190 protein-coding genes, 1 tRNA gene and 2 pseudogenes (1 of these 193 only partly in view) are annotated in these 199,106 nt (G+C 62.5%); 103 read left to right on the forward strand and 90 right to left on the reverse strand.

Translation table 11 applies throughout. The features are described from left to right. Positions 1-309, reverse strand: partial view of a hypothetical protein gene (locus VWZ85_RS17625; protein WP_416589300.1) — the 5' portion only. The gene continues 168 nt to the left of window position 1, outside the view; only the first 309 of its 477 coding nucleotides appear in the window; it begins with the start codon at positions 307-309; its stop codon lies off the left edge, out of view. 105 nt (positions 310-414) lie between these two features. Further along, a complete protein-coding gene (gene pepN / locus VWZ85_RS17630; protein ID WP_416589301.1) occupies positions 415-2,979 on the reverse strand; it encodes an aminopeptidase N in 2,565 nt (854 codons plus the stop codon). A 121-nt stretch (positions 2,980-3,100) separates the two neighbouring features. On the opposite strand from pepN, the gene VWZ85_RS17635 reads away from it, so the two are divergent. The 4 genes from VWZ85_RS17635 (at position 3,101) to VWZ85_RS17650 (ending at position 7,145) form a co-directional block, all read left to right on the forward strand. Further along, a complete protein-coding gene (locus VWZ85_RS17635; protein ID WP_340545069.1) occupies positions 3,101-3,301 on the forward strand; it encodes a hypothetical protein in 201 nt (66 codons plus the stop codon). Between the two features lie 236 nt (positions 3,302-3,537). Next, positions 3,538-5,670, forward strand: a complete 2,133-nt coding sequence (locus tag VWZ85_RS17640) for a malate synthase G (protein WP_416589302.1) — start codon at positions 3,538-3,540, stop codon at positions 5,668-5,670. Positions 5,671-5,736: 66 nt separating this feature from the next. Continuing rightward, complete coding sequence (locus VWZ85_RS17645; protein WP_340545071.1) at positions 5,737-6,162, forward strand: GlcG/HbpS family heme-binding protein; 426 nt, start codon at positions 5,737-5,739, stop codon at positions 6,160-6,162. 203 nt (positions 6,163-6,365) lie between these two features. Next, positions 6,366-7,145, forward strand: coding sequence for a gamma-glutamyl-gamma-aminobutyrate hydrolase family protein (locus VWZ85_RS17650; protein WP_416589303.1), 780 nt, complete (start codon positions 6,366-6,368; stop codon positions 7,143-7,145). Positions 7,146-7,232: 87 nt separating this feature from the next. Here VWZ85_RS17650 and VWZ85_RS17655 read toward each other — a convergent pair whose 3' ends face one another. Then, positions 7,233-9,473: a molybdopterin cofactor-binding domain-containing protein gene (locus VWZ85_RS17655; RefSeq protein WP_416589304.1), complete on the reverse strand. Its 2,241-nt coding sequence runs from the start codon at positions 9,471-9,473 to the stop codon at positions 7,233-7,235. Positions 9,474-9,476: 3 nt separating this feature from the next. Then, positions 9,477-9,941 carry a (2Fe-2S)-binding protein gene (locus VWZ85_RS17660; protein ID WP_416536778.1) on the reverse strand — a complete coding sequence of 155 codons (465 nt, stop codon included), beginning with the start codon at positions 9,939-9,941 and terminating at the stop codon, positions 9,477-9,479. Positions 9,942-10,043: 102 nt separating this feature from the next. Between VWZ85_RS17660 and VWZ85_RS17665 the strand changes: the two genes are divergently transcribed. Further along, complete coding sequence (locus VWZ85_RS17665) at positions 10,044-10,625, forward strand: TetR/AcrR family transcriptional regulator (RefSeq protein WP_416545380.1); 582 nt, start codon at positions 10,044-10,046, stop codon at positions 10,623-10,625. 84 nt (positions 10,626-10,709) lie between these two features. Here VWZ85_RS17665 and kynA read toward each other — a convergent pair whose 3' ends face one another. The 4 genes from kynA to VWZ85_RS17685 form a co-directional block, all read right to left on the reverse strand. Beyond that, a complete protein-coding gene (gene kynA, locus VWZ85_RS17670; RefSeq protein WP_416589305.1) occupies positions 10,710-11,543 on the reverse strand; it encodes a tryptophan 2,3-dioxygenase in 834 nt (277 codons plus the stop codon). Positions 11,544-11,695: 152 nt separating this feature from the next. After that, positions 11,696-12,889 (reverse strand): kynureninase, encoded by a 1,194-nt coding sequence (kynU, locus tag VWZ85_RS17675; protein ID WP_340545077.1) that lies wholly within the window; start codon positions 12,887-12,889, stop codon positions 11,696-11,698. Positions 12,890-12,988: 99 nt separating this feature from the next. Further along, entirely contained in the window at positions 12,989-13,372 is a 384-nt protein-coding gene (locus VWZ85_RS17680; protein ID WP_416536782.1) for an MmcQ/YjbR family DNA-binding protein, read from the reverse strand. After that, positions 13,372-14,124, reverse strand: coding sequence for an SDR family NAD(P)-dependent oxidoreductase (locus VWZ85_RS17685; protein ID WP_416589306.1), 753 nt, complete (start codon positions 14,122-14,124; stop codon positions 13,372-13,374). Before VWZ85_RS17685 ends, VWZ85_RS17680 begins: the two co-directional genes overlap by 1 nt. A 248-nt stretch (positions 14,125-14,372) precedes the next feature. On the opposite strand from VWZ85_RS17685, the gene VWZ85_RS17690 reads away from it, so the two are divergent. The 8 genes from VWZ85_RS17690 (at position 14,373) to VWZ85_RS17725 (ending at position 21,930) form a co-directional block, all read left to right on the forward strand. Continuing rightward, on the forward strand, positions 14,373-15,326 hold the full coding sequence (locus tag VWZ85_RS17690) for an MBL fold metallo-hydrolase (RefSeq protein ID WP_416589307.1): 954 nt from the start codon (positions 14,373-14,375) through the stop codon (positions 15,324-15,326). A gap of 299 nt (positions 15,327-15,625) precedes the next feature. After that, complete coding sequence (locus tag VWZ85_RS17695) at positions 15,626-16,087, forward strand: methyltransferase family protein (RefSeq protein WP_416589389.1); 462 nt, start codon at positions 15,626-15,628, stop codon at positions 16,085-16,087. Positions 16,088-16,224: 137 nt separating this feature from the next. Then, entirely contained in the window at positions 16,225-17,796 is a 1,572-nt protein-coding gene (locus VWZ85_RS17700; protein WP_340545082.1) for a Re/Si-specific NAD(P)(+) transhydrogenase subunit alpha, read from the forward strand. A 13-nt stretch (positions 17,797-17,809) separates the two neighbouring features. Continuing rightward, complete coding sequence (locus VWZ85_RS17705) at positions 17,810-19,243, forward strand: NAD(P)(+) transhydrogenase (Re/Si-specific) subunit beta (RefSeq protein WP_416536784.1); 1,434 nt, start codon at positions 17,810-17,812, stop codon at positions 19,241-19,243. A gap of 98 nt (positions 19,244-19,341) precedes the next feature. Next, the gene (locus VWZ85_RS17710) at positions 19,342-19,716 is read left to right on the forward strand and encodes a VOC family protein (RefSeq protein ID WP_416536785.1); all 375 of its coding nucleotides are present in this window, start codon (positions 19,342-19,344) and stop codon (positions 19,714-19,716) included. A 70-nt stretch (positions 19,717-19,786) separates the two neighbouring features. After that, a complete protein-coding gene (locus VWZ85_RS17715; RefSeq protein WP_416539220.1) occupies positions 19,787-20,155 on the forward strand; it encodes a MerR family transcriptional regulator in 369 nt (122 codons plus the stop codon). After that, positions 20,148-20,519: a carboxymuconolactone decarboxylase family protein gene (locus VWZ85_RS17720; RefSeq protein ID WP_340545086.1), complete on the forward strand. Its 372-nt coding sequence runs from the start codon at positions 20,148-20,150 to the stop codon at positions 20,517-20,519. The genes VWZ85_RS17715 and VWZ85_RS17720 overlap by 8 nt, the downstream gene beginning before the upstream one ends. Before the next feature lie 130 nt (positions 20,520-20,649). After that, entirely contained in the window at positions 20,650-21,930 is a 1,281-nt protein-coding gene (locus tag VWZ85_RS17725; protein WP_340545087.1) for a DUF3422 family protein, read from the forward strand. Here the strand turns inward: VWZ85_RS17725 and VWZ85_RS17730 are convergent. The 4 genes from VWZ85_RS17730 to VWZ85_RS17745 form a co-directional block, all read right to left on the reverse strand. Continuing rightward, positions 21,866-22,939, reverse strand: coding sequence for a YeeE/YedE family protein (locus VWZ85_RS17730; protein ID WP_416589308.1), 1,074 nt, complete (start codon positions 22,937-22,939; stop codon positions 21,866-21,868). The two genes, VWZ85_RS17725 and VWZ85_RS17730, sit on opposite strands and share 65 nt — an antisense overlap. A gap of 266 nt (positions 22,940-23,205) precedes the next feature. Continuing rightward, complete coding sequence (locus VWZ85_RS17735; protein WP_416536789.1) at positions 23,206-24,177, reverse strand: ABC transporter permease; 972 nt, start codon at positions 24,175-24,177, stop codon at positions 23,206-23,208. After that, positions 24,170-25,177 carry an ABC transporter permease gene (locus tag VWZ85_RS17740; protein WP_416536790.1) on the reverse strand — a complete coding sequence of 336 codons (1,008 nt, stop codon included), beginning with the start codon at positions 25,175-25,177 and terminating at the stop codon, positions 24,170-24,172. The genes VWZ85_RS17735 and VWZ85_RS17740 overlap by 8 nt, the downstream gene beginning before the upstream one ends. A 153-nt stretch (positions 25,178-25,330) precedes the next feature. Further along, a complete protein-coding gene (locus VWZ85_RS17745; protein WP_416536791.1) occupies positions 25,331-27,031 on the reverse strand; it encodes a peptide ABC transporter substrate-binding protein in 1,701 nt (566 codons plus the stop codon). A 329-nt stretch (positions 27,032-27,360) separates the two neighbouring features. On the opposite strand from VWZ85_RS17745, the gene VWZ85_RS17750 reads away from it, so the two are divergent. The 5 genes from VWZ85_RS17750 (at position 27,361) to VWZ85_RS17770 (ending at position 34,187) form a co-directional block, all read left to right on the forward strand. Then, on the forward strand, positions 27,361-29,181 hold the full coding sequence (locus VWZ85_RS17750; RefSeq protein WP_416589309.1) for an ABC transporter ATP-binding protein: 1,821 nt from the start codon (positions 27,361-27,363) through the stop codon (positions 29,179-29,181). Positions 29,182-29,185: 4 nt separating this feature from the next. Further along, the gene (gene argE, locus VWZ85_RS17755) at positions 29,186-30,352 is read left to right on the forward strand and encodes an acetylornithine deacetylase (protein WP_416589310.1); all 1,167 of its coding nucleotides are present in this window, start codon (positions 29,186-29,188) and stop codon (positions 30,350-30,352) included. A 241-nt stretch (positions 30,353-30,593) separates the two neighbouring features. Further along, positions 30,594-31,760 (forward strand): M20 aminoacylase family protein, encoded by a 1,167-nt coding sequence (locus VWZ85_RS17760; protein ID WP_416589311.1) that lies wholly within the window; start codon positions 30,594-30,596, stop codon positions 31,758-31,760. A 10-nt stretch (positions 31,761-31,770) separates the two neighbouring features. Further along, positions 31,771-32,934, forward strand: a complete 1,164-nt coding sequence (locus tag VWZ85_RS17765) for a M20 aminoacylase family protein (protein ID WP_340545095.1) — start codon at positions 31,771-31,773, stop codon at positions 32,932-32,934. Between the two features lie 89 nt (positions 32,935-33,023). Beyond that, the gene (locus VWZ85_RS17770) at positions 33,024-34,187 is read left to right on the forward strand and encodes a M20 aminoacylase family protein (protein ID WP_416589312.1); all 1,164 of its coding nucleotides are present in this window, start codon (positions 33,024-33,026) and stop codon (positions 34,185-34,187) included. Positions 34,188-34,271: 84 nt separating this feature from the next. Here VWZ85_RS17770 and VWZ85_RS17775 read toward each other — a convergent pair whose 3' ends face one another. Genes VWZ85_RS17775 through moaA form a run of 3 tightly spaced genes read right to left on the reverse strand, consistent with a single transcriptional unit; the run spans position 34,272 to position 37,681 of the window. After that, complete coding sequence (locus VWZ85_RS17775; protein WP_416589313.1) at positions 34,272-35,315, reverse strand: glycosyltransferase family 4 protein; 1,044 nt, start codon at positions 35,313-35,315, stop codon at positions 34,272-34,274. Positions 35,316-35,328: 13 nt separating this feature from the next. Beyond that, positions 35,329-36,672: a 3-deoxy-D-manno-octulosonic acid transferase gene (locus VWZ85_RS17780; protein ID WP_416589314.1), complete on the reverse strand. Its 1,344-nt coding sequence runs from the start codon at positions 36,670-36,672 to the stop codon at positions 35,329-35,331. A gap of 1 nt (position 36,673) precedes the next feature. Continuing rightward, the gene (gene moaA, locus VWZ85_RS17785; RefSeq protein WP_416589315.1) at positions 36,674-37,681 is read right to left on the reverse strand and encodes a GTP 3',8-cyclase MoaA; all 1,008 of its coding nucleotides are present in this window, start codon (positions 37,679-37,681) and stop codon (positions 36,674-36,676) included. Positions 37,682-37,783: 102 nt separating this feature from the next. Here moaA and VWZ85_RS17790 point away from each other — a divergent pair, with 102 nt between their 5' ends. Then, positions 37,784-38,254 carry a hypothetical protein gene (locus VWZ85_RS17790; protein WP_340545100.1) on the forward strand — a complete coding sequence of 157 codons (471 nt, stop codon included), beginning with the start codon at positions 37,784-37,786 and terminating at the stop codon, positions 38,252-38,254. Positions 38,255-38,370: 116 nt separating this feature from the next. On the opposite strand, the gene VWZ85_RS17795 is transcribed toward VWZ85_RS17790, so the two are convergent. Genes VWZ85_RS17795 through glmU form a run of 3 tightly spaced genes read right to left on the reverse strand, consistent with a single transcriptional unit; the run spans position 38,371 to position 42,250 of the window. Then, positions 38,371-39,090, reverse strand: coding sequence for a DNA alkylation repair protein (locus VWZ85_RS17795; RefSeq protein ID WP_416589316.1), 720 nt, complete (start codon positions 39,088-39,090; stop codon positions 38,371-38,373). Then, positions 39,087-40,895 (reverse strand): glutamine--fructose-6-phosphate transaminase (isomerizing), encoded by a 1,809-nt coding sequence (gene glmS / locus VWZ85_RS17800; protein ID WP_340545102.1) that lies wholly within the window; start codon positions 40,893-40,895, stop codon positions 39,087-39,089. Before glmS ends, VWZ85_RS17795 begins: the two co-directional genes overlap by 4 nt. Then, positions 40,895-42,250, reverse strand: coding sequence for a bifunctional UDP-N-acetylglucosamine diphosphorylase/glucosamine-1-phosphate N-acetyltransferase GlmU (glmU, locus tag VWZ85_RS17805; protein WP_416589317.1), 1,356 nt, complete (start codon positions 42,248-42,250; stop codon positions 40,895-40,897). The genes glmS and glmU overlap by 1 nt, the downstream gene beginning before the upstream one ends. Before the next feature lie 132 nt (positions 42,251-42,382). On the opposite strand from glmU, the gene VWZ85_RS17810 reads away from it, so the two are divergent. Together VWZ85_RS17810 and VWZ85_RS17815 are read left to right on the forward strand one after the other, a co-directional pair. After that, positions 42,383-43,048: an HAD-IA family hydrolase gene (locus VWZ85_RS17810; RefSeq protein ID WP_416589318.1), complete on the forward strand. Its 666-nt coding sequence runs from the start codon at positions 42,383-42,385 to the stop codon at positions 43,046-43,048. A 110-nt stretch (positions 43,049-43,158) separates the two neighbouring features. Continuing rightward, entirely contained in the window at positions 43,159-44,367 is a 1,209-nt protein-coding gene (locus tag VWZ85_RS17815; protein WP_340545105.1) for a DegT/DnrJ/EryC1/StrS family aminotransferase, read from the forward strand. Positions 44,368-44,388: 21 nt separating this feature from the next. Here VWZ85_RS17815 and VWZ85_RS17820 read toward each other — a convergent pair whose 3' ends face one another. Then, a complete protein-coding gene (locus VWZ85_RS17820) occupies positions 44,389-45,453 on the reverse strand; it encodes a Hint domain-containing protein (protein WP_416543641.1) in 1,065 nt (354 codons plus the stop codon). Positions 45,454-45,651: 198 nt separating this feature from the next. Between VWZ85_RS17820 and VWZ85_RS17825 the strand changes: the two genes are divergently transcribed. Next, positions 45,652-46,812, forward strand: a complete 1,161-nt coding sequence (locus VWZ85_RS17825) for an isovaleryl-CoA dehydrogenase (protein WP_416540400.1) — start codon at positions 45,652-45,654, stop codon at positions 46,810-46,812. Between the two features lie 152 nt (positions 46,813-46,964). On the opposite strand, the gene VWZ85_RS17830 is transcribed toward VWZ85_RS17825, so the two are convergent. Next, positions 46,965-47,567, reverse strand: a complete 603-nt coding sequence (locus VWZ85_RS17830; protein WP_416543642.1) for an OmpW/AlkL family protein — start codon at positions 47,565-47,567, stop codon at positions 46,965-46,967. Positions 47,568-47,716: 149 nt separating this feature from the next. On the opposite strand from VWZ85_RS17830, the gene VWZ85_RS17835 reads away from it, so the two are divergent. The 28 genes from VWZ85_RS17835 to VWZ85_RS17970 all read left to right on the forward strand — a co-directional run bounded on the left by VWZ85_RS17835 (position 47,717) and on the right by VWZ85_RS17970 (position 75,642). Beyond that, positions 47,717-49,258, forward strand: coding sequence for an AMP-binding protein (locus VWZ85_RS17835; protein ID WP_416589319.1), 1,542 nt, complete (start codon positions 47,717-47,719; stop codon positions 49,256-49,258). After that, the gene (locus VWZ85_RS17840; RefSeq protein ID WP_416589320.1) at positions 49,258-49,755 is read left to right on the forward strand and encodes a hypothetical protein; all 498 of its coding nucleotides are present in this window, start codon (positions 49,258-49,260) and stop codon (positions 49,753-49,755) included. Before VWZ85_RS17835 ends, VWZ85_RS17840 begins: the two co-directional genes overlap by 1 nt. A 100-nt stretch (positions 49,756-49,855) precedes the next feature. Continuing rightward, positions 49,856-51,460, forward strand: a complete 1,605-nt coding sequence (locus VWZ85_RS17845; RefSeq protein ID WP_416589321.1) for a carboxyl transferase domain-containing protein — start codon at positions 49,856-49,858, stop codon at positions 51,458-51,460. Positions 51,461-51,550: 90 nt separating this feature from the next. Next, positions 51,551-53,500 carry an acetyl/propionyl/methylcrotonyl-CoA carboxylase subunit alpha gene (locus VWZ85_RS17850; RefSeq protein ID WP_416589322.1) on the forward strand — a complete coding sequence of 650 codons (1,950 nt, stop codon included), beginning with the start codon at positions 51,551-51,553 and terminating at the stop codon, positions 53,498-53,500. 91 nt (positions 53,501-53,591) lie between these two features. Beyond that, entirely contained in the window at positions 53,592-54,452 is an 861-nt protein-coding gene (locus VWZ85_RS17855; protein ID WP_416535938.1) for a hydroxymethylglutaryl-CoA lyase, read from the forward strand. Between the two features lie 90 nt (positions 54,453-54,542). After that, complete coding sequence (locus VWZ85_RS17860) at positions 54,543-55,325, forward strand: crotonase/enoyl-CoA hydratase family protein (RefSeq protein ID WP_416589323.1); 783 nt, start codon at positions 54,543-54,545, stop codon at positions 55,323-55,325. A gap of 238 nt (positions 55,326-55,563) precedes the next feature. After that, a complete protein-coding gene (locus VWZ85_RS17865; RefSeq protein WP_014874151.1) occupies positions 55,564-55,929 on the forward strand; it encodes an NADH-quinone oxidoreductase subunit A in 366 nt (121 codons plus the stop codon). Further along, complete coding sequence (locus VWZ85_RS17870; protein WP_416589324.1) at positions 55,920-56,453, forward strand: NuoB/complex I 20 kDa subunit family protein; 534 nt, start codon at positions 55,920-55,922, stop codon at positions 56,451-56,453. The genes VWZ85_RS17865 and VWZ85_RS17870 overlap by 10 nt, the downstream gene beginning before the upstream one ends. A 24-nt stretch (positions 56,454-56,477) precedes the next feature. After that, entirely contained in the window at positions 56,478-57,083 is a 606-nt protein-coding gene (locus tag VWZ85_RS17875) for an NADH-quinone oxidoreductase subunit C (protein WP_416589325.1), read from the forward strand. Continuing rightward, complete coding sequence (locus tag VWZ85_RS17880; protein ID WP_260084618.1) at positions 57,083-58,294, forward strand: NADH-quinone oxidoreductase subunit D; 1,212 nt, start codon at positions 57,083-57,085, stop codon at positions 58,292-58,294. Before VWZ85_RS17875 ends, VWZ85_RS17880 begins: the two co-directional genes overlap by 1 nt. Beyond that, positions 58,294-59,487 carry an NADH-quinone oxidoreductase subunit E gene (locus VWZ85_RS17885; protein WP_340545116.1) on the forward strand — a complete coding sequence of 398 codons (1,194 nt, stop codon included), beginning with the start codon at positions 58,294-58,296 and terminating at the stop codon, positions 59,485-59,487. Before VWZ85_RS17880 ends, VWZ85_RS17885 begins: the two co-directional genes overlap by 1 nt. Before the next feature lie 53 nt (positions 59,488-59,540). Beyond that, positions 59,541-59,768, forward strand: a complete 228-nt coding sequence (locus VWZ85_RS17890) for a DUF5337 domain-containing protein (RefSeq protein WP_340545117.1) — start codon at positions 59,541-59,543, stop codon at positions 59,766-59,768. A gap of 6 nt (positions 59,769-59,774) precedes the next feature. Further along, positions 59,775-61,073 carry an NADH-quinone oxidoreductase subunit NuoF gene (gene nuoF / locus VWZ85_RS17895; RefSeq protein ID WP_416589326.1) on the forward strand — a complete coding sequence of 433 codons (1,299 nt, stop codon included), beginning with the start codon at positions 59,775-59,777 and terminating at the stop codon, positions 61,071-61,073. Between the two features lie 17 nt (positions 61,074-61,090). Then, on the forward strand, positions 61,091-61,441 hold the full coding sequence (locus VWZ85_RS17900; RefSeq protein ID WP_416589327.1) for a hypothetical protein: 351 nt from the start codon (positions 61,091-61,093) through the stop codon (positions 61,439-61,441). Positions 61,442-61,554: 113 nt separating this feature from the next. Further along, positions 61,555-61,959: a DUF5333 domain-containing protein gene (locus VWZ85_RS17905; RefSeq protein ID WP_340546294.1), complete on the forward strand. Its 405-nt coding sequence runs from the start codon at positions 61,555-61,557 to the stop codon at positions 61,957-61,959. A gap of 3 nt (positions 61,960-61,962) precedes the next feature. Continuing rightward, positions 61,963-63,981 (forward strand): NADH-quinone oxidoreductase subunit NuoG, encoded by a 2,019-nt coding sequence (nuoG, locus tag VWZ85_RS17910; protein WP_416589328.1) that lies wholly within the window; start codon positions 61,963-61,965, stop codon positions 63,979-63,981. Next, positions 63,978-64,364 (forward strand): hypothetical protein, encoded by a 387-nt coding sequence (locus tag VWZ85_RS17915; protein WP_416589329.1) that lies wholly within the window; start codon positions 63,978-63,980, stop codon positions 64,362-64,364. Before nuoG ends, VWZ85_RS17915 begins: the two co-directional genes overlap by 4 nt. A 6-nt stretch (positions 64,365-64,370) precedes the next feature. Further along, positions 64,371-65,408 (forward strand): NADH-quinone oxidoreductase subunit NuoH, encoded by a 1,038-nt coding sequence (gene nuoH / locus VWZ85_RS17920; protein ID WP_416589330.1) that lies wholly within the window; start codon positions 64,371-64,373, stop codon positions 65,406-65,408. Positions 65,409-65,411: 3 nt separating this feature from the next. Beyond that, entirely contained in the window at positions 65,412-65,906 is a 495-nt protein-coding gene (gene nuoI / locus VWZ85_RS17925; protein ID WP_340545123.1) for an NADH-quinone oxidoreductase subunit NuoI, read from the forward strand. Next, positions 65,903-66,322: a carboxymuconolactone decarboxylase family protein gene (locus VWZ85_RS17930; RefSeq protein ID WP_340545124.1), complete on the forward strand. Its 420-nt coding sequence runs from the start codon at positions 65,903-65,905 to the stop codon at positions 66,320-66,322. The genes nuoI and VWZ85_RS17930 overlap by 4 nt, the downstream gene beginning before the upstream one ends. After that, entirely contained in the window at positions 66,319-66,921 is a 603-nt protein-coding gene (locus tag VWZ85_RS17935; protein WP_340545125.1) for an NADH-quinone oxidoreductase subunit J, read from the forward strand. The genes VWZ85_RS17930 and VWZ85_RS17935 overlap by 4 nt, the downstream gene beginning before the upstream one ends. 4 nt (positions 66,922-66,925) lie before the next feature. Continuing rightward, the gene (gene nuoK / locus VWZ85_RS17940) at positions 66,926-67,231 is read left to right on the forward strand and encodes an NADH-quinone oxidoreductase subunit NuoK (RefSeq protein WP_014874166.1); all 306 of its coding nucleotides are present in this window, start codon (positions 66,926-66,928) and stop codon (positions 67,229-67,231) included. Between the two features lie 6 nt (positions 67,232-67,237). After that, positions 67,238-69,355: an NADH-quinone oxidoreductase subunit L gene (nuoL, locus tag VWZ85_RS17945; protein ID WP_416589331.1), complete on the forward strand. Its 2,118-nt coding sequence runs from the start codon at positions 67,238-67,240 to the stop codon at positions 69,353-69,355. Continuing rightward, complete coding sequence (locus tag VWZ85_RS17950; RefSeq protein ID WP_340545127.1) at positions 69,355-70,902, forward strand: NADH-quinone oxidoreductase subunit M; 1,548 nt, start codon at positions 69,355-69,357, stop codon at positions 70,900-70,902. Before nuoL ends, VWZ85_RS17950 begins: the two co-directional genes overlap by 1 nt. 13 nt (positions 70,903-70,915) lie before the next feature. Beyond that, positions 70,916-72,355, forward strand: coding sequence for an NADH-quinone oxidoreductase subunit NuoN (gene nuoN / locus VWZ85_RS17955; RefSeq protein WP_340545128.1), 1,440 nt, complete (start codon positions 70,916-70,918; stop codon positions 72,353-72,355). 70 nt (positions 72,356-72,425) lie between these two features. After that, positions 72,426-73,175: a biotin--[acetyl-CoA-carboxylase] ligase gene (locus VWZ85_RS17960; RefSeq protein ID WP_416537790.1), complete on the forward strand. Its 750-nt coding sequence runs from the start codon at positions 72,426-72,428 to the stop codon at positions 73,173-73,175. Positions 73,176-73,196: 21 nt separating this feature from the next. Continuing rightward, positions 73,197-73,985, forward strand: a complete 789-nt coding sequence (locus VWZ85_RS17965) for a type III pantothenate kinase (RefSeq protein ID WP_340545130.1) — start codon at positions 73,197-73,199, stop codon at positions 73,983-73,985. Then, positions 73,975-75,642: a ribonuclease J gene (locus tag VWZ85_RS17970; protein ID WP_416589332.1), complete on the forward strand. Its 1,668-nt coding sequence runs from the start codon at positions 73,975-73,977 to the stop codon at positions 75,640-75,642. Before VWZ85_RS17965 ends, VWZ85_RS17970 begins: the two co-directional genes overlap by 11 nt. Positions 75,643-75,834: 192 nt before the next feature. Here the strand turns inward: VWZ85_RS17970 and VWZ85_RS17975 are convergent, their stop codons facing one another. The 7 genes from VWZ85_RS17975 to VWZ85_RS18005 form a co-directional block, all read right to left on the reverse strand. Further along, positions 75,835-76,008 carry an RSP_7527 family protein gene (locus VWZ85_RS17975; RefSeq protein ID WP_374015318.1) on the reverse strand — a complete coding sequence of 58 codons (174 nt, stop codon included), beginning with the start codon at positions 76,006-76,008 and terminating at the stop codon, positions 75,835-75,837. 216 nt (positions 76,009-76,224) lie between these two features. Next, complete coding sequence (locus VWZ85_RS17980; RefSeq protein ID WP_416589333.1) at positions 76,225-77,778, reverse strand: DEAD/DEAH box helicase; 1,554 nt, start codon at positions 77,776-77,778, stop codon at positions 76,225-76,227. A gap of 179 nt (positions 77,779-77,957) precedes the next feature. Next, on the reverse strand, positions 77,958-78,923 hold the full coding sequence (locus VWZ85_RS17985) for a glycosyltransferase family 2 protein (RefSeq protein WP_416589334.1): 966 nt from the start codon (positions 78,921-78,923) through the stop codon (positions 77,958-77,960). Continuing rightward, the gene (locus tag VWZ85_RS17990) at positions 78,920-79,663 is read right to left on the reverse strand and encodes a hypothetical protein (protein ID WP_416536910.1); all 744 of its coding nucleotides are present in this window, start codon (positions 79,661-79,663) and stop codon (positions 78,920-78,922) included. The genes VWZ85_RS17985 and VWZ85_RS17990 overlap by 4 nt, the downstream gene beginning before the upstream one ends. A 39-nt stretch (positions 79,664-79,702) precedes the next feature. Beyond that, positions 79,703-81,310: a peptide chain release factor 3 gene (locus tag VWZ85_RS17995; protein WP_340545136.1), complete on the reverse strand. Its 1,608-nt coding sequence runs from the start codon at positions 81,308-81,310 to the stop codon at positions 79,703-79,705. Positions 81,311-81,399: 89 nt separating this feature from the next. Next, the gene (locus tag VWZ85_RS18000) at positions 81,400-81,831 is read right to left on the reverse strand and encodes an ester cyclase (RefSeq protein ID WP_416589335.1); all 432 of its coding nucleotides are present in this window, start codon (positions 81,829-81,831) and stop codon (positions 81,400-81,402) included. A gap of 167 nt (positions 81,832-81,998) precedes the next feature. Continuing rightward, positions 81,999-82,967 carry a Hint domain-containing protein gene (locus VWZ85_RS18005; protein ID WP_416589336.1) on the reverse strand — a complete coding sequence of 323 codons (969 nt, stop codon included), beginning with the start codon at positions 82,965-82,967 and terminating at the stop codon, positions 81,999-82,001. Between the two features lie 295 nt (positions 82,968-83,262). Between VWZ85_RS18005 and VWZ85_RS18010 the strand changes: the two genes are divergently transcribed. The 3 genes from VWZ85_RS18010 to VWZ85_RS18020 all read left to right on the forward strand — a co-directional run bounded on the left by VWZ85_RS18010 (position 83,263) and on the right by VWZ85_RS18020 (position 86,482). Next, the gene (locus tag VWZ85_RS18010; protein WP_416542854.1) at positions 83,263-84,042 is read left to right on the forward strand and encodes an SDR family oxidoreductase; all 780 of its coding nucleotides are present in this window, start codon (positions 83,263-83,265) and stop codon (positions 84,040-84,042) included. 13 nt (positions 84,043-84,055) lie between these two features. Beyond that, the gene (locus tag VWZ85_RS18015; RefSeq protein ID WP_416589337.1) at positions 84,056-85,183 is read left to right on the forward strand and encodes a hypothetical protein; all 1,128 of its coding nucleotides are present in this window, start codon (positions 84,056-84,058) and stop codon (positions 85,181-85,183) included. Between the two features lie 171 nt (positions 85,184-85,354). Continuing rightward, the gene (locus VWZ85_RS18020) at positions 85,355-86,482 is read left to right on the forward strand and encodes an ABC transporter ATP-binding protein (RefSeq protein ID WP_340545141.1); all 1,128 of its coding nucleotides are present in this window, start codon (positions 85,355-85,357) and stop codon (positions 86,480-86,482) included. Between the two features lie 10 nt (positions 86,483-86,492). On the opposite strand, the gene VWZ85_RS18025 is transcribed toward VWZ85_RS18020, so the two are convergent. Next, entirely contained in the window at positions 86,493-87,200 is a 708-nt protein-coding gene (locus VWZ85_RS18025; RefSeq protein ID WP_416589338.1) for a helix-turn-helix transcriptional regulator, read from the reverse strand. A 134-nt stretch (positions 87,201-87,334) separates the two neighbouring features. Continuing rightward, positions 87,335-87,643: an antibiotic biosynthesis monooxygenase family protein gene (locus VWZ85_RS18030; RefSeq protein WP_416535921.1), complete on the reverse strand. Its 309-nt coding sequence runs from the start codon at positions 87,641-87,643 to the stop codon at positions 87,335-87,337. A gap of 225 nt (positions 87,644-87,868) precedes the next feature. Between VWZ85_RS18030 and tatA the strand changes: the two genes are divergently transcribed. The 5 genes from tatA to VWZ85_RS18055 all read left to right on the forward strand — a co-directional run bounded on the left by tatA (position 87,869) and on the right by VWZ85_RS18055 (position 91,081). Continuing rightward, positions 87,869-88,087 (forward strand): twin-arginine translocase TatA/TatE family subunit, encoded by a 219-nt coding sequence (tatA, locus tag VWZ85_RS18035; protein WP_260080776.1) that lies wholly within the window; start codon positions 87,869-87,871, stop codon positions 88,085-88,087. Positions 88,088-88,093: 6 nt separating this feature from the next. Further along, positions 88,094-88,579: a Sec-independent protein translocase protein TatB gene (tatB, locus tag VWZ85_RS18040; protein WP_260087519.1), complete on the forward strand. Its 486-nt coding sequence runs from the start codon at positions 88,094-88,096 to the stop codon at positions 88,577-88,579. Next, on the forward strand, positions 88,576-89,550 hold the full coding sequence (tatC, locus tag VWZ85_RS18045) for a twin-arginine translocase subunit TatC (RefSeq protein WP_340545144.1): 975 nt from the start codon (positions 88,576-88,578) through the stop codon (positions 89,548-89,550). Before tatB ends, tatC begins: the two co-directional genes overlap by 4 nt. A gap of 185 nt (positions 89,551-89,735) precedes the next feature. Then, a complete protein-coding gene (gene rpiB / locus VWZ85_RS18050) occupies positions 89,736-90,191 on the forward strand; it encodes a ribose 5-phosphate isomerase B (protein ID WP_416535920.1) in 456 nt (151 codons plus the stop codon). Between the two features lie 47 nt (positions 90,192-90,238). Continuing rightward, a complete protein-coding gene (locus VWZ85_RS18055; RefSeq protein WP_416540380.1) occupies positions 90,239-91,081 on the forward strand; it encodes an ATP-binding protein in 843 nt (280 codons plus the stop codon). 108 nt (positions 91,082-91,189) lie between these two features. On the opposite strand, the gene VWZ85_RS18060 is transcribed toward VWZ85_RS18055, so the two are convergent. The 19 genes from VWZ85_RS18060 to VWZ85_RS18150 all read right to left on the reverse strand — a co-directional run bounded on the left by VWZ85_RS18060 (position 91,190) and on the right by VWZ85_RS18150 (position 110,740). Continuing rightward, positions 91,190-92,410, reverse strand: coding sequence for a peptidoglycan DD-metalloendopeptidase family protein (locus VWZ85_RS18060; protein WP_416589339.1), 1,221 nt, complete (start codon positions 92,408-92,410; stop codon positions 91,190-91,192). Between the two features lie 139 nt (positions 92,411-92,549). After that, positions 92,550-93,197, reverse strand: a complete 648-nt coding sequence (locus VWZ85_RS18065) for a protein-L-isoaspartate(D-aspartate) O-methyltransferase (RefSeq protein WP_340545148.1) — start codon at positions 93,195-93,197, stop codon at positions 92,550-92,552. Further along, positions 93,194-93,976, reverse strand: coding sequence for a 5'/3'-nucleotidase SurE (surE, locus tag VWZ85_RS18070; RefSeq protein ID WP_416535917.1), 783 nt, complete (start codon positions 93,974-93,976; stop codon positions 93,194-93,196). Before surE ends, VWZ85_RS18065 begins: the two co-directional genes overlap by 4 nt. Positions 93,977-94,246: 270 nt before the next feature. Further along, the gene (locus VWZ85_RS18075; RefSeq protein WP_340545150.1) at positions 94,247-94,900 is read right to left on the reverse strand and encodes an SDR family NAD(P)-dependent oxidoreductase; all 654 of its coding nucleotides are present in this window, start codon (positions 94,898-94,900) and stop codon (positions 94,247-94,249) included. A gap of 99 nt (positions 94,901-94,999) precedes the next feature. Further along, entirely contained in the window at positions 95,000-95,269 is a 270-nt protein-coding gene (locus tag VWZ85_RS18080; protein WP_340545151.1) for a hypothetical protein, read from the reverse strand. Between the two features lie 241 nt (positions 95,270-95,510). Beyond that, complete coding sequence (locus VWZ85_RS18085; protein ID WP_340546295.1) at positions 95,511-96,053, reverse strand: DUF2199 domain-containing protein; 543 nt, start codon at positions 96,051-96,053, stop codon at positions 95,511-95,513. Positions 96,054-96,166: 113 nt separating this feature from the next. Beyond that, positions 96,167-97,624 carry an amidophosphoribosyltransferase gene (purF, locus tag VWZ85_RS18090; protein ID WP_374015315.1) on the reverse strand — a complete coding sequence of 486 codons (1,458 nt, stop codon included), beginning with the start codon at positions 97,622-97,624 and terminating at the stop codon, positions 96,167-96,169. Positions 97,625-97,914: 290 nt separating this feature from the next. Further along, positions 97,915-98,625, reverse strand: coding sequence for a Hint domain-containing protein (locus VWZ85_RS18095; protein WP_416540378.1), 711 nt, complete (start codon positions 98,623-98,625; stop codon positions 97,915-97,917). A 576-nt stretch (positions 98,626-99,201) separates the two neighbouring features. Further along, positions 99,202-99,756 (reverse strand): CvpA family protein, encoded by a 555-nt coding sequence (locus tag VWZ85_RS18100; protein WP_340545154.1) that lies wholly within the window; start codon positions 99,754-99,756, stop codon positions 99,202-99,204. A gap of 40 nt (positions 99,757-99,796) precedes the next feature. Continuing rightward, the gene (gene radA, locus VWZ85_RS18105; protein ID WP_416589340.1) at positions 99,797-101,161 is read right to left on the reverse strand and encodes a DNA repair protein RadA; all 1,365 of its coding nucleotides are present in this window, start codon (positions 101,159-101,161) and stop codon (positions 99,797-99,799) included. A 187-nt stretch (positions 101,162-101,348) separates the two neighbouring features. Then, positions 101,349-101,792: a paraquat-inducible protein A gene (locus VWZ85_RS18110; protein ID WP_416589341.1), complete on the reverse strand. Its 444-nt coding sequence runs from the start codon at positions 101,790-101,792 to the stop codon at positions 101,349-101,351. Positions 101,793-101,921: 129 nt separating this feature from the next. Then, positions 101,922-102,668: an ABC transporter ATP-binding protein gene (locus tag VWZ85_RS18115; RefSeq protein ID WP_416589342.1), complete on the reverse strand. Its 747-nt coding sequence runs from the start codon at positions 102,666-102,668 to the stop codon at positions 101,922-101,924. Beyond that, the gene (locus VWZ85_RS18120; protein WP_416589343.1) at positions 102,665-103,465 is read right to left on the reverse strand and encodes an MlaE family ABC transporter permease; all 801 of its coding nucleotides are present in this window, start codon (positions 103,463-103,465) and stop codon (positions 102,665-102,667) included. The genes VWZ85_RS18115 and VWZ85_RS18120 overlap by 4 nt, the downstream gene beginning before the upstream one ends. Continuing rightward, positions 103,462-104,499, reverse strand: coding sequence for an alanine racemase (alr, locus tag VWZ85_RS18125; RefSeq protein ID WP_416589344.1), 1,038 nt, complete (start codon positions 104,497-104,499; stop codon positions 103,462-103,464). The genes VWZ85_RS18120 and alr overlap by 4 nt, the downstream gene beginning before the upstream one ends. A gap of 338 nt (positions 104,500-104,837) precedes the next feature. After that, the gene (locus tag VWZ85_RS18130; RefSeq protein ID WP_416535911.1) at positions 104,838-106,358 is read right to left on the reverse strand and encodes a replicative DNA helicase; all 1,521 of its coding nucleotides are present in this window, start codon (positions 106,356-106,358) and stop codon (positions 104,838-104,840) included. A 273-nt stretch (positions 106,359-106,631) separates the two neighbouring features. Further along, positions 106,632-107,312, reverse strand: coding sequence for an orotate phosphoribosyltransferase (locus VWZ85_RS18135; protein WP_416589345.1), 681 nt, complete (start codon positions 107,310-107,312; stop codon positions 106,632-106,634). 77 nt (positions 107,313-107,389) lie between these two features. Further along, on the reverse strand, positions 107,390-108,430 hold the full coding sequence (gene pyrC, locus VWZ85_RS18140; RefSeq protein WP_416540376.1) for a dihydroorotase: 1,041 nt from the start codon (positions 108,428-108,430) through the stop codon (positions 107,390-107,392). Positions 108,431-108,511: 81 nt separating this feature from the next. Continuing rightward, positions 108,512-109,471 (reverse strand): phosphoadenosine phosphosulfate reductase, encoded by a 960-nt coding sequence (locus VWZ85_RS18145; protein ID WP_416537769.1) that lies wholly within the window; start codon positions 109,469-109,471, stop codon positions 108,512-108,514. Positions 109,472-109,660: 189 nt separating this feature from the next. Next, on the reverse strand, positions 109,661-110,740 hold the full coding sequence (locus tag VWZ85_RS18150; protein WP_416589346.1) for a glycosyltransferase family 2 protein: 1,080 nt from the start codon (positions 110,738-110,740) through the stop codon (positions 109,661-109,663). Between the two features lie 310 nt (positions 110,741-111,050). On the opposite strand from VWZ85_RS18150, the gene VWZ85_RS18155 reads away from it, so the two are divergent. The 3 genes from VWZ85_RS18155 (at position 111,051) to VWZ85_RS18165 (ending at position 115,333) form a co-directional block, all read left to right on the forward strand. Then, the gene (locus VWZ85_RS18155; RefSeq protein ID WP_416537767.1) at positions 111,051-112,064 is read left to right on the forward strand and encodes an AAA family ATPase; all 1,014 of its coding nucleotides are present in this window, start codon (positions 111,051-111,053) and stop codon (positions 112,062-112,064) included. Between the two features lie 18 nt (positions 112,065-112,082). Beyond that, positions 112,083-113,348 (forward strand): vWA domain-containing protein, encoded by a 1,266-nt coding sequence (locus VWZ85_RS18160; protein WP_416537766.1) that lies wholly within the window; start codon positions 112,083-112,085, stop codon positions 113,346-113,348. 122 nt (positions 113,349-113,470) lie between these two features. Then, positions 113,471-115,333, forward strand: a complete 1,863-nt coding sequence (locus VWZ85_RS18165) for an OmpA family protein (RefSeq protein ID WP_416589347.1) — start codon at positions 113,471-113,473, stop codon at positions 115,331-115,333. 90 nt (positions 115,334-115,423) lie between these two features. Here the strand turns inward: VWZ85_RS18165 and rsgA are convergent, their stop codons facing one another. The 4 genes from rsgA to VWZ85_RS18185 all read right to left on the reverse strand — a co-directional run bounded on the left by rsgA (position 115,424) and on the right by VWZ85_RS18185 (position 119,619). Continuing rightward, on the reverse strand, positions 115,424-116,515 hold the full coding sequence (gene rsgA, locus VWZ85_RS18170; RefSeq protein WP_416537764.1) for a ribosome small subunit-dependent GTPase A: 1,092 nt from the start codon (positions 116,513-116,515) through the stop codon (positions 115,424-115,426). Between the two features lie 252 nt (positions 116,516-116,767). Next, positions 116,768-117,952 (reverse strand): vWA domain-containing protein, encoded by a 1,185-nt coding sequence (locus VWZ85_RS18175; protein WP_416589348.1) that lies wholly within the window; start codon positions 117,950-117,952, stop codon positions 116,768-116,770. Between the two features lie 54 nt (positions 117,953-118,006). Further along, a complete protein-coding gene (locus tag VWZ85_RS18180) occupies positions 118,007-118,174 on the reverse strand; it encodes a hypothetical protein (protein WP_340545170.1) in 168 nt (55 codons plus the stop codon). A gap of 83 nt (positions 118,175-118,257) precedes the next feature. After that, positions 118,258-119,619 carry a DUF2927 domain-containing protein gene (locus tag VWZ85_RS18185; RefSeq protein WP_416589390.1) on the reverse strand — a complete coding sequence of 454 codons (1,362 nt, stop codon included), beginning with the start codon at positions 119,617-119,619 and terminating at the stop codon, positions 118,258-118,260. A 331-nt stretch (positions 119,620-119,950) separates the two neighbouring features. On the opposite strand from VWZ85_RS18185, the gene VWZ85_RS18190 reads away from it, so the two are divergent. The 3 genes from VWZ85_RS18190 to VWZ85_RS18200 all read left to right on the forward strand — a co-directional run bounded on the left by VWZ85_RS18190 (position 119,951) and on the right by VWZ85_RS18200 (position 121,644). After that, positions 119,951-120,328 carry a hypothetical protein gene (locus VWZ85_RS18190; RefSeq protein WP_340545171.1) on the forward strand — a complete coding sequence of 126 codons (378 nt, stop codon included), beginning with the start codon at positions 119,951-119,953 and terminating at the stop codon, positions 120,326-120,328. A 1-nt stretch (position 120,329) separates the two neighbouring features. Beyond that, positions 120,330-120,686, forward strand: a complete 357-nt coding sequence (locus VWZ85_RS18195; RefSeq protein WP_416589349.1) for a helix-turn-helix domain-containing protein — start codon at positions 120,330-120,332, stop codon at positions 120,684-120,686. A gap of 220 nt (positions 120,687-120,906) precedes the next feature. Beyond that, positions 120,907-121,644 carry a hypothetical protein gene (locus VWZ85_RS18200; protein WP_416589350.1) on the forward strand — a complete coding sequence of 246 codons (738 nt, stop codon included), beginning with the start codon at positions 120,907-120,909 and terminating at the stop codon, positions 121,642-121,644. Positions 121,645-121,714: 70 nt separating this feature from the next. Here VWZ85_RS18200 and VWZ85_RS18205 read toward each other — a convergent pair whose 3' ends face one another. Further along, on the reverse strand, positions 121,715-122,554 hold the full coding sequence (locus VWZ85_RS18205; protein ID WP_340545174.1) for an AAA family ATPase: 840 nt from the start codon (positions 122,552-122,554) through the stop codon (positions 121,715-121,717). A gap of 193 nt (positions 122,555-122,747) precedes the next feature. On the opposite strand from VWZ85_RS18205, the gene dksA reads away from it, so the two are divergent. The 3 genes from dksA to VWZ85_RS18220 all read left to right on the forward strand — a co-directional run bounded on the left by dksA (position 122,748) and on the right by VWZ85_RS18220 (position 124,955). Beyond that, on the forward strand, positions 122,748-123,170 hold the full coding sequence (dksA, locus tag VWZ85_RS18210; RefSeq protein ID WP_340545175.1) for an RNA polymerase-binding protein DksA: 423 nt from the start codon (positions 122,748-122,750) through the stop codon (positions 123,168-123,170). Positions 123,171-123,289: 119 nt separating this feature from the next. Beyond that, entirely contained in the window at positions 123,290-124,516 is a 1,227-nt protein-coding gene (locus VWZ85_RS18215; RefSeq protein ID WP_416589351.1) for an FAD-dependent monooxygenase, read from the forward strand. 232 nt (positions 124,517-124,748) lie between these two features. Then, positions 124,749-124,955, forward strand: coding sequence for a cold-shock protein (locus VWZ85_RS18220; protein ID WP_014874221.1), 207 nt, complete (start codon positions 124,749-124,751; stop codon positions 124,953-124,955). A gap of 230 nt (positions 124,956-125,185) precedes the next feature. On the opposite strand, the gene xth is transcribed toward VWZ85_RS18220, so the two are convergent. Continuing rightward, entirely contained in the window at positions 125,186-125,992 is an 807-nt protein-coding gene (gene xth / locus VWZ85_RS18225) for an exodeoxyribonuclease III (protein ID WP_416535899.1), read from the reverse strand. Positions 125,993-126,379: 387 nt separating this feature from the next. On the opposite strand from xth, the gene VWZ85_RS18230 reads away from it, so the two are divergent. Both VWZ85_RS18230 and VWZ85_RS18235 read left to right on the forward strand, forming a co-directional pair. Further along, positions 126,380-126,631, forward strand: coding sequence for a hypothetical protein (locus VWZ85_RS18230; protein ID WP_416554096.1), 252 nt, complete (start codon positions 126,380-126,382; stop codon positions 126,629-126,631). A gap of 78 nt (positions 126,632-126,709) precedes the next feature. Next, on the forward strand, positions 126,710-127,939 hold the full coding sequence (locus VWZ85_RS18235; protein ID WP_416589353.1) for a DUF6902 family protein: 1,230 nt from the start codon (positions 126,710-126,712) through the stop codon (positions 127,937-127,939). Between the two features lie 132 nt (positions 127,940-128,071). On the opposite strand, the gene VWZ85_RS18240 is transcribed toward VWZ85_RS18235, so the two are convergent. Further along, entirely contained in the window at positions 128,072-128,395 is a 324-nt protein-coding gene (locus tag VWZ85_RS18240; protein ID WP_014874225.1) for a HesB/IscA family protein, read from the reverse strand. 99 nt (positions 128,396-128,494) lie between these two features. On the opposite strand from VWZ85_RS18240, the gene VWZ85_RS18245 reads away from it, so the two are divergent. The 8 genes from VWZ85_RS18245 to VWZ85_RS18280 all read left to right on the forward strand — a co-directional run bounded on the left by VWZ85_RS18245 (position 128,495) and on the right by VWZ85_RS18280 (position 136,414). Further along, the gene (locus VWZ85_RS18245; protein WP_416537758.1) at positions 128,495-129,676 is read left to right on the forward strand and encodes a deoxyguanosinetriphosphate triphosphohydrolase; all 1,182 of its coding nucleotides are present in this window, start codon (positions 128,495-128,497) and stop codon (positions 129,674-129,676) included. Between the two features lie 121 nt (positions 129,677-129,797). Further along, a complete protein-coding gene (locus VWZ85_RS18250) occupies positions 129,798-130,112 on the forward strand; it encodes a YciI family protein (protein WP_102877579.1) in 315 nt (104 codons plus the stop codon). A 188-nt stretch (positions 130,113-130,300) separates the two neighbouring features. Continuing rightward, complete coding sequence (gene argS, locus VWZ85_RS18255) at positions 130,301-132,046, forward strand: arginine--tRNA ligase (protein WP_416589354.1); 1,746 nt, start codon at positions 130,301-130,303, stop codon at positions 132,044-132,046. A gap of 92 nt (positions 132,047-132,138) precedes the next feature. After that, entirely contained in the window at positions 132,139-133,503 is a 1,365-nt protein-coding gene (locus VWZ85_RS18260; RefSeq protein WP_416589355.1) for an SPOR domain-containing protein, read from the forward strand. Between the two features lie 149 nt (positions 133,504-133,652). Further along, positions 133,653-134,657: a beta-N-acetylhexosaminidase gene (gene nagZ / locus VWZ85_RS18265; RefSeq protein ID WP_416542873.1), complete on the forward strand. Its 1,005-nt coding sequence runs from the start codon at positions 133,653-133,655 to the stop codon at positions 134,655-134,657. Continuing rightward, complete coding sequence (locus tag VWZ85_RS18270; RefSeq protein ID WP_340545184.1) at positions 134,650-135,441, forward strand: segregation and condensation protein A; 792 nt, start codon at positions 134,650-134,652, stop codon at positions 135,439-135,441. The genes nagZ and VWZ85_RS18270 overlap by 8 nt, the downstream gene beginning before the upstream one ends. Then, a complete protein-coding gene (gene scpB / locus VWZ85_RS18275; protein WP_340545185.1) occupies positions 135,441-136,103 on the forward strand; it encodes an SMC-Scp complex subunit ScpB in 663 nt (220 codons plus the stop codon). Before VWZ85_RS18270 ends, scpB begins: the two co-directional genes overlap by 1 nt. Before the next feature lie 104 nt (positions 136,104-136,207). Beyond that, complete coding sequence (locus VWZ85_RS18280; RefSeq protein ID WP_340545186.1) at positions 136,208-136,414, forward strand: hypothetical protein; 207 nt, start codon at positions 136,208-136,210, stop codon at positions 136,412-136,414. Positions 136,415-136,438: 24 nt separating this feature from the next. On the opposite strand, the gene VWZ85_RS18285 is transcribed toward VWZ85_RS18280, so the two are convergent. From VWZ85_RS18285 to VWZ85_RS18320, 8 genes are all read right to left on the reverse strand, one after another. Beyond that, entirely contained in the window at positions 136,439-137,557 is a 1,119-nt protein-coding gene (locus VWZ85_RS18285; RefSeq protein WP_340545187.1) for a 2'-deoxycytidine 5'-triphosphate deaminase, read from the reverse strand. A 111-nt stretch (positions 137,558-137,668) separates the two neighbouring features. Next, positions 137,669-137,745, reverse strand: a tRNA-Pro gene (locus VWZ85_RS18290). A gap of 89 nt (positions 137,746-137,834) precedes the next feature. Further along, positions 137,835-141,062 (reverse strand): MerR family transcriptional regulator, encoded by a 3,228-nt coding sequence (locus VWZ85_RS18295; protein WP_416589356.1) that lies wholly within the window; start codon positions 141,060-141,062, stop codon positions 137,835-137,837. Between the two features lie 29 nt (positions 141,063-141,091). Beyond that, complete coding sequence (gene ihfA / locus VWZ85_RS18300) at positions 141,092-141,394, reverse strand: integration host factor subunit alpha (RefSeq protein WP_008207184.1); 303 nt, start codon at positions 141,392-141,394, stop codon at positions 141,092-141,094. Between the two features lie 119 nt (positions 141,395-141,513). After that, complete coding sequence (locus tag VWZ85_RS18305) at positions 141,514-142,485, reverse strand: beta-ketoacyl-ACP synthase III (RefSeq protein ID WP_340545189.1); 972 nt, start codon at positions 142,483-142,485, stop codon at positions 141,514-141,516. A 15-nt stretch (positions 142,486-142,500) separates the two neighbouring features. Continuing rightward, positions 142,501-143,625: a phosphate acyltransferase PlsX gene (plsX, locus tag VWZ85_RS18310; protein ID WP_416589357.1), complete on the reverse strand. Its 1,125-nt coding sequence runs from the start codon at positions 143,623-143,625 to the stop codon at positions 142,501-142,503. A gap of 40 nt (positions 143,626-143,665) precedes the next feature. Further along, positions 143,666-143,872: a 50S ribosomal protein L32 gene (rpmF, locus tag VWZ85_RS18315; RefSeq protein ID WP_014874239.1), complete on the reverse strand. Its 207-nt coding sequence runs from the start codon at positions 143,870-143,872 to the stop codon at positions 143,666-143,668. A gap of 219 nt (positions 143,873-144,091) precedes the next feature. Continuing rightward, complete coding sequence (locus tag VWZ85_RS18320) at positions 144,092-144,637, reverse strand: YceD family protein (protein ID WP_340545191.1); 546 nt, start codon at positions 144,635-144,637, stop codon at positions 144,092-144,094. Positions 144,638-144,724: 87 nt separating this feature from the next. Between VWZ85_RS18320 and VWZ85_RS18325 the strand changes: the two genes are divergently transcribed. The 3 genes from VWZ85_RS18325 (at position 144,725) to VWZ85_RS18335 (ending at position 148,007) form a co-directional block, all read left to right on the forward strand. Then, positions 144,725-145,192, forward strand: a complete 468-nt coding sequence (locus VWZ85_RS18325) for an outer membrane protein assembly factor BamE (protein WP_416537752.1) — start codon at positions 144,725-144,727, stop codon at positions 145,190-145,192. A gap of 167 nt (positions 145,193-145,359) precedes the next feature. Beyond that, a complete protein-coding gene (locus VWZ85_RS18330; RefSeq protein ID WP_416589359.1) occupies positions 145,360-146,154 on the forward strand; it encodes a GNAT family N-acetyltransferase in 795 nt (264 codons plus the stop codon). 65 nt (positions 146,155-146,219) lie between these two features. Continuing rightward, positions 146,220-148,007: an ABC-F family ATP-binding cassette domain-containing protein gene (locus VWZ85_RS18335; protein ID WP_416537799.1), complete on the forward strand. Its 1,788-nt coding sequence runs from the start codon at positions 146,220-146,222 to the stop codon at positions 148,005-148,007. A gap of 167 nt (positions 148,008-148,174) precedes the next feature. Here the strand turns inward: VWZ85_RS18335 and VWZ85_RS18340 are convergent, their stop codons facing one another. The 4 genes from VWZ85_RS18340 to VWZ85_RS18355 form a co-directional block, all read right to left on the reverse strand. Beyond that, a complete protein-coding gene (locus tag VWZ85_RS18340; RefSeq protein ID WP_416589361.1) occupies positions 148,175-148,729 on the reverse strand; it encodes a sugar O-acetyltransferase in 555 nt (184 codons plus the stop codon). Beyond that, positions 148,726-149,211: a GFA family protein gene (locus VWZ85_RS18345; protein ID WP_416589362.1), complete on the reverse strand. Its 486-nt coding sequence runs from the start codon at positions 149,209-149,211 to the stop codon at positions 148,726-148,728. Before VWZ85_RS18345 ends, VWZ85_RS18340 begins: the two co-directional genes overlap by 4 nt. 167 nt (positions 149,212-149,378) lie before the next feature. Further along, positions 149,379-150,134 carry an SDR family NAD(P)-dependent oxidoreductase gene (locus VWZ85_RS18350; RefSeq protein ID WP_340545196.1) on the reverse strand — a complete coding sequence of 252 codons (756 nt, stop codon included), beginning with the start codon at positions 150,132-150,134 and terminating at the stop codon, positions 149,379-149,381. A gap of 72 nt (positions 150,135-150,206) precedes the next feature. Next, positions 150,207-151,151 (reverse strand): GNAT family N-acetyltransferase, encoded by a 945-nt coding sequence (locus VWZ85_RS18355; RefSeq protein ID WP_340545197.1) that lies wholly within the window; start codon positions 151,149-151,151, stop codon positions 150,207-150,209. A 45-nt stretch (positions 151,152-151,196) separates the two neighbouring features. Between VWZ85_RS18355 and VWZ85_RS18360 the strand changes: the two genes are divergently transcribed. Beyond that, a complete protein-coding gene (locus VWZ85_RS18360; RefSeq protein ID WP_340545198.1) occupies positions 151,197-151,334 on the forward strand; it encodes a hypothetical protein in 138 nt (45 codons plus the stop codon). Positions 151,335-151,645: 311 nt separating this feature from the next. On the opposite strand, the gene tyrS is transcribed toward VWZ85_RS18360, so the two are convergent. Further along, on the reverse strand, positions 151,646-152,902 hold the full coding sequence (tyrS, locus tag VWZ85_RS18365) for a tyrosine--tRNA ligase (protein WP_340545199.1): 1,257 nt from the start codon (positions 152,900-152,902) through the stop codon (positions 151,646-151,648). A 153-nt stretch (positions 152,903-153,055) separates the two neighbouring features. Here tyrS and VWZ85_RS18370 point away from each other — a divergent pair, with 153 nt between their 5' ends. After that, a complete protein-coding gene (locus VWZ85_RS18370; RefSeq protein ID WP_416589363.1) occupies positions 153,056-154,216 on the forward strand; it encodes an anhydro-N-acetylmuramic acid kinase in 1,161 nt (386 codons plus the stop codon). Between the two features lie 59 nt (positions 154,217-154,275). On the opposite strand, the gene VWZ85_RS18375 is transcribed toward VWZ85_RS18370, so the two are convergent. After that, positions 154,276-154,707 (reverse strand): cupin domain-containing protein, encoded by a 432-nt coding sequence (locus VWZ85_RS18375; RefSeq protein WP_416589364.1) that lies wholly within the window; start codon positions 154,705-154,707, stop codon positions 154,276-154,278. Positions 154,708-154,769: 62 nt separating this feature from the next. Between VWZ85_RS18375 and VWZ85_RS18380 the strand changes: the two genes are divergently transcribed. Further along, positions 154,770-156,209: a protein adenylyltransferase SelO gene (locus VWZ85_RS18380; protein ID WP_416589365.1), complete on the forward strand. Its 1,440-nt coding sequence runs from the start codon at positions 154,770-154,772 to the stop codon at positions 156,207-156,209. A 2-nt stretch (positions 156,210-156,211) separates the two neighbouring features. On the opposite strand, the gene VWZ85_RS18385 is transcribed toward VWZ85_RS18380, so the two are convergent. Further along, positions 156,212-157,129: a DMT family transporter gene (locus VWZ85_RS18385; RefSeq protein WP_416595511.1), complete on the reverse strand. Its 918-nt coding sequence runs from the start codon at positions 157,127-157,129 to the stop codon at positions 156,212-156,214. Positions 157,130-157,317: 188 nt separating this feature from the next. On the opposite strand from VWZ85_RS18385, the gene VWZ85_RS18390 reads away from it, so the two are divergent. After that, positions 157,318-158,037, forward strand: coding sequence for an endonuclease/exonuclease/phosphatase family protein (locus VWZ85_RS18390; protein WP_416537334.1), 720 nt, complete (start codon positions 157,318-157,320; stop codon positions 158,035-158,037). A 108-nt stretch (positions 158,038-158,145) separates the two neighbouring features. On the opposite strand, the gene VWZ85_RS18395 is transcribed toward VWZ85_RS18390, so the two are convergent. Next, positions 158,146-159,474: a DEAD/DEAH box helicase gene (locus tag VWZ85_RS18395; RefSeq protein ID WP_340545205.1), complete on the reverse strand. Its 1,329-nt coding sequence runs from the start codon at positions 159,472-159,474 to the stop codon at positions 158,146-158,148. Positions 159,475-159,846: 372 nt separating this feature from the next. Here VWZ85_RS18395 and VWZ85_RS18400 point away from each other — a divergent pair, with 372 nt between their 5' ends. The 5 genes from VWZ85_RS18400 (at position 159,847) to VWZ85_RS18420 (ending at position 163,922) form a co-directional block, all read left to right on the forward strand. Continuing rightward, complete coding sequence (locus tag VWZ85_RS18400; protein WP_340545206.1) at positions 159,847-160,260, forward strand: Fur family transcriptional regulator; 414 nt, start codon at positions 159,847-159,849, stop codon at positions 160,258-160,260. 308 nt (positions 160,261-160,568) lie between these two features. Beyond that, entirely contained in the window at positions 160,569-161,465 is an 897-nt protein-coding gene (locus VWZ85_RS18405) for a DMT family transporter (RefSeq protein ID WP_416542883.1), read from the forward strand. A gap of 173 nt (positions 161,466-161,638) precedes the next feature. Continuing rightward, on the forward strand, positions 161,639-162,913 hold the full coding sequence (gene eno, locus VWZ85_RS18410; RefSeq protein ID WP_416536294.1) for a phosphopyruvate hydratase: 1,275 nt from the start codon (positions 161,639-161,641) through the stop codon (positions 162,911-162,913). A 65-nt stretch (positions 162,914-162,978) separates the two neighbouring features. Then, positions 162,979-163,494 (forward strand): hypothetical protein, encoded by a 516-nt coding sequence (locus tag VWZ85_RS18415; protein WP_340545209.1) that lies wholly within the window; start codon positions 162,979-162,981, stop codon positions 163,492-163,494. 197 nt (positions 163,495-163,691) lie between these two features. After that, the gene (locus VWZ85_RS18420; protein WP_416536293.1) at positions 163,692-163,922 is read left to right on the forward strand and encodes a hypothetical protein; all 231 of its coding nucleotides are present in this window, start codon (positions 163,692-163,694) and stop codon (positions 163,920-163,922) included. A gap of 207 nt (positions 163,923-164,129) precedes the next feature. On the opposite strand, the gene VWZ85_RS18425 is transcribed toward VWZ85_RS18420, so the two are convergent. The 18 genes from VWZ85_RS18425 to VWZ85_RS18510 form a co-directional block, all read right to left on the reverse strand. Next, a complete protein-coding gene (locus VWZ85_RS18425; protein WP_340545211.1) occupies positions 164,130-164,405 on the reverse strand; it encodes a glycine zipper 2TM domain-containing protein in 276 nt (91 codons plus the stop codon). A 617-nt stretch (positions 164,406-165,022) separates the two neighbouring features. Continuing rightward, positions 165,023-165,472, reverse strand: a complete 450-nt coding sequence (locus VWZ85_RS18430; protein ID WP_340545212.1) for a GNAT family N-acetyltransferase — start codon at positions 165,470-165,472, stop codon at positions 165,023-165,025. Further along, positions 165,469-166,410 carry a nucleoside hydrolase gene (locus tag VWZ85_RS18435; protein ID WP_416589367.1) on the reverse strand — a complete coding sequence of 314 codons (942 nt, stop codon included), beginning with the start codon at positions 166,408-166,410 and terminating at the stop codon, positions 165,469-165,471. Before VWZ85_RS18435 ends, VWZ85_RS18430 begins: the two co-directional genes overlap by 4 nt. A gap of 173 nt (positions 166,411-166,583) precedes the next feature. Then, complete coding sequence (locus VWZ85_RS18440) at positions 166,584-167,804, reverse strand: DegT/DnrJ/EryC1/StrS family aminotransferase (protein WP_416589368.1); 1,221 nt, start codon at positions 167,802-167,804, stop codon at positions 166,584-166,586. 168 nt (positions 167,805-167,972) lie between these two features. Next, positions 167,973-169,283: an NAD(P)/FAD-dependent oxidoreductase gene (locus VWZ85_RS18445; RefSeq protein ID WP_416589369.1), complete on the reverse strand. Its 1,311-nt coding sequence runs from the start codon at positions 169,281-169,283 to the stop codon at positions 167,973-167,975. 117 nt (positions 169,284-169,400) lie between these two features. Beyond that, entirely contained in the window at positions 169,401-170,759 is a 1,359-nt protein-coding gene (locus VWZ85_RS18450) for a glutamine synthetase family protein (RefSeq protein WP_340545216.1), read from the reverse strand. Beyond that, entirely contained in the window at positions 170,759-171,439 is a 681-nt protein-coding gene (locus tag VWZ85_RS18455) for a type 1 glutamine amidotransferase (RefSeq protein WP_416537342.1), read from the reverse strand. The genes VWZ85_RS18450 and VWZ85_RS18455 overlap by 1 nt, the downstream gene beginning before the upstream one ends. Positions 171,440-171,510: 71 nt before the next feature. Then, entirely contained in the window at positions 171,511-172,845 is a 1,335-nt protein-coding gene (locus VWZ85_RS18460; protein WP_340545218.1) for a glutamine synthetase family protein, read from the reverse strand. Between the two features lie 191 nt (positions 172,846-173,036). Beyond that, the gene (locus VWZ85_RS18465) at positions 173,037-173,843 is read right to left on the reverse strand and encodes an ABC transporter permease (protein ID WP_340545219.1); all 807 of its coding nucleotides are present in this window, start codon (positions 173,841-173,843) and stop codon (positions 173,037-173,039) included. Then, on the reverse strand, positions 173,840-174,721 hold the full coding sequence (locus tag VWZ85_RS18470; RefSeq protein WP_340546298.1) for an ABC transporter permease: 882 nt from the start codon (positions 174,719-174,721) through the stop codon (positions 173,840-173,842). Before VWZ85_RS18470 ends, VWZ85_RS18465 begins: the two co-directional genes overlap by 4 nt. 114 nt (positions 174,722-174,835) lie before the next feature. After that, positions 174,836-175,546 carry a transporter substrate-binding domain-containing protein gene (locus VWZ85_RS18475; protein WP_340545220.1) on the reverse strand — a complete coding sequence of 237 codons (711 nt, stop codon included), beginning with the start codon at positions 175,544-175,546 and terminating at the stop codon, positions 174,836-174,838. A 35-nt stretch (positions 175,547-175,581) separates the two neighbouring features. Continuing rightward, entirely contained in the window at positions 175,582-176,361 is a 780-nt protein-coding gene (locus tag VWZ85_RS18480) for an ABC transporter ATP-binding protein (RefSeq protein WP_340545221.1), read from the reverse strand. 278 nt (positions 176,362-176,639) lie between these two features. After that, positions 176,640-177,425: a phosphate/phosphite/phosphonate ABC transporter substrate-binding protein gene (locus VWZ85_RS18485; RefSeq protein ID WP_416589370.1), complete on the reverse strand. Its 786-nt coding sequence runs from the start codon at positions 177,423-177,425 to the stop codon at positions 176,640-176,642. Then, positions 177,422-177,862 carry a TerB family tellurite resistance protein gene (locus VWZ85_RS18490; protein WP_340545223.1) on the reverse strand — a complete coding sequence of 147 codons (441 nt, stop codon included), beginning with the start codon at positions 177,860-177,862 and terminating at the stop codon, positions 177,422-177,424. Before VWZ85_RS18490 ends, VWZ85_RS18485 begins: the two co-directional genes overlap by 4 nt. Further along, a complete protein-coding gene (locus VWZ85_RS18495) occupies positions 177,859-178,401 on the reverse strand; it encodes a TerB family tellurite resistance protein (protein WP_416589371.1) in 543 nt (180 codons plus the stop codon). The genes VWZ85_RS18490 and VWZ85_RS18495 overlap by 4 nt, the downstream gene beginning before the upstream one ends. Positions 178,402-178,443: 42 nt before the next feature. Next, a complete protein-coding gene (locus VWZ85_RS18500; RefSeq protein ID WP_340545225.1) occupies positions 178,444-178,737 on the reverse strand; it encodes a DUF1330 domain-containing protein in 294 nt (97 codons plus the stop codon). A gap of 280 nt (positions 178,738-179,017) precedes the next feature. Further along, the gene (locus tag VWZ85_RS18505) at positions 179,018-182,128 is read right to left on the reverse strand and encodes a valine--tRNA ligase (RefSeq protein WP_416589372.1); all 3,111 of its coding nucleotides are present in this window, start codon (positions 182,126-182,128) and stop codon (positions 179,018-179,020) included. Positions 182,129-182,562: 434 nt separating this feature from the next. Beyond that, a complete protein-coding gene (locus VWZ85_RS18510; RefSeq protein ID WP_340545227.1) occupies positions 182,563-183,000 on the reverse strand; it encodes an Lrp/AsnC family transcriptional regulator in 438 nt (145 codons plus the stop codon). A gap of 121 nt (positions 183,001-183,121) precedes the next feature. Here VWZ85_RS18510 and VWZ85_RS18515 point away from each other — a divergent pair, with 121 nt between their 5' ends. From VWZ85_RS18515 to VWZ85_RS18535, 5 genes and pseudogenes are all read left to right on the forward strand, one after another. After that, positions 183,122-184,273, forward strand: a complete 1,152-nt coding sequence (locus tag VWZ85_RS18515; RefSeq protein WP_416536286.1) for a type III PLP-dependent enzyme — start codon at positions 183,122-183,124, stop codon at positions 184,271-184,273. Between the two features lie 114 nt (positions 184,274-184,387). Next, the gene (locus VWZ85_RS18520; RefSeq protein WP_416589373.1) at positions 184,388-186,685 is read left to right on the forward strand and encodes a xanthine dehydrogenase family protein molybdopterin-binding subunit; all 2,298 of its coding nucleotides are present in this window, start codon (positions 184,388-184,390) and stop codon (positions 186,683-186,685) included. After that, a complete protein-coding gene (locus tag VWZ85_RS18525; protein ID WP_416589374.1) occupies positions 186,663-187,862 on the forward strand; it encodes a DUF2235 domain-containing protein in 1,200 nt (399 codons plus the stop codon). Before VWZ85_RS18520 ends, VWZ85_RS18525 begins: the two co-directional genes overlap by 23 nt. Positions 187,863-188,418: 556 nt before the next feature. Then, positions 188,419-189,067: pseudogene (locus tag VWZ85_RS18530) on the forward strand (tyrosine-type recombinase/integrase); the annotation flags it as partial. A 44-nt stretch (positions 189,068-189,111) separates the two neighbouring features. Further along, positions 189,112-189,637 (forward strand): annotated as a pseudogene (locus tag VWZ85_RS18535) (transposase); the annotation flags it as partial. Between the two features lie 437 nt (positions 189,638-190,074). On the opposite strand, the gene VWZ85_RS18540 reads toward VWZ85_RS18535, so the two are convergent. Then, positions 190,075-191,025, reverse strand: a complete 951-nt coding sequence (locus tag VWZ85_RS18540; RefSeq protein ID WP_416536283.1) for an alpha/beta hydrolase family protein — start codon at positions 191,023-191,025, stop codon at positions 190,075-190,077. Between the two features lie 177 nt (positions 191,026-191,202). Here VWZ85_RS18540 and VWZ85_RS18545 point away from each other — a divergent pair, with 177 nt between their 5' ends. From VWZ85_RS18545 to VWZ85_RS18585, 9 genes are all read left to right on the forward strand, one after another. Beyond that, a complete protein-coding gene (locus VWZ85_RS18545) occupies positions 191,203-192,240 on the forward strand; it encodes a helix-turn-helix domain-containing protein (protein WP_416589375.1) in 1,038 nt (345 codons plus the stop codon). A 637-nt stretch (positions 192,241-192,877) separates the two neighbouring features. Continuing rightward, positions 192,878-193,270 (forward strand): hypothetical protein, encoded by a 393-nt coding sequence (locus VWZ85_RS18550; protein ID WP_260108715.1) that lies wholly within the window; start codon positions 192,878-192,880, stop codon positions 193,268-193,270. Positions 193,271-193,353: 83 nt separating this feature from the next. Next, positions 193,354-193,578, forward strand: a complete 225-nt coding sequence (locus tag VWZ85_RS18555; RefSeq protein WP_260084249.1) for a hypothetical protein — start codon at positions 193,354-193,356, stop codon at positions 193,576-193,578. Further along, positions 193,578-195,038 carry a TolC family protein gene (locus VWZ85_RS18560; RefSeq protein WP_416589376.1) on the forward strand — a complete coding sequence of 487 codons (1,461 nt, stop codon included), beginning with the start codon at positions 193,578-193,580 and terminating at the stop codon, positions 195,036-195,038. The genes VWZ85_RS18555 and VWZ85_RS18560 overlap by 1 nt, the downstream gene beginning before the upstream one ends. Before the next feature lie 14 nt (positions 195,039-195,052). After that, positions 195,053-196,411, forward strand: a complete 1,359-nt coding sequence (locus VWZ85_RS18565) for a multicopper oxidase family protein (protein WP_416589377.1) — start codon at positions 195,053-195,055, stop codon at positions 196,409-196,411. Positions 196,412-196,451: 40 nt separating this feature from the next. After that, positions 196,452-197,150 carry a copper-binding protein gene (locus tag VWZ85_RS18570; RefSeq protein WP_260101378.1) on the forward strand — a complete coding sequence of 233 codons (699 nt, stop codon included), beginning with the start codon at positions 196,452-196,454 and terminating at the stop codon, positions 197,148-197,150. Between the two features lie 53 nt (positions 197,151-197,203). Next, the gene (locus VWZ85_RS18575) at positions 197,204-198,406 is read left to right on the forward strand and encodes an ABC transporter ATP-binding protein (RefSeq protein ID WP_416589378.1); all 1,203 of its coding nucleotides are present in this window, start codon (positions 197,204-197,206) and stop codon (positions 198,404-198,406) included. Between the two features lie 11 nt (positions 198,407-198,417). Then, positions 198,418-198,858 (forward strand): c-type cytochrome, encoded by a 441-nt coding sequence (locus VWZ85_RS18580; RefSeq protein WP_416589391.1) that lies wholly within the window; start codon positions 198,418-198,420, stop codon positions 198,856-198,858. A gap of 66 nt (positions 198,859-198,924) precedes the next feature. Continuing rightward, a partial coding sequence (locus VWZ85_RS18585) for a transposase (RefSeq protein WP_416589379.1) occupies positions 198,925-199,106 on the forward strand: 182 nt, incomplete at its 3' end.

Here is a 199,106-nt window from a genome sequence, read left to right on the forward strand (position 1 = left end):
ATGGCTTATCCGATTGATCGGCAGGTCTACGGCGCCTGAGGCATTGCGCCAGCAGAGCCGTGTTGCATCCAGCTTCAGGCTGGCAGTCGGGTTGCGCCAGAGTTCCCAGAGGCCGGGCAGCATTGGCAGGATCAGCAGCAGCGAGATCCAGAGCGCGACGGACAGCGCCAGCGACAGCGCCGCAATCCCGGCCCCCCACAGGCCGAGGGCGAGCAGCAGGCGTGGCGAGCGGGCGGCCCGGCTGTAGCGATAGGCGGGAATGACTGCCCGGCGGCTCGTCGGCGGATCTATCATCGGAGCATCAGCCATGAGGCGGGGCCTCGATGACAGATGGTTCGCGCCGGGGCGCGGAGGAGTGGCGGCGGATTGCGAACGGGCCATGATATGGCCCGCTCTTCTGCGCTGCCTGTCGCATCACCCCTTCAGGATCCGGCTGACCATTTCATGGGTGTCCCGGCTCAGCCCGTCAGTGGCCAGAATGCGCTCCAGCTCGGCCCGGACCAGCGCCTGACGCGCGCTGTCGTAGCGCGTCCAGGTCTGGAAGGCAGCACACATCCGTGCGGTGGTTTGCGGGTTCAGCGGGTCCAGCGCGATGAGGTTCTGCGCCAGCAGGGAATAGCCTGCACCGCTGTCGTGGTGAAAGCCTGCGTGATGGCCGGCAAGCGCGCCCATGACGGCGCGGAACCGGTTGGGGTTCTTCATGCTGAACAGTGGGTGCTGGGTCAGCTCTGCGGCCGTGCGAGCGGCGGCGTCTGGCGCGGCGCAGGCCACTTGCAGGGCAAACCATTTGTCCATCACCAGACGGTCGTCCTGCCACTGATCAAAGAAGGCCTGGCTCTGGTCCGCGCCTTTCTCCGCCTTCATCAGGCTTGCCAGTGCGGCATATTGCTGGGTCATGTTGTCGGCGATCTGATACTGGCGCGCAGCCTGATCGCCACCGTCGAGACGGGTCAGCAGCGCCAGAATACGGCCGTTCAGCGCCCGCAGGCCCGCGCCATGGGCGTCGGGCTGATAGGGGCCATCGACAGTGGTGGCGGCATAGAGCCGGGGCAGGCTGGTTTCCAGCTGCTGCGCCAGGGTCTGGGTGAAGGTCTCCGCCGCGTCGTAGATTTTCTGCGGGTCGGGTGTGACCCCACGATCGTGCAGGGTCTGGGCGATTTCCGACTGGCTGGGGGGAGACAGAACCAGCGCGCGGAAGGCGGGGTCCAGCGCATCGTCGCGCACCAGTTTGACCAGCGCATCAAGATAGGCCGTATCGGGGGCGATGCCATCGGTCACCATGGCGACGCGGGTTTCGGTCGCGAGGAGATTGCCGGCCTCCCAGCGGTTGAACGGGTCGGTGTCATGGGCCAGCAGGAAGGCACGCTCTGTGTTGGTGGTCTCGCGCTCCAGGATCACCGGGGCCGAAAACTCCCGCAGGATGGAGGGCACCGGTTTCGAGGCGAGGCCGTCAAAGGTGAAGCTCTGTCTGGCTTCGGTCAGCTCCAGCACTTCGGTGCCGCGCAGGTCGTCGCCGTTGGGGGACAACAGGCCCACCGCGATCGGAATGACCCGCGGCGCCTTGTTCTGCTGGCCGGGTGTCGGCGGCGTTGATTGCTCAAATGTCAGGGTATAGGTGCCGTCGGCGTAATCCTCGGACACTTTTACCCGCGGCGTGCCTGCCTCGCTGTACCACAGCTTGAATTGGGTCAGGTCGCGGCCGGTTGCGTCCTCGAACACCTTTAGCCAATCCTCGATGGTGCAGGCCTGCCCGTCGTGGCGCTCGAAATAGAGCTTCAGCGCCTTGTAGTAGTTTTCATCGCCGACCAGCCGCTTCAGCATGCCGATTACCTCGGCGCCTTTTTCATAGACGGTGGCAGTGTAGAAGTTGTTGATTTCCTGGAACTGTTCCGGGCGCGGCGGATGGGCGAGGGGGCCGCCGTCTTCCGGGAACTGGCGGGCGCGCAGGGCGATGACGTCTTCGATCCGCTTCACCGGCTCCGATCGCATGTCGGCGGTGAACTGGGCGTCGCGATAGACGGTCAGCCCTTCCTTGAGACAGAGCTGGAACCAGTCGCGGCAGGTGATGCGGTTGCCGGTCCAGTTGTGGAAATACTCATGCGCGATGATCGCCTCGATCCGTTCGAAATTGGCATCCGTGGAGGTTTCGGGTGATGCCAGTACGCAGGAGGAGTTGAAGATATTCAGCCCCTTGTTTTCCATCGCACCCATGTTGAAGTCGTCAACCGCGACGATGTTGAACAGATCGAGGTCATATTCGAGGCCATAGACGTCCTCGTCCCATTTCATCGAATTTTTCAGCGCCTCCATGCCAAAGGCGCATTTGCCCTCATCCCCCGGACGGACCCAGATGTTCAGCTCGACATCCTTGCCGGATTTGGTGGTGAAGCGGTCGGGGTGGTTCACCAGATCGCCGGCCACCAGCGCAAAGAGATAGGCCGGTTTGGGCCAGGGGTCGTGCCATTCGGCCCAACCCTCGCCTGCGCCCACCGGGTTGCCGTTCGACAGCATCACCGGCGCGTCGCCTTCAATCCGCACCGAGAACGTCGACATCACGTCCGGGCGGTCCGGGTAGTAGGTGATCTTGCGGAACCCTTCGGCCTCGCATTGGGTGCAATACATGCCGCTGGACATGTAAAGCCCTTCCAGCGCGGTGTTGGCGGCGGGGTCGATTTCCACCTCGGCCTCCCAGACGAAGGGAGTATCGGGGGTGGCGCAGGTCAGCCCGCCATCGATCAGCTCGGGTGTCACCGGCGCACCGTCGATTTTGGCCGAGATCAACTTCAGCGCTTCGCCATGCAGGAAGAACCGGGGATCGGCGGCCTCGGCTTTGGGCGAAAACCGGATCTTGCTCAGAACGCGGGTGGCATTCGGCGAGAGTTGAAACGTCAGCTCGACCTTCTCCACCTCAAATCCGAAGGGTTTGTAATCCTTTAGATAAATCGTCTCCGGTGCGGTGGCGGGCGCGGCATCTTTCATGGTTTTTTCCTGTTCCATGGAACCCGGATGGGTCCGTCAGCGTATCTATACCAAGACTATGTACCAGCGGCTGCGGCCCCGCGCCAGCAACCGCGCAAACTTGTAGACAAAGGAGCGGCCCATGTCGGCACCTGACACCAATGTTGAACGCGAAGAGAAACTGCACAAACCGGCCCTGTTGGGCATTCGGGGCGTCGTTGTTGCGGTGCTTTTGATGTTTGCCGTCTTCCTGTTGTGGGTTTTCAACAAAGGTGGCGAGCAGGACGTGGTCGAAGCACCGCAGACCGCCGCCGAAGTGCAGGCGACCATCGCCGGTGACTGACCCTGTATGACAATCTGATATTCCTCCCCGACTTGCCCGGTAGCTCGCTACCGGGCTTTTTCTGTTTGGAGAGTGTCGCTAGTCTGAGAGAGGGTCAGCGCTGTCGGGCATCTGTAGAGATTATTTGAAGCAGTTTCGCATGAATTGGTAAACTAATATTACCGCCGACGTTGATGATACGGAACTATTGGTGTATCGGGGGCAGTAATACGCCCAGTTAACAGGAGGATGGCCCCATGAGCGGGATGCAGGAACGTCATGATATGCAGGTGGCTGACACGCTGGTGTCCTTCATCGAGGACAAGGCGCTGCCCGGCACCGGTGTCACGACAGATGCCTTCTGGGGTGGTCTGGCCGGTCTGGTCAACGGCATGGGTGACGAAAATCGCGCATTGCTGGCCAAACGCGCCGATCTTCAGGGGCAGATTGATGCCTGGCATATCGCGCGCCGGGGCCAGGCCCATGACGCGGCGGCCTATGAGGCGTTTTTGCGCGAGATCGGCTATCTGCTGCCCGAAGGGGATGATTTCGAGATCGAGACGCAGAATGTTGACGATGAAATCGCCAATGTTCCGGGGCCGCAGCTGGTGGTGCCGATCACCAACGCGCGATTTGCCCTGAATGCGGCCAATGCGCGCTGGGGCAGCCTGTATGATGCGCTTTATGGCACCGATGCCATGGGCGACCTGCCTGAGGCCAAAGGCTATGATGCCGGGCGGGGCGCGCGGGTGATCGCATGGGGGCGTGGGTTCCTCGATCAGACCTTCCCGCTTGCTGACGGGTCGTGGTCGGACTGCACTGGCCTGTCGGTTGAGGATGGCGCGCTGGTGCCTGCGCTCAAGGATGGGACGCAGTTTGCAGGCTATGACGGCGCCGCCGCCACGCCGGGCAAGATCCTGCTAAAAAACAACGGGCTGCATGCAGTGATCGTGGTCGATGCCGAGGGCAATATCGGCAAGGGCGATCAGGCGGGGATCAACGATATCATCCTGGAATCCGCGCTGTCGACCATCATGGATTGCGAAGACTCCGTTGCCTGCGTTGACAGTGAGGACAAGGTCACGGCCTATTCCAACTGGCTGGGCCTGATGAAGCGTGACCTTTCCGAGGAGGTGAGCAAGGGCGGGACCACCTTTACCCGCGTGCTGAATGACGATCTGTCCTTCACCGCGCCGGATGGGTCCGACCTGCGGCTGAAGGGGCGCTCGCTGCTGCTGGTGCGCAACGTCGGCCATCTGATGACCAATCCAGCGGTTCTGGACAGCGAAGGTCGTGAGGCGGGCGAAGGCTTCATGGATGCGATGATCACCGTGCTCTGCGCCATGCACGACCTCCAGGCGGAGGGCGGCAATTCGCTGCATGGTTCGGTCTATGTGGTGAAGCCGAAGATGCACGGGCCCGAGGAAGTCGCCTTTACCAACCGGATCTTTGACCATGTCGAAGACGCGCTGGGCCTGCCGCGCCACTCGGTCAAGATTGGTATCATGGATGAGGAACGCCGCACCTCGGTGAACCTCAAAGCATGTATCCGCGCGGCCAAGCATCGTGTGGCCTTTATCAACACCGGCTTCCTGGATCGGACCGGCGATGAGATCCACACCTCGATGGAAGCAGGCCCGATGCTGCGCAAGGGCGAGATGAAATCGACCCCCTGGATTGCCTCCTACGAGGATCGCAATGTCGATATCGGTCTGGCCTGCGGTCTGAAGGGTCGGGCGCAGATCGGCAAGGGGATGTGGGCGATGCCGGATCGCATGGGCGAGATGCTGGAGGCCAAGATCGGCCACCCGAAATCCGGCGCGACCTGTGCATGGGTGCCGTCGCCGACGGCGGCGACCCTGCACGCCACCCATTACCACCATGTTGATGTCCACGCGGTGCAGGACAGCCTGAAGGCAGCCGGTGCGCGCGGAACCCTTGCGGATCTGCTCACCATTCCGATGATGGATGGTCAGAACCTGTCGGACGCCGATATCGCGCAAGAGATCGAGAACAACGCGCAGGGAATCCTGGGCTATGTGGTGCGCTGGGTTGATCAGGGCGTCGGCTGCTCCAAGGTGCCCGATATCCACGATGTGGGGCTGATGGAAGACCGGGCGACCTGTCGGATTTCCAGCCAGGCGCTGGCCAACTGGCTGCATCATGGCGTGGTGGACGAGGCGCAGGTCATGGCCGCAATGCAGAAAATGGCGGCGGTTGTGGACCAGCAGAATGCGGGTGATCCGAGCTATACGCCGATGGCACCCGGATTTGACGGGGTTGCCTTTCAGGCGGCCTGCGATCTGGTGTTCCGCGGTCGCGTGCAGCCCTCCGGCTATACCGAGCCGGTGCTGCACGCCCGCCGCCTGGAGCTGAAGGCGCAGGGCTGAGAAAAACGACTGGGGTCGGGCGGTCTGCCCGGCCCCTTTTTTATGTGCACATCAAGGACAATAGACATGACCCTCACTCTGGATCAGGCCCGCAGCATCATCGAACATACCCGCGCCAAGGGGCGGGAGATGGCGCTGAAACCGCTCTCTGTCGTCGTCTTGGACGCGGGCGGACATGTGCTTGCCTTTGAACGCGAGGACGGCGCCGCGCCCGGCCGCTTTGCCATCGCCCATGGCAAAGCCTATGGCGCGGTGATGCTGGGCATGGCTGGCACTGCGCAGATGGCGCGCGCTGAACAGCAGGCCTATTTCATGGCGGCCGTGAACGGTGTCTACGGCGGGCAGGTCGTACCGGTCCCCGGTGGCGTATTGCTGCGCAGTGATGCAGGTGCGGTGATCGGGGCTGTGGGGGTCACCGGCGATACCTCCGACAATGACGCCGAGGCGGCGATGGCCGGGATCCGCGCCACCGGGCTGACCGGGGAAGCGTGAGCCGAGGCGCCCGCTGACGAGCTGGCAGACGATCGCGATCTGCCGAAAGCTGCGGCGGAGATACAGCTTTTTACAGCAAAGCGGCAGGTTGCGCCCCATAGGGGAATTGCAACCCGCCGCGGCAGGGCTGTAGGATTGCGGTGATCCGGAGATGCTGTCCGAGGATGGACAGAAGGGCCGGCGCCCAAACCGCTGAGGACAGAATGACACGCCCCAAAGTCGGCATTATTGGCAATTCCTATCTCATCAATGATGAATACCCCGCCCATGCCGGGGGGACGATGAACTCCGAGGCGGTGGCCGAGGTTGCAGGCTGTATGCCGCTGCTGATTCCGTCGGATCCCCGGTTTCTGACGGTGGAGGAGCTGCTGGAGAGCTTTGATGGCTTTCTATTGACCGGCGGGCGGCCGAATGTGCACCCGCATGAATACGGCGAGGCCGAGACGGATGCCCATGGCGCCTTCGACCGGGCGCGTGATGCCATCACCCTGCCGCTGGTGCGCGCCTGCGTCGAGCGGGGGCAGCCATTTCTTGGCATCTGTCGTGGCTTTCAGGAGGTGAATGTGGCCATGGGTGGCACGCTTTACCCGGAAATCCGCGATCTGCCGGGACGGATGAACCACCGGATGCCCCCCGACGGGACACTGGAAGAGAAATTCGCCATGCGCCACATCGTTGAGCTGTGTGAAGGCGGCGTTTTCCATCGTCTGTTCGGTGCGGCGGAGGTGATGACCAATTCGCTGCATGGGCAGGGGATCAAGGTGCCGGGCAAGCGGATCGTGATCGACGGAACCGCCCCTGACAGCACGCCCGAGGCGATCTATGTGAAAGACGCTCCCGGTTTTACCCTTGCGGTGCAATGGCATCCAGAGTGGGACGCCGCGAATGACCCGGTGTCGCGGCCTTTGTTCACCGCCTTTGGTGACGCGGTGCGCGCCTGGGCGGAGGGTGCGGGCAGGCCAACCCAACGGAAATCGGCCTGAGACACGACATCGGCCTGAGGCATCCGGTCTTTGACTACCCGTAGACACCTCGATCGGCACCGCCTTTAGGGCGGTGCCGTTGGTCTTTCAGACCAGCAGATCAAACTCATGTATCAGCGGCAGCTGACGGGCGCGTTTGCCGGTCAGATCGAAGATCGCATTGGCCAGCGCCGGGGCCGCCGGGGGCGTGCCGGGTTCCCCGGCGCCGCCCATGCGGGGCTGGTTTTCCAGCAGCGCGACCTGCACCTCGGGCATTGTGTGCATGCGCAGGGCGTCATAGTCGGGGAAATTCTGCTGCTGGACCGCGCCACCGTCAAAGGTGATCTCGCCAAAGCAGGCCGCAGACAGACCGTAGACCATGCCGCCAAACATCTGCGCGCGGGTGTTCTGCGGGTCGATGACACGGCCCAGATCTGCGGCGATCCAGGCTTTGGTCATGCGAATCTGCCCGTCCTGATCGGCGACCTCGATGACCTGCGCGACCGGCGTGCCGAAACTATAGGCAAGCGCCACACCCCGGCCGATGCCATCGGCTGTATTGCCGGTCCAGCCGGACATGTCGCGCACGGTTTCCAGCACCCTGGCAGCAGGCTCCCACTCGGCGCGGGCCAGCTCCAGCCGGAATTCCAGCGGATCGCGCCCGGCGGCATGGGCCATTTCGTCGATGATACAATCGGAGAAGAAGCCGTTGAAGGAGGCCCCCACCGAGCGCCAGAAGCCGACGGGAATCATCGGTTTGGCCAGATAGCCTTCGACGCGGAAATTGGGGATGGCGAGCGGCTGGTTGAAGGCGGTATCCACATGCCCCTTGTCCGGGCCGGACATTGGCAGGCCGAGCATCCGGCCAGCGCCTTCGACGGTGGTCGATTGCGCGGCGATTTTGCCGTGGACCATCACCGCCTTGCCGTCCTTTACCGCGGCGCGGTAGCGGGCGATGGCGCCTGGGCGATAGAAGTCATGAGTCATGTCTTCCTCGCGGCTCCATGTCAGCTGCACCGGGGTGTCGGGCATCTGCAATGCGATCTGAACGGCGCGGTCGGTATAATCGGTTTCAATCCGCCGCCCAAATCCGCCGCCGAGGTAGGTTGTATTGACCTCAACCGCCTCGGCATCGAGCCCGGCAAGCGCTGCGGCGTTTTTCTGCACCACGGTCGGCCCCTGATTGGGCGCCCAGATTTGCAGCACATCCCCGGTGTAAAGCGCGGTCGCGTTCATCGGCTCCATCGTGGCATGGGCCAGATAGGGCAGGCGATATTCCGCTTCGATCACGGTTGCCCCGTCCGGCAGCTCGTCCACATCGCCGTCATCGCGCAGGGTCGAGTTGGGGGCAGTGTCAAAACTGCGGGCGATCTCGTCAAAAATCGCGCCGGTTGTCTCGGGGTAGGGGGCTGCCTCCCACGTTACGTCAATGGCATCCACGGCCTGCTGCGCGAGCCAGGTGTTGCTGGCAACCACCGCGACAGCATCGCCAAGATCCAGTACCTTTTCCACACCGGCCATGCCTTCGGCTGCGCTGGCGTCAAAGGCGGTCTTGCCCACGCCGAAATGCGGGCTTTGTTTGATGGCGGCGAATTTCATGCCCGGCAGGCGGACGTCGACGCCGAATTCTGCGGTGCCGGTGGATTTGGCAACCATGTCGATGCGGGGCACATCCTTGCCGATCAGGCGCCAGCTCGACGCCGGGCGCAGATCCGCCTTGATAGGGTCAAGGGCGGCGGCTGAAACGGCAAGGCTGCCATAGGGCAGGCGGGTGCCATCCGGCGCGATGACATGACCATCTTCGGTGGCGAGCTGATCGCGTCCGACTGCCAGCTGCTCCGCAGCGGCCTGTTTCAGGGTCTCGCGGGCGCTGGCGCCCGCATGGCGCATCCGCTCAAAGCCGTCGCGCATGGAAGAGGAGCCGCCGGTGACCTGAAGATCAAGGAACTTGGCCATGTGACCGACGATTTCGCCCAGTGAATGCTGCAGAGTCGAGCTGTCATAGCCCCGTCCGGGCAGCGCCTCTGACATCATGGCGCTGTTGTAATAGGCCTTGGCGGCGGGGCCGTGCAGGACCGTGACCTTGGCCGGATCCACGTCCAGCTCTTCGGCGATCAGACTGGCCCAGGCGGATTTGACACCCTGTCCCATCTCCGCCCGGGGCGCAATCAGAGTGACGCCGGATTGATCCACAAACACAAAAGGGTTGAGCACCGCGCGACCATCCTTCTGGTCGAGCGGGTTGGGAGCGGGCTGGTGGTACTTATAGGTGCCAAAGGCGACGCCACCTACGATGGCAGCAGAGCCGATGAGAAAGCTGCGGCGGGCGATTTTCCTGATGCTGGCCATGGCTCAGACCTCCTTCATCATTTTGGCGGCGTCATGGATGGCGGCGCGGATTCGGGGGTAGGTGCCACAGCGGCAGAGGTTGCCCTGCATCGCCTCGTCGATATCGGCATCCGAGGGGGCGGGGTTTTCCGCCAGCAGGCTCGCGGCCTGCATGATCTGGCCGGACTGGCAGTAGCCACATTGCGCGACCTGATTGGCGACCCAGGCTTTTTGCACGGCGGCCATGGCGTCGGGTGTGCCGATCCCCTCGATGGTGGTGACCTCACCCCAGACATCGGACAGCGCCACCTGGCAGGAGCGCACGGCCTCGCCGTCAATATGCACGGTGCAGGCGCCACAGGCCGCGACGCCACAGCCGAATTTGGTGCCGGTCAGGCCGACTTCATCGCGCAGCACCCAAAGAAGCGGCACGTCGTCAGGCAGGTCAATCTGATGGGATTTCCCGTTGATGCGAAGGCTGGTGGACATTGGGTGTCCTTTCTGTGCTGGCTGCGTGACTTTGTGACAAAATGATGCATATGTGTCAGTGTGTCAATTGACAAATTTGGTATCGAATGTCAGAACTGCGCTATGGACATGCAGCAGATCGACCCCAAACAGCGCAACATTCTGGAATCCGCCTGGGAAGCCTTTGCGACCTATGGGTTTCGCAAGACTTCAATGGATGACATTGCCAAGCGGGCGGGGATGTCTCGCCCTGCGGTCTATCTGCATTTCAAGAACAAGGAAGCCATCCTGAAGGCGTTGATTGATGCCTATTACGCCGAGACAGCGCGAGCGGTTCACGCAGCGCTGACCGCAGACGGGGATCTTCAGTCGAAGGTTCTGAACGCATTCGACGCGCAGGGCGGCCCGGCTATAGAGGCTATGCTGAGCACGCCCCACGGGATGGAAACGCTGGAAGCCAGCATGAACGCCGCCGGCGATCACATTGAGGCCGGCGAATGCCTGATGCGCGGGGTTTATGCGGATTGGCTAAAGGATATGGCGGCTGCGGGACTGGTGCGGTTGGCCGGCACGCCGCAGGATGTGGCGCGCAGCTTTTGCAGTGCCATGAAGGGCGTCAAACATACCTCGGCAGATTATGCCGCCTACCGCTCGGGCGTTCGCCAACTGGCGCTGTTGTTTGCGGCCGCGCTGTCGCCGCGCTGACTGGAGCAGGTTGACTGAGGGCAGGTCCAAATGGGGCAGCTTGGGGGGCGGGCAGGGCTGGCCTGCCGCCGATCCCGTCTGGCGTCAGAGCGTGGTGCGCAGGTGCCAGAGCTCGGGGAACAGCTCCACCTCCAGCATCCGTTTCAGATAGCTGACGCCACCGGTGCCGCCGGTGCCGCGTTTGAAGCCGATGACCCGTTCCACCGTGGTGACATGGTTGAAACGCCAGCGGCGGAAATAATCCTCAAAATCCACCAGCTTCTCGGCCAGCTCGTAGAGATCCCAATGCGCTTCGGTATTGCGGTAGACCTCGGTCCAGGCCGCCTCAACCGCCGGATTGGGGCTATAGGTTTCGGAGAGGTCACGGTTCAGCACCTCTTCGGGCAGCTCAAACCGCTTGGACAGGGCGCGCAGGGCAACATCATAGAGCGAGGGCTGGCGCAGTTCTTCTTCCAGAAGCGCCAGAATGTCGGGGCGGTGGGCGTGCGGGCGCAGCATCGCCTTGTTGCGGTTGCCGAGCATGAATTCGATCTGGCGATACTGATGCGACTGAAAGCCGGAACTCTGCCCCAGTTCATTGCGAAAGGCAGAATAATCCGAGGGTGTCATGGTGCGCAGCACATCCCAGGCCGAGTTCAGCTGTTCGAAGATCCGCGCAACGCGGGCCAGCATCTTGAACGCCTCATGCGGTTTTTCCGCCAGCAGGCGCGCGCGCGCGGCGGTCAGCTCGTGAATGGCGAGGCGCATCCAAAGCTCTGAGGTCTGATGCTGGATGATGAACAGCATCTCGTCATGGGTGTTGGTCCAGGTCCTCTGCGCGGTCAGCAGCGTGTCGAGCGAAAGGTAGTCGCCATAGGACATGCGCCCGTCAAACGACATCTGCGCGCCTTCCTTGGCGGGATCATAGGGGGTGGACATGGAAAGGCTCCTTGGTGTTCCAGTAGTGTATCAGATTGCGGGAACGGGGGCCTTTCTTGCGTTGAGCGTACCGCATTGGGCCAGTCGTCGCCACAGGGCGATCCAGCCCGCTGGCCGGCACAGTGGCAGGCGATATGCGGGCAGGCTCGCCATCAGGTGACTGCGTTGCGGGTTTTGTATTCCGGGCGATCCCAGAGCGCGTTGGTCATCACGTCCTCGATGATATCAACAGCGGCCCTGACGTCGCCTTCGTCAATGTAGAGCGGGGTGAAGCCGAAGCGCATGATATCCGGCGCGCGGAAGTCTCCCACCACCCCACGGGCGATGAGCGCCTGCATGGCGGCATAACCTTCATGGAAGCGGAAGGACACCTGGCTGCCACGGGCGTTGCCGTCGCGCGGCGACGCAAGAGTGAGATCGGGGCAGCGGGATTCCACCTCGGCAATGAACAGATCGCAAAGTTCGATGGATCTGGCGCGCACATCGGCCATATCGGCCATGTCCCAGATATCCATCGAGGCCTCGAGTGCGGCCAGCTGTAACACCGGCGGCGTGCCGACGCGCATCCGTTCGATCCCGCTGCCGGGTTTGTAATTCAGGTCGAATTCAAACGGCGCGGCGTGACCCAGCCAGCCGGAGAGCGCCGGGCGGACCGTGTCGGCATGGCGCGGCGCCACATAGATGAACGCTGGACCACCGGGGCCGCTATTGAGGTATTTATAGGTACATCCTACGGCGAAATCGGCCTTGCAGCCTGCCAGATCGACCGGCAGCGCACCTGCGGAATGGGCCAGATCCCAGACCGTCACGACACCGGCGGCATGGGCCTGTTCGGTCAGCGCCTTCATATCGTGCTTGCGACCGCTGCGGTAATCGACTTCGGTCAGCATCAGCACGGCAATGTCGTCGGTGATATGGGCGCTGACCTCTTCCGGTGCGACCACGCGAAGCGAATAGTCTGGGCCAAGCGATTTCACCAGACCTTCGACCATATAGAGATCGGAAGGGAAGTTGCCGCTGTCGGACAGGACCACCTTGCGCGATGGGTTCAGCTCCAGTGCCGAGGCGACGGCCTGATAGACCTTGATCGACAGGGTGTCACCCATCACCACATGGCCGGGTTCTGCGCCGATCAGCCGGGCAATCCGGTCGCCGATGGCGGTTGGTTTCTGCATCCACCCGGCCCTGTTCCAGCCGGTGATCAGCATCTCACCCCATTCGTCCTCGATCGTGCTGCGCACCCGTTCGGCGGTTGCACGCGGCATCGGACCCAGAGAATTGCCATCGAGGTAGATCATCCCTTCGGGCAGGGAAAACATAGCCTTGGTTGCGGCGAAATCGGTCATCTGAACCTCGTGATCATGGGCGGCCTGACGGACGGAGTGGTTTATTTTAGGCTTAAAGCTTCTCGAGTGCTACCGCATCGGATCTGTCCTGTCCAGAGATTAGCGGCTGGTGGGATCCTGCTGCGGTTCCGGAATGCCCAGTTCAGTTCGTTTTCGTTTCGACAGACCGGCGGTCACCAGACTGTACGACAGGCTGATCTGCTCTTTCAGCTCGGCATCGGTCAGGCCGGGATCTTTGAAATGTTGCAGCCACTTCATCCCGCGCGAGGCCAGATAGGGCGCCGGGCGGACGCCCGGTCGCTCCTGCAAAACCTCAAAGGCGATCTCGCCCGTCTTGAAGGTAAAGGCGTCCTTGCCCTCGGCCCAGCCGCAGATGGCAAAGACCTTGCCTCCTGCCTTCCACACGTCGGCATCGCCCCATTGGATGACATGCGATGTAGCGGGGAAGCTGGCGCAGAAGGCGTTGAACTCCTCGCGGGTCATCAGGTCTGCCCACCTGCGATTTCGATGGTTTGCCCGTTGATAGACTGAGAGCCGGGACCACAGAGCCACAGCAGCGCGGCGGCAACCTCATCCGGTTGGATCAGCCGCTTGTGCCGGTTCGCAGAGACCATGATCTTCAGCGCCTGTTCTTCGCTCACTCCGGCGCGCTGAGAGATCGAGGTGACGTTGCGGTCGATGATCGGCGTATCGACATAGCCCGGGCAGAGCGCGTTGAAGGTATAGGGCGTGCCCAGATAATCCTCGCTCAGCGATCGGGTCAGGCCGATCAGCCCGTGTTTGCTGGCCGAATAGCAGGGCGCGCCCTGCAGCCCGCGCAGGCCTGCGATGGAGGATACGGTGATGACACGGCCCCAGTCGGTCTGGCGCATGGATTTCATACATTCGCGGATCGTCAGAAAAGCGCCGTCGAGGTTGGTTGCCATCATGTTGCGCCAGAAGTCCATCGACATCTTGTGCAGGGCCTTGCCCTCGGCGATGCCTGCATTGGGGACGCAGATCTGCACCGGACCGCGAGCTGCGGTGGCGGCGTCAATTTTTGCGATCACGTCCTGTTCGTCGCGCACATCCATGGCGAGCGGATGCAGCCCATCGGTTGCGACCTCCTCCAGTACCTCCTGCCGACGGCCGGTGATCGTCACCGTAGCCCCCTCGGCGGCCAGCGCCTTGGCCATCGCCAGACCAATGCCGGTGCCACCGCCGGTGATCAATGCGTGTTTTCCCTTGAGTGTCATGGTGTTGCTCCGCTGTTGTTCGTAACTGTTGGGGCCATGCGGGTGATCCCCACATGCAACCCGGATCTTGATATGAGCCTAACCGCCGCAGGGAGGCTGGCAAGATCTCCGTTCCGTCACTTTATCAACCGGCGCGGGCACAACGCTTGTGGCGGCGGGTCTCGGAGAAACGGTTTACAGAAATATTCCAATGTGTGAATGTCACGGCATGTGGCGACGAACCGCCACCAAGGCTGACGGAGGATCCCATGAAAGCTCTTGTCTGTGGCGTGGCAACCGCGCTGATGTTGCCTCTATGCGGGCTGGCCAGCGAAGATATCGCGGATCAATACCCGCAGTCCGAGTTGTACTCAAAGCCCGTGGAGGTGATCCCGCATGTGTTTTCGGCTATTGGAGCCACCGCGCCGCCAACCTATGAAAATGCCGGCCATAACAATAACCTGAGCTTCGTTGTGACCGAGGCGGGTGTTGTGGTGATCAATGCGGGGGCGTCTGATGCGCTGGCTGCCGCGCTCCATGCCGAGATCAAGGCGGTGACCGATCAGCCGGTGGTTCTGGTGATCAATGAAAACGGGCAGGGCCATGCGATGCTGGGCAACGGCTATTGGCGCGATCGGGGCGTTGACGTTCTGGCGCATGTAGATGCCACGGCCGAGGTGACGCAGAACGGTCATTTTGTCCTTCAGGGGATGCAAGGCTACAATAAGGACAGGGCCGGGGACACGCGGGTGGAGCCTGCGAACCTGAGTTTTGAAGATCGTTACGATCTGTCGCTTGGCGGGATCGACTTTCAGGTCCTGCATCTTGGTCCGGCCCATGATCCGGGTGACACGCAGGTCTGGATTCCGCAGTGGGGGATGCTGATCGCAGGCGATATTGCCTTTCACGAGCGGATGTTGCCGATTTTTGAACATACCTGCACCAGCTGCTGGATCGAGACCTGGCAGGACAAGCTGGAACCGCTGGCGCCGACCTATGTGATCCCCGGCCATGGTCATCCGACCAACCTGGATCAGGTCCGGCGCTACACGCTGGAGTATCTGCTCGATCTGCGCAGCAAGATTGGCGCCCATATCGAGGAGGGCGGCGATCTGGCCTCGGCCTATTACGTGGATCAGGCCCGCTGGCAGCAGCTCGATACTTTTGAGGAACTGGCGACCAAGAATGCCGGGCGTGTCTATGAGGAGATGGAGTGGGAATAGCGCGCCCGCCCGGTGATCTGTGCCCATCGTGATCCTTGCGACAAGGACTGTGAGCGGTAGCAGAACTCAGCATCCCGATCAGTTGCGGCAGGCATGCAAAAGTATACGTGGTCATTCGCAACAATATATGCAGGATCATGCCGCAAACGGAACGGATTCGCCGTTTCACGACCATTTTGGGCAATCTGTCCTTATCCTTCGGAAGTCATCTCCGAAGGCTGGACGTTCTGGCCACATGAGGGAAAACTGCCGCTGATGCGCATCAAGACCGACAAGGATCACCCGGAGTGCCGTCTGCAATGAAATGGATTGACGTGCCTCCTGTGTGGTTGCTGGGGTTTGCAGTGCTGGCATGGTGTCAGGCACGTTTCATACCTATGGGGCTCGAATTGTCGCATGGCGTGATCGGCGCCGTCGTCGGGCTGGTCAGCGGCCTCTTGATCGGAGCGGGAGTCATTCTGATGCTGCTCGCGGTGATGGAAATGCGGCGTCATAGGACGACGCTGCATCCACACGGGCAGCCAAGCCAGCTGGTTCAATCGGGTATTTTCAAACGCAGCCGCAATCCAATCTACCTAGGTGATTGCCTGCTGCTGCTCGGACTGATCCTGCGGTTTGACGCGGTGCTGTCGCTGATACTGCTGCCGGTCTTTGTCTGGGTGTTGGAACGCCGTTTCATCCTGCCCGAGGAAAACCGGTTGCGGCGGCAGTTCAGGGCGCAGTGGGGGCGCTACGAAAAAGACACAGGACGATGGCTGTGACGGATTTGCGGCACCGCAGCAAAGTGTTGCGGCGACGCAGCGAAACTGTTGCGCAAAAATATTGCGCAATGTAGTCAAAATATTTGCGATCCGTGCTCAGTCAGTCTGATGCGGACACAATGAGGGGGACCGACAAGGTGAAAATAGGCACACCAAAAGAAGTGTTTGACGGCGAGGCGCGGGTTGCGATGACCCCGGACTCCGCGGTTCAACTGCAAAAGCTGGGGTACGACTGCGCGATTGAAAGCGGTGCCGGGGCAGCGGCAGGTTTTTCTGACGCCACCTACGAGGCTGTCGGCGTCGAGATCATCAAGACACCGGCCGCATTGTGGAAAGCCTGCGATATCGTTGCCAAGGTGCGTCAGCCCACCGAAGCGGAGCTGAAGCGGATGACAGCGGGCAAGACGCTGATCTCCTTCTTCAATCCCGGCGGCAATAGCGAAGGTCTGGAACTCGCCAAATCCAAGGGCGCCAATGTGATCGCCATGGAAATGGTACCACGTATCAGCCGTGCCCAGAAAATGGACGCGCTGTCGTCGATGGCCAATATCGCAGGTTACCGCGCCGTCATTGAGGCCGGGAATAACTTTGGCCGGTTCTTCACCGGTCAGATCACAGCTGCGGGCAAGGTTCCTCCGGCCAAGGTTCTGGTGGTTGGTGCAGGGGTTGCAGGCCTTGCGGCGATTGGCGCCTCTACCAGCCTGGGTGCGGTGACCTACGCCTTTGACGTGCGCCCCGAAGTGGCGGAGCAGGTCGAAAGCATGGGGGCCGAATTCGTCTATCTGGATTTCGAGGAAGACCAGCAGGATGGCGCGGCAACCGGCGGCTATGCTGCGGTCTCCAGCCCGGAGTTCCGTGAAGCGCAGCTCGCGAAGTTCCGCGAACTGGCTCCCGATGTCGATATCGTCATCACCACCGCGCTGATCCCCAACCGCGAGGCTCCCAAGCTGTGGCTTGAGGATATGGTCGCCGCGATGAAGCCGGGTTCGGTGATCGTTGACCTTGCAGCCGAAAAGGGCGGCAACGTCGAAGGCACGGTGATGGACGAGAAAGTGGTAACCGAGAATGGCGTGACCATCATCGGCTATACCGATTTCCCGAGCCGGATGGCCGCGCAGGCCTCGACGCTTTATGCCACCAACATCCGCCATATGATGACTGACCTGACGCCCGAGAAGGACGGTCAGATCAATCACAACATGGAAGACGACGTAATCCGCGGCGCCACGGTGACCTTTGAGAAGGAAATCACCTTCCCGCCGCCACCGCCCAAGGTGCAGGCCATCGCGGCCCAGCCGAAGAAAGAGGTGAAGGAACTGACGCCCGAAGAGAAGCGGGCGCAGGAGGTCGAAGCCTTCAAGCAGCAGACCAAGAACCAGGTCACCCTGCTGGCTGTCGGCGGTGCCTTGGTGCTGTTTGTGGGGCTGTTTGCCCCCGCGAGCTTCATGCAGCATTTCATCGTGTTTGCACTGGCCTGTTTCGTGGGCTTCCAGGTGATCTGGGGCGTTGCCCATTCGCTGCATACGCCGCTGATGGCTGTCACCAATGCGATTTCCTCGATCATCATCCTCGGCGCGTTGATGCAGATCGGATCCGGGTCGTTCCTGGTGATCTTCCTTGCGGCGCTGTCGGTGTTCATGGCCGGGATCAATATCTTCGGCGGGTTCCTCGTCACGCGGCGCATGCTTGCCATGTTCCAGAAATCTTAAGGAGGCCGGGAGTATGGACTTTGGCTTTACAACTGCCGCCTATGTGGTTGCGGCTGTTCTCTTCATCTTGTCGCTGGGCGGCCTGAGCGGTCAGGAAAGTGCGAAACGCGCGGTCTGGTACGGCATTGCGGGTATGGCGCTGGCGGTTCTGGCAACCCTGATTGGTCCCGGTGCCGGTCTTTGGCTGTTGTCGATCGTCCTGATCGCCGCAGGCGGTATCATCGGCTACTACGTCGCCAAACGCGTGCAGATGACCGAAATGCCGCAGCTGGTGGCGGCGATGCACTCGCTGGTGGGTCTGGCTGCGGTGTTCGTGGGCTTTATCGCCCATATCGAGCTGGGCCGCGTTCTGGCGATGGATGACACTGCGAAAAAGGCGCTCGAAGGCTTTGGTGCGCTTCTGGCCAAGAAAGACGGTGTCGAGATCGCGATCCTGCGGGTGGAACTCTTCCTCGGTGTCTTCATCGGTGCCGTGACCTTCACCGGGTCGGTGATTGCCTATGGCAAGCTGGCAGGCAAAGTGTCCTCGGCGGCGACCAAGCTGCCCGGCGGCCATATGCTGAACGCCGGTGCTGCGGGTCTCTCGCTGATCTGTCTGATCTGGTATTTTAACACTGGCGGTTTCTTCCCGCTGTTCCTGATGACCCTGGCAGCGCTGTTCATCGGCTACCACCTGATCATGGGCATCGGCGGCGCGGATATGCCCGTGGTTGTCTCTATGCTGAACAGCTACTCCGGCTGGGCCGCGGCGGCGATTGGCTTCTCGCTGGGCAACGATCTGTTGATCGTGGTTGGCGCGCTTGTGGGCTCCTCCGGTGCGATCCTCAGCTACATCATGTGTAAGGCGATGAACCGGTCCTTCATCTCGGTGATCCTGGGCGGCTTTGGCGGCACGGCTGGTCCGGCGATGGAAATCGACGGCGAGCAGATCGCGATTGATGCCGATGGTGTGGCCGCAGCCCTAGATGAGGCCGACAGTGTCGTCATCATCCCCGGCTACGGTATGGCAGTGGCGCAGGCCCAGCAGAATGTGGCTGAGCTGACCCGCCGTCTGCGCGCCAAGGGCAAGAACGTCCGCTTTGCGATCCATCCGGTTGCCGGTCGTTTGCCCGGCCATATGAACGTGCTCCTCGCCGAGGCGAAAGTGCCCTATGACATCGTGCTGGAAATGGATGAGATCAACGACGATTTCCCGGACACGGATGTGGCCATCGTCATCGGCTCCAACGACATTGTGAACCCGGCGGCACAGGAAGACCCGAACTCGCCCATCGCCGGTATGCCGGTGCTGGAATGCTGGAAGGCGAAACAGGTGTTCGTCTCCAAGCGCGGGCAGGGTACAGGCTACTCAGGCATCGAGAACCCGCTGTTCTTCAAGGAGAATACCCGCATGTTCTATGGCGATGCCAAGGCCAGCCTGGATAAACTGCTGACCATGATCAGCTGATTGTTCGGCGTATCGCTGCACATACCGAAAGAGCGCTCCTGCAGGGGCGCTCTTTTTTCGTGATCCTGTGGTATCATTCGCCAGCCGAGGAGGATGATATGGAAAAGGCCCAAGGCATAGGTGGCGTGTTTTTCCGCGCCAAAGACCCCGAAGCGCTGAGCCGCTGGTACAATGACCATCTGGGGATTGACCCCGTCGGCGGAACCCCCTGGATGCAGGGCGGCGGCTATACCGTCTTTGCTCCATTTGCCGAGGATACCGATTATTTCGGAGATACCAGCAAACAGTGGATGATCAATTTCCGGGTGACGGATCTGGCCGCGATGATCGCCCAGCTGACTGCCGCCGGTATCGCTGTTGAGACCCGGCCGGAGTGGGACGGCGAGATTGGCTATTTCGCGCGGTTGCATGACCCGGAGGGCAATCCGATAGAACTCTGGCAGCCGATTGGACGCGCCGCAGATACCGCTTGAGCTGGAGTGTACTCCAACCGCTAGGGTGTCCCGACTCACCCACGAGGGGTGGGCAGCAAGAGAGATGTGCATGAAGATTTCAGAGGTGGCGATGGCCACGGGGCTGAGCGTGGATACCCTGCGCTTTTACGAGAAGATCGGGTTGATTGATCCGCCGGCGCGGGATGCCGCCGGGCGGCGGGTCTATGATCGCGAAATCCTGGGCTGGATCCGCTTTCTGGGGCAGCTGAACGCCACCGGAATGAAACAGGCGGATCGGGTCCGCTATGCCCGGTTGCGGGCGCGGGGGCGCGAAACCCTGGCCGAACGCCGCGCAATGCTGGAGGCCCATCGCGAGGTGATCCGCCAGCAGCTGGAGCAGCTTCATGACACGCTTGCCCTGATGGATCGCAAGGTTGCGATCTACCACGAGCTGGAGAAGGAAAGCGCAGATGTCTGACGCAGTGACCAAGGGCCGTAATCTGTTGGCCGAATTGAACCCGGAGTTGGAGAATATCCTGGCAGAGCGCTATGACGCCCATCTGCCCGGAATGTCGGAGAGCCTGGTGGAATGGGCCTATGGGCGCCACTACGCACGCGCGGGGCTGGACCTGCGGACACGGCAGCTCTGTACGGTTGCAGCGTTGACTGCGCTTGGCGGTCAGACCGCGCCGCAGCTCAAGGTGAATATCGCCAACACCCTCGCCGCAGGGGCAAGTGAAGCCGAGATTCTGGAGGTCATCTGGCAGATGGCGGTCTATGGCGGCATGCCTGCGGCCATCAATGGTTTGAATGCGGCGATTGAGGTGTTCGAGGCGGCATAATGTCGGCAAGAGCTGAGGGCTGCCCCATAATTGTATACGGTTGTATCCAGTTAAGGCATTGAAAAACCTAATTCTTTACAGGTTGCTCCACCTCGGCTAACCTGTGGTCTGCTGCTCAGGGAGACCATAGATGCCGCCGATCCAAGACCACCCGCTGCGCTACCAGCTGGCCAATGAGCTGCACGCCCGCCCGTTCCCGACGATGAGCAACCCCTCGACGGTGATCTACCTGGCGATCAAGCAGCCGCAGGAGGCCGTGCATCGGGACCGCAGCCGGGACCTTGCGCATCTGGTCGATCTCTTGGACCGTCACGGTGTCGCCCACCCGACGCCGGGGGCGACCCATCATTCGGTGCAGCTGGGCCGCCATACGCTCAAATGGGAACAGCATACTGAATTTGTGTCCTACACCCTGTATTTCGACGGTATCAGCGCCCGCCCGTATGATCCTGCGGATTTTGATGTCTTCCCGTCGGACTGGCTGGCGGAGGCTCCGGGTCAGCGCATCACTTCGATCATGCTGCGGGTCTTGCCGCGTGGCGAAACCTCTGACGTTCGGGCGGCTCTGACCGATTGGTTTGTGCCGGAAAGCCTCGCCGTGGCCCGAGTGCTGGACGACAGCTGCGTGGTGGCGGGGGATTTCCGCATTGATCCGGCTGGGCATATGCGGTTTGCGGTTTTCCCGAACCGGGAAACCGGCGCCCAGCGGATCGGCCGGGTGGTGCAGCGCCTTTGCGAGATTGAGACCTATCGGGCGATGTCGATGCTTGGGTTTTCGCGGGCGCGCGGGCTGAGTCCGACGATTGGCGCGCTCGACACCCATCTGAGCGAGATGATGGCCGAGATGACCGGGGATCGCATGCCGGCGGAACAGACCCTTGCGCAGCTGCTCACGGTCTCGGCTGAGCTGGAGGCGATGGCGGCGCAGGCGGCGTTCCGCTTTGGTGCGACGGGGGCCTATGATGCGCTGGTCAACCAACGGATCGCCCTGCTGCGCGAGACCCGTTTTGAAGGGTATCAGACCTTTGCCGAGTTCATGCTGCGCCGATTTGAACCGGCGATGCGCACGGTGAAGTCAACCGAAGGGCGGCTCGCTACGCTGGCAGACCGGGCGCGTCGCGCCGGGGAGCTGCTGCGAACCCGTGTCGATGTGGAACGCAGTGCCCAGAACCAGGCCCTGCTGGAAAGCATGGACCGCCGCGCCGATATGGCGCTGCGGCTGCAACATACGGTGGAAGGGCTGTCAGTGGTGGCGATCAGCTATTACGCTGTGTCGCTGGCGTCTTATGCGCTCTATCCCCTCGCGGCGGTGCTGGACCTCAGCAAGGGGATGATGACGGCAGCACTTACTCTGCCGGTTGTGCTGCTGGTCTGGCTCGCGGTGCGGCAGATCCGGAAGCGGCTGCATTGAGCAGGGCGTCTGCCGCCAAACCGCCTGCGCCAATCGACAGCAGTGCCAGAACAGCTGCTAGGCTGAGGGTTGGGATACCGGCGAGACCGGCCCCGACTGTGCAGCCGCCAGCCAGTACACCGCCAATCCCCATCAGCACCGCGCCAGTGAGGTAGCGGCCGGTCTGCCGCGGGCTTTCAAAGCTCTGCCACTGGAAGCGACCGCTCAGCAGGGCGGCGACCAGCGCGCCAATCAGCACGCCGCCCACCAGCCCGGTCCCGAAGCCCGCAGGCACGGCGCTGGACGCCAGCGTGTAGAATAGTGTTTCCGCCGAAGGCGCGGTGAACGAGAGGCTCTCCATGGCGATCGGGTCAAATTCATCATACAGCACATAGCCGGTGCCGACCCAGGCCAGCGGCACCAGCGCGCCGATGGCGGCCCCCCCGGCCAGCATCAGAGGATGATTGCCCGAGCGCAGAGCGATGACAAGAGCGGCCGCAACGATCAGCCCGGCGCCCGTCAGCGCGCCGCCGGGCAGTGCGGTGAGAGAGGCGAAATCCCCAATCGGCACCGTGACGCCGCCGATCCAGCTGCGCAGCGGTGCCAGCACGCCTTTGAGCGTGGCGTGGGCGACAATTGCAAAGGTCACGATCACAACCAGCGCCCGCAGGTTGCCGCTGCCGGTCAGAACCATCAGGCGCGAGACGCAGCCACGGGTCAGCACCATGCCGGCCCCGAACATAAGGCCGCCCACTACCACCGCAGCAATCGGCAGATCCGCGACCATCAGGCGGTGCTCGGCAAAGCTGATCCAGCCCTGCGCCACGGCGGCCTGCGTGCCCAGAACAGCAACGGCCAGCGCCATTGTCCAGACGCCTGCGGCCTGACGGCGATCCGCGCCGACAACAGCGCGGCGGAAACAGAAGCGGGTCAATTGCGCCAACCCGCCGAACAGGACACCGACAGAGAGTGCAAACAGTACCGAAACCGCCCGCGCGGTGGTGTCTTCAAAGCCAAGTGTCTCGAACATATGCGGCCTCCATTGCTGCGAGCGGATTCGTCGCGTTTGGAATATTTTCCCGAAATGGCCGGTTTTTGTGATCTGAGCAACCCTATGGCACCAAGCTGGCGCGGCATCCGGCAGAATGATGTTCTCTGCTAGGTGCCCTTCGCAGGCTATGTGTCCCAGCTCTGCCGCTGCGGGCAAAAACAAACCGGCCACCTGGGAGAAGTGGCCGGTTGATATGTTTTTATTTGAATGTGTTGAGCTGTTCTGCCCTCACATCTCTGGTATGGTCAGCGCCCGCGGATCCGTGGATCCAAAGCGTCGCGCAGACCGTCGCCGAGGTAGTTCACGCTCAGCACGGTGAGAGAGATCGCCATACCGGGCCAGAACACCCGCTCCGGGTATTGCTGTAGATAGTCCGTCGCATCGTAGAGCAGACGCCCCCATGTCGGGAAATCAGGCGGGAAGCCCAGGCCGAGGAAGGATAGGGCGGATTCGGTGATGATCGCGGTTGCAATCCCCAGCGTGGCCGAAACCATGATCGGTGACAGCACGTTGGGCAGGATGTGCCGCGAAATCAGCTTGCTGTTGGTGGTGCCGATGGAGCGGGCCGCAAGAACGAATTCCCGTTCCTTGATCGCCAGCACATCGCCACGCACGATCCGCGCGGTGGGCATCCAGCTGGTGATGCCGATCGAGGCCACGATCAGGATAAAGATCCCCTGTTCCGGGCCGAAGGCGGCGTTCAGCGGCTCGCGGAACAACAGCATCATCACCAGCAGAAGCGGCAACAGCGGCAGCGCCAGGAACAGATCGGTCAGGCGCATCAGCGGTCCGTCGAGACGTTTGAAGAACCCTGCGAGAACGCCAACCAATGAGCCGAGGAACAGCGCCAGCAGCATCGCGGTCAGGCCAACGGAGACCGAGGTCGCGCCGCCTGCCATCATCCGGGCCAGCATGTCACGCCCCAGCTGATCCGTGCCAAAAGGATGCGCCCAGCTTGGGCTCTGATTGCGGGCACGGATATCAATGCGGGTGGCATCAATGTCCCAGAAAAACGGGCCGAGATAGACGGCCAGTACGATCAGCAGGAACAATGCCCCGCCAAGCATGGCGCCCTTGTGTGACTTGAACTGATCCCACACATCCAGCCACTGGCTGCGGGGTGGTTGGTCCAGTTCTTCGATCACGCCCGCCGCAGGCAGCGCGGTCGAGGCGGGCACAATCCCTTCGTCGGGCACCAGACGGTCCTTATCAGTCATAGCGGATCCTCGGGTCTAGAATGCCATAGAGCACGTCGGCAATCAGGTTGAACAGCACGATCAGCACGGCAAAGATGAAGGTTAGCGTCTGCACCATCGGCAGGTCGTTGGCCTCGATCGCGCCGATCAGCAGCTGGCCGATGCCGTTCACCTTGAACACCTGTTCGGTGATGATGGCGCCACCGAAGATCGACGGAATCCCCAGCGCGATCACGGTCACGACCGGGATCATCGAGTTGCGCAGAACATGGACCATGACGACCACATATTCGCTGAGGCCCTTGGCGCGGGCGGTGCGGACGTAATCCTGATTGAGGTTGTCCAGCATCGAGGCCCGCATGAACCGGCTCAGCTGTGCGGTGATTTGCAGCGCCAGCACCATGACCGGCATGATCATCTGTTGCAGCTGCTTAACAAAAGACTCCCAACTGTTCACGACATGAGTGGTGTCGTAGATCGATGGGAACCAGCCCAGCTGGACCGAGAAGATCACAATCACCAGTACGCCGGAGAAGAAGGGCGGCACCGAGAAACCCACCATCGACACAAATGTGCCGACCTGATCGAACCAGCTATACTGGCGATAGGCCGAATAGATGCCGATGGGCAGGGCGATGGCGATGGCGACCAGATAGGCGGTGCCCACGACCCACAGGGTCTGGGGAATACGCTGCACGACGATATCCATCACCGGCGAGCGGGTCTGCCAGGAGATCACCCGCAGGTCACCTGCGGAGAAGCTGGTGCCAAAATAATAATCGATCAGAACCTGAGGTTCGATCCAGAAGAACTGCACGATCCATTTCCAGAATCGGATATGCGCGGGTTGGCCAAGGCCAAGCGCTTCGCGCATCTTTTCTTTGACTTCGGGGGGGACGGTCAGAGGGACCTGAGCCATCGGGTCACCGGGCGCAAGTTCAAGCAGCAGGAAGATCACCAGGCTGATGAACAGAAGCGTCGGTACCGACAGGACAAGGCGTCTGATTGTAAAGGTCAGCATCCAGTAGGCGCCTTTGCAATTGGAAGAATGGGGTGGAACTGGGCGGTCTTTTGCCTGAGATCCATTTCTGGCCGACGCAATGACGTCATTCGGACGTGAATGGCAAGAGGCCCCAGCGCGTTAACCGGGGCCTCTGCAGGCGTTTGACGCTGCTTACTCGGTGCGGTGCCAGTCAGCGGCGTTCCACAGTTCGCTGTCCCAGACGTTCAGATCCACACCGCCAAGGGTGTTGGAGCGCGCGGAGAGGCGACCACGGTGCACCAGCGGAATCATGCCACCTTTTTCGACAATGATGTCGTTCAGGCGCTTGGCGATTTCCGCGCGGGCTTCCAGACCTGCGGTCTGCGCCAGCTCTGCGTGCAGCTTGTCGAACTCTTCGTCACAGAAGCGGGAGATGTTCTCGCCCTGCCACTGGGTCTCGGGACGCGGTGCCTTGTCGCACAGACCGTTGCCCAGGTAGGACTGCGGATCGGTGCCATTGAAGGTGTTGGCGTACATTTCGACGTCAGCATAGAACTTCTGGAAGGTGTCGGGGGAACCCGGATCACCACCGAAGAAGACGGACGCGTTGATGTTGCGCAGCTCGGTTTCGATGCCGATTTCGCTCCACCACTGTTTGATCAGCGCCTGGAAGTCCTGACGCACAGCGTTGGTCGAGGTCTGATACAGGATCTTCATCGGCTTGCCATCGGGGGTTTCCCGTACGCCGTCGCCATTGGTGTCCTTGTAGCCTGCTTCGTCCAGCATGGCGTTTGCGCCTGCGATGTCCTGAGTGTCACAGGTCATCGAGTCGGAGTTGAAGGCCGCAGGTGCCGGCACCCAGTTACAGGTGACCTTACCAGCCTTGCCATAGCCGATTTCCACCAGCAGCGGGCGGTCGATGGCCATCGACATGGCTTTGTAGACCGCAGGATCGCTGAGGAACGGATGCGGGCGGATCACCGAACGCTCATCCGGGCCAAGTGCCGGATCGGGGTTGGTGTTGTTCAGCATGATGCGTTCGACCAGCGGGCCGAAGCCAGCAACTGGCACGCCTTTGCCGCCGGCTTCCATCTGGGCGACCACTTCGGGCGCCAGCTGAAGGTTCCAGGCGTAGTCGAATTCACCGGTTTCCATCACCGCACGGCCCGCAGCAGTTGCGTCGCCGCCCCCTTTGAACAGGAGCTTGGCAAAGGCCGGCTTGGCCGGGTCGCGGTAGTTGTTGTTGGCCGACATGGTGATCACGTCGTTGGGCTTGAACTCATCCACGACAAACGGGCCGGTGCCGATCGGGGCAAAGTTCGCTTCGGTACACTCAGGTGCCTTGGCGCCCAGGCATTCGGCAAATTGTGCCGCCTGAATGATCGGGCTTTCGCCGCCGACAAACGGGCCATAGGGGAAGGGGGTCGGCTTGTCGAAGGTGACCTTGACGGTCAGATCGTCAACGGCTTCGACATTGGTGACACCTTCGAATTTCGTCACCTGTGCGCAGCCGCCCTCGGGGTGCATACAGTATTCGGCGGTGAATTTCACGTCATTCGCGGTGAAGGGCGTGCCGTCGGACCACAGGATGCCGGGTTTGATTTTCCAGGTGATCGAGGTGAGGTCTTCGCTCACGCCGCCATTGTCGACGGTGGGAATGTCCTCAACCAGGTAGGGAACCATCTCACCTTGCGGGTCGTAGCGGGCCAACGGCTCGATCACGAGGGAGGCGGATTCCACATCCTTGGTGCCACCCGAAAGGAAGGGGTTCAGGATCGAGGGCGCTTGCCAATAAATAATGTTAACCTGGCCGTCGGATCCCCGTTCGGCAAAGGCTGCGGGAGCAAGCGCGGCTGACGCAATTGCACCCAGCAAAAGGGTCTTGATTTTCATAATTCACTCCTTGTCGGACACGTATGTGCCTTCTTTATGACCGGGGCTTTGGCGCCCCGGAGATTTGCCACATCACTGCGGTCTGTGCGTTTGAGCACGCGCTATCTGCCGGGCGTTGGCTGCGATCACGTTACCGCGATCATGGCTTGCAACCGGAGGCAGGCGTGGCTGCACTGAAGGTATCGAATACAGACTCCTGCCAAATTGCAAGACTTCCGTCGGAGAAAAAATCGCGCAGGGTTAGGAGGTGGGTTTGACGGGGTCAACGCAGGTGCGTACACATTTCTGTTAACGCCATCGAAAAAGAAGAACACGAAGGGGACGTCACGGTGCTGGATCAACCAATCGCGCAAATTAAGGGACTCCGGGTGGAGTTTCAGACAAAGGACGGTCCGGTTGTGGGGGTGAAGGATGTCTCCTTTGACATCAATCCCGGCGAAACCGTTTGCATCGTTGGCGAATCCGGGTCCGGCAAATCGGTGTCCTCGCTGTCGCTGATGCGGCTGGTTGAGTTCGGCGGCGGCGACATTACCTCGGGGCAGCTGCTGTTTGACCGTCGCGACGGCGAGGAGGTCGACCTCGGCAAGACCGATCAGGCGCTGATGAAACAGATTCGCGGCAATGAGATCGGAATGATCTTTCAGGAGCCGATGACCGCGCTCAACCCGGTGTTCACCGTTGGCCGTCAGCTGACCGAAGGGTTGCGGATCCACAAGAACCTCAACAAGAAACAGGCCGAGGCCCGTGCGCTGGAACTGCTGCGTGAGGTGCGGATCCCCGAGCCGGAGCGCCGCCTGAAACAATATCCACACGAACTGTCCGGCGGTATGCGCCAGCGGGTCGTGATTGCGATGGCCATGGCCTGCGAACCGCGCCTGCTGATCGCGGATGAGCCGACAACCGCGCTTGATGTGACCATCCAGGCCGAGATCCTGGCGCTGATGGACCGGCTGAAGCGCGAGACCGGCACTGCGGTGATGTTCATCACCCACGACATGGCCGTCGTGGCGCAGATGGCGGATCGCGTTGTTGTCATGTATCGCGGCAACAAGGTCGAGGAAGGCACCGTCACCGAAATCTTCGAGAACCCGCAGCACGACTATACAAAGGCGCTGCTGGCCGCCGTTCCCAAACTGGGCGAGATGCGCGGCAAGGACTACCCGGAGCCGATGAAGCTGATGGGTGTGAAACAGCAGGAGATCAAGCCGATCAAGGGCAGCGACGAGGTGCTGCTGGAGGTGCGCAACCTGGTGACCCGCTTCCCGGTAAAAGGCGGCGTTCTGCGCCGCACTATAGCCAATGTTCACGCGGTGGAGGATGTCTCCTTCAAGGTGTTCAAAGGGCAGACGCTGTCGCTGGTCGGGGAATCCGGCTGCGGCAAGTCCACTGCCGGACGGTCGATCCTGCGGCTGGTGGAGCCGCTGTCCGGGTCGGTGGAATTTGAAGGGCGCGATATTCTGGGTCTGAACCCGCGGGAGCTGCACAAGGCGCGCCTTGATATGCAGATGATTTTTCAGGATCCCTTTGCCTCGCTCAATCCGCAGATGCAGCTGCTGGATCAGGTGGCGGAGCCGATGCGCAACTATGGGCTTGCCTCCGGCTCCGAATTGCAGGACCGCGTCGCCAATCTGTTCGACAGGGTGCATCTGCCGCGCAGCTTCATGCGCCGGTATCCGCACGAAATGTCCGGCGGTCAGCGGCAGCGCATTGCCATCGCCCGCGCGCTTGCGCTCAACCCGAAACTGATCGTCGCGGATGAGGCCGTTTCGGCGCTGGATGTGTCGGTGCAGGCGCAGGTGCTTAACCTGATGATGGAACTGCAATCAGAATTGGGCCTGTCCTTCTTGTTCATCAGTCACGATATGGCGGTGGTCGAACGGGTCAGCCATCAGGTCGGTGTGATGTACCTTGGCCGTATCGTGGAACTGGGACCGCGGGCGCGGGTCTTTGAGAACCCGCAGCACGCCTATACGCAGGCCTTGATGAAGGCGGTGCCGATTGCCGATCCAAATCAGCGCAAATCGGAGAAGGATCTGAATTTCAAACCGATCCCATCGCCGATCCATGATCTGAACTACGAGCCGGAGCCATCGCAATATATCGAGGTGGAACCGGGGCATTTCGTTCTGACGACTGACAGCGGCTACTAAGGGTATGGCAGATCAGCTCAGCCCGCTGGAGATCATGACCAAGCTGATCTCCTTTCCCACTGTCAGCAGCGAAACCAACCTGCCGCTGGTGGATTGGGTTGAGGGCTATCTGGCAAGCCACGGCATCACCGCGCATCGCTGGGTCGATCCCGAGCAGCCGCATAAAGCGGCGGTTTTTGCCCATGTTGGTCCCGAGGTCGAGGGGGCTGTTGTGCTCTCGGGGCACACGGATGTGGTGCCGATCGAAGGCCAGCCCTGGGACAGCGATCCCTTCACCGTGGTCGAGAGGGATGGCAAGTATTACGGGCGCGGCACCTGCGATATGAAAGGCTTTGACGCGCTGGCGATCTGGGCGCTGGTGGCCGCCCATTATAGCGGCGTCGCGCGGCCCTTGCAGCTGGCGCTCAGCTTTGACGAAGAAGTCGGCTGCACCGGCGCGCCGCCCATGATTGTTGCGATGCAGGAGGTCCTGCCAAAAGGATCCTGTGTCATCGTTGGTGAGCCTTCGGTGATGCGACCGGTGACCGGCCACAAGGGCGGGATCGGCTACAGCACCCATCTGGTGGGTTTTGAGGTGCACAGCTCGCTCATGCACACCGGTGTCAGCGCCATCATGCAGGGCGCCCGGCTGATCGACTGGGCCAATGCCCGCAATGCCGAGAATATGGCCAAGGCGCCGGATGAGGTTGCAGCGCTGTTCACGCCTCCCTTTACCACCTGTCATGTCGGGATGATCAACGGCGGAACCGCGCATAATATCACCGCAAAAGACTGTCGCTTCGTGATGGATTTCCGCGTGGTGCCGGGCGAATCTGCCGCCGACTGGGAGGCCGCCTATCTGGCCAGGGTGGGTGAGGTTGAGGCGGAGATGCAGGCGATCCATCCCGACACCCGCATCGACGTCAGCAAGAAATTTAACGTTCCGGGGCTGGTCCCCGAGGTCGAGGGCGAGGCAGAGACGCTGGTGCGCTCGCTCACCGGGGATAATGGCACCCATGTGGTGAGCTATGGCACCGAGGCCGGACAGTTTCAGGAGGCGGGCTATTCCGCCGTGATCTGTGGCCCGGGTGACATTGCCCAGGCCCATCAGCCCAATGAATATATCGAGGTGTCGCAGTTCGACGCTGGCCACCACTTCGTGCAGCAGCTGGTCGACCGGCTGGCATCCTGAGCCCAGAACAACGGCGCGTCGGCGGCAGCTGTTTGGGCTGATCGCGGCCTAAGGAGATCTACTTGCACGTCGATACTTGATAAGGCAACTTTTCTGGCAGAGAGTGGCCGCAGACCCCGGAGGTTAGCGCTGTCGCCGGTCTGCACTGCCTGACTGAACGCGCATCGCCGAGGTGCAGGCTCAGTGCGCATCAGCCAGCGTTGCGATTGGGGAACGACGGATCAAGTGTAGGGAGACACCCATGCCGATCAAGAATCGCCTGTCCGAAATGCACGCCGAAATCACCGGCTGGCGACGTCACCTGCATCAGATGCCCGAGCTGCTCTATGAGGTGCATAAGACAGCGGCCTTCGTCGAGGAAAAGCTACGCAGCTTTGGCATCACAGACATCACTACCGGGATTGGCCAGACCGGGGTTGTCGCTGTGATCGAGGGCAAGGCGAACACCTCTGGCCGGGTCATTGGCCTGCGCGCGGATATGGACGCGCTTCCCATCACCGAGGCGACCGGGCTGGACTATGCGTCGCAGACACCGGGGCTGATGCACGCCTGTGGCCATGATGGTCATACCTCTATCCTGCTCGGCACCGCCAAATACTTGGCCGAGACCCGCAATTTCGACGGCAAGGTTGTGCTGATCTTCCAGCCCGCCGAAGAAGGCGGCGCCGGGGGCAAGGCGATGTGTGACGATGGCATGATGGATCGCTGGAACATTCAGGAAGTCTATGGCCTGCACAATGCTCCGGGGATTCCTGTGGGCGAATTTGCCATCCGGTCCGGGCCTCTGCTTGCCTCCTCCGATGAGTTCGAGATCAGGGTGACTGGGGTCGGCGGCCATGCAGCAACCCCGCATGAGGCAATTGATACCACGCTGGTCGCGGCACAGATCGTGGTCTCGCTCCAGTCTATCGTGGCGCGCAATATCGACCCGCTGAAACGTGTGGTGTTGACCGTTGGCACATTTGAGACAGACAGTACCGCCTCTAATGTCATTGCCCATACCGCGCGTCTGCAGGGGACGGTGCGGACGCTGGAAACGGAGTGCCGCGGTCAGGCCGAGACCCGCGTGCGGCGCATTGCGGAGGATATCGCCTCTGCCTATGGTGCCCATGCCGAGGTGATCTGGACGCCAGGCTATCCGGTCACCGTAAATACCGAGGCTGAGACCGGATACGCGGTTGAGGCCGCGCGCGCTGTTGCGGCCAAGGTCAGCGATGACACCGACCCGATCATGCCCTCCGAAGATTTCGCCTATATGCTGGAAGAACGTCCGGGCGCCTATATCTTCCTCGGCAATGGCGACACCGCCATGTGCCACCACCCGGCCTATGATTTCGACGATGAGGCAATTCCGCTGGGGTGTAGCTGGTTTGCCGAACTGGTCGAACGACGTCTGCCCGCAGCCTGAGGATTATCCGATGCCCGTGAAGAACCGCTTTGCCGAAATGCACGCTGAAATCACCGCCTGGCGTCGGGATATCCACCAGCACCCCGAAATTCTGTATGAGACGCACCGCACCAGCGCGCTGGTTGCCGAGAAACTGCGGGCCTTTGGCTGCGACGAGGTGGTGACCGGTATTGGCAGGACCGGGGTTGTCGGGGTGATCCGGGGGCGCAGCGACACGCAGGGCCGCGTGATCGGCCTGCGGGCCGATATGGATGCACTTCCTATGGCGGAGGATACCGGCCTGCCACATGCGTCGAAGATCGACGGGGCAATGCACGCCTGCGGCCATGACGGTCATACTGCGATGTTGCTCGGGGCTGCGAAATATCTGGCGGAGACGCGCAATTTCGATGGTGCGGCGGTGGTGATCTTTCAGCCCGCAGAAGAGGGCGGTAACGGTGCGGAGGCCATGTGCAAGGATGGGCTGATGGACCGTTTCGGCATCGACGAGGTCTATGCCATCCACAATTCGCCGGGGCTGGAGCTGGGCCAATTCGCGCTGCGGCCCGGCCCTATTCTGGCATCGGTCGACGAGTTTATCATCCGTCTTCAGGGGCGCGGCGGCCATGCTGCCAAACCGCAGGAAACCGTCGATACCACGGTGATGATGTGTCAGCTGATCACCGCCCTGCAATCCATCGTGTCGCGGAACGTCGATCCGGTGATGCAGGCAGTTCTATCGGTCACCTCGGCAGAAACGTCATCGAAGGCCTATAACGTCATTCCCGACCGGGCCGAGGTAAAGGGCACCATTCGCACCCATTCTCCGGACGTTCGGGCGCAAATCCCGGAACGGCTGCGCGCGGTGACTGCCGGTATCGCGCAGAGCTTTGGCGGTTCGGCGGAGGTGGAGTTCGTGAACGGCGTGCCGGTGACCATCAATGACGCTGCCGCAACCGAATATGCCCATGCGGCTGCGGTGGCTGTGGCCGGTCGTTGCGCGGAGGTGCCCCTGGCGATGGGGGGCGAGGACTTCTCCTTTATGCTGGAGGAACGCCCCGGTGCGATGATCCGCGTCGGCAATGGTCCCTCTGCTGGGCTGCATCACCCGGCCTATGATTTCAACGATGACGCAATTCCCAGCGGATGCAGCTGGTTTGTCACCCTGATTGAGCAGCGCCTGCCGCTGCCCTGACGGGCAGGCGCGCTGCGCCCTGATCCAATTACCCGAATACGGCGCAGACCATGACGGTCGGCGCATTGAGCAAAAAAGAGGATATTATCATGCCTGTGAAGAACCGCTTTGCCGAACTGCAAGAGGAAGTCACCGCCTGGCGCCGTGACATTCATGAAAACCCCGAAATCCTGTTCGAGACCCATCGCACCAGCGCTCTGGTCGCTGAGAAGCTGAAAGAATTCGGCTGCGACGAGATTGTCACCGGCATTGGCCGGACCGGTGTTGTGGGCGTGATCAAGGGCAAGTCTGACAGCTCCGGCAAGGTCATCGGTCTGCGCGCCGATATGGACGCGCTGCCGATCCATGAGCAGACCGGTCTGGATTATGCCTCCAAAACCGATGGCGCGATGCATGCCTGTGGCCATGACGGCCATACTGCGATGCTGCTGGGGGCGGCCAAATACCTGTCTGAGACCCGCAATTTCGACGGTACTGTCGTGGTGATCTTCCAGCCTGCCGAAGAAGGCGGCGGCGGCGGCAAGGAAATGTGCGACGACGGCATGATGGATCGCTGGAATATCCAGGAGGTCTATGGGATGCATAACTGGCCGGGTCGGCCGGTTGGATCCTTTGCGATCCGCCCGGGTGCTTTCTTTGCAGCGACGGACCAGTTCGACATCACCTTTGAAGGGCGCGGTGGCCATGCCGCAAAGCCGCAGGAAACCATCGATACCACCGTGATGACGGCGCAGGCGGTACTGGCGCTGCAAACCATCGCCTCGCGCAATGCGGACCCGGTGCATCAGATCGTTGTGTCCGTAACCTCCTTTGAAACCTCCTCCAAGGCGTTCAATGTGATCCCGCAGAGTGTCCAGATCAAAGGCACCGTGCGTACGATGTCGGGCGATATGCGGGATCTTGCGGAGAAGCGCATCAAAGAGATCTGTGCCGGTGTGGCAACGACCTATGGCGGCACGGCTGAGGTGACCTATCACCGCGGCTACCCGGTGATGGTCAATCATGAAGAACAGACCGAATTTGCAGCCAAAGTGGCCCGCGACATCTCTGGCAGCTGCGATGACGCGCCGCTGGTGATGGGGGGCGAAGACTTTGCCTTCATGCTGGAAGAGCGCCCCGGTGCCTATATTCTGGTCGGCAACGGCGATACCGCCGCCGTGCACCACCCGGAGTACAACTTCAACGATGAGGCGATCCCGGCGGGCTGTAGCTGGTGGGCCGAAATCGTCGAGCAGCGCATGCCTGCTGCCTGATCAGCCCGTCATCCAGTCGGTGACCTGCTTGCCTGTCCCATCGGGGCAGGCAATTTGCGTTCTGGCCGGGGAAGGGGAGCTGGATCAGCCTGCGGACCAGAGGTCCTGATAGACCGCGTCAATCCCATCGGCCTCGGCGCTTGCGCTGAAGGTCGTTACCGCGAGGTCACGCCCGGCGCGCCCGAAATCCAGCAGCTGATCGGGTGTCGACAGCAGGCGATCTGCCGCTGCCGCCGCGGCCTCGGTAGCTTCCAGCGGCACCACCGTCCCAACCGTTCCCTGTGCGGAGAACGCGCGGTAGTAGCCTGTGTCTGACCCGACAAAGGGGACGCCGCTTGCCAGCCCCTCCAGCGGAGCCATGCCATAGCCCTCATAGCGCGGCAGCTGCATCACCAAGGACAGCGCCCGTATCACACGCGGCAGATCGCCAGCCGGAATTTCGCCGGGAAAGAGGATGCGATCGCCAAGGCCAGCCGCCGCAATCCGGGCCTGCAGCCCCTTCAGAAAGCTCTGATGCTCCCGCGCGGCGCGGCCGACCACCAGAGCCACCAGGCCGGGGTGATCCGGCAGCAGGCGCAGCATGGCGTCCACGAATAGATCGGTGCCCTTCTCGGGGCGAATGCGCCCGATGGTGGCAATCCCCTGCTGGCCTCCATACCCCAGCGCGGCCCAGGCGGAACTGCGGTTTTCCGCCGGTGTGAACAGATCTGTATCGACGCCATGTGGCACCACCGCGCGGACATGCGGGACATAGGCCGCTGCGGCCTCGGTGGTGGCGATTACAGCGTCCATGTGCGAGATCAGCCAGCGGGGAAAGGCCGAGTGGCGCCGCTGCGCCGCCGAGGTGAAGACAATGCGGATGGGCAGGCGCAGGACGTCGCGTGCCCAGATCGCCGCACGCATTTCGGTGTTGCGCCTCACATGCCAGATGGCAAAGGGTTTGGCGGGATCATGCCTGCGTGAGGCCGCGCGGGCAGCGGCGATGCTGATGGGGTCCGGGCAGCCGGGCAGGGGGCGTCCGACGAGCGCCATATCATAGCGGCCCGCCTGCTGACGGATCACATTGGCGGCGGTTGCCGAAACGCCGGTGAAGTTGCGATTGAAATTGGTGACAAGAAGGTCGGCCATCTGCGGGTCCCGTTCAATGGGGCTGGCGGGCGGGCGACAGCGCCAGATTGTCGATCAGCAGATCAACCACGCCATCAAGCGCTGCCGCCTGTGCCGCGACCACGCCCCGGGCCGCGTCGCGCGCTGCGCTGAGGGCGGCATCATCATCCATCCAGTGGCTTACGGCACCTGCTAGCCCCTTGGCATCATTGACCTCGACCGCGCCGCCCGCGCTGATCAACGGCGGATAGGTCTCGGCGAAGTTGGAGTATCCCGGACCCGTGATCACGGCAGCGCCTGCCTGTGCAACCTCAAAGGGGTTATGGCCGCCGATGGGCGCAAGGGAGCCACCAAGAAACACGATGGGCGACAGCGCATACCAGGTGCCGACTTCGCCCAATGTGTCGGCAAGATAGACTTGGGTATCCGCTGTCAGCGGCTGACCGGCGCTACGGCGCGCAACGCTGAGGCCTGCCTGCTCGATCAGCGCGATGATGTCCTCGGCTCGTTCCGGGTGGCGGGGGGCCAGCAGCAGGCAGATGTCCGGGTCCTCGGCCAGCAGCGCCTTATGCGCGGCGATCACGGTCTCTTCCTCGCCCCGGTGCGTGGAGCTGGCCACCCAGAGCGGGCGCTCGCCAAGCTCTGCGCGGACCGCATCAAGGGCCGCCTGATCGACGGGCAGCGGAGCGGAACCGGCCTTGAGGTTGCCGCTGGGATGGACTTTGTCCGGTGCGGCGCCCAGCTCGATCAGGCTTTCCCCCATCGGCGGGTTCTGGCTGAGCAGCAGATCAAACTTCTGCATCACAAACGCCGCGGTGGCCGGTTTCGATTTCCACCGCGCCACAGACCGGGCCGAGAGGCGGGCATTGACCAGCGCGAGCCGCACAGCAGCCTGTTCAGCGGCATGGAGCGTTACCGGCCAAAGCTCGCTTTCGACAAAAAGCGCTGCATCGGGCTGCCAATGGCGCAGGAACCGATCGACCGGGGCGGTGGCATCCAGCGGGGCGAACTGGTGGCGACAGTTGGCGGGCATACGCTTGGCCATCATCTCAGCCGAGCTGGCGGTGCCGGAGGTCAGCAGAAACTCCGCGCCGGGCAGCCGTGGGGCCAGTTTGTCAATCAGGCTGAGCGCTGCGAGGCTTTCACCGACCGAGGCCCCGTGCAACCAAAGCAGAGGCGCAGGCCTGCCGTCCGGTCCGCGCGGGGTCGGGCGCGGCTGGCTGGCATAGCCCAGACGCTCGCGCTGCCGTGTGGGAGAAACGCCATGGTCGGCGAGCTTGCCCGCCACCTTGCGAAACGCGAATGGTGCCAGCAGCGCAGTGACGCCACGGTAGAGGTGAAACAGCAGCGTCGGCGCGCTGGTCCTGCGGCTGGCCATGTCAGCCGCCGGTATGGCTCATGTGGCGCGGCATCTGCCCGTCCAGTTTTTGCCGGGAATAATCGAAATCATGGCCCTTGGGCTTGAGCGTGATCGCAGCCCGAATGGCCGCTTCCAGCGCCTGATCATCCTCGGGGTGATCCCGTAGCGGCGCGCGCAGGTCCGCCATGTCTTCCTGCCCCAGGCACATGTATAGCTCACCGGTGCAGGTCAGGCGTACCCGGTTGCAGCTTTCGCAGAAGTTATGCGACAGCGGCGTGATAAATCCGATCTTCTGGCCGGTCTCCTCCAGGCGGACATAGCGCGCCGGTCCGCCGGTCCGTTCGGTCAGATCAGTGACGCTGTAGTGATCCTCATAGGCGCGGCGCACGTCTTTCAGCGACCAATATTGACCCAGTCGGTTTTCATTGCCGATATCGCCCATCGGCATGACCTCGATCCAGGTCAGATCCATATCGCGCTCGGCGCACCAGCGGGTGATGGCGGGCAGCTCGTCCTCGTTGAAGCCTTTCAGGGCAACAGCGTTGATCTTGATCCGCAGCCCGGCCTTCTGGGCCGCATCAATCCCGCGCAGCACCTGGGGCAGGCGGCCCCAGCGGGTGATCTCGGCAAATTTGGCCTCGTCGATGGTATCGAGCGAGACATTCACCCGCCGCACACCGGCTTCATAAAGATCCTGCGCGTATTTTTCCAGCTGCGAGCCATTGGTGGTCAGCGTCAGCTCCTTCAACGCCCCGCTTTCCAGATGCCGGGTCATGGCGCGGAAGAAAGTCATGATGCCCCGGCGCACTAGTGGCTCACCACCGGTGATCCGCAGTTTCTCAACACCAAGATTGACGAAGGTCGAACACATGCGATCCAACTCTTCCAGTGTCAAAAGATCCTTCTTCGGCAGGAAGGTCATGTTTTCGGACATGCAGTAGACGCAGCGAAAATCGCAGCGGTCGGTGACCGAAACGCGCAGATACGTAATGGCGCGGGCGAAGGGATCGATGAGTGGCGCTGTCATTCTTCTTAGGTAAAGCGGGGCGGCGCTTGCGGCAAGGGCTGAGTTTGGCCGAACCCGGGATTGCCGCTGGCAAAGCCGTGAGCGCGGAGCTAGTGTCGCGATATGCGTTATTCTGTTTTGATCCTGTCGTCTGTCGTGCTGCTTGGAGCCTGTGGCCAATTGCAGTGGAATTCCTCGGTTCTGGGTGGGGGTAGACCCTCTGGCCCGGTTGGTGATCCGGTCAGTGATACGGCCGCTACGGTCCCGCTGGCGCCGGGTGTCGAACAGACACCGCTGGACGCTGCGAACGGTTCGGTTGCCTCGGTCGGCGCGGCTGCGGGCTATACCGGGCGCGCCTCAACCGTGGCCAGCCTCGGGGATCCCTCGCAGCCCGGCCTGTGGATGGACACGCCTTTGGTCGATAGTGCGCAGGTGGCGCGCGTGCGCTCGCCTCGGGGCACCGAGGTCACGCTGACTCTGCGTCCAATCGGTGGAGACACCGGCGCCGGAAGTCGGCTTTCGATTGATGCGATGCGCGCACTTGGGCTGCCGCTGACGGAGCTGGTCGAAGTTGAGGTCCTGCCTGCCGCCTGATCGGCCCTGAGGTCGTCACCTCCGGCGAGCCCCCCAAAAAAGAAATGGCGCGAAGGATAGCTCCTGCGCGCCTATTTTTTTGGTAACAGCTGTTGCGAGTTTCCTGCCTGCGCGGTTCAGTCGGCGTGACTGGCAGCAGCCAGATGTTTGGCCGCTTCCTTGCGGGCAAAGGGCTTCATCGCTGCGCCATGTTCGGCAAGGAATGCGCGGGTGCGCTCAGCGTCATGTTTGCTCAGATCGCGCAGCCACCAGGCGATGGATTTCTGAATGAACCAGTTGCGATCCGGCACGTAGCCAGCGGCCCAGCCGAGGATCCGCTCGCGTGCGGCCAGTTCTTCAGCTTTGGGGTTGGGCAGCTTGGCCCAGGGCAGCGTGGCAACCAGGGCTGCCCGGCGGGTCCACATGTGATCAGAGCCGGTCCAGCCCTCGACGATATCCAGACGTGCGGGCTCAGCCTGAAGGCGTTTCTGGATGGCCGAGGCTGCGTGGTCTGCAATAGCCCAGCTGTCAAAATCCGGCAGCCAGCTTTGCAGCAGGTCCCAGACCGGTGCGTCGTCCCTGATCCGCGCCTGTGTCAGCAGCTTTGCCGCCGCGATGCGCGCCTCGAACATATCGCTGGCCCAGAGCTCCTGCGCCAGCGCGCAGCGCGCGGCAACCCCATCGTCGCCCGAACTCAGCTGCTTGCGCCACTCCTGGCTCAGGCTGTTGATGGTGGGATTCGGAACCCCCAGCACAACGCGCTTCTGCTTGTGATAGCTGGCCATCTGAGCCGCGCGCGCAGGCTCGGCGGCGCTCTCCAGCGCGGCGAGTGCCACCTCCAGTGTCAGATCGCTCATTCCACTGTCACCGATTTTGCGAGATTGCGGGGCTGGTCCACATCGGTGCCCTTGGCGATTGCGGTGTAATAGGCGATCTGCTGCGCCGGCACCGCATATAGGATCGGGGCCAGCGCATCGGGTACCTGCGGCATCACGATCACCTCATGGGTGCCATCACCGGCGATCTTGGCACCTTCGGTGTCGGTCACCAGGATCACCTTGCCCCCGCGTGCCATGACCTCCTGCATGTTTGACACTGTCTTGTCGAACAGTGCATCACGCGGCGCCAGAACCACCACCGGCACCTTCTCGTCAATGAGCGCGATGGGGCCGTGTTTCAGCTCGCCGCTGGCGTAGCCTTCGGCATGGATATAGCTCAGCTCCTTGAGCTTCAACGCGCCTTCCAGCGCCAGCGGATAGAGCTGCCCCCGCCCGAGGAAGATGATATCCCGTGCCTTCGCCAGCCCGCGTGCCGTAGCGGTGATCTGCTTGGCGCCCGTCAGTGACTGGTTGATCAGACCGGGCAGCGCGCGCAGATCGTCGGGCATTCCGGCAGGCAGGGCGATGCCGCGCTGTTGGGCCGCCCGCAGGGCGAGCAGCAGCAGGATGGTCAGCTGGCAGGTAAATGCCTTGGTCGAGGCAACAGAGATTTCCGGGCCGGCGTGCAGCGGCAGAAGCACATCGCTTTCCCGCGCGATGGAGCTTTCGGGGACATTGACCAGCCCCACGATCTGCTGCGCCTTGCCGTCCATGTAGCGCAGGGCGGCCAGGGTGTCGGCGGTCTCTCCCGATTGTGACACAAACAGCGCCATCGTCTTCTCCGACACCGGCGGCTCGCGGTAGCGGAACTCAGAGGCGACATCGACTTCGACCGGCATCCGGGCGATCTGTTCGAACCAGTATTTCGCAACCATACAGGCATAATAGGCGGTGCCACAGGCCACCATGGTCAGCCGCTCGATCCTGGTGAAGTCCAGCTCGGACGGCAGCGCCAGCTGGCCATCCTCGCTCAGATAGGCTTTCAGCGCGCGGTCAATGGCAACCGGCTGTTCGGCGATTTCCTTGGCCATGAAATGCTTGTGGCCGTCCTTGTCGACGCGCGCATTTGCCAGCTGGATCTGGCGTTTTTCGCGGTTGGCGATGGCGCCGCGCTGGTCCCAGATATCGAGGCTGGTCCGCGTCAGTACCGCAAAATCGCCTTCTTCCAGATAGGTGATCTGGTCGGTGAACGGAGCCAGCGCTATCGCGTCCGACCCGACGAACATTTCGCCCTCGCCATGGCCGATGGCAAGCGGCGAACCCTTGCGGGTGGCGATCATCAGATCCTCTTCGCCCTCAAACAGGAAGGCCAGGGCAAACGCTCCGTCCAGACGCGACACGGTTTCGCGCGCCGCTTCGACCGGGGACTTGCCGTCGCTGATCAGCGCCTCGCAGAGCAGGGCGACGGTTTCGGTATCTGTCTCGGTCTCAAAGGTGATGCCTTTCTGACCCAGCTCCACACGCAGCTCTTTGAAGTTCTCGATGATGCCATTGTGGACAACGGCAACCCTGCCGGCCCGATGCGGGTGGGCGTTGCTGACCGTCGGCGCCCCATGGGTGGCCCAGCGGGTATGGCCGATACCGGATTTGCCGCGCAGCGGTTCATGAACAAGAAGATCGGAAAGGTTCACCAGCTTTCCCACCGCACGGCGGCGGTCCAGCGCGCCGTCACTGACGGTGGCGATCCCGGCGCTGTCATAGCCGCGGTACTCCAGCCGCTCGAGAGCCTTGACCAGGATTGGGGCCGCTTCATGATTGCCAAGAACGCCGACGATGCCACACATTATTCGGCTCCTTTGCCAAGACGGGCCTTCTTGGCGCGCAGCATGTCCATCAGCTTGCGCGCCCGCCCGGGTTTGTTCTGTTGCTCGGCGCGCGCAATGGCCAATGCGCCGTCCTCGACGGATTTCGTGATCACGGCTCCGGTCGCGGTCATGGCCTGATTGCCGACGCGCACCGGGGCCACCAGCATGGTGTTGGACCCGATAAAGGCACCGGCTCCGATTTCGGTCCGGTGTTTCATCACGCCGTCGTAGTTGCAGGTGATCGTTCCCGCGCCGATATTGGTACCGGCACCAACGCTGGCATCGCCGATGTAGCTGAGGTGGTTGACCTTGGCGCCCTCGGCAATTTCAGCATTCTTGATCTCAACGAAATTGCCGATGTGGGTGTTCTCTGCCAGCTCTGCACCGGGGCGCAGGCGGGCATAGGGGCCGACCTTGGAGCCGCGCGAGATATGGCAGCCCTCAAAATGTGAGAATGACCGGATGAAGACACCGCTTTCGACCGTGACATCGGGGCCGAAGACCACATTGGGCTCGATGATCGAGTCGCGGCCGATGACGGTGTCAAAGGCCAGATAGACCGTCTCCGGATCCATCAGCGTGACGCCATCCTCCATCAGCGCGGCACGTGCGCGGCGCTGGAAGATGCGGTCGGCTTCGGCCAGATCCGCGCGGGAATTGATGCCAAGGGTCTCGGCCTCATCGCAGGAGACAGCAGTGACCCGAAGCCCATCGGCGCGGGCCAGCTCCACAAGATCAGTGAGATAATATTCGCCGGAGGCATTGGCGCTGTCGACACGGTCAATCAACGCAAACATCTGCGCCGCATTGCCGGCCATCAGCCCGGAATTGCAGAAATCAATCGCGCGCTCGGCTTCGGTTGCGTCCTTGTATTCGACAATACGTTCCAGGCTGTCGCCATTCATGACCAGGCGGCCATAGCGTGCCGGATCAGCTGCGGTGAAGCCCAGAACCACCAGATCGGCGTTCTGCCGTGCGGCGATCATATGTTCCAGCGTTTCGGCGCTGACAAAGGGCGTGTCGCCATAAAGCACGACGATATCGCCCTCGAAACCGGTCAGTGCCTCACGCGCCTGCGCGACGGCATGAGCTGTGCCAAGCTGTTCTTCCTGAACGACAATTTCGACATCTTCGTCGATATCGGCCAGGGCTGCCCGTACATAATCCGCGCCGTGGCCGGCCACCACGATGGTGCGCTCGGGGGCCAGCGCGCGACCGGCGGACAGCGTATGTTCCAGCATCGGGGCGTGGGCAATGGGATGCAAAACCTTGGGCAGGTCGGAGTTCATCCGGGTGCCTTTGCCTGCGGCCAGAATGACGAGGGCGGTGCTCATGTGATGTTTTCTCTTTGTCTTTTCAGCGCCCCCGTTTTATCCGCTAACAGCAGGCGCGCAAGGCAAAGCGCCATCAAACAAGGTTGCGGCTTGCAACAAGCGGTGGCGGAAACGCGCCGAGAGAGGGCAGATATGCGAACGGTTATCTTCGATCTCGATGGTACTTTGGCGGATACATCCGGTGATCTTCTGGCTGCGGCGAATGCCTGTTTCCGTCAGATGGGACTGGGGGACCTGCTGACCTTGCCACGGGATGCTGCGGTTGCCCTGCGCGGTGGCAAGAGCATGTTGACCGCCGGGCTGAAACGCGCCGGGGAGTATCGTGAAGAAACCGTCGAGGAATACTATCCGCGGCTTCTGGAGTATTACCGCGATGCGATTGACCATCACACGGTGTTGTATCCGGGCGCCATGGCGGCGGTGGAGCAGTTGAAAACCGACGGATTCCGGGTGGGGATCTGCACCAACAAGCCGGAGGCGCTGGCGGAGAAGCTGATGCAGAGTCTGGGCGTACGTGATGCGTTCCACTCTCTGGTCGGGGCGGATACGCTGCCGGTGCGCAAGCCTGACCCGGAGCCGCTGCGGGAGGCTGCCCGGCGGGCCGGGGGTGATCCTGAGCGTACAATTCTGATCGGTGATACGGACACCGACCGCAAGACCTCGGCAGCGGCCGGGGTGGCCTCGGTGCTGGTGACCTTTGGTCCGTCCGGCGACGACCTTGAGGCGCTGCGCCCCGAGGCGCTGTTACAGCGTTTTGAGGATCTTCCGGCACTGGCGGCCCGCTTGCTGCCTCTTTGATGTCAGGCGATGTCGTCCGGGCGATGTCGTCATGACATCGTTGCCGTCTTCTCCGGGGGGGGGGCATGGCAGGGCTTGACCTCGTGTGATCAGGGGCAGACAAAAACACCATGACAGAGATATTCAGCGGTAGCTTTACCCAGCAGGAACCCATCCCCGAAGATGCCATCGAAGCCGCCGTCGCGGTGATGCGCCACGGACGCCTGCATCGCTACAATGTGGTGGCGGATGAGGCGGGCGAGGTAACCCTGCTGGAAGAGGAATTTGCGGCACAGATGGGCGCGCCCTATGCCCTGGCCGTGGCGTCGGGGGGCTATGCGCTGGCAACCGCCCTGCGCGCGGTCGGGGTGCGGCCCGGCGACAGGGTGCTGACCAATGCCTTCACCCTCGCGCCGGTACCGGGGTCGATTGCCGCTGTTGGCGCACAGCCGGTCTATGTCGGGGTAACCGAAGCGCTGACCCTTGATCTTGAGGATCTTGAGCGTCAGCTGGCGGCGGATGGTCACCCGAAGGTTCTGATGCTGTCACATATGCGGGGGCATCTTTGCGATATGGATCGGTTGATGGCCATCTGCGATGCTGCGGGCGTCACCGTGATCGAGGACTGCGCCCACACCATGGGCGCGCGGTGGAACGGGGTTCTGTCCGGCCGTCATGGCGCTGTCGGCTGCTATTCCTGCCAGACCTATAAGCACGTCAACTCGGGAGAGGGTGGTCTGATGATCACCTCGGACCCCGAAATCGCGGCCCGCGCCATCATGCTGTCGGGGTCTTATATGCTCTACTCACGGCATCGGGCTGCGCCCGGACCTGAGGTGTTCGAGCGGATCAAATATGAAACCCCCAATATTTCGGGCCGTATGGACAACCTGCGCGCTGCGATCCTGCGGCCGCAGCTGCGGCAACTGGACCAGCAGGTGCAGCGCTGGAACGAACGCTATCAGCAGATCGAGACAGGGCTGCGAGACACGCCCGGCCTGCAGGTCGTCGAACGCCCGCAAGCGGAGTTATATGTCGGCTCCTCCATCCAGTTCCTGCTGCTGGACTGGTCGGCTGACAAGATCCGTGAGGTGCTGCGCCGGTGCAGCGCTCGCGGAGTGGAACTCAAATGGTTTGGTGCGGCTGAGCCGGTCGCATTCACCTCCCGCTATGACAGCTGGCGCTATGCGGCGGCACCGGCAATGCCCGCAAGTGATCGGGTGCTGCACGGGATCATCGACATGCGGGTGCCATTGACCTTCTCGCTTTCCGACTGTGCGCAGATCGCGCGCATCATCCGGGCTGAGGTGGCGGCGGTGTTCCAGGCCGGAGAGCGCTGACGGGTCGGCTGGCTGCTCGGCTCAGATAGGATCCACGACAGCGCGATTGTTTTTGCCGATCCGTTCCAGAAGCCGCTTTTGTCTGGGCTGTGGCGGGATGGGTCTGGCGCTGGCAGGGCCGTGCTGGGCTGCGCCAACCAGATCCGGAAACAGCTGTTTCAACTCCTGCCGCGCGGCGGGGGAGAGGGCGGCCAGCGACGGTTCGGTGACCAGCAGGCTTTCGCTGGGGGCACCATTGGCGAGAACGATCTCGTGGTTGTCGAACAGCATGTGGAAATAGGCGATGCCCTCCTGCGGTGCCGATACATAGATCCCCGGCAGGGCCGTAAGGCGAATGGCCGGGATCAGCACCTCGAATAGGCCAAACATGCGCTGCGCCACGCGTGATCGGATCAGCATCCGATGCTGCCGCGAGACCAGCAGCGGTTTCTTGGGCAGTCCCGGCCCGAGGGCGCCGGCCTCGATCCGCACCGGGCGGAGCCTGGGGTCGTCCCTCATCTCGTTCGCCGAGACACGCCGCCTGCCAATCCAGCGCAGCGGCTTCAGCCCGTCCTCAGTCATGACCATGTCGCCCGGCGTGAGGGTTTCGATGGCGCGGGGACCGTCGGACGTTTCGATCAGGGTGCCATTGCAGAAGCATACCAAGAGCGAGATATTGTCGACGATCGCGCCGAGACTATCGTCGCTGCCAAGTTCGGTCAGGCGCAGCGTGTAGTCTCCGGGGCTGGTGAAGTTCACATTCAGGCTGGCCTGGGTAAAGCTGCTGGTGGTCGGCAGCACCGACATGGAGGCGATAACGGCTCCGCTCGCATCCAGAATTTCGACGGTAAATCCCTCGGTGCCCGCCTGACTCAGCGAGGCAGTGCGCAGGGCGGCGTCCAGCGTCAGCGTGGTCTGGATCGGAGCAGTGACGGTAAAACTCTGCTCCATCACGGTGGTCTGGCCGGATTGACCGTCCATTTCGGCCACGCGATTGGATGAGCCATTCCCGAGATAGGCGCTCTCGGTATTGCTGGCCTCCAGGTCGGTGCCGCTCCAATTGGCGGAGCCGCTGTCAAATGTTCCGTTGATGATCAGATTTTGCATCGCGCCGGGCCTCTGCCTGCTTTTGGTAAACAATGCGTTAATCGCAAAGTAAGGCGCCAGTGTGGCAATCGCACCGCCGTGGCGGCGGGTATGTGCAGATTATTTCTGCACCCTGAGGTGTCATCTTATTGACTGAAGGCCAGGGATGTGGCTATTAATGAACAACTGTTCAATAACCGGCGACTTCGGGAGAAAACGATGTTTAACGCAAGCATGACCTTTGATCTGGGCGAAGATGTGAATGCCCTGCGCGACATGGTGCACCGCTGGGCGCAGGAGCGCGTCAAGCCAATGGCGCAGGAGATTGATCAGAAAAACGAATTCCCCGCCGAGCTATGGCAGGAGATGGGTGAGCTGGGATTGCTGGGTATCACCGTGCCTGAGGAATTCGGCGGTGCCGGCATGTCCTATCTGGCCCATACCGTCGCGGTTGAGGAGATCGCCCGGGCCAGCGCCTCGGTGTCGCTGTCTTATGGCGCGCATTCGAATCTCTGCGTCAATCAGATCAAGCTCAACGGCAATGCCGAACAAAAGGCAAAATACCTGCCGCGGCTGATTTCCGGCGAACACGTCGGCGCGTTGGCCATGTCCGAGGCAGGCGCCGGTTCCGATGTCGTCTCGATGAGCCTGCGCGCGGAGAAGCGCAATGATCACTACCGCCTGAACGGCAATAAATACTGGATCACGAACGGTCCCGATGCCGACACGCTGGTGGTCTATGCCAAGACCGACCCCGAAGCGGGATCCAAGGGGATCACAGCCTTCCTGATCGAAAAGGAATTCAAGGGCTTCTCGACCTCGCCGCATTTTGACAAGCTGGGGATGCGCGGCTCCAACACCGCCGAACTGGTATTCGAAGACGTCGAGGTCCCATTTGAGAATGTGCTGGGTGAAGAAGGCAAGGGCGTGCGCGTCCTGATGTCTGGTCTCGACTATGAGCGCGTCGTTTTGGCGGGCATCGGCACTGGCATCATGGCCGCCTGCATGGATGAGATGATGCCCTACATGAAAGAACGCAAACAATTCGGCCAGCCGATTGGAAACTTCCAGCTGATGCAGGGCAAGATCGCCGACATGTATACCGCGATGAACACCGCGCGGGCTTATGTCTACGAAGTGGCAAAAGCCTGCGACAAGGGGACCGTGACCCGCCAGGATGCCGCCGCCTGCTGTCTTTACGCCTCTGAGGTGGCCATGACGCAGGCGCATCAGGCGGTGCAGGCCTTTGGTGGGGCGGGCTATCTCTCCGACAACCCGGTGGGCCGTATCTTCCGGGATGCCAAGCTGATGGAGATTGGCGCGGGCACCTCGGAGATCCGCCGGATGCTGATCGGCCGCGAGCTGATGGGCCAGATGTAAGCCCGCACCGGGGCAGATGCCCCGGGTGACTGCTGTCTTGCGGCTTGGTGATGCAACACGCCTGCAAGGCGCAAGACAGAGAAAGCGGCGCCCCATAAGGTGCGCCGCCTCTCCCTGAACCACTCGTTCTAATCAGTTACTCGTCAAAGGGATCAGAAACGGTGAACGTAGCCAAACCCAACAGTGATCGGATCAATCTCGGCGGTGCCGATCTTGGTGCCGTTCAGGGTCACATCGGTTTCGATATCCATGTAGCGGACGTTCACCCGCAATGCGCCACGATCCGAGATCTGCCAGTCGGCGCCAAGGTTCAGTGCCAGCCCGACGCTGTCATCAAGCGAAATAACCCCCGCGGGCGAGCTTTCCTCAAAGAAGGTCGTGTAGTTGATACCAACGCCGACAAAGGGTTTGAACTTAGTCTGCGTCGGGAAGTGATAGTTGACCGACAGGGTCGGCGGCAGATGCTTCGTAGTCGCGGTATAGGCGCCGTTCAAAGAAATATCATGTTCGAACGGGCTGGCGGCCAGAAGTTCAATCCCGATGTTGTCGCGGATGAAGTACTCCGCGGTGAAGGTCAGAGCAGTATCGTCGTCAATCGTGGCAGCAGCACCGGCGAGCGTGCCATTGTCGGATTTCGGATTGACGTTGGCGATGCCGATGCCAAGGGTCCAATCCCCCTGGGACTGGGCAAGGGCGGGGCCGGCCAGGGCTGCCAGTGCAGCGCTAAGAGCCAGGGCGGAAACCATACGGGTCATTGGGACTATCCCTCTTCTTTCGTGTACGGGGGATCTATGCGCTCATCCGCCGGGTGTTACACTGATCTGGATCAAACCCGCGCGGGCTTTCCCCTTGGGAATGCAGTGAAAAAACGCATGGCGGCCATGCAACCTGCGAGGGGCTGTTAATGATCAAGCAGACGACATATCCCGGGTTGACGGCCGCAGGCGGCTGGGCGTTTCCTGCGCGCCTCAACATGGCTGAACAAGCTCTGGACCACCCGGACGATGCGCTTGCGCTGATTGATCTCACAACCGCAGACCGCCGGGATGTGACCTACGGGATGCTGCGTGGACAGGTGGACCTGCTGGCCCGCCACCTGTCGGCGCAGGTCGCCCCCGGAGATCGTGTCGGTGTACTGCTGAGCCAGTCTGTCGGCTGCGCCGTTGCGCATCTGGCGATCTGGAAGATTGGTGCCATCTCGGTGCCGTTGTTCAAGCTGTTCCAGCAGGATGCGCTGGCCTCACGCATCGGCGATGCCGGATTGGACCTTGTGCTGACCGATACGGCTGGGGCCGCCCAGCTGGGTGAGCTGGCACAGCCGCTTCTGGTGGAGGAGGTCCTGACCGAAACCCCGGCGCACAATGGCGATCTGCTGCCCTATGCCGAAACCACCCCGGAGACGCCAGCGGTGTTGATCTACACCTCCGGCACCACAGGCAGCGCCAAGGGGGCATTGCACGGGCACCGGGTTTTGTCGGGCCATCTTCCTGGTGTTGCGATCAGCCATGATCATCTCGGCCAACCTGGCGATTGCCTCTGGACCCCTGCGGACTGGGCCTGGATCGGCGGTCTGTTCGATGTGCTGATGCCGGGTCTGGCGCTGGGCGTCCCTGTTGTCGCCGCACGGTTGGACAAATTTACGCCGGAGGCTTGCGCCGACATCATCCGCCGGGGGGACGTGCGCAACGTCTTCTTCCCGCCGACCGCATTGCGCCTGCTGAAGGCGGCGGGGCAGGGGCTCGACGGTCTGCGCTCGGTCGCGTCTGGTGGAGAGCCCCTGGGCGCAGAGATGCTCGCCTGGGGCCAGCGGAGCCTGGGCGTGACCATCAACGAATTCTACGGTCAGACCGAATGCAATATGACGGTTTCCTCCTGCGCCGCTGATTTCCCGGTCCGTCCGGGCTGTATTGGCAGGCCGGTTCCGGGGTGCGTGGTCGAGGTGATCGACGCCGACGGCACCCCCACGCTTGCTGAGGGCGATGTCGCCGTGCGCCGGGGTGCTGCGTCGATGATGCTTGAATACTGGAATCGCCCCGACGCGACGGCTGAAAAATTTCATGGCGACTGGCTGGTCACCGGGGATCGCGGCATCTGGGAGGGTGACTATCTGCGCTTTGTCGGGCGTGAGGATGATGTCATTACCTCCGCTGGCTATCGCATCGGCCCAGCGGAGATTGAGGATTGTCTGATGACCCATCCGGCGGTGGCAACCGTGGGTGTGGTGGGTAAGCCGGACGAGCTGCGCACCGAAATCGTGAAGGCCTATGTGGTGCTGAAACCCGGCCATTCGCCATCCGAGAAAGATCTGCAGGACTACGTCAAATCCCGTCTGGCAAAGTACTCTTACCCACGCGAAGTGGAGTTCTTGGACGCCCTCCCGATGACGGTGACCGGTAAGGTGATCCGCAAGGAACTGAAGGCGCGGGCAGCGGGGGAGATGAACTGATGAAACAGCCGCTCCTTTCCTTTCTTGCAACCTGTGCTTGCGCTTTAGGCGCGCCCTTTCCTCTTACTGCGGCAAGTGAGGAAACCCCCGTTTTTGATACAGCCGGTTTTCTGAGCGCTTGCTCTGGATTTGTCCCCGATGTTGGCTTTGCGGTGCCCATGGACACCCAATGCGTCTCGCAGGCCGTCCGCATGTGCAACATGAGCCAAGAAAACAAGGCTTTACAGTACTGTGTTGAAAGCGCTTCGGCGTGGGTGGAGGCGGATGGAGCGCGCATCGTTAGCCTGATGCCCGGCTTCGACAAGAGTGTTCTTGATGGCAGCGGGCCTGCAGGTCTGCGTATGCCTGCCTTGGGTGAGGTTCCCGATTGCACCAAGGTTTCGGACCCCAATCTGCCGTCGGACGTAGCGTGCCGCTATTCGGAGGCGCTTTTGGAATGGCTCAAACTAAGAATTCTGATGCGCGGTGAGAAAATGACCGGTGAGGCAAGCCAATGACTATAGGTATTGCTTACCCGGCGTACGCTGCCCCAACCAGAACCAATAAGTCTTCCTGTATGACGGGACACAGCCTAACCCCAACAATGGGAGAGTGGACATGAAACTCACATCCAAGGCGATGCCTTCCTCGGAAGGCTTCAAACAGAACCGTGCGGCGCATCTGGACGCGCTCGCGCAGATCAGCGAGGCAGCCGAGGCCGCGCGCATGGGGGGTGGCGAGAAATCCCGCGTCCGGCACGAAGGCCGCGGCAAGATGCTGCCGCGCCGCCGGGTGGCGAACCTCTTGGACCCCGGCTCCCCGTTTTTGGAGATCGGCGCCACTGCGGCGCATGCCATGTATGACGGTGCTGCTCCTGCGGCGGGCGTGATCGCGGGCATCGGTCGGGTTCACGGCCAGGAGGTCATGGTGGTCTGCAACGACGCCACCGTGAAGGGCGGCACCTATTACCCGATGACGGTGAAGAAGCACCTTCGCGCGCAGGAGATTGCCGAGGAAAACCGTTTGCCCTGCATCTACCTGGTCGACTCGGGTGGTGCCAACCTGCCCAACCAGGACGAGGTATTCCCCGACCGTGACCACTTCGGGCGCATCTTCTACAATCAGGCGCGGATGTCGGCCAAGGGCATCCCGCAGATTGCCGTCGTCATGGGCTCCTGCACGGCGGGCGGTGCCTATGTGCCGGCGATGTCGGATGTCACCATCATCGTGAAGGAGCAGGGCACCATCTTCCTCGCGGGCCCGCCGCTGGTGAAGGCCGCCACGGGCGAGGTGGTCAGCGCCGAGGATCTGGGTGGCGGCGATGTGCACACGCGCCTCTCCGGTGTGGCGGATTACCTCGCCGAGGACGATGCCCATGCGCTGGCACTGGCGCGGCGCGCGGTGCAATCGCTGAATATCACCAAGCCGTTGACAGTGAACTGGGCCAGCCCAGAGGACCCCGCCTACGACCCCGAGGAAATCCTCGGCGTGGTGCCGGGCGATCTGCGCACGCCTTATGACATCCGCGAGGTGATTGCGCGGCTGGTCGATGGCTCGCGCTTTGATGAGTTCAAGCCGCGCTTTGGCGAGACCCTTGTGACCGGCTTTGCCCATGTGAAGGGCTGCCCGGTCGGCATCATCGCCAACAACGGCGTCCTGTTCTCCGAAGCCGCCCAGAAAGGCGCGCATTTCGTGGAGCTGTGCTCCCAGCGCAAGATCCCGCTGGTGTTCCTGCAAAACATCACCGGCTTCATGGTCGGCCGCAAATATGAAAACGAAGGCATTGCCCGCCACGGCGCCAAGATGGTGACAGCGGTTGCCACCACCAATGTGCCGAAGGTTACGATGCTGGTTGGCGGCTCCTTCGGTGCGGGCAATTACGGCATGTCGGGCCGCGCCTATTCCCCGCGTTTTCTGTGGACCTGGCCGAATTCCCGTATCTCGGTGATGGGTGGCGAGCAGGCGGCGGGCGTGCTGGCGACAGTGAAACGCGACGCGATCGAACGTATGGGCGGCAGCTGGAGCACTGAGGACGAGGCCGAGTTCAAACGCCCCACCATCGAGATGTTCGAGGAGCAGAGCCACCCGCTTTACGCCTCGGCGCGGCTTTGGGACGACGGCATCATCGACCCGCGCAAGAGCCGTGACGTGCTGGCCCTGTCGCTGAGTGCCGCCCTGAACGCCCCGATCGAAGAGACCAAATTCGGCGTCTTCCGGATGTAAGCGCCCCGCGTTTCTTCTGGCCCAAAATATCCCCGGGGGTCCGGGGGCAGGCAGCCCCCGGTCCAGAGCTCCAGACAAAGGACCAACCCCATGTTTGACAAAATCCTGATTGCCAATCGCGGCGAGATCGCCTGCCGTGTGATGGAAACCGCCCACGCCATGGGCGTGAAAACCGTGGCGGTCTATTCCGACGCCGATCGTGGCGCAAAGCATGTCGCCATGGCGGATGAGGCCTGCCACATCGGGCATGGCCCGGCGCCGGCCGACAGCTATCTCCTCGGCGATGAGATCATCGCAATCGCCAGGGCGACCGGTGCGCAGGCCATCCATCCCGGTTATGGGTTTCTTTCGGAGAACCCGGGTTTTGTGGATGCGGTAGAGGCTGCGGGCCTTACCTTCATCGGCCCTTCTGCGGAGGCGATCCGCAAGATGGGTCTGAAAGACGCCGCCAAAGTGCTGATGGAGGCGGCTGGCGTGCCGGTGGTGCCGGGCTATCACGGCGCCAATCAGGATGCCGATTTCCTCAGGGATCAGGCGGATCAAATTGGCTATCCGGTGCTGATCAAGGCAGTTGCCGGTGGCGGCGGCAAGGGGATGCGGCTGGTTGAGAAACCTGCCGATTTCGCCGACGCGCTCAAAAGCGCGCAGGGGGAGGCCACCACCGCCTTTGGCAACCCCGATGTGCTGATCGAGAAATACATCCAGCAGCCGCGCCATATCGAGGTGCAGGTTTTTGGCGACGGCAAAAGTGCCGTGCATCTGTTCGAGCGCGACTGCTCCCTGCAACGCCGCCATCAGAAGGTGATCGAGGAAGCCCCCGCGCCGGGCATGACCGCAGAAATGCGCGCCGCGATGGGCGAGGCGGGCGTGCGCGCGGCCGAAGCCATCGGCTACAAGGGCGCGGGCACGGTTGAGTTCATCGTTGACGGCTCTGACGGGCTGCGCCCTGACGGGTTCTGGTTCATGGAAATGAACACCCGCCTGCAGGTGGAGCATCCAGTGACCGAGCTGATCACCGGCGTTGATCTGGTGGAATGGCAGCTGCGGGTTGCATCGGGCGAGAGCCTGCCTGCCAAGCAGGAAGACCTCACCATCACGGGCCATGCGTTTGAGGCACGGCTTTACGCCGAAGACGTGCCCAAGGGCTTCCTGCCCGCAACCGGCACGCTGACGCATCTGTCCTTCCCGGCTGAGGCCCGCGCCGACAGCGGTGTCAGGGCAGGGGATACCATCAGCCCCTGGTATGATCCGATGATCTCGAAGGTGATCGTACATGGTCCCACCCGCGCAATCGCCCTGTCGCGCCTGTCGCAGGCGCTGGCGGCAACCGAGGTCGGCGGCACGGTTACCAACCTTGCCTTCCTTGGCGCGCTGGCGGCGCATGAGGGCTTTGCGGCGGGGAACGTCGACACGGGCCTTATCGCGCGCGATCTGGATCAGCTGGTGCAGGCGCCTGGGGTGACGCCCGAGCAGAAGGCCGCCGCCGGCATGCAGGCCCTCGGCCTCCTCGAGGGCGGCTGGGAGACCGGCTTTACCCTTTGGTCCGATATGCGCCGTTCCGTTCACCTCAGCCATCAGGGTGATGTGTTTGAAGCCACGGTTGAGGTGGATGGACCGGATCGCCAGATCTGGGAGTTCCCTCAGGACCCCGAATCCCAGGTCTGCGCCACCAGGATCGGTGGACATTGGGTGCTGGGCGGTAATCGTCTGCCCTCGATCGCCCAATCGGGCAATACGATCACCGTATTTGATAGCTATGGCCTCGAGTTCGAGGTGATTGACCCCCTGGACCGCGCATCGGCAGCGGGCGGGGATCAGAATGTGATCGAGGCCCCGATGCCCGGTCTGGTCAAGGCGGTTTTTGCCGAAGCAGGCCAGAGCGTCAAAGAAGGTGAACGACTCGCTATCCTTGAGGCGATGAAAATGGAACACTCGCTTCTGGCGGCCCGCGACGGCGTGGTGGCCGAGGTGCTGGCCTCGGCTGGTGATCAGGTCGAAGCGGGGGCCGCGTTGGTCCGCCTGGAGGAGGCGGACAGCTAAACGGCTGGCATGGGCGCGATCTCGGGTCGTGCCCGCGCCCTGCGGCCTGATGGGCCATTTGATTTGTGAATTGAGCTTGGGAGGATGTGCTGTGGGTGAAAGCGTCGAGATTTTCGAAGTCGGACCACGCGATGGTTTGCAGAATGAAAAGCGGGATATACCGGTATCGGAGAAGGTTGCGCTGATCGACCGCCTGACGCAGGCGGGCTTCCGGCGGATCGAAGTGGCGAGCTTTGTCTCGCCCAAATGGGTGCCGCAGATGGCCGGATCGGGCGAGGTGCTCGCCGGGATCAACCGTGGGGCGGATGTGCGCTATGCCGCGCTGACGCCGAATATGCGCGGTTACGAGGATGCCTTGGCCGCCAAAGCGGATGAGATCGCGGTCTTTGCCTCTGCGTCGGAGGGGTTCTCCAAGGCCAATATCAACGCCAGCGTGGCCGAATCCATCGAACGGTTCACGCCAATCATAGAGGCCGCGCGCCATATCGATCTGCCGGTGCGCGGATATATCTCCTGTGTGACCGAATGCCCGTTTGACGGGCCAACGGACCCCGACGCTGTTGCGGCGCTGGCGGATCGGCTGTTTTCCATGGGCTGCTATGAGATTTCGCTGGGCGACACCATTGGTCAGGCAACACCGGATTCGATTGCACGCATGTTGCTTGCAGTGCGCGAGCGGGTGCCGGTCAGCCGCTTGGCTGGGCACTATCATGACACGGCGGGGCGGGCGATTGACAACATTGATGCGTCGCTTTCGCTTGGTGTCCGGGTGTTTGACGCGGCCGTCGGCGGCCTGGGCGGTTGCCCCTATGCGCCGGGGGCGGCAGGCAATGTCGCAACCGAGGCGGTGCATGAGCATCTGACGCGGCTTGGCTACGAGACGGGTCTTGACGGTTCTGTGCTACAGGACGCGGCGAAGATGGCCCAGGCAATGCGCAGCGACGGCAGCTGATTCACACCGAAGCGTAAACAACAGCGGACCGAAACCAAAATCGCAGCCCGCCGGCAGTGGGCTGCGAGCAGGACAGGCAGGACGACCTCTATGTACACCACACTCACGCTGACCACCGACGATCGGGGTGTTGCGACCCTCATGCTCAACCGCCCCGAGAAGCACAACGCCATGTCAGGCGAAATGCTACAGGAGCTGAAGGCTGCCGCAGCTGCGCTGGCTGCGGACCGGTCGGTGCGCGTTGTCGTGCTCACCGGGGCGGGCAAGAGTTTCTGCGCGGGCGGCGATCTGGGCTGGATGCAGGCACAGATGACTGCGGATGCCGAAACCCGCGCGCGCGAAGCCAGGGTTCTTGCGGAGATGCTGATGGCCATCAATACCCTGCCGCAGCCGGTGATTGGGGCGGTTCAGGGCAATGCCTTTGGCGGCGGTGTCGGCATGGCTTGTGTCTGCGATGTCTCGATTGGGGCCGACCACATCAAGATGGGTCTTACGGAGACACGGCTGGGCCTGATCCCGGCCACGATTGGCCCCTATGTCGTCGCCCGCATGGGCGAGGCGCGGGCGCGGCGTGTCTTTATGTCGGCGCGTCTGTTCGGGGCTGATGAGGCGGTCGATCTCGGGATTCTTGCGCGGACCGTGCCCGCCAGCGAGATGGACGCCGCAATCGAGGCCGAGGTGACCCCCTATCTGAGCTGCGCGCCCGAGGCGGTCGGGGCCGCAAAGGCATTGGTACGTGATCTGGGGCCGAAAATCGACGATGCGGTGATTGATCATACGATTGCCGCATTGGTGGAGCGCTGGGAAGGCCGGGAGGCACCCGAAGGGATTGCCGCGTTTTTCGCCAAGGAAAAACCAAGCTGGCAGCGGTAGCCCCGTTAAAAATGCCTGATTTCTTCGCTTGGGGCGTGCCTTTTGCCGGGTACGCCTTATCCTATGAAAACAATAGGGTTTAAGGCCCATGATGTGGATCTGCCGCGCCCGTTACAGAAGGTTTATCCATTAACGATGCGTTGGTTGACGGTGAGGGGGGAGGGGAGTAGACACTGCCCCAAGTCAACACGCCAATTGACGGCGCGCAGAAATCCGCGCGCACGGAAAGGAGCCACTCGTGGAAGAGATGTTGCGGGAATACCTCCCGATTCTGGTGTTTCTGGCCGTAGCGGTCGGGCTTGGAATTGTTCTTATTTTGGCGGCAGTTGTGCTGGCCGTCCGCAATCCGGACCCTGAAAAGGTCAGCGCCTACGAATGCGGGTTCAACGCATTCGACGACGCACGGATGAAGTTTGATGTCCGGTTCTACCTGGTGTCGATTCTGTTCATCATTTTTGATCTGGAAATTGCGTTCCTGTTTCCCTGGGCCGTCGGCTTCAAGGATATGAGCGATGCGGGCTTCTGGTCGATGATGGTGTTTCTCGCTGTGCTGACCATCGGTTTTGCCTATGAGTGGAAGAAAGGGGCCCTGGAATGGGAGTGATGACCGGAGTCAATACGGCTGGCGTCGACAAGGAAGTTGTCACCCAGGCCCTGAATGCCGAACTGCAGGACAAGGGGTTTCTGCTGACCTCGGCAGAAGATATCATCAACTGGGCGCGCACCGGCTCGCTGCACTGGATGACCTTTGGTCTGGCCTGCTGCGCGGTTGAGATGATGCACACCTCGATGCCGCGCTACGATGCCGAGCGTTTCGGTATCGCGCCGCGTGCCTCTCCGCGCCAGTCGGATGTGATGATCGTCGCGGGGACGCTGACCAACAAGATGGCGCCCGCCCTGCGCAAGGTCTACGACCAGATGCCCGAGCCGCGTTATGTGATCTCGATGGGGTCCTGCGCCAATGGCGGCGGCTATTACCACTACAGCTATTCCGTGGTGCGCGGATGTGACCGGATCGTGCCTGTGGATGTCTATGTGCCCGGTTGCCCGCCGACGGCAGAGGCGCTGCTGTATGGTCTGATGCAATTGCAGCGCAAAATTCGCCGCACCGGCACGCTTGTGCGTTAAGTGGCTTTGGTTGGAGAGACAAATATGACTGAAGCTCTGAAAGAACTCGGCACCCAGATCGCTGCCAAACGTCCTGATTGTGTCATCGACTGGGATGTCAGCTTTGATGAGCTGAATGTCGATGTTGCCCCGTCGAACCTTGCGGGGTTTGTCGAATTTCTGAAAGCCGATGCGACCTGCAAGTTCTCGTCGCTTGTCGATATCACGGCCGTTGACTACCCGGACCGCGCCAAGCGGTTCGACGTGGTCTACCACTTTCTGTCGATGTATCAGAACCAGCGGATCCGCCTGCGCGTATCGATCCGCGAGGACGAGATGCTGCCGTCGATCGTGACCATCCATCCCTCGGCCAACTGGTTTGAGCGGGAGGTGTTCGACATGTTCGGCGTCCTGTTCACCGGCCACCCGGATCTGCGCCGCATCCTGACCGACTATGGTTTCCGTGGCTATCCGCTGCGCAAGGATTTCCCGACCACCGGCTATACCGAGGTTCGCTACGACGAGGCGCAGAAGCGCGTTGTCTATGAACCGGTCAGCCTGGTTCAGGAGTACCGCCAGTTTGACTTCATGAGCCCGTGGGAGGGTGCCGAATACATCCTGCCCGGCGACGAGAAAGAGGGGGCGAAGTAATGGACGGCTCCAAAATGGATGACGCCCTGACCGGCGAACAGAAGATCCGTAACTTCAACATCAACTTCGGACCGCAACACCCTGCGGCGCACGGCGTTCTGCGTCTGGTGCTGGAGCTGGACGGCGAAATCGTTGAGCGTTGCGATCCGCATATCGGCCTGTTGCACCGCGGCACCGAAAAGCTGATGGAGAGCCGGACGTACCTGCAGAATCTGCCGTATTTCGACCGCCTCGACTATGTGGCGCCGATGAACCAGGAACATGCCTGGTGTCTGGCCATCGAAAAGCTGACCGGCGTGGAAGTGCCGCGTCGCGCGTCGCTGATCCGTGTGCTCTATTCCGAAATCGGCCGGATTCTGAACCACCTGCTCAATGTGACGACGCAGGCGATGGACGTTGGCGCGCTGACCCCGCCGCTGTGGGGCTTTGAAGAGCGCGAGAAGCTGATGATCTTCTACGAGCGGGCCTGTGGTGCGCGCCTGCACGCGGCGTATTTCCGCCCCGGTGGTGTGCATCAGGATCTGCCCGACGCGCTGATCGACGATATCGAGGCCTGGACCCATAGCTTCCCATCAGTTCTGGATGACATCGACGGGCTGCTGACCGAGAACCGCATCTTTAAACAGCGGAATGCCGATATCGGTGTCGTGACCGAGGAGGATATCCTCAACTACGGGTTCTCCGGGGTGATGGTGCGCGGCTCCGGCCTTGCCTGGGACCTGCGCCGTGCGCAGCCCTATGAGTGCTATGACGAATTCGATTTCCAGATCCCGGTTGGCAAGAACGGCGACTGCTACGACCGCTACCTTGTCCGTATGGAAGAGATGCGCCAGTCGCTGTCGATCATTCGCCAGTGTATCGGCAAACTGCGCGAAACCCCCGGTGATATTCTGGCCCGTGGCAAGCTGACCCCGCCCAAACGGGGCGATATGAAAACCTCGATGGAGAGCCTGATCCACCACTTCAAGCTCTATACCGAGGGGTTCCACGTGCCCGCCGGCGAGGTCTACGCCGCTGTTGAGGCACCCAAGGGCGAATTTGGCGTCTATCTGGTTGCAGATGGCACCAACAAACCTTATCGCGCCAAGCTGCGTGCGCCGGGCTTCCTGCATCTGCAGGCCATGGATTATGTGGCCAAGGGCCACCAACTCGCCGACGTCGCGGCCATCATTGGCACCATGGACGTCGTATTTGGAGAGATTGACCGCTAATGCTTCGTCGTCTGCATTCCGAACAACCCGATAGTTTTGCCTTCACGCCCGAGAACCAGACATGGGCCGAAGCGCAGATCACCAAATTCCCTGATGGCCGTCAGGCCAGTGCGATCATTCCGCTGCTGTGGCGTGCGCAGGAGCAGGAAGGCTGGCTGACGAAGCCTGCAATCGAATATGTCGCGGACATGCTGGGCATGGCCTATATCCGTGCGCTTGAGGTTGCGTCCTTCTACTTCATGTTCCAGCTGCAACCCACTGGATCGGTTGCACATGTTCAGATCTGCGGGACCACGTCCTGCATGATCTGCGGCGCAGAGGATCTGATTGCCGTCTGTCAGGAAAAGATCGCGAACAAGCCTTTTACCCTGTCGGCGGATGGTAAGTTTACCTGGGAAGAGGTCGAGTGCCTTGGTGCCTGCACCAACGCCCCGATGGCCCAGATCGGCAAGGATTATTACGAAGATCTGACCGCAGAAGGCTTTGCCAAGCTGCTGGATGATCTGGCTGCCGGTCAGGTGCCGCTGCCGGGCCCGCAAAACGGGCGCTACGCGGCCGAGCCGAAATCGGGGCTGACCTCGCTGACAGAATATGAAAGCGGCAAGACGCAGTATAATGCGTCGGTCCAGCTGGCGGCGGATATTGGCGATACAGTCAAGCGTATCGACGGCACCGAAGTGCCGATCCTGACGCCTTGGATTGGCAAGGACGGCAAGGTTGCCGGTCGCGACAGTGCCGACACCCCGCCGCCCGCGCCGAAAACACCGCTTCCGGCGGTGAAACAGGCCGAGGTTGCCAAGGCAAAGAGCGACGCCCCAAAGAAGGCCGCTCCGAAAAAAGCTGCTGTCAGCGAACCTGCATCGCCAGAGGGCGCCGCCGCAGAAGCCGGAGCCGCTGTTGAAGAGAAACCGGAAACCCTGACCGCAGCGCGTGATGGCAAGGCCGATGATCTGAAGATGCTGAAAGGTGTCGGTCCCAAGCTGGAGCAGACCCTGAATGATCTGGGGTTCTACCACTTTGACCAGATCGCCGCCTGGACGGATGAGCAGATCGCATGGGTCGATAGCCGGTTGAAGTTTAAGGGGCGCATCGTCCGCGATGGCTGGATCGAACAGTCCCGGCAATTGGCGGCTGGCGAGGAAACCGAATTCGCCAAGAAGGCCAAGGCCGACGACCGCTACAAAAAAGACTGACACCACGATAACCGCGCCTGTCCTACGGGGCAGGGGCCAATATTCAGGACCACATGAGCGTAGAGCGCGACAAAGCACTGGCAGCAAAGGGACGGCACATCGCATTGGTGATTGCCGCAACCATGCTTGGCTGGCTGGCAATGTCGTTGTTCATCGGCCCCGCGCTGGGGCTCGCCGGGCGCTACGCTCTGCTGTTTGATTTCGCAGCCCTTGCAGGCTTCATCTATGCAGCGGTCAACATTTTTCAACTCTGGCGGATGCGCCAGGACAGCCAAAGGTAGGCAGACATGCTGAAGGACCAGGACCGGATCTTTACCAACCTTTACGGGATGCATGAGCGCACATTGGCAGGCGCAAAACAGCGGGGCCATTGGGATGGCACTGCGGGCATCATCGAAAAAGGGCGGGACTGGATCATCCAGAACATGAAGGATTCCGGCCTGCGCGGACGCGGTGGTGCGGGCTTCCCGACCGGCCTTAAATGGTCCTTCATGCCGAAAGAGAGCGATGGTCGTCCCTCCTATCTGGTCATCAACGCCGATGAATCGGAGCCGGGCACCTGCAAAGACCGCGAGATCATGCGCCATGATCCGCACACGCTGATCGAGGGCGCGCTGATCGCCTCCTTCGCGATGAATGCGCATACCTGCTACATCTATCTGCGCGGCGAATACATCCGCGAGCGCGAGGCGCTGCAGGCCGCCATCGACGAATGCTATGACCAAGGTCTTCTGGGTCGCAATGCAGCCGGATCCGGCTGGGACTTTGACGTCTTCCTGCACCATGGTGCAGGGGCCTATATCTGCGGCGAAGAAACTGCGCTGATCGAAAGCCTTGAGGGCAAGAAGGGCATGCCGCGTATGAAGCCGCCGTTCCCGGCTGGTGCTGGCCTTTATGGCTGCCCGACCACGGTGAACAACGTGGAGTCTATCGCCGTGGTGCCGACCATTCTGCGTCGCGGACCCGATTGGTTTGCAGGCTTTGGCCGTCAGAACAACGCCGGCACTAAGCTGTTTGCGATCTCCGGTCACGTCAACAGCCCCTGTGTGGTTGAAGAGGCTATGAGCATCTCCTTTGAGGAGCTGATCGAGAAGCATTGCGGCGGTATTCGCGGCGGCTGGGACAATCTTCTGGCTGTCATTCCCGGCGGCTCTTCGGTTCCTTGTGTGCGCGGCGAGAAGATGAAAGACGCCATCATGGACTTTGACTATCTGCGCGGCGAACTGGGCTCCGGCCTTGGCACGGCGGCGGTCATCGTGATGGACAAGCAGACCGATATCATCAAGGCGATCTGGCGCCTGTCGAAGTTCTACAAGCACGAAAGCTGCGGTCAGTGTACGCCCTGCCGTGAAGGCACCGGCTGGATGATGCGCGTGATGGATCGTCTGGTGAAGGGCGAGGCCGAGCTGGAAGAGATCGACATGCTGTGGGATGTGACCAAGCAGGTCGAAGGCCACACCATTTGCGCGCTCGGCGACGCCGCAGCCTGGCCGATCCAGGGCCTGATCCGCAATTTCCGTGAGGAAATCGAAGACCGTATCAAGGCACAGAAGTCCGGGCGCATGGGCGCCATGGCAGCCGAATAGGGTCGGGGGGTAGCCGGATGATCACGGGTGTGACCAAAACCATGGCTGTGCTGGCCGTCTGCGGCGGAGTGCTGGCGGCGTGTGACGGTATCGTCAACAATCGCCCGACCTACGCGGGCGTGCCCTTCTCGGCGAAGTCCAAAGCGGTCAACAAGAAAGAGACGCTAGCGGTGTTTACCACTACGGTATCCAAAGCCTCGCGTTCGCTGGAAGGCGCGCGGCTGGCCGCTCATCACGAGAGCACCCGTTACTGCATCGAAAACTTCGGCACGTCGCGCATTGCCTGGCAGGTCAACCCGCTTGATGCGGATATTGCCGTGCCGCTGGATGGCGATACGGCCGTCTATGGCGGAACCTGCACCCCGTGATCGCAGGCCGGGCATATCCCATGGCCGCGCAATCCGCGCCCACGCCGGTGTTATTGAATAACGCCGTCGCCTGCGCGCGTTCTGGTCGCTCCCTCACCAAGGAGTGTTCACCAATGCGAATCCTGATTGCGACCTGTGCCGCCTGCCTGATGCTGCTGCCATCGATGGGCGCGGCGAAGCCGTCCTTGCGCGATGTGCAAGAGATCGAAGACCCGCTGTTCGCGGTCGCTCTGGCCAAGGAAGTGGCCGACCACTGTGATGCGATTACCGCGCGTTACTTCAAGGGTCTGACCGAACTGCGGCGCCTGCGGGCACGTGCCAATGCTCTTGGCTACACGGATACGGAAATCCGCGCCTACATCGGCTCGGACGAGGAAAAAGCCCGGATGCGGGCCAAGGGAGAACGCTTCCTGGCGCAAAACGGGGTCTCATATGAGAAAACGGAAACATTCTGTACGTTTGGTCGTGCGGAAATCAAGAAAAACAGCGCGATCGGCGTTTTACTGAGGGCGAAATAGACCATGTCTGACCTCCGCAAGATCAACATTGACGGAACCGAGATTGAGGTGGATGGGGCGATGACCCTGATCCAGGCCTGTGAAGAGGCCGGGGTGGAAATTCCCCGCTTCTGCTACCACGAGCGCCTGTCCATCGCCGGCAATTGCCGGATGTGCCTGGTTGAGGTTGTCGGCGGCCCGCCGAAACCTGCCGCCTCCTGCGCCATGCAGGTCCGCGACCTGCGTCCCGGTCCCGAAGGCCAGGCGCCGCAGGTGAAGACCAATTCGCCGATGGTCAAGAAGGCCCGTGAGGGCGTGATGGAGTTCCTGCTGATCAACCATCCGCTGGATTGCCCGATCTGCGATCAGGGTGGCGAATGTGATCTTCAGGATCAGGCGATGGCTTATGGCGTTGATTTCTCGCGCTTCCGAGAGCCAAAGCGCGCCGTCGACGATCTCGATCTCGGTCCGCTCGTCGGCACCGCAATGACCCGCTGCATTTCCTGCACGCGTTGCGTTCGTTTCACCACCGAAGTCGCAGGCATTACCCAGATGGGCCAGACCGGTCGTGGTGAGGATAGCGAGATTACCTCCTATCTGAACGAGACGCTGGATTCGAACCTTCAGGGCAATATCATCGACCTGTGCCCGGTTGGGGCGCTGACCTCGAAACCCTATGCCTTCACGGCCCGCCCGTGGGAGTTGACCAAAACCGAAACCATCGACGTGATGGACGCGCTGGGGTCGAACATCCGTGTCGACACCAAAGGCCGCGAAGTGATGCGCATCCTGCCGCGCAACCATGACGGCGTGAATGAGGAATGGATCAGCGACAAGACCCGGTTCGTCTGGGACGGGCTGCGTCGCCAGCGTCTGGATCGCCCCTATGTGCGTGTCGACGGCAAGCTGAAGCCCGCGACCTGGCCGGAGGCCCTGGAGGCAGCGGCCGCCGCAATGAAGGGCAAGAAGATTGCCGGCCTGATCGGTGATCTGCTCCCGGTTGAGGCGGCTTTTGCGCTGAAACAGCTGGTCGAAGGGGAGGGTGGCAAGGTTGAGTGCCGGACGGACAAGGCCCGTCTGCCGATCGGCAACCGCGCGGCCTATGTCGGCACCGCAACCATCGAAGATATCGACAGCGCCAAGGCGATCATGCTGATTGGCACCGATCCTCGCAATGAGGCGCCGGTTCTGAACGCCCGCCTGCGCAAGGCCTGGATCAACGGCGCCAATATCGGCCTGATCGGCCAGCCGGTCGATCTGACCTATGGCTACGCCCACCTCGGCACCGACCGCGCAGCGCTCGAGACACTGCTCAACGGCGAAACCGAAGGCGCGATTGGCAAAGATACGCTGGTCATCGTCGGCCAGGGCGCCCTGCGTGAGGCCGATGGTCTGGCGGTACTGGCCCATGCGCAGAAATACGCGGCCATGACCGAGAGCAAACTTCTGGTGCTGCACACCGCTGCCGGCCGTGTTGGTGCGATGGATGTGAATGCGGTCACCGAGGGTGGCCTTGAAGCGGCCATCGACGGCGCAGAGGTGATCTACAACCTCGGCGCTGATGAGGTCGAAATTGATGCAGGCGCCTTTGTGATCTACCAGGGCTCGCACGGCGATCGTGGTGCCCATCGCGCCGACGTCATCCTGCCCGGTGCTGCCTATACCGAAGAAAACGGTCTGTTCGTGAACACCGAAGGGCGTCCGCAGCTGGCCATGCGCGCAAGCTTTGCCCCCGGTGAGGCTAAGGAAAACTGGGCGATCCTGCGGGCGCTCAGCGCGGAGCTGGATGCCAAGCTGCCCTATGACTCGCTGGCGCAACTGCGCAGTGCGCTGGTGGCAGAGGTGCCGCATCTGGCGCGCATTGACGAAGTGGCGGCAAATGACGGCCCGGCGCTTGAGGTTGAGGCCATGGGCAAGGCGGCATTCCTGCCTGCGGTCAAGGACTTCTATCTGACCAACCCGATTGCGCGGTCGTCGCAGCTGATGGCGGAACTCTCCGCCAACGCAAAGGCGCGTAGCGCCGAGAAGATCGCGGCGGAGTGATCCGTGCGGGCATCATATCGCCTCTGCTGCTGGCAGCCTGCGTGCAGGCCCCGCAGACGTCTCGGACGCCGTTCACCCCCGATTATAAAGGGGTAGAGACACGGCTACTGGATGGCGATCTGGTGCAATTCCACGTGGCCATGACCGGCGCCCGCAATGGTGCCGATCTGGACAACTATGCGGAATGCGCGGCGGCGCAATATGCGCTGATCCGCGGTTATGGATTTGCACGTCATGTGCGCACAAAAATGAAACAAGAGGGTGGCAATCAGACGGCAGATGCTGTCTACACCATCTCGCCTTCCCTCCCGCGCGGACTGCGCACCATCGACGCCGAAGTCGTGGTCGCGGATTGCGAGGCTAACGGAATACCCACGGTGTGAGGACCTATGGCTGAATTCTTTAACACCCCAGGCGGCATCGCTGTTCTGATCCTGGCGCAAGTGCTTGCAGTTGTTGCATTTGTCATGATTTCGCTGCTGTTCCTCGTCTACGGGGACCGCAAGATCTGGGCGGCTGTCCAGATGCGTCGTGGCCCCAATGTCGTAGGCATCTACGGCCTGCTGCAATCGGTGGCCGACGCGCTCAAATATGTTGTCAAAGAGGTGGTGATCCCCGCCGGTGCCGATCGCACCGTGTTTATTCTGGCCCCATTGACCAGCTTTGTGCTGGCGATGATCGCCTGGGCGGTGATCCCCTTCAACGACGGCTGGGTCCTGTCGGACATCAATGTGGCGATTCTCTATGTTTTCGCGGTCTCCAGCTTGGAGGTCTACGGCGTGATCATGGGCGGCTGGGCCTCGAACTCGAAATATCCGTTCCTCGGCAGCTTGCGCTCAGCGGCGCAGATGATCTCTTACGAGGTCTCGATTGGTCTGATTATCGTTGGGGTCATCATCTCCACCGGTTCGATGAACTTCGGCGACATCGTACGTGCGCAGGACGGTGATCTGGGTCTGCTGAACTGGTACTGGATCCCGCATTTCCCGATGGTCTTCCTGTTCTTCATCTCGGCACTTGCGGAAACCAACCGCCCGCCGTTCGATCTGCCGGAAGCGGAATCGGAGCTGGTTGCAGGCTACCAGGTGGAATACTCGGCGACACCGTTCCTGCTGTTCATGGCCGGGGAATACATCGCCATCTTCCTGATGTGCGCGCTGACAACACTGTTGTTCTTCGGCGGCTGGCTGTCTCCGATCCCTGGGCTGCCCGACGGCGTCCTGTGGATGGTCGGCAAAATGGCGTTCTTCTTCTTCCTCTTCGCAATGGTGAAGGCAATCACGCCCCGCTACCGCTATGACCAGCTGATGCGTCTGGGTTGGAAAGTGTTCCTGCCGTTCTCGCTGGCCTGGGTGGTCTTCGTATCCTTTGCTGCAAAATTTGACTGGTTCTGGGGCATCTTCGCCCGCTGGACCGTGGGAGGCTGATCAATGGCGAACATCGACTACACCCGCGCCGCCAAATACTTCCTGCTGCAGGATTTCTGGGTCGGCTTCAAACTGGGGATGAAGTATTTCTTCGCCCCCAAAGCCACCCTGAACTACCCGCACGAGAAGGGCCCGCTGTCGCCGCGTTTTCGCGGCGAGCATGCTCTGCGCCGCTATCCGAACGGCGAGGAGCGCTGCATTGCCTGTAAACTGTGCGAGGCGATCTGCCCGGCGCAGGCGATCACCATCGACGCGGAACCGCGCGAGGACGGCAGCCGCCGCACCACGCGGTACGACATCGACATGACGAAGTGTATCTACTGCGGTTTCTGCCAGGAAGCCTGCCCGGTGGATGCAATCGTCGAAGGCCCGAACTTCGAGTTCGCCACCGAGACCCGCGAGGAGCTGTTCTACGACAAGGACAAGCTGCTTTCGAACGGGGAGCGCTGGGAAGCCGAGATCGCGCGCAATCTCGAACTGGACGCGCCGTACCGATGAGCGATGCCAAGAACCCATTTGAGGCCATGATGGCCCAGGCCCAGGACATGGCCAAAGCCCTGAACCCGGCGTTGGAGAGCTTCTCTCCCACCGGAGCGTTCAAGGAGTTTGAAGCGCTGTGGCCGACGATGCCGAAGGATGTCATGGAGATGATGTTCGGCAATACCGTCAACAAGGGCGGGCTGGATGCCAAGACCCGGCTGCTGCTGACATTGGCCGGGCTGACAATGCAGGGCGCGCAGGCGGATTCAGCCGTGCGCCAGACCGTACGCCACGCCCTAGAGGCGGGCGCGAAGAAACAAGAGATCGTTGAAACGATCGGACAGATGTCGGTGTTTGCCGGCATCCCGGCCATGACCCGCGCGCTGGAACTGGCGCAAGAGGTTCTGGACGCCAAAGGGGACGATGAAACATGAGCGTTTTTGCCTTTTACCTCTTTGCCATCAGCGCCATCACCGGCGGGCTGTTCACGGTGATCAGCCGCCAGCCGGTGCATTCTGTGCTGTGGCTGATCCTGGCCTTTATTTCCTCGGCCGGGCTGTTCGTGCTGCTGGGCGCTGAATTTGTCGCCATGCTGCTGGTCATCGTCTACGTCGGTGCCGTTGCGGTGCTGTTCCTCTTTGTGGTGATGATGCTGGACGTGGATTTTGCCGAGCTGAAAGCAGAGATGGCGCGCTATATGCCGTTGGCGCTGCTCATCGGTCTGGTGATCCTTATGCAGTTCGTGATGGCTTTTGGTGTGTGGGAAACCGCACCGGCGGCGGCCACGCAGCTGGCCCAGCCGATCCCGACTGACCAGCATAACACCGAGGCGCTTGGCCTCATCATTTACGATCAATATTTCCTTCTGTTCCAACTTTCCGGGCTGATCCTGCTGGTTGCGATGATCGGCGCCATTGTGCTGACCCTGCGCCACCGCACCGACGTCAAGCGTCAGGACGTTGTCGCCCAGATGATGCGCGATCCGGCCTTGGCCATGGAACTCAAGGATGTGAAACCGGGGCAGGGGCTTTGAGACAATGATCACACTCGAGCATTATCTAACCGTCGCGGCGACGCTGTTCGTCATCGGCATCTTCGGGCTCTTCCTGAACCGCAAGAACGTCATCATCCTGCTGATGAGCATCGAACTGATGCTCTTGGCGGTGAACATCAACCTTGTGGCTTTCTCCAGCTTCCTTGGGGATCTGGTGGGTCAGGTCTTCACCCTCTTTGTGCTGACCGTGGCCGCCGCCGAGGCCGCTATTGGTCTTGCGATCCTGGTTTGCTTCTTCCGCAACCGCGGCACCATCGCCGTGGAAGACATCAACGTGATGAAGGGCTAAAGCGTCATGGAAACCATCCTTCTCTTTGCCCCTCTGGTCGGGGCCATCATCTGTGGCTTTGGCTGGAAGTTCATCGGCGAGACCGCAGCCACCTGGACGGCGACCGGGCTTTTGTTCCTGTCGGCGCTTCTGTCGTGGATCGTCTTCCTCAGCTTTGACGGGGTGACCCAGTCGATCGAGATCATGCGCTGGATCGAAAGCGGCTCGCTGTCGACATCCTGGGCGATCCGTCTGGACCGGATGACGGCGATCATGCTGATCGTTGTGACCACGGTGTCATCGCTGGTGCATCTCTATTCCTTTGGCTACATGGCCCATGACCCGCAGTGGAAAGACGGCGAGAGCTACAAGCCGCGCTTCTTTGCCTATCTGTCGTTCTTCACCTTCGCGATGCTGATGCTGGTGACCTCCGACAACCTGGTGCAGATGTTCTTCGGCTGGGAAGGCGTGGGCGTTGCCTCCTACCTGCTGATCGGTTTCTACTACCGCAAGCCTTCGGCCAATGCGGCAGCGATGAAAGCCTTCATCGTCAACCGCGTGGGTGACTTTGGCTTTGCCCTCGGTATCTTTGCCCTGTTCTTCCTGACTGACAGCATCAATTTTGATGACATCTTTGCAGCGGTGCCGCAGCTGGCGGAAACCCAGCTGACCTTTCTCTGGTCGGAGTGGAATGCCGCCAATCTGATTGCAGTCCTGCTGTTCATTGGTGCCATGGGTAAATCGGCGCAGCTGATCCTGCACACTTGGTTGCCGGATGCGATGGAAGGCCCGACCCCGGTGTCGGCCCTGATCCACGCCGCCACCATGGTGACCGCCGGTGTCTTCCTCGTCTGCCGCATGTCGCCGCTGATGGAGTTCGCACCCGAAGCGACAACCTTCATCACCGTGCTGGGTGCAACCACGGCCTTCTTCGCGGCGACTGTGGGTCTGGTTCAGACCGACATCAAACGCGTGATCGCCTATTCCACCTGTTCACAGCTTGGCTACATGTTCGTGGCCGCTGGCGTCGGCATGTATTCCGCTGCGATGTTCCACCTGTTCACACATGCCTTCTTCAAGGCGATGCTGTTCCTTGGTGCAGGCTCCGTGATCCACGCGATGCACCATGAGCAGGACATGATGAACTACGGTGGTCTGCGCAAAAAGATCCCCTACACCTTTGCGGCGATGATGATCGGCACGCTGGCCATCACCGGCGTTGGTATCCCGCTGACCCACTTTGGCTTTGCCGGCTTCCTGTCCAAGGATGCCATTATCGAGAGCGCCTATGCTGGCGGGTCGATGTATGGTTTCTGGCTGCTGGTCATCGCGGCGGCAATGACATCCTTCTACAGCTGGCGCCTGATCTTCCTGACCTTCTACGGCAAGCCGCGCGGCGACAAGCATACGCATGATCACGCGCATGAAAGCCCGATGGTCATGCTGATCCCGCTGGGTGTGCTTGCCCTTGGTGCGATCTTCTCTGGCATGCTCTGGTATAACAGCTTCTTCGGCCATGCTGATAAGGTTGGCAAATTCTACGGCATCCCGGTGGCAGAAGCCGCGGCACATGGCGATGCGGCAGCGGATTCGCGCCACGGCGCTGATGACAGCCATGCCAGCACGGCGGATGATGGTCACGGCACCGCTGAAGCATCCGGTGAGCATCACTATGTATTCGCGGGTCAACCGGGCGAAGGCGCGCTGTATTTCGGTGCCGACAACACTGTGCTGGATGACGCGCACGCCGCTCCGAAATGGGTGAAAGTTTCGCCCTTTATCGCGATGCTGCTTGGTCTTGGTCTTGCGATCCTGTTCTACATCGTGAACCCAAGCCTGCCGGGACGTCTCGCCAAGCAGCAGCAGCCGCTGTACCTGTTCCTCAAGAACAAGTGGTATTTTGACGAGCTCTACGATTTTGTCTTTGTCAAACCGACGCTGATGATCGGCCGCTTCTTCTGGAAGCGCGGTGACGGCAAGACCATTGACGGCGCGCTCAACGGGATCGCCATGGGCATCATTCCCTTCTTCACCCGCCTCGCCGGTCGCGCACAGTCGGGTTACATTTTCACCTATGCTTTCTGGATGGTGCTGGGCATTGCTGCCCTGGTTACCTGGATGTCGATCGGCGGAGGAGCGCACTGATGGACAATCTCCTTTCTATTGTCACCTTTATCCCGGCGCTTGCGGCGGCCATTCTGGCCCTGTTCCTGCGCGGCGAGGATGAGGCGGCGCAGCGCAACGCCAAGTCTGTTGCGCTTTTTGCCACCACGATCACCTTCCTGGTGAGCCTTGGCATCTATTTCCAGTTCGACCCCTCCGACACAGGCTTTCAGTTTGTGGAAGAGGCCGAATGGATCTTTGGCCTGAAGTACAAGATGGGCGTCGATGGCATTTCGGTGCTGTTTGTGATGCTCACCACCTTTGTTATGCCGCTGACCATTTTGGCGAGCTGGGGTGTGAACACCCGCGTCAAGGAATACATGATCGCCTTTCTGATGCTGGAGACGCTGATGCTTGGCGTGTTCATGGCGCTGGATCTGGTGCTGTTCTACCTGTTCTTTGAGGCGGGCCTGATCCCTATGTTCCTGATCATCGGCATCTGGGGCGGCAAGGAACGGATCTACGCGTCGTTCAAATTCTTCCTCTACACCTTCTTTGGCTCGGTGCTGATGCTGGTGGCGATGGTCGCGATGTACGCGGATGCAGGCACCACCGATATTGCCCAGCTGCTGACGCACAGTTTCTCGGCCTCCGGCTTTGATCTTCTTGGAGTGCATGTCGTTGGTGGGATGCAGACCCTGTTGTTCCTCGCGTTCTTTGCCTCCTTCGCGGTGAAAATGCCGATGTGGCCGGTGCACACCTGGCTGCCCGATGCGCACGTGCAGGCGCCGACCGCAGGCTCCGTGGTGCTGGCGGCGATCCTGTTGAAGATGGGCGGCTACGGCTTCCTGCGCTTCAGCTTGCCGATGTTCCCCGTCGGGGCCGACGTGATGACGGATCTGATCCTGTGGATGTCGGCGATTGCGGTGGTCTATACTTCGCTGGTGGCGCTGGTGCAGTCGGACATGAAGAAGCTGATCGCCTATTCTTCGGTGGCGCATATGGGCTTTGTGACCATGGGCATCTTTGCGGCGAACCAGCAGGGCATTGATGGCGCGATCTTCCAGATGCTGAGCCACGGCTTCATCTCGGCGGCGCTCTTCCTCTGCGTGGGTGTCATCTATGATCGGATGCACACCCGTGACATCGACGCCTATGGTGGCCTTGTCATTCGTATGCCTGCCTATGCGCTGGTCTTCATGTTCTTCACGATGGGCAACGTCGGCCTGCCGGGCACCTCGGGCTTCATCGGGGAATTCCTGACGCTGATGGGCACCTTCCAGAAGAACACCTGGGTCGCAGCAGTTGCCGCAACCGGTGTCATCTTCTCGGCAGGCTATGCGCTGTGGCTCTACCGCCGCGTGGTCTTTGGCGACCTGATCAAGGGCAGCCTCAAGACCATCAAGGATATGACTGCCCGCGAGCGGTTCATCTTTGCACCGCTGGTGGTGATGACCATCCTTCTGGGCGTCTACCCGGCGCTTGTCACCGATATCATCAGCCCGTCGACCGAGGCGCTGATTGCAAACTTCAATGAATCTCTGGCTGCCGCGGACCTGTCCCCGGCGACCCAGATAGCTTCGCACTAAGGGGGCGTGGGCGATGATCCCAGCTGATCTCACCGTTATCCTGCCAGAGATTGTTCTGGCGCTCAGCGCAATGGCGGCGCTCCTTGGCGCTGTCTACACCGGCAAGGACAAACTGGCCCCGGCATTGATCTGGCTGATGGCCGGTCTGATGTCGGCGCTGGCCATCTGGATCGCCACCGGATCCTCGGGCAGCCGCGAGGCATTCAACGGCATGTTCGTCGACGATGGTTTTGCCCGCTTTGCCAAGGTCGCCATCCTGCTGTCGGCCTCTGCCGTGCTGGTCATGGGCCAGGACTACATGTCACGCCGTGGCATGTTGCGCTTTGAGTATCCCATCCTCGTCGCGCTGAGCGCGGTGGGCATGATGGTGATGGTCTCGGCCGGCAACCTGATGTCGCTATACATGGGCCTTGAGCTGCAGTCTCTGGCGCTCTACGTCGTGGCTTCGCTGCGTCGTGACAGTGTGAAATCCACCGAAGCCGGTCTGAAGTACTTCGTGCTCGGCGCGCTTTCGTCCGGTTTGCTGCTCTATGGCGCATCGCTGGTCTATGGTTTTGCCGGGACCACCGACTTTGCCGGTATCTACGCGGTGGCCAAGCATGGTGAAGTCTCCGTCGGTCTGCTGTTCGGCCTGGTCTTCCTGATCTCCGGCATGGCGTTCAAGGTGTCTGCCGTGCCGTTCCACATGTGGACCCCTGACGTCTACGAAGGCGCGCCAACCCCGGTTACCGCATTCTTTGCATCGGCGCCGAAGGTTGCGGCCATGGGCCTGTTCGCCCGCGTGCTGCATGATGCCTTTGGTCATGCGGTACAGGACTGGAGCCAGGTTGTGGCCCTTCTGTCGCTGCTGTCGATGTTCGTCGGGGCCGTTGCCGCCATTGGCCAGCGCGATATCAAGCGTCTGATGGCCTATTCCTCGATCGCCCATATGGGCTATGCGCTGATGGGCCTCGCCGCGGGCACCGCTTATGGCGTGCAGGCGCTGCTGGTCTATATGGCGATCTATGTCTCGATGAACATCGGCACCTTTGCCTTCATCCTGATGATGGAGAAGGACGGTAAGCCGATCACTGACATTCGCGCGCTCAACCTCTACTCCCGTCGCGAGCCGGGCAAGGCGCTGGCGATGCTGATCCTGTTGTTCTCTCTGGCGGGTGTACCGCCGATGCTGGGCTTCTTCGGCAAGCTTTATGTGCTTAATGCGGCCTATCAGGCGGATATGGCGTGGTTGGCGATTGCCGGTGTGATCGCATCGGTTATCGGCGCGTTCTACTACCTGCGCATCGTGTACTACATGTATTTCGGTGAAGAGGGCGAGGAGCTGGAAACCAACCGCTCGCCGATCCTCTGGGGGTTCCTGATGGCCTCGGCGGCCGTGATGCTTCTTGGGATCATCAACATGTTCGGCATCGAGGGTGCAGCGGCTGCGGCGGCTGCCACGCTGGTCAACTGACGGTTTCGACACAGAACACACAAAGGCCTGGTCTGCGGACCGGGCCTTTTTGCCTTGAAGGGACAGCATCATGAGTGATTGGCCAGAGGGATACGGGCGGAGCCTGCTTGACGAGGTGGACAGCACCCTCGATGAGGCGGCGCGCCGCGCGCCCACATTGACCGGCCCTGAATGGATCATGGCCAAACGCCAGACAAAGGGGCGGGGGCGCCGTGGCCGTGCCTGGAAGGAGCCCAAGGGGAATTTTGCCGCAACACTCGTCATGCGGCCGGAGGGGCCGCCCGATCAGGTGGCGCTGCGCAGCTTTGTTGCGGCGCTGGCGCTTTATGATGCCTGTGTCGCGCTCTGCGGCGAGACGGCTGGACTTGCACTGAAATGGCCCAATGACGTGCTGCTGAATGGTGGCAAGCTGGCGGGGATCCTGCTGGAAAGCGCGGGGGCCGCCGCCGGTGTGACACATCTTGCGATCGGGATTGGTGTCAATCTGATCGAGACGCCGATGCAGGAATGGCTGGAACCGGGTGCTGTCTGGCCTGTCTCGCTGCTGTCGGAAACCGGGGTCCAGGTCACCCCAGAGGCGTTCCTGACCGCGCTTGCTGTCGCCTATGACCGCTATGAACGACAGTTTGTCACCTATGGGTTCGAGCCGATCCGCACCGCCTGGCTGGCCCGTGCTGCGCGCCTGGGCGAGGTGGTGGTGGCCCGCACCATGAACTCCGAAACCGAAGGCACCTTTGAGACTGTGGACGGCGGCGGCAACCTTGTCCTAAACACCGCCAAGGGCCGTGTCAGCATTCCGGCGGCGGATATCTTTTTCTAGGGCATAGGAACGGGGCAGGTCATGCTTTTGGCAGTCGATTGCGGCAACACCAATACTGTCTTCTCAATCTGGGACGGGGAGAACTTCATCGGCACCTGGCGTACCGCCACCGATTGGCGGCGCACGGCGGATCAGTATTTTGTCTGGCTCAATACGCTGATACGGCTACAGGGGATCGAAGCGGATATCACCGATATGATCATCTCCTCCACGGTCCCGCGCGTGGTGTTCAATCTGCGGGTGCTGGCGGATCGTTACTTCCACACCCGCCCCCTGGTGGTGGGCAAGCCTGACTGCCTGCTGCCGGTTGCGGTGCGGGTTGATCAGGGAACCAATGTCGGCCCGGACCGTTTGGTCAATACAGTCTCCGGGTTTGACAAATATGGCGGCAACCTCATCGTCGTCGATTTTGGCACGGCGACAACCTTTGACGTGGTGGCCGAGGATGGCGCCTATATCGGCGGTGTGATTGCGCCGGGGGTGAATTTGAGCCTGGAAGCCCTACATCAGGCAGCAGCGGCTCTGCCGCATGTGGATATTTCCAAACCCCAGTCGGTGATCGGCACCAATACGGTTGCATGTATGCAGTCAGGTGTGTTCTGGGGATACGTAGGACTGGTGCGCGAAATCTGCGCCCGCATCAAAGCGGAGCGCGACGTGCCGATGAAAGTAATCTCGACAGGCGGGCTGGCGCCTTTGTTCCAGCAAACAGCAGATCTGTTTGACGCATTTGAGGATGATCTCACGATGCATGGGCTACAGATCATACACAAATATAATAAGGATAACGGTCTCGAGGATGAGCACTGAACGTTTAATCTACCTGCCCCTCGGCGGGGCAGGCGAAATTGGTATGAACGCCTATATCTACGGCTACGGCAAACCGGGCAAGGAACGCCTGGTCCTGGTTGATCTTGGCGTTACTTTCCCGGACATGGACAGCACGCCCGGCGTGGATCTGATCATGCCGGACATCAGCTGGCTGAAGGAACGGGCCGACCAGCTGGAGGGGGTGTTCATCACCCACGCCCATGAGGATCACATCGGCGCCGTGGCGCATCTCTACCGTGACCTGAATGTGCCAATCTATGCCCGTGCCTTTACCGCAAATCTGGCGCGCCGCAAGATGGATGAGGCCGGTCTGGACAGCGAAGAGGTGAAAACCGTCTCCGCATGGCCAGAGGTCACCAAACTGGGGCCGTTTACCATCGGCGTTGCACCGATCTCGCATTCCATCCCGGAGAGTGGCGGTCTGGTGATCGACACGCCTGCGGGGCGCATCGTTCACACTGGTGATTTCAAAACCGACCCGACGCCGATTGTCGGCGAGGCATTTGATCCGGACATGTGGTGCGAGATTGCCAAGGATGGCGTCAAGGCGCTGGTCTGCGACTCCACCAATGTCTTCTCGCTGCATCCGGGCCGGTCTGAGGTCGATGTCGGACCCGAGATCACCCGCCTGGTGGGCGAGGCCGAGGGGATGGTGGTTGCCACCACATTTGCCTCCAATGTCGCGCGGGTGAAAACCCTCGCCGAGGCCGGTCAGCGGGCCGGGCGCTCCATCGTGCTGCTGGGCCGCGCCATGCAGCGCATGATCGAAGCCGCCACCGAAACCGGCGTGCTCAAGGACTTTCCGAAGGTGGTCAGTGTCGAGGCCGCGCAAGAGCTGCCGCGTGAGAACCTGATGCTGATCGTGACTGGTAGCCAGGGCGAACGCCGTGCGGCGTCCGCCCAACTGGCGCGCGGCAAGTATCGCGGGATCGAGGTGAAGGAGGGCGACCTGTTCCTGTTCTCCTCAAAGACCATTCCGGGCAATGAGCGTGGCGTCATTCGCATCATCAACCAGTTCTCTGAAAAGGGTGTGGATGTGGTCGATGACAGCTCCGGTCTCTACCATGTCTCCGGTCACGCAAACCGCCCCGATCTGGAGCGGATGCACGATATCATCAAGCCGCAGATGCTGATCCCGATGCACGGCGAGCACCGTCACCTGCGCCAGCACGCCCGTCTCGGCGAGGCCAAGGACATTGCCAGCGCGGTTGTGGTCAACGGTATGATGATGGACCTGACCGGTGATCGCCCCAAGGTCGTGGATTATGTCGACACCGGCCGCACCTATCTGGATGGCTCGGTCAAATACGGTGCGCTGGATGGCGTGGTCCGGGACCGGATTCGCATGGCGCTGAACGGCCATGTCATCGTCACCGTCATTCTTGACGAGGAAGATGAGCCATTGGGCGAACCCTGGTGCGATATCAAGGGGTTGGCCGAGACAGGCCGTTCCAATGCCGCGCTGGTCGAGGTGATGGAAGAGGATCTCAACCAGTTCATCATGCGCGCGGGTGCCAAAACACTGCGCGATGACGACAAGCTGGAAGAAAACCTTCGCCGCGTTGCCCGCCAGACAGCACAGAACGAGATTGGCAAGAAACCGGAAGTTACCGTGGTGGTCAGCCGGATGCGCTGATCGCTTCGGACCAAGTTGATAGACAGGCCCGCCGCAGTTTCTGTGGCGGGCTTTTTTTTTGAGTACACATCGGCCCTGTGGGCCACAGCCCACGCGCTTTATAGAAAAAGCCCCGGCGGTGGGGCCGGGGCTTTCTTCGGCTGCTAGGGGCAACCGTCAATCAATACTGTGCAGGCGTCGCTGCGGATGGGGTCAGGCGTGCCGGGGGCGCGACAGCAGCGCTGCAAGCTTGCCGGGCAGGCTGACGATCCCACGGCCCAGGCTGCGCAGGAAGGAAGCCATCGCCTGTGCGCGCAGCTCATGTGCGCGGGCTTCGATGGCGCGGATTTCGTCGGCGGTCACAGTGGGGAACTCAAGGTTGTTCATGGCGGCTCTCATCTTGCTTAAGTGCGTCTTGTTGCCCTCCAGATAGGCGTTCCTGCCGGGGGCGACATCTGCAAAAATGGGCAATCCTGCCATGCTGCAAGTGCAAAGCTCATGAGAGAAATCGGGCGCTGTTTGCGGTCAGGTTCCTGATCACACATATGAAAAAGGGCCGCCCCAAGAGGCAGCCCTTCGGAATACGACTATGCGGTAGCCAGTTTAGCCGGCGCGGCGCTCGGCAAAGCTGAGAGCGATAAAGCTCGGCATATGGTCGCCCATGCCAACCACATTGTTGCGGTCGTTGCCACCACGTCCCCGGCCGGATTTCTGGTTGCCCTTCTGCCCGGTCTTGGGGGCGGAGGGTTTCTCAGCCGATTTCTGACGGGAGGAAGAGCGGCAATCGCTGCGCTTCTCCTGCTCGCCCTGCGACTGATCCGGCGTTGCAGCTTTGGCTTCAGCTGTCGGGATATCCTTAGCCTGTGCCTCTGGCGCTGCGGTCTCTTCCTTGGCGGCCGATTCCTTGGCAGCCGATGCACGGGTGGAAGACCTGCGGCTGCGGGTCTTGCGCTCTGTGGTCTCGCCGGTCGCTGCGTCCTTGCTGTCTTTTGCCGCTGGTTCGGCCTTTTTCAGCGGGTTCTCAAGACGCGGGATCTCGTTCTGGACAAGGCGCTCGATATCTTCGAGGTTCCTTTCGTCCTTGGGCACGCAGATCATCATCGCGGTGCCGTTACGGCCTGCGCGACCCGTCCGGCCGATGCGGTGAACATAGTCCTCGGCATGGCTCGGCACATCGAAGTTGAACACATGGCTGACGCTGGGCACATCAAGCCCGCGGGCGGCCACATCAGATGCCACCAGAAAGCGCAGCGACCCTTCGCGGAAGCCTTCCAGCGTCTTGGTGCGCTGGCTCTGATCAAGATCACCGTGGATCGGCGCCGCGTCATAGCCGTATTTCTTCAGCGATTTCGCAACGATATCCACATCCGTCTTACGGTTGCAGAAGATGATCGCATTGGTGCATTTCTCGCCTTCCTGATCAATCAGGTGGCGTAGAAGCTTCCGTTTCTCGCTGCCTTCACGATCGCGGCGCGAGGCTTTGAACAGCACAACACCCTGGGAAATATTCTCAGAGGTGGTTGCCTGCCGCGCCACTTCGACACGCTCCGGGGCGGAGAGGAAGGTATTGGTGATCCGCTCGATCTCCGGCGCCATGGTGGCGGAGAAGAACAGGGTCTGACGGGTGAAGGGCGTAAGGCCGAAGATGCGTTCGATATCGGGGATGAACCCCATGTCGAGCATACGGTCGGCTTCATCCACCACCATCACCTTGACGTCAGACAGGATCAGCTTGCCGCGCTCGAAATGGTCGAGCAGGCGACCGGGCGTTGCGATCAGAACGTCAACCCCCTTGTCGATCAGCGTGTCCTGTTCCTTGAAGGAGACACCGCCGATCAGCAGGGCCTTCGTCAGTTTCAGGTGTTTGGTATAGGTGTCGAAGTTCTCCGCCACCTGGGCTGCCAGCTCCCGCGTGGGGCAAAGCACCAGGCTGCGCGGCATCCGCGCACGCGCGCGGCCACGCGCCAGCAGGGTGATCATCGGCAAGGTGAACGAAGCCGTCTTGCCGGTGCCGGTCTGTGCGATCCCCAGCACATCGCGCCCTTCCAAGGCGGGCGGAATCGCCCCTGCCTGAATGGGGGTGGGGGTTTCGTAACCCGCTTCCTCAATCGCTTTGAGGACTTTAGGGTTCAGGTTCAGATCTGAAAATTTTGTCATATGCGTCCGTTTTTGCGGACACTGACCTGGCCCGCGCGTGTATGTCAGGGCCGATTCCGCATGGTCTTGCGTCCTGTCTCTATCGGCTTGCGCGGGGCATAGCAAAATCCGCTGCAATCGTCAAACGAAGCCGGGTTTTCGGCGCGTATTGATTGAAAAACGGGCAAACTCGAAACAGTTTATTCAAATTGCGGGAAATGTTCACGCCGTTTGGCGGTCAGATCCAGCGGGCAGTGGTGGATCATCCCACGCTTTTGCAGCCGTTGATAGATGTCTGGCGCCTCTGCGTTGATTTCACCAAAGAAACGCTTCAGCCCTTCAGAACCGTGCTCTTCCTCGATCATCGACAGCAGATCATGGGTGTTCAACCCGCCGAGGTTGCGCGAAAACCCGGCAGCTAGACCCGGACGATAAGAGCCCTGCTTGAGCCGGAACCGATAGCTGTCCTGCCAGGCCTCCCAGCTCGGGGCGTGGCGATGACAGATCTGCAGGGCGTTCTGCTCCTGCTCGCGCGTGTTTTTTTCACCATGCTGGAACAGGTTGTGGATTCGGAACTGAATGTCAGGCAGGCCGGTGCGGGCGAACAGCTTGCCCGCAGTATGGCTGAGGAACCCGCCTTTCAGGAAGACACCAAATTCGGGATAGATCGCGCGGACCTGCTGTTCGCGGTCGGCTGCACTGGCAATCATGGATTTATACATATCCACCCGCCCAGCAAGCGCTTCCAGCGGGCGCATCCGCAAGACATCGGTTTCAGCGGGCAGGGCAGCCAGTATTTCGCCAATCTGCGGCCTCGCACCTCTTGCCGAGATATGGGGCCAGAGAAATTCATCCACATCTATATGGGCGACCCAATCGGCCTGGATCCGGCCGTAGGCATGGGTCGCATTCATCGTCTGGCGCGCTTGGTGCATCTTCGGGCGCGGTTTCTTGCGCTGGCTCCAGTGGCTGTCGTCGCAGGTGGTGACCCGCACCTTTGGATGTGCTTTCAGATGCGGATAGGCCTCAAGATTCGGCGCATCCAGATAGAGATGAAGCCGATGGGCCCCCAGATCCAGATGATAGGCGGCGAAATTCAGGATGGTCTCTGCATCGGCCTTGATCGTGCTGACGATGCCCCATTTCGGATCGTTGGGCCTGCTCATGATTTGCGGGGTTTCTTGTAACGCTGAATGCGGCCGAAAATGCTGCGGGGATCGTCCATGACCATCCGCAGCATCCGCACGCCAAGCGGGCGCAGCACGGCATCGTCCTCGACCTGGCGCCAGAGCCGCGCCAGCATGTACCGATCCAGATCTCCGTGGGGCAGGTGATAGGGCTTCATGCCAAAGCCGATATCGTCAAGCTTCTTGCCTTTCACCCGAGGAAAGCCGCTATCGGTCGGCCGTCCGGACAGCCGACGTTCGCTATCGTGCAGTGCGATCAGGTGGAACAGCATCTGGAGCCCCTGACCACCAAGCCGCTGCTCCATGGTATCCCCATGATCGGCAAAGGTGGCGGCGGCGGAAATCAACCAGCGTGTGGGCAGCTCGGCGGCGAGCATCGGGCCCTGTTCGCGCCAGATCCGCAGAAAGAGGCTGCGCGCTTGCTCTGGCGGATCCCGGCGCCGCAGAATCGCGATGCACAGCGCATGTCGTGCCCAAAGTTCGGGCTGGCCTGCGAACTCGGCTCGCAGGGCCTCCCATTTCCGCGCGATATGCCGACTGGGCAGATCGTCCTCTGGTGACTGTAGTGCGGCCTCGGGCAGGGGGGCGAGCAGCGACGAGAGATCCACATCCACCGGCGGCAGCGCCGACGCCGGATCTATGAAGGGGGTCTCTTTTTTTTCAAGCTGGCGCAGCAGGCTGTAGAACCCGCCAGGATAGGTTTCGTTGTCGATATCCATGGCGGGGTCTGATGTCACCTATGTGTCAGGGTGCTGGTCTTAAACCATCATCTCCTTGGTCGCCGTCAGTTTCAAGTCTGGATAGTCGCGCTCTACACGGTCGATATCCCACTGCAGGCGGGTCAGATAGACCACGTCGCCGTCATGGTCATGGGCAATGTGCTGCTTGTTGGTGTTGATGAATTTATCAAGCGCGGTCTTATCGCCACTGACCCAGCGGGCCGAGGTGAACTGCGAGGCTTCGAAGCGCACCGGCAGGCCGTATTCCATCTCGATACGGCTCGCCAGCACTTCGAATTGCAGCTGGCCGACCACACCCACGATAAAGCCGGAGCCGATCGAGGGTTTGAAGACCTTTGCGGCACCTTCCTCGGCAAATTGCATCAGCGCCTTTTCCAGGTGCTTGGCCTTCATCGGGTCACCCGCGCGCACCCCCTGCAACAGTTCCGGCGCAAAGGACGGAATGCCGCTGACACGCAGCGCCTCTCCTTCGGTCAGCGTGTCGCCGATGCGCAGCTGGCCGTGGTTCGGGATGCCGATGATGTCACCAGCCCAGGCTTCCTCGGCCAGCTCGCGGTCAGAGGCAAGGAACAAAACCGGGTTGGAGATGGCCATCGGCTTCTTTGAGCGCACATGGGTCAGCTTCATACCGCGTTTGAAATGGCCCGAGGCCAGCCGGACAAAGGCCACACGGTCGCGGTGCTTGGGATCCATATTGGCCTGCACCTTGAATACAAAACCGGCAACCTTCGTCTCATCCGGCGCAATCTGGCGCGGCAGCGCCGATTGTGGCTGCGGCTCGGGTCCGTAGGTGCTGATGCCATCCATTAGTTCCTTCACGCCAAAGGAATTGATCGCCGAGCCGAACCAGATCGGCGTCATATGCCCCTCAAGCACCGATTGCGGATCCAGTGCAGGCAGCAGCTCGCGGGCCATTTCGACCTCTTCCAGCAGCTTCTCAAGCAGATGTGCAGGCACATGCTCGGCCAGCTTGGGATCGTCCAACCCCTCAATCGCGATGCTTTCGGCGATCTTGTTGCGATCCGCGCGGTCCATCAGTTCCAGCCGGTCGCGCAGCATGTCGTAACAACCGATGAAATCACGGCCAACGCCGATCGGCCAGCTGGCGGGCGTCACGTCAATCGCAAGGTTCTGCTGGATCTCGTCGATGATCTCAAAGGTGTCCCGGCTCTCCCGGTCCATCTTGTTACAGAACGTCAGAATCGGCAGGTCGCGCAGGCGGCAGACCTCAAACAGCTTCTGGGTCTGGCTTTCCACACCCTTGGCACCGTCGATCACCATCACCGCCGCGTCCACCGCCGTCAGCGTGCGATAGGTATCTTCCGAGAAATCGGAGTGACCGGGTGTGTCCACCAGATTGAAGCGGTAGCTGTTGTAGTCAAACGACATGGCCGAGGCTGAGACGGAGATCCCGCGGTCCTTCTCCATCTGCATGAAGTCCGACCGCGTGCGCCGTGCCTCGCCTTTTGCGCGCACCTGACCTGCCATCTGAATAGCACCGCCATAAAGCAGGAACTTTTCAGTCAGCGTGGTTTTGCCGGCATCCGGATGCGAAATGATCGCAAAGGTGCGGCGCCGGGCAATTTCGGCCGGCAGGTCGGGGCGGTTTGGGACGATATCGAGCATGAGCGCGCGTATATCAGGATGGCGGGCCGAGGCAAGAAAAACAGGGCGACAGCCGTTGCGTCGCGGTCCTGATAGCTGAGGCCGACTGGTTACTCCCAGACCAGCGTCTGCCCTCCAAGGCAGGCCGGCATGGCATCTGGCGGCAGCTGACCCAGCTGTTCAAAAAAGGTGAAGGCATCGAACTTGGAACTCAGCTCGGCGATTTTGCCGTCCGCAAACCGAATCATCATGATTCCCTCGGCACTGACCGGCGTCATCCCGTCCGGGCCATCAGAGGTCAGCAGATAGCGTGTCGAGGTCCAGTCGCCATCCTCGATATACTGCAGGATCTGAACGCGGAATTTGCCCGCAAGCTTGTGAACGACGTCAATCAGGACAGGATAGTCCTGACGTGGATTGGGGAGCCCGTCGAGCAGTTCGTTCGTATCCAGAGAGGGGGCCAGCATCTCGGCAAACGCGGCCATGTTGCGTTTCTCCCAGACCTCGAAAAACCAGCGCTGCACCAGTTGCTGTTTTGTCATCGTCAGGCAAAGTCCCATAGAGTCCATAAGGAGAGAATTCCCCATATGGTTGAATTGTAGGGGCAATTCTATCAGTAATCGTAAACTCGCTTCGCCTCTCGCCCAGTTCCCGGGCATCTGTTGCGGCCCCGCACATCCCGGCGCGAAGGGGCCATATACCAGCGTGTTTACATCGGGCGCGGCTCCAGTCCCGAGATGCGCGGTGGTTGACCGGGGATCAGGCCCGGCGTGCGGATCAGCTTCTCCTGCGGCAGCGCAGCCCGTGTCAGCGGATCAAGCAGCAGGCTCTCAGCGGCGATCCCTTCGGCAAAGATGATCTGGTGGCGATCAAACAGCAGCTGGAAATAGTCGATGAAGCCGCCGGTTCGTTTGACAATGTCGATGCCATTGACCAGTTCGCGTGCGCGCACCAGCTGATCTGGTCGGCCACGGCGGCGACCTTCGCGACAGCGATGCACCAGCAACCGGTGGTCCGGGCTGACAAGCAGGTCATTTGCGTTGTTGAGCGCCCCGGCCCGGATCAGGATCGGAGCCATTTCTCCAACCGCACGGCTGGTGCATTGGCCGATCCAGCGCACCACTTGGGCACCGGCATCGCGGGTCAGAACCCGGTCGCCTACCTGTAGATCCTCAATCGGTCGCTGGGCGCCGGTGTCCAGGGTGATATGTGTTCCGCGCGTGAAGGAGACACAGGCAAGCTGTGCAAGCCGCTGGCGCGTGCCCTCGCGGGTCTTGCGCACAAGGGTATAGCCGGTCTGCGGCAGCAAGGGGGCAAGCGGCAGCAGATAGATCGCCGCGATCAACCCGTCGTCATCGACCTCAACCACCACCAGCGCCTCCACATTGGCGCCGATATCCGGCATCAGCGTCAACAGGCAATCCAGATGCAGCCGGGCACCGGGTGCACCTGTTGCGCTGTCCTGACCAATAACAAGCTGCCCGTCCGCGCGTGCGGTCAACGACAATTGGCGCGGTGGCGCGTTGCGCATCAGCTGATAGACGTCGTCCAGATGCAGGTCATCATATACCCCAAGCCCATCGCCCATATTCGCGCCCATCTCGACGCAGAAATCGGCGGCAGGAAAAACAGCAAGAATCTGGGCGGCAACGGGGCTCTGATGCAGCTGTGTCAGCATGAATAACCTAACCAGTATCGTGTGCGCATCCTGCGCGTATGACCTTCTATCTTGCGGCGAAATGTGGCGAGATGCGGACCAGAGCGGGGTGGTTTTGCGAAGCCGCAAGGGGAAACTGCCAAAGCCGGCAGGGCAGGGGACGACCACCGGGTCGCCGATGGCATCGGGGCTGGTCAATCCCGGGGCGAGCGTGCAAGCTTCGGGCAACAGAACAGATGCGTGATCCGGTCCGCCACATCAGCCCATCGGGCAGCTGACAGGCGGACGACGACGCGCCGTAACAGGGAGAGATCTGATGGATTTGGGATTGTCGGGAAAGCGGGCGTTGGTCTGTGCCAGCAGCAAGGGGCTGGGGCTGGGCTGTGCTGAGGCTCTGGCCGAGGCGGGCGTGGATCTGGTGATGAACGCGCGCGGCGAAGAGGCGCTTCTGGCGTCAGCCCAGTCGATCCGCGATGTGCATGGTGTCAATGTCGAAACCATTGCTGCTGACATCACCACCGAGGCAGGGCAGGCCGAGGTTATCGCCGCGGCAGAGGGCGTCGATATCCTTGTCACCAACGCGGGCGGGCCGCCACCGGGCATGTGGTCCGATTGGGGCCGTGATGATTTCATCAGGGCGCTGGATGCCAACATGCTGACGCCGATCGCGCTGATCAGGGCGCTGGTCCCCGGCATGATGGAACGCGGATGGGGCCGTGTCGTCAACATCACCTCACAGTCGGTGAAGGCACCGATTCCGGTTCTGGGCCTCTCCAATGCGGCGCGCACCGGGCTGACCGGCTATGTGGCAGGCACCTCGCGCCAGGTCGCGTCCAGGGGCGTGACCATCAACAATCTGCTTCCCGGCATCCATGCCACTGACCGCGCGGTCTCGCTGGATACGGGCGTGGCCCAGCAACAGGGGATATCGCTTGAGGAAGCGGCCGAACAGCGCGCCGCCAGCATTCCCGCCGGGCGCTACGGCACGCGGCAGGAATTTGGCGCCACCTGCGCCTTTCTCTGCTCCCAGCATGCGGGTTTTATCATTGGCCAGAACATCCTGTTGGATGGCGGCGCCACCAATATGACCATTTGATGGGGGCGGCAACGTGGCATCCGGTTTTTCGCTGAAGGATCAGTTGTTTAATCTTGAGAAGACCCGCTATCTCGCGGGTCTCTTTGCGGCGGCGGACCCGGGGTTTGAAGCGGACAGATTTGTGTCCGAGGTGATGGCGGATCTGCCCGATCGGGAGCTGAAGCAGCGCATCGCGCTGATTGCCGATGTGCTGGCCCGCCACCTACCGGAGGATCTGGAGGCCGCAGCACCGGTGTTGCGGCGCGCCTTGCCACCGCCTCTGGACCCAAGCCTGAGCGATGATGACTTCGGTGATTTCATATTTGCGCCTTTGGGGGAATTTGTGGTGCTGCGCGGGCTGGACCAGGCGCCGGAGCTGTCGTTGCAGCTGCTCCGCGACATCACGCAGCGGTTCTCGATGGAATGGGCGATACGTCCCTTTTTGACCCGCTGGACCGATCTGACGCTGGCAGAGATGCAGCACTGGGCCACGAGCGACAATTATCATGTCCGCCGTCTGGTGAGCGAGGGCACCCGTCCAAGGCTGCCCTGGGGGCAGTCGGTACCGCTGACTCTTGCGCAGCCCTTACCGCTGTTGGATCAGCTTCACGCAGATCCCACCCGCTATGTCACCCGCTCGGTCGCCAACCACCTGAATGACATCTCGAAAAAGGAGCCGGAACTGGTGCTGGACCGGTTACGCAGCTGGCACGCGGCCGACCAGCAGCGCCCGGAGGAGCTGGCCTGGATCACGGCCCATGCCCTGCGCGGTCTCGTCAAAGAGGGTCATACAGGCGCCATGCAGATGCTGGGCTATGATCCCGAGGCCGCCGTCAAGGCGACGCTGGCGCTTGCCAAGGAGCCGGTCCATATCGGCGGAGCCCTGCAATTTGACTGCCATCTGGACGGCGCGCCCGGCGCCCCTGTGCTGGTGGATTATCGCCTGCATTTCCAGCGCCCCGGAGGCAAGGTCTCGGCGAAGGTCTTCAAACTGAAACAGACGGCGATCTCCGATGGCGGCACCCGTCTCAGCAAGCGCCATCCGCTGAAAGCCGGGGCCAGCACCTTTACGCTGGTGCCGGGGCCGCATCGGCTGGAGTTGCTGGTCAATGGCCGGGTGCGGGATGATCTCACGTTTGATCTGCTGGAGCCTATGAGCTAGCAGTCAGCCCTCGGTTTACCCTCTGCCAGCTGCCCCTCCGTCAGCGGTGAGTTTGCCCGATCCAAAGCGCGATCTGTCGCGCCGCGCCCCGTTCCCTTGCATGGGGGCAGCGGGGTTGATATCTGCGAGCAAAACCAGATCGTTTTGATCAGAAACCAGTTACGAGGTCGCATGACATCTGCCCCCCTTGATCCGATGGTTGGCACCGATAGACCCGCCGTGACCGCACCACGTCTGGAGATCCGCAACCTGCGGCGCTTCTTTGACGGGCGGGCGGTGGTGGATGACGTGTCGCTACAGATCCAGGCCGGTCAGGTGACCTGTCTTCTGGGGCCTTCGGGTTGCGGCAAATCCACCACTTTGCGGATGATTGCCGGCGTCGAGATGCAGGACAGCGGCGAGATTTACGTCGATGGCAAGCTGATCTGCGACACCGTGTTCCGCGTTCCGCCCGAACGCCGGGAAATCGGGCTTATGTTTCAGGACTTTGCCCTGTTCCCGCATCTGAGCGTGGCCGACAATGTCGCCTTCGGACTGAAGGGCAGCAAGGACGAGAAACGCCTCCGGGTGCAGGAGCTGCTGCAGAAGGTGTCGCTGTCGCAATATATCGACGAATTCCCCCATCAGCTGTCGGGCGGCGAACAGCAGCGGGTGGCCCTGGCCCGCGCGCTGGCGCCCAAGCCGCGCATCATGCTGATGGATGAGCCGTTCTCCGGGCTGGACAATCGCCTGCGCGACGGCATTCGCGACGAGACCCTGACATTGCTGAAGGAAGAGGATGCTGCCGTCCTGCTGGTCACCCATGAGCCGGAAGAGGCGATGCGGATGGCTGATGAGATTGCGCTGATGCGGTCCGGTAAGATCGTGCAGCAGGGGGCGCCCTATAATGTCTATACCCGTCCGGTCGATCGTGCGGCGGTGGGGTTCTTCAGTGACACCAATGTTCTTCATGCCGAAGTGAACGGCGCTCTGGCCGAAACGCCCTTTGGTCAGTTTCTGGCGCCGGGTGTGCCTGATGGCACCAAGGTCGACATCGTGTTCCGCCCCCAACATCTGCGCATTGATTTTGATCGGAACGGGCGCGGCCCGCACCCGACCCCCAGCGACGGGGTTGCCGCACGCGGCGTGGTCGAGCGGGCGCGCTTTCTAGGGCATGAGAGCCTGGTTGAATTTCGCATGGATTTCGATGGTAGCGTGCTGAAGGCGACTGTGCCCAATGTATTCCTGCCGGATGCAGGCCGGGTGATGTGGCTCACGGTTCGGCGCAACCGGTGCTTCGTCTTCCCGACCGGCAGCTGAGCTACATCCATCAGCCGGTGGTTGGCCCCGCAGCGGCATCGGACGTGTCGGCATAGGGCTGGTAGTCCATCAACCGTTTGCCGGGCTCATCCACGAACAGCTCGGGCAGGGGTTTGGCCGCCTCGATCAGGTCGACACGGAATACCCGGAAATCGCCACGCGTTTCGCACCAGGCGGTTAGCGTCCAGACCCGGCCCCAATATTCCATATGCAAGGGGCGGATGACGCGCTCTGTCAGCGTCTCATCAATGCGGCGATAGGTCAGATGCAGCTTCTGGCGGGCCTTTATCGCTGCCCGCAAGGTTGGCATCTGAGTAAAGCCCCGCGCAGAATCGGCAAAGGGGTAGACGGCAAACTTCCACGCATCCGCCTCGGCGATGGTGCCTTCGGGCAGCACCGCGTCCACCTTGGCGGCCAGCCTCTCGGCGGCGGCCTTCAAATCCGGATCGGCGGCCTCGGCCACAATCGCCATGCCCAGGTTCAGCGCCTCCAGCTCCTCCGCAGTCAGCGTCAGCGGCGGCAGCGTGATCGCTTCGCGCACCATATAGCCGACCCCTCTTGCGCCCTCCACCGGGACACCGCTGGCAACCAGCGTATCCATGTCGCGGTAGATCGTCCGGGTCGAGACTTCCAGCCGTTCGGCGATATCCTGTGCGCGGTGCAATTTCCCGTCGCGCAGGATCTGGATAATATCAAAGAGGCGATCAGTACGGCGCATGATCTAGCCTTGGAACGGCGCGGGGAGGAGGTCAAGGCCCGACACCACGCGCAGTGATTGACGCCCCCCGCCGGATAGAGGGCGGATGCAGCGCATCCACCCTCCGTACTTGACCTGAGCCTGGCTCGCGCCCCTCAGGAGGCCATGCTCCACTGTACCTCCTCATGACGCATCTGCGCAGTGCCCTCGGCAATCGCCTGCATCAGGCTGGCGCAGAAGTCCTGCTTGTGGAACTCAGCCGCGACCGACTTGGCGGTTTCCATGTCTGCCCAGATGACATAATCGGTCCAGCGCCCGTCCTCGCCGCAGCTCAGCTGTCGGTGAACAAATCCGGGCTGGGCGCGAACGAAGGATTCGCTGGCCTGGCTCAGCACGATGAATTCCGCCTCGCTCACACCTTCGGCCAGTTTGAAGGTCACAATCTCTGCAACATGTTTGCTCATCACGTCTCTCCTTGAATGCTGTAATGGGGGTGGTGTAGAGCAGGCCAACTGACATAAACCTGTCAGTTGTGTTTTCAGCAGCGCGCAAAAATGCAGTTTTGCGTGGAATCCACGCCCCTGCCGATGTCTCACGGCTTTTCCCGCCGGGGGCTCGGCGCTTAAAAACAGGTCAAACAACAACGCAGACCGTCTCCCGGCGGATCTGCCGCAGAAGGAGACGCTCTCATGCTTAACAATATCGGCCTTCCCGGCCTGCTGCTCATCGCCGTCGTGGTTCTGGTCCTCTTTGGCCGCGGCAAGATTTCCTCGCTGATGGGTGAGGTCGGCAAAGGCATCACCGCCTTCAAAAAGGGCGTGAACGACAGCACCAAGGAGCTGGAAGAAGAGACCACCGCCGAGACCGCGCGCGACGTGACGCCCGAGACCGAAAAAGACAAGGTCTAAGCCGCGATGTTTGATCTTGGGTGGACCGAACTCATGGTTATCGGCGTTGTGGCGCTGATTGTTGTCGGGCCCAAGGACCTGCCGGTTTTGTTCCGCAATGTCGGACGGTTCGTGGGCAAGGCCAAGGGCATGGCGCGCGAATTCAGCCGGGCCATGAATGACGCCGCCGATGAGGCGGGCGTCAATGAGATGGCCAAGGGGCTGAAAGCGGCGGCCAACCCGGTCAATACCGCAATGGACGGCGTCAAACAGGCCGCGCAGGATATGGCAAAATCCATCGACCCGACCAAGTTCGACCCCGACAGTGAAACCGGGAAACTGGCCGCTGAGCGGGCTGAGGATGCCAAGAAGATCCAGGCGGCCACTGCCCGTGCCGCTGCGGACCGCAAGGCACGCGAGGCCGCAGAGGCCCAGGCCAAGGCAGCCGAAGCGGAGGCGGCCCTGGCTGCCACAGACACGTCGGCGACGTCAGAAAGTGAGACCAAGACATGAGCGCGTCCGAGGATATCGACGACAGCACAGCGCCGCTGATTGAGCATCTGGCCGAATTGCGCACCCGCCTGATCCGGGCGGTTGGCGCGTTCATCGTGGGGATCGTGCTGGCCTTCACCGTGGCAGAGCCGATCCTGCAGTTCCTGCTTGGCCCGATCGAGGAAACCCTGCGCAGCCTCGGCGACCCGTCGCCAACGCTGCAATACACCAGCCCGCAGGAATATCTGTTCACGCTGTTCCGCATCTCCATGGTGTTTGGCTTTGCGCTGTCATTCCCGGTTATCGGCTTCCAGCTCTGGCGCTTTGTGGCACCGGGGCTTTACAAGACAGAGAAGAACGCCTTTTTGCCCTTCCTCATCGCCTCGCCGGTGATGTTCCTCTTGGGGGCCAGTTTTGCCCATTTCGTGGTCACACCGCTGGCGATGGCGTTTTTCCTTGGCTTTGCCGATGTGTCATCCATCTTTGCCAACCTCTTGTCCGGCGCGGTCGACAACCTGCCTGCGGATGCCGCCGTGGTGCCGGAAACCACAGAAGGTGTGCGCATCACCTTCTTTGGCAAGGTCAACGAGTCGCTGGACATCACGCTGAAGTTCATTATGGCCTTTGGGCTGTGTTTCCAGCTGCCGGTGCTCCTGACCCTGATGGGCAAGGCCGGGTTGGTCAGCGCCGATGGTCTTGGCAGCGTGCGCAAATACGCGGTTGTCGCCATTCTGGTGCTGGCTGCGCTGGTGACGCCGCCGGATGTGATCACCCAAGGCATCCTGTTCTCGGTGGTCTATGGCCTTTACGAGCTGTCGATCCTGTTGGTGCGTCAGGTGGAAAAGACCCGCGAGGCCAAGCTGCGCGCAGAAGGCTACTATGATGACGAGGATGATGACGGCGACGATCTGTACGAGGAGATGGACCGGCATCCCGAAGACGACCCGCTGATGGCCGAGTTCGACGATGAGGACGACGGCAAGACCCGGTAATCCAGACCGGATCTGCTCCTGCCAGATCTGGACCAGCATATCGAGGAAGGGCGCGCCGGAGACGGTGCGCCCTTTCTCATGCGGCCGGGGCGCCAGGGCGGATCGGGCAGGGGTGTATAGGCTGCCCCCTTGCTCGCGCAGCCGGAACATGCTTTGACGCCGGTAACCCACCGACGGAGACACCCATGGACCAGACCAAACCCACCCGCGTTGTTCTTTCCAGCGATCACGCCGCAATCGACCTGCGCCAGGCCATTGCCACGCATATTGCCGCAAACGGATATGAGGTGGTTGATATCGGTCCGACAACACCGGAAAGCACACATTACCCCAAACATGGCGCGGCGGCGGCAGAGCGCGTTGCCTCGGGTGATTGCGATCTGGGCATTATCCTCTGCGGCACCGGCCAGGGCATCATGATGGCCGCGAACAAGGTCAAAGGCATCCGCTGCGGCGTCTGCTCAGAGACTTTCTCGGCCAAGATGATCCGCCAGCACAATAACGCCAACATGCTCTCTATCGGAGCGCGTGTGGTAGGCGACAGCCTGGCGATTGAAATTGTCGATGCCTTCCTTAATGCTGAGTTCGAGGGCGGCCGACATGCCACGCGCGTCGACATGATCGAGCCGCAGGACAGCTGAGCCCGAGCGCGCCGATACGCCCCACGTGCAATAGACCGGAGGCCCCGATGGATGACACAAGCCTGAGCCGCATCGCCGATGCGCTGGAACGGATGGCACCTGCGCCGCTGAAGGCGCCTGACTTTGGTGCTGCCTCTGCCTTTGTCTGGCATGTGGCCCCGGACCGGCTGGAGGCTGTCGAAACCGTGAACCGCGTCGATCTTGAGCTGCTGCTGGGGATCGACCGCGCGCGCGACACGCTGCTGGACAATACCCGCCGCTTTGCCGCCGGGTTCGGCGCCAATAATGCACTGCTCTGGGGCGCGCGGGGGATGGGTAAATCCAGCCTTGTGAAAGCGATCCACGGACAGCTGTCGCCGGAATTCCCCGCTCTGAAACTGGTGGAGCTGCAGCGCGAGGATCTGCCATCGGTCGCGCGCCTGCTGAACCATCTGCGGGCAGCGCCCGAGCGGTTCATCCTGTTCTGCGATGACCTGTCCTTTGGCCATGACGATCAGCACTACAAAAGCCTGAAAGCGGTGCTGGATGGCGGCATCGAAGGTCGGCCGGACAATGTGCTGTTCTATGCCACCTCCAATCGCCGTCATCTGATGCCGCGTGATATGATCGAGAACGAACGCTCCAGCGCCATCAACCCGTCGGAAGCCGTTGAGGAAAAGGTCTCTCTCTCGGATCGGTTCGGGCTGTGGCTGGGTTTCCACCCCTGCGATCAGGATGAATATCTCGCCATGATTTCAGGCTATTGCGCGGCCTATGGCGTTGTGGTGCCGGAGCCGGTTCTGCGCGCCGAGGCGATCGAATGGCAGGCCACGCGCGGCGCCCGCTCGGGCCGGGTGGCCTGGCAGTTTTTTACCGATCTGGCCGGCCGCCATGGGGTGAAGGTCAGCTGACCGCAAAGACGGCAGTAGCCATGATTGAACAGCTGTGATCAACCAAAAGACGGCGCTCGGGATGACCCAGAGCGCCGTCTCTTTATTGCCTGTTGCCGCTTGCGACGTTTATTGCAGATAGGGGAGCGGATCGACGCTTTCAAAGCCGTTGCGCACCTCGAAATGCACATAGGCAGCGGGTCCGTCCCGCAATGCGGCGATGGTCTGACCGCGCGAAACGGTGTCGCCCTTGTTCACCTCGATCTTGTCGACATTGGCATAGACCGTCAGCAGCTTGGCGTCGTGGCGGATCACAATGATCGGAATATTGTTGGAATCCTTGGTGATCGCCGCCACCGTACCGCCATCGGCGGCCTGCACCGGGGCGCCCGCTGCACCTGCGATATCAATGCCGTCGTTCTTGCCCTTGGAATAGGTGCGGATGATCTTGCCCTTGACCGGGAAGCCCATCGCGGCGCTGGAGCTGCGGGTCGGGGTCGGGACCTCTACCTTAGGCAGCGCTTTCGGCGCCTGGGCCGCGGGCGCGACGGTTTCCTGCGGCAGTGGCTTGGTGGCGCTTGGCGGCAGGGGCGTATTGGTGCCTTCACCCGGCGCGGTGACGGTGGCGGCGGCTGGAACCACCGCTGCGGATGCTTCCTTGCGCGGGGCTGGGCGGTCCTTCAGCGGGATCAGCAGGAACTGGCCCTCACGGATGGCAAAATCGCTGCCGAGGCCGTTCCATTCCGCAAGGGATTTCACCGGCACCTGATAAAGCCGCGAGACGGTATAAGCGGTTTCGCCGCGCTTCACCTTATGGCGCACCGGCTCTGGTCCGCTTTGGACCTGCGGCTTGCTGGCGGTCGGCTGCGGTGCCAGCGGCGTTGTGCTGACGGTGCTTGCCGCCGAGGGTGTGGTCGATGGGGCGCTGTCGATCGCATCCCCCGCCAGCGAGGCGATATCGACGCCGCCGCTGGTCGCCGTACCGGGTGCGCGGCGGGGCAGGGCAATGATCTCCCCCTGCCGCAGCGGATCGTCGGGCTTCATCCCGTTGAACCGGGCCAGCTCGCTGGCGGGCAGACCAATGCGGCCTGCCACATCGTTCAGCGTATCGCCGCGACGGGCAACGGCCACCTGATAGGATGGATAGGTGATCAGCCCCTTGGCATCGGGTTTCGGGCGGCTGGCGGTTGCGGTCTGCGCCGCCTTTGTCGTGTTGAACGCACCGATCTGGCCACGCAGATCGTAATCCAGCGGTGCCTCGCAGGCCGCCAGCGCGGCCACCAGCGGCAGCGCCATCAGCGCCTTGCGTCCTGTCACACGATTGCGGTGGGTGGGTACAGTCACTGTCATTTCGCTCTCCTCGGAACGCCGTTCCCGTCTTGCGGGCCCCCATTATCCCTGGGGCTTGCCAATAGTCTGTCGGCCAGCCACGCGATCCCGCTCGAGGATGTCCGGAGCGGTTGGGGTGGGCGGGTCTCTTGCCCCTCCCTTACGTGTCTTTGCCGATCCCCTCAAGCAGGGGAACAAAACGCACCGGGCGCAATTCGTCGTATTCGAGGCCGCTGTCGGTTTTTTGAACACGGATCAGCGTCTGTACAGTGTCGGACTGCCCCACGGGCACCACCATAATACCGCCGGTCTTCAGCTGCGCCAAGAGTGGGCCGGGCGGGTCTTCGGCGGCAGCGGTCACGATGATTCGATCAAAAGGCGCCTGTTCGGGCAGGCCGTGGCTGCCATCGCCGACCAGCGAGGTAATATTGGACAGGTGCAGTTGATCGAAGATCTGCCGCGCCTCCCGCACCAGCCGCGCATGACGATCCACGGTATAGACCCGCCGCGCCAGCTTGCTCAGGATCGCGGCCTGATAGCCAGAGCCGGTGCCAACCTCCAGCACCGTATCGCGGGGCGAGATCTGCAAGGCCTGGGTCATCAGACCGACCACGGAGGGTTGCGAAATGGTCTGCCCGCAGGCGATCGGCAACGGCATATCCTCGTAGGCGCGCGCCGAAAACAGCCCCCGCACAAAGGGGCCGCGGTCGATCTGTTCCATTGCATCGAGGACCTGCGCATCCGTCACCCCGCGCGAGCGCAGGGCGAACAGGAACTGCATTTTGGTTTCAGCTGTCGGGTCGCTCATTCAATGCCCTTCAGGCGCTCCAGCGCATCTGTAGCGGTCAGATCCGCCCGCATCGGCGTCACGGAGATATAGCCTGCCAGGTTCTGCGCTGCGTCGCTGCCCTCGGCGGTGGCAACATGCTGGTTGCCACCACGGATCCACAGGTAGCGCCGCCCGTTGGGGGAGGTCTGCTCCTCGGCCGAGAAATGGCTGCCGCGCCGGAAACCCTGCGGTGAAATCCGCCGTCCCTTCACATCAGCGGCAGGGACAGGTGGGAAATTAATGTTGTAAAACAAGCGGTAATCGGCGTCTTCCTTGGGCTGCGCTTCCAAGATGGAACGGATCAGATCGGCACCATGTTGGGCGGCTGCCTCAAACGGGTTTTCAAGCTGCGCGTTCTGAGGTCCGAAATACTGCGACAGGCCCATGGCCGGAATGCCCTGCAATGCCGCCTCCATCGCCCCGCCAAGGGTGCCGGAGTAGAGCGCGTTCTCGGCAGAATTGTTGCCCCGGTTTACCCCTGACAACACCAGATCCGGTTGCTGGTCTTTCATCACCACATGCAGCCCGGCCAACACACAGTCCGCAGGCGATCCTTCTGCGGCAAAGCGATGTTCGCCCAGCTGGCTCAGCATGAAGGGGCGGGTGTAGCTGATGCAATGACCAACGCCGGATTGCTCAAACGCCGGTGCCACTGTCCAGACCTCTCCGCCGGGACCTGCAACCTCGCGGGCGATCTGCTCCAGAACCGCAAGGCCGGGGGCGCTGATGCCATCGTCATTGGTGATCAGAATTCGCATGGACGGGGCCTCTCGTCTGGCTCTGGCAGCCTATGTGTCGGGCGTGTTTACGCCGATCTGCACTCCAGACCTGAATAAGATGTGGGGCAAAAGGGGGCAAGCCTTTCCCCGTCGTGATCCCGACCAGAGCGCCCGGCGCCAGCCCCTGCGGCACAGAGGTCACAGATTTTCTGGCCCGCTTGAAAACCAGAACGACCGGCGCCCGTTGCAGGCACCTGTCGGCGGAAAGCCGCGTGTTCGCGCAGTTCGCGGGTGTCTCTGACCCTCAGATCAGTCGGCGGCGGCCAGAATCTCGGGGAGCAGCCGTGCGGCCTCGGCCTGCGGCGTGCTCAGCGCATCGCGATCTTCACCCGGAAAGAACCGTGCGCGCACCGCTGTCGCCATCGGATTTGGCGTCAGCACCTGCACCTTGGGGCCGGTCTTGGCGCTTTCGACCTGCCAGCTGTTGGCCAGCGACATCTGCGCGGCCTTGCTGGCGCCATAGGCTCCAAAGAATTTCTCGCCCGCGCGGGGATCGTCAAAGAATACGGCCTGACCGGTCTGCCCCAGAAGCGGCGCGACATAGGGGATCAGAACGGAGGGTGCCGTGGCATTGATCGCGATGGATTTCTGCCAGTCCTTGGCCGCCACGAATTGCGCCGGGCTCAGCGGCGCGGCGTGAATGGCGGTGTGCAGCCAGAGGTCCAGCTGTCCCCAGCGATCATGGATGCCCCGGCAGAGCGTGGCCATGGCCTCCGGCACGGTGATATCCATAGGGGCCAGAGTCGCCGAGCCACCGTTGGCCTTGATACGATCGTCCAGCTCTTCCAATGCGCCTGTGGTGCGGGCCACGGCGACGATGTGATGCGTCGGCGCCAATGCCTCTGCGAGGGCGGCGCCCAGGCCCCGTGAGGCCCCGGTGATGAGAGCGAGTTTCTGTGTCATGGGCGCCTTGTGCGGCGCAGCGCGGCGCGGGTCAAGGGGCCAAAGCGGCGCAGCGGTCTCAAGCCTGGGCGTGATGCCCGTCCGCGCGCCGGTTGCGGGTCACCCGCCCGGCATCGCCAGACGTGATGCCTTGCCGTTTTTCTGAAGGATCAGGCCGTCGGCATCAATGGCAACAACTTCGCCACCGGACAGGCGGCTGCCGCGGGTCACGATCTGCATGCGGCCGTTCGGCATCCGCACCATGGCGCTCAGGTTGTCGTTGGCGCCGAACAACCCCAGAAGGCTGAGGCGGTTGCGGTGCAATGCGTCTTTCTGGGTGGCATGACCGGCGACATTGGCCGGCGTCTTGCCGTTCTCACGATTTGCCATTCTGGACAGGATTTCTTTCTTGTGCGGTATCGACCTTCGGCTATCAGCTGCGCACTGCCGGGAACAGGGGGCGCCGAGAGCGTGGGCAAGCCCATGCCGGTGCGCCCCGGCGCCCTGCGCAAACGCCCGCCCATTCCGCCAAGTGACCCTGCGCAATTGCGCGCAGGGGGCTTGAAGTCTCAGGTGTCGCATCTTGCAAGAGCGACAGTGCAGCGCCTAGGCGGCGCGCAGATCAGCCTCCTCAGGCATCATAGATGAGCGAGGGCAGATCGTGGCCATAGGCATAAAGCAGCCCCAGCAACTCTTCCATCTGCGCGCCGACCATCTGCAGATTGTAAAGCGGGTGATCCGGCTCGGAGATCTGTAGCTCAGGGTATTGCCCTTCGGGCCGCATATGCAGCATCGCTTCAACAGACTCGCTGTCATCGGGCGGAATGGCATTGGCCAGCCAGGCCCGCTTGCTGTCCATATCTTCGGTGTCCTGCATCTCGAACCGGTCGAGATAGGCATCGAAATCCTCTTGGCTGAGCCGCGCCCATGTGCCCAGAATGAACTCTTCTCCACGGGTGTCCGCCAGCGGTACAGCCAGCACCGCCCGCACAAAGCGCAGATGCCCCAGGCGGCAGAAATCTTCGGTCAGCACATCCCCCGCCTGCGCCGAGATAGCCGTGTTGTCATGCACAAACATATCCTCCGGGCAGACGTCGGGCCGGTCGCAGCTGAGGCTCAACAGCTGGGCAAACGTCGCTCCGCAACAGCGACACTGGCGCTGCGAGCCAAGCATGCGGGCGAGATGTGGATCCAAGGGGACGGCCTTTCGGGGGCAGGGGCAAAAAGGAAAGAGGCGCCGATCCGGTGATCAGCGCCTCATGAGTCGAACTGATATCGGCTGCGCTCTTACTCTGCCGGCGACTTCATTTCAAACCCCCGTTCGACCATATCGGTCGGAACAACAGGGTATTCGCCCGAGAAACAGGCATCACAATACTGCGGGCATTTGCTGTTACGGCCCTGATCCTGCCCGACGGCCCGGTAAAGCCCGTCCAGCGAGATGAACTTCAGGCTGTCCACGGCCAGATGTTTGGCCATCTGATCCTCGGACATGGTTGCGGCCAGCAGCTTGTCACGTTCGGGCGTGTCCACACCATAGAAACAGGGCCAAGCGGTCGGCGGCGAGGCAATGCGGAAATGCACCTCGCTGGCCCCAGCATCCAGGATCATCTCCTTGATTTTGCGCGATGTTGTCCCGCGCACCACGGAATCATCCACCAGGATCACCCGCTTGCCCTCGATCAGCGCGCGGTTCACGTTCAGCTTCAGGCGCACGCCCATGTTGCGGATCTGCTCGGTCGGCTCAATGAAGGTCCGGCCCATATACTGGTTGCGGATGATCCCCATCGCATAGGGAATGCCCGATTGCAGCGAATAGCCGATCGCTGCGGGCGTGCCGCTGTCCGGCACCGGGCAGACCAGATCCGCCTCGACCGGGTTTTCCTTTGCCAGCTCGCGACCGATGGCTTCGCGGGTCTCATAGACGGACCGCCCGCCAAGGATCGAATCAGGGCGGGAGAAATAGACATGTTCAAAGATGCAGAACTTGGACGACTGGCGGCGGAACGGGAAATGGCTCTCGACACCTTTGTCGGTGATCACCACCATTTCGCCCGGCTCAATCTCGCGCAGGAACTCGGCGCCGATGATGTCCAGCGCACAGGTTTCCGAACTCAGCGCATAGCCTTCGCCGACCCGACCCAGCACCAGCGGGCGCACGCCCAGCGGGTCGCGGACACCGATCAGCTTGGTCCGGGTCATGGCGACAACCGAGAAGGCGCCCTCGACCCGGCGCAGCGCGTCTTCCATCCGCTCCGGGATATTGCGCTGCAACGAGCGGGCCATCAGATGAATGATGCACTCACTGTCGGACGAGCTCTGGAAGATCGAGCCGCGCTCGATCAGTTCGCGGCGCAGGGCATTGGCGTTGGTGATATTGCCGTTGTGGGCAATCGCTGCACCGCCCATAGCGAATTCGCCAAAGAAAGGCTGCACGTCCCGGATCGCAGTCTGACCCTTGGACCCGGCGGTGGAATAGCGCACATGGCCAATCCCGATGGGGCCGGGCAGGGTGGACATCACATCCTGCGAGGTGAAGTTGTCGCGGACATAGCCGAAACGACGGGCGCTCTGGAACCCTTCGACAGGATCATGGGTCACGATGCCGCCGGCCTCCTGTCCCCGGTGTTGCAGGGCATGCAGGCCGAGCGCGACAAAGTTGGAAGCGTCCTGGACGCCGACGACGCCAAAGATGCCGCATTCTTCGCGCAGCTTGTCATCGTCAAACGGGTGGGCGGGGGGCATCTGCGGCATCGGCAAGGCGGTGTAGCTCCGAATCCGGTTGTCAGGATGTCCCCCACATAGAGGGTCCGTCCGCGCATGTCACCCAAGGATCATGGTTTCACGACAGTTGGGTGAAAAAACCGCAGCCCTGACCGCCGTCGGACAGCCGCCAAAAACAAAAAAACCTGCGAAATATCGCAGGCCGCAGGAGGGGGGTGCCGGAGCATATTTATTTGGCGAACAGCGTGGGATACGCAGATCCCGTGACCGGCAATGTCCAGATCCGTGTCCGGTTCGCGCCCGCGTCAGCCTCAGGCGGCCAGCAGCCCGCGCAGCATGTCAAAGGCGGAGAGCACATCGTCACGGTCATCTTCGCGGCTGTCGGTCTCGTCCTTGCCCGCGTCAGAAAGAGCACGCCCGTCCTCGCTGGCGAGGATCTGACGGGTTTCGGCCAGCGACAGCGCCCGGAAGGCACCATCATCGGCGCTGTTGGCGGTGTTCTCATGTGCAACATGTACCAGCATCCCGCAGGCAGCCCAGATCATTTCTTCCTCGGCAAAGGACAGATAGATGCGGGCCATCTTCTCCGGCATGGCGGCAGAGATGCCGTTGTAGCCAATCAGCGACACCACCTTGGTGATCGCGGTGGGCACATCAAACAGCCGCTCGACGGCAGCCAGTTCCAGACCAACCTGCTGATCGGCGGGCAGCATCAGATCGTCATCATTGCCCAAAGCGCCGGCGGGCACATGCACCAGAGAAGTGAGGCGCGGCACCGCGTGTTTGACACCGGTCACCTCCTGCGCACCGCCATCCAGGGTGTAGACCTTGTCGCCGGGCTTGACGTGACGGGCCTGTACAAACCCACGCTCGGTCTCGACCATCATATGCGGCAGCAGACCGCCGGTGCGCGGACGCAGGCGGCTGCGGTTGGATGCGGCAGGGCGCGCAGCTGTCGGGAAATCCATCAGAAGACCAACCGGCTGACAGTCCGCAAATGATGTCGAGTGATCCAGCAGCATGGTGTTGTCCTTCTGAGCGATAGGCCTGACGTTCTGTCCGGCGTCTTGTTGACACCAATGTGCGCTCCGAATTTGGACGGAATTGGGGCAAGGATCGGGCCGATTGGGACAACAGCGGGGTTTTTGGTCTCCAAAGCTGCCTCATTCCCCAAATTGTTGCCGAAAAACACCTCCGATCACAGGATTTGTTAACTTTTATCGGTTTGCCCCCGCGCTCAGCACATGGAGCAGGGAGGCGATCAAGCGCTAAAAATCGCGATTCTAATTGGTTAATAAAGCGTTAATAGGCGTTCTTGATGTTAGGAAAGGTAAACGCCAGTCGGGGCTGGAATGTCGGAATTGGATAAGTCTCCATCGCTCCAAAGCCCGCACTGCGCAGCCCTAACCGGAGGCTGTCATCGCCAGTCGAGGCGGCTCTTCCCATGGGCGACACAACGCGCTTCCTGTCCCGGACGTAACCCGACGTATTAAAAAAGGGCGCCCGAAGGCGCCCCGTTTCAGTCCGGTTGTAATCCCGTTTCTCGCCCGCATCCGTGATCCGCGCAACCACCCACTGGCGGCGGATCGGCGTCTGTCTCACTTGTCGCAGGAGCCGATCAGGCTTTCATATTGTGTGGTCACCCAGCCAAGCGCCTGCTCGGGGTTGCGGTCTTCGATCTTGCCGATCATCCGCTCAAACACAACCGCAGAGCGGCTCTCGTCCACGATGGTAAAGCTCTGGCCGGTCATCACCACATTATAGAGGAAGAAGGCAATCGCCACCAACAGGATGCCGCGCAGCACCCCGAAGAAGAAGCCGATCCCCTGATCCAGCCCGCCAAGCGCCGAGCGCTGGACCAATGATGAGAACAGCGGCGTGAAGAACGACACCACAATCAGCGCCAGCGCAAAGACCGCGGCAAATGCAGCGATGATCGACAATTCGCAGCTGTCCGCAATGAACTCCCCGATGACCGGGATCTCGGCCATCAGCGGCTCAACCTGTGGCGCAAACAGAAAGGCCAAGATGGCGGCGGCGATCCAACCAGCGATGGCCATCGCCTCACGCACGAAACCGCGCGAATAGGCCAGCAACGCTGATACAACAATGACCAGGGCCACGACCCCGTCGATAATGGTGAAACCTTCCATGTCCCTCGCCCGTTAACCTGCGATTAGAATTCTTGCGACTTTAGCCAGCCCCAAAGTATTCGCCAACAAAACCGGCGAGATCAGAGGCCTGCCGCACCGCAAGTCCGGGGACCGCGACGGATTTGCCACCACTTGGAGCTATCGCTGCGGTGAAACCAAGTTTTTGCGCTTCTTTCAACCGGTTTTCGGTCTGCGGGGCCGGTCGCAGGGCTCCTGAGAGCGATATTTCTCCGAATACCACCGTATCAGAGGGCAATGCGGTGTCTTCGCGGGCGCTGAGCAGCGCCGCCGCCACCGCCAGATCCGCCGCAGGTTCCGATATCTTCATGCCGCCGGCCACATTCAGATAGACGTCGAGCCCGGCAAAAGGGATGCCGCAGCGCGCCTCCAGCACGGCAAGGATCATCGCCAGGCGCGAAGAGTCCCAGCCCACTACGGCCCGGCGTGGCTGCGAATGCGGCGAGGGCGCGACCAGCGCCTGCATCTCGACCAGAACCGGGCGGGTACCTTCAATACCAGAAAACACCACAGAACCGGGCGAGGGTGTGCCGCGTTCCGACAGAAACAGCGCCGAGGGGTTGCGGACTTCGCTCAGCCCGCCACCGGTCATCTCGAAGACGCCGATCTCATCCGCCGGACCAAAGCGGTTCTTGACCGCGCGCAGAATGCGGAACTGATGCCCGCGCTCGCCTTCGAAATACAGCACGGTATCCACCATATGCTCGACCACCCGCGGACCGGCAATCTGGCCTTCCTTGGTGACATGGCCCACCATGATGATGGAGATCCCATTGGTCTTGGCAAAGGTGGTCAGCTCATGCGCCGCGGCACGGACCTGGCTTACGGATCCCGGCGCGCTGTCCACATGATCGGCCCACATGGTCTGAATGGAGTCGATGATCGCCAGCTGTGGCCGCTCCGCCTCCAGCGTGGTCAGGATATCGCGCAGATTGGTCTCCGCCGCCAGCTTGACCGGCGCTTCAGCCAATCCCAGTCGCTGCGCCCGCATGCGTACCTGCGCACTGGCCTCTTCGCCGCTGACATAGATCGTCTTGAGGCCTGAATGGGCAAACTGCGCCGCCGCCTGTAGCAGCAGCGTCGACTTCCCGATCCCGGGATCGCCGCCCACCAGAATGGCCGAGGCAGGCACCAGCCCGCCGCCCAGCACCCGGTCCAGTTCCGCAACCCCGCAGCAGGTGCGTGGCGGTGGCGTCTCCTCGGTCGCAAGATCGCTGAGCGAAATGGTCTTGCCCCGGCGCATGCCCAGAGATTTCGACGCCGGGCCGCCTTTGGACAGGCCCTTGTCTTCGGTGATGGAATTCCACTCGCCACAGCCATCGCAGCGCCCGGACCACTTTGAAAAAGATGCTCCGCAGGCAGAGCAGGAATATGTTGTTTTTGCCATCCGGTAGATCTGGCAGATGTTTCCGGTTTGTTCAAGTGTTGCGGTCGCTGAAACCGATCCTGCGAGGCGCTGCCTCGCGCTCCGGGATATTTGACGCCAGAAGATGGGAAGTAGCGGATTTCTTCTGGCCGGAAATATCCCGGGGGAGGCCGCAAGGCCGGGGGCAGAGCCCCCGCGGACCCGGTTCTTACTCGGCAGTTCTGACCCGCCGCTCGGTTATCAGCCCCAGCACCACCGAGGCCAGGATACAGCCTGTAAACAGATAAAGCCCCCAGGCGGTTTCGATCGTCGCGTAGCCGATCCCCTTGGCCAGGGTGATATAGAGCGCGATCAGAAAGACATCGGCCATCGCCAGCTTGCCCAGAATATGGAGGACGGGCAGTAGCCGCATATCCAGCAGGCCCCATTGCACCAGCGCCAGCCCGATGGTTTTGAGATAGGGGGCGAAGATCGCAAAAGCCGTGACCGTCAGAGCGAGGATGACATCGCTGCCCCAAAGGCTCTGCAAGCCGGTGATCACCGAGATCTCGCTGAGGCCGAAGATCGGCAGCAGACCCGCCCGCATCAACGGCGCAAACCAGGCGACGGGGTAGAGGATCAGGAGCGAGAGCGTGAGGAGGCGGAGGATCATGGCAGCTCGTTTTCTGTGGGTCGGCCAAGACTTGCGCGTTTAGTGCCGGATTTGAAGGGGGAAGGCTGCGAGCGAACGCCAGACGCGGAGCCAGAGACAGCGACCCTCGCAAAGAAAAGGCCGCGAGGCCTAACGCACCGCCTCGATCGGTCCTTCCGCGCGGCCGTGGATGAACTGGTCGAGATAGGGGTCGCCCGACTGGTCCATCTCGCTAACCGGGCCGGTCCATTGGATCACGCCTGCGTGCAGCATCGCCACATTGTCGGCAATGGCGCGGACCGAGGACATGTCGTGGGTGATGGTCATCGCCGTTGCGCCCATCTCCACCACGATCTCGCGGATCAGGTCATTGATCACGCCCGACATGATTGGGTCGAGACCGGTGGTCGGCTCGTCAAAGAAGATGATTTCGGGCTCGGCGGCAATCGCACGGGCAAGACCCACACGCTTCTGCATGCCGCCCGACAGTTCTGCAGGCAGCCGGTCCGCCACATCAGCCTTCAGGCCCACCCGGCGCAGCTTCTCGATGGCGATTTCGCGCGCCTCTTCGGTGGGCCGCTTCAGCGCGCCGCGCAGGAGGCGGAAGGCCACGTTTTGCCAGACCGGCAGGCTGTCAAACAGCGCGCCGCCCTGGAACAGCATCCCGAAGCGGGCCAGAAACATGTCGCGGTCGCCGGATCCGGCGGGTTTGCCATCGACAAGGATCTCACCGCTGTCGGGCTGGATCAGGCCAAGGATGCTTTTCAGCGCCACCGATTTGCCGGTACCGGAGCCGCCGATGATCACCATCGAGGTGCCTTTGGCGATCTCCAGATTCATGCCGTTCAGCACGCGGTTGTCGCCAAAGGCCTTATGGACGTCTTTCATCTGGATCATAGCGAGAAGAAAATCCCTGTAAGGACAAAATTGGCGGCCAGGATCAGCACGGCTGCGGCCTCAACCGAGCCTTTGGTGGCGCGGCCGACGCCCTGCGCGCCGCGGCCCGACTGCATGCCGTAGTAACAGCCCATCGTGGCGGCGATGGTGCCAAAGGCGGCGCCTTTGACCAGGCTCGAGACGATGTCGCGGGATTCGAGGAAATCTACGGTGTTCTTCAGATAGGCAGCCGGGTTGAAGCCCAGATTCTGGGTCGCCACCACATAGCCGCCCATAATGCCGATGATGTCACCAACCCCGACAAGCACCGGCACTGTGATCAGCGCGGCCAGCACCCGCGGCGCCACCAGGTATTTCATCGGATGGGTGGAGAGCGTCACCAGCGCGTCGATCTGCTCGGTCACCTTCATGGTGGCGATTTCGGCTGCGATGGAGGAGGTGACGCGCGCGGCGATCATCAGCCCGACCAGAACCGGGCCAAGCTCGCGGACCATGCCGATCGCCACGATCTGCGGCACCACAGCCTCTGCGTTGAAGCGGGCGCCGCCGGCATAGATCTGCAAGGCCAGGGCCGCGCCGGTGAAAATCGCGGTCAGCCCTACCACGGGCAGCGACAGCCAGCCCACCTGCAACAGCGCATTGAGCAACTCGCGCGGGTAGAAGGGCGGGCGCAGCATGTGGCTGAAGGTCGAAAGACCAAAGAGCGTGACCCGCCCCACAGCCCCCAGTCCGGCAAGGGCCATCTGTCCCAGCCGGGCAAGCAGGCTGAGGGGCGAGAGACGCGAGAGGGTGCTCATCCGGTGTAGCTCCGTGCATAGCGGCTGCCGAGGGAAGTGAGAATTTCATAGCCGATGGTGCCGGCCGCATCGGCAAGCGTATCGACGGTCTGGCGCTCATTCAGAATGGTCAGATGACTCGGCTCGTCACCAAGGTCGGTGACATCGACCGTGATCAGATCCATCGACACCCGGCCGACCACGGGGCAGGGCGTGTCGCCCGCGTAGACCTTGATCCCACCATTGCCAAGTGCGCGGTGCAGCCCGTCGGCATAGCCTGCGGCGACGGTGGCAATACGGCTGGGGCGCTGCGCAGTCCAGCTGTTGCCATAGCCGATGGTCTCGCCGAGATCCAGGCTGCGGATCTGGATCACCGGCAGATCGAGTTGCACCACCGGCAGCGCATCACCGAAGGGCTGGCCACCATATAGGCCGATGCCCGGACGGCAGAGGTCGAAGTGATACTTGCGCCCCAGCAGCAGCCCGCCGGTCGCGGCGAGGGAGCGGGGCAGATCAAGCCCGTCGGTCATCTCGACGAAGCGCTGCAACTGCTGGTCGTTCATCGGATGGGCCGGCTCATCGGCGCAGGCCAGATGCGACATCAGCAGCACCGGCCCCTGGCTGAGCGCGATGTCGCGCACGGCGCTCCACTCGGCGGCTTCCATGCCGAGCCGGTTCATGCCGCTGTCGAGCTGCACGCCAAAGGGGTGCCCCGGCAGGCTTTCGAAATGGCGCAGCATCTGGTCCAGCGAATTGAGCATCGGCGTCAGCTGGAAATCACGCAGCAGTTTTGCATCGCCTTCCATATGGCCTGCAAAGACCGAGATGCCGGGGCCGGGCCCGATGGCGCGGCGCAGGGCGACGCCTTCCTCTGCCATGGCCACGAAGAAATTGCGCGCGCCCGCCTTGGCCAGCGCCTTGCCAACGCGGCCTGCGTCCAGCCCATAGCCATTGGCCTTGACCACTGCGGCGGTTTCGCAATTGGTCAGCGCATCGAGATTGCGCCAGTTGGTCACCAGCGCATCGAGGTTGAGTGTCAGTCTAGCAGTCGTCATGTGCTGTTCATGACATGGGGGGCACAGGGGTCAAGGGGGAAACCGCATTCCAGCTTTGCTGCGGGCGTGCTTGGCGGAGTTTCGGCGCTGACCTGACACATATCGGCCTGCGGGGAGACCGGGCCTGCGGGGGCTGTCACGGCAAGTGATGATCTGCGCCGCGATCGGGGATTTCGAGTATTTCTGGAAAGGTGACAGGCAAGACCTGGACCATGACCGAGGACAAGCGCCGAGCTGCGGCCCAAGTCGGCAGGGCGCGCGGGGCAGGGCCGCGGCATAACAATAAGGCAGCGCAATAGATCTGCGCCGCCTGATGTCGATTGCCGAATTATCAGCGCTCAATATTCGGGCGCATGGTCCTGCTGCCAGGCTTTGGCGAGATTGCCGAAACGGGTGAACTGCGCCTCAAACGCCAGTTCCACGGTGCCGATGGGGCCGTGACGCTGCTTGCCGACGATCACCTCGGCCTTGGCGTGCAGCCGTTCCATGGCCTGTTTCCATTCTTCCATCTTGTCCAGCTCGTGATCGCCGGGCTTCTCGCGCTCCTTGTAGTATTCCTCGCGGAACACGAACATGACCACGTCGGCATCCTGCTCGATCGAGCCTGATTCCCGCAGATCCGACAGCTGCGGACGTTTGTCTTCGCGGCTTTCCACCTGACGCGACAGCTGGGAGAGGGCAACCACCGGAATGTTCAGCTCCTTGGCGATGGCCTTCATGCCCATGGAGATCTCGGCGATTTCATTGACCCGGTTGTCAGCCATGCCGCGACAGAGCTGGAGGTAGTCGATGACCAGCAGATCCAGCCCATGGGTCCGCTTCAGGCGTCGTGCCCGGGCCGCGAGCTGCGAGATCGGCAGCGCCGGGGTGTCGTCGATAAACAGCGGACAGCTTTCCAGATCCTTCGCCGCCTGAACGAACCGGCGGAACTCTTCCTCGGTCATATCGCCCTGACGGATCTTGTGGGAGGAAATTTCCGAAGCCTCGGCTAGGATACGGCCGGCCAGCTGTTCGGCCGACATCTCCAGCGAGAAAAAGCCAACCACCCCCCCGTCAATGGCGCCTTCGGTGCCATCGGGTTTCACACCCCGCTTATAGGCCTTGGCCACGTTGAAGGCGATGTTGGTCGCCAGCGAGGTCTTGCCCATCGAGGGCCGCCCGGCGAGGATCAGGAGGTCCGAGGGGTGCAGGCCGCCGAGCTGTTTGTCGAGATCAGCCAGACCGGTGGAAATCCCGGCCATGCCGCCGCCACGCTGATAGGCTTCATTGGTGACATTGACCGCTTCGGTGACCGCCTTGAGAAAGGATTTGAAGCCGCTTTCCGTCTGCCCCTGTTCGGCCAGTTTATAAAGCGACTGTTCCGCCTCGACGATCTGCTCCTTGGGTTCGGAGGCGACATCGACGCGGCGTGCCTTGTCGGCGATGCTGCGCCCCAGTGCAATCAGCTCGCGGCGGATCGCCAGATCATAGATCATCTGCGCATAGTCGCGCACCGCAAAGGCCGAGATCGAGGCGCCTGCCAGTTTTGCCAGATAGGCAGGGCCGCCCAGTTCCTTCAGCCCCTCGTCATCCTCCATGAACGCCTTCAGCGTGACCGGGGAGGCCAGCGTGTTCTTTGAGATCCGCGCAGCGGCGATCTCGTAGATGCGGGCATGGACCGGATCGTAGAAATGCGCCGAGGTGATGATCGAGGCAACGCGGTCGTAGACGTCGTTGTTGGTCAGGATGGCGCCGAGGAGCTGCTGTTCGGCCTCGACGGAATGGGGCAGGATGCTGACGTCGTCTGCATTGCCCTCGCCAGTGGCATCAGGCTGCGGGGCGGCGGGCAGATTGGGGTCAAAAGGCGTAATATCGTTCATCGCTGCTCTCGTCTTTGGCCCCGCGTTATACCGGCGTGGCGCGCGGTTTGGCTATCTGGAAAACTCTGTGGATGAATTGTGAACAGCCTGTGGATATCCGCAGGCTGGCCTGTGCGCCAAATCCACAGAGACCGGCTTGGGCTGGGCGCATTCTATATCATGTGGTGTAATCTGGGAAGCGATCTATATCTGGGCGATTGCCAGTGGCAGGGACGATTCGAGGGCAGCCCTGTCCACAGGCCGCCCCCGGTGCATCACTGTGCTGATTTCAGATCAGGCGGATTTATGCGCGTCCTGCCAGGCGCGCGGATCCTTGAGGAAACGCTCCACCTCATCCAGCGTCTCGCTGGAGAAGGCCTGCTGCACGCGCGCCTCGGTCAGCACGTCCCACCAGGTGCACAGATAGTGCAGCGACACGCCGTGGTCGCCCAGCGTCTTTTCGGTTTCGGGGAAGATGTCGTAGTAGAAGACCACTGCCGTATGGCCACAGGAGGCGCCGGTTTCGCGGATCGCATCGACAAAGGACAGTTTCGAACCGCCATCGGTGGTCAGATCCTCCACCAGCAGCACCCGCTCGCCATCGCTCATCGCGCCTTCGATGCGGGCGTTCTTGCCATAGCCTTTGGGCTTTTTGCGCACATAGGTCATCGGCAGCGCCATGCGCTCGGCGACCAGCGCGGCAAAGGGAATACCTGCGGTTTCGCCCCCGGCAATATTGTCAAAGGCCTCAAAGCCGGCATTGCGCATCACCGTGACGGTCATGAAATCCATCAGCGTCGAGCGGATCCGCGGAAAGGAGATCAGCTTGCGGCAGTCGATATAGCTGGGCGACGGCAGGCCGGAGGCCAGGGTATAGGGCGTCTCGGTATTGAAATTCACCGCGCCGATCTCTAGCAGCATACGGGCGGAAAGACGGGCGATTTCTTCGCGGGAAGGGTAGGAGGAGGGGATCATTCTATCATCCTTGTTGTCGGCGCGAGCCGCCGGTGGCAGGAGCCTCCGGCGGGGATATTTGGAGCCAGAAGATATGGTCAGGCAACTTTCCAGAATACATCAAACCCCGGATCAAAGACGGTCACCGGGCCATCGGCGGTGCTGATCTGGTCGGGGAACACTACGGCATTGTCCTGCTTGATCAGGGTCAGCCTGTCTGCATTGACGGGCAGGCCGTAGAAGGCCGGGCCATGTTCCGAGGCAAAGCCCGCCAGCTTGTCCAGTGCGGCCTCTTCTTCGAAGACATGCGCGAGCAGCGACATCGTATTGGGGGCGGTGAAACAGCCGGCACAGCCGCAGGCGCTGAGTTTGTTGGGGTCGGTATGAGGCGCGGAATCCGTGCCGAGGAAAAACCGCCGATCGCCGGAGGTGGCGGCCGCGCGCAGGGCGATCCTGTGCTCCTCGCGCTTGGCCACCGGCAGGCAGTAGTAATGCGGTTTGATGCCGCCGGCCAGGATGTGGTTGCGGTTGATGATCAGATGGTGCGTGGTGATTGTCGCGCCGAGGTCTTCGTCCTGGCTGGTGACATAATCGGCGGCGTTTCTGGTGGTGATATGTTCCATCACCACCCGCAGGCCCGGTGTCGCCTTGCGGATCGGGTCCAGCACCCGGTCGATGAAAACCGCCTCGCGGTCGAAAATGTCGATATCATGGTCAGTGACCTCGCCATGGGTGCAGAGCGGCAGGCCGATCTCTGCCATCGTCTCCAGCACCGCACGGACCTTGTCGAAATTGCTCACCCCCGAAGCAGAGTTGGTGGTGGCCCCGGCCGGATACAGCTTCACCGCCTTGACCAGACCGCTGGCGTGGGCCGCTGCCACATCCGCAGGATCGGTGTCCTCGGTCAGGTAGAGCGTCATCAGCGGTTCAAATGCCATGCCGTCGGGCAGGGCCGCCAGAATACGGTCGCGGTAGGCGGCGGCCTGGTCACCGGTCACCACGGGCGGCACCAGATTCGGCATGATGATCGCACGGCCGAAATGGCGGGCGGTTTCGGGGAGAACGGCCTTCAGCATCGCGCCGTCGCGCAGATGCAGATGCCAGTCATCGGGGCGGGGGATGGTGAGCTGAACGGTCATGGCGTTCGCCTAGCACAGGGCCGCGCGAAGGGGAAGCGACGGGATCATCTTGTCGCGCCGCTGGCCTGTCCCCGGTGTCGCTCAGCGCTCGGGTGGCAGGGTGATCTCGCCCTCGGCAGCGCGTTTCCGGAGCGCCTCAAGCCGACGACGGAAGCGCGGGGCGCGCAGCCTGCCGGTGACATTGCGGCAGAGCAGCGCCATCAGATAGGGGCGGTCTGTCTGTTCCAGCTCTGCCATCAGCTTTCGCAGATACGGGCCATTGGTGCGGCGGGCGCGATAGAGTTTGTAGAACTGCTGTTCCGTCAGCCGGTCGGCACCGGCCAGCGCCAGAATATTATAGAGGATTTCCATCTCGATCAGCCGGGTCTGCACAGTGTCGCCCAGATGGGGCGTGCGCAGGCGCATCACGTTTTTGCGCGCAAACAGGGCGGCATGCATGGAATCCAGCCGCTCACGCGGATCGTAGATCACAAAGCCCTGCCGGGCCGCATCCATCATGTCGGGGGCAAACCCGTAGCGATTGCTGAAATCGACACGGCGCATCTCGGTGAAGCGGTCGTCCCAGTCTGTCAGCCGGGGATCAAGGGTTGCTTGCGGCTGGATCGCGACCACGGTAGCGCCAGGCGCGGCCACGGAGAAGGCGGCCGCGGCATAGCCGCAGGGACCGGCGCCGTAGAACACCACCTTGTCGAATTCGTCAAAGAAACCATCATCGATCAGCTGGTCGAAAAACCCGAAGATGCGGTCATTGCGAAACCAGGTGTCGCCGTTGGAGATGAGGCACAGATGCGACCAGCCCAGGTTCTTGACCAGATCAAACCCGAGGGGCTGCGCCAGATCTGACAGGTTGTGGATGCCTTGGATTGTCTCAAAGCTGACCAGCAGCGTATTGCCCTGATCGATGAAGCTGGCAAAGTGACGATTCCCGAGCGGCTGATACATGCCGTTTTCTTCGGCCAGCGCGGCCATGCGGGCCTGCCACTGCGCGGGCTTCAGCCCGGACAGATCCTCGTCCAGCGTGTCCAACGTATCCTGCTGCATAGCCTCGTCCTCTCGCCCCGTCCTGGATCGGACGGGTTTGCCTCCAGCAACATCTAAAGGCGAAATAAGGCTAAAATTGGAAATTGTAAGGCCGGTTTGTCGGCCATTGTTGCGCGCAAAAGGAGGCGGAATAGCTTGCTGCGCGGGCGGGCCGATCGCATCCGGTCAAGGCTCAGCTCTGCCCACTGCTCAATCCTGCCCATTGTCGGGTTTGTCGCTGCCCTGCTGCGCGCTGTGACGGCCCAAGGTGGCAAAACCGGCGAGAGTGCGGGCGGTTCCGGGGCTGATCAGCCGCGAAGGCGGAGTCATCAGCAGGCGCGAAAACAATGTCCGATAGGCGTCCTGCTGCATCAACATGCGAAAGCGGTCGTGGCGCCACTGCACCGCACGTTCGTGCAGGCGCTGCAGCTTGGGGTCTTCGCGCAGCAGCTCGGCGATCGCCTCACGGGCGGGGCGATAGCGGGCGATGCTGCCGTCCTCATCGGTGTTGAAATTGCGTTCCACCCAATAATCCATGCCCAGCTCGCCCGGGCGGTTGACCCGTCCGCGGTCGGCTTTCAGCACATAGCTCTCCATCGCGCCAAGCGGGTAGTGGTTGAGCTGCACCAGATCGAAATTCGACTGACCATAGTTGGAGTAGATCCGCTGCGTCCTGAAGTCCTGACCCAGTTCACGACCCGATCCGTCGAACCAGCGATACCGCGCCAGCGCGGCCTCCTCCTGTGGGCTTCGCGGGCGATGCACCCCCAGTTTGCGATAGGTGCCGTCATTGCGATAGAGCGTCTTGAACATCGCCGCGCGCCACGGCCAGTGGATCACCTCCGGTGCGCAGCGGGTAAAGCTGTCGGTCACCGGCTGGTCCTGATAGCGCACCGTTTCGCCATTGCCGAACAGCCGCCAGGTGAGGGTGATCGCATCCGCATCCGGCAGCGCGTCATGCAGGTCGGTCAGGCGGCCGTCTCCGACGTGGATATTGACGAACTCATCCACGTCAAACGCCATCACCCAGTCCGCCTTGCGCATCAGCCGGTGTTTGTCCGCTTTCTTCAGCCCGGTGAACTGGATGCCGCCCTTGTCATAGGGGCCGTCGTTGCGCAGATGGGTGATATGGCCCAGTTCATCCAGTCGATCCAGCATCCGGTCGGTGCCATCCGCGCAGTCATTGGACAGGATCAGAATGTCGCTGAAGCCGACGGCCTTGTGATGGGCGATCCACTCCAGCAGGAAAGCCCCTTCGTTCTTTACACATGTTACGGCCAGTGTTCGCATGCTGTCTCCCGCTACGTCTGTGCCGTCGCCGCCTTGGGGCATGGCGCGCCCTTGGGGCGGATGGCCTGCCTCTGTCATCGCATTGCAGCGAAAGCCGGTCAATGTCATGCGCCGCTGCGCCGGGTGTTTGGGCCTTGCTGTGCAGATCGGTACATGCGGTGCGGGCGTGGTCGGCGGGGCGTCTATGAGACCAAAGTGGCATCGACAAGCGCTTGACCCGACCGGTTCGGCATGGCCTCTTGGTGCCGAACATATGGCCTGTTGGTCAGGGGCCAGATGTCTCCTGATCAGGGACCAGAAGGGGGGGCAGATGTCGCAGGAAACACAGGCGGTCGAGCCGGAAAATCCCACCCGCCACGCAGCGGACAGCGCCCAGGCTCGGGGACGGGCTCAGGGGCAGGCTCAGGCCAACGGTCTGCCCGGCTCCATTGATGCGGTGCAAACCCTGCTGACAGGCGCGGGCTATGTCGCGGATCGCGGGCTTGCCACGGTGGTCTTCCTGTCGCTGCGCCTCGGTCGGCCGCTGTTTCTGGAGGGCGAGGCCGGGGTCGGCAAGACCGAGATCGCCAAGACACTCGCCGCCGCGCTTGGACGTCGGCTGATAAGGCTGCAATGCTACGAGGGGCTGGATGCCGCCAGCGCCGTCTATGAATGGAACTTTGCCGCCCAGATGATGGCCATCCGCACCGCCGAAGTCGCCGCCGGGGAGGCAAGCGACCGTGCTGCGCTTCAGGCGGAACTCTTCAGCGACGACTATCTGATCCGCCGCCCGCTGCTTGAGGCGATGCAGCCGGACCCGGCGGGCGCACCTGTCTTGCTGATCGACGAACTCGACCGCACCGATGAGCCGTTCGAGGCCTTCCTGCTTGAGGCGCTCAGCGATTTTCAGGTCACCATCCCCGAACTTGGCACCATCAAGGCTCCCGAGCCGCCCATTGTGATCCTCACCTCCAATCGCACCCGCGAGGTGCATGACGCGCTGAAACGCCGCTGTCTCTATCACTGGGTGGATTACCCGGACTTTGAGCGCGAAATGGAGATCCTGACCGCCCGCGCTCCCGGTCTCGCACCGCGTCTGTCGCAGGAGGTCGTCGCCTTTGTGCAGGCCCTGCGCACCGAGGATCTGTTCAAACGCCCGGGCATCGCCGAAACCATCGACTGGGCCAATTGCCTGCTAGCGCTGGATGTGATCGACCTGTCGCCCGAGGTGATCGCCGACACGCTGGGGGCCATCCTGAAATATCAGGATGATATCAGCCGCCTGCATGGATCAGAGGCCAAACGCATTCTCGATCAGGCCCGTGCCGCGCTGGGTCCCGCCTGATGCGCCAGCCCTGTCCATATGCCTGAATACCCGCCATTGCCGCTCCCGGAAACGCCCCGGCTGGCGCAGAACATCACCCATTTCGCGCGGGCTTTGCGCCGCGCTGGGCTGCCTATCGGTCCGGGCCGGGTGAGCGAGGCGGTGGAGGCTGTTGCCGCTGCTGGCTTTACCTCGAAACAGGATTTCTACTGGACGCTGCACGCCTGTTTTGTCTCCAAGCCGGAGCATCGTCAGGTCTTTGCGCAGATCTTTCGCCTCTATTGGCGCGATCCGCGCTTTCTGGAGCATATGATGGCGGCGATGCTGCCCGCAATCCGTGGCACGCAGGAGGAGAAGGCCGCCAAACCGGCCCAGAAACGCGCCGCCGAGGCATTGCTGGACGGGGCTGAGGCACCGGATCGCCCTGACCCGCCGGAGGGGGAGGAGCCACCGGAACAGCTGGAATTAAACGCCGAACTCACCATGTCGCGCGAGGAACGGCTGCGGCAGCTCGACTTTGAGCAGATGAGCACCGCCGAGGTGGCCGAGGCCAAGCGGATGCTGGCCAAGATGCAGCTGCCGATCCGCCCCATTCAGTCGCGCCGTCTGATGGCGGCTCCCTCTGGCAGCCGGATCAACTGGCGGCGCACGCTCGCCCAGGCCGCACGTCAGGGCGGAGAGGTCACGACCCTCGCACGGGCGCAGCGCCGGCTGCGCTGGCCCAATCTGGTGGTGATCTGCGATATCTCCGGCTCGATGAGCCAATATTCCCGCCTGATCCTGCATTTCCTGCATGCGGTCGCCAATCGCAAGGGGCCGGGCTGGGCGCGGGTCCATGGTTTTACCTTCGGCACACGGCTTACCAACATTACCCGCCATCTGGCGCAGCGCGATGTTGATGCCGCCCTGGCCGCAGCCGGGGCCGAGGCGCAGGACTGGGAGGGCGGCACAAGGATCGGCGCCTGCCTGCATGATTTCAACCGTGACTGGTCGCGCCGCGTCATGGGGCAGGGGGCCGTGGTCCTGCTGATCACCGACGGGCTGGACCGCGACGACAGCGATCAGCTCAGCGCGGAAATGCAGCGGCTGCATCTCTCCGCGCGCCGTCTGATCTGGCTCAACCCCTTGCTGCGCTTTGACGGGTTCGCCCCCAAGGCGCGCGGCATCCGCGCCATGCTGCCTCATGTCGACAGCTTTCGCGCAGGCCATTCCATTGCCGCGCTTCAGGATCTGGCGGATATGCTCGCGCGTCAGGATGACAGCGGCGAAAAACAGCGCCTGATGCAGATGCTGACCGCCGACTGACCCCGGCGCCCGACGCCCGCATCGGCAGGCTCTGGCCGAAAAATGACCCTCACAGGCAACTTATTTGCTTTGCCGCGAGTTGGCTCCTTAGGCTTTGCACCGCACAGCGAAAGGAACACCGCATGGTTTCGCAGCTTCTCAGATCCTCGACCGCGTTGGCGGTCATCGTCTCTCTCAGCCTTCCGGTCGCCGCACCGGCGCAGTCCAAATCGGATCCGACCGATCTCAGCCAGATGACGGCGGAGCAGATCACCGAGGCCGTGCAGCGCTGCCTGCGTTGGCTGCAAAACGGCCGCATCACCCCCGAGGGTGAGATCCTCAAAGGCAAGGGCAAAGGGGCCAAGGCACAATTCTGCCAGGCCTATGTCACCGGAGAGCTGGACGCAGCATTGGATTCGGCGCTCGCGTCCGTTGCGCTGATGGCGGGCGCTGAACAGGCTGAGCCTGCACCTGAGGCAGGCGAACAGGCTGAGCCAGCAGCGCCGACCGAGGCCGAGCAGGCCGCCGCCGCTCCGGTTGAACCTGCCCCAGAACCTGCCGAATCTCAGACCGCGCCGACCGAAGCTCCGGCCGAGACGGCAGAGACAGCCGCTGAACAGAGCGCAGGTGAAACCACCGCAGAGGCAGAGACACCGGTGGAGCCGGCAGCCAATGACGGGGTGGGTACAGCCGCCAGCACAGAGGCAGGCGCCGCCGCCGCACCCGAGGCTACGGCTGAGGCCGAGACCACGTCCGACACCGAACTGGCCGCAGCGCTGGCAGAGGCTGAGGCCGGGACCGACCCTGCACCTGCGTCCGATCCTGAACCCGAACCCGAGGTTGAGCCGCTCGACAGTCAGGCCCAGGCCGACGCCCTTGCCCAGACCGAGGAGGCAGATGACAGCGCCGCCGCCGCAGCGGCCAGCGCCGCCGCCACCGAGGAGGCAGAGGTTGTCGAGGAAACCGTGACCGAGGACAGCGCGCGCAGTTCGGATGAGGAATTTGAAACTGCGGTGAACACCCCGGCGGCTGAGGCCGAGGCCACTGCCGAGACGTCTGCAAACGCTGAAACTGACAGCAACAGCGCCGCTGCCACCGCAGACAACGACGATGACGGTCTCAGCAAGTTGCAGAAGGCCGCTCTGCTTGGACTGGGGGCCGTGGCCATCGGCCAGCTCCTGAAACAGGGCGAAACCGTTGTCAGCAATTCCGGCGACCGCGCGGTGGTTGAACAGAACGGCCAGTACCGGGTGATCAAGAATGACGACGCCCTGCTTCGCCAGCCCGGCAGCAATGTCACCACCTACAAGTTCAAGGACGGGTCCACCCGGACCGTTGTCGTACGCGAGGATGGCGCAGAGGTGGAAACCATCCGCGCCCGCGATGGCCGGGTGCTGCGCCGCACCCGCACGCTGACCGATGGCAGCACCGTGGTCCTGTTCGACGACACCCAGCGCAGCGACAATGTTGTGGTCTCCGAACTGCCCACTGCCGCGCCGCGTCAGTCAGGTTTCAGCAGCGACGCGATCAGCGCCGATGAGCTGGCGCTGGCGCTGGCGGCAAAGGAAGCGCCGCAGGTCAACCGCCGCTTCTCCCTGCGCCAGATCCGCAATATTGACGCGGTGCGCCGCTTGGTGCCGGAAATCACCGTGCAATCCATCAACTTCGAGACCGGTTCTGCCGTGATCCGCGCCGCCGAGGCCGAAGAGCTATCGGCGCTGGGCAATGCCATGCGCGAGATGATTGCAAAGAACCCGCAGGACGTGTTCCTGATCGAAGGCCACACCGATGCGGTCGGTGCCGCGCCCTATAATCTGGCACTATCGGACCGCCGCGCCGAGAGTGTCGCGCTGGCGCTCACCGAATACTTCAACGTGCCGCCGGAAAACATGGTGGTGCAGGGCTATGGGGAAACCGATCTGGCGGTGGTGACACAGCGCGCCGAGCGCGCCAACCGCCGCGCTGCCGTACGCCGCATCACGCCGCTGCTACAGGGCGGTAGCTGACCGGGTGGCAGGGGGCAAAACCCCCGCATCTGCACATAGCAAAAGGGCGCCCCAACGAGGCGCCCTTTCTGTCTTGATCGCGCAGCGCGGTTACTTCCGGTTGCGTTTCTTGATCGACTTCACGGTTTTCACCATCTTGCCAAAGCTCTTGTCCTTGGCACGGCGCTGCGCCAGCGAGGCCGAGTTGAACGCCTCCTCCGCCGCCAGCTTGCGCCAGCGGTCAAGCCGCGCCGGGTCCACCTCGCCGGCTGCGATACCGGCCTGCACCGCGCAGCCCGGTTCGCCCTCATGGGCGCAGTTGCGGAACCGGCACTGGGTGGACAGCTCTTCAAGATCGGCGAAAACATCGCTCACCCCCTCGGCGGCATCGGTCAGCTGCAACTCCCGCATTCCCGGCGTGTCCAGCACGCCGCAGCCGTTTTCGATGAAATAGAGCTGCCGCCGGGTGGTGGTGTGGCGCCCGCGCGCGTCATCTTCGCGGATGCCTTGGGTTGCGATATCCAGATCATCGCCCAATGCCTTGGTCAGCGTGGATTTACCCACGCCGGAGGTGCCGAGAAAGGCAATCGTCTGCCCGGCCCGGACCCAGGGCGCCAGCGCCTCGCGCGCGGTCTCGCTCTTGGCGTTCAGCGGAACCACCTCAACCAGATCGGAAATCGCCTTTGCCTTGGTGACATAGGGCTCAAGATCGTCGCAGAGGTCGATCTTCGTCAGCACGATCACCGGCGTCACCTCCGCGTCAAAGGCCATGGCGATAAACCGTTCCAGCCGCGCGACGTTGAAATCCGCGTTGCAGGAGGTGACCACGAACATGGTGTCGATATTGGCCGCAATCAGCTGGATCTTGCGATCCTTGCCCGGCGCGCGGCGGCGGATCAGGCTCTTGCGCTCCAGCACCCGGCTATGGGTCGGCAGCTCGGCGTCCAGCATCAGCCAGTCGCCCACCGTGGCCTCGGGGCCGGGGGGGATCACCATGTCGATGCCATCGCCAAGGGCGCGCAGCCCGCTACGGTTCACCTCGGTGATACGCACGGGCGGATGGCTGGCGATCTCTTCGAGATCGGTTTGCTGAGAGAAAAAGCTCTGCCAGCCCAGATGCTCCAGCGGGCTCAGCGGTCGCGCGGTATCGGCAGATCCGTCAGTGGAGGCGGGGCTCAGGAATTGGGAATAGTCCCTTGTCATTGGGAATGTCTTTCTTGGTGTGATCGCGGGGCCTGCCCGGATCCGTGTCTCTGATGAATGTCGCGCAGATCTTTCCTGACACCTGCGGATGAGCGCAGGTGGTCTTCACCGGGGCAATCTGCAAACCGGGGTGGCCTCTGCCGCCCCTTCTTCACCAGGACATAAACTCTCCAATTCTCTGGCGCTTGGTCTACCCGAGGCGGGGTGACTTGGCAAGCTTTCGCCGCGCGTGGCCTGTGCGGGCTGCCGGGCCTAGCGCGTCAGCTCCCGCATGCCGCGCTCCAGTCCCGCCAATGTCATCGGCACCATCTGATCCTCGAAAATCTCCCGGATCATCTGGATCGAATGGGTATGGCCCCAATAGGCCTCCGGCACCGGGTTGATCCACAGATGTGAGGCCCACTGCGCCCGCGCCCGCTCCAGCCAGACCTGACCTGCCTCCGGGTTCCAATGCTCATTGGCGCCGCCGGGATAGGCGATTTCATAAGGCGACATCGAGGCATCGCCGACAAAGATACATTTATAGTCCGCCCCATAGGTGCGCAGCACCTCATGGGTGGGGATCTGCGCCTCCCAGCGGCGCCGGTTGTCGCGCCAGACCCCTTCATAGAGGCAATTGTGGAAATAGAAATATTCCAGATGCTTGAACTCGCTGCGCGCCGCCGAGAACAGCTCCTCCACCACCTTGATATGCGGATCCATCGACCCGCCGACATCCAGAAACAGCAGTACCTTCACCGCATTGTGCCGCTCGGGCCGGGTCTTCACATCCAGATAGCCATGTTCGGCGGTGGCGCGGATGGTGCCGGAGAGGTCCAGCTCCTCGGCAGCGCCCTCGCGCACCCAGCGGCGCAGCCGTTTCAGCGCCACCTTGATGTTGCGGGTGCCCAGTTCGACATCGCCGTCGAGGTTCCTGAACTCGCGCTTGTCCCAGACCTTCACGGCGCGCTGGTGGCGGCTTTCCTTCTGGCCGATGCGCACGCCTTCGGGATTGTAGCCATAGGCGCCAAAAGGCGAGGTGCCAGCGGTGCCGATCCACTTGTTGCCGCCTTGATGGCGGCCTTCCTGTTCCTTCAGCCGCTCTTTCAGGGTTTCCATCAGTTTTTCAAACCCGCCAAGCGCCTCGATTTCGCGGCGCTCTTCCTCGCTCAGATGCTTTTCCGCCATCTTGCGGATCCACTCCTCGGGGATATCCACGGCCTGCATCACCGCCTCGGCGGGGATCGCCTCCAGTCCCGAGAATGTCGTGGCAAAGGCACGGTCGAATTTGTCGATATTGCGCTCATCTTTCACCATGGCGGCGCGCGCCAGATAGTAGAAAGCGTCGATATCATAGGTCGCCAGCCCGGCCTTCATCCCCTCGAGAAAGGTTAGATACTCCCGCAGGGATACCGGAACCGCCGCCTTGCGCAGATTTTCAAAGAAGGGCTGAAACATCGGGGTCTCCGTCAGGGCTGATCAGGCGGTCATGTCGCGGCCCATAGCCCCGCGTCAGAGCAGGGCGCGGTCCGCAAGGATGGTTGCAAACATCCCCAGAATACCAAAAACAATGGCGTATGCAGCGCCATATTGCAGTTTGTCCGCCAAGCTGCCGCCGCGTTTCTGGGCCGTACGGGCCCCCAGGAATGCGCCAATGATCAATGCGCCGATTACGATCATGCCAATGTCCGTATGTTAGAGTGTTCAGGTCTCAGGTGGGGCCGCCGCGGGCCGGGTCAAGCCGGTGCGCCCCTCAGCTGCGGTTATTGCGGCGGCGCCAGGGCTGCGATTTCGCGCATTGCCCCCCGGACCGCCCAATCCGGGCCAAACCCGTATCGCGCCCACCCCTGACTGTCCAGCCTGACCGCATAGGCAGCGTCAGTTTGCCCCTCCAGCAGCAGCGCCTCGGCCTCCAGCAGCATCAGGCTCGACAACAGCACCGCATTCTCGCCGCGCGCTGCCACCGGCAGGGCAGGGCGGATCCGCGCCAGGGCGCTGGCGCCGTCGCCGCGCACGATGTCAAAGGCCGCCATGCGGCTGGCGATCTGCGCGCGCAGCAGCGGGCTGTCATAGCGCCCCTGCAAATAGATCAGCGCGGTCTCGAAATGCTGCTGCGCCAGCTCCGGCTCGTCCCGCTGCAAAATGCGCCCCAGCACATAGTGGTTGAACGCCCGCCGGTGATCCTGCCAGCCCAGATCGCGGGCAATGGCGGCGCCGCGATGGGCGGCCTGCAAACGGGTGCCGCGGCCAGTGCCCGGTGTCAGCGCCGCCTCGGTCGCGCGGATCCAGTCCCGAGAGGTGCGCGGCAGTGGCGCCGCGGCGCGCCCGGCACCTGCCGGGTTCAGCCGTGCCAGAATGGCAGGCAGGCGCGCGGCCACCTCGGCCCGTGTCATGCCGGTACGCAGCTCGGGCGCATAGCCCAGCCGCAGGATCAGCATGTCAAACCCGGTCAGTACCGTATGGATATTGTCATCGTTGAACACCGAATCCGGCAGCCGGTAGAGATCGTTCAGCGGCCCGATCGCCTGCGCCAGCTCTTCGTGCAGGCAGTCGCGGGTCTCTTGCGGGCTGACATCATTCGGCACAAAAATCGCCAGCCGCTGACGGGCGCGCAGATTGGCCCAATTGGTGCGCGGATGGCGCTTGTAGCGGCGATACTCCGCCAGCGAGCTGACGTTGGGGACCACGAAACAGGCCGCCCGGGGCGAGGCGCGGCGGATCGCCTTGCGCGGCACGGCTTCGATGGTGATATTGGCCGCCCCGGTGGTCATCTGCCGCAGGTCCAGCCCCGCTTCTCGGCGCAGCCGCAGCAGCAGCACCTCCAGATCGCGGGTCAGCCCGCTGCCCGGCTGGCCGGTGACGCGCAGCGTGATCGGAGTTTCAAACCGGGTAAACACAGGCAGTTCGGTGCCGCCTTCGAGCTGGAAATGCAGATCCAGGAAATCCCGTGCGATATCGCTGTTGGCCCGCTGCGGAACCACCGGATGGGCACGGGCAAAGCTCTTGGCCGGGGCCAGCGCCGCCGTGGCCGCGCCGCGGTGACCGGGGGCCGGCGGGGCGCTTCCGGTGCCACATCCCGCCAGTGTGGCGAGCAGCACCAGCGCGGCGCAGCCACGCCGGAACACGCGGGACGGGGCAGCCGCCGGGCCGCTGCTGCCGCTGGCAGGCTTGCGCGGGGCCGCGATGGGGGGCCGGAATGTGAACAAGCGATATCTCCTGCGGCGCGATCGCCCCAGCTTGTGCCAAGACAGGGTTAAAAATCAATGTTATGGCTGGCCTTATCGCAGCGGTGTGACAATGAGAAGAGCCACCCGGCATCACATTGACGGCAAAATTTCGCCCGCGCCGCGGGCGGTGCGTCTCTGTTGATGCAGACAGAGGTTGTGCATCACGGCGGGTCCGATCAACCCTGCCAGCGGTGACGGAACGCAGAGACAGGTTGAAAAGGCTACGCCAATGGCGTATATACGCAAAGAGACACAGAAATGCCTGCGGGTGGATTATCGCATCACCCCGGTCGCGGTCGAGGACGCCATCCACGCCTATCTAGACGAGGATGAGCTGGCCCGGCTGATCGCAACCCTGGTGCGCGACCCCACCATCGGGCGCAAGACGGATGAAGATTACACCCATGTCGCCGGGGATCTGGCGCTGCGCTACCGCATCCATCAGGCCAGCCCTGATCTGATGATGGTCTATGTGCTGCGGATCCACCGCCGACAGCCCGATCCGCGGCTGTCCGGCTTGATGGCGCAGGGGGCACGGGCAGTGCGGGATCTGGCCCTGGATGTGGTCAAATCCCGGATCAAGGCACTATTGAAGGAGGGCAACTGACATGGCAGATCATCGGGCAGAGCATCACGCACGGCGTCGAACCGGCAGCCGTATCCGCCAGCAAAGCGAAGCGGACCGCGACGCCATGGCGCTCAAACAGATGCAGGAGGACATCTCCGGCAAGACGCCCTTGGAGACCATCGCAACCCGCGAGGTGCCGATGGTGGATGTCGTGCGCCTGCGCAAGACCCTCGGCATGTCGCAGGAACGCTTTTGCAGCCACTTCGGCTTTCGCCTCGGCTCGGTGCGCAACTGGGAACAGGGCCGCCGCCTGCCGGAACGTCCCGCCCGCATCCTCTTGCGCATGATCGAGGATGACCCCGAGCGCGTCGAACGCTTCCTGCGCGAGGCGTATTGACCTTGTGACCGCTTCCATGCGGGCAGGGCAGGCCGACGGGGCAATCCCGCGGTGCCCCCCCACACCGCAGACGGAAGACGCGGCATAGGCGCCGGTCCAGCCCACTGGCGCACTCAGCCGTCAGCAGGCCGGTGTATGTGCCGCCCCCTTACCAACCCGTCGCGTCGCCGCGCACCATGCGTGAGCACCGTAAACAACGCTCAGCGATCAGGGAGCGGACGTGCCTCCATCACAGCTTACAATCACACCCCGGCTGTCCTGCGATGATCTGGTCACATGGGCGCATCGCGGACCCGGCGACAGGCTCGTCGTGTGTTTTTCAGGGATTGGCAAGGATGCCGAAACCTGCCCGCCTTATGAATTCGCGCGAAGCGCGACGGGAAATGGCCGCCACAACACCCTGTTCATCGCGGATCCGCAGCGAAGCTGGCTGAACACGCCGGGTCTTCTGAGCCGCATCGGTGCCGAAATTGAGAGTTACCGCGCGATATGCGGCGCCACCCGTGTGATTGCGATGGGCCATTCCATGGGCGGCTTCAGCGCCATCGTCGCATCCTCCGTTACCCGCATAGACGCCGTTCTCGCCTTTGCGCCGCAGATTTCGATCCACCCCGATATCGTGCCTGACGAAACACGCTGGGCGGCCTATCGCAACCGGATCTCGCATTACGAGGTGCAATCTGCTGCCGATCATTTTCGTGACGGCACGGATTATACCGTCATCCACGGGCGACATGGCCGCGAGGCACCGCAACGGGACCGCTTTCCCCGGCGCGACACCCTTCGCCACTATGTGATGCCCGGCACCCATCATAATGTCCCGCAACGGCTCAAACAGCTGAACTGTCTGGAGCAGGTCGTGCACCTTGCCATCGAAGGGCGCCCGCGCAAGCTGCGGCTTCTGTTGAAGCAGACAGCGCAGGCCTATTTACGACCAGAAGAGCAACAGCCCGTCTGATACGGAAGCAAGGACAAAAAAGGCCCGCAACAAGGGGGGGGCCTCTGGTCTGATCCTGCGCGGCTGGCCTTCAGCGACGTCCCCGCGCCATAAAGGCGAGCCGCTCGAACAGATGCACATCCTGTTCGTTCTTCAGCAGCGCGCCATGCAGTTTCGGCAGCGCATCCGCGCCATCGCGCTTCAGATCTTCCGCGCTCAGATCCTCGGCCAGGAGCAGCTTCAGCCAGTCCAGCACCTCTGAGGTCGAAGGTTTCTTCTTCAACCCGGCCGTATCGCGGATCTCGTAGAACTGCGTCAGCGCGGTGGTCAGCAGGCTGTCCTTGATACCGGGATGATGCACCTCGACGATCTTGCGCATGGTTTCGGCATCGGGAAACTGGATGTAGTGAAAGAAGCACCGACGCAGAAACGCGTCCGGCAGTTCCTTTTCATTGTTGGAGGTGATGATCATGATCGGGCGCTGCCTGGCCCGGATCGTCTCGCCGGTTTCGTAGACATGGAACTCCATCTTGTCGAGCTCCTGCAACAGGTCGTTCGGGAACTCGATATCGGCCTTGTCGATTTCGTCAATCAGCAGAACGACCTTCTCATCGGCCTCAAAGGCCTCCCAGAGCTTGCCTTTCTTGATGTAGTTCCTGACGTCATGCACCCGCTCGTCGCCCAGCTGACTGTCGCGCAGCCGACTGACCGCATCGTATTCATACAGCCCCTGCTGCGCGCGGGTGGTGGATTTCACGTTCCATTCGATCATCCGCAGTCCCAGCGCATCCGCCACCTGCCGCGCCAGCTCGGTCTTGCCGGTGCCCGGCTCGCCCTTCACCAGCAGCGGCCGCTCCAGAGTGACCGCGGCATTGACCGCGATTTTCAGATCTTCGGTCGCGACATAATCCTTAGTGCCCTGAAACTGCATGTCTTTCCTGCCTCGTTGCCTCGCTGCAACCCCTGGGGGCGCTCTTATGCAGGTTTTAACCCTTTGTGCGTACTATTGTGTAGTGACAATCGCCTGCGCAGGGGATAAACGCTGCGGCATGCGGGGGGAGCCGCTGAGTTTGTAAACAATACCGAGGAAGACCGGCAGTATGGGGCAAACCAAAGGTAGCGAAATGAAGCAAGACGTGTTCCTGCCGGATGATTATCGTCCGGCTGAAGATGAACCCTTCATGAATGACCGGCAGCAGGAGTATTTCCGTCGTAAGCTCTATGACTGGAAACAGGAACTCCTGGCCGAAAGCCGTGACACCATCGAGGGGTTGCAGGACAATACCCGCAATATTCCCGATGTTGCCGACCGCGCCAGCGAGGAAACGGACCGCGCGCTGGAACTGCGCACCCGGGACCGTCAGCGCAAACTGGTCGCCAAGATCGACGCCGCGATCCGCCGCATCGACGAAGGCGAATACGGCTATTGCGAAGTCACCGGTGAACCGATTTCGCTCAAGCGTCTGGACGCCCGGCCCATCGCCACGATGAGCCTTGAGGCACAGGAACGCCACGAGCGGCGCGAAAAAGTCCACCGCGACGACTGATTTTCTTGCATTTGTGAAAAAAATCACAACGCCGGGGCCTGTCGCTCCGGCGTTTTTCGGTTATCTGGGGGTATCGCCTGGCCAGAACGGACCGGTCGGCGTGCAGACAGCGGGACAGCATGAGACTGACAGACCGGAAAATCACCATCATCGGCGCGGGCATCGGTGGGCTGGCGGCGGCACTGGCGTTCAGCCAGCAGGGCGCCGAGGTCACGGTCCTCGAACAGGCCGAGGCGATCACCGAGGTCGGCGCGGGTATTCAGATCAGCCCCAATGGTGTTGCGGTTCTGCGCGCGCTGGGGCTGGCCGATGATCTCGCCTGGACTGCGCCGCGCGCCCGTGCGGTGGTTCTGCGCAGCCACCGGCGGGGCCGGGAGGTGCTGCGTCTGGATCTCGACCAATATGCGCCGGGGCGGAATTTCTACTTTGTCCACCGCGCCGATCTGATCAACCTGCTGGCTGATGCCGCACGTCGCAGCGGCGTCAAGGTGCGGCTGTTGCAGAAGGTCGACCGCATCAGCTGCGGCGCCCGGCCGGTGGTGCATCTGGCCAATGGCGCGCAATGCGGCGGCGATCTGGTGATCGGCGCAGACGGGTTGCACTCCAAGGCGCGCGCCGCGCTGAACGGCGTGGCCAAACCGCGCTTTACCGGGCAGGTGGCCTGGCGCGCTACGGTTGCCAATCTTCACAATCACCCGGCCGAGGCCCAGGTCTTCATGGGGCCGGGTCGCCATCTGGTCTCCTATCCGCTGCGCGACAGCAGCCTGATGAACATCGTCGCGGTGCAGGAACGCAAGACCTGGGCGGATGAGGGCTGGCATCAGCAGGATGACCCCGAAAACCTGCGCGCCGCCTTCCAGGGCTTTGGTGGCGCTGCCGCAGAATTGTTGGGGCAGGTCGATCAGGTGGCGCTCTGGGGGCTGTTCCGCCATCCGGTGGCCGAAGTCTGGCACAAGGGCGCGCTGGCGATCATGGGCGATGCCGCGCATCCCACGCTGCCGTTCATGGCTCAGGGTGCGAACCTCGCGCTTGAGGATGCCTGGGTGCTGGTTGATGCCCTGCGCACCGCCAAGACCACCGAGGCCGGTCTGGTCGCCTATCAGGCGCGCCGCTACGACCGCACCGCCCGGGTTGTCGATGTCGCCACCGGCAATGCCTGGAAATACCACCTGCGCCAGCCGCTGGCCTGGCCTGCGCATCAGATCCTGCGCCTTGGCGGTCGCCTCGCGCCCCAGCGCATGGTGCAGCAATTCGACTGGATCTACGGCCATGACGTCACCGGCGACAGCGCGGCTCCAGCCGAAAACGACCCCGGCACCGGCGGCCCCGTCACCACGCTGGCCTGACCGGCGGGCAGGCCGTCAGAACCTGGGGCGCGGCGCTGGAGCTGGCGCATTCGCACACCCTCGTGCGCAACAATCCGCAGTTGCTGCTTGCTTAGTTGCACAAAGGCAGGTAGGGAGGTCGGGTTAGGTTATCTCTATCGACTTTTCTGCTCCTTACGGCTCAGCGATGCGATCTTGCACTGACTGGCCGAGCTGCCGCATTCCGCGGGTGGCATTTTTTAGGAGACTTACGATGGCTAATGGCACCGTAAAATGGTTCAACTCTACTAAAGGTTTTGGTTTTATCGCCCCCGAGGGCGGTAGCAGAGACGTGTTTGTGCATATCTCGGCGCTTGAGCGCGCAGGCCTGACCACACTGAATGACGACCAGAAAGTCACATTCGATATCGAAGCCGGTCGTGATGGCCGCGAAAGCGCAGCCAATCTGGCTCTCGCCTAAGCTTTTGCCCCTGCGGGGGTATCTGCTGAGATGATATTCGGGCGCATCGGAAACGATGCGCCCTTTGTTGTTCTTGCGGACTTGTTTGTGCGGAGTTGTCCGTGCCGAGATGAAATCTTTGCGGACCTCAGGGGCGGGCCGATATCAGCGGCCCGCGCGCCGTTAGGGCTGACCCCGGTCAATCCGCCGGATCGCCCGCGACCCGGCACTCAGGCTGCTGCCTTATCCGCCTATAGGTCCAGATCAACCCAGACCGGCACATGGTCTGACGGTTTGTCGCGGCCGCGCACCTCCTTGTCGATCTGGCAGTCGCGCAGCAGATCGGCGGCCTGCGGGCTCAGCAGGAAATGGTCGATGCGGATGCCGTTGTCGCGGTTCCAGGCCCCGGCCTGATAATCCCAGAACGAATAATGCCCCGGCCCCTGATGGCGGGCGCGGAACGCTTCGGTAAAGCCGAGTGCGACAATCCGCTGGAATGCCGCCCGGCTTTCGGGGCGGTGCAGCGCGTCGTCTTTCCAGGCTTCGGGCGTCTTGGCGTCTTCGGCCTGCGGAATGATATTGTAATCCCCGGCCATCAGCGCGGGCATTTCCTCGGCCAGCAGATCCTTGGCCCGCTGCCGCAGCCGCTCCATCCAGGCCAGTTTATAGGCGTATTTGCCGCCGTCGACCGGCTGTCCATCTGCGTCCAGCTCAACCGGGTTGCCATTGGGCAGATAAAGCCCGCAGATGCGGATCGCCTGTTTGCCCACCACGGTTGCCTCGATCCAGCGCGCCTGTTCGTCGCTGTCATCTCCCGGCAGGCCGCGCCGCACATCCTCCAGCGGCAGCTTCGACAGGATCGCCACCCCGTTGAAACTCTTCTGGCCATGGGTTTCAACATTGTAGCCCCGGTCCTCGAACAGCTCACGCGGAAAGGCCTCATCGACCGATTTGATCTCCTGCAGCACCACCACATCGGGTTGCGCCTCATCCAGCCATTCCGGCAGCGCATGGATGCGGGCCTTGATGCCGTTGATGTTGAAGGTGGCGATTTTCATATCCGGTCTCCTGCCTCAATGGCCCGCAGCGGGGCGCCTGATCTATCGCGCAATCCGGGCGAGGGGGCAAGGGCGCGCCCCGGCGACAGCAGCGAATCAGCAGCACGCGATCCGCTCGGTCTCGCCCTCCCGGCTGCCGGGTGATTTGCAGCTCTGCAAAATCATCGCCTGACGGTCTGCTTATGCTTTGTGCGTCTGCGGTTGTGGATAGCTCTGTGGCTAACCTGTGCAGAACCTGCCATTCGGTTCAGGATCAACGGATTGACGCTCCTTCCTAAACCGTGGACCTATCAGAAAAACAACCGATAGGCGTGTTTATCAGTTGCGAAACAGGCATCCCGTGCCAATCGTCGACGGGTGTTTTTCACCTAGAACGGGAGACGATCCATGACCACTTCAACCTTGCGCCACGACCTCTTTGCACAGCCGTCGACACCTGCGGCGGCGGAGCTTCATACCGGCGATCTTCATGCCGGGGACGGGGTCGAGATGTTCTCCTCCGGTTCGATCTGCCGCGAGGGCGACGGCAATCTGGGTGCGGGCGCAGGCACCGCGCTGTTCTCCTCCGGTTCCGCCCCGCAGGCCGATGGCGCCACCACCACCGGCGCGGCCACCGGCCTGTTCTCCTCCGGCAGCTAAGCCGCGATGAGCCAGCCCCCCGGCAGCCCGTCTGACGGTTGACGGGCACAGGGCGCGTTCCATCTTGGTGCTTCAACCATGACCATCATCCTGCCTTTCAAGATCCCGGACGCCGAAACTCGCGCGTCCGCAGATGGCCCGCCCGACCATCCGCCTCCCTCTGGACCGGGGCGGCGGGGCACGGCGCCGGGTACATCGGCTGCAACATGGGTCGAGAGCTTTGCCTGCCACCGGCGCCGGCCGCAGGAGGTCTACTGGCTGAAGGAGAACGCAGAACTGCTGAGCCTGCTGCGGGTGATGCAGCAGCGGGCCGGGGGACCGGCAGGCGCAGGGGGGATCGGCGGCGAGGCGGCGCTGTCCCCCCTGCGACCCTTCTGTGACGGCGCCGCGCGCCAACTGCGGTTTTTCCCGCAATACTATCGCTTTATCCTGTCGATCTGCCTCGACTACGAAGATCTGACCGGCACGCCCGCCGCCGCAGCGGAGCTGGCACATTGGGCCGCGGCTCAGGGTCTCGTGGAGGCGGAACTGTCGGATCTGCAACGCGCTGAGGCACAGCAGCTGCTGGCCCGCCGTGGCATTGCGCTGCCGGTTGATCCTGGGCTTGCGGACCGGCTGCGCCGCTTCACCCGCCGCAGCGCGACCTTTGCGATCCCCAATCGCAAGGCTGCCTACGAGCTGACCCATATCGTGTTCTACCTCTCCGATTACGGGTGGCGGGATCCGGGGCTGGACGCCCGCGCCCTGCAAAGCCTGACCTACGCCGGGCTGTTGGCCTGCCTTGATCAGGATCTGGACCTGTTGGCCGAGATCTGCATTGCCCTGCGCTATGCCGGCGCGACGCCTCCGCCCTATTGGGAGCAGCTGCTTAGCCACGCGACCGCGCAGTTTACCCTGACACCAGACGGGTTTGACGGGCGCATGGATGGCTATCACGCCTGTTTCGTTACGCTGTGGTGGCAGCAGGTAACCGCGGTGGGCCGGAGAACCGAGCCCGCCTGCCGGCTCCCCGCAGGCGCCGGGCAGGCCCTGCATATCGCCGCCCCCGCCACCCGCAGCCTGCTGGCGCCGCTGTCGGTCTGGCTGATGGAGGCAGGCGCTGGACCCGGCCGGACAGCACCCGCACTCTGGCAGGATGCCCTCAGCCATATGGCGGCGCACTCCGGTCCCGACGCCCGCAAACAGTTGCGGAACCTGCAAAACAGCACCCCCGCATTCGAGGCGTTCTGGCAGATCTTCAGCAGGGCGGGGGACTGTCACGCCCGATATCGACGGATCGGGGCAGGGGGGCTCAGCCTGTCGCCGTGATCAAAACGCGCCAGCCCGTTTAGCGGCGACGCTCCGGCCATATGGCAGCGATCACGGATCTGGTCCGCAGGGCACCGCGCGGCCAGCATCACTTAGCGCAAACCGATGGTCATGCAGCCCCTGCGGGCGTTTCTACATCGAAAACGAGGTGCCGCAGCCGCAGCTTGAGGTGGCATTGGGGTTGTTGATCACAAACCGCGCGCCAATCAGCTCTTCGGTAAAGTCGATCACCGCGTTTTCCAGAAACGGTAGCGAGACCTCATCCACCACCACCTTCTGCCCCTGACCCTCAAGGATCAGATCATCGGCCTGCGGGGCATCCAGCGCAATTTCGTACTGAAACCCGGAACAGCCGCCGCCTTCGACAGCCACGCGCAGCGCCTGACCCTGATCGGCGGCGCCGATTTCGGCCAGCCGGGCAAAGGCGCGCTCGGTCACTTTTGGAGGCAATTGCATCTCTGGTCTCCCAATACGGTGATCACTGCCGTGTTGCAGCTGAGTTCATAATATAGAAAGGTGACGCCACAGGGACAAGATTGACTGGGGAAAAGATTAGTGACCTACGCGCCTTATGCGACCATGCCCGACCGTAGCCGTGGCCGCCAAGTCCCCGAAGAAGAAAGCAGTTTCCGCTCCCCCTATCAGCGCGACCGTGACCGGATCATCCACGCCAGCGCCTTTCGCAGGCTGAAACACAAAACCCAGGTCTTTGTCGAACATGAAGGCGACAATTATCGCACCCGGCTCACCCATTCGATCGAGGTGGGGCAGGTGGCGCGGACCATAGCGGGCGCACTTCGGCTCAATCAGGAACTGACCGAGGCGGTGGCGCTGGCGCATGATTTGGGACACACGCCCTTTGGCCACACCGGCGAGGATGCGCTGCATGCGCTGATGGCCCCCTATGGCGGCTTTGATCACAATGCGCAGGCCATCCGCATCGTCACCTCGCTGGAACGGCATTACGCCGAATTCGACGGGCTGAACCTCACCTGGGAAACCCTTGAGGCGATTGCCAAACATAATGGTCCGGTTGTGGGCGATCTGCCCTGGGCGCTGGCCGAATGCAATGCGGCGCTGGATCTGGAGCTGCACACCCATGCCAGCGCCGAGGCGCAGGTTGCGGCCTTGGCCGATGACATCGCCTATAACAACCACGACCTGCACGACGGTCTGCGTGCCGGGCTGTTCACCGATGCCGATATTGCCGAGCTGCCGGTGATCGGCCCGGCCTATCAGGCGGTGGATCGCCGTTATCCCGGCCTTGACGCGCGCCGCCGCCGGCATGAGGCGCTGCGGCGGGTCTTTGGCGTGATGGTCAGCGATGTGATCGACGGCGCCCGCGCCCGTCTTGCTGCCAGCGGCGCGCAAAGCGTCGAGGATGTGCGTGCCCTGGGCGCGCCCGTGGTGGTGTTCTCCGATGCGCTCTGGGCCGACCTGAAGGAAATCCGCGCCTTTCTCTTCACCCGCATGTACCGCGCGCCCAGCGTGATGCGCAAACGCGCTGAGGTCTCCAAGGTGGTGGAGGCGCTGTTTCCGCATTTCCTCAACCATCCGGCAGAGATGCCCGCGCGCTGGCAGGGCGATATCGCCGCCGCCACTGATGAAACCGCTCTGGCCCGGATCGTGTCGGATTACATCGCAGGCATGACCGACCGCTTTGCATTGCAGGAGCACCGCCGCCTGTTCCCGGCTGAGGCCGCTGCCGCTGCGGCAGATCTGCAAGCCGGGCAATAGGCGCGGGCTGCGCTGCGACTGGCGGTAACGCTGACGCCAACTGGCACTATCCTGAGGCAGGTCCGATGCGGTTTCATGGGGCAGACGCCCAGAACCGCAATCGCAGATGCAAGAGGCCGCCATGGCAAGCAATGGCATGACGCATTGGACCGTGACCTTTCAGGATGCGCCAGAGATGGCGCGGATCCGCGCGGATCGCCCGCGCCGGGATGCTCATATCGCCTTTGTACGCGCCCATCCCGAATTGCAGATCGGCGGCGCATTGGCGATGCGGCCCGAGCAGGATTTTCCGGGGGCGATCTGGAATGTCGAGGCGGCCAGCCGCGATGAGGTTGAGCGTCTGATTCTGCGCGACCCCTATTATGTCGCCTCGCTGCGCCGGTATCAGATCACCAGATGGGGCCGTCTGCCGGCCCGTGATGTACCGGTTGCCTGACCTGCCGCGCCTTCGTGCGCATATCCCGTAACCTCGCCCCGCGCGCAATTTTCTTCACCCGGAAAATTGACCGGAAAACGGGAATTTTCCGGGACGCCCCCGCTGCTGATGGTGATGGGTTCTGCAATCCTGTTGACCCTTCCTGCCGCCCCCGGTATCCGCTGTGCTGAACAGTTGGGACGCCAGATATGAACCTCTTTACCGATATCCGCTCGCTCGTGATCGACAGCCTGACCGCCATGACCGGCGAGGGCGCGCTGCCCGAAGGGCTCGATTTTGCCAATGTGGCGGTGGAGCCGCCGCGCGATGCCGCCCATGGCGACATGGCGACCAATGCGGCGATGGTGCTGGCCAAGCCCGCCAGGATGAAGCCGCGCGACATCGCCGAGGCGCTGGCGGCCAAGCTGGCCGCGGACGATCGGATCACCAGCGCTGAGGTCGCAGGCCCAGGCTTCCTGAACCTGCGGCTGGCTCCGGGCATCTGGCAGGGCGTGCTGAAATCGGTCCTGGACGCAGGCACGGATTTCGGCCGCTCGGACGTCGGCGCGGGCAAGCGCGTGAACGTGGAATATGTCTCCGCCAACCCGACCGGCCCGCTGCATGTGGGTCACACCCGCGGCGCGGTCTTCGGCGATGCGCTGGCGGCGCTCCTGGCCTATGCCGGCTATGACGTCACCCGCGAATATTACATCAATGACGGCGGCGGTCAGGTCGATGTGCTGGCGCGCTCTGTCTACCTGCGCTACCTCGAGGCACACGGGCAGGACGTGGCCTTTGCCGATGGCACCTATCCGGGTGATTATCTGGTTCCCGTCGGGCAGGCGCTGAAGGACAAGGTGGGCGATGCCTATGTCGACCAGGGCGAAGATGTCTGGCTGGCCGAGGTGCGCGAATTCGCAACCGATGCGATGATGCAGCTGATCCGCGAGGATCTGGCCCAGCTTGGCATCGAGATGGATGTGTTCTACTCGGAAAAATCCCTCTACGGCACCGGCAAGATCGAGGCCGCGCTGAAGGAACTGGATGCCAAGGGGCTGATCTATCAGGGCGTGCTGGAACCGCCGAAGGGCAAGAAACCCGACGATTGGGAACCGCGCGAACAGACCCTGTTCAAATCCACCGATCACGGCGACGACGTTGACCGGGCAGTGAAGAAATCCGATGGTTCCTGGACCTATTTCGCGCCCGACATCGCCTATCACTACGATAAGGTTGAGCGCGGCTTTGACGAGCTGATCGACATTTTCGGCGCCGACCACGGCGGCTATGTCAAACGGATGAAGGCGGCCGTTTCGGCGCTGTCCGATGGCCGGGTGCCGCTGGATATCAAGCTGTGCCAGCTGGTGAAGCTGTTCAAGGACGGTCAGGAATTCAAGATGTCCAAACGGGCAGGGACCTTTGTCACCCTGCGCGATGTGGTCGATGCCGTCGGCGCCGATGTCACCCGTTTCATGCTGCTGACGCGCAAGAACGATCAGGGTTTCGATTTCGACCTCGACAAGGCGCTGGAGCAGTCCAAGGACAACCCTGTGTTCTATGTGCAATACGCCAATGCGCGGATCTGCTCGACCCTGCGCAAGGCGGCAGAGGCCGGGATTGCGACCGACGAGGCCACGCTGGCCGCGGCCGACCTGTCGCTTCTGGACGATTCTGCCCAGCTGGCGGTGGCCAAGAAGCTGGCCGAATGGCCACGTCAGGTGGAAATCGCCGCCCGCACCCACGAGCCGCACCGGGTTGCCTTCTATCTCTATGATCTCGCCTCGGAACTGCACGGGCTGTATCACCTTGGCAAAACCAACGAAGGTTTACGTTTTGTTAACGAGAGCAACCCATCTGCAACACATGCAAAAATGGCACTGGCCAAGACCGTTTCCATTGTCATTTCTGCCGGTCTTGGTATTCTTGGGGTCACACCGGCGCAGGAGATGCGATAGCTAAAATCGCCCAGGCCGCCGGATCGAGGCAGATCATCAAGTAGAAACCCGGATCGGCGCATTGCGTGCCGTCTGCGGGCAGTGAGGCGGAAATGGCGTATTTTACGCAGGCAGGTCACGGCCAGTCGTATTCCAATGGTGGGGACCGTTCTTCGGCCTCCGCCACTGAAACACAGGGCACCCGGCAGGAGCCTTCCTTTGCCGATGCGCATCTGCCCTATCCGCAGCCCAAACACCCCTTCGGATTCGATCCGCAGACATCGGCCGCCGCGCCACAGGCCCAGCAGCCGGCAGCGGGCGGCTATTTTGCGCAGCCCCATACATCCCCCGGACAGGGCGCGCAGTCCTACAGCCCCTATCAGCAGCCAGCGCCCAGCTATGGTGCCTCCGCGCAGGACGCCTATAGCGGGCCGGGCACCGGTCAGGGGCATCGCTACGATGACTACGGGTTTAGCCCGGAACCGGCAGGGGCCGGTCGCGCCGGCCTCAGCAAGGCGTTCAGCGTCCTTGGCGCCGTGGCCTCGCTTGCATTGGTCGCAGGCATCGGTCTCTGGGGCTACCAGCTGATTTCCCGCGATGTCAGCGGCGTGCCGGTCGTGCGCGCCGTCGAAGGCCCGCTGCGGGTGCAGCCCGAGAACCCCGGCGGCCTGCCCGCCGACCATCAGGGGCTTGCCGTCAATGCGGTTGCCGCCAATGGCAATGTCGAAACTCCCGCCGACCGGCTGACACTGGCGCCGCAGGACGTGCAGCTGACCGAGGATGACCAGCCCATGCAGGCGGCGCTCACCACCGGTGCTGCACGGATCAACGACACCCGCGATGGCGCGGCTGATGCCGCTGCGGTGGCCAATGCCGATACAGGCAGGCTCTCCAGCGAAGCGGTCGCGGCCTATCAGGGCGGCGATATCGACGCGCTGGTGGCTGAGCTGACGGAGGATTTCGCCCCTCTGGGGGAGGAGACCCTGCGCGGCGCCGAACAGCTGTCGGCTTCCGCCACAGCCCCGGCCATCGTTCAGCCACAACCCCTACAGGCCGTGAGCGTCGCGGCCGTGGCGCCCGCGCCAAATGCAGCCCTGCGCAATGCCCCCGGTGTGCGCGTCTCGCTGCGCCCCGCCGCGCGGCCCGCCCGTTTTTCACCAAGCCGCGCCACAGCGCCTGCGCCGGTTGCGCAGACCACGCAGGATGTCTCGCCCGACAGCCTGCCCGCAGGCACCCGTCTGGCCCAGCTCGGCGCCTATGAAAGCGCCGAGGTCGCGCGCGCCGAATGGGATCGCATCCACGGACGCTTCGCCGATTATCTGGAAGGCAAGAAACGGGTGATCCAAAAGGCGGAAAGCGGAGGTCGCACCTTCTACCGCCTGCGCGCGATGGGCTTTGACGACCTCTCCGATGCGCGCCGTTTCTGCTCCGCTCTGGTGGCAGGCAACGCCGACTGTATCCCCGTGACCACCCGCTAGGACATGGGCCTCCCCCCGACACCTCCGCGCCCGGCTCCAGCCGGGCGTTTGTCGTTTTCCATCCGGCAAACTGCTGCCAGTTTGACCCATCCGGCCATGGCGCCGCCCCCGACACTGGTGTATCAGCGCCCCAGCACAAGAGGATCGCAATGCGTTACGGAGCCACAATTCTAGATGCCGAAGGTCTGCGTCTCAGCGCCGCCGAAAAGGCGCTGTTCGCCCGCGCCAATCCCTTTGGCTTCATCCTGTTTGCCCGCAATATCGACAGCGCCGAGCAGACCCGCGCGCTCTGTGATGAACTGCGCGAGGCGGTTGGCCGCAACTGTCTGATCACCATCGACCAAGAGGGCGGCCGCGTGCAGCGCCTGCGCCCGCCGCTGGCACGCCAGTGGCGGCCCGCGCTGGATCACGCGGCGGCTGCCGGGGCAGGGGCGGATCGCGCCATGTATCTGCGCGCCCGCCTGATCGCGGAGGAGCTGCGCGGGCTGGGCATCGACAGCAACTGCGCACCGCTGGCCGATGTGGCCGGTCCCGATACCCACCCGTTTCTCCAGAACCGCTGTTACGGCAGCGATCTGGCGGCGGTGGTGCGCCGCGCCCGCGCCACCGCCGACGGCCTGCTGGATGGCGGCGTCGTGCCGGTGGTGAAACATATCCCCGGCCATGGCCGCGCGACGCTGGACAGCCACAAGGACCTGCCCCGCATCAGCGCGCCGCTGGATCAGCTGACCGGCTCGGATTTTGCTGCCTTTGCCGCGCTGAATGACCTGCCGATGGGGATGACCGCCCATCTGGTCTATGAGGCGCTGGACAGTCGCCCCGCCACCCTGTCGCCCCGCGTCATGCAGATGATCCGCACCGACATCGGTTTTGACGGGCTGATCATGAGCGATGACATCTCGATGAAGGCGCTGAGCGGCACACCGCAGGATATCGCCCGCGACACGCTGGCGGCAGGCTGCGATGTGGTCCTGTTCTGCAACGCCCCGCTGGATGAGCGCGCCGCCGTGGCGGAGGCTTCGGGCCAGATGAGCGTGGCTGCACAGGCCCGCGCCGAACAGGCCGAGGCCGCTCGCCGCGCTCCGGCCACGCTTGACATAACCGCGGCCGAGGCCGAACTATCAGCCCTCATGGGCGGACAGGTATATGGCTGACACTTTGTTTGACGACGACGCGACCAGCGTCGAGGAGCGGCTCGCGGCCGAAGCATTGATCGTGGACGTTGACGGCTACGAGGGGCCGCTGGACGTGCTCTTGTCGCTCTCGCGCACGCAAAAGGTCGACCTGCGCCGCATTTCGGTGCTGGAACTGGCGCGCCAATACCTCAGTTTCGTGGAAAAGGCCCATGAGCTGCGTATCGAACTGGCCGCCGATTATCTGGTCATGGCGGCCTGGCTTGCCTATCTGAAATCCCGCCTGCTGCTGCCGCCCGACCCGACGGAGGACGGCCCCTCCGGTGAGGAACTGGCGGCGCATCTGGCCTTCCAGCTGGAGCGGCTTCAGGCCATGCGCGACAGTGCCGCCCGCCTGATGGCGCGCGATCAGCTGGGCCGCAACTTCTTTGCCCGTGGTCAGGGTGAGGATGTGACCCGCATCCGCACCGTCAGCTATTCGGCCAATCTCCTGGACCTGATGCAGGCCTATGCCCGGATCCGCACCCGCGATGATTTCCGCCCCTTCGTGCTGGACCGCGAGGCGATCTTTACCATGGAGGCGGCGCTGGAACGGATGCGCCACCTGATCGGCTACACCGGCAGCTGGACCGATATGCTGACCTATCTGCCCGATGGCTGGCACTCCGACCCGATGAAACGCCGCTCCGCCACCGCCTCCACCTTTGCCGCCTCGCTGCAACTGGTGAAAGAAGGCCGGCTGGAGCTGCGACAGAGCGAGACCTATGCGCCCATTCAGCTGCGCATTCGTGACAAGGATACCTGATGGACGACCACAGCCAGAACACTGTTGCGGAGGAAACCCAAACCCTCTTCGACGCGCCCCCCATGGCCGAACAGGAGCGCATGGTTGAAGCGGTGCTCTTTGCCAGCGCCGAACCAGTGACGGTACGTGATCTTGAGGCGCGGATGCCGCACGGCTGCGAACCGGGCACCGCGCTGGAGCACCTGCGCAAACGCTACGACGGGCGCGGCGTCAATATCGTGCGCGTCGGCGATGCCTGGGCGCTGCGCACCGCCTCTGACCTTGGCTTTCTGATGCAGAAGGAAACGGTCGAAACCCGCAAACTCTCACGCGCGGCCATCGAAACCCTTGCGATCATTGCCTATCACCAGCCGGTCACCCGCGCCGAAATCGAAGAGGTGCGCGGCGTGTCGGTGTCGCGCGGCACCATCGACCAGCTTCTGGAAATGGACTGGATCCGCCTTGGCCGCCGCAAGATGACACCGGGCCGCCCGGTGACCTTTGTGGTGACACCCACGTTCCTCGATCACTTCGGGTTGGAAAGCGCCCGTGACCTGCCCGGCCTCAAGGAGCTGCGCGCCGCAGGTCTGCTGGAAAACCGCCCGCCACCGGGCAGCCTGCCTCTGGGCGGGCGCGGCGACAGCGACGAGGTCGAGGAACAGCCGGAACTCTTTGGCGACTGAGGGCGGGCCGCCGCGCCGCAAAAGGGCCGCAAACCTCTGCGATACTGCCGGTTCACGCGGTGAGATCCGCGTGCAACAGATGCCAGGGCCAAGGAGTGACGCAGATGAGCATAGACCGGTTGATCAACATGATCCTGCGCCGTCTTGTGGGCCGCGCGGTCAATGCAGGCGTCAACGCCGGGATCAGGGCAATCGCCAAGCGCGACAAGGGTCAGGGCACGGAAAAATCCGCGCGCCCGCTGCCACAGGACAAGGCAACCGCCCAGAAGGCGCGCCTGACCGGGCGCAATACCCGACCCCCACGGTTCTAGGCTCAGGCTCCCGCAGTCAGGGCGTCAGCCCTTGGTTTGGGGTTTGAAATGCTTTGATAGCTTTAGCCCCTGACCCTGATAGTTTGATGCGATATCAACGCCATAGAGCTGTTCGGGGACTTCCGACATCTTCTCGTAGACCAGCCGCCCCACGACCTGCCCGTGCTCCAGCACAAAGGGCGCATCATGGCAGCGCACTTCCAGAACGCCACGCGATCCGGCCCCGCCAGCGGCAGCATAGCCAAAACCGGGATCAAAGAAGCCCGCGTAATGCACCCGGAATTCGCCGACCATCGCCAGATAGGGCGCCATTTCGGCAGCATAATCCGGCGGGATGGCAATCGCCTCGCGGCTCACCAGAATGTAGAACGCACCGGGATCCAGAATGATCTGCCCCTTGGTGGTGCGGACCTCTTCCCAGTACTCCGCCGGATCGTAATGGCCGAGCTTTGACAGATCGACCACACCGGTGTGATGTTTGGCGCGGTATCCCACCAGATCGCCCCGCTCAGGCCGAAGATCGACGGAGAAGCCCAGACCGTCGGAGATCACCGGTGTTCCCGACACAATCGGCGTCGCCTCATGCACTGCGCGCAGCTCCGCATCACTGAGGAATGTGCGCCCCTGACGAAAGATGATTTGCGTCAGCAGCTGCCCCGGCTGCACCACAACTGAGAAGCTCTGCGGGCAGATTTCCGCATAAAGCGGCCCGTCATAGCCATCGGTGACCCGGTCGAACTCAACCCCCTGATCGGTGATCACCCGCGTCATCACATCCAGCCGCCCGATGGAGGATTTGGCGCTCGCGGCGGCTGTCATTCCCTCGGGCAGACGGATCCGCTCCATCAGCGGCACCACATAGACGCAGCCCTTTTCCAGCACCGCACCACCGGTCAGCGCCACCCGGTGCATGGTCAGATCCTCCAGCCGGTCGGCCACCGTGCGCCCCAGACCGGGCAGAAAGGAGGCCCGCACCCGATAGGCACAATCGCTCAGCCGCAGATCAAGGCTCGCCGGTTGGATCTGGTCATTCAGGATCGGAGAAGAAGCGGAAATCGCAGCCTCGGTGATCATCTGGCGGATTTGGCGATCCGACAGCACGCCCTGTGCCGCTCCGCTCACGAGCCGTGGTTCTGATGTCATCCCGATCCTCCCAACGCTTTATTATCAATACCTTGCACGAAAGGCAGATACAAAAACACCCACCCCAAAGAGGGGCGGGCGTTTTTTAGCCCCTTGCGAGGCGGGGTATTTTGGTCGGGCTAGCAGGACTCGAACCTGCGACCTTCCGTCCCCCAGACGGACGCGCTACCAGGCTGCGCTATAGCCCGTTGCGCTGGTTTCTACCCGTTTTTCCGGCAGGGGCAAGCGAAAAAACCAGATTATTTCGCCGCCTCCGCAAGATTAATGTGACGCGACCCTAGGCAGCGCCCCGATGCGCCCGCAATGCCTCGGCACAGGCGCGGGCCTGTCCGACATGATCCGCAGGCAGCTGCGCAATCCCCGCAAGCCGCGACAGCGCGCGGGAGGTCTGCGCAGCGCGCGGCTCCGCCTCATCGGGGATATCAATCACCAGCGGTCGAAGCTCCGGCGCCGCAGCCTCGGTGGGATCGCCGGCGGTAGGGGTGTCAGCGGCAGATGTATCAGCGGTCGGCAGGTCCGCTTCGGCCACATCGGCTGCGGGGAGATCGGGTTCGACAAGTTCCTGCCCAGCCGGGGCGGAAACCGGCGCGGCAGCCTCTGTCGGTTCATCCAGCGCCGGCGCCGTCTCCGTGACCTCTGCGACCTCGATAACCTCGGCCATCGCCTCCTGGTCCGGCGTCGCCGCATCCACAGGCTCTGCGAGCGGCGTGGTCTGCGCCAGCTCTTCAGGCTCTGCCAATTCGGTTGCCGCGCCCAGTTCGACAGGGGCGGTCAATTCGCTCGGCGGGCTCAGCTCGCCCGTGGCAGCCAGATCGGAGCCACCCGCGGGCATCGCAGCCGCATCCTCGTCATGTGGCTCAGGCGCGATAGGCTCAACCGCGCCTTCGGTCACCTCTGATGCCGGGTCAGCGGTGGCCAGTTCCGTGGCCTCCGCTTCGGGATGCTCCGGCGCGGCAGCCGCAAATCCTGCGTCCCCAAGTCCCACGAGGTCAGGTTCCGGCAGGTCAGGTTCCGGCAGCGCGGCATCCTCCTGCACCGGCGTGGTCAACAGATCCTCATCAACCGCAGGCGCAGCCAAGACCGGATCGCTGACAATGCTCGCGTCCAGCTGCGGATCCTCCAGGGCAACCGGAGCCGCAACCTCGACCTCGGCCGCAACCTCAGCCAGATCTGGCAGCTCTTCCGGCCCCGCCTCCAGTGCTGCCACAGCCTCAAGCTCCGCACGATCGGCAACCGGTTCAGGCATATCCAGCACGTCAGCCGGAGGCGCGGCGGCGTCCGGCGTCTCCGCCGCATCGGCAAAGGCCAGCGGCACATCCTCGGGCGAGGGGGCCTCGTTGTCGTCGGGCAGATGATCATCCGCTGCGTCGGTCAGCAGATCGCTGCCTGCCAGTTCGCCCGCCATCAGATCGCCATCTGCCAGCGCGTCATCTGACACATCGCTACCAGCGAAAAAGTCGGTTGTCGCTACCGGCTCGGCAGCCTCCTGTGCGACATCGGCCTCAGGATCGGCCAGCGGCTGCACTGTGACCTCTGGCACGGCCTCCGCCGCAGGCACGTCCGGCGGCATATCGCCAAGCGCGGGATCGCTGTCCAGCGCCTCAACCACGGGTGCCGGGCTGTCGCCCTGATCAAATACCACGGGATCTTGCGTATCCGTCTCGGCGGGGGCCTCGGCCATCGGCGCATCAGAGTCGGCAGCAAATACATCCGCGCCAGCACCGGCAGGGGCCTCGGCCTCATCGGCGGCAGGCGCCATTGCCATGGAAACCGGTGTTTCCACCTCGGGCGAGGCAAGCTCCTCATCCCCCCAGGGAGAGAGATTCGGCGCCTCGGCCTCGATTGATGCGTCTTCCGCAGTCTCTTCGACGGCCTCCGGGATGAGCTCAGGCTCAGGCTCGACCTCAGGCTCAGGTGCGAGGAGCGGCGCTGGCTCAGCCTCGGCTATCAGCTCCACCGGCGCGACAGTTGTCACCGGCTCGCCCGATTCTGCCATCAGCGCGGCGCTGTCAGACATGGCGCTATCAGACATGGTGCTGTCAGGCGCATATGGCGCAGGCGCGGCGCTGTCATCTGCGCCCGCATCTGTGTCCAGAGCCATGGCAACCGGGCTGTCCGCTGGACTCTCAACCGGACTCTCAACCGGCATCTCGATTGTCGCCTCCAGCGCCGGATCCGCTGACGGTTCGGCAAGCCTGTTCCCTTCCGGCGCCACCGGCGGGAGTGCCGCAGCCTCGGCGACCTCCACGGTGCCGGGGTCTTGCGACTCCGGCGTCTCCGGCCAGAGCTGCGCCTGCTCCTGCTCCGGCGCATCCGCCACAGCCTCGACAGGCGGCAGGCCCGGTTGGGTCAGCTCCGCTGCAACATCGGATGGTGCCGCCGGGGGCAGGTCCGCGATCGCGTCGGCTGTATCCGCCGGCACGGAAACGTCGGGTGTCTGCGGCATGGCCGCGTCCATCATCGGCGGGAGGTCATCCGCAGGACCATCTGCCTGTGGCGCGCTCTCGGGGGCGTCGGCCATGACATGCAGATCGCTGGTAGGTTCGGCGGCGGCAGGGATGGCGGTTTCGCTGACCGGTGCGGCAGGCGGGTGGACCGAACCGGTCTGCGCGACAGCCGCGTCAATCGGATCCATCGGCGCCATGGCAGGCTCCGCCGCAAGCGGCGCTGTCGGAGCGGGTGCAGCTGCGGCGGGTGGAACATCTGCCAGTGGGGCCATTGGTGCAGCGCCCTGAGGCTGCACAGGCGTCAGGGGGGCAGTGCCGGTTTCGGGCTGCGCCGGGACAGGGCCAGCATCGGAAGGCTGCGCCACGGCGGCGGCGTCGAAGGCGACAGCCTCAACCGGACCGGCATCCACCGGTGAGGTTGCTGCGGAGCCGATCACTGGCGCGGGCGGGCCACCTGCGGTGGGCGCTGCAGGCATTACGGGCGCAACAGGCGCGGCGGAGGCAGGGGCCATTGGTGCAGCGGCAGGAGTGGTCGCAGCGGCGGCGACAGGCGCGGCGACAGGCGCAGTGGCGGGCACGTCCGCAACAGGCATCTCAACAGCGGGGGCGGCTGCCGCCTCTGGCGTCTGCGCGGTTGCAGGCTCGGGCTCGGGCGCCTCGGCGTCGGAGAAAAGATCACCCCCGGACGGCTCCGCGCTGGCGGGTTCCTCCTGCGCCTCTGCGACCGTGGCCTCAATTGTGTCCGCCTCGACCGCGTCCGCCTCAACCGTGTCGGCATCTATCGGCGCGCCACCGCCCATCGCGGCGACATGGACCGGGCCATGTTCGCGCAACAACGCCTGCACATCCTTGATGGACAGCCCCTTGTCGTGCAGCAAGTACTTGATGCTGCTGATCAATTCCACATCGGCAGGACGATAGTACCGGCGTCCGCCTGCGCGTTTGACCGGTTTGATCTGGGTGAATTTGCTTTCCCAGAAACGCAAGACATGCGCCTGGATCCCCAGCCACTCCGCAACTTCGCTGATGGTGCGGAAGGCGTCTGGTGATTTTGACATCGCGTGGTGTGTCCCGTGGTTACTGACCGTTATTTACGGTTCCCGTCTGCCACCCGGTCCTTCATCAGATGCGATGGTCGAAAGGTCAAAACCCGGCGAGGTTGAATGGGCACCTCTTCGCCGGTCTTCGGGTTGCGGCCAACGCGGGCGGATTTATCGCGCACGCTGAATGTCCCGAAGGAAGAAATTTTGACCTGTTCCCCACGGACCAGGGCGTCAGACATATGCTGAAGCATGCTTTCCACCAGCTGCGCGCTTTCGTTGCGCGACAGGCCAACCTCGCGGAAGACCGCTTCACTCAAATCCATTCGTGTTAGTGTTTTTTCGCCCATGACTATCCCCGCTGTTTGGCAAAGCATAGGGCGGGGGGAATTTCCCTGTCAATATCAATGAATTGCATCGCGGAGTTCCGCCCGTAAAATCGCGCCGCTTCTCGGGCTGGCTTTGCCGCTTACCAGCGCAGGACAACCGATCCCCAGGCCAGACCGCCGCCGATGGCTTCGGTGACGACCAGATCGCCCTGTTTGATCTGGCCGCGTTCCTTGCCCACTGACAGCGCCAGCGGGATCGAGGCGGCCGAGGTATTGCCGTGGTCTTGCACGGTGACCACCACCTTTTCCATCGGCAGGCCCATCTTCTTGGCGGTGCCCTGGATGATGCGGATATTGGCCTGATGGGGCACGATCCAATCGACATCGGCGGCGGTCAGGCCGGCGCGCTCCAGCGCGGTATTGGCAGTGGAGGCCAGTTTCTCGACCGCATGGCGGAACACCTGATTGCCCTGCATCCGCAGATGGCCGGTGTTCTGGGTGGAAACGCCGCCATCCACATAAAGCAGATCCTTGTAGCGGCCGTCGGAATTGAGGTCGGTGGCCAGAATACCACGGTCGGCACTGGTGCCTGCGCCGTCCTGCGCCTCCAGAACCAGCGCGCCGGCACCATCGCCGAACAGCACACAGGTGGAGCGGTCGCTCCAGTCCATGATCTTGCTGAAGGTCTCGGCCCCGATCACCAGCACCTTCTCGGCCTGCCCGGAGGCCACCAGCGCATTGGCGTTGCTCAGCGCATAGACAAACCCGGCGCAGACCGCCTGCACGTCAAAGGCAAAGCCACGGGTCATGCCCAGCTGGGCCTGCACCATGGTGGCGGCAGAGGGGAAGGTGAGATCGGCGGTCGATGTGGCCACCACGATGGCGTCGATATCATCCGCGGTCAGCCCGGCATCATCCAGCGCCTTTTCGGCGGCCTTGGTGGCCATGAAGGAGGTGGTCTCGCCGTCGGCGGCGAAATGGCGGCGCTCAATCCCGGAGCGGCTGCGAATCCATTCGTCCGACGTATCTAGCGTGGCTTCGAATTCCGCGTTCTCGACCACGCGTTCAGGGAGATAATGCCCGGTCCCGACAATTACTGCGCGTCGCGTCATTCTGATGCCTGCCTTTTAGTCTTTTTTGGTGGGCGCCTGGTCGGTTTTGGTCTCGTCCATTTGCGCTGGTTTATCTTGGGTAAGCGCCACAGAGGATGCAACCCGTGCGGCGAGTTTTTCTGCAAACCCCTGCTGGGCAAGACGGAAGGCCAGCTTCACCGCCGCCGAGACACCGGTGGCATCCGCGCCACCATGGGATTTCACCACGGTGCCATTGAGACCAAGGAAAACACCGCCATTGACCCGGCGCGGGTCCATGCGCTTGGACAGCCGCTTGAGCGAGGTCATCGCCAGCAGCGCCGCAATCCTGGACAGGAACGAATATTCAAAGGCTTCCCGCAGGGCGACACGCATCAGGCTGGCAGTGCCCTCGCCGGTCTTGATCGCGACATTGCCGGTGAACCCGTCGGTGACGATCACATCGGCGACATCGCCGGGGATATCGCTGCCCTCGACAAAACCGACAAAGTCAAACCCCCCGGTTTCGGAATGATCCGAGATCAGCCCATAGGCTTCTTTCAGGTCGGCATGTCCCTTGTGCTCTTCGGTGCCGACATTCAGCAGGCCCACGCGGGGGCGGGGAATGTCCATCGAATTGCGCACATAAGAGGTGCCCATCATGGCGTATTGCAGCAGATCCTGCGCGTCGGCGCGCACATCGGCGCCAACATCGAGCATCACGTTGAAGCCCTGCGGATTGCGCGACGGCCAGAGAATCGCAATGGCAGGGCGGTTCACACCGGGCAGCTTGCGCAGCCGCAGCATCGACAGCGCCATCAGCGCGCCGGTATTGCCGCAGGAGACCGCACCGGCGGCTTCACCCTCCTTGACCGACTCCAGCGTCGACCACATCGACGTGCCCTTGCCGTGGCGCATCACCTGAGAGGGCTTGTCCTCCATGGTGACCACATCGCGGGCATCGCGGAATTCCACCCGGCCGTCGAGAATACGCTTCTTGGCGACCAGCGGCTTCAGCTGTTCTTCGGGACCATGCAGGATGAACCCCAGATCGGGGTTCTTTTCGGCGGACATGGCAATGCCGGCCACCACAACTGCGGGGCCGGCATCTCCGCCCATGGCGTCAACCGAAATAACTATGCGGCCGGCATTCTTCTGCATCTGATCGGGTTTACCCGCCATGAAAATGCCTGCCTGACATTAAGTCTGGTGCTGACGCGGCTTAGGCCGCGTCTTCGTCCATGTCGATCTCGTCAGCGGCTGCGACGATTTCTTTCTCGTCGTAGTGGCCGCAGGAGGGGCATACGTGGTGCGGACGCTTCAGTTCGCCACAGTTGCCGCATTCGTTCGGGTTTGCAGCAACCAGTGCATCGTGCGCGCGGCGGTTGTTGCGACGCGACTTGGATACTTTGTTCTGTTGGACAGCCATGTCTCAACCTTTGTCACTTGGGGCCTTGGGGCTGTCCCCGCGGCGCGTTTCACATTCAATGTTTCGATCGGTCTGCCGTGCGTTTAGGCCTCAGCCTTGCCGATGTCCAACCAAAATTCCGATGAGCGCGCGAAAATACTGCGAATTGACGCTGGCGCAAGTGGTTTTTTGGCCGGTCAGCGCATGAACACCAATCGGAATCGTCTGGCCGCTCTCTTTTCAGTCTTCGCGGCTGCCGTCAAGCTGATCACGCAGCGCGGCCAGCCCGGCAAAGGGCTTTGTGTCCTCGTCGCGCATCGGGGCAACACCCGGTTCGGCGTGCACTGATTCTCCGAGCGAGACGCCGTCTTTGCGGGGGTATTGCGGCAGCGCCAGCGCCAGCGCTTCGACCATCACCTCATGCGGGGAGATATGGCTGCCCAGCGGTTCGCTGGTGTCATCCTCGGGCATCTCCACCTCTTCCTCGCTGTCGGGATGCACCATCCCGGCGATAAAGCTGCGGCGCACCTTCTGATCAATGCGGGTGGTCACCGGATCCAGTGTCACCACGCAGGGCTGCACCACGGTGGCGCCCAGATCCGCAACCAGTTCCCAGTCACGTTTGCCCAGAGCGCGGATCTCTCCGGCAAAGCGCAGTTTGCGCAGATCGTCGACGCCCAGCTCCTGCGCGAGGGCGGTCAGACCAGCGGCGTCGGGGCGCAGTTCGAACGAGGTTGCGCGGTTTTGCGGCAGGTCAGCGACCCGAAAAGCGGTGCTCTCAGACATTTGGGGGACTTTCGTTTCTTGAACCGGAGGCTTGGTTTAGGTAATCCGGTTCAAAGGCGTATTCAAGCCGGGGGGCAAGAGAGTAGCATGGCATCCAAACGTATGAGGTCGCTGAAGGCGGCGATAAGGGTCACGGTTCTCTTGGTAGCGGGGCTCGCGGTTGGCGCCTGTTCCATGTACCGCAAGCACGGATATGTCCCCAGCGAAGAGCTGCTGTCAGAGGTGGTTGTCGGCGTTGATACCAAGGACAGCGTTGCTGAAACCATTGGGGTTCCGGCGGCAGAGGGCGTGCTGACCGATGGCGGCTACTACTATGTTTCCACCCTGATGCGCCGCCGCGGACCTTCGGCCAGCAAGCCGGTCTCGCGGGAGCTGGTTGCGATCAATTTCAACGATCAGGGCGTGGTCACGGGGATCGAACGCTACGGTCTGGAGCAGGGCCGGGTGATTCCCCTGCAACGCCGCGTGACCAGCTCCAACGTGCAGGACAAGACCTTCCTGCGCCAGCTGCTGGGCAGCCTCGGCAACTTTGGTCCCGGTGGGCTGATCGAATGATGCGGCGGGTCTGATCGGCCTGCATATCAAATTCTGAGAAAGCCATCCCGATCCGGGGTGGCTTTCGTCGTTTGGCTGATACGTGATCCATGCTAGGCAGGCCACAGGCTGCGGTGCCTGTGGTCGCTGGAAGAGCTGCGTTGCGTGATCTGTTGCCCCTTGTGAAGATGTCCCCTGCAAAGGTCGCGCCGCGGCCGCTGCTGTGTCGTGGCCGCTATCGGGTCCGGCTGATTGATGGCGCCGGGCAGGTGGCCGGTGATGGCGGCGATCTGCAACGGGCGCGGGCGCTGCGAAGCCTGTGTTTCGGCCGCAGCAAGCTCGACGCAGAACCGCTGGACCGGCGCTGCCAGCATATGCTGATCGAGGATCAGGCCAGCGGTGTTCTGGTCTGTTGTTTTCGCCTGCTGCTGCTGCCAGATGGCGCATATATCGCCCAGAGTTATGCCGCACAACGCTATGATCTGAATATGTTTTCCGCCCGTCGTGGCCCGTTGCTGGAGCTGGGGCGGTTCTGCATCCATCCCGATTGGCAGGATGCCGATATCCTGCGGCTTGCCTGGGGGGCGCTGACAGCGTTTGTCGATGATCACGGGGTCGAGCTGCTGTTTGGCTGCTCGTCCTTTCAGGGTGTTGATCCGGCGCCCTATGGGCAGGCCCTTGCCCTGCTGCTGGCCCGTCATCAGGCACCGACCGGGCAGGGGGTGGGGGTGCGGGCGGCGCAGGTGCTGCCCCTTGCGGCACTGGATCTGCCGCCCGTGGATGGCAAGGCGGCGCAGCAGCAGATGCCGCCCCTGTTGCGCACCTATCTGATGATGGGCGGCTGGGTCAGCGACCATGCGGTGATCGACCGCGAGCTTGGCACGCTGCATCTGTTTACGGCGGTGGAAATCGCCACCATTCCCGCAGCGCGCAAACGTCTGCTGCGCGCCATTGTCACCGGCGTTGACCATCCGGTGCGCTGACAGCCGTTGACCTGCCCCGCGCCCCGGTTTAGCAGCCTCACATGGCACGTATTCCTCTTTTACAGATGTCCGGTATCTCCCTCACCTTTGGGGGCGATCCGGTGTTCGCGGATCTTGATCTGGTGGTGCAACCCGGCGACCGGGTGGCGCTGGTCGGGCGCAATGGCTCCGGCAAATCCACCCTGATGAAGGTGATGGCCGGTCTGGTCGAGGCCGACACCGGCTCGCTGGTGGTGCCGCCGGGCAAATCCGTCGGCTATATGGAGCAGGACCCGCAGATGACCGGGTTTGCCACGCTGGGCGATTTTGCCAGTTCCGAACTGGATCCGGGCGAGATGTACAAGGTGGAGCGGGCAGGCGAGGGGCTGAAGTTTGATCCCGCCCGCCCTGTGGCGACGGCCTCCGGCGGTGAAAAACGCCGCGCGGCGCTGGCCAAGCTGATGGCCGAGGCACCCGATCTGATGCTCTTGGACGAGCCGACCAACCATCTGGATATCGAGGCGATCACCTGGCTTGAGAATGAGCTGAAATCGACCCGCGCCGCCTTTGTGCTGATTTCGCACGACCGGGCGTTTCTGCGCGCCCTGACCCGCGCGACGCTTTGGGTGGACCGGGGGCAGGTGCGCCGTCAGGAGAAGGGGTTTGATGCCTTTGAGGCCTGGCGCGACAAGATCTGGGAAGAAGAAGACCAGCAGAGGCATAAGCTGAACCGGCTGATCAAATCCGAAAGCCGCTGGGCGGTGGAGGGCATCTCCGCCCGCCGCAAACGCAATATGGGCCGGGTGCGCGCGCTTCAGGATCTGAAGGCGGAGCGGTCCAGCCAGATCAAGCGGCAGGGCACGGCTGAGCTGGCGCTGGACGCGGGCCCCAAATCGGGCCGCAAGGTGATCGAGGCCGAAGGGCTGACGAAATCCTACGGTGACAAGGCAATTGTGCGGGACTTCTCGCTGAAGGTGCAGCGCGGCGATCGCGTTGCCTTTGTCGGGCCGAATGGGGCAGGTAAGACCACGCTCCTGAAGATGCTGCTGGGGCTGGAACAGCCTGATGAAGGCCATGTGCAGATGGGCACCAATCTGGAGCTGGCGCTGTTTGATCAGACCCGCGATCAGCTGGACGGCGATGCCAGTCTCTGGGAAAACCTGACCTCGGATCCGCTTCTGGGGATTTCGGGCAAGGCGGATCAGGTGATGGTCCGGGGGCAGCCTAAACATGTGGTCGGCTACCTGAAGGAATTTCTGTTCGACGAGGCGCAGGCCCGCGCGCCGGTGCGGTCCCTGTCCGGCGGCGAGAAGGCGCGTCTCTTGCTGGCGCGGCTGATGGCGCGGCAGAGCAACCTGCTGGTGCTGGACGAACCGACCAATGATCTGGATGTTGAGACGCTCGACCTGTTGCAGGAACTCCTGGACAGCTACGATGGCACGGTTCTGCTGGTGAGCCACGACCGGGATTTTCTGGACCGCGTGGCCACCACCACCATCGCCATGGAAGGCGGCGGGCGCGCCACGGCCTATGCGGGGGGCTGGAGCGATTACCTCTCGCAACGTGCCCCGGTCGAAGGTGCGGCGGAGAAGGCAGAGAAAGCCAAGGCGAGCAAGCCGAAACCCAAGCAGGAAGCGCAGCCCAAGGATGGTCTGAGCTTTAAGGAAAAACACCGGCTGGAGGCGCTGCCCGGCGAGATCGAGCGGCTGGAGGCGGAGATCGCCAAATTGCAGCAGCTGATGGCCGATCCCGAGCTGTTCACCCGCGAACCGGTGAAGTTCCAGAAGGCCACCGATGCGCTGGTGGAGCGGCAGGAGAAACTCTCTGCCGCTGAGGAGGAATGGCTGGAGCTGGAAGAGAAATCCGCAGGCTGAAGCCCCTCTGATTTTTCGGTAAGCAGGGCTGACCCAATGTTTCGCGTGCGAAACATTGGGTCAAAGACGCTGCCGTAGTCTTTTGTAAAATATAAATTTTTCCTGATTGAAGCCTAAGGCGGCGCGCGGCTGCTGCGCAACGGGTGCGAGTTTTGACCCTGCGGATGCTAGCGAGGGAGCGCCCGCGCCGGATTGCCGACCACTGTCACCCCGGCCTCCACATCTCGTGTCACCACCGCGCCGGCACCGACGATGGCGCCATCGCCGATGCTGACGCCGGGCAGGATGATCGCGCCGCCGCCGATCCAGACATCGCACCCCAGCGTGACCGGATGGGCGATTTCCAACCCCTTGGCGCGCAAGGCTTTATCCTTATGGTGCTGGGCGCAGAAGATCTGCACATTCGGCCCCAGCATGGAGCGGTCCCCAATGCACACCGGCGCGGTATCAAGGATGGTGCAGCCCGCGTTCAAATAGACCTGATGCCCGAGGGTGATATTGACCCCGTAGGCGCAGTGAAACGGGGCCTCGATCAGGCAATTCTGCCCATGACCGGCAAAGAGGGCTGCCAGCGACGGGCTGAGGCTTTCGCCGGGGTCAGGGGGGCGTTGATTGTGCTGATGCACCGCCAGACGGGCCTGATGACGCAACGCGGAGAGTTCGCTGTCCAGGCAACAGTACCAGTCGCCCGCCTGCATCTTTTGTCGTTCGGATCTGCTCATGCCGGATCCCTGCCGGGCGCGGAGGGTGCGATGGTATTGACGTAATCATCCATCAGATCCGCCAGCTCCTTTGCCGTTGTGGGGAAGCGGGCATAGCTGTGAGATGCCGGAACCATCGCCCAGGGCTGTTTGTCCTCGGTCATGACTTCGACAAAGGGGGTGAACCAAGTCAGATCATCCAGCAAAGAGGCGCGCAGGTTCACCCGTTCTGGTGCCGCCTTCAGGCGGGAGAGGACAAAGCTGAGGCAGGTCGGGCAGTAATAATGCTTGCGCTCTTCGCTGTGTTTTCCACCCAGCACCAGCTCTCCCGTGACGGTGACCGCCTCTGCCGGAAACATGACGGTCAGGGAATAGGCGCTGGCGGCAAGTTTCTGACAATCGCGGCAGTGGCAGGCCAGCGTCAGCAGGGGGGAGGCGGTGACATGCAGCTGGACAGCACCGCAGAGACAGGCGCCGGTCAGCGGCAGGTTGGGCTGGGTCATGGGTCTGCTCCCCCTCGGCAAGGTTGTGCGACAGGCTAGCGGAGAACCGGGAGGCTGTCGCTGATCAATTCCGTATTGCGCGGAGAGGGGAGTGGGGGTGTCTCAAGGGGTGGTCTGCCCCTTGAGGTCTTGGTTTCGATACGGGTAACCGAGAGCGCCTCAGCGCCTCAGCGCATCCGCAGCGCGCCGTCGAGGCGGATCACCTCGCCGTTGAGATAGCCCATCTCGACGATGAACCCGGCCAGACGGCCATATTCGGCAGGGTCGCCAAGCCGGGCCGGGTTGGGCACATCGGCGGCGAGCTGCTGCTGCACCTCTTCCGGCAGGCCCGCCAGCATCGGGGTCATGAAGATGCCCGGCGCGATGGTCATCACCCGCACGCCCGAAGAGGCCAGATCACGGGCCATCGGCAGGCACATGCCCACAACGCCGCCTTTGGAGGCGGCATAGGCAGCCTGGCCTTTTTGACCGTCAAAGGCCGCGATTGACGCGGTGTTGATGATGACACCCCGGCCACCGTCTGCCTCAGCCTCGCATTTGGCGATTTCCACGGCGGCGAGCCGGGCGACGTTGAAGGTGCCGACAAGGTTGATGTCGATGGTGCGCTGATAGGCATCCAGAGGGTGCGCGCCATCGCGGCCCACGGTCTTGATGCCAAGGGCGATGCCTGCGCAGTTCACGCAGACGTTGATCTTGCCCATCTTCTCGCTGGCAAGCGCCATGGCTGCGGCAACCGACTCTTCGCTGGTGACGTCGGTCTGGGCAAAATGCCCGCCGATTTCGGAGGCAACGGCAGCGCCGCGTTCGGCGTCACGATCCAGGAGCGTGACCTGGGCGCCTTGGGCGGCAAAATGACGGGCGGTGGCCTCACCAAGGCCAGAGGCGCCGCCGGTGATGACGGCGGCGGTTTGCGACAGTTTCATGAGCAGGGCTCCTCCCGGGGGTCTATGCTATCGGGTTCATATCTGAACGTGTGTTCAGATAATCACGTCCCCCTAGCAGTGTCCAGAGAGCCCGGGGTTCATCAGCCGTTTGTCGAGCGCGGCGAGCGGACGCAGCAGCCGACCCAGCGGCGGCCAATAGGCCCAGGTGCCACCCAGCTGGTGCAGCCGTGCGCCGGTGCCCAGTTTGAAGCGGGCCAGACCGGCGGCGTTTTCGGTGTTGATCACGCCAAGGTCGAGCTGTTCATAGCCGCGTTTGGCAAGCCAGGACATCGCCTCCCACATCAGCAGGTTATGGGCGGACAGCGCCTTGCCGCGATCGGTGGTATGGCCGATGTGATAGGTGGCGCCACGCCCATGGCAGAGCACCAGCACGGCGGCCACGATCTCCTTGCCGTCATGGGCTTCGAAAATCTTGGCCATCCCCTTGTTCTCGCGGGCATAGGCCAGGGTCAGATCCACCGGCCAGTTGCGATAGCCGCGGCTGGATTGCTGCGCGGCATCAGCAGCAAAGATCCAATGCGCCGGGGTCTGGGGCAGGGATTGGCGGGTGATGCGCAGCCCCTGCTGTTCGCCATGGACCAGCCGGTTGCGCCATTTCTGATGCAGCGCCGCGCGGCGCTGATCCGGGTCACCGGTGAGGTCGAGCAAACCGACATGCGCCGGGCTGACCAGCGCCACCGCGCCGTGGCGGGCGAGGGCGGGGGTCGGCGTTTCTGGCGACAGGATGACGGGCGTGCGGCGCAGGCCGTTTTCCTGCAATTGTTCCAGCAGTCGCAACGGCTTGTCGATGCGGGCGCGGTTGACCATGGCCACGTTGATGCGGCCCCAGAGCTTGCGGCGCATGACGACGGTGCCTTTCATCTGGTTCAGCACCAGAGGGTCCTTGCCCGTCGCCTGAAGCGCGCGGGCAAATTCCGCCGATTGCGGTAGGGCAGAGATGGTTTCGTCGCGGAGAATGGGGCGGGGCATGACATCTGCTGGTGTGAAATCGAACATGGCGCCATTAACCGCAGCGAAACCTAAATGATGGTTAATGAAGATATGAAAAATGCGAATAAAATTCGAAATCATTCCGCACCGGCTCCGCGGGTCACCAAAGCTGCGGCTCTTCTGGTGGCTCTGGCGCTGTCGCTGCCGGTTGGGCTGGTGCTGATGCTGCTGGATCTCTGGGTGCTGTGAAGCCTTTTGTTTTAGCACGGAATTCGAGGGCCGGGTCGTGTCAGCAGCTCCGGTGCACGGCGGTGGTGCCCTGTCGTGATGCGCTGCCGCGCCGCGCCTTCGCGCGGCGCCCCGCCCAACGGGAACACCCCATCCGGGATGGGGGATGACGGGCGGGAGCCTTTTGCGGAGGTTCCCGCAACGCCTCGGCCCTGCGCTGGCAATGGCGCTGCGGCTGGTCTGATCTTCGGGATCGAAAAAGGGGCCACAGCGGCCCCCTTTTTTTTGATTGCTGTCGGTTGGTCCTGCCCGTCGGCTGCACCGCGGGGCGATTACCCCTCCAGCTGCACCAGCGCGTGGCGTTTTTTGCCCGCAGACAGTTTGATCGGCGAGGCCAGAGCGGCGGCGTCGATCATCAGCCCTGCATCGGTCAGCGGCGCGTCGTCGATCTTGGCGCCGTTCTCTGCGATCAGGCGCTTGGCGTCCTTGCCCGATTTGGCCAGCCCGGATTTCACGATCAGCTGCACGATGGAGATGCCATCGCCCAGATCTGCGGCAGTCAGGCTGAGCGTGGGCAGGTCGTCGCCAATGCCGCCTTTCTCGAACACTTCGCGGGCGGTGGCCTCGGCGGCCGCGGCGGCCTCGGCACCGTGCAGCAGGGTGGTCACCTCATTGGCAAGGATCACCTTGGCGGCGTTGATCTCCGACCCTTCCAGCGCACCCAGGCGGTTGCATTCGTCCACCGGCAGCTCGGTATAGAGCTTCAGGAAGCGGCCCACATCGGCGTCGGTGGTGTTGCGCCAGAACTGCCAGAACTCATAAGGCGAGAGCAGATCGCCATTGAGCCAGATCGCGCCATTCTGCGATTTGCCCATCTTCTTGCCGTCGGAGGTGGTCAAGAGCGGCGATGTGAGACCGTAGATTTCATGGTCCAGCACCCGGCGGGTGAGGTCGATGCCGTTGACGATATTGCCCCATTGATCGGAGCCACCCATCTGCAACACGCAGCCGTAGCGGCGGTTCAGCTCCAAAAAGTCATAGGCCTGCAAAATCATGTAGTTGAATTCGAGGAAGGACAGCGACTGTTCGCGGTCGAGACGCGATTTCACGCTCTCAAACGACAGCATCCGGTTCACCGAGAAATGGCGGCCGATATCGCGCAGGAAAGTGAGGTAGTTCAGATCATCCAGCCATTCGGCGTTGTTCAGCATCATGGCGGCGTTACCCGCGCCGCTGTCATAGTCGATATAGGCGGCAAACACCTTCTTGATGCCGGCGATATTGGAATCGATCTGCTCATCCGTCAGCAGCGGGCGTTCATCAGCGCGGAAAGAGGGATCGCCCACCTTGGTGGTGCCGCCGCCCATCAGGGTGATCGGTTTGTGGCCGGTCTTCTGGAACCAGCGCAGCATCATGATCTGGATCAGCGAGCCCACATGCAGCGAGGTCGCGGTGGCGTCAAAGCCGATATAGGCGGATTGGCCGGGGGTCATCAGCGCCTCGTCCAGGCCCTGGTAATCGGTGCAGTCGGCCAGATAGCCACGTTCCATCATAACTGCGATGAAGTCCGATTTTGGGTGGTAGGTCATGATGTGCCTCGGCTTTCTAAATTGCGCGCTGCTGTATAAAACGCAAATTGCCGGGGGGAAAGCAGTGTGAACGGCTTTGCGCAAGAAATTCGCTGCTGTATCCTTGGCGCAAACCGGCGCGGCGCGCCCAATATCACAGCAGGCACCATCAGCATGACCAGATCCCCCTCCTCGGCCCGTTCTGTGGCGATCCCCAAGACCGGCGTTCTGCGCGCCCTTGGCACCATGAGCGGCACCTCGCTGGACGGGGTGGATGCGGCCATTGTCGAGACCGATGGCGTGGTGATCCACGGCTTTGGCGCCAGTGCCTATCGCGCCTATGAGCCGGTGGACCGGGCGCAGCTGGCGGCCGCATTGGGACAGTGGCAGGGGCCACAGGTGGACGCCGCCGCAGAGATCGTGACCCGCGCCCATGCGGCGCTGCTGGCGCAGGTTCTGGCCGAGGATGCAGCGGCGGGACCGGTTGATGTCATCGGGTTTCACGGTCAGACGCTGGCCCATGCGCCGCGCGTGCAGGGCACCCTGCAGGTGGGCGATGGGGCGGCGCTGGCGGCTGAGCTTGACACCCCGGTGGTCTGGGATTTTCGCAGCGACGATGTGCGGCTGGGCGGGGAGGGCGCGCCGCTGGCGCCGTTCTTTCATTTTGCCTGCGCCAAATACCTGAAGCGGGACAAACCCCTGTGTTTCCTGAACCTCGGCGGCGTGGGCAATCTGACCTATGTCGATCCGCGCTGTGACGCGGCTGAGGATCCCGGCGCGCTTTTGGCGTTTGACACCGGCCCTGCCAATGCGCCGATCAATGATCTGGTGCAGGCGCGCTGTGGTCAGATGATGGACGAAGGCGGCGCGATTGCCCGTGGCGGCGCGGTGGAGACCGGGGCGCTGGAGCTGTTTCTGGCGGAGCCCTATTTTGCCCGGATGCCGCCGAAATCGCTGGATCGCAATGATTTTTCCGAGATGATCACGCTGGTCTCCGAATTGAGCGACCGCGATGCGACGGCGACGCTGACCGGCATGTGCGCCGCTGCTGTTGCACAGGGGATGGAGCATTGCCCGGAGCCGCCGGAGGTGGTGTTGGTCACTGGCGGCGGGCGCCACAACCCGGTGCTGATGGAGATGCTGCGGGTGTCGCTGGACTGCCCGGTTCAGCCGATCGAGACGGTGGGGCTGGATGGCGACATGCTGGAGGCGCAGGCCTTTGCCCATCTGGCGGTACGGGTTGCGCGCGGGCTGCCGACCTCCTGTCCCGGCACAACCGGTGTCAGCGCCTGTGTTGGCGGCGGTGTGGTGAGTGTGCCGGGGCGCGAGGACTGAGGTCTGGCGGCCGGGAAACTTGGAGGTTTCCTGGCAAATCCCATCGAAGAAATCTGGGGTCAGGCGCGCGGGATATCGAAGCCGGGGTCGGCGAGGGTGAAGCCCTCGAACCGGAACCCCGGTGAGACGGTGCAGCTGACCAGCGTATAGTCGCCGCTGGTGCGGGCGGCCTGCCAGTGGCCTTCGGGGACGATCAGCTGCGGTTCTCCGGTGGTCAGGTCCGGGGTCAGCAGGTGGTCGTGGGCGGGGCCGTCATCGCTGGCTGACAGCGACAGCACCAGCGGCGCGCCAGCGTGATAAAGCCAGATCTCGGTGGCATCGACACGGTGCCAGTGGCTGCTCTCACCCGCCTTCAGCAGGAAATAGATGCAGGTGCCGGTGGCGCGGTCGTCGTGGCTGGTTGTGGTATCGGCGATCCATGTCTGGCGGTAATAGCCGCCTTCGGGGTGGGGCTGGAGGTTCAGCCGGGCGATGATCTCATCGGCGGTCATGTCAGTGCTCCGTTTTGTCTGTTGGCTCTGGCAATTTGGCATTTGCCGCATATGTTTGGGCCATGACATTGCACATCCCCTTTGACAATACATATGCCGCGCTGCCGCCGCTGTTCTACAGCAAACAGGCTCCCGTGCCGGTGAAGGCGCCAGAGCTGATCGCCTATAATGGTGCACTTGGCGCGGAGCTGGGCATCCGGGCGGGTGACAGGGCCGAGCTGGCCGAGATTTTTGCGGGCAACCGTGTGCCCGATGGCGCCGATCCGCTGGCGCAGCTTTATGCGGGGCATCAGTTTGGCACCTACAATCCACAACTCGGCGATGGGCGCGCGATCCTGCTGGGCGAGGCTGTTGGTGTTGATGGCGAGCGCCGCGATATCCAACTGAAGGGATCCGGGCGCACGCCCTATTCGCGGGGCGGTGACGGGCGGGCTTGGCTGGGGCCGGTCCTGCGCGAATATGTGGTGAGCGAGGCGATGCACGCGCTTGGTATTCCGACGACGCGCGCGCTGGCGGCGGTTGCGACCGGTGAGCTGGTCTGGCGCGAACAGGGCGGTTTGCCCGGCGCGGTGCTGACACGGGTGGCCGCGAGCCACTTGCGGGTCGGGAGCTTTCAGATCTTTGCCGCGCGGGGCGAGCAGGCGGCGCTGCGGCAGCTTACGGATTACGCCATCCAACGCCATTATCCTGAGGCGAAGGGGCCGATGGGGCTGTTGCGGGCGGTGCGCGATCGGCAGTCGGAGCTGATCGCGGCCTGGATGTCGGTAGGCTTTATCCACGGGGTGATGAATACCGATAACTCGTCCATTTCCGGCGAGACGATTGACTATGGTCCCTGCGCCTTTTTGGATGTCTATCACCCCAGCACTGTGTTCAGTTCGATCGACCGGATGGGGCGTTATGCCTATTCCAACCAGCCCGATATTGCGGTCTGGAATCTGGCGCAGCTGGCCACCGCGCTGATCCAGCAGGCGGAGGATCCGCAGGCGCTGGTTGAGGAGGCGACCGAGATCGTTCATGCGATGCCCGCCCGGACCGAGGCCGCCTGGCTGCGGCGCTTTGGCGCCAAGATCGGCATTGCCGAGGCAACGCCTGACGATATGGCGCTGATCACTGACCTGATGCAGCGCATGGCGGCGGGGCAGGCGGATTTCACCAATACCTTCCGGGCCTTGGGCGATGCTGTTGCGCCGGACTCCGGCAAGGTGCGCGATGAGTTTCTGGAGCCGGAGGCGTTTGACGGCTGGGCAGGGGACTGGCGCGCGCGTCTGGCGCAGGAGGCGGATCCGGCGGCGGCGATGGCGGCAGCGAACCCGGTCTATATCCCGCGCAACCACCGGATCGAGGCGATGATCAGTGCCGCCGTTGCGGGCGATTTTGCCCCGTTCGAGCGGCTCAATACCGTGCTGGCGGATCCCTATACCGTGCAGGCAGGGGCCGAGGATCTGCGTCGCCCGCCGGCTGCGAGCGAGGTGGTGAAGGCGACCTTCTGCGGCACCTGAACCTATTTGCGATTGATCAGCAGGATACCGACCGCGACCAGCACCAGTGCGGCCCAGACCTGCGGCAGGATCACCTCGTCCAGCAGCAGCCAGCCGAGAATGGCCGCGATCACCGGCGACAGGAAGCTGAAGGAGGCAACGGCATTGGCGCGGTAGAGGCTGATCAGCCAGAGCCACAGCAGATAGCCGAGGCTGGCGATGGCGATGGCCTGAAACAGCACGCCGGAGATATGCAGCGCCGTGGGGTCGCGCAGCAGCGGTCCAAACAGCGGCGAAATCGCCAGCAGCACCAGCGCCGATGTGGCCAGCTGATAGGTGAGCTGGCGGATCGGCGGCACATGGGCCAGTGGCGACAGCCGCGCGCAGAGGGCGATCCCGGCCCAGGCCAGCGTCGCCGCAAGCGCGAGAATATCGCCCAGCAGCGAGGCATCGCCGCTGCCTCGGTGCAGCACGGCCAGCACCACGCCGCCCATGGCCAGGATCAGTCCCAACATGCGCAGGCTGTTGAGCCGCTCGCCGGGCAGGAGCAGATGGCCGGCCAGGGCCAGCCAGACCGGCATCGAGTTGAAGATGATCGTGACCCGCGACACCGAGGAGAGATCAAGTGCGATATAGAGGCAGACAAATTCGGCCGTGAACAACAGCCCGGACACCAGCCCCCAGAAGTGGACAGAGCGGCTCCAATGCGCCGACGTCTGGGCAGGGGCAGGGGCAGGGGCAGGGGCAGGGGCAGGAGTGCTGGCGCGCTTCAGCTGGCCGCGAAAGGCGAGCCATGTCAGCAGGACCGCCAGCCCGATGAGAGAGCGCAGGCCCGCCTGAAACACCGGGCCGAACCCGCCGTTGGAGACCTTGATCACCACCTGATTAAAGCCCATCAGCCCGCTGAAGCCGATCAGCATTGCGGCCCCGATGCCGTCCATTGCGCGTTTCTCACTCATGCCGCCAGAGGAGGTGGGCTTGGTCCGAGAGTCAAGCCGGGAAAACAGATGCTTAGGCCGCGATGGGTGTGACAGGGCGCGCTCTGGCCTGCGGTGCGGATTTCGGCCATGCTGTGGCCGTATCACGCACCGGATCGGTGACAAGGCGCGGTGGCAAAGAAGGCAGAGGAATGACGCAGGAACAGGGCACCCGGCCGGGACGGCTGCGGCTGGCAAGTTACAATATTCAGAAGTCGATGGGACTGGATCTGCGTCGGCGTCCGCGTCGCACCTTGCAGGTGATCGAGGGCACCGGGGCGGATCTGGTGCTGTTGCAGGAGGCCGACAAACGGCTGCCGCCACGACCCGCCGCGCTGCCGCATTTCATTCTGGATGAGGCAGGATGGCAGATTGTCGATCTGGGCGGGGCAGGGTCACTGGGCTGGCATGGCAATGCGGTGATCTGGCGGGGCGCCGGGATTGCGCTTCAGGATCACGGCCATATTCCGCTGCCGGGGCTGGAGCCGCGCGGGGCGGTCTGGGCGCTGTTCGAGACGGCGCTGGGACCGCTCAGGGTGGTGGGCGCGCATCTGGGGCTGACCACCAAGGCGCGCCATGAGCAGGTCCATCATCTTGCGGGGATCATCGCCAAGCGCCCGGATCTGCCGACGGTCTGGGCCGGAGATTTCAACGAATGGTCCCGCCAGCCGGTGCTGGATCATCTGGCTCCGAAACTGCGGTTTGTGCCGCCACGGCCCAGTTTTCCGTCGCTGCGCCCGATTGGCGCGCTGGACCGGATTGCGGTCAGCCGGGGGCTGGAGGTGGTGGACAGCGGCGTCTATCGCGCCCGTCCCGCGCATATCGCCTCGGATCACCTGCCGGTCTGGGCGGATCTGGTGGCGGCGCGGTAAGTCGATGACGAAAAAGAAAAAACCGGGGACGAGAAAGCCGGGGACGCAAAAGGCATCCCCGGCTTTGTCTGGTTTTCAGCCGTGCCCCCATAGGGGCATGGTGAGGGTTTACTGGGCGCGACGGCGCTGACCGCCGGGTTTGCCCTGAGCCGCGCCTGCGGCGGCACCGGATCCACCGCTGCGCGCACCGCTCTGGCCGCCACCGGCACCACCGCTGCGACGCCGGCGATGACCGCCGGGTTTGCCGCTGCCACCGGGTTTGCCGCCGCCACGACGGCCCGCCGGGGCCTTGGCATCGGGCAGAACCTCCCACGGACGGCCTGAGGCCACCGGGATATTGAGGTTCATGGTCTTCTGGATCGCCTTCAGCTCATCCATTTCATCCGGGGCACAGAAGGCCACGGCCTGACCGTCCTTGCCTGCGCGTGCGGTCCGGCCAATCCGGTGCACATAGGCATCCGCCACATTGGGCAGCTCGTAGTTATAGACGTATTTCACATCCGGGATATCGAGACCACGGGCCGCCACATCGGTGGCCACGAGGATCTTGACCTCGCCGGATTTGAAGGAGGCAAGCGCGCGTTCACGCTGGCCCTGACTTTTGTTGCCGTGAATTGCTGCGGCCGAGAAACCGGCGGCCGACAGCGTTTTCATCAGCTTTTCCATGCCGTGTTTGGTGCGGCCAAAGACAAGTGTCCGCTCGTCCTTGTGTTTGGTCAGCAGCTCTTTCAGCAGCGAGAGCTTCTCTGCCTTGGCGATGAAATGCACCGATTGGGTGATCTTGTCGGCAGCCTTGCCGGGAGGGTTCACCTCGATCCGCACCGGGCTTTGCAGATAGGAATTGGCGATCTCGTTCATCTGCTTGGGCATGGTGGCCGAGAACAGCATGGTCTGGCGCTGTGCCGGCAGAAGAGCGGCGATCTTGCGCAGCGCGTGGATAAAGCCGAGGTCCAGCATCTGGTCGGCCTCATCCAGCACGAGGAAGTCGCAGGAGCCAAGATCCAGCGCGCCACGGTCAAGGATGTCCAGCAGACGGCCCGGGGTGGCGATCAGGATATCGGTGCCGCGCGACAGGCGGCTGATCTGCGGGTTGATGGAAACGCCGCCGACAACCAAGCCGGTTTTCATCGGAGTGCCTTCGGTCAGGCCCTTGAGGTTGGCGGCGATCTGGTTGGCCAGCTCGCGGGTCGGCGCCAGCACCAGGCCGCGCACGGTCTTGGCGGCGGGTTTGCGGCCGTATTGCATCATCTGGGCAATCAGCGGCACGCCGAAGGCGGCGGTTTTGCCGGTGCCGGTCTGCGCCAGACCCAGCACGTCCTTGCCGTTCAGCGCATGCGGGATGGCGCGGGCCTGAATCGGGGTCGGATCGGTATAGCCAAGTTCTGCAATGCGCTTCAGAAGCTGCTCGGGCAGCCCCATGGTTGAAAATTCTGTCACGTCTCGTCCTTTCACAGCCGCGCCAACAGGGCTCGGCCGGTGCCGCCACGGGGGCGGTCTGTCGTTGGGGCAGGGACCTCGGGCGGGGCTGGCATCATGCCAGACCGCTGGTCGCTGCGAGTGCCCCACGCGTGATATTGGGAACGGTGGCATATCCTTAGGGTCGGTGTTTGGCCTGCGCATTGATCTGGCGCGGCCCGACGTCCTCTGCTCACGCGGCAGGGAGGGATGCCTGACAGGGCAGATGGCCCCGCCAGCGGATAAAGTCAATGGGCAATTGTTGTATATTCTGCGCCACAGACTGTTAAAACCCGGTTTGCGACGCGGGCGTCTTTGTATAAACAGGGACGCCATGCTGAATAAGGGATGACCATGAGCGAGACGATTATCGCACGCTGCGAAGCCATAGGTCTGCGGATGACAGGCCAGCGACGGGTGATTGCGCGCGTATTGCAAGAGAGCGACGATCACCCCGATGTCGAGGAACTCTATGCCCGTGCCAGCGCGCTAGACGGGGCGATTTCGCTGGCCACCGTCTATCGCACGGTGAAGCTGTTTGACGAAGCGGGCATTCTGGAGCGGCTTGAGTTCGGCGACGGGCGTGCCCGCTACGAGGATGCCGACCGCGAGCATCACGATCATCTGATCGACATGACCACCGGGGCGGTCATCGAATTCTGCGACCCGGAGATCGAGGCCTTGCAGGAGAAGATCGCCGAAAAGCTGGGCTATGAGCTGCGCGGCCACAAGCTGGAACTATATGGCGTGCCGCGCAAGAAGAGCTGAGCCAGCGCGCGCCCGCTGACCACATGCCGGTCGGCCTGCGGGGGCGTGTTTTCTTAGACAGGATAACGGGTCCGAATATTCCGGAAAATTCCGGGGCGCGCCGCAGCCCGGCGGTGGCCCAGTATCACGGCGCGTGATAGGAGCGGTCACATGAAGTCATGAAGCTGCGCCGCAAATATTGAGTCGTGTCGCAAATGGACAAGTGGGCGGTCGCTTCCGGCTATTTGTTGTGCGGATCAGTCGATGCAGCGACGGCGGGCACGGCCCCTCGGCAGAGCCATCGGACCCATTGGAATGGAACGATCAAGATGAACAATGTCACGGGAATATTGCTGGTGATCCTCGCCATGGCGGGGTTTTCGCTGGAGGATATGTTCATCAAGCAGCTCGCCACCTCGGTGCCGGTGGGGCAGATCCTGATGATGCTGGGGCTGGGCAGTGGCACGATCTTTGTGATCTGGGCCAAGCTGCAGGGCCACCGGGTGCTGGCGCCACGCAACTGGCGCTGGCAACCGGTGCTGCGTGCCTCGACCGAGGCGCTGGCGGCGGTCAGCTTTGCCTCGGCGCTGGCGGTGGTGGATATCTCGACCGTGGCGGCGGTGTTTCAGGCGATGCCGCTTGCGGTCACTGTCGGGGCGGCGCTGTTTCTGGGCGAGGATGTCGGCTGGCGGCGCTGGACGGCGATCCTTGTCGGTTTTGCCGGGGTGCTGATGATCGTGCGGCCCGGTCTGGCCGGATTTGAGCCGGGGGTGCTGCTGGTGCTGATCTCGGTTGTGGCGGTTGCGGCGCGCGACCTGATGACGCGGGTGATGGATAGCGCGGTGCCCTCTGCCGTGGTCAGCTCGCAGGCCTTTGGCTCGGTGATCCCGGCGGGGCTGGTGATGCTGCTGATCCTGCCCGGAGAGCCGGTCGCCCTGGAAGGCAGCCAATGGGGCATGTTGCTGGGAGGCGTCATCTTTGGCGTGCTGGGGTACTACGGGATTGTCACCGCCACCCGGATCGGCGATGCCGCCGTGATCACGCCGTTTCGCTACTCCCGGCTGGTGTTTTCGACCCTGATCGGCGTGGTGATCTTTGCCGAGGCGCCGGATATGATGACGCTGGCGGGATCGGCGCTGATCATCGGCTCCGGGCTTTATACCTTTCTGCGGGAGCGGCGTCTGGCGCGGCGGGCGGCGCGGGCGCAGGCGGCGGTCCCTGTCTGAGCACATCGGGCTGGCGCCGGTGGCGATTGATTGCGCAAACAGCGAACTGTTAGCCCTAACCCCGTAAAATAAGTGACGTTAGCGATAACGCTCATGGTTTACTTTTGACCTGTGAATGCTATGACGCAGGCACCAATTGCCGCAATCACTTGCCAAGATCAGGGACCTGAATAATGAGCACCATTATCGATATCCACGCCCGTGAAATTCTCGACAGCCGGGGCAATCCGACCGTTGAAGTCGACGTCATGCTGGAAGACGGCACAATGGGCCGCGCGGCGGTGCCGTCGGGTGCGTCAACCGGGGCCTATGAGGCGGTGGAAAAGCGCGACGGCGACAAGTCCCGTTACCTTGGCAAAGGCGTGCTGGAAGCAGTTGCCGCCGTCAATGGCGAGATCGCCGAAGAGCTGGTCGGCTTTGACGCCTGCGAGCAGGTCGCCGTGGACATGGCCATGATCGAGCTGGATGGCACCGAGAACAAGGGCCGTCTGGGCGCCAATGCCATTCTGGGTGTCTCCATGGCGGTGGCCAAGGCTGCGGCGGATTTCACCACCCAGCCGCTGTATCGCTATATCGGTGGCACTTCGGCGCGGGTTCTGCCGGTTCCGATGATGAATATCATCAACGGCGGCGAACATGCCGACAACCCGATCGACATTCAGGAATTCATGATCATGCCGGTGGCGGCGGACAACATCCGCGACGCGGTGCGCATGGGGTCCGAGGTGTTCCACACCCTGAAGAAAGAGCTGTCGGCGGCGGGTCTGTCGACCGGGATCGGTGACGAGGGCGGTTTTGCCCCCAATATCGCCTCTACCCGCGAGGCGCTGGATTTTGTGCTGAAGTCGATTGAAAAGGCCGGCTACAAGCCGGGCGAGGAAATCTATCTGGCGCTCGATTGCGCGGCGACCGAATACTACAAGGATGGCAAATATGTGCTCTCCGGCGAAGGCAAAACCCTGTCGTCGGAAGAGAATGTGGCCTATCTGGCGGCACTGGTGAAGGATTATCCGATCATCTCCATCGAAGATGGCATGGGTGAGGATGACTGGGACGGCTGGAAAGCCCTGACCGACGAGCTGGGCGACAAGGTGCAGCTGGTCGGCGACGATCTGTTCGTGACCAACCCGGCGCGTCTGGCCGACGGGATTGCGCGCGGCTGCGCCAACTCCATGCTGGTGAAAGTGAACCAGATCGGCACCCTGACCGAGACCCTGAAGGCGGTCGATATGGCCCATCGTGCGCGCTACACCAATGTGATGTCGCACCGCTCCGGCGAGACCGAGGACGCCACCATTGCCGACCTCGCCGTGGCCACCAACTGCGGCCAGATCAAGACCGGTTCGCTGGCGCGCTCTGACCGGCTCGCGAAATACAACCAGCTGATCCGTATCGAGGAAATGCTGGGTGAAGTCGCCGAATACGCGGGTCGTTCGATCCTGAAGTAAGACCAGAGGCCGGGGCATGTTGCTCCGGCCTTTTTGTTCCTGTGTTCCGTTGTTGTGTGGTTATCATGCTCAAGAAGGTTGCCCATTTCCTGATCCGGCGGGCTGAACGCCGTATTGGCGTCTCGCTCGATTATGCCCATGCCATTGCCGATACGGACCTGGGGTTGCTGGCCCGCTACAACCGGGTGTTTGGTTTTCTGGATCCGAACCGTCAGCTGCCTGCCGCCGCCTATCATGCGGCGCGGCTGACCGGGGCGCTGAGCGCGGATTGCGGGTCCTGTGTCGAGGCGGAGATCAACCTGGCGAAATCCGCCGGGCTGTCGCCCGAGCTGATCAGGTCGATCCTGACAGGCAGCGCGCTGGAACCTGAGCTGGAGGCGGTTGTGCGTCTGGCGGGCGCGGTGGCTGGCACGCGCAGTGACGATCCTGAGGCGCGGGAGGCCGTGCGCGCGGCCTATGGCGAGGCGGGGCTGATCGAGCTGAGTTTTGCGATGAACGGGGCGGCGATGCTGCCGGGGATCAAGCGCGCCATGGGCTATGCCACTGCCTGCGACCTGCAGCTGATGCGTCGGCTGTCCTGAGCGTCTGAGTGCCGGGCCTGGGTGCCGGGCCTGCGTGTCGGGGCGAGGACGGCCCCGGATCTGCGCCGATAACCTCTCAGATCGAAATCTGTGCGGATGGCGCACTTCTGTGGCCTGCTTCACAGACCTGTGATCGCGGCTATGGCAGTCTTGGTCGCAGGCGCTACGGGGGTGGCGCTGGCCAGGAGGGGAAGATCATGGGAGCGACTGCACATCTGAAAGCCCGGGAGAGTGTTTATCCGAAGCCTGCGGTGAGGGTGGCCGGAACCGCAAGCTGGCTGCCGCTGGGGTTCATCATTGCGGTGGCCCTGCTGGCCGGTTGTGCGGGGCCCGGGCATTATCCGCTGACAGGGCATGACGCAAATGTGGCTGATCCGGTTCACAGCATGTCGATGACACAGGGCGCAATGGTGGCCGGGGGGCTCTGAGGCGCGCTGCCAAAGGGGGATCGACATTGTCAGCCCTGAGCATGTCAGGGCCTTGGCGCAGAGGGGGCGCGGCGTAATTTCAAGCCGTTGGCGACAGGGAAAGACCCTGAGAGCGGATCCGCTCTCAGGGTCTTTCTTTGACTGTTGGGTCGGATCCGCGATCCGTGATGCGAACGCTGCAGGTCTCGCCCGCGCTCTGCGCCGGAATTACGGGCAGGCCGCTGTGTAATAGGTGCCGTCACCGCGGGAATAGGCGCATTGGCGCGACTGGTTGTTCTGCGCCACAAGCGTACCGGCGGCGGCCCCGCCAAGGGCGGCAATCAGGCGCCAGTCGTCATCGGCCTTGAGCGCGTCGGCGGCAATCAGACCTGCTGCGGCACCACCGGCGACACCGGCCACTGTGCGCTGTTCGGGGGTCAGATCGGTGCAGGCGGAGAGCGCCAGCGTCGCGGCGCTGAGGCCGGCGAGGATATGGGATTTCATGAGATTTCCTTTCCTGTCATTGATGCGCTTGTGATGGCTGTGCAGGAGCGCTCCTGCATCTTTGTGGCTTGTCCCGGCGATACGCCGTCTCCGGCCCGCTTCGACTGGCGCCAACCGGAGCCGCCACACCCCAGGACGGCTCCGCTCAGCTGCTGGGGCCCACCCCTGAACCCCGGTTTGGTCGACCGCCAAAAGGCCGCCGCCGTCGTGCGGATCCATGGCCCCATGGTGTGATGAGGCGTGACGGATCCGGTGTTACGCGCGCGGGGGTTCGCCCGGCGCCCACCCCGGTGGGTGGCTGTGCATCACGGCTTCTGCCGCTGTCTTCGTTGCGCCGCCTATCGGTTGGCGGCGCGCTCCCACACGTTCCACGGTGTGTTCAATTGGTCTGTTCCATCGCGCTGGCGCTGGCCGGTGCCCCGCGCCGCTGGTTCAGAGAGAGAACCCCAGACGTGCAGATTGGTTCCCTGTGTCATGAAAAATAATTCACGGGGCGCGAAACTGGCGCCAGACAGCGTGCCATCCGCGCACAGGCAATCGCCATGCGGCGGCCTGCGCGCACGTCCGGGAACGCCCGGGCGCGTCCGCAAGCGGGCGGCATGCGCGGTGGTCCGGTGCTAGAGCTTGCGGCTCATCAGCATGTGTGTGTCGCGCGGCTCGAACCGGGCTCGGGCATAGAGCCCGCGGGCAGGCGCATTGTTTCTGTCGACGTCCAGATGCAGCGCTTTGATGCCGGCTTCGGCCAGGGTGCGGGGCAGGGAAAACAGCACTTCGGTGGCAATGCCGCGCCCGCGCACGGGCGGGCGGATGAACAGCTCGTCGATAGAACCATCCATGCCGCCAAACTCCACCGACCAGCTGAAGGTGACAACGATATAGCCCACCGGTGCGCGGGTCGGGCCGATCAGATAGACGGCGCCATAGGGCAGCCCGTTCAGCAGCGGCTCAATGGCGGCGCGGCGGTGCGGCTCATCTGAGGCGATGCCCATCTCGCCGTGAAAGGCCGCGACGAGATCCAGAACACGGGTCAGATCCTCGGGGCCTGCAAGGTGCAGCGCGGCGCTCATAGGGTGGCCAATCGGCTGGTGATCAGGTCAAAGAAACCATCGGCGTCCAGATCGCCAATGAACAGCGCATTGGCAGGTCGGTCGGTGACCCCCCACCAATCGGCCACGGTCATGCCAAGGGTCAGCTCGGAGGTGGTTTCGACCACCACGTTGATCTTGCGGCCCGAGAACAGCTCAGGCCGGATCAGATAGGCAATGACGCAGGGATCATGCAGCGGGCCGCCTTCGGAGCCGTATTTCTCGACATCAAAGCGTTCAAAGAAATCAAGCATATCGGCGGTGAAATCGCCCACTTTGGTGGCCAATGCACGGATCGCCTCGATCCGGGGGCGGGTGGCCAGCGCCTTGTGGGTGACATCCAGCGGCATCATGGTGACCGGCACGCCGGAGCTGAGCACGGCGGCGGCGGCCTCCGGGTCGACGTAGATGTTGAATTCCGCCGCCGGGGTGATGTTGCCGACCTCGAAATAGGCGCCGCCCATCAGCACGATCTCCTGAACCCGGGTGACGATGTCGGGGGCTTTCTGAAAAGCGGTGGCAACATTGGTCAGCGGCCCCAGCGGGCAGAGCGTAACGGTGCCGGGAGCTTCGCGGCGCAGGCTGTCGATGATGAAATCGACAGCATGTGTTGCAGCCAGCGGCATGGTTGGATCCCAATGGTCCGGCCCATCGAGGCCGGTCTTGCCATGCACATGTTCGGCGGTGATCAGCGGCCGGGCCAAGGGCGCGTCGCAACCGGCGTGGACGGCCATGTCCGGGCGGCCTGCCACTTCGCAGACGCGGCGTGCATTGGTCTGGGTCAGTGCCAGCGGCACATTGCCAGCAACACAGGTTATCCCAAGCAGATCAATCTCTTCTGGGCTGGCCAATGCCAGCAGAATGGCGACAGCGTCATCCTGTCCGGGGTCGGTGTCGATAATGATCTTGCGCGCGCTCATGGGGCTGTCCTTCTGGTCGTTGCCAGACCCTCGCAAGGGTGGCGGGCAATGTCCAGCGGCGGCGCGGGCTGCGGTCGGGAATTCGCCGGTTTGCGGCCTAAGCCGCCAGCAAAAAGGCGCGCCGCCTGACCCTGCGCGCCCCGGTGTCCGATGAACCCCGCCGCCCGCAGGGGTCAGGCGGCAGCGGCCCCCATGGCGTCGGCCATCGCAGACAGCAGCACAGTGGCGATCACATCGAGTTCGTCGCGGCTGAGGCGCACCGGCAGGCGCACATCGCAGGCCTGCATCAGCATGGCGCGGGTCTGCGGCAGCTCGGGGATATCGCGCAGGAACTGCCAGTTCCAGAAAGCGCGGGCGTTGTCTTCGGAGAGGCCGAAGATCTGCACCTTGACGCCCCGCGCCTCGGCTGCGGCGGCAAAGCGGTTGATCTCCTCGCTGCTCATATCGACCAGGTTGAACTGGATCGAATCCGGCGCGCGCTGTTCCGGCGGCAATGGGGCAGGCACGTCGATATGCGGCGAGCGGTTGAGCTGATCTGCGACATAGTCGTGGTTCTTCAGCCCGTCGCGCACCCGGCGCGCCAGTTCGGGCAGCTGCGGGCGGATCACGGCGGCCGACAGGTTGCTCATCCGCAGGTTATAAAGCGGCAGCTGGTTCTGCCATTTGGCAAAGGCCTGCTCGAGCGCGCCGGTGTTGTCGCCGGGGGCGGATTTGTGTTTTTTCCAGTTGTGCTCATAGGCGCCGGACATGATCACGGCGCGGGCGACCAGATCGGCATCATCGGTAACCAGGATACCGCCTTCGCCGGCGTTGATCATCTTGTAGGACTGGAACGAGAAGCAGCCGATGGCGCCCAGCGTGCCGATATTGCGGCCATGCCAGGTGGTGCCCAGCGAATGGGCGGCATCCTCAATCACCGGAATGTCGCGCGCGCTGCAGAGCGCCATGATCGCATCCATATCGGAGGTATGGCCGCGCATATGGCTGATGATCACCGCCTGCACATCCCCCAGCTTGGCCTCGAAATCGGCCATGTCGATCCGGTAGTTGGCTCCCACCTCGCAGAGGACCGGCACGCAATCGGCGTGGACAATCGACGAGGGCACGGCCGCAAAGGTGAAGCCGGGGATCAGCACGCGGGCATCGCGGGGCAGGTCCAGCGCCTTCAGCGACAGGAACAGCGCCGCAGAGCAGGAGGAGACCGCCAGCGCGTATTTGCTGCCAAGGAGCTGGGCAAATTCCTCTTCCAGCAGGGCAACCGGCGCATCCTGCGGCGCGGTGTAGCGGAACAGATCGCCAGACTGCATCAGGGCGTCAATGGCGGCGCGGGCGGCCTCTGGGATCGGTTCTGCCTGATGGACGTTCGGGACTTGCGACGGGGATGCCTGGCTCATATTTCAAAATCCTGAATCTACCTTTCCAAAAACATAAATGCTTGGCGCAAAAATGCCAAGCCTCGCCCGCGGGATCGGCAGGTTTTGGCGGAAAATTTCACAGAACTGTTGCTTTGGCTGCGGGCGTGGTCTGCGGGGGTGATCCCCTGTGGCCTGGGCCGCGCAGGATCAGACGCCGATCCGGTCGCGCAGCGCATACCAGGTCATCGCCAGCGCCAGCAGGGGGCTGCGCATGGCGGTGCCGCCGGGAAAGGCGGGGGCTGGTACGCGGGCCATGGCATCAAAGCCGTCGCTCTCTCCGGCGATGGCCTGCGCCATCAACTGGCCTGCATGGGTGGCGGTGCCGACGCCATGGCCGGAATACCCCGAGGCCGAGAGCACATTGGGCGCCAGCCGCACCAGATAGGGCATCCGTTTCATGGTGATCGCGAGGGTGCCGCCCCAGGCGTAGTCGATCTTCACATCGCGGAGATGCGGAAAGATCTGGACCATCGGCTTGCGCACGGTGGCGGCGATATCGCTGGGGAAGCGGTAGCCATAGCTTTCACCACCGCCGAACAGCAGGCGGCCGTCGTGGCTGAGCCGGAAATAGTTCACCACAAATTTGCTGTCGGCCACCGCCACATCGCGGGCCAGTACCCGCGCGGTTTCGGCGCCAAGCGGCGCGGTCGCGGCGATGAAATTGTTGATCGGCATCACCCGCGCCGCCACGCGGCGGTTGAGCCCGCCGAGATAGCCGTTGCAGGCCAGCACCAGCTGATCGGCAACGACCTCTCCTGCCGCGGTGCGCAGCCGGATCTGCTTGCCCTCGTCGATGTTCAGAACCTCGCTGCCCTCACAGATCCGCACACCGGCTGCCGCAGCGGCACGGGCGAGGCCAAGCGCGTATTTCAACGGGTGCAGATGCGCCGCCCCCATATCGAGAGAGCCGCCGACATAGGCGGGCGAGGGGCAGATCGCCTGCAAACCATCGTGATCCAGGGCGGTGATCTCCTGGTAGCCATAGCGGTTTTGCAGATGCTCCACATAGCGGTGTTCGTGGTCGACCTCGCCCTTCGAGAAACAAGCATGGGCAATGCCGGGCTTCAGATGGCAGTCGATATCGTGGCGCGTGATCAGCGATTTCACCAGATCCTTGGCGTCCTCTGCCAGCTGCCAGAGCTTTTCGGCATCCGCCGCACCCAGCAGGTTTTCCAGCCCGTCCTGTTCCATACGCTGACCGCTGCCAAGCTGGCCGCCGTTGCGACCGGAGGCACCAAATCCGACGCGGTTGGCCTCCAGCAGGATCACCGAACGCCCGGCCTCGGCCAGATGCAGCGCCGCCGACAGCCCGGTGTAGCCACCGCCGACAACGCAGACATCCGCGCGGGCGTCGCCCGTCAACGGCGCAAAAGGCGCCAGCGGCGTGGCCGTTGCGGCATACCAGCTATCGGGATAGGTCCCTTTGCGGTCGTTGGAATAGAGCAGGTTCAACCCCATGGCACACCTCAGTCCCCGGCAGTCGCCGCCCCAAGTCCGGTTACGCGCAACTGCCTGTCATCTTTCCATAAATACTCACCGGCGCTGACCTCGGCGGAGAGATCAGCGCCGACAGTTTTAGACGTTCATCAGCAGATGCTCGCGCTCCCAGGGGGAGATCACCTGCAGGAATTCGTCATATTCGGCGCGTTTCACGATCGAGTAGACGCGGGCGAACTCGGGTCCCAGCACCTCATGCAGGGCGGTGGCCTCTTCGAACAGGTCGAGCGCCTCGCCCATGACCTGCGGAATGTCGCCATCCCCGTCATAGGCGTTGCCCTTGAACTGCTTGCGCGGGCGCTTTTCCTCCATCAGGCCCAGATATCCGCAGGCGAGCGACAGAGCGATGCCCAGATAGGGGTTGCAGTCCATGCCGGCGATGCGGTTCTCCACCCGACGCGCTTCGGGGCCGGACAGCGGCACGCGGATGCCGGTGGTGCGGTTGTCGCGCGCCCATTCCAGATTGATCGGCGCGGCGTGGTCCTTCACGTAGCGGCGGTAGGAGTTCACATAGGGTGCCATCACCGCAAGGCCTGCGGGCAGGTGGTTCTGCAACCCGGCGATAAAGTGGAAGAAGGCATCCGTCTCGCCGCCCTGCGGGCCTGAGAAGATGTTCTCGCCGGTCTCCATGTCGATCACCGAATGGTGGATGTGCATGGCAGAGCCCGGCTCATCCTCGATCGGCTTGGCCATGAAGGTGGCAAAGCAGTCGTGGCGCAGGGCGGCCTCACGGATCAGCCGCTTGAAGTAGAAGACCTCATCCGCGAGCTTCACCGGGTTGCCGTGGCGCAGGTTGATTTCCAGCTGACCCGCGCCGCCTTCCTGGGTGATGCCGTCGATCTCGAACCCTTGCGCTTCGGCAAAGTCGTAGATGTCGTCGATGACGGGACCGAATTCATCGACCGCGGTCATCGAATAGGCCTGCCGTGCCGCGGCGGGACGGCCGGAGCGGCCCATCATCGGCTTGATTTCATGCGCCGGGTCCAGATTGCGCGCGACCAGGAAGAATTCCATTTCCGGCGCCACAATCGGCTCCCAGCCTTGATCGTGATACAGCTGGACCACCCGCTTCAGCACGTTGCGCGGGCTGTAGGGGATCGGGTCGCCGTCCCGGTCATAGGCGTCGTGGATCACCTGCAGCGTCCAGTCCGCCGTCCAGGGGGCGGCGGTGGCGGTGGATATGTCCGGCTTCAGCGTCATGTCCTTTTCGATCCAGCCGTCGTCATCCGCAGCATCAGCCCAGTCGCCGGTGATGGTCTGGTAGAAAATGCTGTCGGGCAGGTGGAAATAATCCTGCTTGGCAAATTTGGATGCCGGCACCGCCTTGCCTCGGGCGATGCCCGGCAGGTCCGAGATAACGCATTCGACTTCGTCGAGACGACGCCCCTCCAGATAGGCTTGTGCTGCTTCGGGAAGAGTGTCGAGCCAGGCTGACATCAGGTCCTCTCTTTCTTGAAAAAGGCATTGAGGAAGGTTGCGATTTCGTCCGACTGGACGGGGTGATGCAGGTCGGCGCTGGCAGCGTCCAGTATCTCATCGGGGACCACGCCGCGACCGCGGCTGTCGATCAGACCGCCGACAAAGCTGCTGGCGAATTCCGGGTGCGGTTGCAGGGTCCAGATATGATCGCCATAGGCCAGGATGCCGTTCTTGCAGTGGTCGTTGCCCGCCAGCACGCGGGCGCCTTCGGGCAGGGCGGTGACCTGATCCTGATGCCAGGCATTGAGCCGCAGGGGCTTGCCGTCCATCTGATACGTCACCGGGCCAACGGCCCAGCCGCCTGCGAATTTCTCCACCTTGCCGCCGAGCGCCTGAGCGATGATCTGATGGCCAAAGCAGATGCCGACTAAAGGCTTCTTGCGGGCGTGGATTTCGCGGATCAGATCCTCCAGCGGGGGGATCCAGTCGTGATCCTCATAGGCGCCATGTCTGGAGCCCGTGATCAGCCAGCCATCCGCCGCATCGGCGCCGGAGGGGAAGACATTGTCGACCACCGCATAGGTGTCGAATTCAAACCCGCCGTCGGCGAGCAGGGTGCGGAACATCTGGTCATAGTTGCCGGCGCTGTCGATCAGGTTTTCGGGCGCATGGCCGGTTTGCAGAATGCCGATTTTCATAAGTCACCAGTTAGAAAGGAGTTCGCTGCACGGGACGATAGCCCGCCGTCAGGACGGCGGGCAAGAGGCCGTCAGACGGTATCCAGGTAGATCTCCACCCGTTCCTCCGGGGTGAGTTCTTCCATGTAATGCAGCTCCTGGCGTTTGGTCAGCACCATGTTGCGGATCATCTCGGCGGAGAAGAACTGCGGGATGATCTCGGAGCTCTCGAATGCGTCGATGGCGCTTTGCCAAGTATTGGGCACCTGCGGCAGGTCCAGCGCATAGGCGTTGCCGGTGATCGGCTCATTGGGGTCGATCTTGTTCTCGATCCCATAAAGCGCGGCGCCGAGGATGGCGGTCAGCATCAGATAGGGGTTCACGTCGCCGCCGGCAAAGCGGTGCTCGATGCGGCGCGCCTTGGGGCTGCCCGAGGGCACGCGGATGGCGGCGGTGCGGTTCTCATAGGCCCAGCAGATGCCGGTGGGGGCGTGGGCGCCCGGCACCATCCGGTCATAGCTGTTGCCATGCGGCGCAAACACCAGGGTGGAATCGCCCATGGCCTTCAGACAGCCGCCGACGGCGTGGCGCATGGCATCGGTGCCCTTGGGGCCGCCATCGTCAAAGATGTTGTTGCCGTCCTGATCCAGCACAGAGAAATGGGTATGCAACCCGTTGCCGGCGTAATCGTCATAGGGTTTGGCCATGAAGCTGGCAGCGAAACCGTGGCGGCGGGCAAGACCCTTGACCAGCATCTTGAACAGCCAGGCGTCATCGGCGGCGCGCAGTGCGTCAGGACCGTGCATCAGGTTGATTTCGAACTGGCCCAGACCCGCCTCGGAAATCGCAGTATCGGCGGGGATGTCCATGTCCTCGCAGGCGTCGTAGAGATCGGTGAAGAAGGTGTCGAACTGGTCCAGTGCCCGGATCGACATGGTTTCCGCCGCCTTGCGGCGCTTGCCGGAGCGGGGAGAGGTCGGCACCTGCAGTTTTTTGCCGCTGTCGTCGATCAGGAAGAACTCCAGCTCCACCGCGACCACCGGGGTCAGCCCCAGTGCCTTGTAGCGGTCCACCACGGCGCGCAGCGCATGGCGCGGATCGCCCTCATAGGCGCGCCCGTCTTCGCGGTACATCCAGATGGGCAGCAGCGCCGAAGGCGCGTCGAGCCAGGGCATCGGCACAAAGCCACGTTCGGTTGGCTTCAGCACGCCGTCGGCATCGCCGCTTTCAAACACCAGCGGGCTGTCGTCGATATCCTCGCCCCAGATGTCGAGGTTCAGGACCGATAGCGGGAACCGGGTGCCTTCCTCGACCGCCTTGTCGGCAAAGCGGGCAGGGACGCGCTTGCCCCGGGCCTGACCGTTGATGTCCGCCGCCGCAACGCGGATGGTGCGCACATGCGGGTTTTTCCTGAGCCAGTTCTTCATTTAATCACCTGACGGTTTCGAGGGCACCACCGGCCGCCAGCGCCCCCGGATGGGGCGCAGCAGGGCCGGGGCAGTTTATCACCCCTGGTCCAATTTTTGATCATAACTTAGTATAACCTAGAATTTGTCCATGAACTCGCAGGATTCTGCGGCCAAAAACTCAGGTTCTAAATTTGATCAAATAATGGATACTACCGGATCAGATTAGGACGCAAGCGAATTTTTTTCCGTCGGTCCTGCGGCAGATGTGCGTTCAGACGGGTATTGATCGCGCCAAAGAGGGTGATCACCGCCAGCGTCAGCAGGATGAAATAGAAGGCCAGGATCGGGTAGGGCACGAAGGGGTTGAAGGTCTTGTCCGCGAAATAGCTGGCGTAGTAGAGCGCATCGCCGCGCTGTTGCCATGCCGGAAAGCCGGAGAAGAACACCAGCGTGGTGGCGTGGAAGAGAAAGATCGCTTCGTTGGTGTAGGAGGGCCAGGCCAGCCGCATCATCGTTGGCCACATGATTCGACGAAATCGGGTCCAGCCGGAGAGGCCATAGGCATCTGCCGCCTCGATATCGCCCTTTGGGATCGACCGCAGCGCGCCGTAGAAGATTTCGGCGGAATAGGCGGCGGTGTTGAGGATCAGCACGATCAGCGCCCCGAGCCAGGCCGCCGACAGCGGGTCAAAGATGGAGGACACCGATTTCAGTTGCAGGAACAGGAAGTAGGCAAAGAAGAACTGGATGAACAGCGGCGAGCCACGGAAGATGAATATGAACCATTCCGCCGCTTTGCGCAGCGGCGTGGAGGTGGAATTCTTGGCCAGGGCCACGCCATTGGCGATGACAAACCCGATTATGACGGCGATCGCGCCGAAATAGATGTTCCACAGCATCCCCGAACCGATCAGCACAAACTGGTCGCAGAGGGTGAAATCGCTGCGCGGCAACATGCGTTCGCCGATGCCGAGGGCGCGCAGGCCGTAATCTTGCAGTGTCTGGATACAGCTCATGACGCTTTCCTTTGCGCTTCGCCGGCCAGCGTGGCCTGACCGTGGGAGAGCCGGTCGCGGATCCGGTCCAGCACCAGTTCGGAGAGTTTGGTGAACGCGAGGTAGAAGACCAGAAGGCCGAGGAAATACCACATGCGCCAGTCGCCATGGGGGTATTCGGTGAAGCGGGCCGTCTTGGAGCCGCCGAGTTCACGTGCCCAATAGACGATATCCTCAACCCCCAGCAGGAACAGCAGCGGCGTCGCCTTGATCAGGACCATCCACAGGTTCGACAGACCGGGCAGCGCATAGGTCCACATTTGCGGCACCAGAATGCGCCAGAAGGCCTGTCGGTGGCTCATGCCATAGGCTTCGGCGGTTTCGATCTGGGCGCGGGGCACAGCGCGCATGGCGCCATAGAGCACATTGGCGGCAAAGGCGCCGAAGACGATAGCGAAGGTGACCACCGCAAGGGTGAAGCCATAGACCTCATGGATCCACTGTTCGGAGGTGCTGAGCGGCATCTTGGCGATGTCACAGACCACAAAATCATTGCCCTGGCGCACCGGCGCGTCCCAGTCGGGGCATTTCACCTGATGGCGCAGATATTCGATGCCCTGATCCAGAGCGATGACGAAGAACAGGAAAAAGGCAATGTCCGGCACGCCGCGCACAATGGCGATATAGGCCTTGCCCAGCCAGGAGAGCGGCGCGAATTGCGCGCGGGCAGCCATGGCGCCGCCAAAGCCGAAGGCCAGCGCCGCGGGCGCGGTGACAGCCAGCAGCAGCAGAACCGTCCCGAAGGAGGCGTAGAAGGCAAAATGCTTGCCGGTGGTGAGATAACAGCTCAGCCACTGGAAACCCTCCAGGCTGGCCGGATCGGTGCAAAAGGAGAAGATGGCGGGCCTCGTTCGGACAGGGACCGGTCAGGGCGCCACAGCGGAGCGGGACCGGTCAAGGGCGAAGGGGGGCCATGCCGCCCCCCTTCCTTGATATCAGGATGATGCGAGGGCTCAGAACCGGCCTTCGATTTCCCATTTTTCCAGCAGGGCGTTCAGCGAGCCGTCTGCCTTCATCGATTCGATGGCAGCGTCGAACTTGCCGCGCAGCTCATCATCGGATTTGCGGAACGCCATGCCGATGCCACCGCCCAGCAGCACGTCCTCTGCAACGAAGGACAGCTCGGTTTCGTCGACGATCGGGATCAGGAAGTCCTTGTCGGCCATGACCGCGTCGACTTCGCCAGCTTTCACCGCAGCGACGGTTTCATCCGGGGTGGGGAATTCGACCAGGGTGGCGCCGGTGGAGGCGACATGGGCGGCCTGAATGGTGGAGGCCTGTGCTGCCACAACGGCGCTGTTCACATCGACATCAGCCGACATCGCCGCATAGGCGGAGGGCGACGGGCGGGTGTAGCCGGTGGTGAAGTTCACAACTTCCTTGCGCTCTTCGGTGATCGACATGCCGGCGATGATGGTGTCGTAGTTGCCCGACAGCAGGTTCGGGATGATCGAATCCCAGTCATTGGTGACCCATTCGCAGTCCAGTTCGGCGCGCTTGCACAGCTCGTCGCCCAGCTCACGCTCAAAACCGTCAACCTGACCGTCGTCGTTCAGGAAGTTGTACGGAGGGTAGGCGCCCTCGGTGCCCAGACGCACGGTGTCGGCCATCGCGATACCGGCCGTAAGAGCCAGCGCAGCGGTGCTGAGGATAAGAGATTTCATGAGGTTACTCCCGTTTGGTTTGGTTGTTATGATGATTATTTACCGTGTCGCGTGGAGGCAAGAAAGCCCCGCAGGCGTTCGGAGCGGGTGTTGCCAAAGAGTTCGTCCGGGCAGCCTTCTTCTTCGATGAGGCCCTTGTGCAGAAAGACGATATGGCTGGACACATCTGCGGCCATGTTCATGTCATGGGTCACGATGATCATGGTGCGGCCTTCGGCGGCGAGATCCTTGATCACCCTGACCACTTCCTGTTCCAGTTCGGGATCAAGAGCAGAGGTCGGTTCGTCAAACAGCAGCGCCTCTGGTTCCATACAGAGTGCGCGCGCGATGGCGGCGCGCTGCTGCTGTCCGCCGGAGAGCTGCGCGGGATAGGCATCGCATTTGTCACCGATCCCCACCTTGGTGAGGTATTTGCGCGCGGCCTCCTCGACCTCGGCACGGTCGCGACCGAGCACGGTCAGCGGCGCCTCCATGACGTTTTGCAGAATGGTCATATGCGCCCAGAGATTGAACTGCTGGAACACCATGGACAGGTTGGTGCGGATGCGCAGCACCTGTTTCGGGTCCGCGGGACGCCGTGCGAGACCGCGTCCTGACCAGCGGATCGGTTCGCCTTTGAAGAGGATGTCACCCTCCTGGCTGTCCTCCAGGAGGTTGCAGCAGCGCAGCAGGGTGGATTTGCCCGAACCGGATGATCCAATGAGAGAGACCACATCGCCCCGGTGGGCGGTGATATCAACACCTTTGATCACTTCCAGCTCGCCATATGACTTGTGCAGGCCGCGGATTTCCAGAACTGGTGTTGTGTCGGTCAAGGTGTCTCTCGTTCAATTGTCGTTGAATTCGTCCTTATTGGACCGAAAAAAAGAGCGGATGCAACGTGCAAACCGATAAGGCCGGTGCGGAATTTATCATTTTGGCGGGTAATCTGATCAAATTGTACCCATACATGTGGAGGCTGTGGCAGATGCGAGATCTGCCTGTAATCAATGGGCGAGTTTGTGGCCCTTCGACTGCTCGCGGCGTGGTTGTCAGGCCCTCGCGCCCTCTCCGGGCCGGCTCAGCGCGGGCCCTGAGGGCGGGAACCTAGGGGTCAGACTGCGGCCTGCTGGCGGATGGATTGTTCCGTCAGCACCGGCCCGAGCGGTGTCGGGACCGCCAGATAGGCGCCGGGGGCAATATCGCTGACGCCCTGCAGGTGCAATGCCTGACGGTGGGTCTCGTCCAGCTCGGCGACAGCCTGGGCCACGGCGGCGCGCAGCGGAGCCGGGTCGCGGGTCCGGGCGGTGATCAGCGGCAGGCCCGGCGTCGGTTTGGTGCGGGCGATTTCCACAAGCTCCGTCGCCCAGTCGTCATGCTGCTGCATCAGCGCCCAGCTGACGGCATCAAGTGCCGCGAAATCTGCGGTCCCGTCGGCGACGGCGCGGGCGGATGCGCGATGGCTGCCGGATTGGAACAGGCTGCCGGGCAGCAGCGAGAGGTCGCGCAGGTGCATCATCGGTGCGGCCCAGCCCGATTGCGAGAGCGCTTCGTTATAGGCAAAGCTGCCGCCCGCGATGGTCCGAAGATCCGCGCCGGATCGGTCGCGATGGGCGACAAAGACGCTGGTGTAATAGCCCGGCGGACAATCCGCGACGCCGTGGTCCAGCGTGGTGACCAGATTGACCTGTTCATAGAGCCGCGTGCGGTAGGGCAGGCCACAGGTCTGCGCCAGCAGCAGTGTCGAATCGGACCAGATCGACCAGAGGTCGCCGCCTCGGCTCAGGGTTTCGGGGGCCTCGATTGAGGCATCGGCCAGAGCGCTGCGGATCGCCTGCCACAGGGCATCAAGCGCTGCGGCGGTTTCCGGGCGATCATACATCGCCAGGCTGGCAATCATGAGCTGGCCTCGGCGCGTTGGCGGGCGCGGGCGCTGTCCATATCGCTGACCCCGAGCAGGCTGGCGGAAAGCCGCAGGAGCGCATCCTCGGCGTCGTCGCGTTTGCCATCGGCCAGCACCACCTGCCACAGCGCCTCGACCACGGCCATGCGGTTTTCATAGGGCACCGCGTCCTTGATCGCGCGGGTGAAGCGGACGGTGTCGGGGGCCTCGGCCTCCAGCGCCTCGGCCTGTTCGCGCAGCAGGATCGCACCGCCCATGTCGAGATCGTAACGAGCGCGCAGGATCCGGTCGATCCGGTCCCGTTCGTCATCGGAGTAATTGTGATCGGAGCGCGCAATCCGCACCAGCAGCGCGCAGAGCGCCAGTCGGGCGTCGCGGTCATCCAGCGGTTCGGGCGCGGGCGCCAGAAGCCGTCCCAGCAGTTCCTTGATCATGGTTGCGGTTCCCTGTCTGGAATGGGCGGCGGCGGGGTGTCCTCGGCCGTGCTCACAGCCTGCGGTCGCTGGGCTGCGGCAATGGCTGGCGCCGGGGCGAGCAATTTGCCCTGCGCGCGGGCGCGGGCGGTGTCGCTGTCGGCCCTTGACAGACCCATCGCCTTGCGCGCGTCCTCGACGATTTTCATCTCGCCGGGGTGTTCGTGACCATCGGCCAGCACCACCTCCCAGAGCGCATCCAGCGCCGCGAGCCGTTCCTCAAGCCCGGTGGTTTCGCGGATCAGACGCCCGAATGTGTCGGTTTCCGGCGCGGCGGCATGGAGTTTTTCGCAGGCGGCACGGACCTTTGCCGCCTCGATCGCGTCGTGCTGGTATAGGCGGGCCAGAATGCGGTCGATCAGGCTGATTTCTTCCAGCTGGTAGTCGCGATCCGATTGCGCCACACGCACCAGAAGTGCACCCAGCGCCAGCTCGGCATCCGGGTCCGGCTGGGCAGGGGTCTTTTGCGGTCGAAAGACCTGAAACAGTTTCTTCAGCATGGCATTACTCTACTGTTGAGTGCGTCCAGGGCCAAGCGGGTCCTAGTCGCCGTAGCCTTCGATGATTTCCATGTCGCCGGTTGCGACCGGATCGCGCAGCGCCTTGGCCTGCTGGTAGGCGACAGAATCATAACAGGCCTTGGCGGTGGCGAAATCCTTGAACTCGATGACCACGGTGCGCGCGCGCGTCTGGCCTTCGCGCACTTCCTTGGCACCACCGCGGATCAGGAATTTCGCACCATATTCGGCAAAGGCGGTGGCATTGGCTGCGACATAATCCTTGTAGCGGTCCATATCATCAACGTCGACATGGGCGACCCAGTATCCTTTGGGCATGGGGGGTCCTTTCTGGCGCGGATATCAAGCTGTTGGCACAGGCTGATACAGAACCGGAGCAAAGGCAATGACCGCGTTGTGTGGTTTTTCCCCTTATGGGGACGATTTGACGGGATGGCTCAGCCAGGAGTGCAAATCGGGGCGGCAGATCGCGCCGTTTATGCAGGGCATATGACCTGATCGCGGGCGGTTGCTGCCGCGGCGCTGGATCTCATCTTTGGAGATCGTACCGGGGCAAGCCGGTAGGAATGCCAATGGCTTGCCCCGCAGTTTGTTATGATCAGCCGATCTCGGCAAGGCGCGCGAGCGCTTCCTTCACCTTGGCTTCTTCTTCCTCGCGCAGGTTCAGGTTTTCGCGGGCCTCGGCGACCACCTCTTCGGGGGCGGAGGCCGCGAATTTGGGGTTGTTGAGACGTCCGCGCAGGCCGCCCAGCTCCTTGGCCAGCTTGCCCAGGGTCTTCTCCAGACGCGCCTTTTCGGCGTCCACGTCAATGACATCCGCCAGCGGCAGGCCGAAGGAGGCGCCGGGGGCGGCGACGCTGGCGCAGCCCTTGGGGAAGGTGTCGACCTGTTCCAGCGTGGTGATCCGCGCAAGTTTCTGGATCATCGCCTCGTTCTTCTCCCAGGCGCTGCGCGCCTGATCGGAGAATTCGGTCACAACCATCGGGATCTTGGCGCCCGCCGGGACGTGCATCTGCGCGCGGGTGGAGCGGATGTTCTCGATCGCGGTGATTACCCAGTTCATTTCGGCGTCCGCATCGGCGTTCACCAGCTCGGTGCCATAGGTCGGCCAGTCTTCATGCACCAGCATGTTTGACCGCTTGGCGGTATTGCCCCACAGCTCTTCGGTGATGAAGGGCATGATCGGATGCAGGAGGATCATGCACTGATCCAGCACCCAGCCCAGCGTCTGCCGGGTTTCGGCGATCACCGCCTCATCCTCGGAGCCGAACAGTGGTTTGCTGAGTTCGATGTACCAATCGCAGACCTTGCCCCAGACAAAGGCGTAGAGGCCGAGGGCGGCGTCGTTGAAGCGGAAGGCCTCAAGGGCGGCGTCCACCTCGACCCGGACCTTGGCGGTTTCGCCGATGATCCACTGGTTCACGGCGGCTTTGGCATCAGGGATGTCATAGGCAGGGGTGTCGGCGTCATAGACATTGTTGAAATGGGCGAAGTTCACCGCATTCCACAGTTTGGTGCCAAAGTTGCGGTAGCCCGCGATGCGCTGCATGTCGAGCTTCAGCACACCGCCGAGGCTGGCCATCGCCGCATTGGTAAAACGCAGCGCGTCGGCGCCGTATTCGTCGATGATCTCCAGCGGGTCGACCACGTTGCCGGTGGATTTCGACATCTTCTTGCCCTTGGCATCGCGGACGAGGCCGTGGAGGTAGACGGTGTCAAACGGGATGCGCTGTTCAACCGGCAGATCCTGATCCAGAACCGCCAGCTGCATCATCATCATCCGGGCAACCCAGAAGAACAGAATATCCTGACCGGTGACGAGGGTCGAGGTCGGGAAGTATTTCTTGGTCTCTTCGGTCCACTCGGGCCAGCCCAGCGTGCCAATCGGCCAGAGGCCGGAGGAGAACCAGGTGTCGAGCACGTCGGGGTCGCGAAGCAGCAGTACAAAGTTTGCAGAACCGTCTTCTTTCCCGGCTTTGTTACCCGACTGCGAAATAAACGTGGCTGTTTCAACTTCGTCATCCCAGAGGAATTTTGCGTTTTCCTGTGGGCTGTTATAAGCGAACTCAACCTCGTAGAGTGCTTTGGCTTTTTCTTCAGCATCACTCGCTGAGGATGCACAAATCATGACCTCCATGCGCGAATAGTCGAATTTGCCGGTAGCTTGGTCTTTGACTGGCCCATACCAAACCGGGATCTGATGGCCCCACCACAGCTGGCGCGAGATGCACCAGGGTTCGATGTTTTCCAGCCAGTGGTAATAGGTCTTCTCGCCCGACTCCGGCAGGATCTTGACGGTGCCGTCTTTCACCGCATCCAGCGCGGGGCCGACGATCTTGGCCGCGTCCACGAACCACTGGTCGGTCAGCATCGGCTCGATTACCACTTTGGAGCGGTCGCCGAAGGGCTGCATGATCGGCTTGTTCTCGACGTAGGGCACGGTTTCGGAGACTTCACTCTCGTTGCCGTCCTCATCCTTCACCGTTCTGCTGGTGGTCTGCATCACGGCGAGACCTTCGGCGGTGATGTCAGCGACCACGCGTTTGCGTGCCTCGAAACGGTCCAGGCCACGGTATTCTTCCGGCACCAGGTTCATCGCGGCGATGCTGGTTTCGGTGAACTCTGCCTCGCCATTGGCGATGGCCTGTGCTTTGGCGGCTTCCTCGGCATAGGGCGCGCCGTCGCTGCGCATATTCGCCTTGGTATCCATCAGGTTATACATCGGAATGCCGCCGCGTTTGGCGACCTGATAGTCGTTGAAATCATGCGCGCCGGTGATCTTTACGGCACCAGAGCCGAAATCCTTGTCCGGGTATTCATCAGTGATGATCGGGATCAGGCGGCGCTGCGCCTTGGGGCCGACCGGGATTTCGCACAGCTTGCCCACAATAGGCGCGTAGCGTTCATCCGAAGGATGCACAGCCACCGCGCCGTCGCCCAGCATGGTTTCGGGACGGGTGGTGGCGATGGAGATATAGTCGCGCTCTTCCTCGAGGATGACATTGCCGTCCTCGTCCTTCTCCACATAGGTGTAGGTGGCCCCACCGGCGAGCGGGTATTTGAAGTGCCACATGTGGCCCGCAACCTCGATATTCTCCACCTCAAGGTCGGAGATCGCGGTCTCAAAATGCGGGTCCCAGTTCACCAGCCGCTTGCCACGGTAGATCAGGCCCTTGTTGTACATCTCAACAAAGACCTTGATCACCGCATCGTGGAAATTGGGCGAATTCTCATGGCCCGTACGGGTGTCGCCCGCAGCGCCGGCCATTGTGAAGGCGGTGCGGTCATAGTCACAGGAAGCGCCAAGGCGCTTCAGCTGGTTGATGATGGTGCCGCCGGATTGTTCTTTCCACTCCCAGATCTTTTCCAGGAACTTCTCGCGGCCCAGTTCTCCGCGGGAGGGCTGCTGGGTCTGGGCCAGCATGCGCTCCACCACCATCTGGGTGGCGATGCCCGCGTGATCGGTGCCGGGCTGCCAGAGCGTGTCATACCCCTGCATCCGTTTCCAGCGGATCAGGATGTCCTGAAGCGTGTTGTTGAAGGCATGGCCCATGTGCAGGACGCCCGTGACATTCGGGGGCGGGATCATGACGCTGTAGGTTTCGCTGCGCTTGGCGTTTGCACCTGCGCGGAAACAGCCTGCCTTTTCCCAGGCCTCGGAAAGCCGGGTTTCGGCTTCGGCTGCGTTAAATGTCTTGTCCATCGCCATCGGAATGTCCTGCCTGCGTATCCATCTAATCGGCTCATCCCATAGCGAATGGCGGGGGAAAGGGAAAGGCTCGATAGGAGGCGGCGGTGCTGGCGGGGCGGTGTTGGCGGATGATTTTTGAAAAACCAAAATTAATTTGGAACGATCGCGGTGATAACGGCGTTTTAAGCTTAATCCGGCACGGTTGGTGGTGGGGATATCGGGATGCAGATGACAGTGAGTGATGTCGCGCCCGGGTCACCGAGGTGGAGTTCCAAGCCGCCTTTGTCCACAGGGATCTCCCTCGGATCCTGATTGCCGATGTCTATGGTTTCAAGCCGCCCGGGCGCCCTTGATGCGGATACCGCAGGGGCGGCCGGGCGCACGACTTTTCACGTTTTCCAGGGTTTGGATGTGGTGGGAGGCTTTGGCACGCGTTGCGGCGCGTGGGAACACTATTGGCCGGTGCGGTCCAGTTTGGTTGCGAGATGGATCAGGCTTTCGGAAGAGCGCACGCCGCGTGCCTCGCCGATGCGGTCAATGGTTTCGTCCAGCTCCGCCGTGGTCTGCGCCACCACCTGTGCCAGAAGGTCAAAGCGCCCCGAGGTGGTATGGACCACCTCGACGCCGGGTAAGCCGCGCAGCCGGGCCAGCACCTCGGGGCCGGAGCGGGGTTCAATCGAGATCAGCACCGTCGCTTGAAGCGGCGGACGCGCCTGCGACGAGGTGCGCAGCGTGTAGCCGCTGATCACGCCTGAGGTCTCCAGCCGCTCGATCCGTGCCTGCACCGTCGTGCGCGCCAGCCCCAGACGCCGGGCCAGATCCGCCACAGGGCGGCGGGCGTTCTCGCGCAGGAGCGTCAGCAGATGTTGGTCGGTTTCGTCGGTTTGCATGTTTGACCTGCGATATGACGGTGATTTTCGTCACTATAGTCAATGTGACGAGCGAAATCGACGGGATTTCGGCGGAAACTGATAAAAACACCACCGAATATTCCAATTAGGGCCGTTCCCCATGCAGCAGATCCCACCCCTCTGGCTTTCCCCTGAAACTCATCTGGCGCGCAGCACCCCGGATCATCCGATCCTCTATTTCTCGCCGCGGGTGCTGCATGATGTGGCCAACCGCTTTCAAAAAGGCTTTCCGGGGCTGGTGACCTATGCGGTGAAGGCCAACCCGCATCCTGCTGTGCTGTCCAATCTGGTGGCGGCGGGGATCACCGGTTTTGATGTGGCGTCGCCTGCGGAAATGGATGCGGTGCGCGCGGCAAGCCCCGATGCGGTGATGCATTACAACAACCCGGTGCGGTCGGAGGTGGAGATCGCTGCAGGGATCGCCCATGGCGTTGCCAGCTGGTCTGTGGATGAGGCCAGCGAGCTGGACAAGCTGGCCGAGGTGCCTAAGACCTGCGAAATCGCCGTGCGCTTTGCGCTGCCGGTGGCCGGTGCCGCCTATGATTTCGGCAGCAAATTCGGGGCCGAACCCGAGCTGGCGATTGAGCTGCTGAAACGGGTGGCAGCTGAGGGCTGGACCCCGGCCTTGTGTTTTCACCCCGGTACCCAATGCGAGGATGAGAGCGCCTGGGTCGAATATGTTCATGCCGCCAAACGGATCGTGGATGCCGCCGGTGTCCGCATTGCCCGGCTCAATGTCGGCGGGGGATTTGCTGCCAACCGCGACGGGGTGGCGCCGGACCTGGAAAAGGTTTTTGCGGCGATTTCAGCCGCCGCCGATGAGGCTTTTGGTGCGGAGAGGCCGCAGCTGATCTGCGAGCCGGGGCGCGCGATGGTCTCTGAAAGCTTTACCCTGGCGGCGCGCGTCAAGGGGATGCGCAAGCAGGGCGCGGTGGTGTTCCTGAACGACGGGATCTATGGCGGGCTGGTCGATATCCGCGACATGGGCCTGCCGGGCCGGGTCGAGGTGGTGGCCGCCGATGGCACCCGCCGGGTGGCGGACTGCCAGCCGCGGGTGGTCTTCGGGCCGACCTGCGACAGCCTGGACCGGCTGCCGGATGGGCTGCCGCTGCCAAGCGACACCCGGATCGGTGACTATGTGCTGTTTCCGGGGCTTGGTGCCTATTCCTCGGCCATGAGCACGCAGTTCAACGGTTATGGGCTGTCGGACGTGGCGACAGTGATCGAGCTGTCTGGACAAGCGCGCCCCTGAGGCTAGTCTCGCTTTTGACAGGATCAACACGGCGGCGCGGGGCGGACCCGGCGCCGCTGTGGACGTTTTGCAGCTGAAACGCGATCCGACACGCAAGGCAGGTCAGGGGCAGTGATGGATAAATTCGGTAAGAGCCAACCCGTGAGACGGGTCGAGGATGTGCGGTTTCTGACCGGGCAGGGGCGCTATCTGGAAGATATCGCGCCAGCCGGGGCGCTGAGGGCCTGGGTGCTGCGCAGCCCTGTCGCCCATGGCACCATCACCCATCTGGATCTCGACATGGCGCGCGAGGCCGACGGCGTCGCGGCGGTGCTGGCGTTGGCTGATCTTGAGGCAGCTGGACTGATCGTGGGCATGGACGGTGCCGTGGTGACCAACCGCGATGGCAGCAAGGCAGCTGCGCCTGAACGGCCAATGCTGGCGCGCGAGCGGGTTCGATTTGTCGGTGAGCCGATTGCGGTGGTGATTGCCGAGACGCTGGATCAGGCGCGCGACGCAGGTGAGATGATCGAGCTTGATATCGACGATCTGCCGGCGAAACTGGATCTGGTCGCCGGGGGCGAGCAGCTGCACCCGGAGGCGCCTGACAACCGGGCCTTTGACTGGGGCATGGGCGATGAGGCCGCGACGGACGCCGCATTCGCCGCTGCCGCCCACCGGGTGGCGCTACAGGTCGAAGACAACCGGATCATTGTCAACACGATGGAGCCGCGCGGCTGTTTTGCGCGCTGGGCCGATGGCCGGTTGCAGTTCACCTATGGCGGCCAGGGCGTCTGGGCGATGAAAAAGCAGCTCAGCGATAAGCTGGGACTGGCGCCCGAGGCGGTGCATGTCACCACACCGGATGTTGGTGGCGGCTTTGGCATGAAGGCGATGCCGTACCCAGAGTATTTCGCGGTTGCCCATGCCGCGCGGTTGCTGGGGCGGCCGGTTCTGTGGGTCTCGGACCGTACCGAGGCGATGCTGAGTGATAATGCCGGGCGCGATCTGACCTCTCTGGCGGAGCTGGCCTTTGATGCGGATCTGCGCATTACCGGCTACCGGGTCCACAGTCACTGCAACCTTGGCGCCTATAATTCACATTTCGGCCAGCCGGTGCAGACGCAGCTGTTCAGCCGGGTGCTGGCCGGGGTCTATGACATCCGCGCCACCTGGCTGCGGGTTGAGGGGATCTATACCAATACCGCTCAGGTCGATGCCTATCGCGGGGCCGGTCGGCCGGAGGCGATCTATGTGCTGGAGCGGGTGATGGATCACGCCGCTCACGCGCTGGGCGTCAACCCATGGGAGTTGCGGCGACGCAATTTTATCCGCGCCGACCAGTTTCCCTACCAGACCGCAACGGATGAGACCTATGACGTCGGCGATTTCCACCAGCTGCTGGCGCGCACCGAAGAGGCGGCAGATCTGGCGGGATTCGCTGGGCGCAAGGCCGCTGATGCGGAACGCGGAAATTTACGGGGCGTTGGGCTGTGTTACTATATCGAAAGTATTTTGGGCGATCCTTCTGAAAGCGCGGAGGTCGCCTTTGAAGCGGAGGGTCGGGTGAGCATCTATGTCGGAACGCAGAGCAACGGGCAGGGCCATGAAACGGTCTATGCGCAGTTTCTTGCGGATCAGACCGGAATCCCTGCCGCCGATATCACCGTGGTGCAGGGCGACAGCGACAGGATTGCCCAGGGCGGCGGCACCGGCGGATCGCGTTCGGTGACCACCCAGGCCAATGCCACGCTTGCAGCCGTCGATGTGATGATCGCCGCCTTTACCCCCTTCCTTGAGGAGGAGCTGGGCGTCGCCCATGGCTCCGTCACCTTTGACGGGGAACGGTTCACTGCCCCGGGCAGCAACCAGCGGCCAAGCCTGGTGGAGGCCGCAGAGATGGCCCGTGCGCAAGGTCGCCACGAGTTGCTGCGTCACGCGGCACGGGCCAAACTGCCGGGGCGTTCGTTTCCAAACGGAGCCCATGTTGCCGAGATCGTGATCGACCCGGAAACCGGGCTGAGCCATGTCGATCGCTACACGGTGGTTGATGACTTTGGCAATCTCATCAACCCGTTGCTGGCTGAAGGTCAGGTTCATGGCGGGGTGGTGCAGGGGTTGGGGCAGGCGATTCTGGAGCGTGTCGTCTACGATGCCGACGGGCAGCTGCTCACAGCATCGTTTATGGACTATGCCTTGCCGCGTGCCGCCGATGTGCCGATGATTGAGGTAGGCTTTGCGCCGGTGCCATCGACCCAGAACCCGATGGGTATGAAAGGTTGCGGCGAGGCCGGAACCGTGGGGGCGCTGGCGGCGGTTGCCAATGCGGTGCAGGACGCGGTCCGGGAGCGCGGCGTTCAGCAGATAGAGATGCCGTTTACACCACTTAGACTATGGGAAGCATTGAGGAATGTCGCTGACGCAGCTGAGTAAGAGGATCCTGGGATGGCTTGGGCGGCCTTTGCGCTCCGAGCATTCCGCCGAGACCAAGCTGCGTGGGCCGCAGGCGCATGTGATCATCCTGGATGGCACCATGTCGACGCTGGAACCCGGACATGAGACCCATGCGGGCATGGTCTACCGGCTGTGCCGCGAGGTCGGCCCGCAGGTTTCGGTGTTCTATGAGGCCGGTGTGCAATGGCAGAGCTGGCGCAAGACGACGGATGTGATGATCGGGCGCGGCATCAACCGTCAGATCCGCCGAGCCTATGGCTATCTTGCCTCGCGCTATCGTCCTGGCGACCGGATCTACCTGATGGGCTATTCGCGGGGGGCCTATGCGGTGCGCTCCCTTGCGGGGGTCATTGACGAGGTGGGGCTGCTGAAGGCCGAACATGCCACGGTGCGCAATATCCGCACCGCCTACCGGCATTATCAATGCGGCGGGGCCTCGGCCAGCGGGATGCGTGATCATACCGCCACCAGCCTGCCGCCCATGGCCGAGACGGGCGAAGAGACGGCCCCTGAACCCGATGCGACCGGTCATGGGCAGGCGATGGCGCAGACCGGAGCCTGTGTCGCCTCCACCTTCAGCGAGCGGTATTGCCACCGAAATGTGGAGATCGAAATGGTGGGGGTCTGGGATACGGTGAAGGCGCTGGGTCTGCGCCTGCCGCTGCTATGGCGTTGGGCGGAGCGGCGACACGGATTTCACAACCATCAGCTGGGCCGACATGTGAAGAACGGCTTTCACGCGCTTGCGCTGGACGAAACCCGCCGGGTGTTTGAGCCGGTTCTCTGGGAATGCCCGGATGGTCACGACGGCAAGGTTGAGCAGGTCTGGTTTCGCGGCAGCCATGGCGATGTCGGCGGGCAGCTGGGCGGGTTCGAAGCGGCGCGGCCGCTGTCAAATGTCTCGCTGGTGTGGATGCTGGAACGGGCAGAAAACTGTGGCCTACCGTTGCCGCGCGACTGGCGGATGCGGTTTCCGGTTGATCCGACGGCGCCCTCCGTCGGGACCTGGCGCGGCTGGGGCAAGATTTTCCTGCTGCGCGGCAAGCGGCGGGTCGGGCTGGACAGCAGCGAGAGGCTGCACAGCAGCGTTGGCGCCAATACCACCGACAAACGTCTGGCGTATTGGCAATCAGAGATGTCGAAGGCAGCCCGCTAGGCGCGCAGTAGGGCGCGCCATTGTCTGTGAGCGGCTGTCTGGGCCGGGATGGTGGATGCGCTGATGACGAGCACACAGCTGCGGGCAAAACCTGGCGGCTGCGGGAAGAACACTCATAGTCGTTGGTCCGAAAGGGGGCAGGCCTGAGGGCAGGTTGCGGCTGAAGTTATTCGCCGCGCTGGAGGAGCTGTGAGGGCAGGGAGATGTATGTTCCTGGTTCATCATATCCTGCGGCAATTTTCTGTGACATATGGCGCGGCCGCGAAAGTCATAGAGATGCCGACAGTTACGCCTCTTTGACCAGATGCGGTGCGTTCTCGGCGTCCTCAAGGAAATCGCGCCAGGCTCGACCGCCCAAACAGCCAGGATTTCGGACCCAGTCCAGCCCTTCACCACGAGCGTGCAACGGTCCGGAGCGCGGGACGGGGACGAAGCCGCGACGGCGGCAGGGGCGCTCGGTGATACCGTTGCGGGATGATCTGACGACTGAGATTTTGGGAATGGGCGTGTCTGTCTGACGATTGGGGGCTCTCAATCAACAGACAGGGAGTTTCCCATGGCGGACATGAAGTTGACACCGCTTCGAGAGCGGATGATCGAAGATATGCGGATCAAAGGGCTCGGGCAGAGTTCGCAGAAGGCGCACATCCGGGCCGTTCGATATTTTGCCGAGTTTATTGGCCGATCGCCGGATACTGCAACGCCCGAAGACCTGCGCGCTTATCAGCTGCATATGGTGAACACGAACGTCACCCCGTCGACCAACAATGCGCGGCTTGTCGGGCTGCGGTTCTTTTTCGAGACGACGTGTAAACAGCCCGAGATGAAGGATTGCCTGCACTTTCGCACGGAACCGCGCAAGCTTCCGGTGGTGTTCAGCGCCGAAGAGGTGTTCGAGATCCTCAGGGTCGCGCCCGGCCCTCGGCTTAAGTATCGAGCGGCGCTCAGTATTTCCTACGGTACAGGGGCGCGCGCGTGGGAAGATTTGCAATCTCAAGGTCACGGATATCGACAGCGATCGGATGTTGGTCCACGTCGAGAAGGGCAAAGGCGGTAAGGATCGCAAGGTAATGCTGTCGCCCGGATTGCTGGAGCTTCTGCGTGACTCCTGGCGTGAGGCTCCACCGGATGGCTGGCTCTTTCCCGGAAAGCCCCGGATAAACCCGCTCTCACGGCGGCAATTGCATCGCGCCTTCAGCGCAGCCAACTGCGCCCCACGTCGGCCATCGAGATCCGTCGCACGGAAGCGCTCGGCGCCCGTGTCGGCTTGACCAGCGTGCTGCACAACTGGGGATCAGCGTCGTGCTGAAAGCACGCCTCCGGCGTGGCCCCATCATCCCCACATCCACATGATCGTCCCGGGTGGCGGCCTGCCGCCGGACGGCACCCTGTGGGTTGCCTGCAAACCTGGGTTTGTTCTGCATGTGCGCATGCTGTCGCGGCTGTCCCGGCGGGTGTCTGTCGAAGGCCTGATGGCCCTGCACCGCGCAGGACAACTGAGGTTCTCTGGTGATCTCACCGTACTGGCATACCTGTCCCGCTAAACCCACCGCATCGCCACCTCCAACCACCGCCTGGTCAGCGCTGATGCAAACACCGTGGCCTTCAAATGGACACACTACCGGATCAATAGTGGGGATCGCATGAAGACAATGCGGCTCAATACGTATGAGTTCATCCGCCGCTTCCTGATGCACGTCCTGCCAAACCGGTTCCATCGCATGCGCCATTACGGCTTCCTGGCAGGTGCCGGTCGCAAAGAGGCTTTGCCCAAATGCAATCCATGCGCCGCAACGGGGGCCAAACCGACGCAGTAAGGCCGATAAACGAGACCAACCCCATGCCAAAGGCACCGGCGCGGAGCCTACAAACTCAGAAAAACCCGCGAAACTCTAACCGATATTATGGACCGATGTCTGCGCTTTCCCGATAGCACGGCGCTTCCATCCCGTGGCTTCCACCTTGTCAGATTGGTTAACGCGGTCCACACCGCATGACGCAAGCCTAACCAGCTGATCCAAATGGAAAAATATTAGATATAACGGGCTTCCGCTGCGGCTGCGCCAGGATCAGTTTTGATGATTTAGCGGCGTCAAAACCGGTCCTTTCCGCCGGTGTTAGAAACTGTTGAGTCTTGGCAAAGAGTGCTGCCTTCGGCGCTGTTAACTGGAAGCCGCACTCTTTTTTTTGATGGATCGAGCGAGAGCCTCTCTTAGAGCTCAAGACCAAACGTAATTGCGTCAATCAGCTGCAAGTGCGCAGTGGTGCGATCCGCGCCTTTCGGGTCCGTGCAGATCGGGTCGTCCTGCTCCTCTTCAAGCAACGCGGCGGCACCAGATTTGCAGGTGCCGAGGAACGTGAAGTGGTTTGCCGCTGCAATCTCAACGTATGTTGCATCGGGCAACCTGTTCGCGAGGTCATTTCCATCGGGTCCCACGTCAACAGCTCCGAGCCTGTCTGCATCACCCAGGTTGATGAGAGTAATCCCCGCCAAAGCGCCCTGGAGCGTCCCTGGATCAGCGGCACCGCCAAAGCCGGGGTCGACAATCACGGCCCGTGAGATGCGCGGGTCGCGTGCATCCGCTTCGAAACCGGGGTAGTCGGCAAACCGTACTCCGCCACGGCGGAAGAAAACGCAATCAGCAGCATCGGGACCAGTGCTGCAATTCGTGTCTTGCGCAGCACCATCGAAGCGGACGCCGGCCATCCCGAGAGCGGTGGTCCCGCCCAAGGAGAATCCGACGACGCCAATCCGATCTGGATCGATGAATGGCGCAAAAGCAGGGTCAGCGAGGATCATGTCGAGCGCGGCCGTCAGGTCATTTGCGCGCGCGCCCAGATCAACCGATCGGCGAGGGGAACTATCGCCGCTTGTGGATCCCGGATGGTTCACCGCCAAAACAATTGCCCCGTTCGCGACAAGGCCGCTTGTCAGCCATCCCAGGCTATCGGAATTACCGCCTGATCCATGGGACAAAAGTACAAGCGGATGCTCTCCCTGTGCAATGGCGGGGCCAATGAACGCGAAGGTCGGGTCGAAGATCGGACCATCGCCGACAGGCGCGCGATATGTGGGGTTCGCTGCCGGATACCAAATCGAGGCGGCGATGGGGCTGGCGCGGTGGTCGGCTGTCAGATCGAACCGGTCGTAACCGGGCAGCATATCCGCCGCAACCGGAGCCGCGATTGGCAATCCAAGCATGGTGAGAAGGGCAAGGCGTTTCATGGGAACCTCCGTTTTTGAACGCATGCCAATTGATGTGCGGATAAAGGCAGTTTATCGCGTCCTATTTTCGGGATTCAGGTCGTCACAATCCGGATTTTGGACAATAGTCGTGGCATGCCCATGCTCCCGATCCCTGCTTTTGCAGCCATTGTCCTCGCCTATCTTGCCGCTCGCACCTTTATGTCAGAGGGCAGGCCGCTGCTTGTCGCCTTCCTTACCGCCTGCGCGGTTCAATCTCTTCTGGTCGCTCTGGTTCTGGGCTACGACATTGCGTGGCTCAGACCCGTTTTGCCAGTCAGTGCCACGGTCATCCCACCGCTCGCCTGGATCACATTGCAGGATGCCCTGATCAGCCGGATATCGCTGCGTCAAACCGTGCTGCACGGCGCGGCCCCGTCATTTACACTGTTCTGTCGTGTCTTCGCGCCCGAGACGACGGATATCGTCGTGCCGCTAGTCTTTACTGGCTATGGCTGCGCGATCCTATATCTGTTGCACAGCGCCACAGACATGCCCCTTGCCCGGCTGGACGCCGGGCGAGTCCCTAAGGTTCTTTGGCAGGTCCTGGGCTGGGCGTTGATTGCTTCCGCCCTCAGCGACGTTCTCATCGCGGTCGCCTTCATGACGGGCAACGAAAAATGGGCTGGATGGCTGATCACCTTCTCTTCGTCTCTGGTGCTTGTGCTTTTGGGGTTGCTCAGTGGCAGCCCCTCTGCAGCGGGTGTGGTTGGCGAAGACCCAGATGAGCCAGCTCCACGCCCCAGAGAGACGAGTAAAGAGGACATCGAAATCCTGGACGTGCTTGAGACGTTTTTGAGGCGCGAGCCCATGCATCTTGATCCCAACCTGAGCTTGTCGCGGCTTTCGCGCCGCTTGCATCTGCCGCAGAAGCGCCTTTCGATGGCCGTCAACCGCGCGACCGGTGCCAATGTCTCTCGCTACATCAATAGCTGGCGCATTCGTCATGCCTGCAAGCTTATCGAGGATGGTGCAACCGTCACCGATGCGATGCTGGACAGCGGTTTCAACACCAAATCGAACTTCAATCGGGAATTTGTACGAGAGACCGGCGTTCCGCCGAGCCAATGGAAACGCGGAGTGCAACCATCTGCAAATGTGGCGCGGATTTTCGACGCGGGCAAAGGTGTTTGAACCGGTAAGCGTTTGAACATTATCCCCCTGCAAGCCGCCAGGCGCAAGAAACGGCCCTTTTGCCACGCACAGCCTGAAGCCCGAAGTCTCGGGAAAATCTCGCGCCACAACCCTGTGGCAAAACCTCGTTTGGTTTTAGCATGTTTTAGGCTGCCGACGGCCAACCTGTCATTCGTCGCCCCGCAGCATCCCTACACGTTGGGCTCAAACTGTTCGTCTGGAGCACCTTTCGCGAACGGCTGGTTTTGCGCTCCGCTGCCTCCGGTGCAACCCGCAGCATCCCATGAAGCAACTTGGCCCTGGCGAGCGTCCGCTTCCGGGGAAATGACCATGGAGTTTCGCACCAGCAGCATCATTGGCGCGGCACCACTTATCCACGACAGCTTTGGGCTGTGTCCTTCCCTTAGCTGAGTATCCATTGGGGTACTGGATTGTGACTTTATCGACTAATTCAGAGACCGAATCATCACCGTGAACTGCAGCGCCCTTCCTGCGCTGGAAGGTTTGTGGCTTTTTCCGAGGCTCGGGGCTCCATCCCCAGGATTGACGGAAAAGACCTCTTAAAAGCGCTGATTTGTGCTCTCGACGCATGATTGCCGCCTTGACGCGGTCGGGTCCTTTCGGAAGAAATAACCGCATGGCGTTTATGGCACATATTCTTCGGCTGATCAGGGTGACTGCTACATGTGCAGTGATCATTGTGCTGGGTTTTTCGCTGCCATCCGCCGCGCATACTGTCGCGGGGCACCACGGCAATACGCTGACTGCGCAAAGTGCTAGCAACCACGGCGACGTTGCCGTGATCGCCGCTGCGCAAGACGTTTCCACGGCCGGGGCGCATGATCCCCAGGAGGCGTCGCAAAATGCTGCCGACACTGGAAACTGTTGCCTAGGCGCCTGTATGGCGGTTGGCGTGATCTCCCTGGAGTCGGCGGAAATCGCCCTCAAGCGCCCAGTGCGCTGGCGGCAAGCAGCTTCGCAGCTGCCGTCCCAGCAACTGAACTCCCTGCTGCGTCCTCCGAAAGCCTGAAACATCTGAACCGTTTTTAACGGCCGCTAATCACTCCTGCACATCCATGCAGGAGCCGCGCAGATATTTCTCAGGAAAAACACATGAAATCTCTCTTACTGGCCGGGGCGGGCGCCCTGCTGCTGGGGGCGTGCGCCAAGTCACCGGCGGCGCTGCCCGATACCGCAGACTTGCAACGTGCCGCCGCGCCCTCCGGCCCCTACCGGTCCCTGAATTACCAGTCCCCTTTCAGGGGATTTGAAAACCACACGCCCCGCGGCCCTGCGTCCTGGCGCGGTGTCAACGGGCAGCAGCAGGAGAACCACTGATGACAGCGAAAACTTGGCGCGTTCTTTTGGCGTCGCCCCTGGTGCTGGCCGCCTGTTCGGCGGCGGTGCCGGAGAAATACACCAGCCCGCAGGCCGGGTTTCAGGAGGTCGCCAGCCAAACCGCGGCCGCAATCGGCAAGCGCACGGCCTTTGCGCGGACACAGGCCCAGAACGAGGCGCTGGCGAAAGAAGTCCGGCAGTTGGTGCAGGGCAAGACAATCTCTGCCGATACCGCGGTGCAGGCGGCGCTTTTGAACAATAAAGGCCTGCAGGCGTCTTATGCCGCAGTCGGGCTGTCGGCGGCGGAGGCCTGGCAGCAGATGACGCCGGAGAACCCGGTGGTCTCGATCGGCCTGATGGGGATCGGCGCGCCGGAACTGGGCCTGTACCGGGCTCTGGAATCCACCATCGCCGTGAACCTGCTGGACGTGAAGACCCGCAAGCAGCGCATCGCCGTGGCTGAGACGCAGTTTCAGCAGGCGCAGCTGAATGCGGTGAACGATACGCTGGCATTGGCGGGGCAGACCCGGCTGGCCTGGATCAATGCCGTGGCGGCCTTTGAGCGGCTGAGCTATCTGCGCCAGGCTGGCGAGACAGCAGCGGCGGGGGCAGAGCTGGCCAGCCAGCTGGGTAGGACCGGCGCGCTGAACAAGGCGAGCCAAGCGCGGGAGTTCGCCTTTAACGCGGAGCTTGCAGGGCAGGTGGCCCGGGCGCAGCTGGAAGCAAAGCTCGCCAAGGAGGAGCTGACCCGGCTGATGGGGCTGTGGGGCAGCGATGCCAATTACTATGTGCCCGACGCGCTGCCGCCGCTGCCCAAATCGCTGAGCAAAGTGTCGGCCATCGAAAAGGCGGCGCTGCAGAACCGGGTAGACCTGCAGGTGGCCAAGCTGGGGCTGGAAGCGCAGGCTCGGGCTTTTGGCCTGGCAGACCGGACCCGGCTGGTCACCGACCTGGAACTGATCGCTGGGGCCGAGTCCGAGCGCGAGCGGGAGGACGGGGTGACAGACACCGAAACCCTGCCGCAGCTGGAACTGGAGTTCGCCATCCCGGTTTTCGACACCGGCAAAGCGCGGATGCGTAAGGCGGAGCTGTCCTACATGCAGGCGGCCAATGCGCTGGCGGAACGGGCGGTCACTGTCCGCTCAGAAGCCCGCAGCGCAGAGCTGGCCTATCACTCCTCTTACGAGATTGCGCGCCACTACCGCGACGTGCTGCTGCCGCTGCGCCGGACAATCGAGGAGGAAGGGCTGCTGAGTTACAACGGCATGATCACCAGCACCTTCGAACTGCTGACAGACGTGCGCGAAAAGCTGGCGGGCTCGCTGGAAGCGGCCAACGCCAAGCGCGATTTCTGGCTGGCGCAGGCAAATGTCAGCGCCGCGATCTATGGCGGCGGTGCGGAATCAGCTCCGCAGGGCGGCAGCGCCGAGATCGCTGCCGGCGGCGGCGCAGGCCATTGAAAGGATCAAATGACATGATGAACAGACGTCAAATGCTTGGGGCCGGCGCGGCGGGGGCTGCGCTGGTGTCCAGCCAGGCCTGGGGCAAGACCGCGAACATGGGGCTGCCCGAGGCCGCCAGCATGAACAGCGCGGCGACCCAGCCGCCGCTGGCCCCTACCACCGGGCCGGACTACAACCCTGTGGTCACCCTGAACGGCTGGACGCTGCCGTTCCGGATGAACAACGGGGTGAAGGAATTCCACCTGGTGGCCGAGCCGGTCGAGCGCGAGTTGGCCGACGGCATGATCGCCCACCTGTGGGGTTACAACGGCCAGTCCACCGGCCCCACCATCGAGGCGGTGGAGGGCGACCGGGTGCGGATCTTCGTCACCAACAAGCTGCCGGAGCATACCACGGTACATTGGCACGGGCTGATCCTGCCTTCCGGTATGGACGGGGTTGCCGGCCTCAGCCATCCCGGCATCCCGCCCGGCAAGACCTTTGTGTATGAGTTCGACCTGATCAAATCCGGCACCTTCATGTACCACCCGCATGGCGATGAGATGGTGCAGATGGCGATGGGCATGATGGGGATGTTCATCGTGCATCCCAAGGACCCCGCCTTCATGCCCGTCGACCGTGATTTCCTGATCATGCTGAACGCCTTCGACATCGACCCCGGCTCTTATGTGCCGCGGGTGATGGAGATGACAGACTTCAACCTGTGGTGCTGGAACAGCCGGATCTTCCCGGACATCGACCCGCTGGTGGTCAATCAGGGCGACCGGGTGCGGGTCAGGACCGGCAACCTGACCATGACCAACCATCCGATCCACATGCACGGCTACGACTTTGAGGTCACTTGTACCGACGGCGGCTGGGTTCCGCAAAGCGCCCGCTGGCCGGAGGTGTCGATCGACATTCCCGTCGGTGCCATGCGCGCCTATGAGTTCGACGCGGTGCATCCGGGCGACTGGGCGATCCACTGCCACAAGTCCCACCACACGATGAACGCCATGGGCCACGACATTCCGACCTTCATCGGTGCCGACAAGCGCAAGCTGACCGGCCAGATCCGCAAGCTGCAGCCCGAATACATGCCGATGGGCACCGCAGGCATGGCCGATATGGGCGAGATGTCGATGCCGCTCCCCGACAACACCGTGCCGATGATGGCCGGCTGGGGCCCTTACGGGCCGCTGGAAATGGGCGGCATGTTCTCGGTCGTGAAGGTGCGCGAGGGCATCGGCGCAGACGACTACAGCGATCCCGGCTGGTACGAGAACCCGCCCGGCACCCAGGCCTATGAGTGGACCGGACAGCTCCCGGAGACTGCCCGCGTCGAAGACGCGCAGACGCGCATTACCCCCAAACCACCCGTCAAGGGCTGACCAGCCCTTGACCTCAACCAAACCTAATAAGGAAACAAACATGAACAAAGCTCTTTACACCGCCCTTCTTTGCCTACTTCCCGCAGCTCCGGTCTTTGCCGATGGAACACACGGCGGCGGCCATGATGGCGGCATGGAAGTTGGCAAGCCCGGCGACCTGTCCCGCACGGACCGCGAGGTCGCCGTCACCATGATGGAAACCGATGACGGGGAGATGCTGTTTGAGCCTTCCAGCTTTTCTTTTGTTAAGAATGAGACGGTGAAATTTGTGATTACCAACGCCGGTGAGCTGGAGCATGAGTTTGTGCTGGATACGGCAGAGCGTAATGTTCGGCACAAGGCGATGATGGCCGAAATGGAGATGGAACATGATGATCCGAACTCGGTGCGCCTAGATCCGGGTGCAAGCGGAGAGGTCATCTGGACCTTCTCCAATGCAGGCACATTCGAGTTCGCATGCCTGATCCCTGGTCATTATGAATCGGGCATGCACGGGCCGGTTGCCGTGCTGGCTGATAGCGCAGGTAGCTTCACCAAGGGCACGGTAAAAAAGCTCGATACCAAATCTGGCAAGGTTACCATCATCCATGAGGAACTGGTGAACCTGGAGATGCCCGCGATGACCATGGTGTTTCGGGTAGCGGATCACGCGATGCTGGACCAGCTCGAGGTTGGCGATGCCATCGAGTTCGTTGCCGAGCGGATCCAGGGCAAGCTTACCGTGACGGCCCTGAACTAAGTTAGGCGGGAGGCGGGCCATCCCGCTTCCCGTGTTTTCCAGCAGAGAATTCGATGCCCAAATTTCACAGTCTAGCGCATGATGCAGCGGCGGCACTTGGCTTCAGCTATGACAGCAGCGCGCCGGCCTGGCTGCATCCGGTGATGCATCTGGTGCTGGTTCTCGCCCCGGCACTGCTGGCAGCAACCTTGGCGGTTCAGGCGGCCTTGCTGCTGCGCAGGCATCTTCGGACCGTCGTGTCACCTGATGAAGCGATACCGGGGCAGGCAGCCGGAATTCGGGCCAGTCTTCCGCGCCATATCCTGATCGCCACCGGACGGCAGCAGGCAGTCCTGGTTGTGCTGAGCCTGACCGCCATGCCCACCCTCTACCTGACACTTGAACTGCCCAAGCAGATCGTGAACCGTGTTTTTGAAAGCCAAGACGGGACGGTTGCGGTCCTGGGATATGACCTCCCGCAAATCTCGCTGCTGTTTGTGCTCTGCGGCGCCTATCTGGCGGTTATATCGCTCAACGGCCTCAATAAATACTGGCTGAACATCTGCAAGGGTCGGGTCGCCGAGAGCTTCGTGCGCCGGCTCCGCCTTGCAGTCTACCGCCAGTGGCGACGAAAGCACCCCGCGCAGCGCCAGGCTGCCATCATGCCAGTACTTGGTCCCGAGGTTGAGCCTGTCGGCGGCTTTGCCTCCGAACTGCTGGCAGTCCCGCTGCTTCAAGGCGGAACCCTCGCGACAATCCTTCTGTTCATGTTCGTGCAGGATCCGATCCTCGCAGCTGCTGCGCTCACAGTGCTCCCTTTGCAACTGATCATCGTGCCGCGACTGCAGCGGCGGGTAAATGCTGTATCCCGCAAACGTATCCGCGAGATGCGCCTGCTTGGTGGCCATCTGGACTTGCAGCTGCGGGAGTTGGGCTCCGGCGTTCTGCCGGTTGCGCAGAGCTTCCGCCAACTGCAGGATCTGCGACTGCAGATCCACCGGCTGAAATTCCTTGCCAAGGCCATCAACAACTTCCTGACAGCCTTGACCCCGTTCCTGTTCTATTCCCTGGGCGGCTACTTTGTTTTGCAGGAGCGCGTCTCGCTGGGTGCGCTTGTGGCGATGCTATCGGCACACAAGGAGTTTTCCTCACCGCTGAAGGATCTGTTCCGTTTCTACCAGCAAAGCGAGGATGTGCGGATCCGCTACCAGGAAATTCGCGCCTTCGCGGCGCTTTCCGGCGGGATACTGAGACCAGCGCCTGACTTCCAAAGATGAAAGAACTTCTCATGAACAAAATCACCACGATCATTGCTGCTGCGACCTTTGCAGCGGGAGCGACCTATTTCGTACTTCGCAGCGCTGGCGGAAACGATGCGGCCCTGCAGGGTTCCGTTTTGGAATACGGTGCCCCCCTTACGGAGGTTCAGCTGCCGCATGACTTGAGCCAGACTGCAGCAATCGGCAAACGCGCCTTTGATGCGGTCTGCGCCGAGTGCCATGGTACGAATGCCGCCGGACGAAACGGGATTGGGCCGCCGCTGGTTCATAGCATCTATGAACCATCTCACCATGGTGACGCTGCCTTCCTGCTCGCCGTCCGCAACGGAGTGCGGGCACACCACTGGGATTTTGGCAGCATGCCGCCGCAGCAGGGGCTTACTGATGGCGACGTCAGTGGCATCATCCGCTATGTGCGGGAACTGCAGGAAGCAAATGGTATCCGCTAACTAGGGTCAGGCCCCATTGATTTCCGCTTGGCTGGATGGCTCTCGGTTCGAAAACGAGCGGTGAACATGTCTGATCTTTTCTGGCTGAGGGACGCGCAGGTGGCGCGCCGTGAGCCTTATTTTCCGAAGTCCCACGGCGAACCACGCGTTGATGACGGGCGGGTGCTGAGTGGGATTATCTTCATTAATCGCAGTGGCTTACGATGGCGCGATGCGCCTATAGCATATGGCCCGCAGAACACCCTCTA

Origin of the sequence: Phaeobacter sp. JH20_29 (assembly GCF_048056175.1) — a bacterium.
GTDB lineage: Bacteria > Pseudomonadota > Alphaproteobacteria > Rhodobacterales > Rhodobacteraceae > Phaeobacter > Phaeobacter bryozoorum.

What these genes read in the sequence shown, in the direction of transcription:
- pepN (WP_416589301.1), bottom strand. Translation starts at nt 2,979, where the DNA reads ATGAAAGATGCCGCGCCCGCCACCGCACCGGAGACGATTTATCTAAAG.
- VWZ85_RS17635 (WP_340545069.1), top strand. Translation starts at nt 3,101, where the DNA reads ATGTCGGCACCTGACACCAATGTTGAACGCGAAGAGAAACTGCACAAA.
- VWZ85_RS17640 (WP_416589302.1), top strand. Translation starts at nt 3,538, where the DNA reads ATGAGCGGGATGCAGGAACGTCATGATATGCAGGTGGCTGACACGCTG.
- VWZ85_RS17645 (WP_340545071.1), top strand. Translation starts at nt 5,737, where the DNA reads ATGACCCTCACTCTGGATCAGGCCCGCAGCATCATCGAACATACCCGC.
- VWZ85_RS17650 (WP_416589303.1), top strand. Translation starts at nt 6,366, where the DNA reads ATGACACGCCCCAAAGTCGGCATTATTGGCAATTCCTATCTCATCAAT.
- VWZ85_RS17655 (WP_416589304.1), bottom strand. Translation starts at nt 9,473, where the DNA reads ATGGCCAGCATCAGGAAAATCGCCCGCCGCAGCTTTCTCATCGGCTCT.
- VWZ85_RS17660 (WP_416536778.1), bottom strand. Translation starts at nt 9,941, where the DNA reads ATGTCCACCAGCCTTCGCATCAACGGGAAATCCCATCAGATTGACCTG.
- VWZ85_RS17665 (WP_416545380.1), top strand. Translation starts at nt 10,044, where the DNA reads ATGGACATGCAGCAGATCGACCCCAAACAGCGCAACATTCTGGAATCC.
- kynA (WP_416589305.1), bottom strand. Translation starts at nt 11,543, where the DNA reads ATGTCCACCCCCTATGATCCCGCCAAGGAAGGCGCGCAGATGTCGTTT.
- kynU (WP_340545077.1), bottom strand. Translation starts at nt 12,889, where the DNA reads ATGACCGATTTCGCCGCAACCAAGGCTATGTTTTCCCTGCCCGAAGGG.
- VWZ85_RS17680 (WP_416536782.1), bottom strand. Translation starts at nt 13,372, where the DNA reads ATGACCCGCGAGGAGTTCAACGCCTTCTGCGCCAGCTTCCCCGCTACA.
- VWZ85_RS17685 (WP_416589306.1), bottom strand. Translation starts at nt 14,124, where the DNA reads ATGACACTCAAGGGAAAACACGCATTGATCACCGGCGGTGGCACCGGC.
- VWZ85_RS17690 (WP_416589307.1), top strand. Translation starts at nt 14,373, where the DNA reads ATGAAAGCTCTTGTCTGTGGCGTGGCAACCGCGCTGATGTTGCCTCTA.
- VWZ85_RS17695 (WP_416589389.1), top strand. Translation starts at nt 15,626, where the DNA reads ATGAAATGGATTGACGTGCCTCCTGTGTGGTTGCTGGGGTTTGCAGTG.
- VWZ85_RS17705 (WP_416536784.1), top strand. Translation starts at nt 17,810, where the DNA reads ATGGACTTTGGCTTTACAACTGCCGCCTATGTGGTTGCGGCTGTTCTC.
- VWZ85_RS17710 (WP_416536785.1), top strand. Translation starts at nt 19,342, where the DNA reads ATGGAAAAGGCCCAAGGCATAGGTGGCGTGTTTTTCCGCGCCAAAGAC.
- VWZ85_RS17715 (WP_416539220.1), top strand. Translation starts at nt 19,787, where the DNA reads ATGAAGATTTCAGAGGTGGCGATGGCCACGGGGCTGAGCGTGGATACC.
- VWZ85_RS17720 (WP_340545086.1), top strand. Translation starts at nt 20,148, where the DNA reads ATGTCTGACGCAGTGACCAAGGGCCGTAATCTGTTGGCCGAATTGAAC.
- VWZ85_RS17725 (WP_340545087.1), top strand. Translation starts at nt 20,650, where the DNA reads ATGCCGCCGATCCAAGACCACCCGCTGCGCTACCAGCTGGCCAATGAG.
- VWZ85_RS17730 (WP_416589308.1), bottom strand. Translation starts at nt 22,939, where the DNA reads ATGTTCGAGACACTTGGCTTTGAAGACACCACCGCGCGGGCGGTTTCG.
- VWZ85_RS17735 (WP_416536789.1), bottom strand. Translation starts at nt 24,177, where the DNA reads ATGACTGATAAGGACCGTCTGGTGCCCGACGAAGGGATTGTGCCCGCC.
- VWZ85_RS17740 (WP_416536790.1), bottom strand. Translation starts at nt 25,177, where the DNA reads ATGCTGACCTTTACAATCAGACGCCTTGTCCTGTCGGTACCGACGCTT.
- VWZ85_RS17745 (WP_416536791.1), bottom strand. Translation starts at nt 27,031, where the DNA reads ATGAAAATCAAGACCCTTTTGCTGGGTGCAATTGCGTCAGCCGCGCTT.
- argE (WP_416589310.1), top strand. Translation starts at nt 29,186, where the DNA reads ATGGCAGATCAGCTCAGCCCGCTGGAGATCATGACCAAGCTGATCTCC.
- VWZ85_RS17760 (WP_416589311.1), top strand. Translation starts at nt 30,594, where the DNA reads ATGCCGATCAAGAATCGCCTGTCCGAAATGCACGCCGAAATCACCGGC.
- VWZ85_RS17765 (WP_340545095.1), top strand. Translation starts at nt 31,771, where the DNA reads ATGCCCGTGAAGAACCGCTTTGCCGAAATGCACGCTGAAATCACCGCC.
- VWZ85_RS17770 (WP_416589312.1), top strand. Translation starts at nt 33,024, where the DNA reads ATGCCTGTGAAGAACCGCTTTGCCGAACTGCAAGAGGAAGTCACCGCC.
- VWZ85_RS17775 (WP_416589313.1), bottom strand. Translation starts at nt 35,315, where the DNA reads ATGGCCGACCTTCTTGTCACCAATTTCAATCGCAACTTCACCGGCGTT.
- VWZ85_RS17780 (WP_416589314.1), bottom strand. Translation starts at nt 36,672, where the DNA reads ATGGCCAGCCGCAGGACCAGCGCGCCGACGCTGCTGTTTCACCTCTAC.
- moaA (WP_416589315.1), bottom strand. Translation starts at nt 37,681, where the DNA reads ATGACAGCGCCACTCATCGATCCCTTCGCCCGCGCCATTACGTATCTG.
- VWZ85_RS17790 (WP_340545100.1), top strand. Translation starts at nt 37,784, where the DNA reads ATGCGTTATTCTGTTTTGATCCTGTCGTCTGTCGTGCTGCTTGGAGCC.
- VWZ85_RS17795 (WP_416589316.1), bottom strand. Translation starts at nt 39,090, where the DNA reads ATGAGCGATCTGACACTGGAGGTGGCACTCGCCGCGCTGGAGAGCGCC.
- glmS (WP_340545102.1), bottom strand. Translation starts at nt 40,895, where the DNA reads ATGTGTGGCATCGTCGGCGTTCTTGGCAATCATGAAGCGGCCCCAATC.
- glmU (WP_416589317.1), bottom strand. Translation starts at nt 42,250, where the DNA reads ATGAGCACCGCCCTCGTCATTCTGGCCGCAGGCAAAGGCACCCGGATG.
- VWZ85_RS17810 (WP_416589318.1), top strand. Translation starts at nt 42,383, where the DNA reads ATGCGAACGGTTATCTTCGATCTCGATGGTACTTTGGCGGATACATCC.
- VWZ85_RS17815 (WP_340545105.1), top strand. Translation starts at nt 43,159, where the DNA reads ATGACAGAGATATTCAGCGGTAGCTTTACCCAGCAGGAACCCATCCCC.
- VWZ85_RS17820 (WP_416543641.1), bottom strand. Translation starts at nt 45,453, where the DNA reads ATGCAAAATCTGATCATCAACGGAACATTTGACAGCGGCTCCGCCAAT.
- VWZ85_RS17825 (WP_416540400.1), top strand. Translation starts at nt 45,652, where the DNA reads ATGTTTAACGCAAGCATGACCTTTGATCTGGGCGAAGATGTGAATGCC.
- VWZ85_RS17830 (WP_416543642.1), bottom strand. Translation starts at nt 47,567, where the DNA reads ATGACCCGTATGGTTTCCGCCCTGGCTCTTAGCGCTGCACTGGCAGCC.
- VWZ85_RS17835 (WP_416589319.1), top strand. Translation starts at nt 47,717, where the DNA reads ATGATCAAGCAGACGACATATCCCGGGTTGACGGCCGCAGGCGGCTGG.
- VWZ85_RS17840 (WP_416589320.1), top strand. Translation starts at nt 49,258, where the DNA reads ATGAAACAGCCGCTCCTTTCCTTTCTTGCAACCTGTGCTTGCGCTTTA.
- VWZ85_RS17845 (WP_416589321.1), top strand. Translation starts at nt 49,856, where the DNA reads ATGAAACTCACATCCAAGGCGATGCCTTCCTCGGAAGGCTTCAAACAG.
- VWZ85_RS17850 (WP_416589322.1), top strand. Translation starts at nt 51,551, where the DNA reads ATGTTTGACAAAATCCTGATTGCCAATCGCGGCGAGATCGCCTGCCGT.
- VWZ85_RS17860 (WP_416589323.1), top strand. Translation starts at nt 54,543, where the DNA reads ATGTACACCACACTCACGCTGACCACCGACGATCGGGGTGTTGCGACC.
- VWZ85_RS17870 (WP_416589324.1), top strand. Translation starts at nt 55,920, where the DNA reads ATGGGAGTGATGACCGGAGTCAATACGGCTGGCGTCGACAAGGAAGTT.
- VWZ85_RS17875 (WP_416589325.1), top strand. Translation starts at nt 56,478, where the DNA reads ATGACTGAAGCTCTGAAAGAACTCGGCACCCAGATCGCTGCCAAACGT.
- VWZ85_RS17880 (WP_260084618.1), top strand. Translation starts at nt 57,083, where the DNA reads ATGGACGGCTCCAAAATGGATGACGCCCTGACCGGCGAACAGAAGATC.
- VWZ85_RS17885 (WP_340545116.1), top strand. Translation starts at nt 58,294, where the DNA reads ATGCTTCGTCGTCTGCATTCCGAACAACCCGATAGTTTTGCCTTCACG.
- VWZ85_RS17890 (WP_340545117.1), top strand. Translation starts at nt 59,541, where the DNA reads ATGAGCGTAGAGCGCGACAAAGCACTGGCAGCAAAGGGACGGCACATC.
- nuoF (WP_416589326.1), top strand. Translation starts at nt 59,775, where the DNA reads ATGCTGAAGGACCAGGACCGGATCTTTACCAACCTTTACGGGATGCAT.
- VWZ85_RS17900 (WP_416589327.1), top strand. Translation starts at nt 61,091, where the DNA reads ATGATCACGGGTGTGACCAAAACCATGGCTGTGCTGGCCGTCTGCGGC.
- VWZ85_RS17905 (WP_340546294.1), top strand. Translation starts at nt 61,555, where the DNA reads ATGCGAATCCTGATTGCGACCTGTGCCGCCTGCCTGATGCTGCTGCCA.
- nuoG (WP_416589328.1), top strand. Translation starts at nt 61,963, where the DNA reads ATGTCTGACCTCCGCAAGATCAACATTGACGGAACCGAGATTGAGGTG.
- nuoH (WP_416589330.1), top strand. Translation starts at nt 64,371, where the DNA reads ATGGCTGAATTCTTTAACACCCCAGGCGGCATCGCTGTTCTGATCCTG.
- nuoI (WP_340545123.1), top strand. Translation starts at nt 65,412, where the DNA reads ATGGCGAACATCGACTACACCCGCGCCGCCAAATACTTCCTGCTGCAG.
- VWZ85_RS17930 (WP_340545124.1), top strand. Translation starts at nt 65,903, where the DNA reads ATGAGCGATGCCAAGAACCCATTTGAGGCCATGATGGCCCAGGCCCAG.
- VWZ85_RS17935 (WP_340545125.1), top strand. Translation starts at nt 66,319, where the DNA reads ATGAGCGTTTTTGCCTTTTACCTCTTTGCCATCAGCGCCATCACCGGC.
- nuoK (WP_014874166.1), top strand. Translation starts at nt 66,926, where the DNA reads ATGATCACACTCGAGCATTATCTAACCGTCGCGGCGACGCTGTTCGTC.
- nuoL (WP_416589331.1), top strand. Translation starts at nt 67,238, where the DNA reads ATGGAAACCATCCTTCTCTTTGCCCCTCTGGTCGGGGCCATCATCTGT.
- VWZ85_RS17950 (WP_340545127.1), top strand. Translation starts at nt 69,355, where the DNA reads ATGGACAATCTCCTTTCTATTGTCACCTTTATCCCGGCGCTTGCGGCG.
- nuoN (WP_340545128.1), top strand. Translation starts at nt 70,916, where the DNA reads ATGATCCCAGCTGATCTCACCGTTATCCTGCCAGAGATTGTTCTGGCG.
- VWZ85_RS17960 (WP_416537790.1), top strand. Translation starts at nt 72,426, where the DNA reads ATGAGTGATTGGCCAGAGGGATACGGGCGGAGCCTGCTTGACGAGGTG.
- VWZ85_RS17965 (WP_340545130.1), top strand. Translation starts at nt 73,197, where the DNA reads ATGCTTTTGGCAGTCGATTGCGGCAACACCAATACTGTCTTCTCAATC.
- VWZ85_RS17970 (WP_416589332.1), top strand. Translation starts at nt 73,975, where the DNA reads ATGAGCACTGAACGTTTAATCTACCTGCCCCTCGGCGGGGCAGGCGAA.
- VWZ85_RS17975 (WP_374015318.1), bottom strand. Translation starts at nt 76,008, where the DNA reads ATGAACAACCTTGAGTTCCCCACTGTGACCGCCGACGAAATCCGCGCC.
- VWZ85_RS17980 (WP_416589333.1), bottom strand. Translation starts at nt 77,778, where the DNA reads ATGACAAAATTTTCAGATCTGAACCTGAACCCTAAAGTCCTCAAAGCG.
- VWZ85_RS17985 (WP_416589334.1), bottom strand. Translation starts at nt 78,923, where the DNA reads ATGAGCAGGCCCAACGATCCGAAATGGGGCATCGTCAGCACGATCAAG.
- VWZ85_RS17990 (WP_416536910.1), bottom strand. Translation starts at nt 79,663, where the DNA reads ATGGATATCGACAACGAAACCTATCCTGGCGGGTTCTACAGCCTGCTG.
- VWZ85_RS17995 (WP_340545136.1), bottom strand. Translation starts at nt 81,310, where the DNA reads ATGCTCGATATCGTCCCAAACCGCCCCGACCTGCCGGCCGAAATTGCC.
- VWZ85_RS18000 (WP_416589335.1), bottom strand. Translation starts at nt 81,831, where the DNA reads ATGACAAAACAGCAACTGGTGCAGCGCTGGTTTTTCGAGGTCTGGGAG.
- VWZ85_RS18005 (WP_416589336.1), bottom strand. Translation starts at nt 82,967, where the DNA reads ATGCTGACACAGCTGCATCAGAGCCCCGTTGCCGCCCAGATTCTTGCT.
- VWZ85_RS18010 (WP_416542854.1), top strand. Translation starts at nt 83,263, where the DNA reads ATGGATTTGGGATTGTCGGGAAAGCGGGCGTTGGTCTGTGCCAGCAGC.
- VWZ85_RS18020 (WP_340545141.1), top strand. Translation starts at nt 85,355, where the DNA reads ATGACATCTGCCCCCCTTGATCCGATGGTTGGCACCGATAGACCCGCC.
- VWZ85_RS18025 (WP_416589338.1), bottom strand. Translation starts at nt 87,200, where the DNA reads ATGCGCCGTACTGATCGCCTCTTTGATATTATCCAGATCCTGCGCGAC.
- VWZ85_RS18030 (WP_416535921.1), bottom strand. Translation starts at nt 87,643, where the DNA reads ATGAGCAAACATGTTGCAGAGATTGTGACCTTCAAACTGGCCGAAGGT.
- tatA (WP_260080776.1), top strand. Translation starts at nt 87,869, where the DNA reads ATGCTTAACAATATCGGCCTTCCCGGCCTGCTGCTCATCGCCGTCGTG.
- tatB (WP_260087519.1), top strand. Translation starts at nt 88,094, where the DNA reads ATGTTTGATCTTGGGTGGACCGAACTCATGGTTATCGGCGTTGTGGCG.
- tatC (WP_340545144.1), top strand. Translation starts at nt 88,576, where the DNA reads ATGAGCGCGTCCGAGGATATCGACGACAGCACAGCGCCGCTGATTGAG.
- rpiB (WP_416535920.1), top strand. Translation starts at nt 89,736, where the DNA reads ATGGACCAGACCAAACCCACCCGCGTTGTTCTTTCCAGCGATCACGCC.
- VWZ85_RS18055 (WP_416540380.1), top strand. Translation starts at nt 90,239, where the DNA reads ATGGATGACACAAGCCTGAGCCGCATCGCCGATGCGCTGGAACGGATG.
- VWZ85_RS18060 (WP_416589339.1), bottom strand. Translation starts at nt 92,410, where the DNA reads ATGACAGTGACTGTACCCACCCACCGCAATCGTGTGACAGGACGCAAG.
- VWZ85_RS18065 (WP_340545148.1), bottom strand. Translation starts at nt 93,197, where the DNA reads ATGAGCGACCCGACAGCTGAAACCAAAATGCAGTTCCTGTTCGCCCTG.
- surE (WP_416535917.1), bottom strand. Translation starts at nt 93,976, where the DNA reads ATGCGAATTCTGATCACCAATGACGATGGCATCAGCGCCCCCGGCCTT.
- VWZ85_RS18075 (WP_340545150.1), bottom strand. Translation starts at nt 94,900, where the DNA reads ATGACACAGAAACTCGCTCTCATCACCGGGGCCTCACGGGGCCTGGGC.
- VWZ85_RS18080 (WP_340545151.1), bottom strand. Translation starts at nt 95,269, where the DNA reads ATGGCAAATCGTGAGAACGGCAAGACGCCGGCCAATGTCGCCGGTCAT.
- VWZ85_RS18085 (WP_340546295.1), bottom strand. Translation starts at nt 96,053, where the DNA reads ATGCTTGGCTCGCAGCGCCAGTGTCGCTGTTGCGGAGCGACGTTTGCC.
- purF (WP_374015315.1), bottom strand. Translation starts at nt 97,624, where the DNA reads ATGCCCCCCGCCCACCCGTTTGACGATGACAAGCTGCGCGAAGAATGC.
- VWZ85_RS18095 (WP_416540378.1), bottom strand. Translation starts at nt 98,625, where the DNA reads ATGCTGCTGGATCACTCGACATCATTTGCGGACTGTCAGCCGGTTGGT.
- VWZ85_RS18100 (WP_340545154.1), bottom strand. Translation starts at nt 99,756, where the DNA reads ATGGAAGGTTTCACCATTATCGACGGGGTCGTGGCCCTGGTCATTGTT.
- radA (WP_416589340.1), bottom strand. Translation starts at nt 101,161, where the DNA reads ATGGCAAAAACAACATATTCCTGCTCTGCCTGCGGAGCATCTTTTTCA.
- VWZ85_RS18110 (WP_416589341.1), bottom strand. Translation starts at nt 101,792, where the DNA reads ATGATCCTCCGCCTCCTCACGCTCTCGCTCCTGATCCTCTACCCCGTC.
- VWZ85_RS18115 (WP_416589342.1), bottom strand. Translation starts at nt 102,668, where the DNA reads ATGATCCAGATGAAAGACGTCCATAAGGCCTTTGGCGACAACCGCGTG.
- VWZ85_RS18120 (WP_416589343.1), bottom strand. Translation starts at nt 103,465, where the DNA reads ATGAGCACCCTCTCGCGTCTCTCGCCCCTCAGCCTGCTTGCCCGGCTG.
- alr (WP_416589344.1), bottom strand. Translation starts at nt 104,499, where the DNA reads ATGACGACTGCTAGACTGACACTCAACCTCGATGCGCTGGTGACCAAC.
- VWZ85_RS18130 (WP_416535911.1), bottom strand. Translation starts at nt 106,358, where the DNA reads ATGAACGATATTACGCCTTTTGACCCCAATCTGCCCGCCGCCCCGCAG.
- VWZ85_RS18135 (WP_416589345.1), bottom strand. Translation starts at nt 107,312, where the DNA reads ATGATCCCCTCCTCCTACCCTTCCCGCGAAGAAATCGCCCGTCTTTCC.
- pyrC (WP_416540376.1), bottom strand. Translation starts at nt 108,430, where the DNA reads ATGACCGTTCAGCTCACCATCCCCCGCCCCGATGACTGGCATCTGCAT.
- VWZ85_RS18145 (WP_416537769.1), bottom strand. Translation starts at nt 109,471, where the DNA reads ATGCAGCAGGATACGTTGGACACGCTGGACGAGGATCTGTCCGGGCTG.
- VWZ85_RS18150 (WP_416589346.1), bottom strand. Translation starts at nt 110,740, where the DNA reads ATGCGAACACTGGCCGTAACATGTGTAAAGAACGAAGGGGCTTTCCTG.
- VWZ85_RS18155 (WP_416537767.1), top strand. Translation starts at nt 111,051, where the DNA reads ATGTCGCAGGAAACACAGGCGGTCGAGCCGGAAAATCCCACCCGCCAC.
- VWZ85_RS18160 (WP_416537766.1), top strand. Translation starts at nt 112,083, where the DNA reads ATGCCTGAATACCCGCCATTGCCGCTCCCGGAAACGCCCCGGCTGGCG.
- VWZ85_RS18165 (WP_416589347.1), top strand. Translation starts at nt 113,471, where the DNA reads ATGGTTTCGCAGCTTCTCAGATCCTCGACCGCGTTGGCGGTCATCGTC.
- rsgA (WP_416537764.1), bottom strand. Translation starts at nt 116,515, where the DNA reads ATGACAAGGGACTATTCCCAATTCCTGAGCCCCGCCTCCACTGACGGA.
- VWZ85_RS18175 (WP_416589348.1), bottom strand. Translation starts at nt 117,952, where the DNA reads ATGTTTCAGCCCTTCTTTGAAAATCTGCGCAAGGCGGCGGTTCCGGTA.
- VWZ85_RS18180 (WP_340545170.1), bottom strand. Translation starts at nt 118,174, where the DNA reads ATGATCGTAATCGGCGCATTGATCATTGGCGCATTCCTGGGGGCCCGT.
- VWZ85_RS18190 (WP_340545171.1), top strand. Translation starts at nt 119,951, where the DNA reads ATGGCGTATATACGCAAAGAGACACAGAAATGCCTGCGGGTGGATTAT.
- VWZ85_RS18195 (WP_416589349.1), top strand. Translation starts at nt 120,330, where the DNA reads ATGGCAGATCATCGGGCAGAGCATCACGCACGGCGTCGAACCGGCAGC.
- VWZ85_RS18205 (WP_340545174.1), bottom strand. Translation starts at nt 122,554, where the DNA reads ATGCAGTTTCAGGGCACTAAGGATTATGTCGCGACCGAAGATCTGAAA.
- dksA (WP_340545175.1), top strand. Translation starts at nt 122,748, where the DNA reads ATGAAGCAAGACGTGTTCCTGCCGGATGATTATCGTCCGGCTGAAGAT.
- VWZ85_RS18215 (WP_416589351.1), top strand. Translation starts at nt 123,290, where the DNA reads ATGAGACTGACAGACCGGAAAATCACCATCATCGGCGCGGGCATCGGT.
- VWZ85_RS18220 (WP_014874221.1), top strand. Translation starts at nt 124,749, where the DNA reads ATGGCTAATGGCACCGTAAAATGGTTCAACTCTACTAAAGGTTTTGGT.
- xth (WP_416535899.1), bottom strand. Translation starts at nt 125,992, where the DNA reads ATGAAAATCGCCACCTTCAACATCAACGGCATCAAGGCCCGCATCCAT.
- VWZ85_RS18230 (WP_416554096.1), top strand. Translation starts at nt 126,380, where the DNA reads ATGACCACTTCAACCTTGCGCCACGACCTCTTTGCACAGCCGTCGACA.
- VWZ85_RS18235 (WP_416589353.1), top strand. Translation starts at nt 126,710, where the DNA reads ATGACCATCATCCTGCCTTTCAAGATCCCGGACGCCGAAACTCGCGCG.
- VWZ85_RS18240 (WP_014874225.1), bottom strand. Translation starts at nt 128,395, where the DNA reads ATGCAATTGCCTCCAAAAGTGACCGAGCGCGCCTTTGCCCGGCTGGCC.
- VWZ85_RS18250 (WP_102877579.1), top strand. Translation starts at nt 129,798, where the DNA reads ATGGCAAGCAATGGCATGACGCATTGGACCGTGACCTTTCAGGATGCG.
- argS (WP_416589354.1), top strand. Translation starts at nt 130,301, where the DNA reads ATGAACCTCTTTACCGATATCCGCTCGCTCGTGATCGACAGCCTGACC.
- VWZ85_RS18260 (WP_416589355.1), top strand. Translation starts at nt 132,139, where the DNA reads ATGGCGTATTTTACGCAGGCAGGTCACGGCCAGTCGTATTCCAATGGT.
- nagZ (WP_416542873.1), top strand. Translation starts at nt 133,653, where the DNA reads ATGCGTTACGGAGCCACAATTCTAGATGCCGAAGGTCTGCGTCTCAGC.
- VWZ85_RS18270 (WP_340545184.1), top strand. Translation starts at nt 134,650, where the DNA reads ATGGCTGACACTTTGTTTGACGACGACGCGACCAGCGTCGAGGAGCGG.
- scpB (WP_340545185.1), top strand. Translation starts at nt 135,441, where the DNA reads ATGGACGACCACAGCCAGAACACTGTTGCGGAGGAAACCCAAACCCTC.
- VWZ85_RS18280 (WP_340545186.1), top strand. Translation starts at nt 136,208, where the DNA reads ATGAGCATAGACCGGTTGATCAACATGATCCTGCGCCGTCTTGTGGGC.
- VWZ85_RS18285 (WP_340545187.1), bottom strand. Translation starts at nt 137,557, where the DNA reads ATGACATCAGAACCACGGCTCGTGAGCGGAGCGGCACAGGGCGTGCTG.
- VWZ85_RS18295 (WP_416589356.1), bottom strand. Translation starts at nt 141,062, where the DNA reads ATGTCAAAATCACCAGACGCCTTCCGCACCATCAGCGAAGTTGCGGAG.
- ihfA (WP_008207184.1), bottom strand. Translation starts at nt 141,394, where the DNA reads ATGGGCGAAAAAACACTAACACGAATGGATTTGAGTGAAGCGGTCTTC.
- VWZ85_RS18305 (WP_340545189.1), bottom strand. Translation starts at nt 142,485, where the DNA reads ATGACGCGACGCGCAGTAATTGTCGGGACCGGGCATTATCTCCCTGAA.
- plsX (WP_416589357.1), bottom strand. Translation starts at nt 143,625, where the DNA reads ATGGCGGGTAAACCCGATCAGATGCAGAAGAATGCCGGCCGCATAGTT.
- rpmF (WP_014874239.1), bottom strand. Translation starts at nt 143,872, where the DNA reads ATGGCTGTCCAACAGAACAAAGTATCCAAGTCGCGTCGCAACAACCGC.
- VWZ85_RS18320 (WP_340545191.1), bottom strand. Translation starts at nt 144,637, where the DNA reads ATGTCTGAGAGCACCGCTTTTCGGGTCGCTGACCTGCCGCAAAACCGC.
- VWZ85_RS18325 (WP_416537752.1), top strand. Translation starts at nt 144,725, where the DNA reads ATGGCATCCAAACGTATGAGGTCGCTGAAGGCGGCGATAAGGGTCACG.
- VWZ85_RS18330 (WP_416589359.1), top strand. Translation starts at nt 145,360, where the DNA reads ATGTCCCCTGCAAAGGTCGCGCCGCGGCCGCTGCTGTGTCGTGGCCGC.
- VWZ85_RS18335 (WP_416537799.1), top strand. Translation starts at nt 146,220, where the DNA reads ATGTCCGGTATCTCCCTCACCTTTGGGGGCGATCCGGTGTTCGCGGAT.
- VWZ85_RS18340 (WP_416589361.1), bottom strand. Translation starts at nt 148,729, where the DNA reads ATGAGCAGATCCGAACGACAAAAGATGCAGGCGGGCGACTGGTACTGT.
- VWZ85_RS18345 (WP_416589362.1), bottom strand. Translation starts at nt 149,211, where the DNA reads ATGACCCAGCCCAACCTGCCGCTGACCGGCGCCTGTCTCTGCGGTGCT.
- VWZ85_RS18350 (WP_340545196.1), bottom strand. Translation starts at nt 150,134, where the DNA reads ATGAAACTGTCGCAAACCGCCGCCGTCATCACCGGCGGCGCCTCTGGC.
- VWZ85_RS18355 (WP_340545197.1), bottom strand. Translation starts at nt 151,151, where the DNA reads ATGTTCGATTTCACACCAGCAGATGTCATGCCCCGCCCCATTCTCCGC.
- VWZ85_RS18360 (WP_340545198.1), top strand. Translation starts at nt 151,197, where the DNA reads ATGAAAAATGCGAATAAAATTCGAAATCATTCCGCACCGGCTCCGCGG.
- tyrS (WP_340545199.1), bottom strand. Translation starts at nt 152,902, where the DNA reads ATGACCTACCACCCAAAATCGGACTTCATCGCAGTTATGATGGAACGT.
- VWZ85_RS18370 (WP_416589363.1), top strand. Translation starts at nt 153,056, where the DNA reads ATGACCAGATCCCCCTCCTCGGCCCGTTCTGTGGCGATCCCCAAGACC.
- VWZ85_RS18375 (WP_416589364.1), bottom strand. Translation starts at nt 154,707, where the DNA reads ATGACCGCCGATGAGATCATCGCCCGGCTGAACCTCCAGCCCCACCCC.
- VWZ85_RS18380 (WP_416589365.1), top strand. Translation starts at nt 154,770, where the DNA reads ATGACATTGCACATCCCCTTTGACAATACATATGCCGCGCTGCCGCCG.
- VWZ85_RS18385 (WP_416595511.1), bottom strand. Translation starts at nt 157,129, where the DNA reads ATGGACGGCATCGGGGCCGCAATGCTGATCGGCTTCAGCGGGCTGATG.
- VWZ85_RS18390 (WP_416537334.1), top strand. Translation starts at nt 157,318, where the DNA reads ATGACGCAGGAACAGGGCACCCGGCCGGGACGGCTGCGGCTGGCAAGT.
- VWZ85_RS18400 (WP_340545206.1), top strand. Translation starts at nt 159,847, where the DNA reads ATGAGCGAGACGATTATCGCACGCTGCGAAGCCATAGGTCTGCGGATG.
- VWZ85_RS18405 (WP_416542883.1), top strand. Translation starts at nt 160,569, where the DNA reads ATGAACAATGTCACGGGAATATTGCTGGTGATCCTCGCCATGGCGGGG.
- eno (WP_416536294.1), top strand. Translation starts at nt 161,639, where the DNA reads ATGAGCACCATTATCGATATCCACGCCCGTGAAATTCTCGACAGCCGG.
- VWZ85_RS18415 (WP_340545209.1), top strand. Translation starts at nt 162,979, where the DNA reads ATGCTCAAGAAGGTTGCCCATTTCCTGATCCGGCGGGCTGAACGCCGT.
- VWZ85_RS18420 (WP_416536293.1), top strand. Translation starts at nt 163,692, where the DNA reads ATGGGAGCGACTGCACATCTGAAAGCCCGGGAGAGTGTTTATCCGAAG.
- VWZ85_RS18425 (WP_340545211.1), bottom strand. Translation starts at nt 164,405, where the DNA reads ATGAAATCCCATATCCTCGCCGGCCTCAGCGCCGCGACGCTGGCGCTC.
- VWZ85_RS18430 (WP_340545212.1), bottom strand. Translation starts at nt 165,472, where the DNA reads ATGAGCGCCGCGCTGCACCTTGCAGGCCCCGAGGATCTGACCCGTGTT.
- VWZ85_RS18435 (WP_416589367.1), bottom strand. Translation starts at nt 166,410, where the DNA reads ATGAGCGCGCGCAAGATCATTATCGACACCGACCCCGGACAGGATGAC.
- VWZ85_RS18440 (WP_416589368.1), bottom strand. Translation starts at nt 167,804, where the DNA reads ATGAGCCAGGCATCCCCGTCGCAAGTCCCGAACGTCCATCAGGCAGAA.
- VWZ85_RS18445 (WP_416589369.1), bottom strand. Translation starts at nt 169,283, where the DNA reads ATGGGGTTGAACCTGCTCTATTCCAACGACCGCAAAGGGACCTATCCC.
- VWZ85_RS18450 (WP_340545216.1), bottom strand. Translation starts at nt 170,759, where the DNA reads ATGTCAGCCTGGCTCGACACTCTTCCCGAAGCAGCACAAGCCTATCTG.
- VWZ85_RS18455 (WP_416537342.1), bottom strand. Translation starts at nt 171,439, where the DNA reads ATGAAAATCGGCATTCTGCAAACCGGCCATGCGCCCGAAAACCTGATC.
- VWZ85_RS18460 (WP_340545218.1), bottom strand. Translation starts at nt 172,845, where the DNA reads ATGAAGAACTGGCTCAGGAAAAACCCGCATGTGCGCACCATCCGCGTT.
- VWZ85_RS18465 (WP_340545219.1), bottom strand. Translation starts at nt 173,843, where the DNA reads ATGAGCTGTATCCAGACACTGCAAGATTACGGCCTGCGCGCCCTCGGC.
- VWZ85_RS18475 (WP_340545220.1), bottom strand. Translation starts at nt 175,546, where the DNA reads ATGAAATCTCTTATCCTCAGCACCGCTGCGCTGGCTCTTACGGCCGGT.
- VWZ85_RS18485 (WP_416589370.1), bottom strand. Translation starts at nt 177,425, where the DNA reads ATGATTGCCAGCCTGGCGATGTATGATCGCCCGGAAACCGCCGCAGCG.
- VWZ85_RS18490 (WP_340545223.1), bottom strand. Translation starts at nt 177,862, where the DNA reads ATGATCAAGGAACTGCTGGGACGGCTTCTGGCGCCCGCGCCCGAACCG.
- VWZ85_RS18495 (WP_416589371.1), bottom strand. Translation starts at nt 178,401, where the DNA reads ATGCTGAAGAAACTGTTTCAGGTCTTTCGACCGCAAAAGACCCCTGCC.
- VWZ85_RS18500 (WP_340545225.1), bottom strand. Translation starts at nt 178,737, where the DNA reads ATGCCCAAAGGATACTGGGTCGCCCATGTCGACGTTGATGATATGGAC.
- VWZ85_RS18505 (WP_416589372.1), bottom strand. Translation starts at nt 182,128, where the DNA reads ATGGCGATGGACAAGACATTTAACGCAGCCGAAGCCGAAACCCGGCTT.
- VWZ85_RS18510 (WP_340545227.1), bottom strand. Translation starts at nt 183,000, where the DNA reads ATGCAAACCGACGAAACCGACCAACATCTGCTGACGCTCCTGCGCGAG.
- VWZ85_RS18515 (WP_416536286.1), top strand. Translation starts at nt 183,122, where the DNA reads ATGCAGCAGATCCCACCCCTCTGGCTTTCCCCTGAAACTCATCTGGCG.
- VWZ85_RS18520 (WP_416589373.1), top strand. Translation starts at nt 184,388, where the DNA reads ATGGATAAATTCGGTAAGAGCCAACCCGTGAGACGGGTCGAGGATGTG.
- VWZ85_RS18525 (WP_416589374.1), top strand. Translation starts at nt 186,663, where the DNA reads ATGTCGCTGACGCAGCTGAGTAAGAGGATCCTGGGATGGCTTGGGCGG.
- VWZ85_RS18540 (WP_416536283.1), bottom strand. Translation starts at nt 191,025, where the DNA reads ATGCTGCCCGGTTACGACCGGTTCGATCTGACAGCCGACCACCGCGCC.
- VWZ85_RS18545 (WP_416589375.1), top strand. Translation starts at nt 191,203, where the DNA reads ATGCCCATGCTCCCGATCCCTGCTTTTGCAGCCATTGTCCTCGCCTAT.
- VWZ85_RS18550 (WP_260108715.1), top strand. Translation starts at nt 192,878, where the DNA reads ATGGCGTTTATGGCACATATTCTTCGGCTGATCAGGGTGACTGCTACA.
- VWZ85_RS18555 (WP_260084249.1), top strand. Translation starts at nt 193,354, where the DNA reads ATGAAATCTCTCTTACTGGCCGGGGCGGGCGCCCTGCTGCTGGGGGCG.
- VWZ85_RS18560 (WP_416589376.1), top strand. Translation starts at nt 193,578, where the DNA reads ATGACAGCGAAAACTTGGCGCGTTCTTTTGGCGTCGCCCCTGGTGCTG.
- VWZ85_RS18565 (WP_416589377.1), top strand. Translation starts at nt 195,053, where the DNA reads ATGATGAACAGACGTCAAATGCTTGGGGCCGGCGCGGCGGGGGCTGCG.
- VWZ85_RS18570 (WP_260101378.1), top strand. Translation starts at nt 196,452, where the DNA reads ATGAACAAAGCTCTTTACACCGCCCTTCTTTGCCTACTTCCCGCAGCT.
- VWZ85_RS18575 (WP_416589378.1), top strand. Translation starts at nt 197,204, where the DNA reads ATGCCCAAATTTCACAGTCTAGCGCATGATGCAGCGGCGGCACTTGGC.
- VWZ85_RS18580 (WP_416589391.1), top strand. Translation starts at nt 198,418, where the DNA reads ATGAACAAAATCACCACGATCATTGCTGCTGCGACCTTTGCAGCGGGA.